The following is a 225,713-nucleotide window of genomic DNA, read 5'->3' as shown; positions in this document are numbered from 1 at the left end:
GCTGGCGCTGGTGCCGGCCGTGCCCAACGTGGACATCCCGCCCGAGTACATCCTCCCCCTGCTGCTGCCGCCTCTCCTGTACGCCTCGGCGCAGCGCACCTCCTGGCGGCAGTTCGCGGCCAATGTCCGGCCGATCCTGCTGCTGGCCGTGGCCCTGGTCTTCGTGACCACCGCCGCCGTGGCCGCCGTCGCGAACGCCGTGGTCCCCGGGCTGCCCGTCGCGGCGGCCGTCGCGCTCGGCGCGCTCGTCGCCCCGCCCGACCCCGTCGCGGCCACCGCCGTGGCCGGGTCGCTCGGGCTGCCGCGCCGGATGGTGTCGATCCTGGAGGGCGAGGGGCTCTTCAACGACGTCACCGCCATCGTCCTCTACCACGTCGCCATCGCCGCCGCGGTGAGCGGGAGCTTCTCCTGGCCCGCCGCGCTCAAGGAGTTCGTCCTGTCCGCGGTGGTCGCCGTGGCCGTCGGGTTCGGGCTCGGCTGGGCCACGAACCGGCTGATGGACGGGCTCGGCGACGCCACCCTCCAGATCGGGCTGACGCTGCTGGTGCCGTTCGTCTCGTACGTGGTGGCCGAGGAGCTCCAGGGGTCGGGGGTGCTGGCCGTGCTGACCACCGCCCTGTTCCTCGCCGAGAACGCCACCGACGCCGACGACGTGCTGGGGCGCCTGGCCGGGCACACCTTCTGGGAGGTCGTCGACGTCCTCGTCACCGGCGTGGCCTTCGGGCTGATCGGGCTGGAGCTGCACCACGTCTTCGGCGTCGCGAAGGGCCGCGAGTGGCAGATGGCCGGCTGGGCGGCCGTCGTGGTCGTGGTGGTGGTCGCCGTGCGGCTGGTGTGGCTGCTGCCGGCCGGCTGGCTGGCGAAGAAGCTCCACGGGCGGCGCGACTACGACGAGGAGATCCCGCTGAGCTGGCGGGAGAGCGTGGTGATGTGGTGGGCGGGGATGCGCGGGGTGGCCTCGGTGGCGCTGGCCCTGGCCATCCCGCTCAGGACGGACGCCGGGGACCCCTTCCCGGACCGGGACGAGATCATCTTCACCGCCTTCGCCGTGATCATGGCGACCCTGGTGTTCCAGGGGCTGACCCTGCCCTGGCTGGTGCGGCGGCTGGGGGTGGAGGCGGACACGGACGCCGAACGGGACACGGAGCGGGCGCTCGCGCTGCGCGCGGCGAAGGCGGCGAAGCGGCGGCTCAGGGAGATCGAGGAGGTCGAGGAGCTCCCGGAGGACCTGGTCGAGATCCTGTACCGGCGCGCGTACGACGTGGGGGCGAGGATCAGCCCCGACCTGGTCGACGAGGAGCGGCGGGAGGCGTACGCGAAGCGGGTGGAGCGGATCCGGCAGGTCCAGCGGATCCAGCGGGAGATGATGTCCGCCGCCCGCCACGAGGTGCTCTCTGCCCGCAGCGAGCCGGGTGCCGACCCGGAGATCGTCGACCGGGTGCTGCGGCACCTGGACGTCCGCAGCCTGCGGAGCGCGTAGCCGGCCCGGTCGCGCGGGGCGGTGACGCGGGGGAGGGTGCTCGGCCGCCGGCCACTCCACCGGGCGCCGCCGGACTCCTCCCTCTGCCGGGCAATGGCACGATGGGACACATGAACATCATGCTCTTCCACTCGACGTACGGGCTGCGGCCCGCGGTGCACGCGGCGGCCGACCGGCTGCGTGCCGCCGGACACCGGGTCCAGGTGCCCGACCTCTTCGAGGGCCGTACGTTCGAGACGTTCGAGGAGGGCGTGGCCCACCTGGAGGAGGTGGGCCGCGACGAGCTGCTCAAGCGGGCGGTGCTGGCCTCGGCGCCCTTCTCCGACCAGGGTCTGGTCTACGCCGGTTTCGACTTCGGCGGCTCCGTCGCCCAGCACCTGGCGCTGGCCGACGACAAGGCGCGCGGGCTGCTGCTCCTGCACGGCACGGCGGACCTGGAGGACGACGCCTCGGCCGACGAGCTGCCGGTGCAGCTGCACATGGCGGACCCGGACCCCTTCGAGACGCACGACTGGCTGACCGCCTGGTACCTGAGGATGCGGCGGGCCGGGGCCGACGTGGAGATCCACAGCTACCCGGGTGCCGGGCACCTGTTCACGGACCCGGACCTGGACGACTACGACGCGGACGCCGCCGGGGAGCTCTGGCGGGTCGCGTTGGCGTTCCTCGACAGCCTGTAGGGACGCGGACGGGGCCCGGCGCCGGGAGCGCCGGGCCCCGTCGTGTGCGGAGCGGTGCGCGCGATCAGGCGCGGTAGGCGCTCCACATGCTCTTCATGCGCGACACCTGACCGGCGGTGAACTGGTACATGCAGGAGTCGTACGTGTAGTCCATGAAGTTGTGGATCGGGTCCACGCCGGCCTTGCTGGTGCAGGAGTCACGGCCGGTCGGGCACTCGAAGGCCGCGCTCTTCTCCGCCGGGGTGTCGGAGACGGAGTCGCCGCTGCCCGAGCAGCCGCCCTGGAAGGTGTGGTACAGGCCCATCCAGTGGCCGACCTCGTGGGTGGCGGTGTCGCCCTCGTTGTAGTTGGCGGAGGAGCCGCCGGGCAGCGAGGAGTTGAGGATGACCACGCCGTCCATCTTCGGGGCGGAGGCGTAGGAGCTCGGGAAGGTCGCCCAGCCGAGCAGGCCGCCGCCGAGGTTGGCGGTGTAGAGGTTGAGCGCGTTCTTGCCGCCCTTGCGCAGGGCGTTCTTCATGTCCGTCTCGGCCTGGGTGCCGTCGGAGACGTTGTACCAGGTGGCGTTGTCGGTGTAGTCCGTGCCGGCCAGGGAGAACTGGAAGCCGGAGTCGACGTTGCCGTTGCCCTGGCCGCTGTAGGCGGCGTTGAGGACGTTGATCTGGTTGGTGATGTCCGTGGCGGTCAGCTTGCCCTGGGTGCCGTTCGTGATCACGTGGACGTACACCGGGATGGTGGTGGCGGCCGCCACGGAGCTGATGCCTTCGCGGGCGCCGTAGACCTGCTGCGGCGACAGCTGCATCTGGCTGAGCTTCTTCGTCAGGTCCGCGTCCATGGCCTTGGTCTGGGTCTCGGACAGCTCGTTCGGCTCGGCCGCGTGGTTGCCCTTGGGCTTCGCGACACGGGCGTTGGCCGGGGCGGAGCCCTGCTCGGCACAGGCCTCGGCGCCGGTCTTGGGGGCCGCGGCGACGGAGGTGGGGGCCGTCAGCGGGGCGAACGCCAGGGTGGAGGCCAGGACGGCCGTACCCATGAGGCGGCGGCGGAGAAGGGGGGATATGCGGGCAACAGCGCGCACGGTGACTCCTCGGCAAGCGTGGTGGGGGGTGAGGTATTTCCTCACGCTGGCCGGAAGTTTATGTGTGCATGTCATTCACTTCGCAAGTACCCGGAAGTTAAAGATTTGTTGCCTGGGGTGCATCCGGGGCTCCTGGTCTGCACCAGGAGCCCCGTTGTGCAAGAGATTTGACGGTTCGTCAGGGCAATCAGCGGACGGGCTGGTCGACCCGCTCCACCTTCTGCGTGCCGTTCAGGGTGCGGTACGAACGGGCCCAGGACGAGGTCGCGTCCTGGCGCCGCTTGTCCGAGACCACGTAGTAGTCCATCTGTGAGCGCTCGGCCGTCACGTCCAGCACGCCGTAGCCGTGCGAGTCCATGTCCAGCCACTTCACGTGCCAGTTCGCGGCCTTGATGGCCGATTCCGCCACCAGGGAGACCGTGTGCGGCAGCACGTGCAGTGTGTCGTCTATGTTGTCCGATGTCACCGAGGTCACCACGAACTCCGTCGCCACCGTGCCCGAACCCGGGTAGGTCGCCATGTTCACCGGGACGTCGTTCGCCCAGGCCATGTGGATGTCGCCGGTCAGGAACACCGTGTTCTTGATGTTCCGGTCCTTCAAGTGGCCCAGGAGCTCCTTGCGATCGTCCGTGTAGCCGTCCCACTGGTCCGTGTTGACCGCGAGGCCGCCCTCGGGCAGGCCCAGCAGGTGCGTCAGGGGCTGGAGCAGGTGCGCGGGCAGTGAGCCGAAGGCCACCGGCGAGATCATCACCGAGGTGCCGACCAGCTTCCAGGCGGCCGTGGAGCCCGCCAGGCCGGCCTTCAGCCAGTCCAGCTGCGCCCGCCCGGTGATGGTGCGGTCCGGGTCGTCCACCGCGCCGCTGCCGGCCTTGGCCTGCTCCGAGCGGAAGGAGCGCAGGTCCAGCAGGTGCAGGTCGGCCAGGCTGCCGAAGCGCAGGCGACGGTACACGGTACCCGCGATGGAGGCGCGCACGGGCATCCACTCGAAGTACGCCTGCTTGGCGGCGGCCGCGCGGGCCGCCCAGTCGCCCTCGGTCGCCGGGGTGTGGTTGGTGGCGCCGCCGGACCAGGCGTTGTCGGCGAACTCGTGGTCGTCCCAGATGGCCACGATCGGGTGGGCCGCGTGCAGCGCCTGGGCGTCGCGGTCCGTCTTGTACTGGCCGTGCCGGGTGCGGTAGTCGGCCAGCGTGATGATCTCGTTCTTCGGCTCGTGCTGGCGTACGACGTACTTGGCCGCCGGGTACTCGCCGGTCCGGTACTCGTAGATGTAGTCGCCCAGGTGCAGAACCGCGTCCAGGTCGGTGCGGGCGGCCAGGTGCCGGTACGCCGAGAAGTAGCCGGACTCCCAGTTGGAGCAGGAGACCACGCCGAAGCGCACGCCGTCGGTGTTCGCGTCCGTCGCCGGGGCGGTCAGGGTGCGGGCGACCGGGGAGACGGTGGCGCCGGCGGTGAAGCGGTACCAGTACGGGGTGTGCGGGCGCAGGCCGCGCACGTCCACCTTGACGGTGTGGTCGGAGGCGGCGCTCGCGGTGGCGGAGCCGCGCGCGACGACGCGGGAGAAGGCCTTGTCCTCGGCGACCTCCCAGCCCACCGCGGTGTCCGGGCCCAGGCCGGAGCCGGGGACGGCCTCGGGGGTGGGGGTGACGCGCGTCCACAGCAGGATGCCGTCGGGCAGCGGGTCGCCGGAGGCGACGCCGTGCAGGAAGGCGGGGGCGGACCCGGCCGCCCGGGCGGTGGTGGCGCCCAGGGCGATCGGCGCCAGGGCCGCCGTGGCGGCGGCGGCCAGGACGACCGTACGGCGGCGCGGGTTCGCCGCGCCCGAGGCGGAATCCGCCGCAGGGGAAAGGGGGGTGAGATGACTGGTCACGGGTGGTCATATTACTGATCGGTACGTGGCCGGGAACAGTCAATGAACGACAACGGGCGGGCGAACTTTGGGAGTTCGCCCGCCCGTTATCGGCGGTAATGCGGAGGAAGGGGCCGGCTGCCGGCCGGTCAGCCCGCGAGCGCCTTGTCGATCGCGGCGGTGAACGCCTCCGGAGTGGCCGGGGTGTCGATCTTCTTGCCGTCCATCTTCAGCGTCGGGGTGCCCGTCACGCCGGACTTGTCGAAGGCCTTCGACATGTCCATCGCCCACCGGTCGTAGGTGCCGTCCTCGACGGCCTTCTTGAACTCGGCGTTGCCCTTGAGGGCCGGGACGGTGTCCGCGACCTTCAGCAGGTAGTCGTCCTTCGCGAAGCTGTCGACCCGCTCGTCGGGGTGCAGCGCCTTGGAGTAGAGGGCGGCCTTGTAGTCGAGGAAGGCCTGCGGGCTCACGTTCAGCGCCGCGCCCAGGGCGCTCAGCGCGTTCTTCGAGCCCTCGCCCTTGGCGCCGTTGTCGATGAAGGTGGCGCCGAAGTAGCGGAGCTTGAACTTGCCCGCGTCCACGTCCTTCTTGACCTGCTCGCCGACCGACTGCTCGAAGGCGGCGCACGCCGGGCAGCGGGGGTCCTCGTAGAGCTCCAGGGTCTTCTTCGCCTCGGGCTTGCCGATGACCACGGTCAGGCCGTCCTCGCCCTCGGTGTTCTTCGGCTTGACCAGCGTGGCGGTGGCGGCCTTGTCCCAGTAGCCGGGCTGGTTGGACTGAACGACCGCGTAGCCGATGCCACCGGCCAGGGCGAGGGCGGCGACGACGCCGGCGGCCACGAACACCTGGCGGCGGGCCTTGTCCTTCTTCGCCTGCTTCTCGCGCTCGACGCGCAGCTTCTCGCGGGCGGCGGCCTTGTTCTGCTGGCTGTTGCGGGAACTCATGGTGATCTCCGTGGGAGGTGGGGTGGGAGGGGACTGTCCTGCGTACGGTCAGGCGCTCGCGAGCGCCGTCCGTTCGGGAGGTCCCCGCCGGCCCACGGAGTGCGCGGGGAAGCGGGTGCGGGCCGCCGCGCCGGGATGCGGCGGGCGCAGCGCCCGCCGGGCCCGGCCGGGCCCGGCCGCCACCGAGGCGGCGGCCAGCAGCAGCGGCCGGAAGGCGAAGGCGGCCACGGCCCGCAGCAGCCGCACCAGGGCCTGCTCGCCGCGGCGCAGCCAGGCGGCGGCGAGCAGCCCGACGCCGACGTGCGCGCCGAGCAGCAGCCAGGGCGTCCACGGCCCGGGGGCGGCCAGCAGCGCGGCCGGATCGCCGGCGGGCCCGGCCACCTCGGCCAGCCGCCCGCCCACCGGGTCCCCGCCGCACAGCCCGTCCAGGCCCAGCGCGTGCAGCGGTCCGGAGACCGGTCCGCCGGCGGGGCCGTAGCAGACGCGCTGCCCGGCGGTGAAGACCGTGTCGGCCGCCAGCTCCAGCGGGACCAGCAGCCCGGCGATCGGCCCGAAGCCCCGCTCGCGGCCGGCCAGGGAGTAGGCGATCGCGAAGACCCCGGCGAAGGCGCCGCCGATCAGCGCGGGCGGCAGCGGCACCCGGGACAGGAGCACGTGGGAGCCCGCCGAGAGCAGCACGACGAGCGCGCTGAACAGCGCGGCCCGCAGCCCCCGGATTCTCGCCCCTGATATGTCCATCGTCGCGAGTCTGCCACGGGTTCCTGTGAGGGTGCGGGGACGGGGTGCCCTGTCGGCCGGATCCCGCCCCGCCCCGCCCCGGCCCACCCGGGCCCCGGGCCGGCCCCGGCCCCGGCCCGGGCCGGGGCCCGGGCGCGGGGCGGCGCAGGCGCCCGTGGTGTCGGGCCCGGAGGGTCTACGGGGTGATCCGGCCGTTGCGGAAGAGGTCCACGAAGATCTGGTGGTCGGCGCGCGCCCGGGCCCCGTAGGCGTGGGCGAAGTCGACCAGGAGCTTCGGGAAGCCCTCCTCGTCGGCGGCGATCGCCGCGTCGATGGCGCGCTCGGTGGAGAAGGGGACCAGGGAATGGCCGCTCTCCGCCTCGTCGGCCGAGGCGTGCATGGTGGCCGTGGCCCGGCCGAGGTCCGCGACCACGGCCGTGATCTCCTCCGGGTCGTCCAGGTCCGACCAGTCCAGGTCCACCGCGTACGGGGACACCTCCGCGACCAGCTGCCCGGCCCCGTCCAGCTCCGTCCAGCCCAGCCACGGGTCGGCGTGCGCCTGGAGGGCCCGCTGGGAGATCACCGTGCGGTGCCCCTCGTGCTGGAAGTACTCGCGGACCGCCCGGTCGGTGATGTGCCGGGAGACGGCCGGGGTCTGCGCCTGCTTGAGGTAGATCACGACGTCGTTCTCCAGGGCGTCGCTGTGCCCCTCCAGCAGGATGTTGTACGAGGGGAGCCCGGCCGAGCCGATGCCCACGCCCCGCCGGCCCACCACGTCCTTGACCCGGTAGGAGTCCGGGCGCACCAGCGACTCCTCCGGGAGGGTCTCCAGGTACCCGTCGAAGGCGGCCAGCACCTTGTAGCGGGTGGCCGCGTCCAGCTCGATGGCCCCGCCTCCCTCGGAGAAGCGGCGCTCGTGGTCGCGGATCTCCGTCATCGAGTCCAGCAGGGCGACGCGGGTGCGGGCGCGGGCGTCGCGCAGGGCGCCCAGGAGGGGCCCCTCGGCGGTGTCCAGGGTGAAGGAGGGGAGCTCTGACACGTCAGAGCTCCTGGCGCCCGTCGCCAGCTGGTGGATGCGCTCGCGGTAGGCGGCCGCGTAGGTCCGCACGAGGGAGCTGATCTGCTCGTCGCTGAGCGCCTTGGTGTAGCCGATCAGGGCGACGGAGGCGGCGAAGCGCTTGAGGTCCCAGGTGAAGGGGCCGACGTAGGCCTCGTCGAAGTCGTTGACGTTGAAGACCAGGCGGCCGTTGGAGTCCATGTACGTGCCGAAGTTCTCGGCGTGGAGGTCGCCGTGGATCCAGACCCGGCCGGTGCGCTCGTCCAGGAAGGGCCCGCCGTGCCGGTCGTGCTCCAGGTCGGCGTAGAAGAGGCAGGCCGTGCCCCGGTAGAAGGCGAAGGCCGAGGCCGCCATCTTCCGGAACTTGACCTGGAAGGCCGAGGGGTCGGCGGCGAGCAGCTCCCCGAAAGCGGTGTCGAACACATCGAGTATCTGCTCGGCGCGCTGCTCGTCGGTCGTCTCGGGAACCGCCATGGCGGATGCCTCCTGGTGAACGGGGTGGTACGGGGTCTGACCGACTGGACGTCGGACGTGTGTTCCTGGTTCTGCAAGGCCCGACCGTATCGCTCCGTGCCCCGGATCTGTCACTCGTGGGACGTAGGATTCATAGCTGCCGCCCCTCTCTCCTCCGGAGGCCCCCACCGTGTCCAAGACGCCGTTCACGCACCTGCACGTCCACACCCAGTACTCGCTGCTGGACGGTGCCGCTCGGCTGAAGGACATGTTCGCCGCCTGCAATGAGATGGGCATGTCGCACATCGCCATGTCCGACCACGGCAACCTGCACGGCGCGTACGATTTCTTCCACTCCGCCCAGAAGGCCGGGATCACCCCGATCATCGGTATCGAGGCGTATGTCGCCCCTGAGTCCCGGCGCAACAAGCGGCGCATCCAGTGGGGCCAGCCGCACCAGAAGCGGGACGACGTCTCCGGCTCCGGCGGTTACACGCACAAGACGATCTGGGCGGCGAACAGCACCGGCCTGCACAACCTCTTCCGGCTGTCCTCCGACGCCTACGCCGAGGGCTGGCTGACCAAGTGGCCCCGCATGGACAAGGAGACCATCGCCCAGTGGTCGGAGGGCCTGATCGCCTCCACCGGCTGTCCCTCCGGCGAGGTGCAGACGCGACTGCGCCTCGGTCAGTTCGACGAGGCGATCAAGGCGGCCTCGGACTACAAGGACATCTTCGGCGAGGGCCGCTACTTCCTGGAGCTGATGGACCACGGCATCGAGATCGAGCGCCGGGTCCGCGACGGCCTGCTGGAGATCGGCAAGAAGCTCGGCATCCCGCCGCTGGTCACGAACGACTCCCACTACACGTACGCGCACGAGGCCGCCGCCCACGACGCCCTGCTCTGCATCCAGACCGGCAAGAACCTCTCGGACCCGGACCGCTTCCGCTTCGACGGCTCCGGCTACTACCTGAAGTCCACGGACGAGATGTACGCCATCGACTCCTCGGACGCCTGGCAGGAGGGCTGCGCCAACACCAGGCTGGTGGCGGAGCAGGTCGACACCGAGGGCATGTTCACGTTCCGCAACCTCATGCCCAAGTTCGACATCCCGGAGGGCCACACCGAGGTCAGCTGGTTCCGCGAGGAGACCATGCGCGGCATGCACCGCCGCTACCCCGGGGGCATCCCGGAGGACCGGATGAAGCAGGCCGAGTACGAGATGGACACGATCATCTCGATGGGCTTCCCCGGCTACTTCCTCGTGGTCGCCGACTTCATCATGTGGGCCAAGAACCAGGGCATCGCGGTCGGCCCCGGCCGAGGCTCCGCGGCCGGCTCGATCGTCGCGTACGCCATGGGCATCACCGACCTCGACCCGCTCACGCACGGTCTGATCTTCGAGCGCTTCCTGAACCCCGAGCGCGTCTCCATGCCCGACGTCGACATCGACTTCGACGAGCGCCGGCGCGTCGAGGTGATCCGGTACGTGACGGAGAAGTACGGCCAGGACAAGGTCGCCATGATCGGCACCTACGGCACCATCAAGGCCAAGAACGCGATCAAGGACTCCGCGCGCGTCCTGGGCTACCCGTACGCGATGGGCGACCGCCTCACCAAGGCCATGCCCGCCGACGTCCTCGGCAAGGGCATCCCGCTCTCCGGCATCCTCGACCCCTCGCACCCCCGCTACGGCGAGGCCGGCGAGATCCGCGGGATGTACGAGAACGAGCCGGACGTGAAGAAGGTCATCGACACCGCCCGTGGCGTGGAGGGCCTGGTCCGCCAGATGGGCGTGCACGCTGCCGGCGTGATCATGTCCAGCGAGACGATCACCGACCACGTGCCCGTCTGGGTGCGGCACACGGACCAGGTGACCATCACCCAGTGGGACTACCCGAGCTGCGAGTCGCTCGGCCTGCTGAAGATGGACTTCCTCGGCCTGCGCAACCTCACGATCATGGACGACGCCGTCAAGATGGTGAAGGCCAACAAGGGGATCGACATCGACCTCCTGGCCCTCCCGCTCGACGACCCCAAGACCTTCGAGCTCCTCGGCCGCGGCGACACCCTCGGCGTCTTCCAGTTCGACGGCGGCCCCATGCGCTCCCTGCTGCGCCTGATGAAGCCCGACAACTTCGAGGACATCTCCGCCGTCTCGGCCCTGTACCGGCCGGGTCCGATGGGCATGAACTCGCACACGAACTACGCCCTGCGCAAGAACAAGCAGCAGGAGATCACCCCGATCCACCCGGAGCTGGAAGGGCCGCTCGAAGAGGTGCTCGCGGTCACCTACGGCCTGATCGTCTACCAGGAGCAGGTGCAGAAGGCCGCCCAGATCATCGCCGGCTACTCGCTCGGCGAGGCCGACATCCTCCGCCGCGTGATGGGCAAGAAGAAGCCCGAGGAGCTCGCCAAGAACTTCACGATCTTCCAGGAGGGCGCCCGGAAGAACGGCTACTCCGACCAGGCCATCCAGGCCCTCTGGGACGTCCTGGTGCCCTTCGCCGGCTACGCCTTCAACAAGGCCCACTCGGCCGCGTACGGACTGGTCTCCTACTGGACCGCCTACCTCAAGGCGAACTTCCCCGCCGAGTACATGGCGGGCCTGCTCACCTCGGTCAAGGACGACAAGGACAAGTCCGCGATCTACCTCAACGAGTGCCGGCGCATGGGCATCAAGGTGCTCCCGCCGAACGTCAACGAGTCCGAGTCCAACTTCGCCGCCCAGGGCGACGACGTGATCCTCTTCGGCCTGACCGCCGTCCGCAACGTCGGCCAGAACGTCGTCGACTCGATCATCAAGACCAGGAAGTCCAAGGGGAAGTACTCCTCCTTCCCCGACTTCCTCGACAAGGTCGAGGCCGTCGTCTGCAACAAGCGCACCATCGAGTCGCTGATCAAGGCCGGCGCCTACGACGAGATGGGCCACACCCGCAAGGGCCTGGTCGCCCATCACGAGTCGATGATCGACAACGTGGTCGCCGTCAAGCGCAAGGAGGCCGAGGGACAGTTCGACCTCTTCGGCGGAATGGGTGACGAGGAGAGCAGCGAACCCGGCTTCGGCCTCGACGTGGAGTTCTCGGACGTCGAGTGGGAGAAGTCCTACCTGCTCGCCCAGGAGCGCGAGATGCTCGGCCTCTACGTCTCCGACCACCCGCTCTTCGGCCTGGAGCACGTCCTCTCCGACAAGACGGACGCCGGCATCTCCCAGCTGACCGGCGGCGAGCACGCCGACGGCGCCGTCGTCACCATCGGCGGCATCATCTCCGGCCTCCAGCGCAAGATGACCAAGCAGGGCAACGCCTGGGCCATCGCCACCGTCGAGGACCTCGCCGGCTCCATCGAGTGCATGTTCTTCCCCGCCACCTACCAGCTCGTCTCCACCCAGCTGGTCGAGGACACCGTCGTCTTCGTCAAGGGCCGCCTCGACAAGCGCGAGGACGTCCCCCGCCTGGTCGCGATGGAGATGATGGTCCCCGACCTCTCCTCCGCCGGCACCAACGCCCCCGTCGTCCTCACCATCCCCACCGTCAAGGTCACCCCGCCGATGGTCACCCGGCTGGGCGAGATCCTGCGCCACCACAAGGGCAACACCGAGGTGCGGATCAAGCTCCAGGGACCGCGCACCACCACCGTGCTGCGCCTCGACCGGCACCGGGTCCAGCCCGACCCGGCCCTCTTCGGCGACCTCAAGGTGCTGCTCGGCCCGTCCTGCCTGGCCGGCTAGCCCGGACGGGCGAAGAGCCCGCCGCACGCACGGGAAGGGGGCCCGCCCCGGCACTGCCGGGGCGGGCCCCCTTCCGCTCCCACCGCTCGCGCGGAGGCGTCAGTTGTGGCCGAAGCGCTTCGACTTGCTCTTGTGCGCCATGTCCAGCGGACTGGGCGACTGCGACGGGCGGTCGGCCGAGGTCTCCGTCGAGCCCTTGGGCATGTCCTGCCCGCCCGAGCGCGCCTGCTGCTTCGCCGGCTGCTTCTGGTTCTTGTTCTTGGCCATGGGATGCCTCCGTGGGGGGTGTAGGGGCCAGGGCCGCCTTCACCCTCACACACCGCAACAAAGCGCGCATTTTGGATCATTGTCGTCCGTAGCGGCCCCTCCTGCGGCTCCGCCCGGCAGATACGCCACGCCGGTGATCCAGTTCCGGCCGTCAACGCCCTTGCAGTCGGGCAGACTCGGGGAAAACCTGTCGAGGACCCCCACGGAAGAGGGTGGAACGCGTGGACCGCTGCGTCGTCCTGGTGGATGCCGGATACCTGCTGGGCGCCGCCGCGAGCCTCCTCGCGGGTGAACCCTCGCGCTCCCGCATCACCGTCGACCACTCCGCCCTCATCCAGGGCCTGCGCGAGCGCGCCGAGGCCGACACACAGCAGCCCCTCCTGCGGATCTACTGGTTCGACGGCGCCCCCGACCGGGTGCCCCAGCCCGAGCACCGCCGACTGCGCGTCATGCCCCGCGTCACCGTCCGCCTGGGCGCCCTGACCCGCAGCGACGGCCGCTGGGCCCAGAAGGGCGTCGACGCCGCCATGCACGCCGAGCTCACCGAACTCGCCCGCAACCGCGCCTGCTCCGACGTCGTCCTCGTCACCGGCGACGGCGACCTGCTGCCCGGGCTGATGTCCGCCAAGGAACACGGGGTCGCCGTCCACCTGTGGGCCGTCCAGGCCGCCGACGGGGACTACAACCAGTCCGAGGACCTCGTCGCCGAGGCCGACGAGCGCCGCGTCCTGGACCGCGCCTGGATCACCCGCGCCGTCCGCGCCCGGGACCTCGCCGGGCTCTGCGCCCCGCCGCCCGCCCCGCGCCCCGAGATCGCCGCGATCCTCTCCGCACCGCTGCCCGAGGCCGCGCTCGCCGAGGCCGCCCGCAATGGCGCCCCGCCCGCCACCGCACCCCCCGCGACCGGAGCGCCGGCCGTCCCGGCACCCGCCGGCGAGGGCCCCAAGCCCTCCGTCCCCACCCCCAAGGACCTCGCCGCCCTGCGCGCCCCCGGCCCGGGGCACGCCGCCGCCCCCGCCCCCGCCCACACCACCGCCAGTCCGGCCGGCAGCGCCCTGCGCTGGTCCTCCGACAAGGGCTGGATCGACCGCCCCGGCCCCCTGGGCGAACCCGCCGAGACCGCCTCCCTGCCCACCCTGGCCCAGCTCACCAGCGCCGAACAGCGCTGGGCCGACCGCGAGGAGGACATCACCACCGTCGGCGGCGACCCCTTCGAGGTCGGACAGGTCTTCGCCCGCCGCTGGATGGAACGCCTCCCGGAACCCGTCCACCTGCAGAAGCTCGCCACCATGTACCCGCGCGTCCCGCACCGCATCGACGGCGAGCTGCTGCGCTACGCCGCCCGCTTCGGGCTCCTCGCGCACAAGGACGACCAGATCGACGAGCACGACCGCTACGCCATCCGCGCCGGGTTCTGGAGGGAGATCGACGTGCGCGCCGCGGCCGAGCACGTGGGCGGAGCGGGGGCCTCCGTATCCGTGGCGCCGATGACCCCGGCGGCCGAGTAGGGGCGGAAGCCGCGTAGGCTGCTCCCTCGTGAGTACGGGCACAGCACAGGCAGGGCACACCACGGCAGAGGCCGCAGGGGCGGTTTCCGGGGTGGTCTGCGCGGTGCGTGACCTCGTCAAGACGTACCCCGCCGTACGCGGCCGGCGCGCCGCGCCCGCCCTGGCCGAGACCCGGGCCACCGACGGGATCTCCCTGGAGGTCCGAAGCGGCGAGATCTTCGGACTGCTCGGCCCCAACGGCGCCGGCAAGTCCACCCTGGTCCGCCAGCTGACCGGGCTGTTGCGCCCCGACGCCGGCTCCGTCACCCTGCTGGGCCACGACATCGTCCGCCACCCCGAGCGGGCCTCGCGCCTCCTGGCCTACCTGGGCCAGGAGTCCACCGCCCTCGACGAGCTCACCGTCGCGCTGGCCGCCGAGACCACCGCCCGGCTGCGCGGCCTCGACACCCGCGCCGCCCGGGCCGCGCGGGACGAGGTGCTGGAAGAGCTCGACCTGACCGGGATCGCCGGACGCCCCCTGAAGAAGCTCTCCGGCGGCCAGCGGCGCCTCGCCTGCTTCGCCGCCGCGCTGGTGGGGGAGCGGCCGGTGCTCGTCCTCGACGAACCCACCACCGGCATGGACCCCGTCGCCCGGCGCGCCGTCTGGGCCGCCGTCGACCGGCGCCGCGCCCGCGACGGCGCCACCGTGCTGCTGGTCACCCACAACGTCATCGAGGCGGAGACGGTCCTCGACCGGGTCGCCGTCATCGACCAGGGCAGGGTCATCGCCTGTGACACCCCGGCCGGCCTCAAGGCCCGGGTCTCCGACGAGGTCCGCCTGGAGCTGGTGTGGCGCACCGCCGCGCCGCTGGAGGTGCCCGAGGTCGCCGCGCTGGCGCCGCTGGCCGCCGAGTCCGGACGCCGCTGGGTGCTGCGGCTCGGCCAGGACGAGGCCCGCGCCGCCGTCGCCGCCGTGACCGGCGGCGCGGCCTTCGCCGCCCTCGACGATTTCACGTTGGCCACGCCGAGCCTGGAGGACGTGTACCTCGCGCTGGGCGGCCGGATGAAGGGTCTGGTCAAGTCGTGACCACCGCTGCCGCTCCCGCCGTCCTGGCCCCCCGGGCGCGGCTGTTCCCCGCCCTCGCGGCCGTCTACCGCGCCCAGCTGTCCCGGGCGCGGGTGTCCCGCATACCGCTGCTCTTCGTGGCCACCTTCCAGTCCGTCGGGATCATGGTCCTGATGCGGGGCGTGGTCGACGGCGGCTCCGAGGCGCGGGCGGTCGTCGCCGGCTCCTCGGTCCTGGTCGTCGCCTTCGTCGCCCTCAACCTCCTGGCCCAGTACTTCGGCCAGCTCCGGGCCGGCGGCGGACTCGACCACTACGCCACCCTGCCGGTCCCGCCCGCCTCCGTGGTGCTGGGCGCGGCCGCCGCGTACGCCTCCTTCACCCTCCCGGGCACCCTGGTGACCGCCGTCTTCGGGTGCGTGCTCTTCGGGCTGCCCATGGGCGGGCTGTGGATCCTGGCCGCGGTGGTGCCGCTGGCCGGGGCCGCGCTGGCCGGGCTCGGCGCGGCCCTGGGCCTGCTGGCACCCCGGCAGGAGCTGGCCACCCTGGCCGGACAGCTGGGCATGTCCGCGGCGCTGCTGCTGGGGGTGCTGCCCGCCGAGCGGATGCCCGACGCCGTCGTCTGGGCGCGCGACCTGCTGCCCTCCACGTACGGGGTGGAGGCCTTCGCCCGGACGTTCGCCCCGCACCCGGACTGGGCCGCGGTCCTCGCCGACCTCGGCGTCTGCGCCGGGGTGGGCGTCCTCTCCCTCGCCGTCGCCACCTGGGCCTACCGGCGCGCGGCGGTCCGCTGACGCCCCGGCCGGGCGGTCCCTGCTTTACAGGACCTGGCACGATGTGGGGGTGACCGAAGCCGTGACCCCGCTGCCGCCGCCTCCGCCGCCCGCCGGCCTCCCCGACCAGGAGCCCGCCGTCACCCCGGCGGACGTCCGTGACGGGGCCGCCATCGCCCTGCTGGTGGGCGCGTCCGGCGCCCTCCTCGCACTGCTGTGGGTATGGCTCGCGCCCCGCGTCCAGTACGTCGCCCACGGCCAGGCCGTCTTCCTGAAGAACACCGAGGGCGAGGGCCGGATCGGCGCCGACGGCACCTTCTTCCTGCTGTCCCTGGGCCTGGGCGCGCTGAGCGGGCTCGCGGTCTTCCTGTGGCGGCGCCGCGGGGGCGTCGCGCTGGTGATCGGCCTCACAGTCGGCTCGTGCTTCGCCGCCCTGCTCGGCTGGCGGATGGGGCTCTGGCTCGGGCCGGGCACCGACGTGGCCGTCGCGGCGGCCAAGGCGGGCGAGGGGGTGCCGTTCGACGCCCCGCTCCAGCTGCTGGCGTACGGGGTGCTGCTGGGCTGGCCGATGGCCGCCACCCTGACCCACCTGTGCCTGACGGCCGCCTTCGGCCCCCGGGACCCCGTCCCGTCGCCCTGGGAGGGCACGTACCCCCCGCCCCACGTCCACGCGGACGCGGAGCCCCCGCAGAGCTGAGGTTCCCCGCCCCACCCCGACCCCTCTCCGTTCCTCCCCCAGCCACCGCTGGGGAGGGTCCGGGCGGAGCCCGGGGAACGGTGGAAGGGCGGGCAGGGACCGCTCCGCGCGGCGGGAGCCGTTACGCGCGGGCGATCGGGGCCAAGGCAGCGCCCGTGAGGGTCGCCAGGTCGGCCGGGGCGAGTTCGACCTCCAGGCCCCGGCGGCCCGCCGAGACGCAGATGGTGGCGTGGCCGGAGGCGGAGGCGTCGACCACCGTCGGCAGCCGCCGCCGCTGCCCCAGCGGCGAGATGCCGCCCCGGACGTACCCCGTGGTGCGCTCCGCCAGCGCCGGATCGGCCATCGCCGCCCGCTTCCCGCCCACCGCTGCCGCCAGCGCCTTCAGATCCAGGGACCCGGACACCGGGACCACCGCCACTGTCAGCGCTCCGTCGACCTCCGCGACCAGGGTCTTGAAGACCTGCTCCGGCGCGACGCCCAGGGCCTCGGCCGCCTCCTCGCCGTAGGAGGGGTGCGACGGGTCGTGCTCGTAGGCGTGGGTGGTGAACGCGACGCCGGACGCCGTCAGCGCCGTGATGGCGGGGGTACCGGCCGTCTGCTGCTTCTTCTTCGCCATGGCCTCAGTTCGGGCTCGTCGGGGCCCGGGTCAGGTCCACCGCGGGAAGGGACGGGAGGTGGCGGATCACCGCCGTCTCGGTACGGAGCAGCTTCAGCTCCTCCGCCAGCCGCGTCGCGGTGTCCGGTGCCTGGAGGAGCCGCTGCCTCGCCGGGATGTCCAGCACGGCCGCGGCCGCCACCAGGTACGACACCACCGACGGCTCGTCCGGCAGGTCCGGTGCCGCCGCCAGGGAGCGCTCCCGCGCCCCCGCCAGCCGCTTCTGGTAGCTGCGGAAGGCCCGCAGCACCCCCTCGGACAGGGCGCCCGCACCCTCCCCGGCGTCCTCCGCGAGCTCCTCCAGCTCGGCGACGAGGAAGGGCCCCGACGCGTCGACCGACAGCAGCCGCACCCGGGTCGTACCGGTGGCCAGGACCTCGAAGCTGCCGTCCTCCCGCTCCCGGATCGTCGCCGCGTCCGCGATACAGCCCACCCGGTGGAACGCCTGGATCGGGTCCGCGCCGAAGCCCGCCGCCGGACCCTTCTCGGGCAGCGCCGTCGGGTCGGGCAGCCCGGGCGCGGTCGGCGCGACCTCCCGGCCGTCGCGGATCGCCACGACGGCGAACCGGCGCGGCTCGTCCTCACCGAGCTTCAGCAGCTCGCGCATCATGGCGCGATACCGCTCCTCGAAGACGTTCAGCGGCAGCACGAGGCCCGGGAACAGCACCGAGTTCAGTGGGAAGAGGGGCAGGCGAACGGTGGTCACGACCCACAGGGTAGTGGCCGCGGAGGCCGGGCCGTCACCCCCGCCGCAGCAGCCGCGACGCACCAGCGGCCGCCGTCGTGGCCAGGATCCACCCCAGCAGGACCAGCGCCGCCGACGCCCACTGCCAGACCCCCGCCGCCTTCCACTGGCCCTCCTGGCCCAGGTCGATCACCGGCAGCAGGAGGTCGAGGGCGTACAGGGCCGCGTTCCAGGTGGGGTGCTCGTCCGCCTTGAGCGGCTCCGGGCGGTGCCGCAGGAACAGCAGGGTGCCCGCCGCCCACAGGACCGCCATCCACAGCACCGCCCGCCCCGGCCGGTACCCGTAGAGCACCGTCCAGTCCTGGAGGTACCCCCACGCGCGTCCGGCGGGCGACAGCGTGGCCCGCCGCCGGCGCTCCTTGGCCAGCAGCACCTCGCGGGCGTCCGCGTCCTCCCCGCGGGCCCGCAGGACGGCGGCCAGCCGCTCGTACGGCTCCGGCGAGTAGTCCGGGCCGGAGGCCGCGGCCCACTCCAGCCGGCGCGCCAGCGGGAAGTGCCCCCGGGGCGCGAGGGTCTCGTAGGTGAAGCCCTCCATGGACAGCCGGCCCGGACCTGGCCAGCTCGTCGAGCGGTCCACCAGTCGCACCACCTTCGCCCCGGACAGCACCACCCGGCCCTGCTGCGGCGCCTCCCCGACGAAGCGCAGCTCCGGCGTCTGGATCCGCCGCAGCGAGACCTCCTGCTCCGGCCGGAGCTCGAAGCGGGCGGCGTAGAAGTCGACGGAGTCCCCGAAGCGCCCGTCGTCCAGCCGCAGCCCGCCCCGGCACTCGAACGGCCGCGTCGGGACGCCCCGGGTGGGGGTCCGGCTCCAGTCGTACGGGCGGGACGGGTCCCCGCTCGCGGGCCCCAGGGCGGCGGAGGTCAGGTAAAGGGTGCGCTCGACCGTGAGCGTGGGGGCGTTCAGGGCGCGGAGCCCGTACGGGTTGCGCAGCCGGGCCCCGCGCAGGCTCATCGAGGCGCCGACCCGGGCCCCGCGCAGGCTGACCTCGCCGTTCGCCTCCAGCAGGTCGGCCTGGAAGTCCTGCGCGACCACCAGCCCGTCGGCGGCGATCGCCCGCCCCCGCCCGTCCCGCTGGACGACCGAGCTGCCGAGCAGCAGGTCGGTGCCGATCTGCGCGTCGGTCAGCCGGATCCCCCGCGCCACCCGGCAGCGCGCCAGGTGCAGATCGCCCTCCGTGTGCAGCCGGGCCGCCTCCAGACGCGGGACCGCGCAGTTGTCGATCCGCAGGGTGCCGAACCGGGTCTCCGACAGCTGGACCTCCTGGTCGAAGCGGCAGGAGCGGATCTCCACGTACGGCGCGACCGTGCCGCCGGACAGATCCAGCCGGCCGGTGATCTGCGCACCGCGCAACTTCAGGCAGCCGACCCGGCCGGGCACCGGCGCGGGCCCGGCGAGCAGCAAGTGGGCCACCACCTCCGCCCGGACCCGCCGCTCGGGCCCCCAGGGCCCGCCCGAGTGCGGATCGTCCCGTTCGGCGGAGCGGGGACCCAGGTCGCAGACGGTGCCCGCGCGGAAGGTCTCCCACATGTACCGCTCCGGCCCGGTCAGGTCGTCCGGACGCCCGTCCGCGTATGCCTCCGCCTGCGCCTCTGCCATGGCAGCCCCCCGCCGTCGGTTACGTGTAGGGGAACGCTAGAGGGGGCCTGTGACATCCGGGGCGTGTATCAGCCAGTGATACGGGCGGACGGCGGTGGGAGACGGTCTGAGAGAATTGGGGGGTGATCTCTCGTATCGACCTGCGCGGTGACGCCCTCCCCGAGGGTGGCGCCCTGCGCGATCTGCTGCCCCGTGCCGAGTTCGACGTGGAAGCCGCCCTGGAGAAGGTGCGGCCCATCTGCGAGGACGTCCATCATCGTGGCACGGCGGCGCTGATCGAGTACGCGCGGAAGTTCGACGGCGTCGAGCTCACGCAGGTCCGGGTACCCGCGCAGGCCCTCACGGCCGCCCTGGAACAGCTGGACCCGGCCGTCCGCGCAGCCCTGGAGGAGTCCATCCGGCGCGCCCGGATCGTCCACCGCAACCAGCGCCGCTCCGAGCACACCACCCAGGTGGTCCCCGGCGGCACCGTGACCGAGAAGTGGGTTCCGGTCGAGCGCGTCGGCCTGTACGCGCCCGGCGGCCGCTCCGTGTACCCCTCGTCCGTCGTCATGAACGTCGTCCCCGCCCAGGAGGCCGGCGTCGAGTCCATCGCGCTCGCCTCCCCGCCGCAGAAGCCCGCCTATGAGGGAGATCCTGCCGGCGGCCTGCCGCACCCGACCATCCTCGCCGCCTGCGCGCTGCTCGGCGTGGACGAGGTGTACGCCGTCGGCGGCGCGGTGGCCGTCGCGATGTTCGCGTACGGCACCGAGGAGTGCCTGCCGGTCAACATGGTCACCGGCCCCGGCAACATCTGGGTCGCCGCCGCCAAGCGCTACTTCACCGGGAGGATCGGCATCGACACCGAAGCCGGCCCGACCGAGATCGCCGTCCTCGCCGACTCCACGGCCGACCCGGTGCACGTCGCCGCCGACCTGATCAGCCAGGCCGAGCACGACCCGCTGGCCGCCGCCGTGCTCGTCACGGACTCCGAGGAGCTCGCGGCCGCCGTCGAGAAGGAGCTGGAACCCCAGGTCGCGGCCACCAAGCACGTCGAGGACCGGATCAGGCCGGCCCTCGCCGGCAAGCAGTCCGCGATCGTCCTGGTCGACGACCTGGAAGCCGGCCTCAAGGTCGTCGACGCCTACGGCGCCGAGCACCTGGAGATCCAGACCGCCGACGCCGCGGCGTGGGCCGCCCGCGTCCGCAACGCCGGCGCGATCTTCGTCGGCCCGTGGGCGCCGGTCTCCCTCGGCGACTACTGCGCCGGCTCCAACCACGTCCTGCCCACCGGCGGCTGCGCCTGCCACTCCTCCGGCCTGTCCGTGCAGTCCTTCCTGCGCGGCATCCACATCGTCGACTACACCCGCGACGCGCTCGCCGAGGTCACCCACCACGTGGTCACCCTCGCCGAGGCCGAGGACCTGCCCGCGCACGGCGCCGCCCTGAAGGCCCGCTTCGGATGGAAGGTGCCCGGCCAGTGAGCACCCTCGGAATCGACGACCTCCCCATCCGCGACGAGCTCCGCGGCAAGACCCCGTACGGCGCTCCCCAGCTGGACGTCCCCGTTCAGCTGAACACCAACGAGAACCCCTACGAGCTCCCCGAACCCCTCGTGCGGCGCATCGCCGAGCGCGTCAGCGAGGCCGCCCGCACCCTCAACCGCTACCCCGACCGGGACGCGGTCGAGCTGCGCACCGAGCTGGCCCGGTACCTCACCCGCACCGGCAAGCACCCGGTCGCCATGGAGAACGTCTGGGCCGCCAACGGCTCCAACGAGGTCCTCCAGCAGCTGCTCCAGACCTTCGGCGGCCCGGGGCGCACGGCGATCGGCTTCGAGCCCTCGTACTCGATGCACGCCCTGATCGCCCGCGGCACCGGCACCGGCTGGATCTCCGGCCCCCGCCGGGAGGACTTCACCATCGACGTGGAGGCCGCCGAGCAGGCCATCGCGGAGAACGCCCCCGACGTCGTCTTCATCACCTCGCCCAACAACCCCACGGGGACCGCGGTCGAGGCGGAGACGGTCCTCGCCCTCTACGAGGCCGCCCAGGCGGCCAAGCCGTCCCTGGTGGTCGTGGACGAGGCGTACGTCGAGTTCAGCCACCGAGACTCCCTCCTCCCGCTGATCGAGGGCCGCCCCCACCTGGTGGTCTCCCGGACCATGTCCAAGGCCTTCGGCGCCGCCGGCCTGCGCCTGGGCTACCTCGCCGCGCACCCCGCCGTGGTCGACGCCGTCCAGCTGGTGCGCCTGCCGTACCACCTGTCCGCCGTGACCCAGGCGACCGCGCTGGCCGCCCTGGAGCACACCGACACCCTGCTCGGCTACGTCGAGCAGCTCAAGTCCGAGCGGGACCGCCTCGTCGAAGAGCTGCGGGCCCTCGGCTACGAGGTCACCGAGTCCGACGCGAACTTCATCCAGTTCGGCAGGTTCGAGGACTCCCACACCGCCTGGCAGAAGATCCTCGACCAGGGCGTCCTGGTCCGGGACAACGGCGTACCGGGCCGGCTGCGGGTCACCGCGGGCACCCCGGCCGAGAACGACGCGTTCCTCGAAGCGGTTCGCGCACTGAAGAAGGAGCAGCAGGCATGAGCCGCATCGGACGGGTCGAGCGCACCACGAAGGAGACCTCGGTCCTCGTCGAGATAAACCTCGACGGCACCGGACAGGTCGACGTCTCGACGGGCGTCGGCTTCTACGACCACATGCTCGACCAGCTCGGCCGCCACGGCCTCTTCGACCTCACGGTCAAGACGGACGGCGACCTGCACATCGACAGCCACCACACCATCGAGGACACCGCCCTCGCGCTGGGCGCCGCCTTCAGGCAGGCCCTCGGCGACAAGGTCGGCATCTACCGCTTCGGCAACTGCACCGTGCCTCTGGACGAGTCCCTCGCCCAGGTCACCGTGGACCTCTCCGGCCGTCCCTACCTCGTGCACACCGAGCCCGAGAACATGGCGCCCATGATCGGCGCGTACGACACGACGATGACCCGGCACATCCTGGAGTCCTTCGTCGCGCAGGCCCAGATCGCCCTGCACGTCCACGTCCCGTACGGCCGCAACGCCCACCACATCGTGGAGTGCCAGTTCAAGGCCCTGGCCCGCGCCCTGCGCTACGCCGCCGAGTTCGACCCGCGCGCGGCCGGCATCCTGCCCTCCACGAAGGGCGCCCTCTAGACGTGAACGGCCTCAACACCGTCCTGATCGTCCTCGGCCTCTTCCTGGCCGGGGGCGTCTACTCCTTCCAGAAGCAGAAGATGCCCAAGTCGGTGATCCTCCTGCTCGCCTTCGGCTCCGCCATGTGCCTGGCCGCGGGGATCCTGCGAATCCAGGGGATTTGGGAATGAGCGCAACGAAGAACGTCGTGGTCTTCGACTACGGCTTCGGCAACGTCCGCTCCGCCGAGCGCGCCCTCGCGCGCGCCGGCGCGGACGTCGAGATCACCCGCGACTACGACAAGGCCATGGACGCCGACGGCCTCCTCGTGCCCGGCGTGGGCGCCTACTCCGCCTGCATGCAGGGGCTCAAGGACGCCCGCGGCGACTGGATCATCGGGCGTCGGCTGTCCGGCGGCCGCCCGGTCATGGGCATCTGCGTCGGCATGCAGATCCTCTTCGAGCGCGGCATCGAGCACGGCGTGGAGACCGAGGGCCTGGACGAGTGGCCCGGCACGGTCGGCCCGCTGAAGGCCCCCGTCGTCCCCCACATGGGCTGGAACACGGTCGAGGCGCCCGCCGACAGCCAGGCCTTCGCCGGACTGGACGCCGACGCCCGCTTCTACTTCGTGCACTCCTACGCGGCCCACGACTGGACCCTGGAGGTCACCAACCCCAGGATCAGGGGCCCCAAGGTCACCTGGGCCACGCACGGCGAGCGCTTCGTCGCGGCGGTGGAGAACGGGGCCCTGTGGGCCACCCAGTTCCACCCCGAGAAGTCCGGCGACGCCGGCGCCCAGCTCCTCACCAACTGGATCGAGACCCTGTGATGACCGCACCCACGCTCGAACTCCTCCCCGCGGTCGACGTCCGCGACGGCCAGGCCGTGCGCCTCGTGCACGGGGTCTCCGGCAGCGAGACCTCCTACGGCTCCCCGCTGGAGGCGGCCCTCGCCTGGCAGGCCTCCGGCGCCGAGTGGCTGCACCTCGTCGACCTGGACGCCGCCTTCGGCACCGGAGACAACCGCGCCCTGGTCGCCGAGATCACCCGCGCCATGGACATCAAGGTCGAGCTGTCCGGCGGCATCCGCGACGACGCCACGCTCGCCGCGGCCCTCGCCACCGGCTGCACCCGTGTCAACCTCGGCACCGCCGCCCTGGAGACCCCCGAATGGGCCGCCAAGGCCATCGCCGAGCACGGCGACCGGATCGCCATCGGCCTGGACGTGCGCGGCACCACCCTCAAGGGCCGCGGCTGGACCAGCGAGGGCGGCGACCTCTACGAGACCCTCGCCCGCCTCGACTCCGAGGGCTGCGCCCGTTACGTCGTCACCGACATCGGCAAGGACGGCACCCTCAGCGGCCCCAACCTGGAGCTGCTGAAGAACGTCTGCGCGGCCACCGACCGGCCCGTCGTCGCCTCCGGCGGCGTCTCCTCCCTGGACGACCTGCGGGCCCTGTCCGGGCTCGTCCCCCTGGGCGTCGAGGGCGCCATCGTCGGCAAGGCCCTGTACGCCAAGGCCTTCACCCTGGAAGAGGCGCTGGAGGCGGTCCGCGCATGAGCTCCTCCGACGTACGCCGGATCTCCTCCGGCGGCCCTTACGAGGACGTGATCGGCTACTCCCGCGCCGTCGCCCTCCCCAACGGCCTGGTCCTGGTCTCCGGCTGCACCGCGGCTGACGCGGGCGGCCCGTACGACCAGACGGTCAAGGCCTTCGAGGTCGCCTTCAAGGCGCTCGCCGAGGCCGGCATGGGCCCCGAGCACGTCGTCCGCACCCGGATGTACCTCACCCACGCCCGGGACGTCGACGAGGTGGGCCGCGCCCACAAGGCCCTCTTCGACACCGTCCGCCCCGCCGCCTCCATGATCATCGTCAATGGCTTCGTCGACCCGGGCATGGTCGTCGAGGTGGAGGTCGAGGCCTTCAAGGAGGTCGAGCGATGAGCCTCGCCGTACGGGTGATCCCCTGCCTGGACGTGGACAACGGCCGCGTCGTCAAGGGCGTCAACTTCCAGAACCTGCGCGACGCCGGTGACCCGGTGGAGATGGCCAGGTTCTACGACGCCGAGGGCGCCGACGAGCTGACCTTCCTCGACATCACCGCTTCCTCCGGCAACCGGGAGACCACGTACGACGTGGTGCGCCGGACCGCCGAGCAGGTCTTCATCCCGCTCACGGTCGGCGGCGGCGTGCGCACCGCCGAGGACGTGGACAAGCTGCTGCGGGCCGGTGCGGACAAGGTGGGAGTGAACACGGCCGCCATCGCCCGTCCGGAGCTGATCCGGGAGATCGCCGAGCGTTTCGGACGCCAGGTGCTGGTGCTGTCGGTCGACGCCCGCCGTACCGGGTCCGGCTCCTTCGAGGTCACCACCCACGGCGGACGCCGGGGGACCGGCCTCGACGCCGTCGAGTGGGCGCACCGCGCGGCCGAGCTGGGCGCCGGGGAGATCCTGCTGAACTCCATGGACGCCGACGGCACCAAGGACGGCTACGACACCGAGATGATCGCCGCCGTCCGCAAGCACGTCACCGTACCGGTGATCGCCTCCGGCGGTGCCGGCAGGCTGGAGCACTTCCCGCCCGCCATCGAGGCGGGCGCCGACGCGGTGCTCGCGGCGTCGGTGTTCCACTTCGGCGACCTGCGGATCTCCGAGGTCAAGGCGGCCCTGCGCGAGGCGGGCCACCCGGTCCGCTGACCGCCGCACCGGCCGGGGGCCGCGGGGGATCGCCCCGGGTCCCCCGGCCGGTGCGGCCGGGCGGCTAGCGGAAGTCGTCGATGAAGTCCGTGCCGTCCTGCTGCTCGTGCTCCTGCTGCTCCGGCTTCTGCTGCTTGTCCGCCTGCTGCTGCTCCGCCTTGCGCGCCTGCTGGAAGACCACGGAGGCGGCGTGGAAGTCACCGGCGCTCTCGCCCGGCTGGAGCGTGGCGACGGGCTCGCCGCCGCACTCGTCCTCCGCGAACAGCAGGGCAACCGAGTCGGTCTCGTTCACCGCTTCCACGACGTTGGACGCGGCCGACGGCAGGGCGTGGCATTTGTCCGCGCCCATGTCCTTGATCTGGCCGTTCTTCTCGGCGTTGCTCTGGTCGAGGTACACGTAGTTGAGGGCCTTGCCGTCGTCGGCGAACGCCTGGGCTCCGGCGGGGAGGACGAGCGCGAGGGCTCCGGCGAGGGCGGCGGCGGTGGTGCGAAGACGCATGGGGGCTTCCGTTCCTTCCACAGGGACGACACCGAACCGGTCGGCATCCGTGACGGAGCGTAGGGACGAGGAGGAGTGCGGAAACCTTTTCCCTCAGAGCGCCATGCCCGTTTTCACCGGCCCGGCGGTACCGTGCTCCGCTGTGCGGGGCGCGGTACCGCCCGGCAGCGAGCCGGAGGTTCTCACAGGCCCAGCTGGGCCACCGTCAGGCGGGAGACGGCCTCCTTCTCGCCCTCCAGGTCCACCTGGGCGGCGGCCTGGCGGCCGAAGCAGAACAGCGTCAGCTCGCCCGGCTCGCCCGTCACCGTCACCACCGGCACGCCCTTGCGCGCCACCGCCGTACGCCCGTCCGGGCGGCGCAGCACCAGGCCCACCGGCGAGCGGCGGCCGGTCAGGCGGGCCAGCTTCTCCAGCCGGGACCAGAGCGCGTCCGAGAAGACCGGGTCCAGCTCCCGGGGCGACCAGTCCGGCTGGGCCCGGCGGACGTCCTCGGCGTGCACGTAGAACTCCACCGCGTTCGCCGCCTCGTCGACCTGCTTGAGCGCGTACGGGGACAGCTTCGGCGGGCCGGTGCGGATCAGCTGGACGAGCTCCTCGTACGGCTTCGCCGCGTACTCGGCCATCGTCCGGTCGAGGCGGTCCTTGAGGACCTTCAGGACCAGGCCGCCCGCCGCGTCCGGCCGACGCTCGCGGACCACCACGTGCGCGGCCAGCTCCCGGCAGGTCCAGCCTTCGCACAGCGTCGGGGCCTGTGGCCCGGCGGCCTCCAACAGGTCGGCCAAGAGCAGGCGTTCGCGCTTCGCATGGGTAGACATGCCGGCCAGCCTACGGCCGGAAGCCGCCCCGCGGCCGCCCATCAGGCGGACGGAGATCCATCACGGGGGCCGCGGCGCGGCACAATGGGGCCCATGAGTACGTCCCCCCTCGACCCCGCCGTCGCCGCCCGCCTCAAGCGTTCCCCCGACGGCCTGGTCCCGGCCATCGCCCAGCAGTACGACACCGGCGAGGTGCTCATGCTCGGCTGGATGGACGACGAGGCCCTGCACCGCACCCTCACCACCGGCCGCTGCACCTACTGGTCCCGCAGCCGCCGGGAGTACTGGGTCAAGGGCGACACCTCCGGCCACTACCAGCACGTCAAGTCCGTCGCCCTCGACTGCGACGCCGACACCGTGCTCGTCAGGGTCGACCAGGTCGGGGCCGCCTGCCACACCGGCGCGCGGACCTGCTTCGACGCCGATGTCCTGCTCAGCGACGCCGACTAGCCAGTTAGGGTCCCACCCCATGGATCTCGAGACCTTCCGCAAGCTCGCGGCCGACCGCCGTGTCATCCCCGTCAGCCGTCGGCTGCTCGCCGACGGGGACACCCCGGTCGGGCTCTACCGCAAGCTCGCCGCGGAACGCCCCGGCACCTTCCTGCTGGAGTCCGCCGAGAACGGCCGCTCCTGGTCCCGCTACTCCTTCGTCGGCGTGCGCAGCGACTCCACCCTCACCGTCAGGGACGGGCAGGCCCACTGGATCGGCACCCCGCCCGTGGGCGTCCCCGTCGACGGCGACCCCCTGGAAGCCCTGCGCGCCACCGTCGAGGCCCTGCACACCCCACGTGACCTGGCGGGCGGCATGCCCCCCTTCACCGGCGGCATGGTCGGCTACCTGGGCTACGACATCGTCCGCCGTCTGGAGCGCATCGGCGAGCACACCGTGGACGACCTGGACCTCCCCGAGCTCACCATGCTGCTCACCTCCGACCTGGCGGTCCTCGACCACTGGGACGGCACGGTCCAGCTCATCGCCAACGCCATCAACCACAACGACCTCGACACGGGCGTGGACGAGGCGTACGCGGACGCCGTGGCCCGGCTCGACGCGATGGAGGCCGACCTCGCGCGTCCCGCCCCCTACGCGCCCGCCGCGCTGCCCGAGTCCGAGCTGCCGCCCTTCGACGCCCTGTGGGGCGGCGAGGAGTACCAGGCCGCGGTCGAGGACGTGAAGGAGCGCATCCGGGCCGGAGAGGCCTTCCAGGTGGTGCCCTCGCAGCGGTTCGAGACCCCCTGCCGGGCGTCCGCACTGGACGTCTACCGCGTCCTGCGGGCCACCAACCCGTCGCCGTACATGTACCTCTTCCGCTTCGAGAACGGCTTCGACGTCGTCGGGTCCAGCCCCGAGGCGCTGGTGAAGGTCGAGGACGGGCGGGCCATGGTCCACCCGATCGCCGGCACCCGGCACCGCGGCGCCACCCCGCAGGAGGACAACGACCTCGCCGAGGAGCTGCTGGCCGACCCCAAGGAGCGGGCCGAGCACCTGATGCTCGTCGACCTCGGCCGCAACGACCTCGGACGGGTCTGCGAGCCGGGCTCGGTGGAGGTCGTCGACTTCATGTCGATCGAGCGGTACTCGCACGTCATGCACATCGTCTCCACCGTCACCGGGCGGGTCGCCGAGGGGAAGACCGCCTTCGACGTGCTCACCGCGTGCTTCCCGGCCGGCACCCTCTCCGGCGCGCCCAAGCCGCGCGCCATGCAGATCATCGAGGAGCTGGAGCCCTCCCGCCGGGGCCTGTACGGCGGCTGCGTGGGCTATCTCGACTTCGCGGGGGACTCCGACACGGCCATCGCCATCCGTACGGCGCTGCTGCGCGACGGCACGGCGTACGTCCAGGCCGGGGCCGGCGTGGTCGCCGATTCGGTGCCCGAGCTGGAGGACATGGAGTGCCGCAACAAGGCCGCCGCGGTGCTCCGCGCGGTGGGAGCGGCGAACCGCCTCCACCGCGGCTGAGGGCGTAGGGGATAGTGGGGTACGTGAGTGCCGTACCCCTGTCCCCGAACGCCGACGCCCCCGAGAGCGGCGCGGGCCGCCGCACGGTGGCCGTCGCCCTGCTGCTCGGCGCGCTCGGCGCCACTGTCGTCCTGCTCGCCTCCGGCCGCGTCTGGGCCAAGGGCAGCGCCGCCGTCGGGGGCGGTTCGCTCCCGCTGACCGCCGACGGGCGGGCCGTGACCGGCCTGCCGGCGGCCCTGGCCATCGTCGGCCTCGCGGCCCTGGTGGCCGTGTTCGCCGTACGGGGCCGGAGCCGGCTGCTGGTCTCCGGGCTGCTCGCGCTGAGCGGCCTGGGCGCGGCGCTCTCGGCGGTGGCCGCCGCCGACGACCGCCGGGCGCTGGACGAGCGGGCCGCCGTGGCGACCGCCGACACCGCCGCACGGGTGGTGGAGCTCAGCCATACGGCCTGGCCGTACATCACGGCCGCGGGCGCGGCCCTGATCCTGCTCGCCGGGGTGCTGGCGCTGCGCTTCGGCCGGAGCTGGCCCGCGATGGGGGGCCGCTACGAGCGGGACGGCAGCCCCCGCAGGCGTACGCCCGCGGCGGTGGACCCCGACCGGCCCGAGGACCTGTGGAAGGCCCTGGACCGGGGCGAGGACCCGACCGGCTGAGACTGCGGCCGCGGGCGTACGCCCGCGGGGGACCGCTCCCCGCACCCGTCCCGTCCCCGGGACGGGCCACCCGCTGGGGAACGCGCACGCCGCGTGCGCGACAATGGCACCGAGCGTGCGAGACGTCACGCCCGACAGATCAACGAGGAGCAACTCATGGCGGGCACGAGCCACGGACACACCCCGGCCGCCTGGACCGGTGTCGTCATTTCCTTCATCGGTTTCTGCATCTCCGGCGCCTTCATGGTGATGGCGAACCCGGTCGGGTTCTGGGCGGGCATGGTCGTCGTCGCGCTCGGCGGTGTCGTCGGCCTCGCGATGAAGGCCGCGGGCATGGGCATGCCGAAGCCGGCCCACGAGGACCTCGCCGAGGTCATCGCCGCCAACCGGCTCGCCGCGAAGGCCTGAGCCGGACCCCCTGGCGCACGAAAGGCGCGGCCCGGTCGGGCTGCGCCTTTTGTCATGAGCGGAGAGAATCAGCGGGTGGAAGCCTCCAGCAGTCCCCCCGGTCCGCCCGCTCCGCCGCTGCCGGGCCCGGTGCCCGTCGCGGGTCCCGTGCGGACCTCCCGGGCGCGGCGCCTGGCCGCTCCGGTGCTCACCCTGGCGGGGGCCGTGGCCTCCTTCGCGTACGTGGGCGCCGTGGACCCCAACGAGCCCGGCCACTACCCGGTCTGCCCGCTGTTCCGGCTGACGGGTGTCCTGTGCCCCGGCTGCGGAGGGCTGCGCAGCGCGCACGCCTTCGCGCGGGGGGACCTGGTCACGGCCCTCGGGGACAACGCCGCGGCCGTCGCCGGCTACCTGGTCTTCGCGGCCTTCACGGCGCTGTGGCTGGTGCGGGCCTTCCGCGGCGGCCCTGTGCCCCGGATCGTCCTGAGGCCGGTCTGGTGGTGGGCCCTGGGCACCCTGCTGCTGGCCTTCACGGTTGTCCGGAACCTGCCGATCGGTTCCGCTCTGGCCCCCTGACCCCTTGCGGGCCCGCAGGGGGACTGGAGGAAGCCCGTATTCCGGGTGTCCAGTCCCTGGGAAACGCCGAAGTCCGTGCGGAGGCCGTGGCGGCCTGCGGATACCATTTGAGTGCTGACCTTGCAGTGGTACGTGTCCGCAAGGCGGCCGAACGTCATCGACCCGGAAGGGGGCCGCTCGCGTGAGTGTGCTCGACGAGATCATCGAAGGGGTCCGCGAAGACCTTGCCGAACGGCAGGCCCGCGTGAGCCTCGACGAGCTCAAGGAGCGTGCCGCCAAGGCGCCCCAGGCCAAGGACGGCGTCGCGGCTCTGCGCGGCGACGGCGTCAAGGTGATCTGCGAGGTCAAGCGCTCCAGCCCCTCCAAGGGCGCGCTGGCCGCGATCGCCGACCCGGCCGGGCTCGCCGCCGACTACGAGGCGGGCGGTGCGGCGGTCATCTCCGTCCTCACCGAACAGCGTCGTTTCGGCGGTTCGCTGGCCGACCTGGAGGCCGTCCGCGCCCGCGTCGACATCCCGATCCTGCGCAAGGACTTCATCGTCACGGCGTACCAGCTGTGGGAGGCCCGCGCCTACGGCGCCGACCTCGTGCTGCTGATCGTGGCGGCGCTGGACCAGGAGGCCCTCGTCTCCCTGATCGAGAGGGCCGAGTCCATCGGCCTCACCCCGCTCGTGGAGGTCCACGACGAGGAGGAGATCGAACGGGCCGTCGCCGCCGGCGCCAAGATCATCGGCGTCAACGCGCGCAACCTCAAGGACCTCAAGGTCGACCGCTCCACCTTCGAGCGCGTCGTCGGAGAGATCCCGCCCCACATCGTGAAGGTCGCCGAGTCCGGCATCCGCGGACCCCACGACCTGATCGCCTACGCCAACGAGGGCGCCGACGCCGTCCTCGTCGGCGAGTCCCTGGTCACCGGCCGCGACCCCAAGGCGGCCGTGGCCGACCTCGTCGCCGCCGGCGCCCACCCCGCCCTGCGCCACGGCCGGAGCTGACTCCTCCCATGGCCCCCTCCCGCCCCGCCGTCCGCACCCGCCCGGGCCACGCCCCGGCCGGCGTGCCGGCGGCGCACGCGCCCCTGGCGCGCGGCTGCCGCCCCCGCGGCTGCCGTGCCCCGGCCCGGCGCGTGCACGGCCGGCGGGTGCGCTACGTGATCGGCTCCGAGCCCGGTCAGGTCAACGGCATGCGATGGCGCGGCGGAGCCGCGCTGTAACGACGGCTCCGCCCGTCCGGTACCCCCGGGTGCCGGGCGCGGCCGACCGCGTACGGCCCCGCGCCCCGGGCCACCGGCTCCCGGCGAGGGCCGCTCCGTCCGTACCCCCACCCCCTCCAGCGGGGTGCGCGGGCGACGGACCGACGGCGCAATACGGTGCATCCCAGCCACCCGTCGGCATCGCATTCCGCACCACGTAGGAGTAGTGGCATGTCCACCAGCTCGTTCTTCATCCCGGACCCGGAGGGTCGCGTCCCGAACACCGAGGGCTACTTCGGCGACTTCGGCGGCAAGTTCATCCCGGAGGCCCTCGTCGCCGCCGTCGACGAGGTCGCCGTCGAGTACGAGAAGGCCAAGGGCGACCCGGCCTTCGCCGCCGAGCTCAACGACCTCATGGTCAACTACACGGGCCGCCCCAGCGCCCTGACCGAGGTCCCCCGCTTCGCCGAGCACGCCGGCGGCGCCCGGATCTTCCTCAAGCGCGAGGACCTCAACCACACCGGCTCGCACAAGATCAACAACGTGCTGGGCCAGGCGCTGCTCACCAAGCGCATGGGCAAGACCCGCGTCATCGCCGAGACCGGCGCCGGCCAGCACGGCGTCGCCACCGCCACCGCCTGCGCCCTCTTCGGCCTCGAATGCACCATCTACATGGGCGAGGTCGACACGCGGCGCCAGGCCCTGAACGTGGCCCGCATGCGGATGCTCGGCGCCGAGGTCGTCGCCGTGAAGTCCGGCTCCCGGACCCTCAAGGACGCGATCAACGAGGCCTTCCGCGACTGGGTCGCCAACGTGGACCGCACCCACTACCTCTTCGGCACCGTGGCCGGCCCGCACCCCTTCCCGGCCATGGTCCGCGACTTCCATCGCGTCATCGGCGTCGAGGCCCGCCGCCAGATCCTGGAGCGCGCCGGACGCCTGCCCGACGCCGTCGCGGCCTGCGTCGGCGGCGGCTCCAACGCCATCGGCCTCTTCCACGCCTTCATCCCCGACGCGGACGTCCGCCTCGTCGGCTTCGAGCCCGCCGGGCACGGCGTGGAGACCGGCGAGCACGCGGCCACCCTGACCGCGGGCGAGCCCGGCATCCTGCACGGCTCCCGCTCCTACGTCCTCCAGGACGAGGAGGGCCAGATCACCGAGCCCTACTCCATCTCGGCCGGCCTGGACTACCCGGGCATCGGCCCCGAGCACTCCTACCTCAAGGACAGCGGCCGCGGCGAGTACCGCGCCGTCACCGACGACGCCGCCATGCAGGCCCTGCGCCTGCTCTCGCGCACCGAGGGCATCATCCCGGCGATCGAGTCGGCCCACGCCCTGGCCGGCGCTCTCGACCTGGGCACGGAGCTGGGCCCGGACGGCCTGATCGTGGTCAACCTGTCCGGCCGCGGCGACAAGGACATGGACACGGCGGCCCGCTACTTCGGGCTGTACGACGGCACGGAGCCCGAGGGGGAGAACAAGTGAGCACCGGAAACATCCAGCTGCTGAGCGACACCCTCGCCAAGGCCGGGTCCGAGGACCGCGCCGCCCTCGTCGCCTACCTCCCGGCCGGCTTCCCGACCGTGGACGGCGGCATCGAGGCCGTCAAGGCCGTCATCGCCGGCGGCGCCGACGTCGTCGAGATCGGCCTGCCGCACAGCGACCCGGTCCTGGACGGCGCCGTCATCCAGACCGCCGACGACATCGCCCTGCGCGGCGGCGTCAGGATCGCGGACGTGATGCGCACGGTGCGCGAGGCCTTCGAGGCCACCGGGGTCCCGATCCTGGTCATGACGTACTGGAACCCCATCGACCGCTACGGCGTCGAGCGGTTCACCGCCGAGCTCGCCGCCGCCGGCGGCGCGGGCTGCATCCTGCCCGACCTGCCGGTCCAGGAGTCCGCGCTGTGGCGCGAGCACGCGGCGAAGCACGGTCTGGCGACCGTGTTCGTCGTGGCCCCCAGCAGCAAGGACGAGCGCCTGGCCACCATCACGGCGGCCGGTTCCGGTTTCGTCTACGCCGCTTCCCTCATGGGGGTCACCGGCACCCGCGAGTCGGTCGGCCAGGAGGCCCAGGAGCTGGTCCGCCGCACCCGCGCCACGACCGAGCTCCCCGTCTGCGTGGGCCTGGGCGTCTCCAACGCCGTCCAGGCCAAGCAGGTCGCCGGCTTCGCCGACGGTGTGATCGTCGGCTCGGCCTTCGTGAAGCTGCTGCTGGACGCGCCGGACCTGCCCGCGGGCCTGGAGGCCGTGCGGGCCCTGGCGGCCGACCTTGCGGAAGGCGTACGCAGGTCCTGACGCGGTACGGGCCCGGAACGGGGTTCTGTAGCCCGATCGGGTGGAATCGGGAGCGGGGAGGCACGCGAGTGCCTCCCCGCTTCGTTTGGCGGAACGTGAGCGAGAAGAACGACGGTGCGAACCGCGATGCGACGAAACGATCGGCCCGGGAGCGGCTCCAGACGGAGCGCGAGCAGCAGAAGAAGAAGGAGAAGCGCAGGCGCGCCCTCCTGGTCGGCGGGGCGGTGGTCGGCGTACTCGCCCTGGCCGCCGTCGTCGGCGTGATCGCGGCCAACACCGGCAAGAGCGACAAGTCCGGGGCGGGCCCCGTCGCCGCCCCCTCGGGGGCCACGGGCAAGGACGCGCTCGCCATCCGGACGGGCAAGGAGGGCGCCAGGTCCACCCTCGTCGTCTGGGAGGACTTCCGCTGCCCCGCCTGCAAGGCCTTCGAGGACAACTACCGGGACACTGTCCACGACCTGGAGAACAGGGGGCTGCTCACTGTCGAGTACCACCTGGTGACCCTGATCGACGGCAACATGCGCGGCACCGGCTCCCTGAAGGCGGCGAACGCCGCGGCGTGCGCGCAGGACGCCGGGAAGTTCGCCGAGTACCACGACGTCCTCTTCAAGAACCAGCCGCAGGAGACGGACGACGCCTACGCCAAGAACGCCAGGCTGCTGGAACTGGCGGGCCAGGTCCAGGGGCTCGACACCCCGGAGTTCCGCTCCTGCGTGGAGCAGGGCACCCACAACAGCTGGGTGGCCAAGTCGCACGAGGCGTTCCGCACCGGGAAGTTCCGGGGCACCCCGACCATCCTGCTCGACGGCAAGGACATCTTCGGCGACCAGGCCAACCCGCTGACCCCGCAGAAGCTGAAGGAGAAGGTCGAGGCCAACGCGGGGGTGGCGGCCAAGCCGTCCGCTTCCGCTTCGCCCTCGCCCGCGGCCTCCGCCTCCGGGAGGTCCGGCTCGGCGCCGAAGGCCGGAACGGCCGGATCCGCGGTCCCGCCCGGCTCGAAGACGGTGTCCAAGGGGACTACGGAGGACTGAGCCGCGGCGACCGCCGTGTGTGGTTTTGGTTTCAGCTTGCCGGGCGGGTTGCGGTGGCCACCGCCCGGCAGGGTAGCGTCACCCTTGCCATGACCCTTGCTTACATCCCCAGTCCGTCGACCGGCGTGATCCATCTCGGACCGATCCCGCTCCGCGGCTACGCGTTCTGCATCATCATCGGCGTCTTCGTCGCCGTCTGGCTCGGCAACAAGCGGTGGATCGCGCGCGGCGGAAAGCCGGGCACGGTCGCGGACATCGCCGTGTGGGCGGTGCCCTTCGGCCTGGTCGGCGGTCGCCTCTACCACGTGATCACCGACTACCAGCTCTACTTCGGCGAGGGCCGGGACTGGGTCGACGCCTTCAAGATCTGGGAGGGCGGCCTCGGCATCTGGGGCGCCATCGCCCTGGGTGCGGTCGGTGCCTGGATCGGCTGCCGGCTGCGCGGCATCCCGCTGCCCGCCTGGGCCGACGCCCTCGCCCCCGGCATCGCCATCGCCCAGGCCTTCGGCCGCTGGGGCAACTGGTTCAACCAGGAGCTCTACGGCCGCCCCACCGACCTGCCGTGGGCGCTGAAGATCAGCGAGGGCCCGAACCGGGTCGCCGGCCTGTACCACCCGACCTTCCTGTACGAGTCCCTGTGGTGCCTGGGCGTCGCCGCCCTGGTCATCTGGGCCGACCGCCGCTTCCGGCTCGGACACGGGCGGGCCTTCGCCCTGTACGTGGCCGCGTACTGCTCCGGGCGGGTCTGGATCGAGTACATGCGCGTCGACGAGGCGCACCACATCCTGGGCCTCCGCCTGAACGTGTGGACGGCCATCCTGGTCTTCGTCCTCGCGGTCGTCTACTTCGTCCTCTCGGCGAAGCTGCGGCCGGGGCGCGAGGAGGTCGTCGAGCCGGAGCCGAAGCCCGCCGGGGGTTCCGGGGACGAGGCGAAGCCGGAGGCTGACGCCGACGACGCGAAGCCCGAGGCGGCTTCCGACGCCGCTGAGGCTCCTGCGAAGCCGGAGGCCGACGCGAAGCCGGTGGGCCTGACGAAGTCGGCCCCGGAGGCTGACAAGAGCTGAACCCGAACCTCCACCCGAAGGGGCGCCGCGCATGCTGCGGCGCCCCTTCGGCGTACGGGGGCCGCTGCGCGGAGCCGGTCCCCCACCCACCCTTCGCCCGTTCCCCGGGCGCTGCCCGGAGCCGTAGGGGCCCGGGGGGCACCTCCCAGCGGTAGCGGGGGGAAGGAACGGCGAAAGGGTGGGCGGGGGAGCAGCCCCGCAGGGTCAGCTTGAGCGCCGCGCGAGCGTGAGGGTGCGGTGGGCGGCGGCCACTACGGCGGGGTCGACGAAGCGGCCGTCCGGGAGGGCGAGGGCCCCGGGGGCGGCCCGGGCCGCCGAGACGACCTCCTGCGCCGCGGTGACCTCCTCCGGCCGGGGGAGGAAGCAGCGTTCGATCACCGGAAGCTGCCGGGGGTGGATCGCCGCCCGCCCCAGGAAGCCCAGCGAACGCCCCCGCGCACAGGAGGCGGCCAGGGCCTCCAGGTCCCGGATGTCGGGGAACACCGACTGCGCCGGCGGCGCCAGCCCGGCGGCCCGGGCGGCCACCACCACCCGGGAGCGCGGCCAGTCGAGCCCGCCCTCCGCGCACACCCCGAGGTCGGCGCAGAGGTCGGCCTCGCCCAGGGTCAGCCCCTGCAGGGAAGGGTGCGCGCGGGCGATGTCGTACGCCCGTTCCACCCCCAGGGCGGACTCCAGCAGCGCGTACAGCGCCACCCCGCCCGTCCGGTCCGCGACCCGGACGATCTGCTCCGGGGCGTCGACCTTCGGCAGCCGCAGCCCCGCCAGCCCGTGCAGGCGGGCCAGTGCCGTGAGGTCGGCCCCCGCCCAGGGGGAGCCCAGCGCGTTCACCCGGACGTGCACGGGCACCGGCGGCCGCTCGCCGAGCAACTCGGCGGTGGCGGCGCGGGCGTACTCCTTGCGGGAGGCCGACACCGAGTCCTCCAGGTCCACGATCACGGCGTCCGCCCCGCAGCGCAGGGCCTTCTCCACCACCGCGGGGCGGTCCCCGGGCGCGTAAAGCCAGGTCAGGATCACAACGCACCCTCCGTGCGCAGAGCGGTGATCTCGGCCGGGGTCAGGCCGATCTCGGTCAGGACGGCTTCGGTGTCCGCGCCGTGCGGGCGGCCCGCCCAGCGGATGGCGCCGGGGGTCTCGGAGAGCCGGAAGAGGACGTTCTGCATCCGCAGCGGGCCGAGCTCGGGGTCCTCGACCTCGGTGACCGTGTCGAGGGCCGCGAACTGCGGGTCGGCCATCACGTCCCGTACGTCGTAGACCAGGGCGACGGCCGCCTCGGCCGCCTCGAAGGCCGTGACCACCTCCTCCGCCCTGTGGCGGGCGATCCAGCCGCCGACCGCCCCGTCGAGGAGGTGTGCGTGCGCGGCCCGGCCGGCCCCGCTCTCGAACCAGGGCTCGTCGGCCAGCTCGGGCCGCCCGACCAGCCGTACCACCCGCTCCGCGACGGACCGGGCCGACGCGGACACCGCCAGCCAGCGGCCGTCCGCGCTGCGGTAGGTGTTGCGGGGGGCGTTGTTCGCGGAGCGGTTGCCGGTGCGCGGCTGGACATAGCCGAGCTGGTCGTACCAGAGCGGGTGCGGGCCCAGCACGGTGAGGATCGGCTCGACGATCGCGAGGTCCACGACCTGGCCGTGCCCGGTCCGCTCCCGCCCGGCGAGCGCGGTCATCACGGCGTACGCGCAGGTCAGTGCGGCGATCGAGTCCGCGAGCCCGAAGGGCGGCAGGGTCGGCGGCCCGTCCGGCTCCCCGGTGATCGCGGCGAAGCCGCTCATGGCCTCGGCGAGGGTGCCGAAGCCGGGTCGGCGGGCGTACGGGCCCTGCTGGCCGAAGGCCGTGACCCGGGCCAGCACCAGCCGGGGGCTGGCCGCCGACAGCTCGGGCCAGCCCAGGCCCCACCTCTCCAGGGTGCCGGGGCGGAAGTTCTCGACGATCACGTCGGCGGTGGCGGCCAGCCGCAGCAGGGTGTCCCGGCCGCCGGGCGCGGACAGGTCGAGGGTGATCGTCCGCTTGTTCCGCCCGAGCAGCTTCCACCACAGCCCGACGCCGTCCTTGGCCGGGCCGTGCCCGCGCGAGGGGTCGGGCCGCCCGGGGTGCTCGACCTTGACCACCTCGGCCCCGAAGTCCCCGAGCAGGGTGGCGGCGAGGGGCCCGGCGAAGAGCGTGGCGAGGTCCAGCACACGCAGCCCGGCCAGGGGCCCGCCCCCCGGGCCCGGGGCCGCCCCGGCCGGGGTCACGCTCCGCCCCCCGCACGGGTGGTGGCGTCGGTCTCCGGCCCGGAGCGCCCGGCCAGGGCGGCGGCGTCCGTCTCCGCGCGCGTCGGCATCGAGGACTGCGCCCCGGGACGCTGCACCGAGAGCGACGCCGCCACCGAGGCCCAGCGCAACCCCTCCGGCACCGTCCGGCCCTCCCCCAGGGCCACCGCGAGCGCCCCCACGAAGGTGTCCCCGGCGGCGGTGGTGTCCACGGCCCGCACCCGGGGGACGGGCACGGCCAGGGGCTCGCGCCCCCGGGCCGCGTACAGGCAGCCCGCCGCCCCCAGGGTGATCACCACCTCCGGCACCGCCCGCAGCAGCGCCTCGGCGGCCCGGTGCGGATCGGTGAGCCCGGTCAGGGCGGCCGCCTCGTGCTCGTTGGGGACCAGCAGGTCGGTGGCGGCCAGGAGTTCGTCCGGCAGCGGCCGGACGGGGGCCGGGGTGAGGACCGTGCGGACGCCATGGGCGCGGGCGGCCCGGGCACCCGCGAGGACGGCCTCCAGGGGGAGTTCGAGCTGGAGGAGCAGGGAGTCGGCGGCGCCGATCCGCGAGTCGTCGCCCGCCTCCAGGCCGGTGACCCGGCCGTTGGCGCCGGGGATGACGATGATGCTGTTCGCGCCCTCGTCGTCGACGGTGACGTGGGCGGTGCCGCTGGCGCCCTCGACGGTGCGCAGGGCGGCGGTCTCCACCCCCGCCCCGGTGAGGGCCTCCCGCAGCCGTACGCCGAAGGCGTCCGCGCCGACCGCGCCGATCATCACCACCTGCCCGCCGAGGCGGGCGGCGGCCACCGCCTGGTTGGCGCCCTTGCCGCCGGGGACGGTACGGAACTCCCGTCCGGTGACGGTCTCCCCGGGGTTGGGGGCCTTGGACACGTAGGCGACGAGGTCCATGTTCGTACTGCCGAGCACGGCGATGACCGTCATGGGCGGGCTGCCTCCTGGGCGGTGAGTCGGGCGAGGGTGTCGAAGCCGACGCCGTCGAAGCCGGCGACGGTGGTGGCGAGGCGGTTGCGCAGCGGCGCGGTCCACCGGTCCGGGATCCGGTCGGCGGAGCCCGCCAGCAGCCCGGCGACGGAGCCGGCGGTGGCCCCGTTGGAGTCGGTGTCCCAGCCGCCGGACACCGCACGGCACACGGAGTGCGTGAAATCCCCGTCGGCATGGGTGAGGGAGGCCGCGATCAGGGCCGTGTTGGGCAGGGCGTGCACCCAGTGGTAGCGGCCGTAGCGGTCGTGCAGCCGGTCCACGACCCGGTCGAAGTCGCCTTCGCCGCGGGCGGTGCGGATCCCGAAGCGGACGGCCTCGGCGAGGCGGGAGCGGGGCGGTACGACGGCCAGCCCGGCCCGCAGCGCGCCGTGCACGTCGGCCCGGCCGGAGGCGGCCTCCGCGATGGCGGCGGCGGCGAACAGGGCGGCGTGGACCCCACTGGCGGTGTGGCTGAGGGTGGCGTCCCGCCAGGCCTGCTCGGCGGCGGCGGCCGGGTCGCCGGGGTTGGTCCAGCCGTGGACGTCGGCGCGGATGAGGGCGCCGATCCACTCGCGGAAGGGGTTGTGGTGGGTGGCGGTGAGCGGGGGCTCCAGGCCGAGGAGCAGGTTGCGGTACGCGATCCGCTCGGCGGTGAAGGCCCGGCCGGCCGGGAGCTCGTCGAGCCAGAGGCGGGCGAGGTCGGCGGTGGTGAAGCCCCTGCCGTGCCGCTGGAGCAGGAGCAGGCCGAGCAGGGGGTGGTCGAGGTCGTCGTCCTCGGGGGCGCCGTCGATGTTCTCGGCGAGGGAGGTGGCGGCGGAACGCCGGTTCCAGGGGTGGGCGGCGAGCAGTTCCGGGGGGATCCCGCGGGCGGTGAACCAGTCGTCGAGCGGCCAGTTCCCGGCGGCCCGGCCCAGCGCCCGGATCCCCGGCAGCGGCAGCTTCTCGACGGGCTTGCCCAGTACGCACCCCACGGCCCGCCCCAGCCACGCGGCCTCCAGCCGGGCGCACAGGAGGGGATCGACCGGGGCGGCCGCCGCAGGGCGCTCCGCGCGGGGGCGGCCGGCCACCCCTACGCCGCCCGGCCCCGCGTCCGGGACGGGTCCGCGCCCCGGCTCCACCGGGCGTTCCGGCCGGACCGGTGCGGCCTTTGGGCGGGCGGGCGCCCACGTCGAGCGGATGGCCGGCCAGGCGGTGGGCTCGTCGGGCGCCGAGGGCACCGGGAGGGTGGCGAGTTCGTCCAGGAGGCGGGTCGCGAGGGCGCGCAGCCGCGGCCCGGCCGGGACGGGGGAGGCGCCGGCCCGGGCGGGGGCCGGCCGGCCGCCCGCCGCGAGCCAGGCGCGCAGCTGCGCCCCGGCGTCCCGACCGTCCTCGGCGGCCTGCCGCAGCTCGTGCCCGACCAGATCCTCGGGCTGCGCCCAGGTCAGCCGCACGACACCCTCCCCTCCCACCGGCATGGGCCCGTCCGGTACGAGCCTGTCCGGCCCGGGGCCGGCGGACACGGTCCTGTCAGGTACGGGGTCGGACGCGATCCCACCCGGCCTTGGCCCGCCCGGCCCGGGCCCGGCGGACACGGGGCCGTCCGGCTCGGGGCCGGCGGGCGCGGGTGCGCCCGGTGCGGGGGCCGGTTGCCCAGGGGCGTCCCCGAGGGTGCCCGGCCGGGGCGCGCCGGGTGGTGTGGTTCGTGGGACGGGCCCGTGGGGGGTGGCCGGGCGGGGTGTCATCGGGGGGTCGCCAGGGCGGTGAAGGCCGTCTCGTGGGCGCGGCGGCGGTCGCGGTCGCGGGCGAAGACCTCCCGGGCGACGCAGGACAGCGCCGCCGCCGGGGCGTGCAGGTCCAGGCGGCTGGCCTCGGCGACCTGCTCGGCCCAGCCGGCCGGCACCGCGCCGGACCCGCCCAGCGCCCCCGCGATCGCCCCCGCCATCCCGGCGGTGGAATCGCAGTCCCGCCCGTAGTTGACGGCGCCGAGCACCGACGTCTCGTACCCGCCGTCCGCGACCAGCAGCATCCCGAGCGCGATCGGCAGTTCCTCGATGGAGTGGAGCCGCGACGGCCGCCGGGCGCCGAGCGAGGGCGCCCGGTAGTCCGGGCCGACCGAGTCGTACGGGGCCACCGCCTCCCGCAGCGGTCCGAGCGCGGACTCGACGTCCCGCTGGCGCAGGGCCGCCTCCCGTACCGCCGCGATGGCCTCCCGGGTGCCGTCCTTCGCCAGGTCCAGGGCGGTGTCCACCACCGACGCGGCCGTCGCCCCCGGCAGGCAGGCCGCTGCCACGGCCGCCGCGAAGACCCCGGCCGCCTCCCGGCCGTACGAGGACTGGTGCGCCCCGGCGACGTCCAGCGCCTCGGCGTAGGCGCCCTGCGGATTGCCCGCGTTGACCAGTCCGACCGGCGCCATGTACATCGCCGCACCGCAGTTGACGATGTTGCCGGCGCCGGCCTCGCGGGGGTCGGCGTGCGCGTAGTGCAGCCGCGCCACGATCCACTTCTCCGCGAGGAACACCCGCTGGAGGGGCAGGGCCTCGGCCTCCAGCTCGGGGATCCAGCGCGGGACGGACATCAGGTCGGGGACGAGGTGCTCGGCGACCGCGTACGCGTCCAGGTGGTCCCGTACGGTCTCGTAGACCCGTACCAGCGCGTGCGTCATGAGGGTGTCGTCGGTGACGTGGCCGTCGCCCTTGTGGTACGGCGCGATGGGCCGGGCGGTGCGCCAGTCCTCGTACCAGGGGCCGACGACGCCGTGCACGCGGCCGCCGTGCCGTTCGGCGATCTGGTCGGGGGACCAGCCCTCCACCGGGCCGCCGAGTGCGTCGCCGACGGCGGCCCCGACGAGGGAGCCGGTGATCCGGTCCTCCAGTGTGAACGTCATGAGCGAGATCATTCCTTGGGTGCGGTGAGTTCCGTACGGGCGAGGAGCGCGGCGAGCTCGACCAGGTCGGTTCCGGCCAGCCGGGGCAGCGCGCAGCCTGACAGGACACGGCAGGCCTCGCGCCAGGGGGCGGGCAGGGAGCCGCCGCCGCCGAGGGCGCCGGTGAGGGCGCCCGCGAGGGCGGGGGCGGAGTCGGCGACACGGGACAGGCAGGCGGCGGCCGGGACGGCCTCGACGGCCCTGCCGCGGGCGGCGGTGGCCAGGGCCAGGGCGACGGGGACGGTCTCGGCGGCGGCGATGCCGTAGCTGTAGACGTGGTCCACGATCTGGTGCTCCAGGAGCGGGACCAGGGCGAAGGCACCTTCGCCTTCCCCGCCGGCGCGGGCGAGCGCGACGGCGTGCCGGGCGTTGCGGCCGATCTCGGTGGCGGCGGGCAGCTGGTACAGGGCTGCTTCGACGGCGGTGTCGGTGTCCGCCCCGGCCAGGGCGGAGGCGACGGCGGCGGCCATGGCGCGGGCGCCGTGGACGCCGTCCCCGTCCTGGGTGTAGCGGGCGTCGAACTCGGCGAGTTCCGCGGCCGCGCGCGGGTCGCCGGGGTGGACGACGGCGAGCACGCAGGCGCGTACGCAGGCGGCATCGTCGAAATAGTGTGGATTGTCGTGCCCGGTGGCGGGCGGGCGCAGCCCGGCGGCGAGGTTGCCCAGGCCCGCCCGTACGGAGATCCGCGCGCGCATCGGCAGCACGGCGGACTCGACCTCGGGGGCCCGTTCCGCCGCCGCGGCCACCTCGCTGGCCAGGGCGTTCCAGGCCAGGTCGATGGCGGCGCGCATACGGCGGGACCGGGAGAGGTCGCTGAGCAGGGCGCCGGCCGCGGTGAGGACGGACTCGGCGGCGAAGGCGGCCCACTCGGCGTCGTCGGAGGGGCCGAGGCGCAGCGGTTCGGGGGGCTGGTTGAGGGCGATGGGGACGGGGAGGGTGGTGGTGGCGTTCTGCTCGGCGAAGGTGTCGAGCTCGCGGGTCAGGCGGCGGGTCCACTCGGGCATCCGGCTCGCCCGGTGCCGGGCGGCGGGCCACCCGGCGGCGTCACCCGCGGCGAGCCCGAGCAGCAGCCCCTCGATCCGGCGGGGCGACGCCGCCTCCGGCGCTCCGGTCCCGGCACGGTCCGTACGGGCCGGCGCCGGCAGGGCGCCCGGGCCGCTGCGCGCCCCGTCGGCCGTCCCGGCCGGCTGTCCCGTCGACAGGACGGGGGCGCCCGGCCCCGGTGGTGCGGTGGCCGTGAGCTCGGAGCCCGGTGCGGTGGCCGGGCGGGCGGGGCTCGGCGTGGGGGTCTGGCCCGGCGTGGGGGCGGGGCCCGGTGCGGTGGCCGGGCACGGCGCGGGGACGGGCCCCGGTGCGGTGGCCGTACTCGGCGCGGGTGTCTGGCCCGGCGCGGGGACGGGCCCCGGTGCGGTGGCCGGGCCCGGCGTGGCCGGGGCGGTCGGCGGCGGGGCGGCGGTCCGGGGCGGGGCCGGGGGGCGCGGGTCGGTGGGCGGGGTCACCGGGCGGGCTCGGATTCGGGGGTGAGGAGGTCGGCGATGTCCAGGACGTGGTAGCCGCGCATCGACGGCAGGCAGCTGCCGCGGACCGGCCCGATCGCCGAGGACCAGGCGGCGGGGATGGCCGCGGCGCCCGACAGGGCGCCGGAGAGGGCGCCCGCCACCGCCGCCGTGGTGTCGGCGTCGCGGCCCATGTTCACCGCGGTCAGGACCGAGGACGGGAAGTCGCCCGCGCAGGCGGCGAACGCGCCGAACGCCAGGCCCACCGCCTCCGGTGCCAGGTCCGTCCAGGGGTAGCCGCCGATGACCACCGCCGAGCGCACCGCCCGCTCCCCGCGCGGGGCGGCGGTGACCGCGCGGCGCAGCGAGCGGGCCGTCCAGGAGTCGGACGGGATGACCGACAGGGCCGCCGAGACGACGGACGCGGGGGAGCCCCCGGCCATCGCGGCGGCGACCCCGGCGGCGACGGCCTGGCCGCCGTAGATGCCCTCGCCGTCGTGGCTGACCGTGCCGTCGATCGCGACGAGCCGCGCCGCCTCCGCCGGGCGCCCCGCGGCGAACACCCCGAACGGGGCCGCCCGCATCGCCAGCCCGTCCGACCAGGCGTGCCGGTGCTGCGCCGAGATGGGCGCGGCCAGGCCCCGGCGCAGGTTCTCCAGCGTGCCCCGCTCGGAGAAGCCGGCCCCGCGGAACGGGCCCTCGTCGAGGTCGGCGATCCAGTGGTGCCAGGCCCGTTCGACGTGCGCGACGGTCAGCGCCGAACCGTGGCGGGCCAGCAGCAGACCGGAGAAGATGGCGTACTCCGTGTCGTCCGTCCCCGCCGGGTCCTCCGACACGAAGCCCTCGATACGGCCCCACCGGGCCCGGATCTGAGAGGGCTTCATGTTCTCCGCGGGAGCGCCCAGCGCGTCACCCACGGCGAGGCCGAGCAGCGCGCCCCTGGCCCGCTCGAGGAGGACTTGCGGATTGCATGCGACCAGCTCCATGGCACGCCTCTCCCACGTGATGGGACCCATCATGAGCCCCTGGGGGATTTGTGCCACGCCATGAGGTTTGTCGGTCGCCGCGAAACACCCCGCGAACACCCCCGTCACCCGGTCGCCGATCCGCGAAACCCCAGGTAAGTACGGCCTTCCTTGCTGGCGGGAGCCGGAAATCGTGCGTAGTTTCGAGGTGTTCAGGGGAGTGCCCGGGGAGGGCCCGGCTGCGCGTCGCTTTCGCGTACCCACTCATGCGAAAAGGGGAGATACGCCGCATGTCCATCATCGACACCGAAGCGCCGCTGCACACCGCCCACCGCGACAACCACACCCACCGCGACGTCAACGGCGGATGGCTGCGCCCCGCCGTCTTCGGTGCCATGGACGGGCTCGTCTCCAACCTCGCGCTGATGACCGGTGTGGCCGGCGGCTCGATGGCCCCCGCGGCCATCGTCATCACCGGTCTCGCCGGCCTCGCCGCCGGCGCCTTCTCGATGGCGGCCGGCGAGTACACCTCCGTCGCCTCGCAGCGTGAGCTGGTCCTCGCGGAGCTCGACGTGGAGCGCCAGCAGCTGCGCAAGCACCCGGTCGACGAGATGGAGGAGCTCGCCGAGCTCTACGTCCACCGTGGGGTCGAGCCCGCGCTCGCCCGCGAGGTCGCCATGCAGCTCTCCCGCGACCCGGAGCAGGCCCTGGAGATCCACGCCCGCGAGGAGCTCGGCATAGACCCCGACGACCTGCCCTCGCCGCTGGTCGCCGCCGTCTCGTCCTTCGGCTCCTTCGCGCTGGGCGCGCTGCTCCCCGTACTGCCCTACCTGCTCGGGGCGACCGCCCTGTGGCCCGCCGTGCTGCTGGCGCTCGCCGGGCTCTTCGCCTGCGGCGCGGTGGTGGCGCGGGTGACGGCCCGCTCCTGGTGGTACAGCGGTATGCGCCAGCTCGTCCTGGGTGGCGCCGCCGCCGGTGTGACGTACATCCTGGGAACCTGGATCGGCGGGGCCATAGGCTGAGCGGCCCGGGAGTGAGACACTATGCAGTACGCAACATAAGTAGTCTCGAATCCGGTGGTTTCACTTCCGTTGCCGCCGGGCATCACAGCAGGGCGCCGGGCAAAGATGCCCGTTTCGCGCCGGGACCTTCACCCCGAGTCGTATCCGTATCCGCGGAAAGCCCCCCAGCTCGCTCCATCCCCCGCGGCCCCTCGAAGGTCCCTTCTTTCTGCCTCGCGCAGTGTCCGCATGTTGGAACGCGATATCCACTTCTCGGAATTGCCGTCATCATGTAACCTGCACGAAATTTTGCAGAGGGCCAACGTCGTCCCTCGGCCAGCACATTGCCACGACGACGACGGGAGAGCCGATGCGTTCCGCATCCACGCACTCCGCGACCGGCCCCAGCAACACCGCCTGGTCGCCCATGGACGGTCGCCCCGCCCAGCAGGGCATGTACGACCCGCGCAACGAGAAGGACGCCTGTGGCGTCGGATTCGTGGCGAACCTCACCGGCGAGGCCACCCACACCCTCGTCGAGCAGGCCCTGACCGTCCTGCGGAACCTCGAGCACCGCGGCGCCACCGGATCCGAGCCGGACTCCGGCGACGGCGCCGGCATCCTGTCCCAGGTCCCGGACGCCTTCCTGCGCGAGGTCGCGGGATTCGAGCTCCCCGAGGCCGGCGCGTACGCCGTCGGCATCGCCTTCCTCCCCGCCGACGGCACCGCACAGGCCGTCGCCGTGGAGCGCATCGAGGCCATCGCCGCCGAGGAGGACCTGACGGTCCTCGGCTGGCGCGAGGTGCCGGTCAGCCCCGACCTGCTCGGCAACGGCGCCCGCACCACGATGCCCGCCTTCTCCCAGCTGTTCGTGTCCAACGGCACGACCGGCATCGAGCTGGACCGCAAGGCGTTCGTCCTGCGCAAGCGCGCCGAGCGCGAGGCCGGGGTCTACTTCCCCTCGCTCTCCGCGCGCACCATCGTCTACAAGGGCATGCTGACCACCGGCCAGCTGGAGCCCTTCTTCCCGGACCTCTCCGACCGCCGCTTCGCCTCGGCGCTCGCCCTGGTCCACTCCCGGTTCTCGACGAACACCTTCCCGTCCTGGCCGCTCGCCCACCCGTACCGCTTCGTCGCGCACAACGGCGAGATCAACACGGTCAAGGGCAACCGGAACTGGATGAAGGCCCGCGAGTCCCAGCTGGCCACCTCCGCCTTCGGCGAGGCCGCCCTGGACCGCATCTTCCCGATCTGCACCCCGGACGCCTCCGACTCCGCCTCCTTCGACGAGGTCCTGGAGCTGCTCCACCTCGGCGGCCGCTCGCTGCCGCACAGCGTGCTGATGATGATCCCGGAGGCGTGGGAGAACCACACCTCCATGGACCCGGCCCGCCGCGCGTTCTACCAGTACCACTCCACGATGATGGAGCCCTGGGACGGCCCCGCCTGCGTCACCTTCACCGACGGCACCCAGGTCGGCGCGGTCCTCGACCGCAACGGCCTGCGCCCCGGCCGCTACTGGGTCACCGACGACGGCCTCGTCGTCCTCGGCTCCGAGGTCGGCGTCCTCGACATCGACCCGGCCAAGGTCGTCCGCAAGGGCCGCCTCCAGCCCGGCAGGATGTTCCTCGTCGACACCGCCCAGAAGCGGATCATCGAGGACGACGAGATCAAGGACGAGCTCGCCTCCGCCGCCCCGTACGCGGACTGGCTGGAGACCGGCGAGATCGAGCTGACGGACCTGCCCGAGCGCGAGCACATCGTTCACACCCACGCCTCGGTCACCCGCCGCCAGCAGACCTTCGGCTACACCGAGGAAGAGCTGCGCGTCATCCTCGCCCCCATGGCCCGCACCGGCGGCGAGCCGCTCGGCTCCATGGGTACCGACTCCCCGATCGCGGCCCTCTCCGAGCGCCCCCGGCTGCTCTTCGACTACTTCACCCAGCTCTTCGCACAGGTCACCAACCCGCCGCTGGACGCCATCCGCGAGGAGCTCGTCACCTCGCTGCTCTCCTCGATCGGCCCGCAGTCCAACCTGCTGGAGCCGACCGCCGCGTCCTGCCGCAGCGTCACCCTGCCCTTCCCGGTGATCGACAACGACGAGCTGGCCAAGCTCATCCACATCAACGCCGACGGCGACATGCCCGGCATGAAGGCCGCCACGCTCTCCGGCCTCTACCGGGTCTCCGGCGGCGGCGAGGCCCTCGCCGCCCGGATCGAGGAGATCCGCGCCGAGGCCGACGCCGCCATCGCGGCCGGCGCCCGCCTGATCGTCCTGTCGGACCGCCACTCGGACGCCGAGCACGCGCCGATCCCGTCGCTTCTGCTCACCTCCGCCGTCCACCACCACCTCATCGCCACCAAGCAGCGCACCCAGGTGGGCCTGCTGGTCGAGGCCGGCGACGTCCGCGAGGTCCACCACGTCGCCCTGCTCATCGGCTATGGCGCCGCGGCCGTCAACCCGTACCTCGCCATGGAGTCCGTCGAGGACCTGCTGCGCGCCGGCACCTTCATCGAGGGCATCGAGCCCGAGAAGGCCATCAAGAACCTGATCCACGCCCTCGGCAAGGGCGTCCTGAAGGTCATGTCCAAGATGGGCATCTCCACCGTCGCCTCCTACCGCGGCGCCCAGGTCTTCGAGGCCGTCGGCCTGGACGAGGAGTTCGTCGGCACCTACTTCAGCGGCACCGCCACCAAGATCGGCGGCGCCGGCCTGGACGTCATCGCCAAGGAGGTGGCCGCCCGCCACGCCAAGGCGTACCCGGTCTCCGGCATCGCGGCCACGCACCGCGCGCTGGAGATCGGCGGCGAGTACCAGTGGCGCCGCGAGGGCGAGCCGCACCTGTTCGACCCGGAGACGGTCTTCCGCCTCCAGCACGCCACCCGCAACCGCCGGTACGACATCTTCCGCAAGTACACGGACCGGGTGAACGAGCAGTCCGAGCGCCTGATGACGCTCCGCGGCCTCTTCGGCTTCAGGTCCGACCGCCCGTCGATCCCCCTCGACGAGGTCGAGCCGGTCTCCGAGATCGTCAAGCGCTTCTCCACCGGCGCCATGTCGTACGGCTCCATCTCCCAGGAGGCGCACGAGACCCTCGCCATCGCCATGAACCAGCTGGGCGCCAAGTCCAACACCGGTGAGGGCGGCGAGGACCCGGAGCGCCTGTACGACCCGTCGCGGCGTTCGGCGATCAAGCAGGTCGCCTCCGGCCGCTTCGGCGTCACCTCCGAGTACCTGGTCAACGCGGACGACATCCAGATCAAGATGGCCCAGGGCGCCAAGCCCGGCGAGGGCGGCCAGCTGCCCGGCCACAAGGTCTACCCGTGGGTCGCCAAGACGCGTCACTCGACGCCGGGCGTCGGCCTGATCTCCCCGCCGCCGCACCACGACATCTACTCCATCGAGGACCTGGCCCAGCTGATCCACGACCTGAAGAACGCCAACCCGGCCGCGCGCATCCACGTGAAGCTCGTGTCCGAGGTCGGCGTCGGAACGGTCGCGGCCGGCGTCTCCAAGGCCCACGCGGACGTCGTGCTGATCTCCGGCCACGACGGCGGAACGGGCGCCTCCCCGCTCACCTCGCTCAAGCACGCGGGCGGACCCTGGGAGCTCGGCCTCGCCGAGACCCAGCAGACCCTGCTCCTCAACGGCCTGCGCGACCGCATCGTCGTCCAGACCGACGGCCAGCTCAAGACCGGCCGCGACGTGGTCATCGCCGCGCTGCTCGGCGCCGAGGAGTTCGGTTTCGCGACCGCGCCGCTCGTCGTCTCCGGCTGCGTCATGATGCGCGTCTGCCACCTGGACACCTGCCCGGTCGGCATCGCCACCCAGAACCCGGTCCTGCGCGACCGCTTCTCCGGCAAGCCCGAGTTCGTCGTGAACTTCTTCGAGTTCATCGCCGAGGAGGTCCGCGAGATCCTCGCGGAGCTGGGCTTCCGCACCATCGAGGAGGCCGTCGGCCACGCCGAGCTCCTCGACACCAGCAAGGCCGTCACCCACTGGAAGGCGCAGGGCCTCGACCTGGAGCCCCTCTTCCACGTGCCGGACCTGCCCGAGGGCGCGGTCCGCCACGCCCTGGTCGAGCAGGACCACGGGCTGGAGAAGGCCCTCGACAACGAGCTGATCGAGCTCGCCGCCGACGCGCTGAACGCCGAGACCGCCGAGGCGGCCCAGCCGGTCCGGGCCCGGGTCGCGATCCGCAACATCAACCGGACCGTCGGCACCATGCTCGGGCACCACGTCACCAAGAAGTTCGGCGGCGCGGGCCTGCCCGACGACACCATCGACCTGACCTTCACGGGTTCGGCCGGCCAGTCCTTCGGCGCCTTCCTCCCCAAGGGCGTCACGCTCCGCCTGGAGGGCGACGCCAACGACTACGTCGGCAAGGGCCTCTCCGGCGGCCGCGTCGTGGTCCGCCCGGACCGCGGCGCCGACCACCTCGCCGAGTACTCCACCATCGCAGGCAACACCATCGGCTACGGGGCCACCGGCGGCGAGATGTTCCTGCGCGGCCGCACCGGCGAGCGCTTCTGCGTCCGCAACTCCGGCGCCCTGGTCGTCTCGGAGGGCGTGGGCGACCACGGCTGCGAGTACATGACCGGCGGCACGGCCGTCGTCCTCGGCGAGACCGGCCGCAACTTCGCGGCGGGCATGTCCGGCGGCGTCGCCTACGTCATCGACCTCGACCCCCGCCAGGTCAACTCCGGCAACGCGGAGGCCGTCGAGGCCCCCTCGGACGAGGACAAGCAGTGGCTGCACGATGTGGTGCGCCGCCACGAGGAGGAGACCGGCTCGACCGTGGCCGCGAAGCTCCTGGCTGACTGGGACGCCGCCGCGGCCCGCTTCAGCAAGATCATCCCGACCACGTACAAGGCAGTGCTCGCCGCCAAGGACGCCGCTGAGCTGGCCGGACTCTCCGAGTCCGAGACCACCGAGAAGATGATGGAGGCGGCGACCCATGGCTGACCCGAAGGGCTTCCTCACCACCGCGCGCGAGACCGCCTGCACCCGTCCCGTGGCCGAGCGGGTCAAGGACTGGAACGAGGTCTACGTCAAGGGCTCGCTGCTCCCGATCATCAGCAAGCAGGCCGGCCGCTGCATGGACTGCGGCATCCCGTTCTGCCACAACGGCTGCCCGCTCGGGAACCTGATCCCGGAGTGGAACGACTACGCCTACCGCGAGGACTGGACGGCCGCGTCGGAGCGCCTGCACGCCACGAACAACTTCCCGGAGTTCACGGGCCGCCTGTGCCCCGCTCCCTGCGAGTCGGCGTGCGTCCTCGGCATCAACCAGCCCGCCGTCACGATCAAGAACGTCGAAGTCTCGATCATCGACCAGGCCTGGGACAACGGCGACGTCACCCCGCAGGCCCCCGAGCGCCTCTCCGGCAAGACCGTGGCCGTCATCGGCTCCGGCCCGGCCGGCCTGGCCGCCGCCCAGCAGCTGACCCGGGCCGGCCACACCGTGGTCGTGTACGAGCGTGCCGACCGCATCGGCGGCCTGCTGCGCTACGGCATCCCCGAGTTCAAGATGGAGAAGGTGCACATCAACCGCCGCATCGAGCAGATGCGCGCGGAGGGCACCAAGTTCCGCACCGGCATCGAGGTCGGCCGCGACATCACGGCGACGGACCTGCGCAAGCGGTTCGACGCGGTCGTGGTCGCGGCGGGGGCCACCGTCTCCCGCGACCTCCCGGTCCCGGGCCGCGACCTCAAGGGCATCCACTTCGCGATGGAGTACCTCCCGCTCGCGAACAAGGTCCAGGAGGGCGACTTCCTGGCTCCGCCGATCACCGCCGAGGGCAAGCACGTGGTCGTCATCGGCGGCGGCGACACCGGCGCGGACTGCGTCGGCACCGCCCACCGCCAGGGCGCCCTCTCGGTCACCCAGCTGGAGATCATGCCCCGCCCGTCGGAGGACCGCCCGGCGGCCATGCCGTGGCCGACCTTCCCGATGCTGTACAAGGTCACCTCGGCCCACGAGGAGGGCGGTGAGCGGATCTACTCCGTCTCCACCACCCACTTCGAGGGCGACGAGGACGGCAACGTCCAGGCCCTGCACCTGGTCGAGGTCGAGTTCGTCGACGGCAAGCTCACCCAGAAGCCCGGCACCGAACGCGTCCTCCCCGCGCAGCTGGTCACCCTGGCGATGGGCTTCACCGGCACCGACCAGGCCAACGGCCTCGTCGAGCAGTTCGGCGTGGACCTGGACGAGCGGGGCAACATCGCCCGCGACGCCTCGTACGCGACCAGCGCCGACGGCGTCTTCGTCGCCGGCGACGCCGGCCGCGGCCAGTCGCTGATCGTGTGGGCCATCGCGGAGGGCCGCTCGGCCGCCCGCGGCGTGGACCGCTACCTGACGGGCACGAGCACCCTCCCGTACCCGGTCAAGCCGACGGACCGCTCCCTGATGGTCTGAGCTTCACCCCCGCCCTCCGGACGGGACCCCTCATACGGTCCGTACAACGGAGTACGGCTATCCGACACCGCGCCCGCCATGTCCCCGACCAGGGATGGCGGGCGCGGTGGCGTTCGGTAGTCGTATGAATGCGTTCGGCTGAATCGTCAGGTTGGCGGGTCTAGGCTTTTTCGCGGAGCAAGGGTACTGCGGACGCGGGGAGTTGGCTCATGGCCAAGCCGAAGGACGAGGACGGGGCGCAGACGCCGGAGGAGTTCGCGCGCGAGGAACTGCGGCGGCACCGCGAGGCGGCCGGGCTGACCCAGGAGGGTCTGGGCGAGAAGATCTTCACGAGTGGGTCGTACGTCGGGCAGATGGAGTGCGGCACGCGGAGGCTGCGCCCAGAGATCGCGGAGTTGCTCGACAGGGAGCTGAACACAGGGGACTATTTCACCCGCCTGGCCAGAGCGTTCAAGTCCAAGCACAGTGAGTACTTCGCCGCCGCAGTCGAGCTCGAAGGCCTGGCAACGGCCACATACGAGTACGCCTGCACGCTGGTTCCCGGGCTGCTCCAGACGGAGGACTACGCCCGGGCCGTGATTCGGGCCACCAGCCCGACCGCGCTTGCCGAGCGTGTTGAAGCTCTGGTCGTGGCACGCATCGAACGCGCACGGCTCCTCGTGGATCCAGAGTCCCCCGAGATGTGGGTGGTCCTGCACGAGTCGGTGCTGCGGACACTGGTCGGCGGACCTGCCGTGATGGCGGCTCAGTTGCGACACATCGCTTCGTATGTCCGTGCCCACCGGATCACCATGCAGATCGTGCCATTCGCGGCCGGGGCCCACGGCGCATTGGGCTCCATGGTGCGCATCATGCAGTTCGCCGATGCGCCCGACGTGGCCTACACGGAGGGCCCGTACGCGGGGCAACTGCTCGACTATCCGGCCCTGGTCCGGCGCTACTGGAAGTCATACGATCTAGCTAGGGCCGCTGCGCTGTCACCAGAGGTGTCCCTGACCTTGATCGAGTCGGTGGCGGAGGAGTACGCGGCATGCGTGCAGACGTGAACGGCCTGTACTGGCGGAAGTCCTCGTACAGCAATGGGGATGGTGGTGATTGCGTCGAGGTGTCCGACGACGTCCCCGGCATGGTCCCCGTCCGCGACAGCAAGCAAGCCGGTGACGGCCCCGTGGTCGTCTTCGCCGGGGCCGCCTGGGCTTCGTTCATCCAGGACGTCAAGAGCCGCCGGGCCTGATCTCGTACCGCGTCTGTCCGACGGGGCCGGCTACTCCGGCTGGACGACCGTGGCGGCCCAGCGGAGGGTGGGGATCGAGGTGGTGACCACGGCTCCGAAGCCGCCGTGGAGGCCCGTGCCCAGGGGGGTCGTGAGGTGGGCCGGGCAGTCCAGGGTGAAGGGGGCCGGGTTGCGGTCCGGGTGTTCGTCCAGGCACCGCCCCGCCCGGCCGCGGGGTGCGGGCCCCGTCGCCCGCCCGCACGGCGGGCCCCGGGTCAGCCGGCGGGGACCTCGCGGGCCGGCTCGTCGTCGTTGCCCCGGCGCAGGACGCGCAGTCCGCGCGCCGGGGTCCAGCTGCGGACGACCAGCTCCTCGCCGTCGACGGCGGTGTGGACCACCTCGGTCAGGTCGGCGTGGAAGAGGTGGAAGGGGTGCGGGGTGTCCTTCTCCTCCGCGTACCGGTGCAGCTCGGGCGGGTCCACGATCTCCACCGCGCGGCCGGAGACCCGTACGTCCCCGTCGGGCATGGTGTCGCCCGCCCCCGGGTTGGTGTGCAGGGCGAAGCGCGGGTCGCGCTGGAGGTCGCGGGCCTTCATCGAGCCCGCCATCATGCCCAGCCACAGCTCGCCGCCGCGGAACTCCACGTTCAGCCCGGTCGCCCGGGGGGAGCCGTCCTTGCGCAGGGTGGCCAGGACGTGGTGCGGGAACTGCTCGAAGCGGGCCCGAACCGCCGCCGCGAACTCCGGTTCCGCCTTCTCGAACGCCGCCCAGTTGTTCATCGTCATACGCTCATCAAAGCGCGCACCCCGGACGACGGCCGGTCAGGCGCGCACGACGCCCGCCCGGCGCGCCGCCGCCAGCCAGGCCGGGAACTCGCCGACGAGGCGGTCGTACAGTTCGGCGTCCGGGACGGCCCCCGGGTCCTCGCCCGCGTGGAAGTAGCCCGCGTTGTCCACTACCCGCTTCTGCGGCACGGGCAGCTCGTCCAGGCGGCGCAGGAAGTCGAACTGGCTGCTGCGGGTGTTGCCGAAGCCGACGAACTGCCAGAACAGGGGGAGCCGGGCCGCCTTGCACAGGTACCGCTCCGCCGCGGTCCTGTCCACGGGCCCGCCGTCCGTCTGGAAGACGACCAGGGCCGGGTCGGGGGAGCCGGAGTCCAGGTAGTGGTCGATCACCGCGTCCATGGCCAGGTGGTAGGCGGTCTTCCCCATGTGGCCGAGGCCGGAGGCGATCTCGGTGACCCGTCCCTCGTGGCCGCGGAGCGAGACCTCCTCGATCGCGTCGACCCCGGTGGAGAAGAAGACGACGGGGACGCGGCCGTCGGAGTCCAGGTGCGCCGACAGGCCCAGGACGCGGTCCGCGAGGGCCTGCACGCTGCCGTCCCGGTAGTAGGGGCGCATGGATCCGGAGTAGTCCAGGACCAGGTAGACCGAGGCCCGCCCGCCGTCCAGGCCGTGCTTGCGGAGGGAGACCCCGGCGCTCTTGTACAGGCTGACGAGGGCGGGGGCGGCCTCCTCGACCTTGCGGAGGTCGATCGCACTGCGGCCCGCGGCGGCGGTCACGGGGTGCGGTCCGTTCCGGAGGGATCGGAGGGATCGGAGGGATCGGAGGCACCGGCGGCGCCGGTGGATCCGGGCGCGCGCAGGGCCTCGATGTCCTCCAGCATGGCCGCCGCCAGGTCGCGCTCGGAGGCGTAGTACCGCTCGGCCCACTTGAGGGTGAGGGTGGGGTAGGCCCAGGCCTTGTCCTCCTGCGCGGCCGCCACGTCCGCCTCCGCGCCGCGCCGCATGCCCTCGGCGAACTCCTGTTGCTGGAGCAGGAGTTCCCGCATCTGCGCCGGCTCCAGCAGGTGACCCAGCCACAGCCGCAGCATCGGCCCGTGCTTGAGCACCGGCGGGTCGACGGGCGTCTCGCGCGCCCAGTGGCATACGGCGTCCATGCCCTCGCCGGTGATCCGGTACACCCGCTTGTCGCGGGTGCCGGAGTCCTGGGCGACCATCCGGGAGGAGGCGTAGCCGGCCTTCTCCAGGCGCTTGAGCTCGCTGTAGATCTGGCTGAAGGAGGGGCTCCAGTAGAAGAAGCGCAGCGACCGGTCCGCCCACTTCTTCAGGTCGTAGCCGGAGAGTTCCTCGCCGAAGGAGAGCAGCCCGAGCACGGCCCAGCTGGTCGCGGGGAGCGTGCGCCGGGCCGCCTCGCCGGGGGTCTCTTCTGCCGTCTCGTCTGCCACGCAGCGCAGTCTACGACCGGTTGCCGCGGTGCCCTTCCGCCCGATGGGCATGACCGCCAGAAGCATTCCGATGAGGCATGCGCTCGCTCAACTCCCGCCGTTCGTATGGAGGAAGCGTGATCTCGCTGGACGGGAAGGTCGTCGTCATCACCGGCGCCGGGCGAGGCCAGGGCGCGCGCCGGCTGGGTGCGGCGGGGGTGGACTGCGAGGTCCGGCTGTACTCGGGGGTTTTCCACGGCCTCCTCGGCCTGCCGCTGCCCGCCGCGGCGGCCCGTGCGGGGGCGGCCTGGCCGGCCGCCACGGGCCGCGGGGGCAGGGGGACGGGGCGGCCGGATTCGAACCGGCGTCCTCCTCCTGAGCAGGGAGGCGCAACGACCTCTGTGCTACGGCCCCGTCCTTGCCGGAGAGCGTAACCGCCGGCCGGGGCGGCCCGGGCCGGCGGGAGGGATGAGGGGACGGGGCGGCCGGATTCGAACCGGCGTCCTCCTCCATGCTGTGTAGGCGCACTGCCTCTGTGCTACGACCCCGCCTTGTGTTCGATCTTAGGCGGATCCGGGGCGGACGTGCGCGGGGATTTCCCCGGCATGATGTGTCCATGCCTGGATTTCTCCTGCGCAACGTCCTGCTCCTCGCCGTGGAGTCCGGGGCCGCCCTGCTGCTGCGCGACCCCGGGACGCCCTGGATCCCCGTGCTGCTGGCGGTGTTCGTGGCCGGCTCGGCCGTGCCGCACGGCACCGACGCGGAGTTCGCGGCCCGCTTCCTCGTCGCGCTCACCGCGGTCGGCGTCGCCCGGGCCGGGGCCACCGCCTGGGACGGGCACGGGGCCGCGGCCCTGGTGGCGCTCGGACTGTTGCTGCTGCTCCAGACGGCGGCCCTGCTGCGGCTCACGCGGCGCGGCCGGGGCCGTGTCCGCCGGCGTCCGCCGCCCCGCCGCGTCCGCCGCTGAATCCGCTCGCCCGGCGCCGCCGCCCCGCCTAGGGTCGCCCGTATGTCCAGCAGCCCTCTGCCCACCACCACCCTCTGGCGCCCCACCGGTCCCGTCGAGCTCGACCTGGTCCGCGCCCTCGACCGGCGCGCCTGGCCGCCCCGGCTGCCCGAGCAGCCGATCTTCTACCCGGTGCTGAACGAGGACTACGCGGTCCGGATCGCCCGCGACTGGAACGTCAGGCACGACGGGGCGGGCTTCGTCACCCGCTTCGAGGTGGACTCGGCCTTCCTGGAGCGCTACCCGGTCCGGCGGGCGGCGAGACGATCCTGGAGCTGTGGGTTCCGGCGGAGGAGCTGCCGGAGTTCAATGCCCACATCGTCGGGCGGATCGAGGTGGTGCGTGAGTTCCGCTGAGGAAATCGTGTACGCCGCCCCCTGCCCCTCCTGCCCCGCCACCGCGGAGGTCACCGCCGGGCTGGCCTGGACCGGAGGGAGGCTGGAGTGGGGGTCCGAGCACCACTGCGAGGCCTGCGGAGCGGAGCTCCTCGACTGTGGCCGGGACGAGCCGCCGGCCGCCCTGCGCGGCCGGCTCCTCGCCGCACACGGGCCCACCCGCCTGGAGTTCCCCCGGGCCGGGGCCGCCGTGATGAAGGTGCTCCGCGCCGAGCTGGGGCTCTCGCTCGCCGACGTGCGGCGGGTCGTCCGGGAGGGGTACGAGGCCACCGGACCCGAGGCCGCGAGGCTCGCCGAGGCGCTGCGCCGCGCGGGACCGGCGGGACAACCCGTCGTCAACAGGCGCCGGAGCGGCAGAGAATGACGGCATGACGACTCGCGCCCGGTCCTTCGATGCCGCCGCCGCCCTCTACCACGCCTCCCGGCCCGGCTATCCCGAGGCGCTGTTCGACGCCGTCGAGGAGCTCGCCGGGATACCGCTGCGCGGGGCCCGGGTGGCCGACGCGGGGGCCGGGACCGGGATCGCCAGCGCCCTGCTGCACGCCCGCGGGGCGCGGGTGCTCGCCGTGGAGCCCGGCGACGGCATGGCCGCCGAGTTCCGCCGCGCGCACCCCGCGATCCCGCTCGTGCGCGGCGACGGCGACCGCCTCCCCCTGGCCACCGGCGCCTTCGACCTTCTCACCTACGCCCAGGCCTGGCACTGGACCGACCCGGCCCGCTCCGTCCCCGAGGCCCGCCGCGTCCTGCGCCCGGGCGGTGCCCTCGCCCTCTGGTGGAACGACCTGGACCCGTCCGTCCCGTGGATCGCCGAGCAGGACCAGCGGATCGCGGAGCTCTTCGGGGCCCCCGCCGGCCCCCCGCCGCGCCAGACCCCGGAAGGCCTGGACCTCACCACCCGCGAGGTCCGCTGGTCGCGCCGGATCCCGCTGGACGCGCACCTCGCCAACCTCTCCAGCCACTCTGCCTTCCTCCTCCTCGGGGAACCCGCCACCCGGGAGTTCACCGGGGCGGAGCGGGAGCGGCTGCTGGAGCTCTTCCCCGGCGGGACGGTCGAGGAGTCCTACGTGGTCACCCTGCGCGTGGCGGTCGTCTGAGGCAGGCCGCGGACGACCTCCGCCCGGCACTGCGACGGGCCGCCCCACGCGTCGCGCAGCGGCCGGGCCCTGCGCAGCCACAGCGACAGGTCCAGCTCCTCCGTGTAGCCGACCGCGCCGTGCAACTGGAGGGCGGTGCGGGCGGCCGCGTACGCCGCCTCGCCGGCGGTCAGCTTCGCCGCCGCGACGTCCCCGTCCGCCAGGGACAGCGCCGCCGCCCACAGCAGCGGCCGGGCGAACTCCAGGTCCAGCAGGGTGTCCGCCAGCCGGTGCTTGACGGCCTGGAAGCTCCCGATTGGCGCCCCGAACTGGGTGCGCCGCTTCGCGTACTCCACCGTGCGGGCCAGCAGTTCCTCGCCCACGCCCAGGCACTGGGCCGCCGTCAGCAGCCTTGCCCACCGCGCGGCCGTCGCGGCGGCGGCCGGGACGGCCGGGCCCGACGCCAGAAGCTCCCCGCCCGCCGCCGGGACGCCGAGCCCGCGTGCCGGGTCCAGGGAGGGCAGCCGCTCCCCGGCGCCCGGCGCCATCCGCAGCTCGCCTCCCGAAGGCCCGGCGGACACCGTGAAGCAGTACGCGGCCGCGTCCGGGTCCAGCGCGTACGGGGAGCCGCCCGGCAGGGTCAGGGTGGCCAGGGCCTCACCCGCGACCAGCCCCGGGAGGAACCGTTTCGCCGGCCCCTCGTCCCCGAGCCGGGCCAGCTCCCCCAGCAGCACCACCGCCGCGGCCGTCTCCACCACCGGCCCCGCCACCCCCGCCCGCCCCAGTTCCACGAACCCGAGCGCCAGCTCCACCGGCAGCGGTCCCAGCCCCTCGTAGGCCTCCGGCGCGGCCAGTGCGCACAGGCCCGTGTCCCCCAGCCGGGACCACAGGGCCAGCCCGGGCCCGTGGTCCCCGGCCGCCCAGGCCCGTACGGTCGCGGGGACCCCGGCCGCGCTCAGCAGGGAGCGCAGGGTACGGGCGAAGTCGGACTGTTCGCCGGTCGGCAGGAAGCGCATCAGCGGCGGCCCTTCGGGAGGCCGAGCAGCCGCTCGGCGATGATGTCGCGCTGGATCTCGTTCGTCCCCGCGTAGATCGGCCCGGCCAGCGAGAACACCCAGGGCTCTGCCCATGGCCCGTCGGCCAGCTCGGCGTCCGGGCCCAGCAGGTCCAGGGCCGTCTCGTGCAGGGCGATGTCGTACTGCGACCAGAACACCTTGTTCAGGCTGGATTCGGCGCCGATCCGCCCGCCCGCCGCGAAGCGGGTGGCACCGGCCCAGGTGAACAGCTCGTAGGCGCGCGCCCCGACCACCGCGTCCGCGACCCGGTCGCGCAGCGCCGTGTCCGCCGGGTCCCCCTGCTCCCGCCACAGGCCGGCCAGCCGGCCGGCGGCCGCCAGGAACCGGCCGGGGGAGCGCAGGGTCAGCCCGCGCTCGTTCCCGGTGGTCGACATCGCGATCCGCCAGCCCTGCCCCGGCTCCCCGATCACGTCCTCGTCCGGGACGAAGACCCCGTCCAGGAAGAGCTCCGCGAAGGCCGGCTTGCCGTCGAGGCGCCCGACGGGCCGTACGGTCACGCCCGGCGCCCGCAGGCCGAACATCAGGTACGTCAGCCCCTGGTGGGGCCTCGCGGCCCCCGGGTCCGTACGGAAGATGCCGAAGGCCCGGTCGGCGAAGGCGGCCCGCGACGACCAGGTCTTCTGCCCCGACAGCAGCCAGCCGCCCGCGGTGCGCACCGCCCGCGACCTCAGCGAGGCCAGGTCGGAGCCCGCCTCCGGCTCCGACCAGGCCTGCGCCCAGATCACCTCGCCGCTCGCCATGGACGGCAGCACCCGCGCCCGCTGCTCCGGCGTGGCGTGGTCGAAGAGGGTGGGGGCCAGCAGGCTGATGCCGTTCTGCGAGACCCGGCCGGGCGCGCCCGCCGCCCAGTACTCCTCCTCGAAGACCAGCCACCGCTCGATGTCCGCGCCCCGGCCCCCGTACTCCTCGGGCCAGGACACCGCCGACCAGCGGTCCGCGTGCAGCCGCGCCTCCCACTCCCGGTGGGCCGTGAAGCCCTCCCGGGTCTCCAGCGAGGGCAGCGGGCGGTCCGGCACGTGCTCGCGCAGCCAGGCCCGGGCCTCGGCCCGGAAGGCCGCCACCTCGGGGGAGTGGTCGAGGTCCATCAGCCGTTCGCCTCCTTCGGGGCGGCGCCGCCGCACGCTTCCCTAACAAGTGTTTGGTAGGTTAACGTATGGCCATGAGCAGCGTCGAGGAGTCCCGCAGCGAGGCGCCCGCGTACGTCCCCGCCCACGGCCTGCTGCACGGCCGCACCGCCGTCATCACGGCTGCCGCCGGGGCCGGGATCGGCGGCGCCACCGCCCGCCGCTTCCTGGAGGAGGGGGCCCGCGTCCTGATCGGCGACGCCCACGCCCGCCGCCTGAAGGAGACCGAGGCCGCCCTCGCCGCCGAGTTCGGCGCGGACCGGGTCGCCTCCCTGCCCTGCGACGTCACCGACGAGGAGCAGGTCCGGGCCCTCTTCGTGCACGCCGAGCGGCTCCACGGCGGCCTCGACACCGTCGTCAACAACGCCGGACTCGGCGGCACCGCCGACCTCGTCGACATGACCGACGCCCAGTGGACCCGCGTCCTCGACGTCACCCTGAACGGCACCTTCCGCTGCACCCGCGCCGCCCTGCGCGCCTTCAAGGACTCCGGGCGCGCGGGCGTCGTCGTCAACAACGCCTCCGTCATCGGCTGGCGCGCCCAGACCGGCCAGGCCCACTACGCCGCCGCCAAGGCCGGGGTGATGGCCCTGACCCGCTGCGCGGCACTGGAGGCCGCCGCGTTCGGCGTACGGGTCAATGCGGTCGCCCCGAGCCTCGCCATGCACCCGCACCTGGTGAAGGTCACCAGCGAGGAGCTGCTCGCCGAACTCACCGCCCGCGAGGCCTTCGGCCGGTACGCCGAGCCGTGGGAGGTCGCCAACGTCATCGTCTTCCTGGCCAGCGGCTACTCGTCCTACATGACGGGCGAGACGGTCTCCGTCAGCAGCCAGCGCGCCTAGGCGGTGTCCTGTGGATCAGGCCGGGTTCGCGACGCCCGGCACCGCGCCTCGCCCCGTCGTCCTCAGCCGCCGATGTCCCCCGGCTCCGCTGGGAGCTGCCCCGACCGCAGCGGCTCCTTCGTCCGCCTTGCGATGCACGGCGCCGGCCGCCGCTCCCTGGTCCGGCCTGATCCGATGGACACCGCCTGGCCCAGAATGGGGCCGTGCCAACGAACAAGCCGAACGCCGGGCCGGCCGCCGGGCCGGCCGCGAAGAAGAAGCCGCAGGTGACCCCCTCGCCCGAGCGGCGCCGGGAACTCCTCGACACCGCCGCCGAGGTCTTCGCCGCCCAGGGCTACAACGCCACCACCGTCCGCAAGATCGCCGACGCTGCCGGGATGCTCGCCGGCAGCCTCTACTACCACTTCGACTCCAAGGAGTCGATGCTCGACGAGATCCTCTCGGCCTTCCTGACCGAGCTGTGGGACGGGTACGACGCCGTCCTCGCGGCGGGCCTCGGCCCCCGGGAGACCATCGAGGCCCTCGTCACCGAGTCCTTCCGCGAGATCGACCGGCACCGCGCCGCCGTCGCCATCTACCAGAAGGAGGCCCGCACCCTCTCCGCCCAGCCCCGCTTCCACTACCTCTCCGACTCGCAGGTGAAGTTCGAGAAGGCGTGGCTGGGGACGCTGGAGCGGGGGGTCGCAGCCCGGGTCTTCCGGGCCGACCTCGACATCCGCCTCACCTACCGCTTCGTCCGCGACACGGTGTGGGTCGCGGCGTCCTGGTACCGGCCGGGCGGACAGCACAGCCCCGAGGAGATCGCCCGCCAGTACCTGTCCATGGTGCTCGACGGGATCGCCGTACGCCCCTAGAAGCAGCAGCCAGCAGACAGCAGCCAGCAGAGGAGCCCCCGATGCCCGAGGCCTACATAGTCGACGCCGTGCGCACCCCCGTCGGGCGGCGCGGCGGCGGCCTGTCCCAGGTCCACCCCGCGGACCTGGGGGCGCACGTCCTCAGGGCGCTCGTCGAGCGGACCGGGGTGGACCCGGCCGCCGTGGAGGACGTGGTGTTCGGCTGCCTCGACACGGTCGGCCCGCAGGCGGGCGACATCGCACGGACCGCCTGGCTGGCCGCCGGGCTGCCCGAGGAGGTCCCCGGCGTCACCGTCGACCGGCAGTGCGGCTCCTCCCAGCAGGCCGTGCACTTCGCCGCCCAGGGCGTGCTCTCCGGAACCCAGGACCTGGTCGTCGCGGGAGGCACCCAGAACATGTCGATGATCCCGATCGCCTTCGCCTCCCGGCAGGCGGCCGAGCCCCTGGGCCTCACCGAGGGTCCCTACGCGGGCTCGGCCGGCTGGCGCGCCCGGTACGGGGACGCCCCCGTCAACCAGTTCCACGGGGCGCAGCTCATCGCCGGGAAGTGGGGGATCTCCCGGCGGGACATGGAGGAGTTCGCCCTCACCTCGCACCGGCGGGCCGTCCGCGCCATCGACGAGGGCCGCTTCGACCGCGAGACCGTCCCCTACGGGGAGGTGACGGTCGACGAGGGGCCGCGCCGGGACACCAGCCTGGAGAAGATGGCGGGGCTGAAGCCGGTCGTGGAGGGCGGCACCATCACGGCGGCCGTCTCCTCCCAGGTCTCCGACGGCGCCGCGGCGATGCTGATCGCCTCCGAGCGGGCGGTGGCGGAGCACGGTCTCACGCCCCGCGCCCGGATCCACCACCTGTCGGTGCGCGGCGAGGACCCGATCCGGATGCTGTCGGCCCCGATCCCCGCCACCGCCCACGCGCTGAAGAAGACCGGCCTGACCCTCGACGCCATCGACCTGGTCGAGATCAACGAGGCCTTCGCCCCGGTGGTGCTGGCCTGGCTGAAGGAGACGGGCGCCGACCCCGCCCGCGTCAACGTCAACGGCGGCGCGATCGCCCTGGGCCACCCCCTCGGGGCGACCGGCGTGAAGCTGATGACCACGCTCCTGCACGAGCTGGAGCGCACCGGCGGCCGCTACGGCCTCCAGACCATGTGCGAGGGCGGCGGCCAGGCCAACGTCACGATCATCGAACGCCTCTGACCCGGGCGCCGGCGGACGCGGGGCCGCCCGGACGCGGCCCCCGAGCCCGCACCGGCGAAGGCCTCCCGGGGGTCGGGCGCGTCCGGTCCGCGGCGGGGCCTGCGTTCCGGGGGCAGCGGTTCCCGGCCGAGGTGTGCTAACTTGGTGGCGTTGCAGTTGTGGTACCCATGAACTTTATGTGCGCCTGACGGGATTGCTCCGCAGGCGCTTTTATTGTTTTTGCCGGATTCTCCCGGATGGGGCCCTTGCCGCCTATTCAGGAGATTCAAATGGCACTTGGCACCGTGAAGTGGTTCAACTCGGAAAAGGGCTTCGGCTTCATCGAGCAGGACGGCGGCGGCCCGGACGTCTTCGCCCACTACTCGAACATCGCCATGCAGGGCTTCCGTGAGCTCCAGGAGGGCCAGCGCGTGTCCTTCGACGTGACGCAGGGCCAGAAGGGCCCCCAGGCGGAGAACATCCAGCCCGCCTAATTTCCTCAGCATGCCGGGGTCCGCGCCGCGAGGTGCGGACCCCGGCTTGTCTGCTGTTTCGACCGTTTGTCTGACCTGCCGGTTTCAGGAGGGCTTTTCCGCATGACCAGCTCCAGCTCCGCACGACCCGGCCGCCGCCCCAGCCGGGGCCGAGGTGCGGCCCAGGGACGTCCGAAGGCTGGTGCGGGACGGCAGAAGCCCGCACCCGTGGCCCGGCCGCAGGAATTCACCATGCCCGAACCGCTGACCCCGGCCCTCCCGCCGGTGGCCGCGTTCGAGGACATGGACATGCCCGAGGCGCTGCTGAAGACCCTCGCCGCCCAGGGCGTGACCGAGCCCTTCCCCATCCAGGCCGCCACCCTGCCGAACTCCCTGGCGGGCCGCGACCTCCTCGGCCGCGGACGCACCGGCTCCGGCAAGACCCTCGCCTTCGGCCTGGCCCTGCTCGCCCGCACCTCCGGCCGCCGCGCCCAGCCCAAGGCGCCGCTCGCGCTGGTCCTCGTACCGACCCGCGAGCTCGCGCAGCAGGTCACCGACGCCCTGACCCCGTATGCCACGGCCGTCAACCTGCGCGTCGCGACTGTCGTCGGCGGCATGTCCATCAACCGGCAGGCGGGCGCGCTGCGGCGCGGTGCCGAGGTGCTCGTCGCCACCCCCGGCCGCCTCAAGGACCTCATCGACCGCGGTGACGCCGACCTCTCGCAGGTGTCGATCACCGTCCTCGACGAGGCCGACCAGATGACCGACATGGGCTTCATGCCGCAGGTCACCGCCCTGCTCAAGCAGGTCGCGCCCGGCGGGCAGACCATGCTGTTCTCGGCGACCCTCGACAAGAACGTCGACAAGCTCGTCAAGATGTTCCTGGACGACCCCGTCGGCCACTCCGTCGACCCGTCGGCCGGTGCGGTCACCACCATGGAGCACCACGTCCTGTACGTCATGGACGAGACCGACAAGAAGGCCGTGGCCACGCGCATAGCCGCCCGCGACGGCCGGGTCATCATGTTCGTCGACACCAAGCGCGGCGTCGACCGCATGGTCAAGAAGCTCCTCGCGGAGGGCGTGCGCGCCTCCGGCCTGCACGGCGGACGCTCCCAGCCGCAGCGCAACCGCACCCTGGACTGGTTCAAGACCGGTGAGGTCACCGCGCTGATCGCCACCAACGTGGCCGCGCGCGGCATCCACATCGACGACCTCGACCTCGTCGTCAACGTCGACCCGCCCACCGACCACAAGGACTACCTGCACCGCGGCGGCCGCACCGCCCGCGCCGGCGAGTCCGGCAGCGTGGTCACCCTGGTCCTGCCCGACCAGAAGCGGGACATGACCCGGCTGATGTCGGACGCGGGGATCTCCCCGCGCACCGCGCAGATCAAGTCCTCCGACGAGGCACTCGCCGAGCTGACCGGCGCCCGCGAGCCCTCCGGCATCCCCGTCGTCCTCGAGGTCCCGCAGCCCCCGCAGCCCAAGCCGCGCAGCGGCTCGGGCGCCGGCTCGGGCTCCTCGCGCCGCCGCTCGGGCACGCCGCGCACCGCCGCCTCCGGCGCCCCCGCCTCCGGCGGCCGCGGCCGGCGCTCCGGCTCCGGCGCGTCCGGCGGCTCCGGCCAGGCCCCCGCCGGCTCCGGGGCGGGCCAGTCCCGGCGCGGCCAGGGCGGCCAGGGCTCCGGCTCCGCCGGCCAGTCCCGGCGCGGTACGGGCGGCTCCGTCTCCGGCGGCGGCGCGGCCGCGGCCTCGGCGCGCAGCCGCGTCGGCACGGCCGGGCAGGGACGCCGCCGGGCGGTCTGAGCCCCGCAACCCCGCACAGCGCGCCGACGGCGCCGGGCAGAGCACTGCCCGGCGCCGTCCCGTTTTCCCCCGCGGCTCTACCGGACCAGCCTGCTCTGGAGCTTCGACAGCGTCCGCAGGTCCAGGCCCAGACCGTCCGTCAGATAGCCGTAGAAGCCGCCGTAGTCGGCCTCCATCCGGGCGGTCGCGGCGTCCAGGTAGTCCTGCCGGACCTCCTGGAGCGGGATCAGCAGGTCCGGGTTCTGCATCCGGCCCGACTGCTTGAGGCCCGCGCGCACCTGGGCGTCGTACGCCGCCCGGAAGGTGTTCGAGGCCAGGTAGTCGCTCTCGGCCGTCTCCTGCGGCACGGCCAGCGCGCGCAGCAGGACGTAGCTCATCCAGCCCGTCCGGTCCTTGCCCGAGGTGCAGTGGTAGAGCAGCGGGCCCTGGTTCCCGTCCGCGAGCTCCCGCAGGGTCGCCGCGAACTGCGCCCTGTTCTCGGGGCTCGTCACGAACGTGCGGTAGATGTCCCGCATGTAGGCCTCGGCCCGCCCGCCGCCGAGCATCTGCTCCTGCTTCACGGGGTCGCCGCTGGATATCGCGCCGACCAGGGTGCCGTACAGCCCCAGGTCGCTGACCGGGCGGGAGGTGGGGGAGAGCCCCTGCGGCAGCCGGTCGGCGCCGTCGTACTGGAGCTCCGTCGGGATGCGGAAATCGACGGCCTTCGTGAGGCCGAGACCGGAGACGGTGGTGATGTCCGCCGCGGTCAGCCTGCTCAGTGCGTCGGAGCGGTAGACCAGCCCCTGGCGGACCCGGCCCCCGGTGTACGTGGCGTACCCGCCGACGTCCCGGAGGTTGACGGCCCCCTGGAGGGGGATCTGCCGGATCGCCCCGGCCGCCGACCGGAGCTGGTGGTGCGGGGTACGGGCCACGGCTGCCGGAGCCGCCGCCTCGGCGGCGGCGGGCAGGGCGGCGGCGAGAGCGGCGGCGGCCGCCGCGGCCGCCAGGCGGATGCGGGCACGTCTCATACGGGCGACTCCTGTGACGGAGAAGGGGATCACCCTGGTGGTGGCAGGGTGCCGGGCGGGTGCGGGCCGGACGCGTGCAGCCGGTCCAGCACGGCGTGCGCTTCGGCCATGACGCGGTCGACGAGCTCCGCACACGACGGCAGATCCTCGATCACCCCCGCGACCTGGCCCGATGCCATGACACCGAGGTCCGTACGGCCCTCGACCATGGACGCCCTGAGGAGCATGGGGGTGTTCGCGGCGAGCAGGACCTGGCTCCAGGACAGGTCCCTGCCGTGCTTCATCGCCAGACCGTCGCGCACCATCCGGGACCAGGAGAGCCCCGACAGCCGCCGGAACCCGGCCGCGTGCCGCACCGCCCGGGCCAGGGCCCCGGCCCGGCCCGCCCGCTCCAGGGACGCCACCAGCTCGGTGCGCAGCATCCGGTGCGGCATCCCGTCCACGGCCGTGGTGACGGTGACGTCCTTGACGCCGGCCTTCAGGTACTCGGCCTTCACGGCGTCCGGGACGGTCGAGTCCGAGGTCAGCAGGAACCGCGTGCCCATGGCGATGCCCGCGGCCCCGTACGCCAGGGCCGCCACCAGCCCCCGCCCGTCACGGAATCCGCCCGCCGCGACCACCGGGACGTCCACCGCGTCGACGACCTGCGGCAGCAGCACCGTGGTGGCCACGTCCCCGGTGTGCCCGCCGCCCTCCCCGCCCTGCACGATCACCGCGTCGGCGCCCCAGGCCGCGACCTTCTCGGCGTGCCGGCGCGCCCCCACCGACGGGATCACCACCACCCCGGCGTCCTTGAGCCGGGCGATCAGCTCCCGGGACGGGGCCAGCGCGAACGACGCCACCCGCACACCCTCGTCGATGATCAGCCGCACCCGCTCGGCCGCGTCCCCCGCGTCCGCCCGCAGGTTGACCCCGAACGGCGCGTCCGTACGGGAGCGCACCTCCTGCACGGCCGCCCGCAGCTGCTCCGTCGTCATCGTCGCCGAGGCCAGGATGCCCAGCGCCCCCGCCTCGGCCGCCGCCGACACCAGCCGCGGGCCGGCCACCCAGCCCATGCCCGTCTGCACGATCGGGTACCGGACCCCGACCAGCCTGGTGAACGCCGTCCCCAGATCCCTCGCCGCCACGTCAGCCCCGCACTTCCCGGTCGCGCAGGCCCTTCGGGTCGATCACCTCGCGGATCAGCCGCAGCTCCTCCGCGGAGGGCTCACGGGTGTACGGGACGTCCGCGCCGATGGCGAGCTCGAACCCGGTGGCCGCACGGACCTCGTCCACCGTGACCCCCGGGTGCAGGGACGCCAGCCGCATCGTGCGGCCCGGGCCGGCGAAGTCGAAGACCCCGAGGTCGCTGACCACGCGTGGCAGCCGGTGGAAGCGGGCCGCCGAGGGTCCGGCCGCCTCCGCGCGGTCGTACCCCACCCCGCTGACCATGTCGACGCGCTCGACGAACACCCTCGGGGAGTGCCGGGGCACCCAGTAGCTCACCGGGTTGTTCAGGGTGTTGACGGGCGCCCCGCGCACCCCCAGCAGCTGCCGGGCGGGCCGCTGCCAGTCGCCGACGCAGGAGATGTTCTGGTTGCCGTACCGGTCGATCTGGCTCGCGCCCATCATCACGTGCCGCCGCCCGCCGGTCACCATCGTCAGGTGGCGCCGGTACGGGAGCCAGCCCTCGACCGTCCCGTCCAGGCCGACCAGCAGGGCCTCGCCGTCGGTCAGCAGCAGGTCGGGGGAGAAGGTCCGCTTGGCCAGACGCGCCCCGAAGGAGGGGATCGGGCCCATCGGACTGGCGAGCACCTCCCCGTCGCCGCGCCAGGCCTCGGCACACGCGATCACGCAGTACTCCGCGCGACTGGTCATCGCTGCTCCTCCCGCCAGGTCCGGACGGCGCTCTGGTAGTCGTGCTCGCCCGCCCCGGACAGGAAGCGGGCGGCGAACTCGGGCCAGGGGGTGGTCGCGTACAGCTTCTGGAAGGCCTCGTCGCGGTCGTAGTCGGGCACGCAGGAGGTGAAGTGCGCGCCGTTCGGACTCTCCACGACCCCGGTGACCGAGTGCCGGCTGACCAGCAGGGACTGCGGGGGGCCGCACTTGGCGAGCTCGGCGCTCTCCACCAGCTGCTCGCAGGAGACGTACGCGGCGTCGGCGGCCTCGCAGAAGAGGTCGTCGAAGTACGGGTCGGGGCCCAGGTACTGGCCGTTGCCCAGGCGGTCGGCGCGGTTGAGGTGGACCAGGGCCGCGTCCATGCGCAGGGCGGGGACGGCGACGAACTCCTCGCCGTCGGCGTAGGGGGAGGTGACGGTGCGCAGCTCCGGGTTGACCCGCATCACGTCGGAGCCGAGTCCGGCGCGGACCGGCATGAAGGGGAGGCGGTTCGCGGCCGCGTGCAGGCCCCACATGAACATGGCCTCGTCGTACTCGGTGAGGGCGAGGGTGCCGCTCTCGCGCGCGGCCCGGAAGTGCGGCTCCAGCGGGATGGAGTCGAGGGTGGCGAAGGGGGCGATCAGGCGGCGGACGCGTCCGGCGGCGGCGAGCAGCCCGACGTCGGGGCCGCCGTACGAGATCACGGTGAGGTCGGTGATCCCGGACCGCAGCAGCGCCCGTACCAGGGCCATCGGCTTGCGCCGGGAGCCCCAGCCGCCGATGCCCAGCGTCATTCCGCTGCGCAGCCGCCCGACGACCTCGTCGGGGGTCATGGTCTTGTCGGTCATGCGGTGCCCTTCCCGAAGGTGTCGCGGACCCGGTCGGCGACCCCGCTGAGGTTGGCCTCGAAGGTGAACCCCTGCTCGAAGCGGTAGCTTCGGCGCACGTCGACGGGGTCGATGCCGTTGATGGCGGCCTTGGCCAGCCGGATGAGGGTGCCGTCCTTGCGGGCGATCTCGGCCGCCAGCTCCAGTGCGACGGCGGACAGTTCCGCGCGGGGGACCACCTTCCAGACCGAGCCGTGGGCGTGCAGTTCGGCGGCGGTGGCGGTGCGCGAGGTGTAGTAGAGGGCGCGCATCAGGTGCTGCGGGACCAGCCGGGCGAGGTGGGTGGCGGCGCCGAGGGCGCCCCGGTCCAGTTCGGGCAGGCCGAACACGGCGTCGTCGGAGGCCACGATCGCGTCGGCGTTGCCGACGAGGCCGATCCCGCCGCCCAGGCAGAAGCCGTGCACGGCCGCGACCACCGGCACCTCGCACTCGTACACGGCGGCGAAGGCCTCGGCGCAGCCGCGGTTCGCGCCGATGAGGGCGGTGTGGCCGCTGTCGCGCTGCATCTCCTTGATGTCGACGCCGGCGTTGAAGCCGCGCCCGCCGGCCGCCAGGACCACGCAGCGCACCCCGGGGTCGCGCCCGGCGGCGCGCAGGGCGTCGGCGAGCTCGTACCAGCCGTGCACGGGGAGGGCGTTGACGGGCGGGAAGTCCACTGTGACGTGTGCGATGCCCTGGTCCGGGCCGGAGGTGGAGACACCCATGGGCGGATCAGCTACCTTTCCACCAAACATTTGTTAGGTGAGGAAGGTAGCAGCCGATGGAGCTCAAGGGGAGGGTCGTGGTCGTCACCGGCGGAACCCGCGGCGTAGGCGCCGGGATCGCCCGCTCGTTCCTCGCGGCCGGGGCGGAGGTCGCCGTCTGCGCCCGGCGCCCGCCGGACCTGCCGGTGGCGCGGGACGGGCGGGAGGCCGCCTTCACCTCCGTGGACCTGCGCGAGCCGGCCGCCGTCCGGGAGTTCCTCGACGGGGTCGCCGGGCGGTACGGGCGGCTCGACTGCCTGGTGAACAACGCCGGCGGGACCCCGTACCGGCTGCTGGGGGAGGGCGGGGCGCAGCGGCACGCGCGGGTCCTCGCCCTCAACCTGGTGGCGCCGATGACGGCCTCGCTCGCCGCCTACCCGTGGCTGCGGGAGAGCCGCGGCTCGGTCGTGATGATCGGCAGCGTCAGCGGGACCCGCCCCTCGCCGGGCACGGCGGCGTACGGGGCGGCGAAGGCGGGCCTGGAGAACCTGGCCCGCTCGATGGCCGTGGAGTGGGCCCCCGAGGTACGGGTCAACTCCCTGGTCCTCGGCATGGTCCGCACCGAGCTGGCGCACCTGCACTACGGGGACGCGGCGGGCGTCGCGGCGGTCGCCGCCACCGTGCCGCTGGGCCGGCTGGCCGAACCCGCGGACGTGGGGGAGGCGGCGGTGTTCCTGGCGTCGGACCGGGCGGCGTACGTGAGCGGGGCCAGTCTGCTGGTGCACGGGGGCGGGGAGCGCCCGGCGTTCCTGGAGGCGGCGACGGCCAACCGGCGGCCCGGGGGATCGGGGGGCTCGGGCTGACGGACGGGTGGCGGGGCCGACGGGTGAGGGGCGGGCGGACCGCCTTCGGGCGGACCGCCTTCGGGTGGACCGGCGGCCCGACGGCCCGGTGGGGGCGGCCCGACGGGTGGGCGGCCTGCCGGGTGGGCGTGCCGGCGGGGTGTGACCGGCGGCCCGGCGCTGTGGTGGGCCCGGCGGTCCGGTGGTCGGACCGGCCGGTGGATGGGGACCGACATCGAGGAGAGCTGACATGGGTATCGCGGACGGACGTGTGGTCGTCGTGACGGGCGCCGGCCGGGGGCTGGGCCGGGCCCACGCGCTGGCCTTCGCGGCGGAGGGGGCGCGGGTCGTGGTCAACGACCTCGGGGTCGGGCTGGACGGGCTCCCCGGGCCCGGGAACCCGGCCGCGCGGGTGGCCGAGGAGATCCGGGCGGCCGGCGGGGAGGCGGTGGCCCACGGCGGGGACATCGCGACGGGCGCGGGAGCGGACTCGCTGGTCGCGTGCGCCCTGGAGGCCTTCGGCCGCCTGGACACCCTGGTCAACAACGCCGGGTTCCTGCGGGACCGGATGCTGGTCAATCTCGGGGAGGACGACTGGGACGCGGTGATGCGGGTCCACCTCAAGGGGCACTTCCTGCCGCTGCGGGCGGCGGCCGCGTGGTGGCGGGCCGAGGCGAAGGCCGGCCGGCCGGTCGCGGCCCGGGTCGTCAACACCTCGTCGGGGGCGGGGCTGCTGGGCTCCGTGGGCCAGGGCAACTACAGCGCGGCCAAGGCGGGGATCCTCGGGCTGACCCTGGTGGCGGCGGCCGAGATGGGCCGGTACGGGGTCCAGGTCAACGCCGTGGCCCCGGCGGCGCGGACCCGGATGACGCAGGAGACCTTCGCGGCGACGATGGCCGCCCCGCAAGCGGGGGCCTTCGACGCGATGGCGCCGGAGAACGTGTCCCCGCTGGTGGTGTGGCTGGGGTCGACGGCGTCCGCCGGGGTCACGGGCCGGGTGTTCGAGGCGGAGGGCGGCCGCATCACGGTGATGGAGGGCTGGCGGCCGGGCCCCACCGCCGACCGCGGATCCCGCTGGACGGCGGGGGAGGCGGGCGAGGCCGCCGCGAAACTCCTGTCCCAGGCGCAGCCGCCGCTCCCGGCGTACGGGGCCCAGTAGCAGGCCGGGACCGGCGGCCGCTTCACGGAGGGTCCCCTGCCCGCCCTTCGCCCGTTCCTCCCAGGCCATCACGGGCAGGTGCCCGAGGGCTCCGCCCCCGGCCCCTTCCCCCACGCCTGGATCGCCGGCGGGCGGGGCCGGAATGTCGCTGCGCGCGAGATCCGGCCCGCGCGGCGCTCGAGCGCACCGGGCGCGCTGCGCCCGGAACCTGGTCCGGGGCGGAGCCCCGGGGCCTTGCCGGCGGCGTCGGCGTCCGAGGGGGCGGCGGTGGAAGGAAGGACGGGGCGGGGAGCGGCTCCGCGCAGCGGGACCCCCTGACCCGGGTTCCGGACATCCGGGCGGGCGGCGGGACCCGCTTCCGCCCGCCGCGAGGCCGCCGACCGGCGCGGCGGCCGCGCGGCGGTCGCCGGAATCGGCCAGCCGGTACGGGCCGCAGCCCCCCCGTGGCCCGTTGGCCGTATCGGACCCTCCCCCACCCAGCGGCAGCGTGGTGGCATGTCCACGCCGGATCCCGGCTCCCCCTCCGACCGAACGGAGACCCCCTCATGCCCCTCCGCAGAATCGCGCTCGGCGCCGCCGTCACGGCGCTGTCGGCCCTCGCCGCCCCCGTCCAGGCGGCCCACGCCGACATCCCCTCCGTCCCCCCGCCCGGCCGGGTCACCGTCGAGGTCGCCGGGGTCAACGGCTCCGGCTGCCCCCAGGGCAGCGCGGACGTCGCCGCCGCCTCCGACAACACGGCCTTCACCGTCACCTACAGCAGCTACCTCGCCCAGACCGGCGCCGGCGCAGGCGGGACGGAGTTCCGCAAAAACTGCCAGCTGGCCCTGCGGATCCATGTGCCCCAGGGGTTCACGTACGCCATCGCCCGCGCCGACTACCGCGGCTTCGCCCACCTCCAGCGCGGCGCCTACGGCCAGGAGCGCGCGAACTACTACTTCCAGGGCAACGCCCAGACGGCCCGCAGCACCCACCAGTTCAACGGCCCGTTCAGCGACAACTGGCAGGCGAGCGACCGGACCGACTACGCGGACCTCGTCTGGGCCCCCTGCGGAGAGGAGCGCAACCTCAACGTCAACACCGAACTGCGGGTCTACGGCGGCACGTCCAGCCCGCAGAACCTCAGCTTCATGAGTATGGACTCGACGGACGGCAGCGTCAGCACGGTCTACCACTTCGAGTGGAAGGAATGCCCCGCGGCCTGATGCGGGGTGCCCGCAGGAGAGTCCCCGGCCCGAGTGCCGGGAGTCAGGAGTCAGGAGTGACCACGATGTCTCATTCCCTGTTCCGCACCCTGCTCACCGCCGGTGCGGCCGCCGCCCTGATCGCGACGTCCACCCCCGCGGGGGCCGCGGCCCCCGGTGCCGGCGGCCGTCCTCCGATCACCGTCCCGCCCGACAGGATCGTGATCGAGCTCGCCACGGTGAACGGCTCCGGCTGCCGCGAGGGCACCGCCCAGGTGGCCGTGGCCCCCGACAACACGGCCTTCACCGTCACCTACAGCGACTACCTCGCCCAGGTCGGCCCCGGCGCCCCGCCCACGGCCTTCCGCAAGAACTGCCAGCTCAACCTGCGTGTCCACGTCCCGTCCGGGTTCACCTATGCGATCGTGCAGGCGGACTACCGGGGGTTCGCGTTCCTCCAGCCCGGGGCCACGGGCCAGGAGAGGGCGAACTACTACTTCCAGGGGATGCCGCAGACGACCCAGCGCACGCACCAGTTCAGCGGTCCGCTCAACGACAACTGGCAGACCAGCGACAAGACGGAGTACGCGGACCTCGTCTGGGCCCCGTGCGGCGAGAAGCGCAACTTCAACATCAACACCGAGCTGCGGGTGAACGCCGGCACCTCGAACCCGCAGACCTCCACCAGCTTCATGGCGATGGACTCCACCGACACCAGCGTCAGCACGCTCTACCACCTCGCCTGGCAGACGTGTCCCGCGCCGAAGAAGGCGTAGCGCCCCGGTGAACGGGCGCCGGGCCCGGCCCCCTGGCGAGGGGCCGGGCCCGGCACTCGTGCGATGGGATATGACTACCCGCCATACCGCCGGTTCGAACCGCCCGGGGCGCACCGAATCGGCGGACGCCGGGTCAGGAGAGCCTGCCGCCGTAGTCCGGGAGCTTGACGGTGCGCTCGGCGTGGCCGCCGACCAGGTCGCTCTCGTTGTTCCCGATGTTGGCGATGATCGTGTAGCCGCGGGACTCGATCTCGGCGCGCTTGGCCGTCTTGTACGCGCTGACCTGGCTGAACAGGGCGGGCAGGTCCCGGACGTACAGCCCGGTCACCGGGTAGCCGACCGCCTTGAGGTTCCGCTCGGTCAGGGAGTACACGATCCCCGGGCGGGCGGTGACGAAGAAGATCGCGACCCCGCGCTCGTTCGCGTACTGGGTCAGCGCGCGGACCTTCTCGATGGCCGGGGTCGGGAACGTCCAGAACCAGTGGAAGTCCGTCTCCAGGGAGGAGTTGTCGATGTCCAGGACGATCGCGGGCTTCTCGCCGGCCGGGGAGGCCGCGATCCGCTGCTCGATGGCGGGGCGGGCGGCGTCGACGACGGCGGCCACGTCGCGCTGCCAGGTGGCGTAGTCGATCCCGAGGATCGCCGCGTTGCCGCCCGGTGCGGAGGCGGTGACGGCCGCCGGGGCCGGCGCGGGCGCGGACGCCGGGGCCGCGACGGCGGCGCCGGCCGGCAGCAGGGTCATCACGGCGGCCGCGGCGGCCACGGTGGCGGCGGCGGTACGGGACGTGCGGGTGCGGCGGGTGCTGCGCATGTGGGGGCGCTCCTCGGTCACGGCTTGGCATGTACGTGCCCAGGGTTGGTCAGAATCCCACGCATGTCTACTGGCCGGTAGGAAACTTTTCGTGGCCGCCGGATGAATCCCCGTCGCGATGCCGGCCGTCCGGCGGGGATTGTCCGAAAACGCGTTCTTGTTGCCTCCGCGGGCGCAGATGTGTCATGGACGTGTCATTCACCGGATGGCACGCACGGCCCAACCCCCCACGAAAGGCAGTGTGTCGACGTGTCCACTCTTGCCGAAATCCTCAAGCGCGGCCTCGCCGTCGGCGCCGTGGCCCTCGCCGCCGTCAGCCTCCAGCCCACCGGCGCCAGCGCCTCACCGACCCCCGTCGTCGGCGGGACCCGCGCCGCCCAGGGCGAGTTCCCCTTCATGGTCCGCCTCTCCATGGGCTGCGGCGGCGCCCTCTACACCCAGCAGATCGTCCTCACCGCCGCCCACTGCGTGAACGGATCCGGCAACAACACCTCCATCACCGCCACCGCCGGCGTCGTCGACCTCCAGAGCAGCAGCGCCATCAAGGTCAAGTCCACCAAGGTGCTCCAGGCCCCCGGCTACAACGGCCAGGGCAAGGACTGGGCCCTCATCAAGCTCGCCCAGCCCGTCAACCTCCCCACCCTGAAGATCGCCGACACCAAGGCCTACGACAACGGCACCTTCACCGTCGCCGGCTGGGGCGCCGCCCGCGAAGGCGGATCCCAGCAGCGCTACCTCCTCAAGGCCACCGTCCCCTTCGTCTCCGACGCCGCCTGCCAGGCCGCCTACGGCAGCTCCCTCGTCCCCTCCGACGAGATCTGCGCCGGCTACGACCAGGGCGGCACCGACACCTGCCAGGGCGACTCCGGCGGCCCCATGTTCCGCCGCGACAACAACAACGCCTGGATCCAGGTCGGCATCGTCAGCTGGGGCGAGGGCTGCGCCCGCGCCGGATACCCCGGGGTCTACACCGAGGTCTCCACCTTCGCCGCCGACATCCGCAACGCCGCCGCAGGCCTGTAACCCCGCCGCCGGCCCGTGTCCCCCGGGCCGGCCCCGGCACCCCCCACCCACGCACCTCGCCCTTCCGGCCGGACCCGAACCGGCCGGAAGGGCGAGCCCCCCGCCGTCCGGTTGCGGGCCGCCGCACCCCCGGGTCCCATGGGACGGGGACACCCCGGCGCCCGCCGGGGCAGGCCCACCGGCGGCAGCGGGCGACAGTGGGGCAGGCGGCGCATGACGATCAGAGTGGTCATCGCGGACGACCAGGACATGGTCAGGACCGGCTTGCGGATGATCCTCGAAAGCCAGCCCGACATCGAGGTCGTCGCCGACGCCCCCGACGGACAGACCGCCCTCGCCGCCGTCGCCGAACACCACCCCGACGTCCTCCTCCTCGACATCCGCATGCCCCGCGTCGACGGCCTGGAGGTCACCCGCCGCCTCTCCGGCCAGGACACCCCGCGCATCGTCATCCTCACCACCTCCGACCTCGACGAATACGTCCACGCGGCACTCCACGGCGGCGCCTGCGGCTTCCTCCTCAAGGACGCCGGCCCCGCCACGCTCGTCGAAGCCGTACGGGCCGCCGCCGGCGACGCCCTCGTCTCACCCGCCATCACCGTCCGCCTGCTGCGCGAGATGGCCCCCCGCATGGCCGGCCCCCAAGCCGCCCGCCGCCCCTCCGAACCCCTCACCGAACGCGAACGGGACGTCGTGCGCTGCCTCGCCCGCGGCCTGACCGACGCCGAGATCGCCGCCGAGCTGTACGTCTCCCTCTCCACCGTCAAAACCCACCTGGCGAGCGTCCAGGCCAAGATCACCGCCCGCAACCGCGTCGAGATCGCCGCCTGGGCCTGGGAAAGCGGCCTCGCCGCCACCGACGCGTGAGAAATCCCCGGCCGGCCCCATGAGCCCCCTCGCCTCCTGGGCCCGCCGCCACTCCCGCACGGCCGCCGCGATCCGGGTCCTGCTCCCCGCGCTCCTCCTCGGGCCGGCCCGGCCCCTGCGACCCCTCTTCCCCCTGATCAGGCCACGCCTCCCGGCCCCACCGCCCGGCCCGTCTCACCCAGCGACATGCCAGGGGTGCCGCACGCGCCCGCCCCGTATTCTCGATGACCATGAACACCAGCGACCGCGACAGCGGCACCGACCCCGACGCGATCGACGAGAACGTCACCGCCGAACTGGCCCGCCTGCGCGACAGCATCGACAACATCGACGCGGCCGTGGTCCACATGCTCGCCGAACGCTTCAAATGCACCCAGCAGGTCGGCCACCTCAAGGCCCGCCACCAGCTGCCCCCCGCCGACCCCGGCCGCGAAGCCCGCCAGATCGCCCGCCTGCGCCAGCTCGCCGAAAACGCCAAGCTCGACCCGGCCTTCGCCGAGAAGCTCCTCAACTTCATCATCGCCGAGGTCATCCGCCACCACGAGACCATCGCCGCCGGCGAGGACTGACCGGCCCCGGGGCGGGCCCTCCCCGCCCCGGCCGGACACCCCCGCAGGGGGAGTCCTCCGGATCAGGCCGGGCCCGCGGCGTCCGGCACCGCGCCTCGCCGCGTTCTCGTCGGTCGCCGACGCTCCGCGTCGACTCCCTCCCCGGCCTTGCGATGCACGGCACCAGAGGCCGCGGGCCGATCCGGCCCGATCCGAAAGACACCCCCTAGGACCCCGGCCCCCCATCCGGCAGCATGGGCCCCATGTCCGCACTGACGCGCAACGAAGCGCAGCTCCGAGCCCAGCTCCTCGACGTACACCACTACGCCGTCACCCTCGACCTCACCACCGGCGACGAGACCTTCGACTCCACCACCGTCATCCGCTTCAGCGCCCGCACCCCCGCAGACACCTTCGTCGAGCTGAAGCCGGAAGAACTGCGCTCCGCCACGCTCGACGGCACCCCCCTCGACCCCGCCGCCCTCAGCGGCAACCGCCTCCCGCTCACCGGCCTCACCGAAGGCCGCCACGAGCTGCGCATCGACGCCCGCATGCGCTACTCCCGCACCGGCGAAGGCCTCCACCGCTTCACCGACCCGGCCGACGGCGAAACATACGTCTACACCCAGATGTTCATGGACGACGTCCAGCGCGTCTTCGCCGCCTTCGACCAGCCCGACCTCAAGGCCGTCTTCCAGTTCACCGTCACCGCCCCCGCCCACTGGACCGTCCTCGCCAACGGCATCACCACCCGCACCGCCGACCGCGACGGACACGGCGTCTGGACCTCCGCCCCCACCCCCGTCATCTCCACCTACCTCGCCGCCGTCGCCGCCGGCCCCTGGCACAGCGTCACCACCGAACACGCCGGACTGCCCTTCGGCATCCACTGCCGCAAGTCCCTCGCCCCCCACCTCGACGCCGACGCCGACGAGATCCTCTCCGTCACCACCGCCTGCTACGACCGCTACCACGAGAAGTTCACCGAGCCGTACCCCTTCGACTCCTACGACCAGGCCTTCGTCCCCGAGTTCAACGCCGGCGCCATGGAGAACCCCGGCCTGGTCACCTTCCGCGACGAGTTCGTCTTCCGCTCGGCCGTCACCGACACCGAACGCCAGCGCCGCGCCATGGTCATCGCCCACGAGATGGCCCACATGTGGTTCGGCGACCTCGTCACCCTCGCCTGGTTCGACGACATCTGGCTCAACGAGTCCTTCGCCGAGTACATGGGCTACCAGACCCTCACCGAAGCCACCCGCTTCACCGGCACCTGGACCGAGTTCGGCATGGAACGCAAGCCCTGGGGCTACGCCGCCGACCAGCGCCCCTCCACCCACCCCGTCGCCCCCGGCCCCGACGACGTCCCCGACACCGCCTCCGCCCTCCTCAACTTCGACGGCATCTCCTACGCCAAGGGCGCCTCCGCCCTGCGCCAGCTCGTCACGTGGCTCGGCGAGAAGGACTTCCTCGCCGGCATCAACACCCACTTCGCCCGCCACAAGTTCGCCAACGCCACCCTCGCCGACTTCGTGGACTCCCTCGCCGCCCACACCGACCGCGACGTCCACGCCTGGGCCGACATCTGGCTGCGCACCACCGGCATCGACACCCTCACCCCCCGCATCCAGGAGAGCACCGGCGGCTGGACCCTCACCGTCGACCGCCACGGCAGCCGCCCCCACCGCATCACCGCCGGCACCTACACCCGCGCCACCGACGGCCTCCTGGAGCGCACCGCACTCCTCGACCTCGACGTCCCCACCGACGAGGTCCTCTCCGCCGCCGGCCCCCGCCCCGACCTCCTCGTCCTCAACGACGGCGACCTCAGCTACGCCAAGGTCCGCCTCGACGAGACCTCCCTCGAAACCGCCCTGCGAAGCCTCTCCCGCATCCCCGACCCGCTCACCCGCGCCGTCGTCTGGGGCTCCCTGCGCGACATGGTCCGCGACGGCGAACTCGCCCCCGCCGACTACCTCGCCACCGCCGGGGCCCACCTCCCCGACGAGAGCGACCTCGCGATCGTCCAGGGCGTCCTCGGCTTCGCCCGCAACCACGTCGCCGACCTCTACACCGCCCCCGCCGAACGCACCGCCGCCCTCACCACCCTCACCGCCATCGCCCGCGACCTCCTGCGCCGCACCGAGGACGGCACCGACCCCGGCCTGCGCCTCGCCGCCGTACGCGCCTTCATCGACAGCGCAACCCAGCCCGACACCATCGCCGCCTGGCTCGCCGACGGCACCGTCGACGGCGGCCCCGAGCTCGACCCCGAACTGCGCTGGCGCGTCCTCGCCCGCCTCTCCGTCCTCGGAGCCGTCGACGAGGACGCCATCGACGCCGCCCTCGCCGCCGACCCCAGCGCCACCGGCCGACAGGGCGCCGCCCGCTGCCGCGCATCCCTGCCCACCGCCGAGGCCAAGGCCGCCGCCTGGCAGCGCCTCTTCCACGACGACACCCTGTCCAACTACCTGTTCAGCGCCACCGCCCAGGGCTTCTGGCAGCCCGAGCAGAGCGAACTCGTACAGGACTACGTGGCCCGCTACTACCCCGAGGCCGTCGCCGTCGGAGCCCGCCGCGGCCCCGCCATCGGCGAGGCCGCCGGCCGCTGGGCCTTCCCCGCGCACGCCGTGGACGAGGCCAACCTCCGGGCCGGCCACGCCGCCCTGGAGGACCCGGAGATCACCCCGATGATGCGCCGCGTGCTCGTCGACCAGCTCGACGACCTCGCCCGCACCCTGCGGGTCCGCGGCGCCTGACGGACACAGCCGACGATCCGCACCGGCACCTGGGCACCGGCCGTCAGGCCGCTGTCCGGGCCGGTCGCGGTGAAACACCAGCGGATACGTCCCGTCGGGCAGCGGCGGCAGCGGCAAGCCGCCCGACGGGCCCGCCCCCACCGCCACCGGACCGCTCCGCCCCTTCGGCCGCCGGGCCGTGTACTGCGGACCGGTGAGGGCCCGGTCACCCGGCCTTCTCCGCGCCGACGCGGAGAAAACCTCTTCGCGGCCCCGCCGCAGCCGCCGGCCACCCCCCGGCCGCCGGATCGCCACCGCCCGGGGCCGCGGCTGCCGCGGCGTACCGGCCGACGGCTGCGGGGTCCCCTGCCGTGCCACCTTCACCCACACCCCGGATCCGGCCATCGGGCCCCCTCCCGCAGCGCACGCGCGCCCCGTGCCGACGGCACCGCAGTCCCGCCGCGACCTGCCTCCCAGAGTCCGGAACCCCAGGACTTCCCCATCCCGGCCCGACCGCCCCCACCCGCGCCCGTACCGGTCGGACGGCCGAAAACAGACCCCCGCCGGATCCCGACGGTTACCCCGTTCGGGTCTGATCGTTGTACCGGCCGGGTGTCCCGCCCGGCCTCGGCCACCGAGCAGCCCCAGGCCCGCGCACCCCACCCGCCCAGCCCCGGAGGCCCTCATGACAGCGCCCCTGCCCACACCCCCGCTCGCCGGCGGACCGGGCGGCGCCGACGCGCTGCGGCCCCTCCTCCACACCGTCCTGGCCGCCCTGCGCACCGGAGCCGCCGCCCGCGGCGGCCCCCTCCCCGCCGGCGGCCCCCGCGCCACCGCCGCCCGCGTCCGCACCGCACTCGGCGAGATCCTCCCCACCCGCGGCACCGGCGACCACGAAGCACTCACCACCCTCGTCCACACCCTCACCGCAGGCGCCGCCGACCCCGCCGACCCCCTCTGCGCCGCCCACCTCCACTGCCCCCCGCTCGCCGTCGCCGCGGCCGCCGACCTCGCCGTCAGCGCCCTCAACCCCAGCCTCGACTCCTGGGACCAGGCCCCCGCCGCCTCCGCCATCGAGGAACACCTCACCACCGCCCTCGCCGCCGAGCTCTACGACACCCCCCGCCCCGACGCCCTCCTCACCACCGGAGGCACCGAGGCCAACCAGCTCGCCCTCCTCCTCGCCCGCGAACGCCACGGCCCCCGCCTCACCGTCGTCCACGGAGCCAACGCCCACCACTCCGTCCCCCGCTCAGCCTGGCTCCTCGGCCTGCTCCCCACCCTCACCCTCCCCACCCCCGCCGGCACCCTCGATCCCGCCACCCTCGACGCCGCCCTCACCCGCACCCCCGGCCCCGTCCTCGTCACCACCACCGCCGGCACCACCGACGCCGGACTCATCGACCCCCTCCCCGCCCTCGCCGACGTCTGCGACCACCACGGCGCCGACCTCCACATCGACGCCGCCTACGGCGGAACCCTCACCTTCAGCCCCCGCCACCGCCCCAAGCTCGCCGGCCTCGACCGCGCCCACTCCCTCACCCTCGACCTGCACAAACTCGGCTGGCAACCCGTCGCCGCAGGCCTCCTCGCCGTCCCCGACACCCACCTGCTGGCCCCCCTCGCCCACCAGGCCGACTACCTCAACGCCGCCGACGACACCGAAGCGGGCCTCCCCGACCTCCTCGGCCGCTCCCTGCGCACCACCCGCCGCCCCGACGCCGTCAAGATCGCCGCCGCCCTGCGCTCACTCGGCCGCGACGGCCTCGCCCACCTCATCGACCGCACCTGCGCCACGGCCCACCGGCTCGCCGACCTCCTCGACGCACACCCCGGCTTCGAACTCCACGCCCGCCCCACCATCACCACCGTCCTCTTCCGCCCCACCCCCGCGGACGACGACGAGCTCGCCACCCTGCGCCGCACCCTCCTCCACGACGGCACCGCCGTCCTCGGCCGCGCCACCGCCGACGGCCGCCTCTGGCTCAAGGCCACCCTCCTCAACCCCCACACCACGGCCGAGGACCTGGACACCCTCATCGCCCACCTGGAAGGCAGGAACCACCGATGACCGCCCAGCACGATGCACCCCACGACCTCGTCGGAATCGGCATCGGCCCCTTCAACCTCTCCCTCGCCGCCCTCAGCCACGGCCTCCCCCAGCAGGGTGCCGACCGCCTCGCCACCGCCTTCTACGACCAGCGCCGCGACTTCCGCTGGCACCCCGGGCTCCTCATCGACGGCGCCACCCTCCAGGTCCCCTTCCTCGCCGACCTGGTCACCCTCGCCGACCCCGCCAGCCCCTGGACCTTCCTCAACTACCTCAAACACAAGGAACGGCTCTTCCCCTTCTACTTCGCCGAGCAGTTCCACATCCAGCGCGCCGAATACGATGCCTACTGCCGCTGGGTCGCCGGCCGCCTCCCCGGACTCCACTTCGGCCACCAGGTCGACGCCGTCCGCTGGAACCCCGAACACGACCTCTTCGAAGTCGACTACACCCAGCTCGACGCCGACGGAGAAGCCGAAGCCCTCGGCCGCACCCACGCCCGCAACCTCGCCCTCGGCATCGGCACCGCCCCCTACATCCCCGAACCCCTGCGCCCCCTCGCCGAGGCCCCCACCGTCCCCGTCATCCACTCCGCCGACTACCTCGACCACCGCGCCCGCATCCTCGGCGCCGAACACGTCACCGTCATCGGCTCGGGCCAGTCCGGAGCCGAGGTCTTCCTCGACCTCCTGCGCGCCCGCCCCGTCGGCCGCGAACGCCTCAGCTGGCTCGCCCGCACCCCCTCCTTCGCCCCCATGGAGTACTCCAAGCTCGGCCTCGAACACTTCACCCCCGACTACACCCGCTACTTCCACTCCCTCCCCGAACCCGTCCGCGACCGCCTCGTCCCCGCCCAATGGCAACTCCACAAGGGCATCGACGCCGCCACCATCGCCGCCATCCACGAAGAGCTCTACCGCCGCACCCTCCACGGCGGCTGGCCCGACACCGTCCTCACCCCCGGAGTCACCGTCCGCACCGCCGGACGCGTCGCCACCACCAAGGTCGAACTCCACCTCGAACACACCCAGCAGGGCACCCGCTCCCGCCTCACCACCGACGCCGTCGTCCTCGCCACCGGCTACCGGGAACGCCCCCTGACCAGCCTCTTCGCCGGCCTCGACCCCTACATGCGCACGGACTCCTCCGGCCGCCCCCGCATCGACGACCGCTACCGCATGGTCCTCGACCCCTCCGTCACCGGAACCGTCTTCGTCCAGAACGGCGAACGCCACACCCACGGCGTCGGAACCCCCGACCTCGGCCTCGCCGCCTGGCGCAGCGCGGCCATCCTCAACACCCTCACCGGCAAGGAGCCCTACCCCCAGCCCGACCGCACCGCCTTCACCACCTTCGGCCTCGAACAGCGCGAACACACCCGCCCGCGCCCCGCCGTCGACCTCCTCCCGCTCGTCGACCACCCCTGAACGCACACGGGGCCGGGCCCCGCCCCACGGCGGACCCCGGCCCCGAGAACAACGGGCGCGGCAGCGCCGACTAGAAGACCGGCACCCCGGCCCGCGTCAGCTTCCAGTCCACCGAAGCGAACTGCGCCGGGTCGATCGTCCCCTTCGCCTTCACCCACTGGATGATCGTCGTACGGATCTCCTCCGAGTTCGACCACAGCTGCTTCGCCTGCGGCACGTGCGGGAAGTTGCCGCCGCCCGACGCCCGGTAGTTGTTCACCGCCAGCACGAACTGCGCCGCCGGGTCCACCGGCTTGCCCTGGAACGACAGGTTCGAGATCCGCGAACCCTTCGGCTGCGCGACGTCGATGTCGTACGACAGCCCGTACACCGCGTCGTAGTTGTAGTCCGGGGTCGCCTCCGCGTTCGTCAGCTTCGCCGGGTCCACCACATCGCCCGGCGCCGTCTGGACGTAGTACTTCGCCGAGTACTCCAGGTAGTCCTTCAGCTGCGCACCCGTCAGCAGACGTGCCTCCAGGGTGTTCTCGAACGGGTACAGGCCCGCCGCGTCCTTGATCGTCACCTGCCCGGCCGGGATCGACGCCGTCCGCGAGAAGCACGAGGCCTGCGAGAGCACCGGCAGCGCAGCCCACTCCGTACCCGCCAGGGCCCCCTTCACCGTCTCCGCCTGCACGTGGCTGATCAGGTCGATGATCGGGACGTCCTTCACCGGGCCGTCCGCCGAGCTCATCGCCAGCTTCGAGGTGCCGATCACCTGGTTGACGTACGCCACCACCTTGCGGTGCTCGTCCGACAGCAGGTTCGTGATCTTCGGGTCCTCGGCGGCCGTGTTCGAGTTCAGCACCTTCGCCGACACCTTCGACACCGACCAGCGGCCCCGCTCCCACGTCAGCTCGAAGTCGAACAGCGTCAGCCGCTGCCCCCACTTCAGCGGCTCCGACAGGACCACGTCCTTGCCCGTCGCCTTGTTCTTCACCCGGTACTCCGGGATCTCCGTGTGCGCGTGACCCACCAGGATCGCGTCGATCCCCGGCACCTGCTCGGCCACCAGACCCGCCGCGTTCTCGATGTACGGCAGCTGGTCACCGTAGGAGGACGTACCGCTCGACCCCGAGTGCGCCGACACGATCACCACGTCCGCACCCATGGACCGCAGCCGCGGCACGTACTTCGCCGCCTGCTCCTCCAGACCCGGGAACGTCATCTTCCCCTGCACGTTCGCCTTGTCCCAGATCGCGATGCCCGGGTTCGTCAGCCCCAGCACCGCCACCTTCACGTCCCGCCCGTGCGGGGTCCGCAGCCGATGCATGCTGTACGGGGCGAACGCCGGCTTCAGCGTCCTGGCGTCCAGCGCGTTCGCACCCAGCAGCGGGAAGTGGCACTGCTCCTCGAACTTGCGCAGCACCGGGATGCCGTAGTTGAACTCGTGGTTGCCTATGGCCGCCGCGTCGTACCCGATCGCGTTCATCGCCTGGGCCATCGGATGCACCGGACCCCGGCGCGCGGTGATCGGATCCACCTTGGCGTAGTAGTACGCCAGCTGCGTGCCCTGGATGGTGTCACCCGCGTCGATCAGCAGGGTGTTGCACCGGCCCTTCTCCGCCCGCACCTGGTTCACGAGCGTCGAGATCTTCGCCAGGCCGATGTCGTTGTGCGCCTTGTCGTCGAACTCCTTGTCCGTGAAGTAGTCCCAGTTGAAGACGTTCCCGTGCAGGTCGGTCGTCCCCATCACCGTGAACGAGTACGTCCGCTGCTTCGCCGACGGCGCGGCGGCGGCCGGCGCGGCAGCGGCCGGAGCAGCCGAAGCCCCCGCCAGCGCCACGGCGGCACCCGTCGCGGCCGAAGCCCCCATGAACGTCCTACGGTCGAACCCCATGCCATCTCCCACTCGTCAGGCGTATGTCAGTACAGCGTCAAAACACGTGGACAACGCGCGTAGATTCTGACCGATGGGTAACAAGGAGCAACACCCCACCCGGGTTTCGATCCGATGACCAGACCCGAACGGGCGATGGTGCGACAGTGAAACCATGACCCAGGACGCCACGCACCCCGCCCCGGCCGCCCACCACCCCTACGGCACCCCCGAAGCCCCCCGCGTCTCCGTCCGCGGCGAAGCCCGCCTCGAAGTCGACCCCGAGATCGCCCGCATCGGCATCACCGTCACCGCCCGCGGCACCGACCGCCGCGCCGCCCTCGACGACCTCACCCGCCGCAACAACACCGTCCTCGACCTCGTCAAGAGCTACGGCGACCCCGTCGAGAAACTGGAAACCGGCGCCTTCTCCATCACCCCCGAACTCACCCGCCACGGCCGCGGCGAACGCGTCCGCGCCCACCACGGAACCGTCCACATCACCGTCGAACTGAGCGACTTCACCGCCCTGGGTGAACTCACCACCCGGCTCGCCGACCTCGAACTCACCCGCGTCGACGGCCCCTGGTGGGCCCTGCGCCCCACCTCGCACGCCCACGGCGAAGCCCGCCGCCAGGCCGTCCTCGAAGCCGTCCAGCGCGCCCGCGAGTACGCCCAGGCCCTCGGCGCCGACCTCGCCGCCCTCGTCGAACTCGCCGACCTCGGCGCCGAGGACGCCGCCCCCCTCACCATGGCCGCCCCCGCCGGCGCCTACCGCTCCATGGCCTTCGCCGGAACCGAGGACGCGGACGCCCCGCCCCTCGACCTCGAACCCCAGCGGCAGACCGTCCTCGCCCAGGTCAACGCCCGCTTCACCATGACCCCGCCCCGGCTCTGAAAGCCGTACGCAACACCGAAACAGTGACCCCGTGGAGGTGCTCATCAGAGCACCTCCACGCACATTCAACAAATGTCAACAACCTTTTGCCCAACGGTTGTTGAGCAGACATGCCCACCACATTTCCTACCCCTCGGTAGGGCATACGCTCCCCCCATGCGCCGAGCGAAAATCGTATGTACCCTGGGCCCCGCCACCGACTCGTACGACCAGATCAAAGCCCTGGTCGAAGCCGGAATGGACATCGCCCGCCTCAACCTCAGCCACGGCACCTACGCCGAACACGAGGAGCGCGCCCAGCGCGTACGCAAGGCCTCCGACGAAACCGGCCGCAGCGTCGGCATCCTCGCCGACCTTCAAGGCCCGAAGATCCGCCTCGGCCGCTTCCGCGAAGGCCCCGTACTCCTTGAACGCGGAGACGACTTCACCATCACCGTCGAAAACCACGAAGGCGACCGCCAGACCTGCGGCACCACCCACAAGGGCCTCGCCGCCGACGTCACCACCGGCGAACGCATCCTCGTCGACGACGGCCGCGTCACCCTCGAAGTCACCGCCGTCGACGGCCCCCGCGTCCACACCCGCGTCATCGAAGGCGGCATGGTCTCCGACCACAAGGGCCTCAACCTCCCCGGCGTCGCCGTCTCCGTCCCCGCCCTCTCCGACAAGGACATCGAAGACCTCCGCTGGGCCCTGCGCACCGGCGCCGACGTCATCGCCCTCTCCTTCGTCCGCACCGGCCGCGACATCGAGGACGTCCACCGCATCATGGACGAGGAAGGCGAACGCCTCCCCGTCATCGCGAAGATCGAAAAACCCCAGGCCGTCGACAACATCGACGACATCGTCGCCGCCTTCGACGGCATCATGGTCGCCCGCGGCGACCTCGGCGTCGAAATGCCCCTGGAACAGGTCCCCATCGTCCAGAAGCGCGCCATCAAACTCGCCAAGCGCAACGCCAAACCGGTCATCGTCGCCACCCAGATGCTCGACTCGATGATCGAAAACTCCCGCCCCACCCGCGCCGAAGCCTCCGACGTCGCCAACGCCGTCATCGACGGCACCGACGCCGTCATGCTCTCCGGCGAGACCAGCGTCGGCAAATACGCCGTCGAAACCGTCCGCACCATGGCCCGCATCGTCGAAGCCGCCGAAGAGGACATCCTCACCAACGGCCTCCCGCCCCTCACCGACCGCAACAAACCCCGCACCCAGGGCGGCGCCGTCGCCCGAGCCGCAGCCGAAATGGGCGACTTCCTCGACGCCAAATACCTCGTCGCCTTCACCCAGAGCGGCGACACCGTCCGCCGCCTCTCCCGCTACCGCTCACCCATCCCCCTCCTCGCCTTCACCCCCGACCCCGCCACCCGCTCCCAGCTCAACCTCACCTGGGGCGTCGAAACCTTCCTCGGCCCCCACGTCGACTCCACCGACGCCATGGTCGCCCAGGTCGAAGAAGAACTCCTGCGCATCGGACGCTGCCGGCCCGGCGACATCGTCGTCATCACCGCCGGATCACCCCCCGGCGTCAGCGGCAAGACCAACCTCGTCCGCATCCACCACATCGGCGACCCCGTCCACTGACACCCCCCGCACCACACACGCCACACACCGCCGGGACCCCTTGCGGATGGGGCCCCGGCGGCGTTCCCGCACGTCACCTCAACGGCACAGGACCCGGTCCACCAGCCCCTCCAACCGCTCCGTGACCGCGTAATCAGCCGGATCCGTCGTCACCGCGACACTCACCGCACGCCCGTCCGGCCCCACCCCACCCCGGGTCTCGAACCCAGTGATGTCACCACCGTGCCCCCAGTACACCCCACCGCACGACAACGGCCGCCGCATCAGCCCCAACCCGTACCCCGCACCCGAATCCCCGATCGGCACCGTCGTCTGCATCGCACGCTGCTCCTCCACCCGCAACAGACGACCCTCAAGCAACGCCGTGAAAAACCGGTTCATGTCCGAGTTCGTCGACACCATCTGACCCGCAGCCCACGCCGCCGACGGATCGATCTCCGTCACCCTCCGCCACGGCCCGCCCACCACATCCTGGTGATACGCCTGCGGATGCGCCTCACGGATCGCCCGGTCACGCGGCGCCGGGAAATACGTGTGCCGCAACCCCAGCCGCTTCACCACCCGCCGGTCGATCTCCTCCGCCAGCGGCCTCCGCGCCACCCTCTCCACGATCAGACCGGCCAGCACGTAGTTCGTGTTGCTGTAGCCGAACGTCTTCCCGTCCCGCGACGTCGCCGGATGCCGGAACGCGATCTCCAGCACCTCCCGCGGCTCCATGTACCGCCCCTGCTCGATCGCCTCCCCGACCTCCGCCTCATAGTCCGGAATCCCACTCGTGTGCTGGAGCAACTGCCGCACCGTCACGGACCGACCATCGAAACCCTCCCCGCGCACCACACCCGGCAGATGGTCCTCCACCCTGTCATCCAGCCCCAGCCGGCCCTCACCCACCAGCTGCAACAACACCACCGCCGTGAACACCTTCGTGTTGCTCCCGATCCGCACCTGCCCGTCCCGAGGCACCGCCGCACCCGTCGCACGATCACCCACCCCGGCCGTATACGTCCGCGTCCGACCCTCCCCGTCCGTCACCGTCGCCAGCGCACCCGGCACCCCGCCCTCCCGCACCAGCCCGTCCAACCCCCGCTGCACCGCATCCGGCCGACCCGCCGCGAACGCCGCCGGCTGCGCCGCCACCCCCACCGCCAGAACCCCGACCGCCACCATGGCCGCCACACGCCGACGCCTCAACCACTCACCCATGGGCCAACTCCCGGAACACAGAAGGAACGCCACCGACCGGTGGCCCACCCACCCTTTCCCGGAAGGGGCCGCCCACGGGATCCCGCCACCCACCCGACTCAAGGTGGGGCAAACCCCCTACCAGCCGAACCGCCGGTCCACCTCCGCCTCGAACTCCTCGAACGACAACACCTGGTCCCCGTTCTTGTCCGCCGCATCGAACAACGCCGACGACGCATCCGCGTCCCCCACACCCCAGAACGGCAGATCCCCCCGAGCAGCCAGCGTCGGCCCCTTCGACCGCAGGGCCGAGATCACCTCCAGCCGCGTCAGCTGACCGTCATGGTTCAGATCCAACGCATCGAACAACTTCCGAGCCTTCTCGCTCACGGCACCATCCCTCCACCACCAACCAACGGGCACCCCAACCTAGGGCACCCACCCCGGCACCACCTCCCACCCGTTCACCACCCACACCAACCGCCAATACCGCTCCACCCGCGGATCCACCGGCCCCTCCACCCCCGGAGACCGCCGGAACACCTCCCCGAACCCCCCATCCCCCATCAACTCCACCAACTCCGCCCACGCCGCCACCTGCTCCACCGACGGATCCTCCGGCAGAACCGGCGCCGACACCCGCACCATCGCCACCACCGACTCCTCCGCCCCCTCCACCAGCTTCTCCACCAACCGCTCCCGCTCCCGCGCCGACAACCGCGTCACCCTGTGCACCAACCGAACCTCCTCAGGACTCGACCCGCGCTCCGCCACCAGCCGCAACACCGCCCGACGCAACCGCAACCCCCGGATCTGCACCTCCACCGCATCGGCATGCACAGCAGCCACCTCGGCCACCGACAACTCCCGATCCAGCACCCGCCGCACGGCAGGCAAGCCCACACCCAGCTCACGCAACGTCCGCACCAGCTCCAGACGCACCAGCGCCCCGACGTCGTACAACCGGTACCCGGCACGACTACGACCGGCCGGCACGACGATCCCCTCATCGGAGTAGAAGCGAATGGTCCGCACCGCCAACCCCGACCTCCGGGCCAGCTCCCCGATCGAAAACCACTCCGCCGCGCCGTCCATGCCCCCACCCTCAGGTCTCCACCCACTGGAGACTCAAGGCTAGGTCCGGCCCCGCGACACACACCCCGCCGTCCTTGATCAAATGGCCTCCGCCCTTCCCGCACCCCCGGAAAGCGAGACCGAGCCAAAATGATCACCACCGAACGCCTCCGCCTCCGCCCGCTCACCGAGAACGACACCGACTGGTGGGTACACCTCCACGCCGACGAAGAGGTCAGCCGCTTCGTCGGCAGCTACACCCCCGAACAGGCCGCCGCCCGCCTGCGCGACATACAGAAGCAGTGGACCGAACGCGGCCACGGCCTCTGCGCCGTCGAACTCCGCGCCACCGGCGAGACCATCGGCCGCTGCGGCCTGAACTGGTGGGAACAGTTCGACGAGACCGAGATCGGCTGGACCTTCACCCGCGCCCACTGGGGCCACGGCTACGCGACGGAAGCGGCCCGGGCGGTCCTGGAGTGGGGCTTCGGTCCCCTCGGCCTCGACCGCATCACCGCCATGATCCACCACGGCAACACCGCCTCGACCGCCGTCGCCCGCCGCCTCGGCTTCACCCCCCTGCGCGAGGACACGGTCCTCGACCGCCCCTGCACCGTCCACGCCCTGGACCGGTGAGGGGCTTCAGTACTTCGGCCCGACGTGGGCGTCCATGAGGGCGACGGACGCCTTCCGGGCGATGGACACGTTGAAGGGGTCACTCCCTCGGGCGAGGACCGTCCACTGGACACCGACCTTGGCGAGCGTGTCGGTGCAGAGCCGCCGGATGTCGTCGGACTTGTTGGTGAAGAAGTACCGGGGGTACTCGTACCGCTTCCCGTTCCGGACGGTCCAGTTGGTGGTGCGACATCCGTCGGAGTGAATCAGGCCGCGGATGAACTCCCACGGGTGGGCGTCCACGATCTCCTGTTGCCAGACCTCCAGGGTGATCTGCCGCTCATGCTTCTTGCCCGGCCCGTGTTGCGGGAACAGGCAGACCCAGTGCTGTGTGTAGGACTTGACCTCGACGCAGCCCCCTCTTGCCCGTCGAGCGACCTGGGGCAGTGGCATGACGAGTCGCATCGCTTGTTCGGCGGCGTCGACCAGTCCGGGGTGGGAGGCGCCGCAGAAGACGGAGAGGTGGTGCTGCTTGGGCTTGGAGATGATGTGGCCGTCGCCGAGGTAGAGGCCGAGCAAATAGGCGTAGGCGCGCTGGTCGAATGGGCGCCCGGTGCACTTCGGGCAATCGGTTGGCTGGACATAGGACTCGCCACGGCGCTTTCGGTCCTCATGCCGCCACCATCCGATGGTTCCGCGGGGTATGCCGAGGTGTTCTGCCACCTCTCGGTTGGGCATGCCTCGGCGCAGGAGTAGGACTGCATGTTCGCGAATCGAAGGATTGTGCTCCATGCTCGGAGCTTCATTGCTATTCGTCCGGTTAGCCGTAATTCGAAGTTTCGTTCACCGTGACGAGTGAAGATCGCCAAAAAGCTTGGCGACCTTGGAATTGAAGGAGAAGTGCCCCGGGTCGGATTCGAACCGACGCTGAATGGGTTTTGAATCCATGGCCTCTACCGCTGGGCTACCGGGGCCCCTTCGAAACGAAGGATACCGAAGACCCTCCGTGCCACAAACATACAGGAGCTAGGTAGGCTCAGGGGAGCTGAATCACCTTGCAACAGGGAGCCTCCGTGACCGCCGAGCACGAGTCGACGCCCACGCCCGACGCCGACCAGTCGCACGTTCCGCCGCTGACGACGCGCGTCGTCATCGCCGAGGACGAGGCGCTCATCCGTCTCGACCTCAAAGAGATGCTCGAAGAGGAGGGCTACTCGGTGGTCGGCGAGGCCGGCGACGGGCAGACGGCCATCGAGCTGGCCCGGGAGCACCGCCCCGACCTCGTCATCCTCGACGTGAAGATGCCGGTCCTCGACGGCATCTCCGCCGCCGAGAAGATCGCCGGGGAGTCCATCGCCCCCGTGCTCATGCTCACGGCGTTCTCGCAGCGCGAGCTGGTCGAGCGTGCGCGGGACGCCGGTGCCATGGCGTACCTCGTGAAGCCGTTCAGCAAGAGCGACGTGGTTCCGGCCATCGAGATGGCGGTGTCGCGGTTCGCGGAGCTGAAGGCGCTGGAGAAGGAGGTCGCGGATCTCTCCGCGCGTCTGGAGACCCGCAAGCTGGTGGACCGGGCCAAGAGCATTCTGCAGACCCAGTACGGGCTGACGGAGCCGGCCGCGTTCCGGTGGATCCAGAAGACGTCCATGGACCGCCGGATGTCCATGCAGCAGGTCGCCGAGGCGGTCATCGAGGACGCCGAGGAGAAGCGGCAGAACGCGGGCAAGTAGTCCCGCGGGAACGCGTGAGGCCCGTCTCCCCCGAGGGGAGGCGGGCCTCACGGCTCTGCGGGTGCGGCTAGTCCTCGCCGAGGTACGCCTTGCGGACGTCCTCGTTGACGAGGAGCTCGCGGCCGGGGCCGGTCAGGACGATCTTGCCGATCTCCATGACGTGGCCCTGGTCGGCCAGGGACAGCGCGGCCTGGGCGTTCTGCTCGACGAGCAGGATGGTGGTGCCCGCAGCCTTGAGCTCGGCGATGGTCGCCATGATCTTCTGCATCATGAGCGGGGAGAGGCCCATCGAGGGCTCGTCGAGCATGAGCAGCTTGGGCTGGGACATGAGCGCCCGGCCCATGGCGAGCATCTGCTGCTCGCCGCCGGAGAGGGTGCCGGCGGCCTGCTTGCGGCGCTCTCCCAGGATGGGGAAGAGGTCGTAGGCGCGCTGGACGTCCTTCTGGATGCCTTCCCTGTCGTTGCGCAGGAAGGCGCCGAGGAGGAGGTTGTCCTCGATGGTCATGCGGGGGAAGATGTGTCGGCCCTCGGGGGAGTGGGCGAGGCCGAGCGAGACGATGTTGTGTGCGGGGACCTTCTTGAGGGACTTGCCCTGGAACTTGATCTGGCCGCCCTTGGGCTTGATCAGTCCGGAGAGGGTGCGCAGGGTGGTCGTCTTGCCGGCGCCGTTCGTCCCGATGAGGGTGACGATCTGGCCTTCTTCGACGGAGAAGGAGATGCCCTTGACGGCTTCGATCTTGCCGTAGGCGACGCGGAGGTCCTCGACCTCCAGGAGTGCGGTCACTTGGCTTCTCCGTCCGTGCGGGTGGTGCTGGTGGTGCTGGGGGCCTCGGCCGGGGTGTCCGCCTCGGTGGCCTCGTCCGTTCCGGTGGCCGCTTCGGCCTCGGGGGCGTCGGTGGCCTCTTCGGTCTCGGCCGGGGTGGCGTCGGCGGCTGCGTCGGCCTCGGGGGCGTCGGCGGCTGCGTCGGCCTCGGGGGCGTCGGCGGCTTCCTCCGCCGGGGTGGCCTCGGTGGCCTCGGGGGCCTCGGCGGCCTCGGCTGCGGCGACCGCGGCGGCGTCCTCGTCCTCGGGGGCGCCTTCGAAGGGCTCGCCGAGGTAGGCGGCGACGACGCGTTCGTCGCTCTGGACCTCGCCGGCGGAGCCCTCGATGAGCTTTTCGCCCTGGACGAGGCAGGCGACGCGGTCGCAGAGGTTGAAGATGAAGCGCATGTCGTGCTCGATGACGAGGACGGCGATGTCCTTGTCCCGGATGGCGAAGATGAGTTCTTCGGTGGCCCGGGTCTCCTGCGGGTTCATGCCGGCGGTGGGCTCGTCCAGGAGGATGAGGCCCGGGTCGCTGGCGAGGGCGCGGGCGATCTCCAGCTTGCGCTGCTCGCCGTAGGGGAGGTTGCGGGCGAGGTGCTCGGCCTTGTGGTCGAGGCCGATGAACGCGAGGAGTTCCATGGCGCGTTCGCGGCTGGCCTGCTCCTCCCGGCCGAAGCTGGGGAGGCGCAGGAGGGCGGACCAGAGGCCTTCCTTGGTGCGGGTGTGGCGTCCGACGAGGACGTTTTCCAGGACCGTCATGTTGTTGAAGAGACGGATGTTCTGGAAGGTGCGGGCGATGCCGGCCGCGGTGACCTTGAAGGACTTGGGCGGCAGGACGGTGCCCTTGTACCGGACTTCGCCCTCGGTGGGGATGTAGAGGCCGGTGAGGCAGTTGAAGAAGGTGGTCTTGCCGGCGCCGTTGGGGCCGATGAGGCCGACGATCTCGCCGCTGTTGACGGTGAGGTCGACGTTCTTGACGGCGGTGAGGCCGCCGAAGCGCATGGTGACGCCTCGGGCGTCGAGGACGGTCTCGGCGGTCGCCGTGGTGGTCGTCGTCATGGTCAGGCCCCTGCCTTGCTGAGGACTGCGGGCGCTTCGAGGTCCTTGTGGAGCTCGAGCTGGTTGCGCCGGTTGGGGATGAGGCCTTCGGGGCGCAGGCGCATCAGGATGACGAGTGCGATGCCGAAGACGAGGAGCTGGTACTCGCCCAGGAACTGGAGCTTGTTGGGGATCATGAAGAGGAGGGCGCCGCCGACGAGGGGGCCGGAGATGGTGCCCATGCCGCCGAGGACGACTGCCGCGAGGAGGAAGGCGGAGTTCGGGGGGACGGCGTTGGCGAAGACGTACTGGTCCGGGGTGACGGTGTAGTTCACGTGGGCCTGTACGGCGCCGGCGAGGCCGGCGAGGGTGGCGCCGAGGGCGAAGGCGATGAGCTTGACGCGGAAGCCGTTGATGCCCATGGCTTCGGCGGCGGTTTCGTCCTCGCGGATGGCGACCCAGGCGCGGCCGATGCGGGATTCGGCGCTGCGGCGGAAGACCATGATCACGATGAGGGTGACCAGGAGCATCAGCAGGAAGTAGTTGGCGAAGCGGCCGACTGCGAATCCGCCGATGGTGTGGGTGGCGCCGAAGTCGAACCCGAAGAGGTCGACGTTGGGGACGCCGGCGACGCCGTTGGGGCCGTTGGTGAGGTCGGGGCCGGAGACGCCGTCGAGGTTGTTCATGGAGATGCGGAAGATCTCTCCGAAGCCCAGGGTGACGATGGCGAGGTAGTCGCCGCGCAGGCGCAGGGTCGGGGCGCCGATGAGGACGCCGAAGACCATGGAGGCGAGGGCGCCGAGGAGGATGGCGGCCCAGAAGGGGAGGTGGACTCCGAAGGGGGAGTTGGGGGAGCCGGAGACCAGGGCGGCGGTGTAGGCGCCGACGCCGAGGAAGGCGACGTATCCGAGGTCGAGGAGGCCGGTGAGGCCGACGACGATGTTGAGGCCGAGGGCGACAGTGGCGAAGATCAGGATGTTGACGCCGAGGGTCGCGTACTGGTCGTCGGTCTGGGTGAGGGGGAAGGCCGCGGCGGCGACGAAGGCGCCGACGAGGGCGACGTTGCGGTGCTTGGCGGTGAGTGCGGTGAAGCGGGCCACCAGGCCGGCCTTGTTGAGGGCGGCGAAGCCGAAGCCGGCGGTGATCAGGAAGCCGATGAAGAGTTCCTGGTAGGGGGTGGTGACGCCGTAGGTGAAGACGCCGAGGGCGACGGCCAGTACGGCGGCGATGACGAGGATCTCGGCGTAGGCCGGGAGGGCGCGGGCCGGGGCGGGGGTGCCGCTGGCGTGGGCGGCCTTGGTGACGGCCCAGCTGTTGCCGATGTTGTGCTTGGTCTGCTCCCACCAGCTGTCGTCGGGGTCGGCGAGCTCGGTGACGGGGCGCTCGAAGGGGAGGGAGCGGGCGCCGAGGTAGGCGACGAGCGAGGTGGCGATGACGACGAAGCCGCCGGGCTCGAGGTTGACGAGGCCGCCGAGGGTGTTGCTGATGGCCCAGGCGGTGTAGGCGACCGTGAGGAGGGTGCCGAGGGCGCAGAGCTTGATCGCGGCGTCGGTTCCGGCGGGGGCGATCCAGCGCAGGCCCTTGATGCCGTAGGAGGAGAGGCCGAAGAGCGCGGTGAGGGCGCCGCCGACGAGGACGAGCCACTGGAGGCCGCCGGGGTAGCCGTAGACGGTGAGGTCGCCGGGGAAGGCGGAGGTCCAGGTCCAGGCGAGGAAGCAGGAGATGACGGTGAGGGCGCCGCCGGCGGTGGCGAGGGCGCGGCCGGTCTTCTCGGGGAAGGTGATGCCGGCTCGGCCGGTGGCCGCCGTCTGGGGGGTGGTGTCGGTGGTGGTGGTCGTCATGGTTCTCACGCCCTGTCCGCCACGCGCTCGCCCATGAGGCCCTGGGGCCGGAAGAGGAGCACGAGGATGAGGAGTACGAACGCCCAGGTGTTGCCCCAGGACTGGCCGCCGAGCTGCTGCATGCCCGGCACGTCGGCGATGTAGGCGGTGGTGAGGGTTTCGGCGAGGCCGAGGACGATGCCGCCGATCATGGCGCCGTAGATGTTGCCGATGCCGCCGAGGACTGCCGCGGTGAAGGCCTTGAGGCCGAGGATGAAGCCCATGCGGTAGTTGACTTCGCCGTACTTGAGGCCGTAGGCGACGGCGCCGACGGCGGCGAAGGTGGCGCCGAGGGCGAAGGCGACCGTGATGATGCGGTCGGTGTTGATGCCCATGAGCTTGGCGGTGTCGGGGTCCTGGGCGGTGGCCTGCATGCCGCGGCCGGTGCGGGTCTTCTTGACGAAGAAGCCGAGGAAGGCCATGGAGATGGGGGCGGCGATCAGCAGGAAGACGTCACCGGTCTGGATGGTGATGCTGCCGATGTGGAAGGGGCCGCCGGGGAGTTCGGGGAACTTGACGGAGGACTTCGCGTCGGGGAACCAGGCCCAGACGACCTGCTGGAGGACGATGGAGAGGCCGATGGCGGTGATCAGTGGCGCGAGGCGGGGGGCGCTGCGCAGGGGCCGGTAGGCGAAGCGTTCGGCCCCGACGGCGATCAGGGTGGCGACGATGACCGCGCCTATGAGCATGAGGGGCAGGGCGATCCACATGGTGGTCCCGCCGGGGAGCATCAGCCAGACCGTGAGGGCTCCGAACCCGCCGGTCATGAAGATCTCGCCGTGGGCGAAGTTGATGAGCTGGACGATGCCATAGACCATCGTGTAGCCGATGGCGACGAGCCCGTACATGGATCCCAGTAGCAGGCCGTTGACCAGCTGTTGCGGCAGTTCGTGCACCGCAGGTCCTCCGAGTCTTTCGACGGATGTGACACCGCGCGGGGCGCTGTGGTGCGGCGCCCCGCGCGGCAGGTGAGGGGGTTGTGCCAGGGGACTGGCGGAGGGTCAGCCGGCGAGGGTGCCGGACTCGACGGTCTTGAAGTCGTCGCCGTCGACCTTGTAGACGGTGAGCTGCTTGTTGGTGGCGTCGCCGAACTCGTCGAAGGAGACCTTGCCGGTCACGCCGTCGAAGCTGACGCCCTGGACGGCCTCGAGGACCTTGGCGCGGGCGTCGGAGGGGAGCTTGCCGTTGTTGGAGTCGACGACCTTCTTGACGGCCTCGATGACGGCCCAGGCGGAGTCGTACGAGTAGCCGCCGTAGGCGGAGTAGTCGTCCTTGTAGCCGGCCTTCTTGTAGTTGTCGATGAACTCCTTGGCGGAGGGCAGGCTCTCGACGGGGGCGCCGACGGAGGTGCAGAGGTCGCCCTGGGCGCTGGAGCCGGCGAGCTCGACGTACTTCTTGTCCTTCATGCCGTCGCCGCCGACGAGCGGGATGTTGGTGCCGGAGGCCTTGATCTGCTTGCTGAGCGGGCCGGCCGCGGGGTACTCGCCGCCGTAGTAGACGACGTCGGCGCCGGAGCTCTTGACCTGGGTGACGATCGCGGAGAAGTCCTTGCTCTCCGGGTCGATGTGGCCCTCGCCGGCGACCTGGCCGCCGAGCTTGGTGAACTCGCCCTTGAAGGTTCCGGCGAGGCCGGCGCCGTAGGTCTTCTTGTCGTCGATGATGAAGACCTTCTTCTTGCCGGCCTTGTTGAAGAGGTACTGCGCCGCGTAGGGGCCCTGGATGGCGTCCGTGGTGGCGGTGCGGAAGTAGCTCTTGTAGGTGCGGGTCTTCTGGCCCTCGGCCCACTTGGGGCCCTGGGTCAGGGACGGGCTGGTGTTGGCGGGCGAGATCTGGGTGAGCTTGGCGTCGTCGAAGACCTTCTGCATGGCTTCGGAGACGGAGGAGTTGAGGGGGCCGACGACGCCGAGGACGTCCTTGTTGGCGGTGAGCTTGGTGGCGTTCTGCTGGCCGGAGGAGGCCTGGGCCTGGTCGTCGAGGGCTTCGACCTTGAAGGTGACGCCCTTGACGTACTTCTTCTCGTTGGCCTGCTTGGCGGCGAGGTCGGCGGAGTTCTTGATGCCGAGGCCGAGGGCGGAGAGGTCGCCGGTCAGCGGGGCGTCGACGCCGATGACGACCGTGGTGCCACCGCCGTCGCCGCCGGCGGAGCCGCCGTTGTCGTTGCGCGAGCCGCAGGCGGTGAGAGTGAGAGCGCCCGCGGCGAGGGCGGCGGTCACGGCGATGAGCTGACGAGAGCGCACAATCAGTCCTTTCCTGGCGCCGCGTCCCCCGTGGGACGCGTCGAGTCGAACGCGGGGAACCGAACTGAGGAAATCCGGCGGTCGCGGTAACTGGCCGTGACTCTAGGCGGCTCATCGGAGGATATGGAGGGCTGAGGCCAATGATGTGACTCTCTTGTTATGCCACGGCGTAATACATAGCGGATGTGTGCGGGTGGAACGGGGGAATTCAGGCCGGTTCGTCTTGTCCGGATGCTGAGACGCGGCAGGACCATGTGGCCGTTTGGGTCCTGACACGCCAGGACCCTGGGGGTTTTTGGTCATGACGGCGTCGCGGGGGGCTTGTCTCGGTCTTCGGGACATGCCCTGGTCAGTGCGACGGAAAGATCCCTGGCATATCGGTCACCGGGGATGTAACTGTGATCCTCTTTCTGGAATCCATTACTCAGGGTTACTTCCAGGAATGGGAGTCCAGAATTCCGTGCTACATGCACGCAGTCTTTCGTCCGAATCAGCACGAGGAGCTCGCGGACTTCCCCCGCCGCGACCGCGGCCGGGAGGGATGGCCGGATCGTCACGCTCAGCGCCGGTGACGGCTGATCGATCCGCTCCACCGTGACCGGTGGCCCGGACGAGGTCCGCACACGGACAGTGAACGCGAACGCGGCCCCGTCGGGGGCCGGCTCCACCGGATCCCCGTACGTGAGGGAGAGCCTCTGGGAGGGCGCGGACGGCGGCGCCGGGGGCGGCGGCGGTGCGGGGCGGGTGGCCTGGATCCGCAGGGCGGCGGCGGCCAGCACGGCCACCGAGGCGACGGTCAGGAGGGCGCGGCGGTGGCGGGCGCAGAAGGCGCGCGGGCGGGCGGTCCAGCGGGGAGGAGGAGGGCCGTGGGGCCGCGTACGGGTGTCCTCGCGGTCCCAGGTGCCCTCGCCGGGCTCCAGGGGGCCTATGCCGCCGCCGCTCACCGCGGGCCGCCGGGGAGGGGCGTGATGCGCCGGGGCGCCGGTCCGGTTCCCATGCGGGAACGCTAGACCGGCGCCGGGGGCCGCACAACGGCCCGCGCGGGAAGCGTGGTCGGGCTCCGCGCGGGGCGCGGGGCCCCGGCTCAGGACTCCGTGTCGCGCAGGAGGCAGGTGAGGCGGGCGGTGCAGACGCGGCGGTCCTGCTCGTCGGTGATGAGGATCTCGTACGTGGCGGTGGAGCGGCCGCGGTGGACGGGGGTGGCGGTGCCCGTGACGATCCCCTCGCGGGCGCCCCGGTGGTGGGTGCAGTTGAGGTCGACGCCGACGGCGATCTTCCTGCTGCCGCCGTGCAGCATGGCGCCGACCGAGCCGAGGGTCTCGGCCAGGACGGCGGAGGCGCCGCCGTGCAGCAGTCCGTAGGGCTGGGTGTTGCCCTTGACGGGCATCGTGGCCACGACGCGGTCGGCGGAGGCCTCCAGGATCCGGATCTCCATGCGTTCGCCGAGGGCGCCCGCCGAGAACAGGGCGGGCAGGTCTATGCCCAGCGCCGTGTACTCGTCGAGGACTTCCTGGGGGAACTTCACGGCGTGCTGCTGCTCGTCGGCCATGGGCCTGCTCCGTTCGTCAACGATCGTTAACCATCTGGTCCTGGGGTGGTTCTATCAGGCCGGTTCGAAGCGCACGACGACGGACTTGCTGGCGGGGGTGTTGCTGGTGTCGGCGGTGGAGTCGAGGGGGACCAGGACGTTGGTCTCCGGGTAGTAGGCGGCGGCGCAGCCGCGCGCGGTGGGGTAGTGGACGACGCGGAAGCCCGGGGCGCGGCGCTCGACGCCGTCCTTCCACTCGCTGACGAGGTCGGTGTAGGAGCCGTCGGCGAGGCCGAGCTCGGCGGCGTCGTCGGGGTGGACCATGACGACGCGGCGTCCGCCGGTGATGCCGCGGTAGCGGTCGTCGAGCCCGTAGATGGTGGTGTTGTACTGGTCGTGGCTGCGCAGGGTCTGCAGGAGCAGGCGCCCGGCGGGGACCTCGGGGTACTCGACGGGGGCGGCGGTGAAGTTCGCCTTGCCGGTCTTCGTGGGGAAGCGGCGTTCGTCGCGGGGGGCGTGGGGGAGCTGGAAGCCGCCGGGGCGGGCGACGCGGGCGTTGAAGTCCTCGAAGCCGGGGATGACGCGGGCGATGCGGTCGCGGATGGCGGCGTAGTCGCGCTCGAAGTCCTCCCAGGGGGTCCTGGAGGCGGCGCCGAGGACGGCGCGGGCCATGCGGGCGACGATGGCGGGCTCGGAGAGCAGGTGCGGGGAGGCGGGGGCGAGGTTGCCGCGGGAGGCGTGGACCATGCCCATGGAGTCCTCGACGGTGACGAACTGCTTGCCGCTCGCCTGGACGTCCTTGTCGGTGCGGCCGAGGGTGGGCAGGATCAGCGCGCGGCGGCCGGTGACGGCGTGGGAGCGGTTGAGCTTGGTCGAGACGTGGACGGTCAGGGAGGCGCGCCGCACCGCGGCCTCGGTGACGTCGGTGTCGGGGGTGGCGCCGACGAAGTTGCCGCCCATGGCGAAGAAGACCTTGGCCCGCCCGTCGCGCAGGGCCTCGATGGCGCGGACGACGTCGTAGCCGTGGGCGCGCGGCGAGGTGATGCGGAACTCGCGGTCGAGGGCGTCGAGGAAGGCGGGTGCGGGGCGTTCGAAGATGCCCATGGTGCGGTCGCCCTGGACGTTGGAGTGGCCGCGGACGGGGCAGACGCCGGCGCCGGGGCGGCCGATGGCGCCGCGGAGCAGGAGGAGGTTGACGACCTCGCGGATGGTGGCGACGGCGTGCTTGTGCTGGGTGAGGCCCATGGCCCAGCAGACGATGGTGCGCCGTGAGGCGAGGACCATGGCCAGGGCGCGTTCGATCTCGGGGCGGGTCAGGCCGGTGGCCTTGAGGGTCTCGTCCCAGTCGGCTTCCGCGGCGGCCGCGGCGAACGCGTCGTAGCCGTGGGTGTGCTCGCGGACGAAGTCCTGGTCGACGGCGCCGTCGGTCTCGAGGACGAGCTTGTTGAGGAGGCGGAAGAGGGCCTGGTCGCCGCCGATGCGGATCTGGAGGAACAGGTCGGTGAGGGGGGTGCCCCTGAGCATGCCGAGGGGGGTCTGGGGGTTCTTGAACCGCTCGGTGCCGGCCTCGGGCAGCGGGTTCACCGAGATGATCTTCGCGCCGGCGGTCTTGGCCTTCTCCAGGGCGGAGAGCATGCGGGGGTGGTTGGTGCCCGGGTTCTGGCCGGCGACGATGATCAGGTCGGCCTGGTGGAGGTCCTCGAGGGAGACGCTGCCCTTGCCGATGCCGATGGTCTCGACGAGCGCCGAGCCCGAGGACTCGTGGCACATGTTGGAGCAGTCCGGCAGGTTGTTGGTGCCGAACTCGCGGGCGAAGAGCTGGAAGAGGAACGCGGCCTCGTTGCTCGTGCGGCCGGAGGTGTAGAAGACGGCCTCGTCGGGGGAGGAGAGGGCCTTCAGCTCCTCGGCGATGATCTCGAAGGCCCGATCCCAGCCGACCGGTTCGTAGTGGTCGCCGCCCTCGGGCAGGTACATCGGGTGCGTGATGCGGCCCTGCTGGCCCAGCCAGTAGCCGGAGCGCTCGGCGAGCTGGGCCACGGGGTGCTCGGCGAAGAAGGCGGGGGTGACGCGGCGCAGGGTGGCCTCTTCGGCGACGGCCTTGGCGCCGTTCTCGCAGAACTCGGCGGTGTGCCGCTTGTCGCCCTCGGGCCAGGCGCAGCCGGGGCAGTCGAAGCCGTTCTTCTGGTTGACCTTCAGGAGGGTCTGCGCGGTGCGGAGCACGCCCATCTGGTCGTTGGCGATCTTGAGGGTGTGGCCGATGGCGGGCAGGCCGGCCGCGGCGTGGCGAGGGGGCCCGACGTGCGGAGCGTCCTGTACCGGATCACCTGCGGGCGGCTTGGTGGCCATGTCGCTCCCCTTCGAGCAGTCATTCGCGTCTCCCCCGATCCTGTCACGCTCCGCCGACATCGCCGCTGACGGTTTTGTCACTGCGGGCGCCTAGGATCGGGGGCGTGGCAGAGACAGCATCGAAGAAGACCGAGCAGACGACCGCAGCGGACCGCCCCCGCCTGATGCTCATGGACGGGCACTCCCTGGCGTACCGGGCGTTCTTCGCGCTGCCCGCGGAGAACTTCACGACGGCGACGGGCCAGCCGACCAATGCCATCTACGGCTTCGCGTCGATGCTGGCGAACACGCTGCGCGACGAGGCGCCCACGCACTTCGCGGTGGCGTTCGACGTGTCCCGCAAGACCTGGCGCTCGACGGAGTTCCCGGAGTACAAGGCGAACCGCTCCAAGACCCCCGACGAGTTCAAGGGGCAGGTCGAGCTGATCGGCGAGCTCCTGGACGCGATGAAGGTGCCGCGGTTCGCGGTCGAGGGCTTCGAGGCCGACGACGTGATCGCGACGCTGGCGACGCAGGCGGAGGCCCTCGGCTTCGAGGTGCTGATCGTCACCGGCGACCGGGACTCCTTCCAGCTGGTCTCCGAGCACACGACCGTGCTGTACCCGACGAAGGGCGTCTCGGAGCTGACCCGGTTCACGCCGGAGAAGGTCGTGGAGAAGTACGGGCTCACCCCGCGCCAGTACCCGGACTTCGCGGCGCTGCGCGGCGACCCGTCCGACAACCTGCCGGGCATCCCGGGCGTCGGCGAGAAGACGGCCGCGAAGTGGATCAACCAGTTCGGTTCGTTCGCGGAGCTGGTGGAGCGGGCCGACGAGGTCAAGGGCAAGGCCGGCCAGAACTTCCGCGACCACCTGGAGGCCGTGAAGCTCAACCGGGTCCTGACCGAGATGGTCAAGGACGTGGAGCTGCCGAGGACCCCCGCCGACCTGGGCCGCGCCCCTTACGACCGTTCCGCGGTCACGGGCGTGCTGGACGTGCTGGAGATCCGCAACGCCTCGCTGCGCGAGCGGCTGCTGGCCGTGGACCCGGGCGCCGCCGGGGAGGAGGCGCCGGCTCCGGCGGCCGGTGTGGAGCTGGACGGTTCGGTGCTGGGCGCGGGCGAGCTCGCGCCCTGGCTCGCGGCGCACGCGGGCGGCCCCCTCGGCGTCTCCACCGTGGACAGCTGGGCGCTGGGCCAGGGCAGCGTCGCCGAGGTGGCGCTGGCCGCGGCGGGCGGCGCGGCCGCCTGGTTCGACCCGTCCGCGCTGGACGAGGCGGACGACAAGGCCTTCGCCGCGTGGGCGGCCGACGCGTCCGCGCCGAAGGTGGTGCACAACGCGAAGGGCCTGATGCGGGTCTTCCCGGAGCACGGCTGGACCCTGGCGGGCGTCGTCATGGACACCGCGCTGGCCGCCTACCTGGTCAAGCCGGGCCGGCGCTCCTTCGCGCTGGACGTGCTGTCGGTGGAGTACCTGGGCCGCGAGCTCCAGCCGCCGGCCGCCGACGGGCAGCTGGCCTTCGGCGCGGACGAGACCGCCGAGGCGGACGCGCTGATGGCCCAGGCCCGCGCGGTCCTGGACCTGGGCGACGCGTTCACCGCCAAGCTGCCCGAGGTTGGCGCCGTGGACCTGCTGCACGACATGGAGCTGCCCACCTCCGAGCTGCTGGCACGCCTGGAGCGGGCCGGCATCGCCGCCGACCGGGACCACCTGGAGGGCATGGAGCAGCAGTTCGCCGGCGCCGTGCAGCAGGCGGTGAAGGAGGCGCACGCGGCCGTCGGGCACGAGTTCAACCTCGGCTCGCCCAAGCAGCTCCAGGAGGTGTTCTTCGGCGAGCTGGACCTGCCGAAGACGAAGAAGACCAAGACCGGGTACACGACGGACGCCGACGCGCTGGCCTGGCTGGCCACGCAGACCGACCACGAGCTCCCGGTGATCATGCTGCGCCACCGGGAGCAGGCCAAGCTGCGCGTGACCGTGGAGGGCCTGGTCAAGTCGATCGGCGCCGACGGCCGGGTGCACACCAGCTTCAGCCAGACCACCGCCGCCACGGGCCGCCTGTCGTCCACGGACCCCAACCTGCAGAACGTGCCGGTGCGCACGGACGAGGGCCGGGCCATCCGCCGGGGCTTCGTCGTCGGCGAGGGCTACGAGTCGCTGATGACGGCCGACTACAGCCAGATCGAGCTGCGGGTCATGGCCCACCTCTCCGAGGACGAGGGCCTGATCGAGGCCTTCAACTCCGGCGAGGACCTGCACACCACGGTCGCCTCCCAGGTGTTCGGGGTGGAGCGCTCCCAGGTCGACGCCGAGATGCGCCGCAAGATCAAGGCCATGTCCTACGGCCTGGCGTACGGGCTCTCCGCCTTCGGTCTCGCCCAGCAGCTGAACATCGAGCCCGCCGAGGCGCGCGGCCTGATGGATACCTTCTTCGAGCGGTTCGGCGGGGTCCGCGACTACCTCCAGCGCGTGGTGGAGGAGGCCCGGGCCACCGGCTACACGGCGACGGTGTTCGGACGCCGCCGCTACCTGCCGGACCTCAACAGCGACAACCGCCAGCGCCGCGAGGCCGCCGAGCGGATGGCGCTGAACGCCCCGATCCAGGGCACCGCCGCCGACATCGTCAAGGTCGCGATGCTCCGCGTGGACAAGGCCCTGGCCGAGGCCGGCCTGGCCTCGCGGATGCTGCTCCAGGTCCATGACGAAATCGTTCTGGAGATCGCCCCCGGCGAGCGGGAGCGCGTCGAGGAGCTGGTGCGCCGCGAGATGGGCGCGGCCGTGGAGCTGCGGGCCCCGCTGGACGTGTCCGTGGGCGTCGGCGGCGACTGGGAGTCCGCCGCGCACTGACCCCGCCCGTACGCCCGTCCCCGTCTACGCGGCGGGGACGGGCGTCCGCGTCTCCCGGTCCGGGCGGGGGCGGTCCCGGTCGCGGCGGTGGCGCAGCCGCACCAGGGCCCCGTACAGCAGCAGGCCGACCGCGAGGCCGCCGCCGGCTCCGAAGCAGAGGGTCGGGATGATGTCGAGGGGGCTGCGGATCCGGTCGTGGAAGGTGAAGAAACGCAGCAGCCGGAGCGTGGTCCCGGCCGCCACGCACCCGCCGGTCAGGAGCAGCGCCCCCCACCGCTCCGCCCGGCCGAGCGCCGGCACCGACGGGGGCACGGGCCGCGCCGGCAGCCGGCGCAGGGCGCTGGCCGTGAACCAGAGCAGGGCGCAGGCGGCGGCCGCGGAGGTGCCGTACTGCAGGAAGGTGTACGCCGGCAGGCCGAGGGCGAGGGGCCGGCCCAGCCACGGCAGCGCGTTCGTCCCCCAGCGGTCCCCGTGGGTGAAGCTGTCCCACACCACGTGGGTGAGCGAGCCGGCGACCGCCGAGAGGTAGAAGCGGAGCGCGAGCGCGGAGGGCCGCAGGCCGCGCCAGGACGCGCCGCGGACGAGGGTGTGGACGCGGCCCCGCCAGGACTGCGGCAGCAGTGCGACCAGCGGCTCGCGCAGCAGCAGCCAGCACGCGGCGAGCAGGGCGGTGAGGGCGGCGTCCGCGGTGACCACGCCCGTCAGCGAGTGCGTGAACTCGCCGTAGCCCATGACGCCGCCGACGACCGCGTCCGCGAAGAAGAAGGAGTCCGGCGCGAACGACCCCAGCACCAGCGCCGAGGCGACCAGCGGACCCCGTGCCCGCCCCGTGCGGCGGATGGCCGGAAGTACGGCAGCCGCATGGCTGAGAGTGAACGGCACGGGGCCTCCCCGGGGTGTGGATGTCGGGACAGTATGCGTGACCTGCGCAGGCACGTGGGGATGTGGTGAATGTCGGGACCGGAGTGCGTGCCGTGTGCAGGGAGTTGACGTAGGGTCACGCGGACGTTCGGACGTCCAGTGGAGGGGTCCCGCTCATGTCGGCACGAATATTCGGACGCGGCCTGCGCCGGGGTGCGGCCGCGGCGCTGGTATCGGCGCTGGTGGCCGCCGCGATGACGGCCTCCCAGGGGCCCGCGGTCGCGGGTCCCGAGCGGATCGCGGCGGCCGGGGAGGGCGCCGCGCGCCCGCCCGCCGCACCGGGCTCCGGCGGGGACTCGGCCTACTTCACCGAACTGCCGCCGCTGGACAGCCCCGCACCCCCGGCCGCCCTCCTGCCGGACGGCGGGGCCACCGCCGGCGGCGGACAGCCGGAGCCCGCGCCCGCGCCGACGGCCGTGCAGCCGGCGGGGGAGGGCGCGCAGGGCATACCGGCCAGCGTGCTCGCCGCGTACCGGGGGGCCGAGCAGCGGGTGGGGGCGGACGACCCCGGGTGCGGGCTGCGCTGGCAGCTGCTCGCGGCGATCGGCAAGGTCGAGTCGGGGCAGGCCGGCGGTGGCCGGGTCGACGCGAACGGGACCACCCTGCGGCCGATCCTGGGCCCCGTCCTCGACGGCGACGGCTTCGCGAACATCCCCGACACCGACGGCGGGGCCTACGACGGCGACGCCCGCCACGACCGGGCCGTCGGCCCGATGCAGTTCATCCCGTCCACCTGGGCCGCCTGGGGCCAGGACGGCAACGGCGACGGCCGGCGCGACCCCAACAACGTCCACGACGCGGCCCTGGCGGCCGGGCGCTACCTGTGCGCGGGCGGCCGCGACCTGAGGACGGGCGCCGGCCTGGACCGGGCCGTGCTCTCCTACAACCAGTCCACGGAGTACCTGCGGACGGTGCGGTCCTGGTTCGCGTACTACCTCCGGGGCGCCCACGAGGTCCCGGACGGCACCGGCCCGGGCCCGCTGCCCGCCCCCGGCACGCCGGAGCCGGCCCCGAAGCCGACCCCCACCCCCACCCCCACCCCCACACCCACGCCCACCCCCACGCCCACCCCGAGCACCACCCCGACGCCGAGCCCCACGCCCACACCCACGCCCACGCCCACGCCGAGCACCACCCCGACGCCGAGCCCCACGCCCACACCCACGCCCACGCCCACGCCGAGCACCACCCCGACGCCGAGCCCGAAGCCGACACCGAGCCCCACGCCCACCTCGGCCCCGAAGCCGACGCCCACTCCGACGCCCACCCCGGATCCGAGGCCGACCCCCGCGCCGGGCGGGACTCCGGTCCCGACGCCCACGCCGGGCGGGACCCCGAGCCCGTCCGCCTCCCCGGAGCCGACGGCCTCGTCCCCGGCCCCGGCCCCGTCCGCCTCCGCCTCGGCCTCCGTGAAGGCGACTCCCCCCGCCGCCCCTTAGGCCTGCGCGCGGGGGTCCGGCCCGGACGGTTCCCGACGGTTCTCATCTGACCCCCGCGTTGCTACGGTACGCCTCCCTGACGACCCATCAGATCCAGGGAGGCCCCGCCGTGCGCGCACTCGTCGCCGCCGCCATCGGGCTGGCCGCCGCGCTGGCCCTCGTCCTCGCCGTCACGGCGTTCGGGGTGCCCGAAGGCGGGACCTCGCCCAAGCCCCTGCTCACCACCGCGCCCCCCGCGCCCGGACAGGAGTAAGGAGGCCCGGCCGTGCGACGCAGAGCGAGCCTCGTCCTGCTGGCCCTCGCCGTGTTCTGCGCAGCCCTCGCACCGCTGCTGCGCTGGTACGCGTACCCCCGCCTGGCCAAGATCCCGCCGAACCAGTACCAGACGGTCGTCCTGGAGGCCAAGGACGCCACCCTCCTCGACTACACCGGAGGGATGCAGCCCAGGAAGGTCGACAAGGTCACCATCGTCCAGACCCTCAAGGGCGACGTCGAGGCGTCCCGGGAGATCGAGGCCGACGCGGGCAGGGACGTCGTCGTCTGGGACACGCTCACCTACATCATCGGCCCGGACGGCAAGATGGTCTCGCGGATCCCCGAGCGCTACATCTTCGACGCCCACACCCAGGACCCGGTGCACGCCACCGGCGAGACGGTCGACGGCGACCCCGTGAAACGCGAGGGCATCGAGTTCAAGTGGCCCTTCTTCACCGAGCCGCGCGACTACCTCTACTTCGACGCCCAGACCCGGACCTCCTCGCCGATCCACTACGCCGGCCCCCGCACCTACCGCGGCATGGACGTCTACTACTTCGAGCAGACCGTCCCCTGGACCAAGGTCCCCATGCCCAAGAAGATGCCGATCGAGGGCATCGACCCGGCGACCATCGAGCAGACCACCGGGACCACCCTCTGGTACACGGCCAGGGTCCGCTTCTGGGTCGACCCGGTCACCGGCGCGCCCGTCAACGCCGAGCAGGACATCCAGCAGGAGATGCGTGGCGGCATCGCGGCCGGCGCCCCCGAGGGCCGGCTCACCGCCTTCGCCGGCCACGTGACGATGCGCGAGGACTACGCGAAGTACACCCGCGACCTCGTCGCCGCCAACCGTACGAAGGTCCTCGCCCTCCACACCTACGCCCCGGCCGGCCTCGCCCTCGGCGGCCTCGTCCTCCTCGCGGCCGCGCTCTGGCTGGAGGCCCGGGGCCGCCGGGCCCCGGGCTCCCCGGTCAGCGGCCCCTGAGCCGGGCGTTGGTGTGGCGGGTGGGCTCGGCCGTCGCCGGGTCCTTTGGCCACGGGTGCTTCGGGTAGCGCCCGCGCAGCTCGGCGCGCACCGCGCGGTAGCCGCCCTGCCAGAAGGAGGCCAGGTCGGCGGTGACGGCGGCGGGCCGCCCGGCGGGCGACAGCAGGTGCACGAGGACGGGCACCCCCGCCACCCGGGGCGTGCGCGCCAGCCCGAACAGCTCCTGGAGCTTCACCGCCAGCACCGGCTGCTCGCCCGTGTAGTCCACGCGGATCCGGGAGCCGCTCGGCACCTCGATCCGCTCCGGGGCCAGCTCGTCGAGCCGGACCGCCTCGCCGGTGGCCCAGGGCAGCAGCCGGTTCAGGGCCTGCCCGGCGTCGATCCGGCCCAGGTCGCCGCGGCGCCGGGCCCGCGACAGCTCCGGCTCCAGCCAGTCGTCCGCCCGCTCCAGCAGCGCCGCGTCGTCCGCCACGTCGGGCCAGGCGCCGCCGAGCGTACGGTGCAGGAAGCCGAGGCGGGCGCGGAGCGCCACCGCGTCGGGCGACCAGCGCAGCAGGCCGAGCCCCTCGTCGCGCAGCCCGTCCAGCAGGGCGGCCCGCACCAGCGCCGGGTCGGGATCCCGCAGCGGCCGGACCACCAGCTCGATCGCCCCGAGCCGCTCGGCCGCCCGCGCGACCACGTCGCCGTCCTCCCAGCGCACCTCCTCGCCCGAGGCCAGCAGGTGCGCGGCGGCGGCCCGGGCGGTGTCCTCGTCCAGGACGGCGGCCAGCCGCACCCGTGCGGACACGGAGTGCGGGGCACGGTCGGCGACGGCGACCGCGAGCCAGTCCGCGTGGCGCAGACGGGACCCGTCGGCGAGCTCGGCCCCGGTCCCGGAGGCCATGAGGAAGCCGCCTGTGCCCTTGGCCTTCGCGACCCGCTCGGGGAACGCGAGGGCCGCGACCAGCCCGGCGGCATGGTCGTCGGCGCCGACGGCGCGGCCGTCGCCGGGGAGCAGGTCCCCTCCCCGCCCTTCGCCCGTTCCCGGACCCGTCGCGGGGGCTGGGCCCCGGCCGTGACCCGCACCGGGATCCGGCCCCTCCGGCGTTTGGGGGGCGGGGTCCGGGGCGGAGCCCCGGCGGTTCGGGCGCGCAGCGCCCGACGGGCGGCGGCCGGGGTCGCACACCCCCGTTCCGGGAAGGGGCGGGGCGGGGGAGAGGCTCCGCGCGGTGGTGTCCTCGCCGCCCCCGCCACCGGTGGCGGGAGCTTCGGCCCGGACCACCCGGCGCAGGCGGCCGGCCTCCGCCCGCCACCGGGCCGCGTACGCGTCGCCGCCCCGCCGCGCAGCCTGCCACGCGGCGGCCAGGTCGTCTCCGTATCCCCGCGGCGGCTCCTCGCTCAGCAGCGCCACCACCTCCGCCGCCCGCCGGTCCCCGAGCACGGCGGAGCCGTCCAGCAGGGCGCGGCCCAGCCGCGGGTGCAGGCCCAGCCGGGCCATCCGCAGCCCCCGCGCGGTCGGCCGGCCGGCCGTGTCCACCGCGCCGACGGCCGACAGCACCTCCCGGGCCGCGGCCATCGCCCCGGCCGGCGGCGGGTCCAGCAGCGCGAGCCCCGACGCGTCCGGGTCGCCCCAGCAGGCGGCCTGGAGCGCGAACTGCGCCAGGTCCGCGATCCGGATCTCGGGGGAGGGGAAGGCCGGCAGCCGCCCGTCCTCCGCCTCCGACCAGCACCGGTACACCACGCCCGGCGCCTCCCGCCCGGCCCGGCCCGCCCGCTGGCGGCCCGCCGCCCGGGAGGCCCGTACGGTCGCCAGCGCGCCCAGCCCCCGGGCGTGGTCCACCCGCGGCTCGCGGGCCAGCCCCGAGTCCACGACCACCCGGACGCCCGGAACGGTCAGGCTCGACTCCGCGACCGCCGTCGAGAGGATCACCCGCCGGTGCGCCGAGGCGGTCAGTGCCGCGTCCTGCACGGCGGCGGCCGCCCGGCCGTGGACCTGGAGCACCTCCGCGTCCACCCTCCCGCCGACTCCGTCGGGGGGACCCCCGCCCAGCTGCCCGGCGACCCGGGCGATCTCGCCGACACCGGGCAGGAAGCACAGCACGTCGCCGGAACGTTCCGCCAGCGCCCGGCGCACCACCGAGGCCACGTGCGCCAGCTGCGCCGGATCCACCCGCATCCCGTGCGGCGGCCGCACCGGCCGGGCGGGCGGCGCCCACACCGTCTCCACCGGGTACGAGACCCCCGCGGCCTCCACCACGGGCGCGTCCCCCAGCAGCCGGGCCCAGCCCGCCGCGTCGGTCGTCGCCGACGCCGCGACCAGGCGCAGCTCCGGGCGCAGGGCCGCGCGGACGTCCAGCAGGAAGGCGGCGACGGTGTCGGCGTCCAGGTGCCGCTCATGGCACTCGTCCAGGACCACCACGTCCACCCCGGCCAGCTCCTGGTCGCGCTGGAGCCGCTGGAGCAGCACCCCGGTGGTCACCACCTCCACGAGGGTGGAACGGCCCGCGAGCCGCTCCCCGCGCACGGTGAAGCCCACCGAGTCCCCGACGGCCTCGCCCAGCAGCCAGGCCATCCGCCGGGCCGCCGCCCGGGCGGCGATCCGCCGGGGCTCGGCGACCACCACCCGGCGCCGCGGGCCCCCGCCGACCAGCCCGGCCAGCACCAGCGGGACCAGCGTGGTCTTGCCGGTGCCCGGCGGGGCGCACAGCACGGCCGCGCCGTGGCCGTCCAGCGCCCGGGTGAGGGCCGGCAGGGCTTCGCGTACGGGCAGGGCGTCGAGGGCGGACTCGCGGATCAAGGGCTCAGTCCCGCTCGCACACGAAGACGGCCGTGCCCGGGATCAGGTTGCCGCGCAGCGGGGACCAGCCGCCCCACTCCTGGGCGTTCCACTCCGGCCACTCCGGCTCCACGAGGTCCAGCAGCCGGAAGCCGCCCGCGACCACGTCCCGGACCCGGTCGCCGAGGGTGCGGTGGTGCTCGACGTAGACGGCACGGCCCTGCTCGTCCTGCTCGACGTAAGGGGTCCGGTCGAAGTAGGAGGCGGACACGGACAGCCCCTCGGGGCCGGGTTCGTCGGGGAAGGCCCAGCGGATCGGGTGGGTGACGGAGAAGACCCAGCGCCCGCCGGGGCGCAGCACGCGGTGCACCTCGCGCATGACGTTGACCGGGTCGGCGACGAAGGGGACGGCCCCGTAGGCGGAGCAGGCCAGGTCGAAGGAGCCGTCGCGGAAGGGAAGCCGGCCGGCGTCGGCCTCCACGAGGGGGACCTCGCCGCCGATGCGCAGGGCGTGCTGGAGCTGGCGGTGCGAGAGGTCCAGGGCCACCGGGCGGGCGCCCTGCGCGGCGAGCCAGCGCGAGCACTGGGCGGCGCCGGCGCCGATCTCCAGGACGTCCTTGCCCTGGAGGGAGGCGGCGGGGCCGAGGAGCTCGGCCTCCTCCTCGTCCAGGCCCTCCGGCCCCCAGACGAAGCGGTCGTCGCCCAGGAACGCGCCGTGCTCGCTCTGGTACTCGTCGGCGTTGCGGTCCCACCAGCCGCGGCTCGCGCGGCTGCTCTCCGCCTCCCCGGCCTCGCGCCGGGTGGCCTCGGCGTCGTCCTCGCCCTCGGGCGCGTCTTCGGGGGCGTAGTCCTCTTGGTTCATGGGGCCCGTCGTCGTAGTCTGCGGATGGCTGGTGCACCCGGACGGCTGAAAGTTCGCGCGGATCGCTCATCAGGGCGTTCCCGCCCACGAATTGTGCCGGTTATGAGGTGATCCGCCCGCGGTGTGCGCCTTCGCGCATTGACCCTGTCCGGCTGCCCCCGTATGCTACAAGTTGCGCTGCGAGCCTGTGCTCCTCAGACATAGCAGGCTGCGCTTGCATCTGTTGAATGTCCCCTCGGTTTTCGAGGCCCCTACCCCTTGCGGGGGATGGGCTTCCTTGGCTGTCCGGCTTCATCGGCAGATGCCGATAAGGGCTCCCGGCGTAGCAGTACCTACGACTTTCTGTCCGTAACCGGAGCCCTTTCCCACATGACGAGCAGCACCGAGACCACCGCCACCACCACTCCGCAGGTAGCGGTCAACGACATCGGTAACGCGGAAGCCTTCCTGGCCGCGATCGACGAGACGATCAAGTACTTCAACGACGGCGACATCGTCGACGGCGTCATCGTGAAGGTCGACCGGGACGAGGTCCTGCTCGACATCGGTTACAAGACGGAAGGCGTGATCCCGAGCCGCGAGCTCTCGATCAAGCACGACGTCGACCCGAACGAGGTCGTCAAGGTCGGTGACGAGATCGAGGCCCTGGTTCTCCAGAAGGAGGACAAGGAAGGCCGCCTGATCCTGTCCAAGAAGCGCGCTCAGTACGAGCGTGCCTGGGGCACGATCGAGAAGATCAAGGAAGAGGACGGCATCGTCACCGGTACCGTCATCGAGGTCGTCAAGGGTGGTCTCATCCTCGACATCGGCCTCCGCGGCTTCCTCCCGGCCTCCCTGGTCGAGATGCGTCGCGTCCGCGACCTCCAGCCCTACGTGGGCAAGGAGCTCGAGGCGAAGATCATCGAGCTGGACAAGAACCGCAACAACGTGGTCCTGTCCCGCCGTGCCTGGCTCGAGCAGACCCAGTCCGAGGTCCGCCAGACGTTCCTCACCACCCTGCAGAAGGGTCAGGTCCGCTCCGGCGTCGTCTCCTCGATCGTCAACTTCGGTGCGTTCGTGGACCTGGGCGGTGTCGACGGCCTCGTGCACGTCTCCGAGCTGTCCTGGAAGCACATCGACCACCCGTCCGAGGTCGTCGAGGTCGGCCAGGAGGTCACCGTCGAGGTTCTCGACGTGGACATGGACCGCGAGCGCGTCTCCCTGTCGCTGAAGGCGACGCAGGAGGACCCGTGGCAGCAGTTCGCCCGGACCCACCAGATCGGCCAGGTCGTCCCGGGTAAGGTCACCAAGCTGGTTCCGTTCGGTGCGTTCGTCCGCGTGGACGAGGGCATCGAGGGTCTGGTCCACATCTCCGAGCTGGCCGAGCGCCACGTGGAGATCCCGGAGCAGGTCGTCCAGGTCAACGACGAGATCTTCGTCAAGGTCATCGACATCGACCTCGAGCGTCGCCGGATCTCGCTGTCCCTCAAGCAGGCCAACGAGTCCTTCGGTGCCGACCCGGCGTCGGTCGAGTTCGACCCGACCCTGTACGGCATGGCCGCGTCCTACGACGACCAGGGCAACTACATCTACCCCGAGGGCTTCGACCCCGAGACCAACGACTGGCTCGAGGGCTACGAGACCCAGCGCGAGACGTGGGAGCGCCAGTACGCCGAGGCGCAGGTCCGCTTCGAGCAGCACCAGGCGCAGGTCATCAAGAGCCGCGAGGCCGACGAGGCCGCTGCCGCCGCGGGCGAGACCGCCCCGGCCGCCGGTGGCAACGCCGGTGCGGGCATCTCCGGTGGCTCCTACTCCTCCGAGGGTGCGGACGAGACCTCCGGCGCCCTGGCGTCCGACGAGGCCCTGGCCGCGCTCCGCGAGAAGCTGGCCGGCGGCCAGAGCTGATCGCAGCGCAGCGTGCACACCACGCTCCGGCGTGAGGTGAGCTGAACGACGAGGCCCGTCCCCTTCGGGGGGCGGGCCTCGTCGCGTTGCCGGGGGAGTCCCCGTCGGGGCAGGGGCGGCTCGTCCGCGGAAGGGGGCTCGTCCGCGGAGAGGGGCTCGTCCGCTGAGGGGGGCTTGTCGCGATCCCGTGAATCCGGCCAACTGGGGAATGGCGGGGCGTCCTTGGACGTTCCCAGCAGAGAACACGGCGAGAGGGAGGAGTGGTGACGGTGCTTGATCCACAGGGTCTGTACGAATGGGACGCCAAGGGTCTGGCGGTGGCCGACGTGGCGCTCGCCCAGGACTCGGCCGGACTGGTCATGCTCTACCACTTCGAGGGGTACATCGACGCCGGCGAGACCGGGGAGCAGATCGTCGAACGGCTCCTGGACACCCTGCCCCACCAGGTGGTGGCCCGCTTCGACGCCGACCGGCTGGTGGACTACCGGGCCCGCCGCCCGCTGCTGACCTTCCAGCGCGACCACTGGACGGAGTTCGAGGAGCCCCGGCTGGAGGTCCGCCTCGTCCAGGACGCCACCGGCGCGCCCTTCCTGCTGCTGTCGGGCCCCGAGCCGGACGTGGAGTGGGAGCGCTTCGCCGTCGCCGTCCGCCAGATCGTCGAGCGGCTCGGCGTGCGCCTCTCGGTCAACTTCCACGGCATCCCCATGGGCGTCCCGCACACCCGGCCCGTCGGCATCACCCCCCACGGCAACCGCACTGACCTCATGCCCGGCCACCGCAGCCCCTTCGACGAGGCGCAGGTCCCGGGCAGCGCGGAGTCGCTGGTCGAGTTCCGGCTCGGCCAGGCCGGGCACGACGTGCTCGGCGTCGCGGCGCACGTCCCGCACTACGTCGCCCGTTCCTCCTACCCCGACGCGGCGCTCACCGCGCTGGAGGCGATCACGGCCGCGACCGGACTGGTCCTGCCGGCCGTCGCCCACGCCCTGCGCACCGAGGCCCACCGCACGCAGACGGAGATCGACCGGCAGATCCGCGAGGGCGACGAGGAGCTCGTCAGCCTCGTCCAGGGTCTGGAGCACCAGTACGACGCCGCCGCCGGGGCCGAGACCCGCGGCAACATGATCGCCGAGCCGGCCGAGATCCCGACGGCGGACGAGATCGGCCGCGAGTTCGAGCGGTTCCTCGCCGAGCGCGAGGGCGAGGCGTAGCGGGACCGAGGGGATGCGGCCGGAGCCGTCCGGGGGAGGGGCGCTAGGGTGCTGGGCATGCTGAAGGTGGGCCTGACAGGCGGAATCGGCGCCGGCAAGAGCGAGGTCTCGCGGCTGCTGGCGGGGTACGGGGCGGTCGTCGTGGACGCCGACCGGATCGCGCGGGAGGTCGTGGAGCCCGGTACGCCCGGCCTCGCGGCCGTGGTGGAGGCCTTCGGGGACTCCGTGCTGACCGCCGACGGAACGCTCGACCGGCCCAGGCTGGGCACGATCGTCTTCGCCGACCAGGAGAAGCTCCGGACCCTGAACGCGATCGTGCACCCGCTGGTCGGGGCCCGGTCCGCCGAGCTGGAGCGGGCGGCGGGGCCCGGCGCGATCGTGGTCCACGACGTCCCGCTCCTCACCGAGAACGGGCTCGCGCCGCTGTACGACCTGGTCGTCGTCGTGGACGCCGCGCCCGGGACGCAGCTGGCCCGGCTGACCGCCCTGCGCGGAATGACCGAGGAGGAGGCCCGGGCCCGGATGGCCGCCCAGGCCACCCGGGAGCAGCGGCTGGCCGTGGCCACCCTGGTGATCGACAACGACGGTCCGCTGGAGGCGCTGGAGCCCCAGGTCCGCCGGGTGTGGGAGCAGCTCGCCGCCCGGGCCGCCGCCGCGCGCGCGGAGTCCGGGGCTCCGGGGGAGTAGCCGGGCGGTGCCGTCGGGTGACGGGGAACAACCGCGGAGCACAGGCGCGTTGAGGGCGTGCGCAGAGGGAAGGAGACACACTGTGCCCGACACCACGCCCACGCCGCCGTCCCCGCCGGAGTCCTCCGGCCCCCCGACTCCCGAGACCCACGTCATCGACTACAGGGCCGCCGAGCAGCTCCTCGCTGCCCGGGACCCGCGCGGTGCGGTCCGGCTGCTGGACTCCGTCATAGCCGCCCATCCGGAGAACACCGCAGCCCGGCTGCTGCGCGCCCGGGCGTTCTTCGCGGCGGCGCAGCTGCGGCCGGCGCAGCTGGAGTTCGAGCTGGTCCTGGAGCGGGAGCCGGACAACGCCTTCGCCCACTTCGCGCTGGCCCGCACCCACCAGCGCTCCGGCCGGCACGAGCAGGCCCGCCGGCACTTCCGGCTCGCCGCCGCCCTCGACCCCCAGCCGGAGTACCTGGCCGCGGCCCGCTTCGAGGGCTGACACACCGGCGGACGGGCCCCGCAGGTCTTCCGGGAGCGCCCGGGTCCGGCGGGGCCGCCCGGGGCCGGTGCCGCGGCGGGTCGGGGCCGGCGCCCCGGGCCGACCGGTGCGGGCACGCTCGTGCGAGAACCCGGCGCCCGGCGGGGCCGGCCGCCCGTGGTGGCCGGTGGTGCGTCAGCGGCTATGCGGGGGTTCGTACGGGGGGATGTCCCGGCCCGGCTGGTAGTGCGGCCCCTGGTGGATGTGCCGCACCACGACCGCCAGGTCCACGGCGGCCAGCACCGCCAGCGCCGCGCAGGCCGCGGCCCACCCCGGCCGTTCGGCCAGCGAGAACACGGCCGCCCCGGCGGCGGCCCAGATCAGCCCCCACAGACTGAGCCAGAAGCGCAGCCGCAGCGGACTGCGGGCGGTCAGGGGTTCGTTTCCGGTGCGCATGGTCGTCCCTCGTCCGACGGAGACCTCCCTTCCATGGTTGCACGCCCTAGGGGCTTTGCGTATGCCCAGGTCAGCGGCGTTGTCAGTGGCCACGCCTAGACTCGGCGGCAGTGGATCCGCCATGACCGGGCGGAGCCGAGCACCAGGGAGGGGGACCCCCCGTGACCACGCAGCCGCCGCCGCAGCCCCTGCTGCGCCGGGCCGCCGTGTTCCTGCCCGCGGCCGTCCCCCGGGAGGGGCGGATCGCCTTCTGGTGCCCCGAGGGGGAGCCGCTGCCCGAGGGCGCCGGGACCCCGCATCCGCTCCAGGTGGTGCGGCCGCACGGCCCGGGGGTCCGCACCCGCACCGTGCCCGCCATGTCCCTGTCCGTGGCCGAGGCCCTGCCCCTGCTGGTAGGGGCCGCCCGCAGCCCGGCCGCCCATCCCGCCACCCGTGCCTGGGGCACCGCCGCCGTCCAGGCACTGGTGCTCACCGCCCGGGGCCGCCTGCTGCCCGGGCTCACCCCCGAGGGGGTCGACGCCTGGCGTGCGGGGCCGCTCGACGCCGATGACGTCGGGTACCTGCGCGCCGTCGCAGCCGCCCTCCCGCACGAGGGGTACGCCACCCCGCTCGCCGGGCGCCGCCCGCTGGCGCTGCCCGAACCGCAGGCCCTGGTCCGGGCGTTCCTCGACGCCGTCGCCGACACCCTGCCCCGCACCCCCGCCGCGCCGTTCGCCGCCGGACCGCCCTTCGCCGCGGCGGAGCCGCAGCCCGTGCCCGGGATACGGGAGTGGGCCGCGCAGGTCGCGGCCGGCACCGACGCCGGGGTGGGGATCTCCCTGCGCCTCGACCTGTCCGCCTTCCGCCTGTTCGACGAGGCCGCGCCGGAGGACGTCCGCCGCGCCGGGGCCGCCGTGGTCCAGGTGCACAGCCTCGCCGACCCGACCCTGGTGACGGACGCCGCGCAGCTGTGGGCCGGCGCCGCCGCGTCCGGGTTCGGGCCGCGCGCCCGGATCGACGCCGTGCTCGCGCTGCGCCGGGCCGGCCGGGTCTGGCCGCCGCTGCTGCGCCTGCTCGACCAGCCCGTGCCCGACGCCCTCGCCCTGTCCGACCCGGAACTCGAAGACCTGCTGGGCGCGGCTGCGACCCGGCTGGAGCGGGCCGGGGTCGTCGTCCACTGGCCGCGCGAGCTGGCCCGTACCCTGACCGCGACCGCCGCCGTCCGGCAGGCCGCGCCCGGCTCCGCCATCGACGGCACCGCCTTCTTCGACGCCGCCGGGCTGTTCGCGTTCTCCTGGGAGCTCGCGCTGGGCGGGGACCGGCTCACCCCGTCGGAGATGGACGCCCTCGCCCAGGCCCACCGCCCGGTGGTGCGGCTGCGCGACCAGTGGGTGCGGGTCGATCCCGAGCTGGTGCGCAAGGCGCGCAGGCGGGAGCTGGGACTGCTGGACCCGGTGGACGCGCTGGCCACCGTCCTGACGGGGAAGGCCGAGGTCGACGGGGAGACGGTGGAGGCCGTCCCGGTGGGGGCGCTGGCCGCGCTCCGGGACCGGCTGACGGGCGAGCCGGGACCGATGGCGGCCCCGGCGGGGCTGAAGGCGGTGCTGCGGGACTACCAGCTGCGCGGTCTGGCCTGGCTGGACCTGATGACCTCGCTCGGGCTGGGCGGTTGCCTGGCCGACGACATGGGCCTGGGCAAGACGGTCACGCTGATCGCCCTGCACCTGCACCGGGCCCGTCCGGAGCCCACGCTGGTGGTGTGCCCGGCGTCGCTGCTGGGGAACTGGCAGCGGGAGATCGAGAAGTTCGCGCCGGGCACGCCCGTGCGCCGCTTCCACGGCGGAGACCGCAGCCTCGACTCCCTCGACGGCGGCTTCGTCCTCACCACCTACGGGACCATGCGGGCCTCGGCCGCTCGGCTGGCCGCCCAGAGCTGGGGACTGGTCGTCGCCGACGAGGCGCAGCACGTCAAGAACCCGCACTCCGCGACCGCGAAGGCGCTGCGCACGATCCCGGCCCCGGCCCGGGTGGCCCTCACCGGCACCCCGGTCGAGAACAACCTCTCCGAGCTGTGGGCCCTGCTCGACTGGACCACGCCCGGACTGCTCGGTCCGCTCACCACCTTCCGCGCCCGGCACGCCCGCCCGGTGGAGCACCAGACGGAGGAGGACGGGGGCAACGAGGAGGCCGTCGCCCGGCTGGCGGCGCTGGTGCGGCCGTTCCTGCTGCGCCGCAGGAAGTCCGACCCCGGCATCGCGCCCGAGCTGCCGCCGAAGACCGAGACCGACCACCCGGTGTCCCTGACCCGGGAGCAGGTCTCGCTCTACCAGGCGGCGGTGGAGGAGGCGATGGCCGTGATCGAGGGGAGCGAGGGCATCGAACGGCGCGGCTTGATCATGAAGCTGCTGGCCTCGCTCAAGCAGATCTGCAACCACCCCGCCCAGTACCTGCGGGAAGCCGATCCGCGCATCCCGCACCGCTCGGGCAAGCTCGCCCTGCTCGACGAGCTCCTGGACACCATCCTGGCCGAGGGCGGCTCGGTCCTGGTCTTCACCCAGTACGTGACGATGGCCCGCATCCTCGAACGCCACCTCGCCGCCCGCGGCGTCCCCACCCAGCTGCTGCACGGAGGCACCCCCGTGCCCCGCCGCGAGGAACTCGTCGACCGCTTCCAGTCCGGCGAGGTCCCCGTCTTCCTGCTCTCCCTCAAGGCCGCCGGGACCGGCCTCAACCTCACCCGCGCCGGCCACGTCGTCCACTACGACCGCTGGTGGAACCCGGCCGTCGAGGAACAGGCCACCGACCGCGCCTACCGCATCGGCCAGACCCAGCCCGTCCAGGTCCACCGCATCATCGCCGAAGGCACCGTCGAGGACCGCATCGCCGAACTCCTCGAAACTAAGCGCGCCCTCGCCGACGCCGTCCTCGGCTCCGGCGAAGCCGCCCTCACCGAGCTCGGCGACCGGGAGCTGGCCGACCTCGTCTCCCTGCGGAGGCCCGCGTGATCACCGCGCGGGAGGACCGCCGCCGCAGCTTCGAGACCGTGCCCGCCGGGGCCGGGGCCGCCACCTGGTGGGGCCGGGCCTGGGTGGGCGCCCTGGAGGAGCGCGCCCCGGACGCGGCCCGCCTCGCGCGCGGCCGCGCGTACGCCGCCGAGGGCCACGTCGACGCGGTCACCGTCACCCCCGGCCGGATCGTGGCCTACGTCCGCGGCAGCAAGGCCCGCCCGTACCGCACGGAGCTGGCCCTGGCCGCCTTCACCGACGCCGAGTGGGCCGAGGTGCTGGAGGAGGTGGCGGCCGATCCCGCCGCTCTGGCGGCGCTGTTGGAGCGGGAGGTCCCGCAGTCCCTCGCCGGGCGGATCCTGCCCGGTGCGGGCGAACTCCGCGCCCGCTGCTCCTGCCCGGACCCGGCGAGCCCGCCCTGCAAGCACGCCGCGGCCCTCTGCTATCGGGCGGCCCGCCTTCTCGACACCGACCCGTTCGTCCTGCTTCTCCTGCGCGGACGGGGCGAGCGGGAGCTCCTCGACGACCTCGCCCGCCGCAACGCCGCCCATGCCGCGCGGGAACGGCCCGACGCCGTAGCGGACTTCCCCGGCGTCCCGGCCCGCGCGGCGGCGGCCCGTACCGTCCTGCCCCCGCTGCCCGCCCCGCTCGCCGCACCCGCCGCGGCGGGCCAGCCGCCCGCCTACCCCGCCGACCCGGCGGCCCCGGACCCGCTGGCGCTGGAGCAGCTCGCCGGCGATGCCGCCGCCCGCGCCCTGGCCCTGCTCACCACGGGCGAGGACCCGATCGGCGGGCTCGGGCTCTGGCAGGACGCCGTCCGGCTGGCCTCCGCGCATCCCACGGCCGGCCTCACCGGAGCCGCCCGCGCTCTCTACCGGGACCTGGCCCGGGCCACCGGGCGGACCACCACCGACCTGGCCCGGGCGGCCGCGGCCTGGCGGCAGGGGGGTTTGCCCGCGCTCACCGTCCTCGACGAGCCGTGGGACCCGCCGGCCGGACCCTTCGACCGGGCCCGTCCCAGCCTGCTCGCGGCCGGCCTGGGCTCCTTCCGCCCCGAGCACAACCGCCTCACGGACCGCACCCGCCAGCTGCGGCTCGGCCGCGAGGGTCTCTGGTACGCGTACGAGTGCCGCCCGGGGACGGACGACTGGTGGCCCACCGGCCGGCCGTCCCCGGACCCGGTCAGCGCCCTGCGGGGGTGAGCCCGGCCGCCCAGGCGGACAGGGCGGTGAAGTCGCGGTCGCGCAGGCCGTGACGGGGGTGGACGCGCAGCAGGAGGGCCGGGGCCGGATGGTGCTCGCGCACCCAGGCCCGGTCCTGCGGGGTGATCATGTCGTCGACCCAGGCGAAGGGCCGGCCGGCCGCCCAGTCGAGCAGGTGCCGGGTCTTCCAGGAGAGGCCGTCCGGGTCGCGGACGAAGAGCTCGGGCCAGTCGACGACGGGGAGGTCGGCGGGCAGCCCGATGTGCGGGGCAATCAGGGTGTTGGCCTGGTGCGTCCAGGCGGTGGCCCAGGCGAGTTCGAAGGGCAGGGCCAGCAGCCGGGCGCCGTGCGAGGGGTGGAGGCGTACCCGCACGCCGCGCCGTGCCCGCCGGGACTCCGGGTCGCGGTAGGCGAGCCAGACGTCCGGGCGCATGCGGTGGCTGGTGTAGCCGCGCAGGCCCGCGGAGAGGGACCGGAAGGGGTTGAGCGGGCCGTCCACGTCCAGCAGGAGCAGGGGGCGTTCAGTCATGAAGTAGGCACTACCCAGTACACGATGGAGTGAAATGCCTACCGGCTCTATAACCCGAACGGGTCTACCGCGTTGTCTCCGGTACGGGCGCGACGCCCCTGAAACCCTCCGGAAGGCAGGAAAACTGATGCGTCACAGTCGTCGGAACGGCTTGATCGCGGCGATGGTCGCGGGCGGCGGCCTGGCAGTGGCGGGGGTGGGCCTGGCCCACGCCGACGCCGATGCGGGCGGATCCGCCGAGCGGTCGCCGGGGCTGCTCTCGGGGAACCTGGTGCAGCTGCCGGTACAGGTCCCGGTCAACGTGTGCGGGAACACCGTGAACGTGGCGGGAGTCCTCAACCCCGCCGCGGGCAACCGCTGCACCGACGCGGCCCCGGGCGGCGGGCACCCCGATCCGGGGCCCGCCCATCCGGCGAAACCCGGATCCGTCCAGGGGGGAGGGGCCGTCGCGCAGGGTGGTGCGAAGGGATCGCCGGGGCTGCTCTCGGGCAACGGCGTCCAGCTCCCCGTGGACCTCCCGCTCAACGTCAGCGGGAACTCGGTCAACGTCGTCGGCGTCGGCAACGCCTCCCACGGGAACACCTCCGTGAACGGCGAGATCCCCACCGGAGCCAAGCCGCCCCAGCCCGTACCGCCGGTGACCGATCTGCCGGCCACCCCGCCCCCGACCGCGCCGGCCGCCCCGTCCCTGCCGCCCGGCGACACCTCGGCCCTCGCCCACACCGGCTCCGACGGCCTCGGCTACCTGCTGCCCGGCAGCGGCGCCCTGCTCCTCGGCGGAGTGCTCCTCTACCGCCGCTTCCGCGTCAGCTGACGGGGCCCGCGCGCCAGCCGTCGAGGATCGCGTCGATGCGCGCCGCCAGCCGGGCACGGGCCTCGAACCGGTGCACCCCGGACATCAGCAGCGCGTCGTACTCGGTGTCGGTGTGCCGCACGGCCGCCCGGACCGCCATCGACACCGCCTGCCCGTCCAGGGCCCGGCCGGCCGCGGTGCGGCCCACCCGCCCGCTGCCGCGCACCGAGGCATGGGCGGCGATCGCCTGAGCCCGCTCGGGCGGGCAGCCGGGGAACAGCCGGAGTATCTCGGCGGCGAAGGCCGCCGTGAACCGTACGTCCTCGGCCGCGCGGCGGCGCCGGTCGCGCTCCCTGCGCCGGGCCCTGGCGTCGGCGTCGGCGAGGCAGGCCCGCTCGGCACGGGCCAGCGCGGCGTCCTCGACCAGCAGGCCCTGGCGCTCGTAGCGGCGGCGCCCCCGATGCCGGCGCACCACGACGGCCGACAGCGAACTCGCCTCCCGCGCCCTGCGCGTGAGCGCCGCGTCGCCGCGCGGCAGGTACACGAGGTGCCCGAGGTCGGCGCAGTCCAGACAGCGCGGCACACCGGCCTCACGGACGAGGCGGCGCAGGGGGCCCTGTCGGCAGTCGGCGCAGTGGATCGGCTTCTGTGACTCGAAGACGACGAGACTCATGCCGTTGTGATACCGCCGACCGGGTCCTCTATCACCTTGCGGGGATGGGTTATTGGTTATTCCGAAAATCTGTCCGGACCTCGCGGCCTCGGCCTAGCGTCACCCGGTACGGGCCGCGGCGAGCCCATGGGGGAGAGCGCAGGGAGGACAGCGTATGGGCGGACGGCAGGCCATGGCGGATCGGCGACCGAGAACCGGGGGCCCGGCGGACCTCACGGGCCGGGAGGTCGTCATCGCACCCGGCGGCTGCACGGGCTGGCACTACCACCTCGTCCCGCTGATCGCGGTCGTGGCCTCCGGCACCCTCACCCGGATCCTGTGCGACGGCACCGTCGAGGTCCACCCCGCGGGGGCCACCTTCGTCGAACCCGAAGGCCACGACCACGTCCATCTCGGCCGCAACCTCGGCACCGCCCCCGTCGTCCTCCACATCACCTGCGGACTCGCCGACGACCAGCCCTGGGCCGTCCCCGCCCCGAAGCCGCCCGGCGCCACCCCCTGCGACTGTCCGGACCACACCTGCGCGACGGTCCCCGCGCGCCCGCGGGCCGTGCCGTGGAGACCCCCGTCCACCACGGCACCGCCCGCGGACCGCAGCCCCGGCGGCCCGACGGGTCAGACCAGCCGGCGTATCTCCCCGCGCACCCGGTAGAAGCCACCGGTCGCCGCGTGCAGGCCGTCCACCACGTACCGGGCCCCGGCCTCCCGTATACCGCGCGGGAACTGCACGTTCCAGCTCGGTTCGAAGCCGTCCGACACCACCTGCACCCGCATCCGCCCGCCCACCTGCACACACTCGACCACGACACCGCCCGACGGCACCGAGGCGACCGAGACCGTCGCCACCGCGGCCGCCGAGGCCGCCGGGGTGAAGACCGGCAGCGCCGCCGCGGACTTCACGTCCACCGCCGCCGGCACGGACCCCTGCTGGGCAGCCGCGATCGCCGACTCGCTCGCGTCCACGCACACCAGCGAGCCGTCCGTCGTGACCAGGTAGAGCCGCTCGTCCAGGTACTGCATCGACAGCGCGGACCCGCCGCCGGTGCCCAGCTTCCACAGCCGCCGCCCGTCGGCGTCGAAGCAGTACACCGAGGACGAGGAGTCACCGGCGAACACGTGGCGGCCGTCCGGTGACGTCGCGCACGAGTACACGGCCGCGTCGCACGGGTACGAGGCCTCGACCGCGCCCGTCGCCTTCGACAGCCGCTGCACGGTGTTGCGCACCGTGCCCGCGTACACCGCCTCCTGCTCCTGCCATCCGAACAGCACCCCGCCGGGCGTCCCGGTGTGCCACAACTGGCCCGTGCCGTCCGCCGCGTAGGCCGTCACACCGCCGCTGTGGCCGTGGTACACCGCCCGCTCGTCCGCCCGGACCATCCAGGCACCGCCGCCGGCGGACCTGCGCGACCACTGGTGCTCGTCCTCGTGGTCGATGACGGTCAGGCCGCCGTTCGCGTCGGAGACGTTGAGCACGCCCTCGTGGATGTCGAGCCAGTAGATGTCGACATCGGCCGCTATCCCGTACGCCGCGAACGGCACCTTCGACGACAGGTCGTACACCGTGCCGTCGTCGCAGCCCGCATAGATCCAGAACTCGTCCGCGACCAGGCACTTCACCCCGTCCGGCAGCGAGTAGCGGGCGAGCACCTCGCCTCCGTGGCTCACCGTGTAGACGTCGCCGGCCTGGTTGCCGACCCAGCAGCGGTCCTCGTCCACGTGGATGCCGAAGGCCGCGGAGCCGGTGCGGAAGCGCCACAGCACCGGCGCCACCGCGCGGGCCGTCGACGGCGCCGAGGCCACCTGCCGGCGAGTCACCGCCCGCGCGGCCCGCGCCCCCCGCACCGCCGGGGCGTACCCCTTGCGGACCTTCTCGCCGATCTTCTTGGCCGCGGCCGCCCGGGCCTTCTCCACGGTCGGGAACGACGAGCTCTGGAGCTGCCCGGCCGCGCCGATGCGCCCGTAGCGCACGGAGACCTGGACGCCGTCCACGGTCACCTCGTAGAACTTGTGCGCCGCGCCGTCCTCCTGCGACAGCTCCAGGTACGTCGTCTCCCGAGCCATGACAGACCCCTCCCCAAAGAGTCGGACCGCCGGCTCCTGTTCACCGGTGATCCCTCGTGAAAAACGCTAAGCGCGACCACTGACAATGGGCCCGTGAAGCTCGAAGCGATCACCTGGCAGCGGATGGCCGAGCGGCTCGCCGGCCACCTCGGCGCGCCCCCGGAGGGCGGTACGTGGCACCGCGTGGGCATCGACGGGGCGCCGGCGGCCGACACCGGCGTCCTGGCCGGGGAACTGGCCGAGGCCCTGCGGCTGCGCGGCCGGTCCGTGCAGGTGGTGGGGGCCGGGGGGTTCCTGCGGCCGGCGTCCCTGCGGTTCGAGTTCGGGCGGGAGGACGTGGACGCGTACCTCGGCGGCTGGTACGACACCGGCGCGCTGTGGCGCGAGGTCTTCGCGCCGACGGACCCGGGCGGCAGCGGGCGGGTCCTGCCCGACCTGTGGGACCCGGTGACCGACCGCGCGACCCGCAGCCCGTACGTCGAACTCCCCCCGGGCGGAGCCCTGATCGTGCACGGCCCGCTGCTGCTGGGCCACTGGTTCCCCTTCGACCTGAGCGTGCACGTCAGCCTCTCGGAGGGGGCGCTGGCCCGGCGCACGGCCCCCTCCGAGCGCTGGACCCTGCCCGCGTTCGCCCGCTACGCCCGCGAGACGGACCCGGCGTCGACGGCGGACGTCCTGGTCCGCGCGGACGACCCCCGCCACCCGGCCTGGGCCGGCCTCCGCGACCGCTAGTGCTCCGGCCGGCCGGCGGGGCCGGGGTCAGACCCGGGCGGCTGCGGGGCCGGGTCGGTTCAGGGGCGGCCGCCCAGGCGGGTCACCGCTCGGGCCGCCGCGCGGCAGCCCGCGCGGGTGGCGGCCGTCGGGGCGGCGCCCGACAGGCGGGCGGCCAGGAAGCCGCCGGTGAAGGCGTCCCCCGCCCCCGTGGTGTCCACCGCGTCCGCGGGCTCCGCCTCGACCTCGGCCGTGATCCGCCCGCCCTCGGCGACGAGGGCCCCGCCCGTGCCCCGCGTCACCACCACCAGCGGCACCCGCCGGCTGAGGGCCTCCGCCGCCCGGGCCGTGTCCGGCAGGCCGGCCAGCAGCCGGGCCTCGTCCTCGTTCGGCAGGAGGACCTCGACGCCCGCCACCGCCGCCAGGAAGGCCTCGGGGCCCAGTTCGGCCAGAAACCCCGCCGACGCAGGGTCCACGCTGACCGGCACCCCCCGCGTCCGCGCGGCCCGCAGCGCGACCAGGGCCAGCTCCCGGCTCGGTTCGGCGAAGAACAGGTAGCCGGACAGATGGAGGTGGGCCGCGCCGTCCAGCAGCGCGGGCGCCCAGTCGGCGGGGCACAGCCGCAGGGAGGCCCCGCTGTCGGTCAGGAACGTCCGCTCCGCGTCATCCCCGACCAGCGCCACCACCGTTCCGGTCGGCTCGGCCGGGTCCACCACCAGCCGGGGCCGCACCCCGGCGTCGACCAGCGCCCGCTCGTGCCAGCGCGCGGACTCGCACCCCACGCGGGCGAGGAGCCGCACCTCGGCGGTGCCCGTACTGGCCGCCCAGCAGGCCGCGTTGGCGCCGGCCCCACCGGGCAGCGTGCGGATGCGGGCGGCGGTGTCCGTGGCCGGGGCGAGGGGCTCCCGGTGCACCGCCACCACGTCCGTGACCACGTCCCCGACGACCAGCAGCGCACCCGGTGCCCCCGTCACGCCCGGTCCGCCCACGCCCCGGCGATCCGGGCCCCGAGCCGCACGTTGCCCCGTACCGCCGCCAGGTTCGCCTCCAGCGAGGCCCCGCCCGTCGCCCGCACCAGGAACCCCAGCAGGAACGGGGTCACCGCCTGCCCCGTGATCCCGCGCTCCCGGCACTCGGCCAGCGCCTGCGCCAGGACGCGGTCGTGGAGGCCGGGGTCCAGCTGCTCCTCCACGGGCACCGGGTTGGCCACCACCAGGGCGGATCCGGGTCCGCCCACGGCGTCCTGGGCGGCCATCACGTCCGCCACCTCCTCCGGGCGCTCCACCGTCCAGTCCACCGGCTCGCCGGAGTCGGCCAGGTAGAACCCGGGGAAGCGGTCCGTCCGGTAGCCGACGACCCCGACGCCGAGCGTCTCCAGCCGCTGGAGCGTGGCGGGGACGTCCAGGATCGACTTCACCCCCGCGCACACCACCGTGATCCGGGTGCGTGCCAGCAGCGACAGGTCCGCCGACTCGTCCTGGGTCTGCGCGAACTCCCGGTGCACGCCGCCCAGTCCGCCCGTGGCGAAGACCCGCAGGCCGGCCCGCGCGGCCAGGTGGGCCGTCGCCGAGACCGTCGTCGCGCCCGTGGCACCCGCCGCGAGGGCCGGGGCGAGGTCGCGGTGGCCGAGCTTGCGCACGCCCTCGGCCCCCGCGATCCGCTCCAGGCGGGCCTTGTCCAGGCCCGCGTACGCCACCCCGTCGACCACCGCCACCGTCGCCGGGACCGCGCCCTCCGCCCGGACCAGCTCCTCCAGTTCCAGGCCCACCTGGAGGTTGCGGGGCCGGGGCAGGCCGTGCGCGATGATCGTCGACTCCAGGGCGACGACGGGCCTGCGCGCGGCGAGGGCCTCGCGCACCTCGTCCGACAGGACCGGGACCTCGGATGCTCTGTGCTGTGGCATGTCCCCATCCATGGCACGGGATGCGGAGCCCCAAACGCGCCCCTCCCCACTCCGGCGCGAAGCCGCCCCCGCGGCTCGACGGAGTGACGCGTGCGCCGCGTTCGCGCTGGACGCTCTGATCACCCCGCGGCCGGTGCGAGCGCCCTAGGCTGGCGCACCATGAGCACCAGTGACCACAACGCCCCCGCCTCCTTCGCCCTTTCCGTCGCGGACGTCCCCGACGGAGAGCTGGAGGCCGAGGAGCTCGACCCCGAGCAGATCGTCTCCGGCAGTCCGGTGGTGACGGGGAAGGTGCTCTGGGAGTCCGGGGACGGCTCCCAGATCCGGGGCATCTGGCAGATCACCCCCGGGGTGGTCACCGACACCGAGGCCGACGAGCTGTTCGTGGTCGTCAGTGGCCGCGCCACCGTCGAGGTCGAGGGCGGCGCGACGCTGGAGCTCGCTCCCGGATCGGCCTGCGTGCTGCGCGAGGGCGACCGGACCACCTGGACGGTCCACGAGACGCTGCGCAAGGCCTACCACATCAACCTCTGACGTCCCCCTGCACGGCGGCCGACGGGTGGCGCCGGGCGGTGAACAGGGCCAGCGCCGCCATCGGCAGCAGCAGCGAAGCGCCGATGGCGTTGAGCCAGCCGTAGCCGGCCTGGGACATGACCAGGCCGGCGGCCGCACCGCCGAGGCCGGCCGCCGCGTTCATCGTCAGGTCGCTCAGGCCCTGTACGGCGGCCCGCGCGGGCTGCGGCACCGAGTCGGTCAGCAGCGCCGATCCGGAGACCATGCCTGCGGACCAGCCCAGGCCGAGCAGGAAGAGGCCGGCCGCGCTCTGCGCGTGGTTGCCGGCGGCGGTCCCGGCCAGCAGGGCGGCGAGCGAGAGCAGCCCGGCGGCGAGGCCGATCACGGAGAACCTGCCGAGCCGGTCGGCGAGCCAGCCCATGACGGGCGAGAAGGCGAACATGCCCGCGATGTGCCCGCTGATCACCAGCCCGACCAGCTTCAGGCCGGCGCCGTGGTGGCCGAGGTCGACCGGGGTCATCACCATGATCGAGACCATGGTGGTGTGCGACACCGCGACGGTGAGCAGCGCCAGTCGCGCCCGGGGCGAGGCCTTGACGGCCGCGAGCCCGGCGCGCAGCGAGCGGCCCTGGCGGGTCTCCTCGCCGGGCGCCGCCAGTGCCCGGGCGGTCAGCAGCGGGTCCGGACGCAGCAGGGTGCCGAGCAGGGTGCCGGTGAGGACGAAGACGGCGGCGGCCCACAGGAAGGGCCCCGCAGTCTGGGGTATGGAGGTGCCGGCGAAGCTGTCGCTGGCCGGGGCCGAGAGGTTCGGGCCGAGCACCGCGCCGACGGTGGAGGCCCAGACCACCACCGAGATCGCGCGGGCCCGCCGGTCGGGGGCGGCGAGGTCGGCCGCGGCGAAGCGGGCCTGGAGGTTGGCCGAGGAGGCGGCGCCGAACGCGGCCATGCCGAGCATGAGCAGCGGGAAGCTCTTCACCGAGGCGGCCAGGACGACGAGACCCGCCCCGAGCGTGCCGATCGCGTAGCCCGCCGTCAGCCCCGCCCGGCGCCCGCGGGCGGTCGTCAGGGCGGCGAGCGGCAGGGAGACCAGGGCGGTGCCGATCACCGCGGCGGTGGAGGCGAAGCCGGACAGGGCCTCGGTGCCGCTGATCTCGGTGGCCAGTACGGGGGCCAGGGCGATGCTGATCGGCACGCCCAGGCCGCCCAGCATCTGCCCGGCGATCAGGACCGCGGAGATCCGGCGCTGGATGCGGGGCAGATCCGCCGCGGAGACGGGCGGGCCGGCCTGCACCGCGGCGGAGGACGCCGCGGGCGGGGTTCCGGGGGAGGCCGTCACGCCGGACACCCCCGTCGCGGGCGCGCGGGCGGGACGGGTCGGGAGGGACCGTACGCGGTGGGGCCGCAGGCGGCAGCAGTAGTCACCGCCGCAGTGTCCCACCCCTTACCGCCCGGGGGAACCGGGTAGAGCCGGACGGCCGGGATCCGCAAGGAGGGCCCGACAGGGGCGCCGGGGGCGAGTTCCGGAAGGGGCGGAGGGGACTTCGACGACACGTCCCCGCTAGAAGAGGGGCCGCGGGAGGACGCCCTCCAGAGCGAGGAGGGTCCGCTTGGCCTCCAGCCCGCCCCCGAAGCCCCCGATGCCTCCGTCATTCTCCACCACGCGGTGGCAGGCCACCACCAGCGGCAGCGGATTGGAGCCCATGGCGTTGCCCACGGCCTGGGCCGCCCCCGGCTGCCCGACCCGGGCGGCCAGCTCGCCGTACCCGACGACCGACCCGTAGGGCACCGACCGGTCGAGTTCCAGCAGCACCTGGCGGTTGAACCCGGAGCTGAGCCGCCAGTCCAGGGGCAGGTCGAAGCGGCGCAGCGCGCCGGCGAAGTACGCCTCCAGCTGGCGTATCGGCTCTGCCAGCAGCACCTCCCGGCCCGGGTCCGGCCGCCAGGCGTCGGCGCCGAGCCGGGAGACCAGCGCGTCGATCATCCGGCCGAGCCGGTCGGGCCCGGCATGGAACTCCACCCGGACCAGACCCTCGGGGGTCGCGGCCAGGAGCAGGGGACCGATCTCGCTGGGGAGGACGGTCCATTCGAGGTGCGGCCCGCGGGGCCGCTCGGTGCTGTCCACGCCTCCACGGTACGGCGCCCCACCGACAGCCCCGCCCGCGGAGGCGTCGGTCCTAGTGGCCGCCCACGGCCTCCTGTACGACGTCGGGGGCGTTCGTGATGATCCCGTCCACGCCCATCTCCCGGACCTTCCGGGCCGTGGGCGCGTCGTCCACGATCCAGGTGTCCACCTCCATCGCCTTGCCGTGCGCCCCACGCAGCCGGTGCACCGCCGCCACCCAGTCGGCCGAGATCGTCGTGTGCCACGGGTTGATCCGGTCGGTGAACTCGGCGTACCGGGGCAGGTCGGCCACGGCCGGGGTGCCCAGGAAGGCCGTGACCAGGCCGGGGCGCAGCCGGTGCACGACGCGCACGGACTCCGCGCTGAAGCTCTGCACCACCAGCCGGCGCGCGACGTGCTGCGCGTCCAGCCAGCCGGTCTCCTCCAGGACCTTCAGGGTCTGCTCCTCGATCCCCGGATAGAGCTCCGGCTTCTTGATCTCCAGCAGCAGGCGCTGGCGGTTGTCCCGGACCCGCTCCATGTACTGCCGCAGGGTCGGCACCCGGGCGCCGGCGAAGCGGGGGGAGAACCAGCTGCCCGCGTCCAGCCGGGCGATCTCCGCCGCCGTGAAGTCCTTGACCCGCCAGGGCCTGCGGTCGGGGAAGACCTGCTCGACGTCGGTGGTGCGGGCCAGGGTGTCGTCGTGGATCACCACCAGCTCGCCGTCCCTGGTCCGCTGGACGTCGTTCTCGACCCAGTCGAAGCCCAGCCGCATCGCCAGGTCGATCGCTTCGAGGGTGTTCTCCGGGGCGTACGCGGAGGCCCCCCGGTGGGCGTACACGGTGGGGCCCAGGAGCCCCGCCGATCCCGGCGCGGACCCGGGACCGGCGGAGGCCGGCGCCGTCCCGCCCAGCACGGTCAGGGTGAAGCCCAGGAAGGCGGCGGCTGCCGCGGCGGCGGCGGCGGATCGGACGTACATGTGCGTTCTCCTCGGGTCGTGAGCCCTGTTCCCGCGTCAGACGGATGCGGAGCGGCAGATGTTGTGGCTGTGCACTTCACGGCGGAGCGTTCACCGCGATCATGGGCTCGAAGATCACACGGACGCCACCGAACTACGACAAACGGACCAGAAAGGGGGAAGGCCCGCTCCGTCCGACGGACCCGTCGGCTCCCTGGCGGACACCTCCCGACGGGTACGGGGCGCGTGCGGGGCGCCCGGGTGTCAGTGGGGGGCCGTACGGTGGAGTCATGCGGCCCGTATCGAAGATCGAACGAACGGTGGCGCCTTTCGAGGTCGTCAGCCCCTACCAGCCCAGCGGCGACCAGCCGGCGGCCATCGCCGAGCTGGAGAAGCGCATCCGCGCGGGTGAGAAGGACGTCGTCCTGCTGGGCGCGACCGGCACCGGCAAGTCGGCGACCACCGCCTGGATGATCGAGAAACTCCAGCGCCCGACCCTGGTGATGGCGCCGAACAAGACCCTCGCCGCCCAGCTGGCGAACGAGTTCCGCGAGCTCCTGCCGAACAACGCCGTCGAGTACTTCGTGTCGTACTACGACTACTACCAGCCCGAGGCCTACGTTCCGCAGTCGGACACCTACATCGAGAAGGACTCCTCGATCAACGAGGAGGTGGAGCGGCTGCGCCACTCCGCGACCAACTCGCTGCTCACCCGGCGCGACGTGATCGTCGTCGCCTCCGTGTCCTGCATCTACGGCCTCGGCACCCCGCAGGAGTACGTGGACCGGATGGTCCCCCTCAAGGTCGGCGAGGAGATCGACCGGGACCAGCTGCTGCGCCGCTTCGTCGACATCCAGTACACCCGCAACGACGTGGCCTTCACCCGGGGGACCTTCCGGGTGCGCGGCGACACCATCGAGATCTTCCCGGTCTACGAGGAACTGGCCGTCCGCATCGAGATGTTCGGCGACGAGATCGAGGCGCTCTCCACCCTGCACCCGCTGACCGGCGAGGTCATCAGCGAGGACCGCGAGCTGTACGTCTTCCCCGCCAGCCACTACGTCGCCGGCCCCGAGCGCATGGAGAAGGCGATCGCCGGCATCGAGGCGGAGCTGGCCGAGCGCCTCGCCGAGCTGGAGAAGCAGGGCAAGATGCTGGAGGCCCAGCGCCTGCGCATGCGCACCACGTACGACCTGGAGATGATGCGCCAGATCGGCTCCTGCTCCGGCATCGAGAACTACTCGCTGCACATGGACGACCGCGAGCGCGGCTCCGCGCCCAACACGCTCATCGACTACTTCCCCGAGGACTTCCTCCTCGTCATCGACGAGTCGCACGTCACCGTGCCGCAGATCGGCGCGATGTACGAGGGCGACGCCTCGCGCAAGCGGACCCTGGTCGACCACGGTTTCCGGCTGCCGTCCGCGCTGGACAACCGGCCGCTGAAGTGGGAGGAGTTCCAGGAGCGCATCGGCCAGACCGTCTACCTGTCGGCCACCCCCGGCGCCTACGAGCTCTCGCGCGCCGACGGCTTCGTCGAGCAGATCATCCGTCCCACCGGACTCGTCGACCCCGAGGTCGTCGTCAAGCCCACCGAGGGCCAGATCGACGACCTGGTGCACGAGATCCGCCAGAGGGTGGAGAAGGACGAGCGCGTCCTGGTCACCACCCTCACCAAGAAGATGGCCGAGGACCTCACCGACTACTTCCTGGAGCTCGGCATCCAGGTCCGCTACCTGCACAGCGACGTCGACACCCTGCGCCGCATCGAGCTGCTGCGCGAGCTGCGCTCCGGCGAGTACGACGTCCTGGTCGGCATCAACCTCCTGCGCGAGGGCCTCGACCTGCCCGAGGTGTCGCTCGTGGCGATCCTCGACGCCGACAAGGAGGGCTTCCTGCGCTCCGGGACCTCCCTCATCCAGACCATCGGCCGCGCCGCGCGCAACGTCTCCGGCCAGGTCCACATGTACGCGGACAAGATCACCCCGGCGATGGAGAAGGCCATCGAGGAGACCAACCGGCGCCGCGAGAAGCAGATCGCGTACAACACCGCCAACGGGATCGACCCGCAGCCGCTCCGCAAGAAGATCAACGACATCGTCGCCACCATCGCCCGCGAGGAGCTCGACACGGAACAGCTGCTCGGCACCGGCTACCGGCAGAGCAAGGACGGCAAGGGAGCGAAGGCCCCGGTCCCGGCGCTCGGCGCGGGCGCTCCGGCCAAGGCCGGCAAGGGGGCCAGGGGAGCGAAGGGGGCCAAGGGTGCCGAGGTGCTCACGGACCGCCCCGCAGCCGAACTGGCCGCCCTCATCGAGCAGATGACCGAGCGGATGAGGGCAGCGGCCGCCGAGCTCCAGTTCGAGGTCGCGGCCCGCATCCGGGACGAGGTCGGCGAGCTCAAGAAGGAGCTCCGGCAGATGCGGGAAGCGGGCCTCGCCTGACCCTTGGCCGGTCAGTAGGGTGTGGGAACAGCCGCAGGTACACGCTGCCTGGGGGTGGCTATGGAGAGGGGACGCGCGTGACGGTCAACATGACCAAGGGTCAGGCCATCAGTCTGGAGAAGCAGGGCGGAGGCACGCTGACCGCGGTCCGGATGGGCCTCGGCTGGCAGGCTGCCAAGCGCCGGGGGCTGTTCGGCTCGCGCACCCGCGAGATCGACCTGGACGCCTCGGCGGTGCTGTTCGCCGACAAGCAGCCCGTGGACGTCGTGTTCTTCCGGCACCTGCAGAGCGACGACGGCTCCGTCCGGCACACCGGCGACAACCTCGTCGGCGGCGTCGGCCAGGGCGGGGACGACGAGGCCATCCTCGTCGACCTCCAGCGCGTACCGGTGCACATCGACACGATCGTCTTCACGGTGAACTCGTTCACCGGCCAGACCTTCCAGGAAGTGCAGAACGCGTTCTGCCGCATCGTCGACGAGACCAACGGCCAGGAACTGGCCCGCTACACCCTCGACGGCGGCGGCCAGTACACAGCCCAGATCATGGCGAAGGTGTCCCGGGCCGGCGGCGGCTGGCAGATGACGGCCCTCGGAAACCCGGCCAACGGCCGGACCTTCCAGGACCTCATGCCGGCCATCCTGCCGCACCTGTAACACCGGCACACGGACACCGGAACACCGGGAAACAAGAGAAGAAGGCACGGGGGAGGGGCTGCACGATGACGGCCGAACTGGTCCGGGGGCAGAACCACCCCGTGTCCCACAGCCGGGTGGAGGTCAGGGTCTCGGCGGGCACCGCCGTGCTCGTACTGGCCTCGCTGGCGGACGAAAGGGGCCGGCTCACCGGCCCCAGGGCCCTGGCGCACCCGGGCGCCCCCGGCCTCCCGGGGGTCCGCGTCTCCGAGGAGCCGGCCGAGCGGCATATCCTGGCCGTCGACCTCGACGCCGTCGAGGCCGGGGTCCACAGCATCGGCGTGGTCCTCGTCCTGCCGCCCGGCGGCCCCGCGCGCTTCGGAGCCGTGCCGGTACCGCACCTGGCGATCGCCGAACAGGGCGGGGCCGAGTTCGCGGCCTTCGCCCCCGCCGACCTGGACGCCGAGACCGCCCTGATCGCCCTGGAGCTCTACCGCCGCCAGGGCGCCTGGAAGGTACGGGCCGTCGGCCAGGGGTACGCCGACGGGCTCGCGGCCCTCCTCGCCGACGGGGGACTCGCCGCGCCGGAAGCCGCCGCGCTGACCGAAGAGGCCCTGCGCACGGCCCGCCGCACCGGCGACGCCGGCCGCCCGCCCACCTCCCTCCCGACGCACGCCCAGGGTTCGGACGCCACCCGCCACCTCGCCCCGCAGCCGCCCGCGGCCGCCCCCGCGCCGCCGGACCCGATCCCCGTCTCCGCAGTCCCCCACGCCCGCCCGCCCGGCCCCGCGCCGGCCCCGGCCGAGCCCGACGGATCCCGGCCCACCATCGACTACGCCCACCCGCGCCGCCGCCGCACCACCGCCGAGGCGCCCGAGCCGGCACCCCGCCCGGCACCCGCCGCCGACCCCGCCGACCCGGAAGGGCCCCCGGCCCCCGTCGCCGGGGACGCCGCCGGCTGGTCCATGGACGAGCGGCTCTACAACCAGGTCTGGGGCATGTTCGAGGACCTGGCCCGCACCGTCGCCGCCTACCGCAGCGCCGTCGACTTCGCCGACTCCCGGCTCGACCGCGAGCTGGACGAGGCCCTGTCCGACCCGAGCCGCCGCCTCACGGGCTCCGACGACGCCCGCGAGACCGCGCGCGTCCGCCGCGACGAACTGGTCGCCCGCGCCCGCGCCGTCCTCGACCGCGACCTGGTCCAGCTGACCGCCGAGTCCGAGGTGGTCGAACCCGCGCTGCCGGCCGCGTACGCCCGCTGGGACAGCCCCGTCTGGCACGGCCGGGACATCACCGAGGAAGGCCCCCTCGCCCTGCGGCTGGGCAACCTCGGCCTGCCCGAGAGCCCGGGCCTGCGCATCCCCCTGCTGATGCGGCTCCCGCTGGAGCGCGGCCTGTGGATCGACAACGGCCGCACCGGCTCCGAGGCCGCCATGGCCATGGACACCGACCGGCTGCGCCGCGCAGCCCTGGACATGGCCGTCGCCCACGCCGCCCGGCTGCTGGCCGTCCACCCGGCCGACCGGTTCTCCGTCCACGTCATCGACCCCGCCGGAGCGGGCTCCGCCGCGCTGGCCCCGCTGGTGCGCGCCGGGTTGCTGGCCGCGCCGCCCGCCGCCGGCGCCGCCGGGGTCGCCGAGACCCTCGCGCGGCTGACCCGGCGGGTGGACCTCGTGCAGATGGCGCTGCGCGCCGGCGCGCCCGAGGACCTGCCCCCGGACCTGGACCCCGCCGAGCAGCTGCTCATCGTGCACGACTTCCCGCACGGCTTCGACGACCGCGCTGTCACCCAGCTGCGCTACCTGGCCGACGAGGGGCCGGCGGTCGGCGTGCACCTGCTGATGGTCGCCGACCGCGACGAGGCCTCCGCGTACGGGCCGCTGCTGGACCCGCTGTGGCGCTCGCTGATGCGGCTGTCGCCCGTCCCCGACCACCACCTCGCGGACCCGTGGGTCCAGCACGCCTGGACCTTCGAGCCGGATCTGCCCCCGCAGGGCAGCGAGGTCCTCGACCAGACGCTGGAACGCGTCGCCCGGGCCCGCGGGGACGCCCGCCCGTAGGGGAGGGGGCCGCCCATGACCGGCCGATGACCATCAGGTGACCCCTCTTTGGGCATCCCTTTACCTTTGCCTCCTTCCGCGGGTACCCTGGGACCTGCGGAGGGGAGTATTCCTGCTGTTTCCTGCGCGGCGTTCCCGTCAGTACGGACTGCTCGGTTCATTCGACGCAGTGGTCCCGGGGCGTCGGCCCACGGCCCCGCGAGCCGGCCGGGTGGAAGAGACCTCCGGCAGCGATGACGCTGACCATGTGCTGAGCCATCCGCCGGAGGCGTGAATACCGTGGACGTTTCGTTGACCCTATGGGTGCTGACCATCGTCGGTCTGGGCATCCTCATCGGCGCCGACTTCCTCATCGGCCGCAAGCCCCATGACGTTTCCATCAAGGAAGCGGGAACCTGGACGGTCGTCTGGATCGTCCTCGCCGTCCTCTTCGGCCTCGGCCTGCTGTTCACCGGCAACGGCCAGGCCTCGCAGGAGTTCTTCGCCGGCTTCATCACCGAGAAGTCCCTGAGTGTGGACAACCTCTTCGTCTTCGTCCTGATCATGGCGAAGTTCTCGGTGCCCTCCCACCTCCAGCAGCGCGTCCTGCTGATCGGCGTACTGATCGCCCTGGTCCTGCGCGCGGTCTTCATCGCCGCCGGCGCCGCGATCATCACCAGCTTCTCGTGGGTCTTCTACCTCTTCGGCGCCTTCCTGATCTACACCGCCTGGAAGCTGATCCAGGAGGCCCGCAAGGACGAGGGGGAAGAGGAGTTCGAGGAGAACCGCCTCCTCAAGTCGATCGAGAAGAAGTTCGGCGTCGCCGACCGCTACCACGGCACCAAGCTCTTCATCCGCACCAACGGCAAGCGCGTCCTGACCCCGCTGATGGTCGTCATGCTCGCCATCGGCACCACCGACGTCCTCTTCGCCCTGGACTCGATCCCCGCGATCTTCGGCCTCACCCAGGACCCGTACATCGTCTTCACCGCCAACGCCTTCGCCCTCATGGGCCTGCGCCAGCTGTACTTCCTGATCGGCGGCCTGCTCGAGAAGCTGGTCCACCTCAGCTACGGCCTGTCCGTCATCCTGGGCTTCATCGGGGTCAAGCTGGTGCTGCACGCCCTGCACGAGTCCGGGGTGCACGTACCGCAGATCTCCATCCCCGTCTCCCTGGGCGTCATCTGCGGGGTCCTGGTGATCACCACGATCACCAGCCTGATCGCCTCGAAGAAGCAGGCGGCGGCCGAAGCCGCCGCCGAGGAGACCCGGAGCGTCGACGCCTGATCCGGCCGGGCCCGGAGGGGCCGGGCTACGCGGGGGCGGCCGCTTCGGCCGCCCCCGCTCCCGTTTCCGTACCCGCCCCGGCTCCGGCTCCGGCCCCGGCCCCGGCCTCGTCCTCGGCCGAGGGCGAGGGCGGAGCCGGCCGGGTCTCCGGGAGCAGAGCGAAGCAGACGAGGCTGAGCAGGGCGACCGCCGTCAGGTACACCGCCGCACCCCACGGCGGGCCCGAGCCGGCCGCCAGGGCCGTCGCCACGACCGGGGTCAGGGCGCCGCCCACCACCCCGCCGAGGTTGTAGCCGACGGCCGCGCCGGTGCAGCGGATCCGGGGGGCGTACAGCTCGGGCAGGTACGCCCCCGCCACGGCGTACATCAGGACCATCGCCAGCAGCCCGCCGGCGCAGGCGACCGTCACCAGCAGCGGGTCCCCGCTGCTCAGCAGGGCCACGAAGGGGAACATCCACACCGCGCAGGCCGCGCTCCCGGCCAGACACAGCGGCCGCCGCCCCCAGCGGTCGCCGAGCGCCGCCAGCGGGGGCGTCACCAGCCCCATCAGCAGGACGGCGGCCATCACCACGGCCAGCATCAGGGTGCGGTCCATGCCCAGGCGCCCGGTGGTGTAGGCCAGGGCCCAGGTGGTGACCGCGTAGAAGACGGCGTACCCGACCGACATCGCCCCGCCGGTGAGCAGGAGCAGCCGCCAGTGGCCCCGTACGACCTCCGGCAGCGGGGACTCGGCCCTCCGGCCCGTCTCGGTGAGGGCGCGGAACTCCGGGGTCTCCTCCACCGACCGCCGCAGCCACAGCCCGGCCAGCGCCAGGAGCCCCGCGCACCAGAAGGGCACCCGCCAGCCCCAGGCGGTGAACCGTTCGTCGCTCAGCGCGCCGGACAGCGCCAGCGTCAGCCCGTTGGCCAGCAGGAACCCGGCGGACGGCCCCATCTGCGGGAAACTCGACCACAGCCCGCGCCGCCCCTCCGGGGCGTGCTCGGCGGTCAGCAGCACCGCGCCGCCCCACTCCCCGCCGAGCCCGAGCCCCTGGAGGAAGCGCAGCAGGAGCAGCAGGACGGGCGCGGCGATGCCGATGGAGGCGTACGAGGGCACGCACCCGACCGCCACCGTGGCCAGCCCCGTCAGCAGCAGGGAGGCGAGCAGCACGGGGCGGCGCCCGTAGCGGTCGCCGATGTGCCCGAAGAGCACGGAGCCCAGCGGCCGGGCGAGGAAGCCGATGCCGAACGTGCCGAAGGCGGCGAGGGTTCCGGCGAGCGGGGAGAACGAGGGGAAGAAGAGCGGGCCGAGTACCAGGGCGGCGGCCGTGCCGTAGACGAAGAAGTCGTAGAACTCGATGGCGGTCCCGATCAGGGAGGCCAGGGCGAGCCGCAGCATCGAGGGGGAGGCGGCGGCGCCGGGCGGGCGCACGCGCGGGGAGGGGACGGGGGACGGGGAGGGGTGGTGTCGCATGGTGCAGCAACTACCCCAGCCCGCCCCCTCGGGACATGCGTTCGGTCGAGGTCGACCGGAAGGAGCGCATGGCCGCACGGTGTTGACGCCGGCACATGCGCACGCGGGTCACCAGCCGCGCTCGCGCCATTCCGCGAGGTGGGGGCGCTCGGTACCGAGCATGGTGTCGTTCCCGTGGCCCGGGTAGACCCAGGTCTCGTCCGGCAGCTGCCCGAACAGCTTGGTCTCGACGTCGTCGATGAGGCGGGCGAAGTTCTTCGCGTCGCCCCAGGTGTTGCCCACGCCGCCGGGGAAGAGGCAGTCGCCGGTGAACACGTGCGGGTGCCCGTGCGGGTCGTCGTAGACGAGGGCGATGGAGCCGGGGGTGTGGCCGACCAGGTGGCGGGCGGTCAGGGAGACCCGTCCGACCGTGATCACGTCCCCGTCCTGGACCAGGACGTCCGTGGGTACGGGGATGCCCTCTGCGTCGAAGGCGCCCGCGTAGGTCCGGGCGCCGGTGGCGTCGACGACCTGCTGGAGCGCGCCCCAGTGGTCGCCGTGCTGGTGCGTGGTGACGACGGACGCGATGCCGTCGTCGCCGATCAGGTTCAGCAGCGTGTCCGGTTCGGCCGCCGCGTCGATCAGGAGCTGCTCGCCGGTGGCCCGGCAGCGCAGCAGGTACGCGTTGTTGTTCATGGAACCCACCGCGACCTTGGAAATCATCAGGTCGGCGAGTTCGTGCACGTCGGCGGGACCGCCGACCTTGACCGCTCCGCTGTACGTCATGTCGGAATCCTAGAGCGCGGGGAGCTCGGGCAGGTGATCGCCCGCCTCGACGGCGAGGTGGGCGCCCTTGAGGCCGCGGCCGGCCAGCCAGCCGAGCAGGTCGTCCCGTGCGCCGCTGAGGGTCACCGGGGTGCCCTCGGTGCCGCCCGTGCGCGCGACGAAGCCGCCGTCCGGGAACTGGAGGGTGACCGGCGGGACGTCCGGGCGGCCGGACCAGCGGTCGGCGAGGAAGGCGATCTCCCGGTCGGCGAACTCGGCCGGGAGGTCGGAGAGCTCGTAGCCGATGTTGAGGTCGACGTGGTGGAGCTCGACCTCGACGAGGCGGCGGAACGGCACGTTCGCGGCGAGGTCGGTGACGCCGTTGCGCAGCTCGACGGTGCGCTGCCAGTCCTGGTCGGGCTCGGTGGTGGCGAGGAAGCGGGCCCCGGAATCACGGAGGTCCGCCAGGTGTTCTTCCAGGGGCCGGCCGGCGTCGCGCTCGATGTCCGCGTCGCGGGCGGCGGCGCTCTCGTACATGGGGCGGCCCTCGAAGACGTTGACGAGGGCGTCGGCGTTGCGCGCCAGGTGGGCCAGGATGTGGCCGCGGGTCCAGCCGGGGAGGTGTGACTCCTCGGCGAGTGAGGAGTTGTCCAGTTTCGCGACCGCGTTCAGCAGTCGGTCGGTGGCTTCACGTACAGAGGCCAGGTCGTGCACATGATCAGTCATGGGTCCGAGCCTAGTGGCCGTGAGGCCCCCGCCACACGATCGGGTGAAGCCCTCTTGCGCGTGCCGTAAATCGAATGTGCGTGCTATACGCTCGGAAGTCCAGACACAGTCCATCGCAGAGGCGCCCCCCATACCCTGGACAGCCGGGGGCCCGTGCCCCCGCTCTCTCAAGAAAGGTGCGGACCGGCGTGACCGACCGTCTCATCGTTCGTGGCGCTCGCGAGCACAACCTGAAGAACGTCTCGCTCGACCTGCCCCGCGATTCCCTCATCGTCTTCACCGGACTCTCCGGCTCGGGCAAGTCCTCCCTGGCCTTCGACACGATCTTCGCCGAGGGCCAGCGCCGCTACGTCGAGTCGCTCTCGTCGTACGCCCGCCAGTTCCTGGGGCAGATGGACAAGCCCGACGTCGACTTCATCGAGGGCCTCTCCCCGGCCGTCTCGATCGACCAGAAGTCGACCTCGCGCAACCCCCGCTCCACCGTCGGCACGATCACCGAGGTCTACGACTACCTCCGCCTGCTCTTCGCCCGCATCGGCAAGCCGCACTGTCCCGAGTGCCGCCGCCCGATCTCCCGGCAGTCGCCGCAGGCGATCGTCGACAAGGTCCTGGCCCTGCCCGAGGGCAGCCGCTTCCAGGTGCTGTCGCCGCTGGTGCGCGAGCGCAAGGGCGAGTTCGTCGACCTCTTCGCCGACCTCCAGACCAAGGGCTACAGCCGGGCCCGGGTGGACGGCCAGACCGTCCAGCTCTCCGAGCCGCCGACGCTGAAGAAGCAGGAGAAGCACACCATCGAGGTGGTCGTCGACCGCCTCACCGTCAAGGACAGCGCCAAGCGCCGGCTCACCGACTCCGTCGAGACCGCCCTCGGCCTCTCCGGCGGCATGGTGATCCTGGACTTCGTCGACCTCGCCGAGGACGACCCGGAGCGTGAGCGGATGTACTCCGAGCACCTCTACTGCCCGTACGACGACCTGTCCTTCGAGGAGCTGGAGCCGCGCTCCTTCTCCTTCAACTCGCCCTTCGGCGCCTGCCCCGAGTGCACCGGCATCGGTACGCGCATGGAGGTGGACCCGGAGCTGATCGTCCCGGACGAGGACAAGTCGCTGGACGAGGGCGCGGTCTCGCCCTGGTCGCTCGGCCACACCAAGGACTACTTCCAGCGGCTGGTCGGCGCGCTCGCCGGGGAGCTGGGCTTCCGGACCGACATCCCGTGGGCTGGGCTGCCGCAGCGGGCGAGGAAGGCCCTGTTGTACGGGCACAAGACCCAGATCGAGGTCCGCTACCGCAACCGTTACGGGCGCGAGCGCGCGTACACCACGGCCTTCGAGGGCGCCGTGCCGTTCGTCAAGCGCCGGCACGCCGAGTCCGAGAGCGACGCGAGCCGCGAGCGCTTCGAGGGCTACATGCGAGAGGTGCCCTGCCCGACCTGTGAGGGCACCCGGCTCAAGCCGATCGTGCTCGCGGTGACGGTGATGGAGCGGTCCATCGCCGAGGTCGCCGCGATGTCGATCAGCGAGTGCGCCGACTTCCTGGGACGGCTGAAGCTCGACGCCCGCGACAAGAAGATCGCCGAGCGGGTCCTCAAGGAGGTCAACGAGCGGCTGCGCTTCCTGGTGGACGTGGGCCTGGACTACCTCTCCCTCAACCGCGCCGCCGGCACCCTGTCGGGCGGCGAGGCCCAGCGCATCCGCCTGGCGACGCAGATCGGCTCCGGCCTGGTCGGCGTGCTGTACGTGCTGGACGAGCCGTCCATCGGCCTGCACCAGCGCGACAACCACCGGCTGATCGAGACGCTGGTGCGGCTGCGGGACATGGGCAACACCCTGATCGTCGTCGAGCACGACGAGGACACCATCAAGGTGGCCGACTGGGTCGTGGACATCGGCCCGGGCGCCGGCGAGCACGGCGGCAAGGTGGTGCACAGCGGCTCGCTGAAGGAGCTGCTGAAGAACGGCGAGTCGATGACGGGCCAGTACCTGTCCGGCAAGAAGTCCATCCCCGTGCCGGACGTGCGCCGGCCCGTGGACGCCGAGCGCAGGCTCACCGTCCACGGCGCCAAGGAGAACAACCTGCGGGACATCGACGTGTCCTTCCCGCTGGGCGTCCTCACGGCGGTCACGGGCGTGTCGGGTTCCGGCAAGTCCACGCTGGTCAACGACATCCTGTACACGCACCTGGCGCGCGAGCTGAACGGCGCGCGGTCCGTGCCCGGGCGCCACACCCGGGTGGACGGCGACGACCTGGTCGACAAGGTGGTCCATGTCGACCAGTCGCCGATCGGCCGGACGCCGCGGTCCAACCCGGCCACGTACACGGGCGTCTTCGACCACGTGCGCAAGCTCTTCGCGGAGACGATGGAGGCGAAGGTGCGCGGCTACCTGCCGGGGCGCTTCTCCTTCAACGTCAAGGGCGGCCGCTGCGAGAACTGCTCCGGCGACGGCACGATCAAGATCGAGATGAACTTCCTGCCGGACGTGTACGTCCCGTGCGAGGTGTGCCACGGCGACCGGTACAACCGGGAGACGTTGGAGGTCCACTACAAGGGCAAGTCCATCGCGGAAGTCCTGAACATGCCGATCGAGGAGGCGCTGGAGTTCTTCGAGGCGGTTCCGACGATCGCCCGCCACCTGAAGACGCTGACGGAGGTCGGCCTGGGATACGTCCGCCTCGGGCAGTCGGCCCCGACGCTGTCGGGCGGCGAGGCGCAGCGCGTCAAGCTGGCGTCCGAGCTCCAGAAGCGGTCGACCGGGCGGACGGTGTACGTGCTGGACGAGCCGACGACCGGTCTGCACTTCGAGGACATCTCGAAGCTGATCAAGGTGCTGTCGGGCCTGGTGGACAAGGGGAACTCGGTGATCGTCATCGAGCACAACCTGGACGTCATCAAGACCGCGGACTGGGTCGTCGACATGGGCCCCGAGGGCGGCTACGGCGGCGGTCTCGTCGTCGCCGAGGGGACGCCGGAGCAGGTCGCGTCGGTGGGCGCGAGCCACACCGGCAAGTTCCTGCGGGACATCCTGGGGGCGGAGCGGATCTCCGACGCCGCGCCGGTGCCGGCGGCGCGGGCCCCGAGGAAGCGGGCGGCCCCCGCGAAGAAGACGACCCGGGCCCGCAAGGCGTAGTCCGGCGGGGCGGGGGCGGCGCTCCGCCCCCAGACCCCCGCGCCTCAAACGGGGGCGGGGCCGGGGGAGATGGAGCGCACCGGGCGTGCGGCGCACGGTATCGGGGTCAGGGGCGGAGCCCCTGGGAACGGTGGAAGGGCGGGCGGGGAGCAGTCCCGTGCAGCGGCACCCCGGCACCGCCCGGCCAGGGCCTACGCGGCGACGCCCACCGCTACGCGGCGACGCCCACCGCGTGGCCCGTCGTCGACGGGTCGGACAGGGTGTCCAGGAGGGCCGTCGCCACGTCCGCGCGGGCGATCACCCGGCCGCCCGGGACATTGGCGTCGAGGGCGCGGCGGTAGCGGCCCGCCCCGGGCCGGTTCAGGAGACGCGGCGGCCGGACCACCGTCCACCGCACCCCGCTCGCCGCGATGACGGCCTCCATGACCTCCAGGTCGGCGTACAGGTCGCGCAGCGCCCACCGCAGCAGGGGATAGCCCACCTTCCGCAGGAGCACCCCGTCCCCCTCCGCGTCCGGCCCCAGGGGCGCCGCGCTGACCGCCGTCAGCCGCCCGACCCCCGCCCGCTCCATCGCGGCGACGACCGACCGCAGGGCCGGCCCGGTGACCGGGTGCAGCCGCGCCTGCTTGTTGCTCGCGCAGCCCAGCGCCGAGACCACCGCGTCCTGACCCGCCAGGACCGGCAGCAGCGCCGACCCGTCCGTCAGGTCGGCCACCACCGCCACCCGCAGCCGCTCCTGCGCCGGCACATCCAGCCGGGCGGGGTCGCGGACGACCGCCGTCACCTCGTGGCCCGCCGCGAGGGCCTGCCGGACCACCTCGCGGCCCACCCCGCCCGTCGCCCCGAACACCGTGATCTTCATCGTGGACCCCCGTCGAGGATGGTGGGTGAGTATTCACTCACCCTCGTGTCCACTAGGGTGAGTGAATGCCCGCCCCGAAGTCAACCCGGCCCGCCTCCGAGCGGCTGCTGGACGCCGCCGAGACCCTCATGCGCACCATCGGCCTCGCCAACACCACCACCAAGGCCATCGCCCGTGAGGCCGGCTGCTCGGAGGCCGCGCTCTACAAGCACTACGCGAACAAGGAAGAGCTGTTCGTACGGGTGCTGATGGAGCGCACGCCCAACGCCGGGCCGCTCATGGCCGCCCTCGACGCCGACGCCGGCCCCGGCGGGCACGCCCTCCAGGAGGCCCTCTCCGACATCGCCCGGCACGCCTCGCTGTTCTACGCCGAGGCCATGCCGATGGCCGCCTCGCTGTTCGCCGAGCCCGCCCTGCTCACCCGCCACCGCCAGGGGGTCCACGAGATCGGCGCGGGCCCGCACGTGGTGCTCGACGCCCTCGAAGGACGGCTGCGCCGGGAGCTCGACGCCGGGCGGCTGCGGGCCGGCGCCGACCCCCGCGCCGCCGCCGCGCTGCTGCTCGGCGCCTGCTTCCAGCGGGCCTTCTTCCTGCACTTCTCCGGCGCCGAGGTGGTCCAGCCGGTCGAGGAGTTCGCCCCGGCGCTCGCCCGGACCCTGTGGGCCGCTATCGGCTGAGCCCGAGCTCGGCCGCGTACGGCGGCTCGCAGCCCGCCCGGGTACAGGTCAGCGCCGCCGCGTGGGCGGCGTGGGCGAGGACCGCGGGCCAGTCCGCCGCGCCCGGGTCCGCGAGGCCCGCGAGCCGGTGCAGCAGCGCCGCGTTGACGGTGTCGCCCGCGCCGATGGTGTCCGCGACGGCCACCGGACGGGCCGCCGCGCTGTGCTCCGCGCCCTCCGCGGTCCACACCGTCAGCCCCGCCGCGCCCCGGGTCAGCACCACGGCCGAGGGACCCGCCGCCAGCCAGTCCCCGACCCGGCCGCCCAGCCAGTCCGCGTCCTCCTCCGACAGCTTCAGCACGGACACGTACGGCAGCCAGCCCAGGAACCGCTCCCGGTAGCCGGCCGGGTCCGCGATCAGCGCCGGGCGGACGTTGGGGTCGAGCAGGGTCAGCAGCCCGCGCCCCGACTCCCGCCGCAGCAGGGCCTCGTACGCGCTCGCGCCCGGCTCCAGCGCCAGCGAACAGGTGCCGAGTGCGAGGGCCCGCGCCCGCGGCGGCAGCGCGGGAGGCAGGGAGAACAGCCGGTCGGCGGTGCCCTCGACGTAGAACCCGTACGCGGCCGAGCCGTCCGGCGCCAGCGAGGGCACGGCCAGCGTGGTCGGCTCGGGCCCGCGCCGCACCAGCGAGAGGTCCACCCCGGCGGCCCGCAGCCCGGCCAGCAGGACCTCGCCGAAACCGTCGGCCGACACCCGGGAGCAGAAGGCGACCTCCGCCCCGAGCCGCCCCAGCGCCAGGGCGGTGTTGTACGGCCCGCCCCCGGGCCGGGGCAGCAGCGCGCCCGGCGGCTCCGCCAGGGGCACGAGGTCGATCAGGGCTTCTCCACCGACGACGATCACGCGGGGGAAGCTATCCCATCGGACGCCGGTAGGGTCGGGTGGGCCCCGCCCGGGTCCCGCCCCTTCGCGCCAGGAGAACCACATGTCCGCGTCACAGCCCGCCGCCCGCCGTACCGTCCTCAAGGGTGCCGCCGCGCTCGCCGGGGCCGTGGGCGCCGGTGCGGCGCTCTCCGCCTGCTCGACCGAGGGCGGCAGCGGCGCGGGCGGTCCCGCCGTGCCGAAGGAGCCGGTCGAGCTGGGTGCCGTGGCGGACGTCCCGGTCGGCGGCGCGAAGCTGTTCCGCGAGCGCAAGGTCGTCGTCAGCTGCCCGGCGGAGGGCCAGTACAAGGCGTTCAGCGCCCAGTGCACGCACGCCGGCTGCGTCCTCGACAAGATCGACAAGGGTGAGGGCAACTGCCCCTGCCACGGCAGCCGCTTCGACGTCACCACCGGCAAGGTCCTGCAGGGCCCGGCCACCGAGCCCCTCCCGTCCGTCCTGGTGAAGGCGGAGAACGGCAAGCTGATCGCGGGCTGACCACGGCGCGGCCGCGGGGCGGCCCCTACCCCCGGTCCCAGGCGATGCCCAGGATGCCCGGGCGGACCGTCTGCTCTACCAGGTGGACCGCCCGGTGGCGGCCGCTCGGGGTGAGGTCGGCGAGAGAGCGGTGGCCGGGCCGGGCCCTGCACGGCTCGTCCCCGCCCCGCCCTCCCACCGTTCCCCCCGATCGCCGGCGCGGCTGCCGACACGGCGCCGCGCCCGCGCCTCAGACGCCGGGCAGGGGACCCCGCCCCGCGCAGCGGTACGGTGCGTTGTCGTAGCGCGCCAGTAGGGTGGGCGGCATGGCCGACCCTTCCAGCTACCGACCCAAACCCGGGGAGATCCCCGACTCCCCCGGGGTCTACAAGTTCCGCGACGAGCACCGCCGGGTGATCTACGTCGGGAAGGCCAAGAGCCTGCGCCAGCGGCTGGCCAGCTATTTCCAGGACCTGGCCGGTCTGCACCCCCGGACCGCCACCATGGTCACCACGGCCGCCTCCGTCGAGTGGACCGTCGTCTCCACCGAGGTCGAGGCGCTCCAGCTGGAGTACTCCTGGATCAAGGAGTTCGACCCCCGGTTCAACGTCAAGTACCGGGACGACAAGAGCTACCCCTCCCTCGCGGTCACCCTGAACGAGCGGTACCCGCGCGTCCAGGTGATGCGGGGGCCCAAGAAGAAGGGCGTGCGGTACTTCGGGCCGTACGGGCACGCCTGGGCGATCCGCGAGACCGTCGACCTCATGCTGCGCGTGTTCCCGGTGCGCACCTGCTCCGCCGGGGTGTTCAAGCGGTCCGCCCAGATCGGGCGGCCCTGTCTGCTCGGGTACATCGGCAAGTGCTCCGCGCCCTGCGTGGGCCGGATCAGCCCCGAGGACCACCGCGAACTCGCCGAGGACTTCTGCGACTTCATGGCCGGCCGCACCGGCGCCTACCTCTCCCGGCTGGAGAAGGAGATGCAGGACGCGGCCGAGGAGATGGAGTACGAGAAGGCTGCCCGGCTGCGCGACGACATAGGCGCCCTGCGCCGGGCCATGGAGAAGAACGCCGTCGTCCTGGCGGACGCCACCGACGCGGACCTGATGGCCGTCGCCGAGGACGAGCTCGAAGCGGCCGTGCAGATCTTCCACGTGCGCGGCGGACGGGTGCGCGGGCAGCGCGGCTGGGTCACCGACAAGGTCGAGGCCGTCGACACCGCCGGGCTCGTCGAGCACGCCCTCCAGCAGCTGTACGGGGAGGAGAGCGGCGAGAGCGTGCCCAGGGAGGTGCTCGTCCCGGTCCTGCCCGAGGACGCGCCCGCACTGGGCCAGTGGCTCGCCGGGCGGCGCGGGTCGCAGGTCAGCCTGCGCGTCCCGCAGCGCGGGGACAAGAAGTCCCTCATGGAGACCGTCCACCGCAACGCCCGGCAGTCCCTCGCCCTGCACAAGACCAGGCGCGCCGCGGACCTCACCACACGCTCCCGCGCCCTGGAGGAGATCGCCGAGGCCCTGGACCTGGACGGCGCGCCCCTGCGCATCGAGTGCTTCGACGTCTCCCACCTCCAGGGCGACGACGTCGTGGCGTCCATGGTCGTCTTCGAGGACGGCCTCGCCCGCAAGAGCGAGTACCGCAGGTTCCAGATCAAGGGCTTCGAGGGGCAGGACGACGTTCGGTCCATGCACGAGGTCGTCTCGCGGCGCTTCCGGCGCTACCTCCAGGAGAAGCTGAAGACGGGGGAGTGGGCCCCCGGGGACGAGGAGCCCGAGGACGACGGGCGGCCCAGGCGGTTCGCGTACCCGCCGCAGCTGGTCGTCGTCGACGGCGGGCAGCCCCAGGTGGCGGCGGCCAAGCGGGCCCTGGAGGAGCTCGGGATCGACGACGTCGCCGTGTGCGGCCTCGCCAAGCGGCTGGAGGAGGTGTGGCTGCCCGGCGAGGACGACCCCGTCGTGCTCCCCCGCACCAGCGAGGGCCTCTACCTGCTCCAGCGGGTGCGTGACGAAGCCCACCGCTTCGCCATCCAGTACCAGCGCGGCAAGCGCGGGAAGCGCCTGAAGGCGGGCCCGCTGGACGAGGTGCCCGGCCTCGGCGAGAGCCGCAAGCACGCCCTCGTGAAGCACTTCGGTTCGGTGAAGAAGCTGAGACAGGCGACAATCGACCAGATCTGCGAGGTCCCGGGCATAGGCCGCAAGACGGCCGAGACCGTGGCCGCGGCCCTCGCCCAGGCGGTTCCCGCAGGTCCTGCCGTCAACACGGCGACAGGAGAGATCATTGACGACGAGGCCCCCGCGCCCGCGGGGACGCCGTCCGAACGGGGGACCGCGCAATGACCGAGCACGAGACCGAGCACGACCGAGACGGAGCACAGGTGAGTACGGGCACGACAGTGGAGCCCGGCGACAACGCCGAGGCGGCCATCCCCGAGCTGGTGATCATCTCCGGGATGTCCGGAGCCGGCCGCAGCACGGCGGCCAAGTGCCTGGAGGACCTCGGCTGGTTCGTCGTCGACAACCTCCCGCCGGCGTTGATCCCCACCATGGTGGAGCTCGGCGCCCGCTCCCAGGGCAACGTGGCGCGGATCGCCGTCGTCGTCGACGTCCGCGGCCGCCAGTTCTTCGACGCCCTGCGCGAGTCCCTCGCCGACCTGGAGGCCCGCGGGGTCACCCGGCGCATCGTCTTCCTGGAGTCCTCCGACGACGCGCTGGTCCGCCGCTTCGAGTCGGTCCGCCGCCCGCACCCCCTCCAGGGCGACGGCCGCATCGTCGACGGCATCGCCGCCGAGCGCGACCTGCTGCGCGAGCTGCGCGGCGACGCCGACCTGGTCATCGACACCTCCAGCCTGAACGTGCACGAGCTGCGCGCCAAGATGGACGCCCAGTTCGCGGGCGACGAGGAGCCCGAGCTGCGGGCCACCGTGATGTCCTTCGGCTTCAAGTACGGCCTGCCCGTCGACGCCGACCTCGTCGTCGACTGCCGCTTCATCCCCAACCCGCACTGGGTCCCGGAACTGCGCCCCTTCACCGGGCTCAACGAGGAGGTGTCGGGCTACGTCTTCAGCCAGCCCGGCGCCAAGGAGTTCCTGGACCGCTACACCGAGCTGCTCCAGCTCATCGCCGCCGGCTACCGCCGCGAGGGCAAGCGGTACGTGACCATCGCGGTCGGCTGCACCGGCGGCAAGCACCGCAGCGTCGCCATGTCCGAGAAGCTCGCCGCCCGCCTCGCCTCCGAGGGAGTCGAGACCGTCGTCGTCCACCGGGACATGGGGCGCGAGTGACCGGACGGACCCTGCGGCTGCGCCGCCTGCGCCGTCTGACCCCCGCCCGGGGCGAGGACGGCGCGGGCCGCGCCGGCCGCCGCGGGGCGGCCAAGGTCGTCGCGCCCAAGGTCGTCGCCCTCGGCGGCGGCATGGGCCTGTCGGCCTCCCTCGCCGCCCTGCGCCGGATCACCGGGGAGCTCACCGCGGTGGTCACCGTCGCCGACGACGGGGGCTCCAGCGGACGGCTCCGCGAGGAGCTGAGCGTGCTGCCCCCGGGCGACCTGCGCAAGGCGCTGGCCGCGCTGTGCGGGGACGACGACTGGGGCCAGACCTGGGCCCGGGTCATCCAGCACCGCTTCCAGTCCGAGGGCGACCTGCACGGGCACGCCGTCGGCAACCTGCTGATCGTCGCCCTGTGGGAGCAGCTCGGCGACCCCGTCCAGGCCCTCGACCTGGTGGGGAAGCTGCTGGGAGCCCAGGGGCGGGTCCTGCCGATGTCGGCGGTGCCCCTGGAGCTTCAGGCGCTGGTCAGGGGCCACGATCCGGCGCGCCCGGACGAGGTGGACACCGTCCGGGGGCAGGCCACCGTGGCTCTGACCCCGGGCGAGGTGCTCTCCGTCCAGGTCGTGCCCGGCGACCCGCCGGCCGTGCCGGAGGCGGTCGCCGCCGTGCTCGACGCCGACTGGGTGGTGCTCGGGCCGGGATCCTGGTTCTCCTCCGTCATCCCGCACCTGCTCGTGCCGGAGCTGCTCGACGCGCTGGTGGCGACGAAGGCCCGCAAGGTCCTCTCGCTGAACCTCGCCCCGCAGCCGGGCGAAACAGAGGGCTTCTCTCCGCAGCGTCATTTGGAGGTTTTGGCCCGACACGCCCCTAAACTCGCCCTGGACGTGGTGCTGGCCGACGAGGCCGCCGTGCCCGACCGCGAGTCCCTCGCCGATGCCGCGAAGCGGTTCGGTGCGGCGGTCGAGCTGGCGCCGGTGGCCAGGCAGGACGGCTCTCCGAAGCACGACCCGGAGCTGCTGGCCGCCGCGTACGACCGTATTTTTCGGATGCATGGAAGGATCGGCCCATGGCGATGACGCCCGCGGTGAAGGATGAGATCTCCCGCCTCCCCGTCACCCGGACCTGCTGCAGGAAGGCGGAGGTCTCGGCGATCCTTCGGTTCGCGGGCGGCCTCCACCTGGTGAGCGGCCGGATCGTCATCGAAGCGGAGCTGGACACCGGGATCGCCGCCCGGCGGCTGCGCAAGGACATCCTGGAGATCTTCGGCCACTCCTCCGACCTGGTGGTCATGGCCCCCGGCGGCCTGCGCCGCGGCAGCCGCTTCGTCGTGCGCGTCGTCGCCGGCGGGGACCAGCTGGCCCGCCAGACGGGCCTGGTCGACGGCCGCGGCCGCCCCATCCGGGGCCTTCCCCCGCAGGTGGTCTCCGGGGCCACCTGTGACGCGGAGGCGGCCTGGCGCGGTGCCTTCCTGGCCCACGGCTCCCTCACCGAGCCCGGCCGGTCCTCCTCCCTGGAGGTCACCTGCCCCGGCCCCGAGGCAGCCCTGGCCCTGGTGGGCGCCGCCCGGCGGCTCTCCATCGCCGCCAAGGCGCGCGAGGTGCGCGGCGTGGACCGGGTCGTCGTCCGCGACGGCGACGCGATCGGCGCCCTGCTGACCCGCCTCGGCGCGCACGAGTCGGTGCTGGCCTGGGAGGAGCGGCGGATGCGGCGCGAGGTCCGCGCCACCGCCAACCGCCTCGCCAACTTCGACGACGCCAACCTGCGCCGCTCGGCGCGGGCCGCGGTGGCCGCCGGAGCCCGGGTGCAGCGCGCGCTGGAGATCCTCGGCGAGGAGGTCCCCGAGCACCTCGCCGCGGCCGGCCGGCTGCGCATGGAGCACAAGCAGGCCTCCCTGGAGGAGCTGGGCGCGCTCGCCGACCCGCCGCTGACCAAGGACGCCGTCGCGGGCCGGATCCGCCGCCTGCTGGCGATGGCCGACAAGCGCGCCCAGGACCTCGGCATCCCCGGCACCGAGTCCAACCTGGACCTCAGCGAGGAGCTGGCCGACAACATGGCCGGCTGAGCCTCGGCCTGCCGGGGGCGGGACGGGGGTGCGGTTCCGCTGGGCGGAGCCGCTCCCCTCCCGCCCCTTCTCCGTCTCCCGGGCTCCGCCCCGGACCCCCGCGCCTCGGACTCCGGCGGGGCCGGAGGGGGGGCCGGGGCCGGGCGGGGCCGTGAGGCTGATTCCCGACCGGCGGACCGGTACGCCCCATTGACTGCGCGTCGTCCGATCGTGAGCCTGGCCCCCGAACGCTTTCGTGGTTGACGACGCCCAGGGGGGCACATGAGGCAACGCGCGAGAACGATCCTCGCGGCAAGCGCACTCGTCTTCGGAACCACTCTGGCCGCGCTGCCCGCCGCGGCCCAGGCACGGCCCGCCTCCGGCACCGACGAGGTACGCGTCTACGACGCCGACATCACCCGCGAACAGGTCCCGCTCGTCCTCGCCGCCGGCCAGGACGCCCATGAACTCGCCGGGCGGGCGCCCGCGAGCGGGACCGCGAAGGTCGAGCTCTTCCTCACCGGGCAGCAGGCCGCGGGGCTCGCCGCCCAGGGGGTGAAGCTCGCCGAGCACAAGGTCTCCGCCCAGGGGCTGGCCCGCACCGAGGCGGCCGGGGACGGGGTCTTCCGCCCCTACAGCGGCAAGGGCGGCCTCCAGGAGGAGATCGTGCGGATCGCGCAGCAGAACCCGGGCCTCGCCAAGGTCGTCTCCATCGGCAGGACCGTCCAGGGCAAGGACATCCTCGCCCTCAAGGTCACCAAGGACGCCGGCAGGACGAAGGACGGCGACAGGCCGTCCGTGCTCTACATGTCCAACCAGCACGCCCGTGAGTGGATCACCCCCGAGATGACCCGGCGGCTGATGCACCACACCCTCGACAACTACGGCAAGGACGCCCGGATCACCAGGCTGGTGGACTCCACCGAGCTGTGGTTCCTGCTCTCCGCCAACCCCGACGGGTACGACTACACCTTCAGCTCCGCCGGCGCCCGGCTGTGGCGCAAGAACCTCCGCGACAACAACGGCGACGGCAGGATCACCGCGGTGGACGGCGTCGACCTCAACCGCAACTTCGCCTACAAGTGGGGATACGACAACGAGGGTTCCTCGCCGAACACCTCCAGCGAGACCTACCGCGGCCCCACGGCGCAGTCCGAACCCGAGACCGTCGCCCTCGACGCCTTCGAGAAGCGCGTCGGCTTCCGGTACGCCGTCAACTACCACTCGGCCTCCGAGCTGCTGCTCTACGGAGTGGGCTGGCAGGTCGCCACCCCGACCCCGGACGACGTGGCCTACAAGGCGCTCGCGGGCACCCCGGAGCAGCCGGCCGTCCCCGGCTACTACCCGCAGATCTCCTCCGAGCTGTACACCACCAACGGCGAGGCCGACGGCCACGCCGCCAACGCCAACGGCGTCATGATGTTCACGCCCGAGATGACCACCTGCCAGACGGCCTCCGCGATCGACCCGAACGACCGGTGGAGGCCCGAGGACTGCGCCTCCGGCTTCAACTTCCCGGACGACGAGAAGCTGATCCAGCAGGAGTTCGCCAAGAACGTCCCCTTCGCCCTGTCCGTCGGCGAGAGCGCCGCGCACCCGGACCGGCCCGCCTCCTCCGTGGGGCTGAGCGCCGCCGACTTCACCCTCGACCCCTTCACCACCTCCTACGCGGCCCGCGGCGAGGACCAGACGGTCTCCGTCACGGCCCGCAAGGCGCTGAAGGACAAGCTGCTCAACTTCCGGATCAACGGCGGCCGTACGCACGACGACGAGCTCAGGCCCTGGAAGGGCGGTGACGTCTACGGCGGCGAGGACAACAACTGGTTCGACCAGTACCGGGCCGAGGTCGACGGCACCAGGCCGGGGGACAAGGTCGAGGTCTGGTTCACCGGCCGCGACGGCGGCCGGACGGTCTCCAGCGAGCACTTCTCCTACACCGTGGCCGAGCGCCCGCGCGCAGACGTCCTGGTGATCGCTGAGGAGGGCGCGAAGGCGCAGTACGCCCAGAGCTACGTCGACGCGCTGCGGGCCAACGGGAAGTCCGCCGCCGTCTGGGACGTGGCCGTCCAGGGCGTTCCGCACCACCTCGGCGTGCTCTCCCACTTCCGCACGGCCGTCCACTACACCGGCGCCGGCGCCCCCGGCGGCCCCACCCAGCTGGCGGTCCGCGACTTCCTCAACGAGGGCGGCAAGCTGGTCGAGGCCGGCGAGCTGGCGGGCGGCCGGGCCCAGCTCGGCCGGGCCCTGACCGACGACTTCAGCCAGTACTACCTCGGCGCCTACAGCCGGGCCACGGTCACGTCCCCCACCGGCTTCACCGGCACGGGCACCCTCACCGGGGCCAAGGGGGCCCTCGGCGACGCACCGGGCACCCCCGGCAACCCGCTGAACTCCCCGGGAGCCTTCAGCGTCACCTCGGACTCCCTGCCGCCGGCGCGGTTCCCGCAGTTCACGAGTGCCCGGGCGGGCCAGTACGCCGGGGTCGTCAACCCGTACGCGCCCTACGCGGGCACCGGCATGGCGTCGGCCACCCACGAGGACGACGACTGGCAGCGCCTCACGCGCACCGTGGACCTCACCCACGTCACCGCCGCCGACCGGCCGCAGCTGAAGACGGCCCTCAACTGGAACACCGAGGAGGGCTACGACCACGCCGTCCTGGAGGCCCGCACCGCCGGTGGAGAGGACTGGACCACACTTCCGGAAGCGAACGGCTTGAGCTCCGCCGCCGTCCCGGCGGAGTGCGGGGCCGGGTTCTTCGTCAACGGCCACCCGTTCCTGCGGCACTACCTCACCGTCGAGGGCGGCGGCTGCTCACCGAGCGGTACCAGCGGGGCCTGGAACAGCTTCACCGGGTCCTCCGACGGCTGGAAGCAGGTCTCCTTCGACCTGAGCCCCTACGCGGGGAAGACCGTCGAGGTCTCCCTCTCGTACATCACCGACCCCGGTTCGGGCGGCCGCGGCGTCTTCGCGGACGAGGCGCGGGTCTCCGTGGGCGGCTCCGACCAGGCCGTCGAGGGCTTCGAGACCTCCCTGGGCGCCTGGACCGCGCAGGGCGCCCCCGCCGGAAGTCCCGATGTTCCGGGCGACTGGTCCAGGACCGGAGAGCTCTTCGCCTCCTACGCCGCCGTCACCACGCGTGACACGGTGCTGTTCGGATTCGGGCTGGAGCACCTGCCGGCCGCGTCCGACCGCGCCCTGCTGATCGGCAAGGCCCTCCGCTCGCTGAGCGGCTGAGCGACGGCCCTCCCGTCGCTCACGTTGGGTGACGGGGACCAAGGTCCCCGGGGCGCCTTGCCGCAGCAGTGGTCCAGGGCCCCGGTGGGGGTACCCCCGCGAAGCGGGGGGAGTGTCAGCCTCCGGCCGATTCCACTCCGAAGCTCACGGAGGGGTAGGGTCGTAAGCGGTCGGGGACATCCCATACAGCTCGCCGGCGGGACAGGCCGGCGCACCAACGAGGAGATCGGTTCGTGACGATCCGCGTAGGCATCAATGGTTTTGGCCGCATTGGCCGCAACTACTTCCGGGCGCTTCTCGAACAGGGGGCGGACATCGAGGTGGTGGGTGTCAACGACCTGACGGACAACGCCACCCTGGTGCACCTGCTCAAGTACGACAGCATCCTCGGCCGGCTGAAGGCCGAGGTCTCGCACACCGATGACACCATCACCGTCGGCGACATGACCTTCAGGACGTTCGCCGAGCGCGACCCCGCGAACCTGCCCTGGGGCGAGCTGGGCGCCGACATCGTCATCGAGTCGACCGGCATCTTCACGAAGAAGGCCGACGCCGCCAAGCACCTCGCGGCCGGCGCGAAGAAGGTCCTCATCTCGGCCCCGGCCAAGGACGAGGACATCACGATCGTGATGGGCGTCAACCAGGACAAGTACGACGCGGCCAACCACCACGTCATCTCCAACGCCTCCTGCACCACCAACTGCGTGGCGCCGATGGCCAAGGTCCTCGACGAGAACTTCGGCATCGTCAAGGGCATGATGACGACGGTCCACGCCTACACGAACGACCAGCGCATCCTGGACTTCCCGCACTCGGACCTGCGCCGCGCCCGCGCCGCCGCCGAGAACATCATCCCGACCTCCACCGGCGCCGCCAAGGCCACCGCGCTCGTCCTGCCGCAGCTCAAGGGCAAGCTCGACGGTATCGCCATGCGCGTCCCGGTCCCCACCGGCTCGGTCACCGACCTCGTCCTGGAGCTCTCCCGCGAGACCACCAAGGAAGAGATCAACGCCGCCTTCCAGAAGGCCGCCGAGGGCCAGCTCAAGGGAATCCTCGACTACACCGAGGACGCGATCGTCTCCTCCGACATCGTGAACTGGCCGGCCTCGTGCACCTTCGACTCCTCGCTGACCATGGTGCAGGACGGTACGCAGGTCAAGGTCGTCGGCTGGTACGACAACGAGTGGGGCTACTCCAACCGCCTCGTCGACCTCACCGTCTTCGTCGGCGGTCAGCTCTGAGAACGTAGGGCAAGGCAACACCATGTGAGCACAGGGTCCGCTCGGCGCGATGAGGCGCCGTTCGGGCCCTGTCGCTTGCCCCGTCCCATCCGCCCTGCACCTGTAACAGCCCTGTACGGGGACAAGGAGTAGAAACACATGAAGACGATCGACGAACTTCTCGCGGACGGCGTGGCCGGCAAGCGGGTCTTCGTACGCGCCGATCTCAACGTGCCGCTGAAGGAAGGCGCGATCACCGACGACGGCCGCATCCGCGCCGTCCAGCCCACGATCGCCAAGCTCGCCGAGGCCGGCGCCCGCGTGGTCGTCGCCTCGCACCTGGGCCGCCCCAAGGGCACCGGCACCGAGCCCGACTTCTCCCTCGCCCCGGCCGCCGAGCGGCTCGGCGAGCTGCTCGGCGCCGAGGTCGCCTTCGCCACCGACACCGTCGGCTCCTCCGCCAAGGAGACCGTCGCGGCCCTCGCCGACGGACAGGTCGCCGTCATCGAGAACCTGCGCTTCAACGCCGGCGAGACCTCCAAGGACGAGGCCGAGCGCAAGGCTTTCGCCCAGGAGCTCGCCGAGCTGGCCGACGTCTACGTCGGCGACGGCTTCGGCGCCGTCCACCGCAAGCACGCCTCGGTCTTCGACCTGCCCGCGCTGCTCCCGCACGCGGCCGGCTACCTCATCGCCACCGAGGTCGGCGTCCTGAAGAAGCTCACCGCCGAGGTCAAGCGCCCCTACGTGGTCGTCCTCGGCGGCGCCAAGGTCTCCGACAAGCTCGCCGTCATCGACGAGCTGCTCGGAAAGGCCGACCGCATCCTCATCGGTGGCGGCATGGCCTACACCTTCCTCAAGGCCAAGGGCTACGAGGTCGGCATCTCCCTCCTCCAGGAGGACCAGGTCCCGACCGTCACCGAGTACATGGAGCGCGCCGAGAAGAACGGCGTCGAGCTGGTCCTGCCGGTCGACATCCTCGCCGCCGCGGACTTCCCCGACATCAAGGGCGGGACCCCGGCCGTCTTCGAGACCGTCGACGCCGACAAGATCCCCGCGGACAAGGAGGGCCTGGACATCGGCCCCAAGACCCGCGAGCTGTACGCCTCGAAGATCGCCGACGCCGAGACCGTCTTTTGGAACGGCCCGGTCGGCGTCTTCGAGCACCCCGACTACGCGAACGGCACCCGCGCCGTCGCACAGGCCCTCGTCGACAGCGAGGCCTTCACCGTGGTCGGCGGCGGCGACAGCGCCGCGGCCGTCCGCATCCTGGGCTTCGACGAGAACGCCTTCGGACACATTTCCACCGGTGGTGGCGCCAGCCTCGAATACCTCGAGGGCAAGACGCTCCCCGGCCTCGCCGCCCTGGAGGGCTGAACCACAATGACCTCTGTCGCACACGGCCGCACCCCGCTCATGGCGGGCAACTGGAAGATGAACCTCAACCACCTCGAGGCCATCGCCCACGTCCAGAAGCTCGCCTTCGCGCTCGCCGACAAGGACTACGACGCCGTCGACGTCGCGGTGCTCCCGCCCTTCACCGACCTGCGCTCGGTCCAGACCCTGGTCGACGGCGACAAGCTGAAGATCAAGTACGGCGCCCAGGACATCTCGGCGCAGGACTCCGGCGCCTACACCGGCGAGATCTCCGGCCCGATGCTCGCGAAGCTGAAGTGCACGTTCGTGGCCGTCGGCCACAGCGAGCGCCGCCAGTACCACGGCGAGACCGACGAGATCTGCAACGCCAAGGTCAAGGCCGCCTACCGCAACGGGATCACCCCGATCCTCTGCGTCGGCGAGGGCCTCGACGTCCGCAAGGCCGGCCGGCAGGTCCCGCACACCCTCGCGCAGGTCGACGGCGGCCTCAAGGACGTCCCGGCCGAGCAGGTCGAGTCCATCGTGATCGCGTACGAGCCCGTCTGGGCGATCGGCACCGGCGAGGTCGCCACCCCCGAGGACGCCCAGGAGGTCTGCGGGGCGATCCGCGGCCGCCTCGCCGAGCTGTACTCCCAGGAGCTGGCCGACAAGGTCCGCATCCAGTACGGCGGCTCCGTCAAGGCCGGCAACATCGCCGCGATCATGGCCCAGCCCGACGTCGACGGCGCCCTGATCGGCGGCGCGGCACTGGACGCCGACGAGTTCGTCAAGATCGTCCGCTTCCGCGACCAGTGAGTATGCGGTAGGGCCGATCCGTCGTACCCTTGCGGGGGCCGGGGGCTGCTGGTGCAGCCGTCGGCCCCCGCTTCCTCCCAGCAGCAGACGTAAGCCCAGAAAGTAGGAATCAGCCGTGGTTATGGGGTTCTCGATCGCCCTGATCGTCTTCAGCGCTCTGCTGATGCTGCTCGTGCTGATGCACAAGGGCAAGGGCGGCGGCCTTTCCGACATGTTCGGCGGCGGCATGCAGTCCTCCGTCGGCGGCTCCTCCGTCGCGGAGCGCAACCTCGACCGCATCACGGTCGTCGTCGGCCTGCTGTGGTTCGCCTGCATCGTGGCGCTCGGCCTGCTCATGAAGTCGAGCGGCAGCTGACGGTTCCGGCCATTTCGCCCGGCCCGCTCGGTCTTTACGTAAACTGAGGCGCCCACAGCGGGTATACCCTCACGCTGGGCGGCACCATCACGCAGGGAGTTACGACCGTGGCAAGTGGCAACGCGATTCGTGGAAGTCGGGTCGGAGCCGGGCCGATGGGCGAGGCCGAGCGCGGTGAATCCGCGCCCCGCCTGCGCATCTCCTTCTGGTGCTCGAACGGGCACGAGACGCAGCCCAGCTTCGCCAGCGACGCACAGGTGCCGGACACCTGGGACTGCCCGCGCTGTGGGTTCCCCGCCGGCCAGGACCGGGACAACCCGCCCGCGCCGCCGCGCACGGAGCCGTACAAGACGCACCTCGCGTACGTACGGGAACGCCGCACCGACGCCGACGGCGAGGCCATCCTCGCCGAGGCGCTCGCCAAGCTCCGCGGCGAGATCTGAGACCGGCTTCGGCCGGGCCGCGCTCAAGAGCGACTGGGGGCCCGGCCCGTGGGAGTACGAATCCCGCGGGCCGGGCCCCTTTGTGCGCGTTGTCCCCCTTCGGATCCCTTAGGTTGGGGGTGGCGGGGCACAACAGGACGGAAGAAGTGGGTTGATGTCCGAGATGAACGCACACCAGGCCGCCGCGCGAAGCGCGTCAACCAAGGGTGGTGCCGGCCGACGGGAGGGCCGCACGAGGCTCAACCGGACGCCCGAGTGGAACGCGCTCGGCAAGCACCGGGAAGAGCTGGGGCAGACGCATCTGCGGGAGCTGTTCGAGACGGATCCCGAGCGGGGCACCGGGTACACCCTGCGGGTCGGCGACCTGCACATCGACTACTCGAAGCACCTCGTCACCGACGAGACCCTCGCGCTGCTGCGCGAGCTGGCGGCGGCGACGGGCGTGGCGGAGCTGCGGGACGCCATGTTCCGCGGCGAGAAGATCAACGTGACGGAGGACCGCGCGGTCCTGCACACCGCGCTGCGCGCCCCCGCGGACGCGGTCGTCGAGGTGGACGGCGAGAACGTCGTCCCCGCCGTGCACGAGGTCCTCGACAAGATGGCGGCCTTCTCCGGCCAGGTCCGGTCGGGGGAGTGGACCGGGTTCACCGGCAAGCGCATCAAGAACGTCGTCAACATCGGCATCGGCGGCTCCGACCTCGGACCGGCGATGGCGTACGAGGCCCTGCGCGCCTTCACCGACCGCTCGCTGACGCTGCGTTTCGTCTCCAACGTCGACGGCGCGGACCTGCACGAGGCCGTGCGCGACCTGGACCCGGCCGAGACGCTGTTCATCATCGCGTCCAAGACCTTCACCACCATCGAGACCATCACCAACGCCACGTCGGCGCGCCAGTGGCTGCTGGCCGGGCTGGGCGGGGACCAGGCCGCCGTGGCACGGCACTTCGTGGCCCTGTCCACCAACGCCGAGAAGGTCACCGAGTTCGGCATCGACCCGGCCAACATGTTCGGCTTCTGGGACTGGGTCGGCGGCCGTTACTCCTTCGACTCCGCCATCGGCCTCTCGCTGATGATCGCGATCGGGGCGGACTCCTTCCGCGAGCTGCTGGGCGGCTTCCGGGCCATGGACGAGCACTTCCGCACCGCGGCGCCCGAGGACAACGCCCCGCTGCTACTGGGCCTGTTGGGCATCTGGTACGGGGCCTTCTACGACGCCCAGTCGCACGCCGTGCTCCCGTACAGCCACTACCTCTCCCGTTTCACGGCCTACTTGCAGCAGCTGGACATGGAGTCCAACGGCAAGTCCGTGGACCGCGAAGGCCATCCGGTGGACTGGCAGACCGGTCCGGTGGTGTGGGGCACGCCCGGCACCAACGGGCAGCACGCGTACTACCAGTTGATCCACCAGGGCACCCGGATGATCCCGGCGGACTTCATCGGCTTCGCCCGCCCGGTGGCGGAGCTGGAGCCGGCGCTGGAGGCCCAGCACGACCTGCTGATGGCGAACTTCTTCGCCCAGACCCAGGCCCTGGCCTTCGGCAAGACGGCCGAGGAGGTACGGGCGGAGGGCGTCGCCGAGGCGCTCGTCCCGCACAAGACCTTCCAGGGCAACCACCCGACGACGACGATCCTCGCCACCGAGCTGACCCCGGCCGTCCTGGGCCAGCTCATCGCCCTCTACGAGCACAAGGTGTTCGTCCAGGGCGCGGTGTGGAACATCGACTCCTTCGACCAGTGGGGCGTCGAGCTCGGCAAGGTCCTCGCGAAGCGGGTGGAGCCGGCGCTGACGGAGGGCTCGCACGTGGAGGGCCTGGACCCGTCGACGCGGGCACTGGTGGCCGTGTACCGGGAGCTGCGCGGGCGGCAGTAGGAACGGCGAGGCGCCCCGTACCGGCCGGTGACCGGTACGGGGCGCCTGTCGCGTCCCGGCTCAGGAAGAGGCCGGCGGGTACAGCCCCGACGGGAGCTTGGCCGCGGCGGCGCGGTCCAGCAGCCAGAGCGTCCGGCTGCGGCCGTAGGCCTCGGCGGCCGGGGCCTGGACCCCGCCCGCCCCGCCCAGGGCGATGGCCACCGCGCCGGCCTTGTCCTCGCCGGCCGCCAGCAGCCACACCTCGCGGGCCGCGCGGATCGCCGGGAGGGTGAGGGAGACGCGGGTCGGCGGGGGCTTGGGGGCCCCGTGCACACCCACGACGGTGCGCTCGGTCTCGCGGGCCGCCGGGTGCTCGGGGAACAGGGACGCCACGTGGGTGTCCGGGCCCACGCCCAGCATCAGCACGTCGAAACGCGGGACCGGGCCGTGGTCCTCGGGCGTGGCCGCCCGCGCCAGCTCGGCGGCGTACGCGGCCGCCGCGGCGTCCACGTCGGCGCCGTACGGGCCGTCGGAGGCGGGCATCGCGTGCACCCGTGCCGGGTCCACCGGGACGGCGTCCAGCAGGGCCTCACGGGCCTGTACGTGGTTGCGCTCGGGGTCGTCGGCGGGCACGTAGCGCTCGTCGCCCCACCAGAGGTCGATACGGGACCAGTCGATCGCGTCCCGGGCGGGGGCCGCGGCGAGGGCCGCGAGCAGGCCGTTGCCGTTGCGGCCGCCGGTCAGGACGACGGAGGCGCTGCCGCGGGCGGCCTGCGCGTCCACGATCTTCGTGATCAGCCGGGCGGCTGCGGCCTGGGCCATCAGCTCCTTGTCCCGGTGGACGACCACCTGGGGAGTCGTCATTCCCATGTGCTGCCGCCTTCTTGGTAGTTCTGGGTGGTGTGAGGAGGGGCGGGTGCGGGCGGGCCGCTGCGCGGAGCCGTTCCCCACCCCGCCCCTTCCCGAAACCGGGGCAACCCCGGACCCCGTACGTGCGCTTCGCGCCCGTGCGCTCAGTCGCCGCGCCGCGAGGGCGCCCACATGTGACTGCGGGGCCGAGCCGAAATCCAGCCCCGCCGGCGTGTGAGGCGCGGGGTCCGGGGCGGAGCCCCAGGGAACGGGCGAAGGGCGGGGCGGGGGGATCTCCCCCTGCCCCGCCCCCCTGGCGGGCCGGCTACTTCGCCGACGCCCGCTTCGACGCGCGCGCCGGCTTGGCGGCCGGCTTCTCCGCCGGAGCCTCCGCGTCAGCGGCCTCGGCGGCCGGAGCCGCCTCGGCCGGCGCCGCCGGAGCGGTCGCCGCCAGGCGGGAGACGCCGAACTTCAGGGACGCCTCGTACGTGTTGTCCGGGTCCAGCCGGCGGAGTTCCTCCGCCAGCAGCTCGGCCGTGTCGCGGCGCTTCAGCGCCACCGCGCGGTCGGGCTGGCCCGGCATGCACAGCGTGGCCAGCGAGCCGTCCGCGCGGTCCAGGACGATCATGCCGTCCTTGGTCTCCATACGGACGGCGGTCAGCCCCGGCCCCCCTGACAGGGTCCGGTTGACCGGGACCCCGAGGCGGTCCGCCAGCCACATGGCCAGCAGCTCGCAGCTCGGGTTCTCGTCCTCGCCCTCGACGGTCGCCGAGAGGACCGGCGACAGCGTCACCTGGTCCAGCGCGGCGGCCAGCATCGAGCGCCACGGGGTGATCCGGGTCCAGGACAGGTCCGTGTCGCCCGGGGCGTACGCCTCCGCCCGGGCGCCGAGCGCGTCGATCGGGTGCTCGGAGGAGTACGTGTCCGTGATCCGGCGCTGCCCCAGCGCGCCCAGCGGGTCGCCCGCCAGGTCCGCCGGAGCGCCCTCCGGCCACCAGACCACCACGGGGGCGTCCGGCAGCAGCAGGGGCAGCACGACCGACTGGGCGTGGTCGACCAGTTCGCCGTGCAGGCGCAGCACGACGGTTTCGCCGGTGCCCGAGTCCGCCCCGACACGGATCTCCGCGTCGAGCCGGGCTTCGCGGCGGCTGCGCGGGGAGCGGCTGACCCGCTTGACCACGACGACGATCCGCGAAGGGTGTTCGTGGGAGGCGTCGTTCGCCGACTTGAGCGCGTCGTACGCGTTCTCCTCGTCGGTCACGATCACCAGCGTGAGGACCATGCCGATGGCCGGCGTGCCGATGTCCCGGCGCGCCTGCACCAACGCGGCGTTGATCTTGCTGGAGGTGGTCTCCGTGAGGTCGATCTTCATGGCCGGCGCCAGCTCCGTCCGTCTCGTGCGAGCATCTCGTCCGCCTCGACCGGCCCCCACGTGCCCGCCGCGTACTGCGCGGGCTTGCCGTGCTTGTCCCAGTACTCCTCGATCGGGTCGAGGATGTTCCAGGACAGCTCGACTTCCTGGTGACGCGGGAAGAGGTTCGCGTCACCGAGGAGGACGTCGAGGATGAGCCGCTCGTAGGCCTCGGGGCTGGACTCCGTGAAGGACTCGCCGTAGGCGAAGTCCATCGTGACGTCCCGGACCTCCATGGAGGTGCCCGGAACCTTGGAGCCGAAGCGGACCGTCACGCCCTCGTCCGGCTGGACCCGGATGACCAGGGCGTTCTGCCCCAGCTCCTCGGTCGCGCCCGACTCGAACGGCAGGTACGGCGCCCGCTTGAAGACCACCGCGATCTCGGTCACCCGGCGGCCCAGGCGCTTGCCCGTGCGCAGGTAGAACGGGACGCCCGCCCAGCGGCGGTTGTTGATCTCCAGGCGGATGGCCGCGTAGGTGTCGGTCTTGGAGTTCGGGTCGATCCCGTCCTCCTCCAGGTACCCCTTGACCTTCTCGCCGCCCTGCCAGGCCGCCGAGTACTGGCCGCGCACGGTGTGCTTGCCCAGGTCCTCGGGGATCTCGACGGCGCTGAGCACCTTCAGCTTCTCCGCCACCAGAGCCTTGGGGTGGAAGGAGCCGGGCTCCTCCATCGCCGTGAGCGCCAGCAGCTGGAGCAGGTGGTTCTGGATGACGTCGCGGGCGGCGCCGATGCCGTCGTAGTAGCCGGCCCGGCCGCCGATGCCGATGTCCTCCGCCATGGTGATCTGCACGTGGTCGACGTACGACCGGTTCCAGATCGGCTCGAACATGGTGTTGGCGAAGCGGAGCGCCAGGATGTTCTGGACGGTCTCCTTGCCGAGGTAGTGGTCGATCCGGAAGACCTCGTCCCGGGGGAAGACCTCGTGGACGACCTGGTTGAGCTCTTCCGCGCTCTTCAGGTCGTGGCCGAAGGGCTTCTCGATGACGGCACGCCGCCAGGAGCCCTCCTTCTGCGCCAGCCCGTGGTTCTTGAGCTGCTGGACCACCTTGGGGAAGAACTTCGGCGGGACCGAGAGGTAGAAGGCGAAGTTGCCGCCCGTGCCCTGGGCCTTGTCGAGTTCGTCGATCGTCTGCTTGAGCGTCTCGAAGGCCGCGTCGTCGTCGAACTCGCCCTGGACGAACCGGCAGCCCTGGACGAGCTGCTGCCAGACCTCCTCACGGAAGGGCGTGCGCGAGTGCTGCTTGACGGCCTCGTACACCTCCTGGGCGAAGTCCTCGTCCTGCCACTCGCGGCGGGCGAAACCGATCAGCGAGAAACCCGGGGGCAGCAGGCCCCGGTTCGCGAGGTCGTAGACGGCGGGCATGAGCTTCTTGCGCGACAGGTCACCCGTAACGCCGAAAATCACCAGTCCGGACGGCCCCGCGATGCGCGGGAGCCGCCGGTCCTGTGCGTCACGAAGCGGGTTCGCTCCGTTTACCGACAAAATACTCAGTCCTCCGCGGGGGCGAGGCGCTGCAGTTCCGCCTCGGTCGACTTCAGCAGGTCGTTCCACGACGCCTCGAACTTCTCGACGCCTTCGTCTTCGAGCAGCTGCACCACATCGTCGTACGAGATGCCCAGCTTCGCGACCGCGTCGAGCTCGGCACGCGCCTGCTCGTACGTGCCGCGGATGGTGTCGCCGGTGACCTCGCCGTGGTCGGCGGTGGCCTCCAGGGTCGCCTCGGGCATCGTGTTGACGGTGCCGGGGGCGACCAGGTCCACCACGTACAGGGTGTCCTTGTACGACGGGTCCTTGACGCCGGTGGAGGCCCACAGCGGGCGCTGCTTGTTGGCGTGCGCCCGGTCCAGGGCGGCCCAGCGGTCGGAGGAGAAGACCTCCTCGTAGGCCTCGTAGGCCAGACGGGCGTTGGCGAGGGCCGCCTTGCCCTTCAGGGCCTTGGCCTCGTCGGTGCCGATGGTGTCCAGGCGCTTGTCGATCTCGGTGTCCACGCGGGACACGAAGAAGGAGGCCACCGAGTGGATCTCGGAGAGGTCCAGGCCGGCGGCCTTCGCCTTCTCCAGGCCCGCCAGGTACGCGTCCATGACCTCGCGGTAGCGCTCCAGCGAGAAGATCAGCGTGACGTTGACGCTGATGCCCCGCCCGATGACCTCGGTGATTGCCGGCAGGCCGGCCTTGGTCGCCGGGATCTTGATGAGCGTGTTCGGGCGGTCCACCAGCCAGGCGAGCTGCTTGGCCTCGGCGACGGTCGCCGTGGTGTTGTGCGCCAGGCGCGGGTCGACCTCGATCGACACGCGGCCGTCCTGGCCCTCGGTGGAGTCGTAGAGGGGCCGCAGGATGTCGGCGGCGTCGCGGACGTCCGCCGTGGTGATCATGCGGATGGCCTCGTCGACCGTGACCTTGCGGGCGGCGAGGTCGGCGAGCTGCTGCCCGTAGCCGTCACCGCTGCTGATGGCCTTCTGGAAGATCGACGGGTTGGTGGTGACACCGACCACGTGCTGCTGGTCGATCAGTTCGGCGAGGTTGCCGGACGTGATGCGCTTGCGGGACAGGTCGTCCAGCCAGATCGCCACGCCCTCGTCGGAGAGGCGCTTGAGTGCGTCTGTCATCGGAATTGCATCTCCTACTGGTTTTTGTACCGGGTCAGCGCGCAGCGGCGGTGAGGGAGTCCTTCGCGGCTGCGGTCACGGCTTCGGCGGTGAGGCCGAACTCGCGGAACAGCACGGCGCCGTCCGCCGAGGCACCGAAGTGCTCCAGCGAGACGATCCGGCCCGCGTCCCCGACGTAACGGTGCCAGGTCAGGCCGATGCCCGCCTCGACCGCGACTCGCGCCTTGACGGAAGGCGGCAGGACGCTGTCCTTGTACTCCTGGGACTGCTCCTCGAACCACTCCACGGAGGGCATCGACACGACGCGGGCGGGCACGCCCTCGGCCTGGAGCGCCTCGCGCGCGGCGACGGCGAGCTGGACCTCGGAGCCGGTGCCGATCAGGACGACCTGGGCAGGACCGCCCTCGGCCTCGAACAGCACGTAGCCGCCCTTGGCCGCGTCCTCGTTGCGCTCGTAGGTGGGCACGCCCTGGCGGGTGAGGGCCAGGCCGTGCGGGGCGCCCTTGCCGAACACCTTGGTGTGGCGGCGCAGGATCTCGCGCCAGGCGATGGCGGTCTCGTTGGCGTCGGCCGGGCGGACCACGTTCAGGCCCGGGATGGCGCGCAGCGAGGCGACGTGCTCGACCGGCTGGTGGGTCGGGCCGTCCTCGCCGAGACCGATGGAGTCGTGCGTCCACACGTACGTCACCGGCAGGTGCATCAGGGAGGACAGGCGGACGGCGTTGCGCATGTAGTCGGAGAACACCAGGAAGGTGCCGCCGTAGATGCGGGTGTGGCCGTGCAGGGCGATGCCGTTCATGGCCGCGGCCATGGCGTGTTCGCGGATGCCGAAGTGGATGGTGCGGCCGTAGGGGTCGGCCTCCGGCAGCGGGTTGCCCACCGGCAGGAACGAGGAGTTCTTGTCGATGGTGGTGTTGTTGGAGCCGGCCAGGTCGGCCGAGCCGCCCCACAGCTCCGGGATGACCGCGCCGAGCGCCTCCAGGACCTTGCCGGAGGCGGCGCGGGTGGCGACGCCCTTGCCGGGCTCGAAGACGGGGATCTCGTCCTCCCAGCCCTCGGGCAGCTCGTTGGCCTCGATGCGGTCGAAGGCGGCGGCGCGCTCCGGGTTGGCGGTGCGCCAGGCGGAGAAGTCCTTCTCCCAGGCGGCGCGGGCGTCGCGGCCGCGGTCCAGCAGGCCGCGGGTGTGGGCGATGACCTCGTCGGAGACCTCGAAGGTCCGCTCCGGGTCGAAGCCGAGCACGCGCTTGGTGGCGGCGACCTCGTCGTCGCCGAGCGCCGAGCCGTGGGCGGCCTCGGTGTTCTGGGCGTGCGGGGCGGGCCAGGCGATGATCGAGCGGGCCGCGATGAAGGACGGGCGGCCGGTCTCGGCCTTGGCGGCCTGGAGGGCGGCGTACAGGGCCTTCGGGTCGAGGTCGCCGTTGGCCTGCTGCTCGACGCGCTGGACGTGCCAGCCGTACGCCTCGTAGCGCTTCATGGTGTCCTCGGAGACGGCCGTCTCCGTGTCACCCTCGATGGAGATGTGGTTGTCGTCCCACAGCAGCACCAGGTTGCCGAGCTTCTGGTGGCCGGCCAGCGCCGACGCCTCGTGGGAGATGCCCTCCTGGAGGCAGCCGTCGCCCGCGATCGCGTAGACCATGTGGTCGAAGGGGGAGGTGCCCGCGGCGGCCTCGGGGTCGAACAGGCCGCGCTCGTAGCGGGCGGCCATGGCCATGCCCACCGCGTTCGCGACGCCCTGCCCCAGCGGGCCGGTGGTGGTCTCGACGCCGGCGGTGTGGCCGTACTCCGGGTGGCCGGGGGTCTTGGAGCCCCAGGTGCGGAACGCCTTGAGGTCGTCCAGCTCCAGACCGAACCCGCCGAGGTAGAGCTGGGTGTAAAGGGTCAGGGACGAGTGCCCCGCGGAGAGCACGAAACGGTCACGGCCGACCCACTGGGGGTCGGCCGGGTCGTGCCGCATGACCTTCTGGAAAAGCGTGTACGCGGCGGGGGCCAGGCTCATCGCCGTACCGGGGTGTCCGTTCCCGACCTTCTGGACCGCGTCGGCGGCCAGGATGCGGGCGGTGTCGACGGCCCGCTGGTCCAGTTCGGTCCACTCGAGCTCTGGGGTGGTCGGCTTGGTGCTCACCGTTGGTCAGGGCTCCTCTCCACATGTTGTTTTCCCGGTGACGAACGGTGACACCGGGGAGATTCCGAGCCTACCCCCGCCAGCGCGTGCGGCTATTCGAGTGCAGGCAGTGCGTCGCCGTCCCGGCGTCCGCCGTTCACCTGCGATCCGCCGCCGATGATCTTGCCGTCGGTCCGATCGGCCCAACACGAGGCGACCCCCGCGCAGGGCGGGGCAAGAGCTACGTCTACAGTGGCGTGGTACGCGCAAGCCTTTACCGAGCCTTCATTTACCGGAGGCATCGCTTCGGAAGCTTGCTGGATTCTCTCTCAGGGGTGTGCGTGACGGCCGTCGAATCCCGTCCAGCGGGGGTGCTCGGGACGAGCCCCGGTCACCGGCCGTTCGGGGCCCGGGTCATGGCTTTCGTGGCTTTGACCAAGCCGCGGATCATCGAACTTCTGCTGATCACCACAGTGCCGGTGATGTTCCTCGCCGAACAGGGCGTGCCGTCGCTGTGGCTGGTGCTCGCCACCTGCTTCGGCGGCTACCTGTCGGCGGGCGGCGCCAACGCGCTCAACATGTACATCGACCGCGACATCGACGCCCTGATGGACCGGACGTCGCAACGGCCGCTGGTGACCGGCATGGTGAGCCCGCGCGAGTGCCTGGTCTTCGGCATCACGCTCGGGGTCGTCTCGACCCTGTTCTTCGGCCTGCTCGTCAACTGGCTGTCGGCCGCCCTCGCGCTCGGCGCGCTCCTCTTCTATGTGGTCGTCTACACGATGCTGCTGAAGCGGCGGACCGCGCAGAACATCGTCTGGGGCGGGATCGCCGGCTGCATGCCCGTGCTCATCGGCTGGTCGGCCGTGCGCAACGAGGTCTCCTGGGCCGCCGTCATCCTCTTCCTCGTCATCTTCTTCTGGACGCCGCCGCACTACTGGCCGCTGTCGATGAAGGTCAAGGACGACTACGCGCGGGTCGGCGTGCCGATGCTGCCGGTCGTGGCGGGCAACAAGGCCGTGGCGCGCCAGATCGTCCTCTACAGCTGGGTGATGGTCGCCGTCTCGCTGCTGCTCACCCCGCTGGGTTACACCGGCTGGTTCTACACCTCCGTCGCGCTGCTGGCGGGCGGCTGGTGGCTGTGGGAGGCGCACGCGCTGAGCGCGCGGGCCAAGGCCGGGATCACGGGCGCGAAGCTCAAGGAGATGCGGCTGTTCCACTGGTCGATCACCTATGTGTCGCTGCTCTTCGTGGCCGTGGCCGTGGATCCCTTCCTCCGTTGATTACTCGCCGGTAGCATGCCGTCCATGGCAGAGACCGCAGACACCGCACAGACCGCAGAGGCCGCGGACAAGAAGCACAGCCGCACGGCGGCGAAGCTGGCCCGGCAGATCGGCGCGTTCGCCAAGCAGCACGGCGGCGCCGAGGGCCAGCTCGCCTACATCGGCCAGGCCGGCACCCGGATCGTCCTCGTGGGCACCGACGGCGGCTGGGGCGACCTCGTCGCCCCCACGCACGCCGTGGCCCGGCAGGCCGCCGAGAAGGCCGGCCTGACCCTCCACGAGGACTTCGACGGGGAGTTCGCCGCACGGGTGAAGACGGGCCCGTACGAGTGGACCCGCATGGCCGGAATCCAGCTCGGCGGCCCGGCCAACCCCTGAGGGCCGACCGCGCCTCAGGGCCGTCGCGGCCGGGCCCACGGCTCCGGGCGGGCCCGAAAACCGCCCGTGCCGTCCCCGGTGGGTCCGCTCGGTCAACAGCGCTAGCGCCACCTCACACCCCGCTCACCCGTTAGGACGTGTGGAAGCCGCTTCCTCACGTCCGCAACGGGATGACCGGATGATCGAAACGCCGCCCCTGGTGGACCAGCACTGCCACGGAGTGCTCGGCACCGAGCTGGGGCTCGCCACCTTCGAGGCCCAGCTGGTCCACGCGGCGGGCCCGCCCGCCGCCGGCACCACCTTCTTCGACACCCAGACCGGCTTCGCCGTACGCCGCTGGTGCCCGCCCCTGCTGGGCCTGGAGCCGCACTGCGAGCCCGCCCGCTACCTGGCCCGGCGGCGCGAGCTCGGGGCCGCCGAGAGCGGGCGGCGGCTGCTGCGGGGCTCCGGAGTGGGCGCCTACCTCGTCGACACGGGAGCACCCGGCGACCACGCCGGACCCGAGGAACTGGCCGTCGCCGGGGATGCCGAGGCCTTCGAGGTGGTCCGCCTGGAACCGCTCGCCGAGCGGGCCGCCGACGCCTCCGGGACCGTCGCCGGCTTCCTCGCCGACCTCGCCGGATCCGTCCACCGCGCCGCCGCCGGGGCCGTGGCCTTCGGCTGCGGGCCCCACGCCGGCTACGCCGCCGCCCTCGCGGACGCTCCGCAGCCGCCCGGCCCCGGTGAGGTGCGCGGGGCGGCCGGGCGGTGGCTGGCCGCACGGGCCGGCGGCGGGGCGGTACGGGACCCCGTGCTCCTGCGGCACCTGGTGTGGAGCGCGCTGGCGTCCGGGCTGCCGCTCCAGCTGCACGCCGCCGCGGCGGAGCCGGAGCCGCTGGCCGGGTTCGTCCGGGCCACGGCGGGTCTGGGGGCCAAGCTCGTCCTGCTCGGCGGGTACCCGCACCACCGGCACACGGCGCGGCTCGCGGCCGTCCACCCGCACGTCCACGCCGACATCGGGCCGGTCCTGGCGCGGACGGGGGCCCGGGCCGCCGCCGTACTGGCCGAGCTGCTGGAGCTCGCGCCCTTCGGGAAACTGCTGTTCTCCAGCGGCGGCAGGGGCCTGCCCGAGCTGCACGCGGTCGGCGCCCTGGCGTTCCGCGAGGCGCTGGGCCGGGTGCTGGGCGGCTGGGTCGCGGACGGGGCCTGGTCCCGGCGGGACGCGGACCGGGTCGCGGGGATGCTCGCGGCGGGGAATGCCCGCCGCGTCTACCGGCTGGACGAGCGGGGCTGACCTTTTCGGGGCCGACCTCGACGGCGGCTGCGGTCAGACCGCCGACAGCTGGGCGGCGTCGGGATCGGGGGTCCCCAGCGGTTCGGCGGAGCGCTCCCGCAGGCTCAGGGCCAGGCGCAGCACGGAGATCCACACCAGGCAGGAGCCGAGCATGTGGGCGGCGACCAGGGCCTCGGGCAGCGAGGTGAAGAACTGCACGTAGCCGATGGCGCCCTGGGCGAGCAGCACGACCAGCAGGTCGCGGGCGCGGGCCCGGGTGTCGGCCGGGGCGTCGACCACCCGCAGCACCAGCCACATCGCCACGCCCAGCGCGCAGACCAGCCAGGCGGCGAGCGCGTGGACGTGGGCGGTGACCGCCCAGTCGAACGGCATCCGCTTGATCTCGCTCTTGTCGCCGGCGTGCGGCCCGGAGCCGGTCACGACGGTGCCCGCAGCGATCAGCACCAGGGTGGTGGCGATCAGCGCCCACGACAGCTTGCGCACCGGGCCCGGCACGCGCGGCCGGGGGGCGCCGTCACCCTCGCGGGTGCGCTGCCAGGTCACCGTGGTGACGGCGAGCAGGGTGGTGGCCAGCAGGAAGTGCCCGGCCACGCTGTACGGGTTCAGGCCTGTCAGCACGGTGATGCCGCCGAGGACGGCGTTGCCCATGACGAGGGCGAACTGGACCCAGCCGAGCCGCGTCAGCGAACGCCGCCACGGCTTGGCGGAGCGGGCCGTGAGGATCACGCCGCCGACGGCCGCGCAGAGCACGTACGTGAGCATCCGGTTGCCGAACTCGACGGCGCCGTGGAAGCCCTGGGCCTGGGTCACGATCAGGCTGTCGTCCGTGCACTTGGGCCAGGTGTCGCAGCCGAGGCCGGAACCGGTCAGCCGCACCGCGCCGCCGGTGACGACGATGACCACGCTCATGAGGACCGCGACTGACGCGGCACGCCGGACGATCCGGGATGACGGGGTCCAGCGGTCGGCGAGGTATGCGAATGGGTTCAACACGGCCCCTATCGTATGCGCCCCTTTGTGCAAACTTTCACGAGGGGGTGGGTGCGGGTGCGTCCGGCCCGACGACCAGGCGGAACCGCGCCCCGGCCGGGTCGCCCTCCTCGTGCCACCACAGCCGCACCCGCCACAGGGCGGAGTCCCCGGGGTACTGCGGGGACTCCATGAACCCCCGCACCACCTCCGCCCCGACGTCCTCGGCCGTCCGCTGCCGCACCTCCGCGGAGCCCTGCCAGGGGGCGGGCTGCACGGCCCACAGCCCGTCGGCGCCGCGCACCTCCACGCGCCACACCGCGCGCCAGGGGGTGACCTCCAGCATGGTCGCGACCTGCTCGGCGTCCAGCCCCAGCCGGGCGGCGACCGCCTCCTCGGACACGCCCTGGATCCGGGCGGCCACCACCGCCTGCGGCAGCAGCCGCTCGGGCAGCAGCCCGTCGGCGCGCAGGCCCGCCAGCGAGTCGAAGGACAGGTAGCGCAGCCGCAGCTCCAGCTGGCGGCCGATGTGGTCCAGGGCCTCCTCCGCCTCCTGGGCCTCCTCGGGTCCGGGGGAGGCGAGCAGCAGCCGGCGGAACCCGCTCTCGGCGTCCACCGCCCAGGCGACGGCGTCGGCGGCGAAGCCCAGCTCCGCGAGGCGGTCCCCGAGGAACACCTTGGCCTGCGCGAGCCCGCGCCGGTTGACCGGGTCGTCCTGGTCGAGCCCGGCCCACACCTCGACGGCGGCCCGGGTCACGTCGCGGGCGCGCTCGCCGGCGGCCCGTTCCATGGCGCCGGCGCCCTCCTCGGCCCCCTCGCCCAGCGGGTGCCGGGGCAGCCGGGCCCCGTCGCTCAGCGGCCAGGCCAGCCAGACCCCCTGGTTGATCAGGCCCCGCGCGTACCAGCGGGCGTACTCCGGCGCGTGTCCCGCGGCCTGCTGGGCATGGCGCAGGCCCTCCTCGATCGCGGACAGCGCCCCCGCCCGGTCCCCGGCGGCGAACCTGCGCGCGGCGAGGTCGCCGAGCCGCAGGCCCAGCCGGGCCGCGCACTCGGGGTCGGTCCGGGCGGGCTCGCGCAACGCCCCGATCAGCTCGCCGAGCAGCCGGTCGGCCTCGCCCGGCTCCGCCTGAGCGGCCCCCGACCGGATCCGTGCCCACTGCCCGTCCAGCCGCAGTGCGGCCTCTCGCTGCCCCATGTCCTTCGTCCCCCGGCGTCGCCGATCCGCTGTCCGTGGGAGGTGGTCGGCCTCCCGCCTGCCCAACGACCGGCGGCGGTGTTTGACTCCCGCCGGCCGGAAGGCCGCCCCGAGAGCCGCGTCACTCCGGGAGCCGTGCCGCTCCCGCAGGGACCCCGCGGCCCCGGGGCCCGGGCCCTACTCCCAGCGGAACCACTTCGCGGCCGCGCCCAGTCCCAGGACCGCCCAGACCGCCAGCACCGCCGCGTCGCCCCAGGGCAGCGCGGCCCCGTCGCGGAGCACCGCGCGCAGCCCGTCGGAGAGCGCCGAGACGGGCAGCAGCCCGAGTACGTCCTGAACCGCGCCGGGGAATTTCTCCAGCGGCACGATCACCCCGCCGCCGACCAGCAGCAGCAGGAACACCAGGTTCGCGGCGGCCAGCGTCACCTCGGCCTTGAGGGTGCCCGCCATCAGCAGCCCGAGCCCGGAGAAGGCGGCGGTGCCCAGCAGGACCAGCGCGGCGACGGACAGCGGGTTCCCGTGCGGGGACCAGCCCAGCGCGAGGGCGATCACCGTCAGCAGGGCGATCTGGAGCACCTCGGTGAACAGCACCGACAGGGTCTTGGCGGCCATCAGCGCCCACCGCGGCAGCGGGGAGGCCCCGAGCCGCTTGAGCACCCCGTACCGGCGGTCGAAGCCGGTGGCGATCGCCTGGCCGGTGAAGGCGGTGGACATCACGGCGAGCGCCAGGACGCCCGGCGCCAGGAAGTCCACCGACTTCCCCGCGCCGGTGTCCACGATGTCGACGACGGAGAACAGCGTCAGCAGCAGCGCCGGGATGATCACGGTCAGCAGCAGCTGCTCCCCGTTGCGCAGCAGCATCCGGGTCTCCAGCGCGGTCTGCGCCCAGATCATCCGGGTGACCGGCGCGGCCGCCGGCCGGGGGGTGAACGTACCCGCGCTCATGCGCGCAGCTCCTTGCCGGTCAGTTCGAGGAAGACGTCCTCGAGGGTGTGCCGTTCCACGGTGAGGCTGCTGGGCATCACCCCGTGCTGGGCGCACCAGGAGGTGACGGTGGCCAGCATCTGCGGGTCCACGTCACCGGTGACCCGGTAGGTGCCCGGCAGGAGCTCGGCGGCCTGGGTGCCGTCGGGCAGGGCCTTCAGCAGGGAGGCGAGGTCGAGGGAGGGCCGGCCGGAGAAACGCAGGGTGTTCTCGGCGCCGCCGCGGCACAGCTGCTCGGGGCTGCCGTGGGCGATGACCCGGCCGGCGTCCACGATGGCGACCTCGTCGGCGAGCTGCTCGGCCTCGTCCATGTGGTGGGTGGTGAGGACGACGGCGACCCCGTCGGTGCGCAGCTCGCGTACGAGGTCCCAGGTCGCGCGGCGGGCCTGCGGGTCCAGGCCGGCGGTGGGCTCGTCCAGGAAGACGAGCTCGGGACGGCCGACGACGGCCATGGCCAGGGAGAGGCGCTGCTGCTGGCCGCCGGAGAGGCGGCGGTAGGGGGTGCGGCCGCAGCCGCCGAGGCCGAGGCGCTCGACGAGGGTGTCGACGTCCAGCGGGTCGGCGTACAGCTTCGCCATGTGGCGCAGCATCTCGACGGCGCGGGCGCCGGAGTAGACCCCGCCGGACTGGAGCATCACGCCGATGCGCGGGCGCAGGGTCCGGGCCCCGGCCACCGGGTCGAGGCCCAGGACGCGGACGGTGCCGGCGTCGGGGCGGAGGTAGCCCTCGCAGGTCTCGACGGTGGTGGTCTTCCCGGCGCCGTTGGGCCCCAGGACCGCGGTGACCGCGGCACCGGGGACGGTGAGGTCCAGGCCGTCGACCGCCGTTTTCGATCCGTACCGTTTCACCAGTCCGCGGATCTCCACGGCGGGGTCGTTGCTCATGCGGGTGAGTCTACGGAGCGGCAGGGGCGCCCACGGGCGCCGGGGGAAGGTTCCCCCTCCTGTGAATCGTCGCTGGCCAGGGGCGGTGGAGCCCCGGCCGTTCGCTCACTCTCCGTCTATAGATTAGGTAACCCTTAGTGATGGACGACACCAGGAGTGGCGTCGGTCACGGGTTGTCGGGGCTCCGGTAATTACGCAACAATGGCGTTGTGAAATACGGCGAACGGATGAGCGAGGCCCCCCAGGGGGAGCTCGCGACCGGCGAGCGGTCGACCCGCAACCGGGTCGCGAGGTCCATCCTGGACCACGGCCCCTCCACCGTCGCCGACCTCGCGCAGCGTCTCGGCCTCACCCAGGCCGCCGTCCGCCGCCACCTCGACACGCTCGTCGCCGACGACGTGGTCGCGCCCCGCGAGCAGCGTGTGTACGGCGCACGCACCCGGGGCCGGCCGGCCAAGGTCTTCGCGCTCACCGACTGCGGACGCGACGCCTTCGACCAGTCCTACGACACGCTCGCCGCGGACGCCCTGCGCTGGATCGCGCAGTCCGTCGGCGGCGGGGCGAAGGGCGAGGCGGCCGTCGCCGCCTTCGCCCGGGCGAGGATGGCCTCGCAGGCGGAGACCTACCGGGAAGCCCTGGACGCGGCCGCACCCTCGGACCGCACCGAGGCCCTCGCGAAGGCGTTGACCGCGGACGGGTACGCTGCTACGGCGAAGAGCGCTCCCGGTCCGCACAGCGGTGAACAGCTCTGTCAGCACCACTGCCCGGTCGCACACGTCGCCGAGCAGTTCCCGCAGCTCTGCGAGGCGGAGACCGAGGTCTTCTCCCGCCTGCTCGGGACGCACGTGCAGCGCCTCGCCACGATCGCCCACGGCGACGGGGTGTGCACCACGTTCATCCCGCGAAGCGCGGCACAGCACGACCCATCAGCATCTGCAAGTACGGCCGGGAGGAACCCCGCATGACCACGGAGACTGCTCACCCTGAGCTCGAGGGTCTGGGCAACTACGAGTACGGCTGGGCCGACTCCGACGCGGCCGGCGCCGCCGCCAAGCGGGGTCTGTCCGAGGACGTCGTCCGCGACATCTCGGCGAAGAAGTCCGAGCCGGAGTGGATGCTGAACCTCCGCCTCAAGGGCCTCAGGCTGTTCGACAAGAAGCCCATGCCGAAGTGGGGCTCGGACCTCTCGGGCATCGACTTCGACAACATCAAGTACTTCGTGCGCTCCACCGAGAAGCAGGCCGAGTCCTGGGAGGACCTGCCGGAGGACATCAAGAACACGTACGACAAGCTCGGCATCCCGGAGGCGGAGAAGCAGCGCCTCGTCGCCGGTGTCGCGGCCCAGTACGAGTCCGAGGTCGTCTACCACCAGATCCGCGAGGACCTGGAGCAGCAGGGCGTCATCTTCCTGGACACGGACACCGCGCTCAAGGAGCACCCGGAGCTCTTCCAGGAGTACTTCGGCACGGTCATCCCGGTCGGCGACAACAAGTTCGCCTCGCTGAACACGGCCGTGTGGTCGGGCGGCTCCTTCATCTACGTCCCCAAGGGTGTCCACGTGGACATCCCGCTCCAGGCCTACTTCCGCATCAACACGGAGAACATGGGCCAGTTCGAGCGGACGCTGATCATCGTCGACGAGGACGCCTACGTCCACTACGTCGAGGGCTGCACCGCCCCGATCTACTCCTCGGACTCGCTGCACAGCGCCGTGGTCGAGATCATCGTGAAGAAGGGCGGCCGCTGCCGCTACACGACGATCCAGAACTGGTCGAACAACGTCTACAACCTGGTCACCAAGCGCGCCGTGGCGTACGAGGGCGCGACCATGGAGTGGATCGACGGCAACATCGGTTCCAAGGTCACCATGAAGTACCCGGCCGTCTACCTGATGGGCGAGCACGCCAAGGGCGAGACCCTGTCCATCGCCTTCGCGGGCGAGGGCCAGCACCAGGACGCCGGCTCCAAGATGGTCCACATGGCGCCGAACACCTCCTCGAACATCGTCTCCAAGTCGGTGGCGCGAGGCGGCGGCCGCACCTCCTACCGCGGCCTGGTCGAGATCGGCGAGGGCGCCTCGGGCTCCAAGTCCAACGTGCTGTGCGACGCGCTCCTGGTCGACACCATCTCCCGCTCGGACACCTACCCCTACGTCGACGTCCGCGAGGACGACGTGACGATGGGCCACGAGGCCACCGTCTCCAAGGTCTCCGACGACCAGCTCTTCTACCTCATGCAGCGCGGCCTCACCGAGTTCGAGGCCATGGCCATGATCGTGCGCGGCTTCGTCGAGCCGATCGCGAAGGAGCTGCCGATGGAGTACGCGCTGGAGCTGAACCGGCTGATCGAGCTGCAGATGGAGGGCTCGGTCGGTTAAGCACCGGCCGTCCCGTCCCCTCCGCAGCACATTCTTTGACGCAGGAAGAGAGCAGAACGACAGCCATGGCTGAGGCTCAGAACTCCCCCACTCTCGGCTCCGCTCGAGTGGGGGCACCCCCATCCGCGGGCTCCACGACCGCCGGCGCGATCGCGGTGGCCGCCGAGTCCACGGTCGCCACCCGGATGAGCGCGCCCCCGTCCTTCGACGTCGCCGACTTCCCGGTCCCGCACGGCCGCGAGGAGGAGTGGCGCTTCACCCCGCTCGCCCGCCTCAAGGGCCTGCACGACGGCACCGCGGTCGCCAACGGAACCATGAAGGCCCAGATCGACGCCCCCGAGGGCGTCACGGTCGAGTCCGTCGAGCGCGACGACGAGCGGATCGGCAGGGCCGGCACGCCCGTCGACCGGGTCGCCGCCCAGGCTTTCTCCTCGTTCGCCAAGGCCACGGTCGTCACCGTGCCCAAGGAGACCGTGCTCACCGAGCCCATCCGGGTCGCCCTGCACGGTGAGGGCGGCACGACCTTCGGGCACACCGTCTTCGACGTCAAGCCGTTCGCCGAGGCGATCATCGTGATCGATCACACCGGTGACGGCGTGCGCGCCGCCAACGTCGACATCCTCGTCGGCGACGGCGCCAAGGTGACCTTCGTGTCCGTCCAGGACTGGGACGACACCGCGGTCCACACCTCGCAGCACAACGCCCTGATCGGCCGCGACGCGAGCTTCAAGTCCGTCGTCGTGACCTTCGGCGGGGACCTCGTCCGCCTGCACCCGCGCGTCACCTACGCGGGTCCCGGCGGCGAGGCCGAGATGCTCGGCCTGTACTTCACGGACGCCGGCCAGCACCAGGAGCACCGCCTCCTGGTCACCCACGACGCCCCGCACTGCAAGTCCAACGTGGTCTACAAGGGCGCGCTCCAGGGCCAGGACGCCCACGCCGTCTGGATCGGCGACGTCCTCATCGAGAAGTCCGCCGAGGGCACCGACACCTACGAGATGAACCGCAACCTCGTCCTGACGGACGGCGCGCGCGTCGACTCGGTGCCGAACCTGGAGATCGAGACGGGCGAGATCGTCGGCGCCGGCCACGCCTCGGCCACCGGCCGCTTCGACGACGAGCAGCTCTTCTACCTCCAGGCCCGCGGCATCCCGGCCGACGAGGCCCGCCGCCTGGTCGTGCGCGGCTTCTTCGCCGAGCTCGTCCAGCAGATCGGTGTCGAGGACATCGAGGAGCGCCTCATCGCGAAGATCGAGGCCGAGCTGGCGGCGGCCGTCTGATGACGTACGTCAAGGCCTGCGTGCTGAGCGAGCTGGAGGAGAACACCCCCAAGCGGGTGGAACTCGACGGCACGCCGGTGTCCATCGTCTCCACCGAGGGGGAGGTGTTCGCGATCAACGACATCTGCTCGCACGCGAACGTCTCGCTCTCGGAGGGTGAGGTCGAGGACTGCATGATCGAGTGCTGGCTGCACGGGTCGGCCTTCGACCTGCGCACCGGCAAGCCCTCCGGTCTGCCCGCGACGCGCCCCGTCCCCGTTTACCCCGTAAAGATCGAAGGGGACGACGTGCTCGTCTCCCTCACCCAGGAGTCCTGAGGTACCCATGGCAACGCTTGAAATCCACGACCTGCACGTCTCCGTCGAGGCCGAGAACGGCGCCCGCGAGATCCTCAAGGGCGTCGACCTGACGGTCAAGCAGGGTGAGACGCACGCCATCATGGGCCCGAACGGCTCCGGCAAGTCCACCCTGGCGTACTCCCTCGCCGGTCACCCGAAGTACACCGTCACCGGTGGCTCCGTGACCCTCGACGGCGAGGACGTCCTGGAGATGTCCGTCGACGAGCGCGCCCGCGCCGGCGTCTTCCTCGCCATGCAGTACCCGGTCGAGGTCCCCGGCGTCTCGGTCTCCAACTTCCTGCGCACCTCCGCCACCGCCATCCGCGGCGAGGCCCCCAAGCTGCGCACCTGGGTGAAGGAGGTCAAGTCCGCCATGGAGCAGCTCCAGATGGACCCGGCCTTCGCCGAGCGCAACGTCAACGAGGGCTTCTCCGGCGGTGAGAAGAAGCGCCACGAGATCCTCCAGCTGGAGCTCCTCAAGCCGAAGATCGCGATCCTCGACGAGACGGACTCCGGCCTCGACGTCGACGCCCTGCGCATCGTCTCCGAGGGCGTCAACCGCGTCCGCGAGACCGGTGAGGTCGGCACCCTGCTGATCACCCACTACACGCGCATCCTGCGCTACATCAAGCCCGACTTCGTGCACGTGTTCGCGAACGGCCGCATCGCCGAGTCCGGCGGCGCCGAGCTCGCCGACCAGCTGGAGAACGAGGGCTACGACAAGTACGTGAAGGGTGGCGCGACCGCGTGACACAGCTGCCTGGCCTCCTCGACATCGAGGCGATCCGCAAGGACTTCCCCCTGCTGGATCGTGTGGTCCACGACGGGAAGAAGATCGTTTACCTGGACAACGCGGCGACCTCGCAGAAGCCGCGCCAGGTGCTCGACGCGCTGAACGCCTACTACGAGCGGCACAACGCCAACGTCCACCGCGGCGTGCACGTGCTCGCCGAGGAGGCCACGGCACTGTACGAGGGCGCCCGCGACAAGGTGGCCGCCTTCATCAACGCGCCGAGCCGCGACGAGGTCATCTTCACCAAGAACGCCTCGGAGTCGCTCAACCTGGTCGCGAACATGCTCGGCTGGGCCGACGAGCCCTACCGGGTCGACCGCGAGACCGAGATCGCCATCACGGAGATGGAGCACCACTCCAACATCGTGCCGTGGCAGCTGCTCGCCCAGCGCACGGGCGCGAAGCTGAAGTGGTTCGGCCTCACCGACGACGGCCGGCTCGACCTGTCCGCCATCGAAGAGGTCATCACGGAGAAGACGAAGATCGTCTCCTTCACGCTGGTCTCCAACATCCTGGGCACGGTCAACCCGGTCGAGGCGATCGTCCGGCGGGCGCAGGAGGTCGGCGCGCTGGTGCTGATCGACGCCTCACAGGCCGCTCCGCACATGCCGCTGGACGTGCAGGCGCTCGGCGCCGACTTCGTGGCCTTCACCGGCCACAAGATGTGCGGCCCGACCGGCATCGGCGTCCTGTGGGGCCGCCAGGAGCTCCTGGAGGACCTGCCCCCGTTCCTCGGCGGCGGCGAGATGATCGAGACCGTCTCGATGCACTCGTCGACGTACGCCCCCGCACCCCACAAGTTCGAGGCGGGCACGCCCCCGATCGCCCAGGCCGTCGGCCTCGGTGCGGCCGTGGACTACCTGACCGCGATCGGCATGGACAAGATCGCGGCGCACGAGCACGCGATCACCGAGTACGCGGTCAAGCGCCTCCAGGAGGTGCCCGACCTGCGGATCATCGGCCCCACCACGGCCGAGGACCGCGGCGCGGCGATCTCCTTCGTGCTCGGCGACATCCATCCGCACGACGTGGGCCAGGTCCTGGACGAGCAGGGCATCGCGGTACGCGTGGGACACCACTGCGCGCGTCCCGTCTGCCTGCGCTACGGAATTCCCGCGACCACGCGGGCGTCTTTCTACCTGTACTCCTCTCCGGCCGACGTCGACGCGCTGGTCGACGGGCTGGAGCACGTACGGAACTTCTTCGGCTGACCGAGGGCCACGAGGACGAGGACGCTGTGAAGCTGGATTCGATGTACCAGGAACTGATCCTGGACCACTACAAGCACCCGCACGGGCGTGGCCTGCGCGACGGTGACGCCGAGGTGCACCACGTCAACCCGACGTGCGGCGACGAGATCACGCTCCGCGTGAAGTACGACGGCGAGACGCTCACGGACGTCTCCTACGAGGGCCAGGGCTGCTCCATCAGCCAGGCCAGCGCGTCCGTGCTGAACGAGCTGCTGGTCGGCAAGGAGCTGTCCGAGGCGCAGAAGATCCAGGGCGTGTTCCTGGAGCTGATGCAGTCCAAGGGCAAGATCGAGCCGGACGAGGAGATGGAGGAGGTACTGGAGGACGCGGTGGCGTTCGCCGGTGTCTCCAAGTATCCGGCGCGTGTGAAGTGTGCTCTGCTGAGCTGGATGGCGTGGAAGGACGCGACCGCCCAGGTGCTGGGCGACGCGGAGAGGAAGACGGCATGACCGAGAACGCGACGCCCGAGGCGTCGATCAAGCCGGCCACCGAGGAGGAGGTCCGCGAGGCCCTCTACGACGTGGTCGACCCCGAGCTGGGCATCGACGTCGTCAACCTGGGCCTGATCTACGGGATCCACATCGACGACGCGAACATCGCCACCCTCGACATGACCCTGACCTCGGCGGCCTGCCCGCTGACGGACGTCATCGAGGACCAGGCGAAGTCGGCGACGGAGGGCATCGTCAACGAGCTCCGCATCAACTGGGTCTGGATGCCGCCGTGGGGTCCGGACAAGATCACGGACGACGGCCGTGAGCAGCTGCGCGCGCTCGGATTCAACGTCTGACCCACGCGGTCCATGGGAGGGCCCCCGGCACGTGCCGGGGGCCCTCCCTGTTCTTGCGGCGGACGACCGGTGTGCACCGGACGTTGGCCGGGGTGGCCGAATCTTCTCGACGGTCGTCACGGAGTGACGCCGTGAGGGAGAGGACGTCACCTTGAAGAAGCAGCTCGGAATCGCGAGTACCACGGGGATCGCCGCACTGGTCGTCGCCGCGACGGTCATGCCCGCGCACGCGGTCACCTACGGGACCCCGACCATCTCGCTGTCCGCCGGCTACCTGTCCGGATCCGTCAACGGCGTCGGCGACCAGACCGTCGACGTGACCGTCGGTCAGAGCGGCGCCGACGCCTCCGCGCTGACCGTCAGCGCCTCCGCCTCCAGCAGGGCCTCCGTGGCCGGCACCGGCGACGTCACGGTCACCGGCGCCGGGGCCGTGCGCCGGCTGGCCGTGACCGCGCACGGCCGCGGCTACACCAACCTGACGATCAAGGTCACCGGGCTCGGCGGCAAGACCGCCACCAGGACCCTCTCCTACGCCGCCTCCGCCGCGGTCCGGAACCCGGCCGACGCCCGCTACTTCAGCGGCGCCTCGGACTCCTCCGCGGCCGTGGACGTCGGCGGCGGCTACACCGTGGTCGCGGACGACGAGAACAACGTGCTGCGCCTGTACGACCGCTCCCGCTCCGACGCCCCCGTGCGCACCTGGGACTTCGGCTCCCAGCTCGGTGTCACCAAGGAGGTGGACATCGAGGGCGCCACCCGGATCGGCAACACGGTCTACTGGACCGGCTCGCTCGGCAACAACAAGGACGGCGCGTACAAGGCGCCGCGCAACACGGTGTTCACCACCACCGTCAGCGGCTCCGGCTCCGCCACGCAGCTCGCGTACGGGCGCTCGTACAGGCACCTGCGCGAGGACCTGGTCGCCTGGGACACGGCGAACGGGAACCGCTACGGCTTCGCGGCGGGCACGGCGGCGGGCCGGGCACCCAAGCAGATCGACGGGTTCAACGTGGAGGGCCTGGAGTTCGCCCCGGGCTCCACCACCACCGCCTACGTGGGCTTCCGCGCCCCGCTCGCCCCGGCGGTCCCGGGAGGCAGGGCGCTGCTGGTGCCGGTCACCAACTTCGACAAGGTGCTCTCCAACGGGTCCGCGGCCGCCTTCGGTACGCCGGTCGAGCTGGACCTCGGCGGCCTGTCGGTCCGCGACATCCGCAAGAACGCGCAGGACCAGTACCTGATCCTGGCCGGCTCCTGGGCGGCGGACGACAACTCCGACCCCTACGCCCTCTACCAGTGGGACGGCGTCGCGGGCCACGCCCCGGTCAAGCGGGCCGATCTGCCGACCACCGACCCCGGCGGCTGGGAGGCCATCGTGGAGGTCCCGGACCTGTCGGTGCCGGGCGCGCGGGTGCAGCTGATCACCGACAGCGGCTCCGCCGACCTCTATGGGGACGGCGTCGAGGCCAAGGACATCACGCACCCGGAGTTCAAGAAGTCCCGCGCGGCCTGGTTCACGCTTTCCTAGGGGCGCAGGCGTCCGTCGCGAGGGCCTCGGCGAGGTGCTCGCGACGGATGCGGCGGTCCACGTAGAGCAGGCCGGCCGGCAGCTGGGGGAACGCCGGGAGCAGGACCAGGGCCGACAGGGCCCCCGGCAGCCCGAACCACAGCAGCAGCGCGTACGCCGCCGCCCCGGTGAACACCACCGCCGGGGCGGTCGCGGCCAGGGTCCGCCACCACGCCCCGCGCACCAGGCGGGCCGAGCGCCGCAGGGCCGCCACCGGGCCGAGCCCCTCGTACCCGGCGGCGGTCGGCGCCAGGGCGGACAGCACCCCCAGCCAGAGGGCCACCGGGACGAGGGGGAGCACCGCCAGGGGCGGCACCCCCAGCGCGACCAGGGCCGCGAGCGGCCCGGCCGCCGCCAGCAGGGCCAGCAGCTGGGCGCCGAGAACCGCCGGGGTGCGGGGCAGGGCGGCCCGCAGCAGCCCCGGCGCGGTCACGGCGCGGCCCAGGACCGCCGGGCGCAGCAGGGCCGCGATCAGGGCGGTGGCCAGCGCGCAGGTGAACAGCAGGAACAGGCCCGCCGCCGGGAAGAGGGTCCAGACGAAGACCCGGCTGCCCGACCTCGGGCTGAGCGAGGCCAGGGTGGCCGCGCCGGCCGCCGCGGTGACCACGAGTGCGGCCGTCAGCTGGCCCAGCAGCAGGGCACCGCACAGCGGGCCGCCGTAGCGGCGCAGGGCGGCGAGGGCGCCGGCGAGGATGTCGGAGGTCCCCAGGGGGCGCAGCGGCACCACCCCGGGCCGGGGCCGGTGCGGGGGCAGCCGGCCGCCGCCGTGGGTCCCCTGCTGCATCGCCATGAGCGGCCCCCTGTCCCCTGAGTGGGGACACCGTAGCCCCGAAGCGCGCCGGTGTCCCGGGGTCTGCGTGTGTACATGTGTACGCATCGATGTGTACTGTCGTACGCATGCCCTACGTACTGCTTGCCATGGCCATAGCCGCCGAGGTCGCCGGCACCACCGCGATGAAGTACAGCGAGGGTTTCACCCGGCTGTGGCCCTCCCTGGGCACCCTGCTGGGCTACGTCATCGCCTTCACCCTGCTCGCCCAGACCCTCAAGTCGATGTCGGTCGGCACGGCGTACGCGATCTGGGCCGGGGTCGGCACCGCCGCCATCGCCGCCATCGGCATGGTGTTCATGGGCGAGGCCGCCACCGCCGCGAAGATCGCCGGGATCGCGCTGGTCATCGCCGGGGTGGTCCTGCTCAACCTGGGCGGGGCGGCCCACTGATGGCGGCCGCGGTGCGCCGGTACGACCCCGAGCGCCGGCAGCGGATCATCGACGCCGCGATCCGCGTGGTCGGGGCCAAGGGCATCGCAGGGCTGAGCCACCGCAGCGTCGCCGCGGAGGCCGACGTGCCGCTGGGCTCGACGACGTACCACTTCAAGACCCTCGACGACCTGCTGGTGGCGGCCCTGCGGCAGGCGAACGAGACCTGGGCCCCCGTGCTCGCGCTGCGTGAGGGCGAGGACCTCGCGGGGGCGCTGGCCCGGATGCTGGGGGAGGTCCTGGCCGCCGACCGGGGGCGGGCCGAGCTGGAGTACGAGCTCTACCTGGCGGCCCTGCGCCGCCCCGCGCTGCGGCCGGTCGCCGCCGAGTGGTGCGAGGCCGTCACCCGGGCCCTGGAGGGCCACACCGACCCCCTCACGGCGCGGGCGCTGGCGGCTGTCATGGACGGCATCGGCCTCCAGGTCCTGCTGACGGGCGCGGCGTACGAGGAGCCGTACACCCGCGAGGTCCTGCGCCGGGTGCTGCGGCCGGGGGGCTGACGGGTCACCCCGCCGCGCGGACCGCCGCCAGCGCCGCGGCCACGCCCGCCTCGATGTCCCGGACCGGGTAGAACACCTCGCGCACCGTGCGGTCCCGGTCCACCACCAGCGTCAGCCGTTTGATCCGGCTCACCCCCGCCGCGCGGAAGGTCGGCAGCCGCAGGGCCGTCACCAGCTCCAGGTCCGCGTCCGACAGGAGCGGGAAGCGCAGCCGCTCCTGCTCGGCGAACTCCCGCTGCTCGTCCGGCCGCTGGGTCGAGACGCCGTGGACGGTGGCGCCGGCCGCGGCGAACTCCGCGAGTTGGTCGCGGAAGGTGCAGGACTCCAGCGTGCAGCCCCTGGCGCCTGGGATCCCGCCCCAGCCGGGCGGGTAGGCGTCGGCCCGGGCGTACGCGCCGGGGAAGCAGTACAGGACGGTGAACGGGGTGTCCGCCACCGGGTCGCGGACCTCGCCGAAACGGTCCGGCAGCAGCAGCTCCGGCAGCCGGGTGCCGCGCAGCGCGTGAACCCGTGCGGCCTCCTTCGAGGACTCCTCCGTCGTGGCGGTCATCTCTCCCTCTCCCAGGACCCAGGTGTCACCCCAGTCCTGGAGGGCCACCAGGACCGGCAGCAGCCCCCGCCCGCGCGGGGTCAGCCGGTACTCGTGCCGCACCGGGCGCTCCTGGTACGGCTCGCGCGTCAGCACCCCGGCCTCGACCAGCAGCTTCAGCCGCTCGGCGAGCACCTTGCGGGACACCCCCAGCTCCCGCTGGAGCTCGTCGAAGCGGTACAGCCCGCGTGCGGTGTCGCGCACGATCAGCAGCGTCCACCAGTCGCCCACCACGTCGAGGGCCTGGGCGATGGAGCAGTCCGCGTCGCCGAGGTGCGTGCGCTGGGCCATGGGAACTCCTTAGTCCGTTGACCCAAGGCTGTCATGCTGACATAGTCCGTTCCCAAAGGGAACTTACTTGCGCGAGGCGAGGGGGGCACGGGTGTGCTGCAGGGGTTCAAGGACGTACCGAGGGTCGTGTGGCTGCTGGCTGCGGGGGTGTTCGTCAACGCCGTCGTCAGCTTCACCTTCGTCTTCGTCTTCCTCTACCTGACGGGCCCGCGCGGCCTCGGCGCCGCACAGGCGGGCGTCGTCACCGGCATCGGCGGCATCGGCCTGGTGGCCGGGAACTTCACCGGCGGCTGGTACGGCGACCGCTTCGGCCACCGCCGCGTCCTGCTCGCCGCCTCCGCACTCGCCGGGCTGACCCTGACCGTCCTCCCGCTGCTGCCGACGCCGCTGCTGTACGCCGCGCTGCCGCTGGCCCAGTACGCCAACGGCGTGGTGCGGGCGGCCAACTCCGCGCTGGTCGCGGTCACCGTCCCCGAGGGCGCCCGCCGGCAGGCCTTCGCCGTCGTACGGTGCGTGTCCAACGGCGGCTTCACCCTCGGCCCGCCGCTCGGCGCACTGGTCGCGGCCGGCCTCTCGTACGACTGGCTCTTCCTCGCGGACGGCCTCGGCACCCTCTTCTTCGCCCTCTGGACCGCCCGCGTCGTCCCGGCGCGCGGCGCGGCCCGCACCCCCGTCGCGGCCCCGGACGGGGGTCGGGGCCGCGACGGGGTGTGGGCCGAACTGCGCGCGAGGCCCGCCGTCCTGGTGTTGCTGGGCGCGATCCTCGTCGCGGACACGGTCTACCGCCAGCAGTACTTCACCTTCCCGGTCTTCCTCGCCGACCACGGCCTGGACGTCCGCGCTTTCGGGCTGGTCATCGCCGTCAACGGGGCCGTCATCCTGCTGCTGGAGCTGCCCGCCGCCGTCGCGCTGCGGGCCAGGCCGCCGCTGGCCGTCACCGGCACCGGGCTGGTGCTCGTCGGCGCCGGGTACGCGACGCTGCTCCTCGGCGCGGGGGCGGCCACCGCCGTCGCCATGATGGTGCTCGTCAGCCTCGGCGAGATCCTCTACAAGACCACCGCCACCGCGTACGTCGCCGACCAGGCGCCGGCACACGCCGTCGGACGGTTCCAGAGCCTGTACGCCGGGGTCTCGGTCAGCGGGACCGTCCTCGCCCCGCCGGCCGGCGGAGCCCTGTACGCGGCGGCCCCGTGGCTGCTGTGGCCGCTGTGCGCGGCGCTGGCCGCCGGGGCCGGAGCGGTGCTGATCCGGCTGTCGGGGCGGCAGGGTCGGGCGGCGGCGGAGGCCGCCCGGGAGGAGGAGGGGCGGCACGGCGCGCGCCCGGCACATGAGACCGGTTCGCGGCCGCGGCCCGTCGCCGGTTAGGTTTCGGGCATGACTGCCACGCGTACCACCGGCGCCGTCGCCGCCGGACTTGCCACCCTCGCCGCCGACGGCACCGTCCTCGACAGCTGGTTCCCCGCCCCCGAGCTCTCCGCCGAGCCCGGCCCGGCCGGCACCGAGCGCCTCACCGCCGAGCAGGCCGTGGAGCTCCTCGGCGCCGCCGCGGCCAAGGCCATCCGCTCGGACGCGGTCCGCGGGGTCGAGGTCGTAGCCGTCCGCACCGTGATCGCCTCCCTGGAGGACAAGCCGCTGGACGCGCACGACGCGTACCTGCGCCTGCACCTGCTCAGCCACCGCCTGGTCAAGCCGCACGGCCAGAACCTGGACGGCCTCTTCGGCCTGCTGGCGAACGTCGCCTGGACCTCGCTCGGCCCCGTCGCTGTCGACCGGGTCGAGACCGTCCGGCTGAACGCCCGCGCCGAGGGCCTGCACCTCCAGGTCACCTCGATCGACAAGTTCCCCCGCATGACCGACTACGTCGCCCCCAAGGGCGTGCGCATCGCCGACGCGGACCGCGTCCGCCTCGGCGCGCACCTCGCCGAGGGCACCACCGTGATGCACGAGGGCTTCGTCAACTTCAACGCCGGCACCCTGGGCACCTCCATGGTCGAGGGCCGCATCTCCGCGGGCGTCGTCGTCGGCGACGGCTCCGACATCGGCGGCGGCGCGTCCACCATGGGCACGCTCTCGGGCGGCGGCAAGCAGATCATCTCGATCGGCGAGCGCACCCTGATCGGCGCAGAGGCGGGCATCGGCATCGCCCTCGGCGACGAGTGCGTCGTCGAGGCCGGCCTCTACGTCACCGCCGGCACCCGGGTGACCCTGCCGGACGGCCAGGTCGTCAAGGCCCTGGAGCTCTCCGGCGCCGACAACATCCTCTTCCGCCGCAACTCGGTCACCGGCGCCGTCGAGGCCCGCCCGTACAAGGCGAACTGGGGCGGCCTCAACGAGGTCCTGCACAGCCACAACTGACCCTCGCGGGCCGGTCTGCCGGAGCGCCCCCCACCCCTCGCGGGGGTGGGGGGCGCTCCGTCGTGTGCGGTGCGGGTGCGGTGCCGTTCAGTGCAGGGGGATCGTGCGGACCAGGCCCGCGAAGGCCTCCTGCTCCGCCGGCGTCAGCTCCACCGACTCCATCGGGTGCCCGGCCGCCGTGCGCTGGGACGGGATGACCGGCAGGGCCTCGTGCGCCTCCGGCTCCGGGTGGTGGAAGCGGCCGTCCCACAGCATGTGGCCCAGGCCGAGCACCCAGACGAGGGCGGCCACGAACAGGACGGCCAGGCCGATTTCCTGGGCGAGGGGGATGGAGGGGAACACACGGCCTCCGGGATGCGCGCGGTACAAGAAGGACAAGATCGGGCGTGGGGGACACTCAACACCACATCGGGCCCGTGTGGGCACCGGTGTGTCCAGCGTCACGCCAGGGCCGAAGGTCCCCGGATCGCCCCGCCGGGGCTCCGCTCAGGGCTCCAGCGGCAGCTTGAACCCCTCGTGGCTGCGGGCGTAGCCGAGCCGCTCGTAGAAGCGGTGCGCGGCCGAGCGCCGCTTGCCGCTGGTCAGCTGGACCAGCCCGCAGCCCCGCGCGCGGGCCCGCTCCGCGGCCAGCCGCATCAGCTCCGCGCCCAGGCCCCCGCCGCGCCGGTCCGCGCGGATCCGTACGGCCTCCACCAGCGCCCGTTCCCGGCCGCCCCGGCCCAGGCCGGGGATGTAGGTCAGCTGGAGGCAGCCGAGGACCGCCTCTCCGTCCGCCAGGACCAGCACCTCGTTGCGGGGGTCCGCCTCGATGTCGGCGAAGGCCCGCTCGTGCGCCTCGCCGATCACGACCGAGGCCGGGTCGACGACCCGCTCCTCGTCGGCCAGCAGGGCGAGTACGGCGGGCAGGTCCCGGCGGGTGGCGGTACGGAAGATCACGGCCGGAGTGTGGCAGAGGGGCCCCGCCGTGGCGGCGGCCGGGCCCCTCTTGGCAGGTGTCACGGGCGGAAGCGCAGCACCTGCGGGTCGTGGTCGCTGTTCTGGACCGAGAACTCGGCGTTGATGTGCACGCTGTCGTAGGCGTAGTTCTTGATCGCCGGACTGATCAGGATCTGGTCCAGCACCTGGGCGTTGCCCTGGTAGACGTAGGAGTAACGTTCAGCCTTCGGCAGCGACTTGATCGCCGAGTACAGGGCCCCGCCGTCCTCCAGCGCCTTCGCCGTGTTCGAGAACTCGAAGTCGTTGATGTCGCCGAGGGCGAGGACGTCCGCGTTCTTGTCGGCCGCGAGGATCTCCTTGACGAAGGAGTTCACCGCCTGCGCCTGGAGCAGCCGCTTGTCCTCCGACTTGCGCACCGGGGGCTGGTGCTGAGAGGTCAGACCCTCGTCGCCGCCCTTGGAGCTGAAGTGGTTGGCGATCACGAAGACCGTGCGGCCGCGGAAGACGAACTCGCCGGCCAGCGGCTTGCGGCTGTCGGCCCATGCCGGGTTCGCCGGGTCGATCCGGCCGGGGGAGTGGGTCAGGGCCGCCTTGCCGTTCTCCTTGGCCACACCGGTCGCCGTCAGCGCGTCGCCCGCGGCGCGGTCGGTGAAGGAGACCCGGGCGGGGTTGAAGAGGAAGACCTGGCGGATGTTGCCGCCGGGCTCGCCGCCGTCCTTGTTGTTCTCAGGGCTGATGGAGCGCCACTGGTAGGCCGGGCCGCCCGCCGCCGCGATGGCGGCGGTGAACTTCTTGATGGTCTCCTCGGCCGAGACGGTGCCGTCGTTCTTGGCGCCGTTGTCGTCCTGGATCTCCTCCAGGGCGACGATGTCGGGCGAGGCGAGGTTCTGGACGACGGCCTTCGCCAGGTTGTCGAACTTCTGCTGCGGGTCGCTCGGGTCGAGGTTCTCCACGTTGTACGTGGCCACCGCGAGCTCGCCGGGCGACTGGGCCTTGGTCTTCTCGGGGGCGAGGGTGCCCGCCTTGACCGTGCCGAGCGTGCGGGCCACCAGGGTGTATCCGCCGAACTGGTTGAAGTCCAGCGGGCCCTCGGTGGTGCCGGTCAGCTTGTCGCCGACGTTGGCCACCGGGAAGGGCTGCTGCGCGAGCGGCGCCAGCTGCTGGATCTGGAGGCGGCCGGTGTTCTGGGACTCGTACGAGCCGTAGAGGGTGCCGCCGCGCTTGGCGGTGTTCTCCCAGCCCTTGACCGTCACCCACAGCTCCGCGTACGGGTCGGTGGCGCCGACCACGCGCGAGTTGCCGATGCGGACGTTCATGCCCTCGAGGGACTCGTAGTAGTCCAGGGCGTAGCGCGAGGGGTCCAGGGTCAGGCCGTTGATGCTGCCGCCGGCCGCCGGGACGCCCGCCGGGGCGTACTCCGCCGGGACGGAGTACTCGTTGATGACGGTGGCCTCGGGCAGCGCGTTGCCGGAGGAGAGCACGGTCACGGCGGGCTTGGCGATCTGGGTGACGGACTGGTTGCCGGAGGCGGCTCCGCCGGGCACGTACTCGCCGACCGTGCCGGAGACCTTGACGGCGTCGCCGACGGCCACGGTCGGGACGGAGTTCGTGAAGACGAAGATGCCCTCGCTGGTGGCGGGGTTGTCGTCGGCGTCGGGGTCCTGGATCCAGAAGCCGCGCGAGCCGTAGGTGCGCACGCCCGTGACGATGCCCTGGACGTCGGCGACGGCCTTGCCGTTCAGCGGGGATATCCGGGTGGTGCCCTGGATGTCGTGGATGCGTACCGGATCGGCGGACACGGCGCCTTCGGCCGCGTCGGCCGTGCCCGCGAGCAGGCCGGAGGCCAGCGCGGCGGCGACGAGGGCGGCGACGGCGGCGGAACGGGGATGCGATGAGCGCATGTGAGGGAACTCCGGTGTGTGGAGGAAGAGGGGGGTGGGATTTGACGGTCCCTGAACGTCTACGCGCGTCAATGTCCTGTGTGACCAGCGAAGTTGTCAAGGTCTCCAGGAAATACGACAGCTGACTGTGGGATGAACTGACGGTTCCGCTCCGCCGCAGGTGCGCCGAATGCGTCTACTCTGGGTCGCCGCACCAGGTCTGACGGTCCCTCCGCGACCGTCGCGACCGCCTTCGCCCGTCCAGATGCGTCCCGATCCGTCCTGATTCCCCGCCGTCCCGCGCGCCCGTCCGAGGAGAACCACCCCATGTCCGCAGAGCCGCACTCCACGCTGCCGCCGGTACGGCTGCACTCCGATGCGGAGCTGGCCCGCGACGCCCTCGTCGCCCCGCTGTTCGCCCGCGCCGTACGCCTCGCCCGCTGGGCCGGACCCGACACCCGCGTCGACGTCGGCGGCGAACTCGTCGCCGACCAGCTGCCGGCGGCGGCCGAGGTGCTCGGCCTCGACCCCGCTGACGAGGACGCGCCGGTCCACGCGAGCCAGGCCTGGCGGGTGGCCGTGGACACCGGTCTGGTCGACGTGACGGAGCCGGAGGAGGACAGCGGCGACGGCGCGGACGGCGCCGAGCCCGAGTACGGCACCGCCGCGCCCGGCGAGGACCTCCCCCTGCTGGCCGCAGGGGCGCCCTCCGACGTCCTCGACCTGTGGCTGGCGGCCCTGGACGCCGTCCTCGCCGACGCGGCCGTGCCCGACCTGGACGACCTCGTCGACGCCCTCGACGCGGGCGGCGAGATCGACTTCGACCGGCTCGACTGGAACCCGCAGCGCGAGGCGGACTTCCTCGACGGGGTGCTCGCCAACCTCTACCTGCTCAGCGTCTCCGGGGGCGCGCCCGGCGACGGCCGGGTGCCGCTGCCCGTGCTCGCCGCGTCGATGATCATGTCGGACGACATGGGCGACCCGTCCGACGCCGTGCTGGAACAGGTCTCGGACGCGATGATGCGCCTCGACGACCAGTTCCGGCAGCTGGAGCCGATCGGTCTCGTCGACTACCACCCCGTCGACGAGGCGCTGATGGCGGAGGCCGAGGAGCCCGTCGACGCGGACGCCGTCGCCGGCGGCCCGGGGCAGGCGGAGGACGACGAGGACATCACCCGGTACGGGATGGTCCGGCTCACCCCGCTCGGCCTGTACGGCGTCCGCGCCCGCATGCTGGAGGCCGGGGTGGAGGCTCCCGCCGTCGGCGAGCTGGCCGGCAAGGGCGCGGACGCGCTGCTCGACGCCGTCTCCTTCTACCCGGAGGACGCCGCGCAGGCCGAGATCGAGCAGTGGCTGGCCGGCCGGGACCTGCCCGCCGCCGTCGCCGAGCTGCTGGCCGCGGCCCGCGGCGACGACGAGGCCGCGCCGCTGCGCCGGCTGCGCTGCCAGCAGGCTCTGACCCCCGCCGGCCCGGAGGCCGAGCCGGCGGTGCGGGCTGTCCTGGACGACCCGCAGCTGGGCGGGCTGGCCCGGGTCTGGCTGGCGGAGCACGGGGCGGCGGACGTACCGGCCCCGGACGGCGCGATGGTGTTCTGGCTGACGGTGGACACCATCGCGGCGCAGCTCGCGGCGGACGGGGAGACCGAGGAGCTGCCGCTGCTCATGCGGAGCCTGACGGAGCACCACACGGGCTTCTTCGACCAGGTGTGGCGGGTCGAGCACCCGGCGACGGCCCTCGTGCTGGAGGCCATGGGCCGGATGCACCCGGACAAGAAGGCCGCGAAGGAGGCCCGGAAGGCCGCGTTCAAGGCCCGTTCCCGGCAGTCCTGACCCAGGCCGCCCGGTTCCGCGGAAGGGGCCGCAACAGGCCTTGTCCGCGCCCGGAGTTAGCCATTCCGCCCGGCGGCAAGGGGCCGGTCCGCGTTCGCGGGTGGTTCAGCCGCCGTTCACCTACGGCCGGGAGCGTGTGCGCCGACGACCGTATGTCAGGCGCAGCACCCTCCCCACCCCAGGAGACCCGATGCCCCTCAGCCGCAGAGACTTCACCGCCCGCACCGCCCTCGCCGGTGCGGGCGTGGCCCTCACCGGAACGGTCGGTGCCCTCGCCACCGCCCCCGGGGCCCTGGCCGCCGACGACCCGGGGTCCGGCGCGGCCGGGGCGGCGGAGGGGCACGGCCGCCCGCACGCCCCCGGCTACGGCCCCCTCCTGCCCGACCCGGACGGGCTGCTCGCCCTGCCCGCCGGATTCTCCTACCGGGTGATCACCCGCAGCGGTGTCACCACCCTCGACTCGGGCGAGAGCACCCCCTCCCACCACGACGGCACGGCCGCCTTCGAGGGTCCCCGCGGCGTCACCCTCCTCGTCAACAACCACGAGCTGAAGGGGCCGCGGGCCAACTGGGCGCACCCCGTCCCGCTGACCGAGGGACTCGTCTACGACCCCGCCGCGTCCGGCGGTTGCACCGTCGTCGAGGTCCGGCGCGGCGGCGAGGTCGCCGAATGGGTGGGCGTCGCCGGCACATCGACCAACTGCGCGGGCGGCGCCACCCCGTGGGGCACCTGGCTGACCTGCGAGGAGACCGAGGACCTCGCCGGCAAGAACGGTATGACCAAGGACCACGGCTACGTCTTCGAGGTGGACCCCCACGACCGCCGGGCCAACCGCGACCCGCGGCCCGTCAAGGCCTTCGGGCGGTACGCCCACGAGGCCGTCGTCATCGACCCGCGCCAGGGCCATGCCTACCTGACCGAGGACGCCTCGGGCCCCAACGGGCTGCTCTACCGCTGGACCCCGCCGCAGGGTTTCCGGCACGGGCGCGGCGCGCTGCGCACCCTCGCCGCCGACGCCGGGGTGCTGGCGGCCGCCAAGTGCTTCGACAAGGCCGGGCAGTTCGTGGACGACCTGTCGCGCGCCACGAAGACCGGGACGGTCTACGGGGTCGACTGGGTGGAGGTGACCGACCGCGACGCGCGGAGCCTGTCCGTGCGCAAGCAGTTCGCGTCCGGCGCCGTGACCCGGGCGCGCAAGCTGGAGGGCATGTGGTGGGCCGACGGGGGCGCCTACTTCGTCTCCTCGTACGCCCGTGAGGAGAGCCCGGGCGCCGCGCACGACGGGCAGGTGTGGTTCTACGACCCCAAGCGGCGCACGATCCGGCTCGTCGTCCTCATCGGGGTCAACGCCGACCCCGACGCCGAGGGCGGCTACGACGGCCCGGACAACATCACCGTGTCCCCGTACGGGGGCCTGGTCATCGCCGAGGACGGCAACGGGTTCCAGCACCTGCTCGGAGCCACCGAGTCCGGGCGCGTCTACCCGCTGGCGCGCAACGAGCTGAACATCGGAACGCCCGAGAAGCCGGAGTACTCGGAGTTCACCGGGGTGTGCTTCTCCCCGGACGGGCGCACCCTGTACGCCAACATCCAGGAGCCGGGGATCATGCTGGCGATCACCGGCCCGTGGCGGCGCTCCCCGCGCTGACGGTGCCCACGAGGGGGCCCACGGCAGGGCCTACCGGGCCGCGGCCATCTCCGCGCGGGAGGCCGCGGCCCACTCCTCCAGGAGGAACTCGTAGGCCTCCGAGGGCCACTCCCCGTCCGCCCAGGTCTCGACGAGGAGCCGTATCGCCTCGTTCGCCTCGGCGGCGGACGGGCGCGCGGGACCCGCGGGCTGGAGTGAAGTCTGCATGGTTCCCAGGCTACGGGCGAGCACGGACAGCCACCTCCGGATTACGCGTGGCATCGATCACCCGGGCCGCCCCGGCCCGGGTGATCCGCGGCCGCATATGCCCGCCCACCTGCTCAGAGTGCCTGGGAGGCCGGCTGGACCATGCCGCGCACTGTGCGGGACTTCACAAAGTCGCCCATGGCCGTCATCTCCCATTCGCCGGAGAACTGCTTGATCAGCTTGGCCATCATCACGCCGGTCTGGGGCTCGGCGCCGGTGAGGTCGAAGCGCACCAGCTCCTCGTCGCTCGCCGCGTCGATGAGCCGGCAGTAGGCCTTGGCGACCTCGGTGAACTTCTGGCCGGAGAAGGAGTTGACGGTGAAGACCAGGCCCGTGACCTCGGCGGGCAGCCGGCCGAGGTCCACGACGATCACCTCGTCGTCCCCGGCGCCCTCACCGGTCAGGTTGTCGCCCGAGTGCTTGATCGAGCCGTTGAGGATGGACAGCTTGCCGAAGTAGCAGCTGTCGACGAAGTTGCGCTGCGGTCCGTAGGCGATGACGGACGCGTCGAGGTCGATGTCGCGGCCCCCGAACGCGGGCTCCCAGCCGAGGCCCATCTTGACCTGCGAGAGCAGAGGGCGGCCGCCCTTGACGAGGGAGACGGTCTGGTTCTTCCGGAGGCTGACCCGGCCCTTGTCGAGGTTGATCTTCCCCGGGGCCGGGGGAGCGGCGGGTGCGGCCGGGGGCGCCGGGGGCATGGGCGGGGCGGCGACGGCCGGAGCCGGCGGTGCGGCCGTCGCGGGCGCGGCCGGCTCCTCGTCCACGGAGACCCCGAAGTCGGTGGCGATGCCCGCGAGCCCGTTGGCGTACCCCTGGCCGACCGCGCGCACCTTCCACACCCCGCCCCGCAGGTAGACCTCGACGACCACGAGGGCCGTCTCCGGCCCGAGGCGGGGCGGGGTGAAGGTGGCGATCACGGCGCCGCCGGCGGCGTCCCGCACGGTGGCGGTGGGCTCGATGCCCTGGAAGGTCTGCCCCGCGGCGTCGGGGCTGGCCGTGACCACGATCCGCTCGATGCCGGGCGGCAGCGCCCCGGTGTCCACGGTGATCGAGTCCGGCGCCGTCCCGCCGCCGGACCGGTGGCTGACACCGGGCCCGGAGGGCTGGTTGTAGAAGATGAAGTCGGCGTCGGAGCGCACCTTGCCGTCCGCCGCGAGCAGCAGGCCCGACACGTCGAGCCGTACCGGGGCGGCCACGTCCACCGTCACGCGGGTGGTGTCGAGCGGCAGGTTGGAACCAGGGGTCATAGCGGTCATGCCGGGAGAACGACCGGCACCGCTTTGCCGTTCCCTTACCCTGGCGGGATTTCAGCGCCGGTTGCGGGGTGGTCGCGGGCCGTGTGCTCGTTGCCGAACCTGTAGGAGCCGTTCCAGCGGGCCGTCACCGGCTGCGCGTCGCCGGATTCCGCCTCGGCGGGGAACTTCTCGGCCCGCCCGCCCCGCAGGGTGCCCACGGTGCGGCCCCGGTGCGTGATGACGACCGTGCCGTCGGCCTGTACCCCGTACGGGAATCCGTGTGCCCGGCCCATGGGGCGCAGCCTGCCCGGCCGGGGAGCGGGGCGGCGACGCGATGACGGGCGCCCCGCTCCCCGGGCGCGGCTCAGCCGCCGGTGACCCGGCGCGGGAGGTCCAGCGGGTTGTCCTCGCGCAGCTCCGGCGGGAGCAGCGCGTCCGGCACCGACTGGTAGGCCACCGGGCGCAGCCAGCGTTCGATCGCCGTGCCGCCGACGGAGGTGGAGTGGGAGGTGGCGGCCGGGTAGGGGCCGCCGTGGTGCTGGGCCGGGGCGACGGCGACCCCGGTGGGCCAGCCGTTCACCACGATCCGCCCCGCCAGTCCGGTGACCTGTGCGATCAGTGCGGCGGCCGGGCCCGGGGCGCCCTCGGTCTCGGCCCGCGAGAGCTGGAGGGTCGCGCTCAGGTTCCCGCCGAGCAGGTCCAGCACCGCGGCGGCCTCGTCCGGGCCCGAGTAGCGGACGACGACGGTCACCGGTCCGAAGCACTCCTCCAGGAGCAGCCCGTACGGCCCGCCTTCCAGCAGGCGGGCCGCCGCGACGCCCAGGTAGCCCGCGCCGACCGTGTGCTCCCCGGCGGGGCCGGCGGCGACCGGGGCGGTGACCCCCGGGAGGGCGGCCCGCTCACCGACCCCGGCGACGAAGTTCTCCCGCATCCGGTGGTCGAGCAGCACGCCCGGCCCGGCCTCCCGGAGCTGCCTGGCGAGCGCGGCGGTGAGGAGATCGCCGTCGGCGCCCTCGGGCACCAGGACCAGGCCGGGCTTCACGCAGAACTGGCCCACGCCGAGGGTCACTGAGGCGGCGAGTCCGGAGCCGATCTCCTCGGCGCGCTCGGCGGCCGCCGCGGGGGTGACCACGACGGGGTTGAGGGAGCCCAGCTCGCCGTGGAAGGGGATGGGCACGGGACGGGCGGCGGCCGCGTCGAACAAAGCCCGGCCGCCCCGGATGGAACCGGTGAACCCGGCGGCGCGGACCAGCGGGTGGCGGATCAGCTCCAGGCCGGCGTCGAACCCGTGGACCACCGTCACCACGTCCGCCGGCAGCCCGCTCGCCACGGCCGCCCGCCGCAGCAGCCCGCCGCACAGCTCGGAGACGGCCGGGTGGTCCGGGTGCGCCTTGACCACCACCGGGCAGCCGGCGGCGAGGGCGCTGGCGGTGTCCCCGCCGGGCACGGAGAAGGCCAGCGGGAAGTTGGAGGCGGCGTAGACGGCGACCACGCCCAGTGGCACCTTGTAGCGGCGCAGCTCGGGGCGCGGCGGGGTGAGGGAGGGGTCGGCCCGGTCGATCCGGACGTCGAGGTAGGCGCCCTCCTCGACCACGTCGGCGAAGGCCCGCAGCTGGCCGGTGGTGCGGGCGAGCTCGCCGGTGAGCCGGGTGCCGCCCAGCGCCGTCTCGGCGTCGGCGCTCTCCACGATCCGCGCGGCGGCCTCGTCGAGCAGTCCGGCGGCGGCCCGCAGGAAGGCGGCGCGGGCGGCCGGGCCGGCCAGGGCGGCGCGCGCGGCGTGGGCCGCCCGTACGGCCCGGTCCACGTCCGGGGCCGTGGCTTCCACCGCAACCCGTTCGCGCCGCTTCCCGGTGCGGGGGTCCACACTCCAGACTGGATTCGCCGTCATGGCCCGCTCCTCCTCGGATCGTTCAGTATTCTGAACGCCGTTCCGGTCGCTGAATGATCACTTCTGTTGCGGACTCTAGGTTCCGCGTCCACCGGGTGACAAGAGGCGACAGAGCCGAGCAGAGGGGAAGCAGGCGCATGACGACAGCCGAGACAGCCGGGACGGACGGCCCTCCCGCACCGGTCGAGCCGGGACTCCCCACGGCGGCGCCGCCGGTGAAGTCGGCCGTGCGCACGGTCCTGCTCCTGGAGCACTTCGCGGCGCACCCGGGACTGCACAGCCTCGCCGACATCCAGAACGACCTCGCCCTGCCCAAGTCCAGCCTCTACATGCTGCTGCGCACCCTGGTGAACCTGGGCTGGGTGGAGACGGACGCCACCGGCACCCGCTATGGCATCGGCGTACGGGCCCTGCTCGTCGGCAGCTCGTACATCGACGGGGACGAGGTGGTCGCGGCGGCCCGCCCCAGCCTGGACCGGCTCTCCGACGACACCACCGAGACCATCCACCTCGCCCGGCTCGACGGGACGAGCGTCGTCTACCTGGCCACCCGGCCGTCCCGGCACTACCTGCGCCCCTTCACCCGGGTCGGGCGGCGGCTGCCCGTCCACTCGACCGCCCTCGGCAAGGCGCTGCTGGCCACCCACACCGACGAGGAGGTGCGCCGGTTGCTGCCGCGGCGGCTGGAGGCCGTCACGGAGCACACCATCACCGACCGGGAGGAGCTGGTGGAGGAGCTGGCCCTGGTCAGGGAACAGGGCTACGCGGTGGACCGGGAGGAGAACACGCTCGGCCTGCGCTGCTTCGGGGTGGCCGTCCCGTACCGGACGCCGGCCCGGGACGCGGTGAGCTGCTCCGTGCCGGTGGCCCGGCTGACGGAGGAGCACGAGCGCACGATCAAGGCCGCGCTGTTCGAGGCGAGGGACCGGCTGTCCGTGGTGACGCGTCGCATGTGAGGCGCCGGACGCGCGGGTTCCTCCCCCGGGCGGGGGAGGCGGTTCACCTTCGCGGGGGAGGTGGCGGGAGCCGGGGGACGGGACCGTGGGGGCATGAGCACACGAGCCGTCCACGCGACGCACACGACGGGCACCACCCGGCCGCCGGCCCCCGCCCCGGGGACCCGGCTGCGGATCCTGCGGGCGGCCGCCCTGGCCGCCACCCTGCCGTACCTGACCCTCAAGGCGGCCTGGCTGGCGGGGAGCCGGATCGGGATACCGGCGGACAGCATCCTGCTGAAGGGCGGGACGACCCTGGCCGTGGGCAACGCGGTCACGCTCGCCATGGACGCCTGCGTGATCCTGCTCGTGCTGGTGCTCACCCGACCCTGGGGCGCGCGGGTGCCCGGACGGCTGCTGACCCTGCCGGTGTTCGTCGCCACCGGGCTGCTCACCCCGATCGTCCTCGGGTACCCGGCCCAGCTGCTCGTCAAGGCCCTGGGCCTGGGGGCCGGCGAGGCGGCCCGGGCGGCCCGGGTGCCCTTCCTCGATCCCTGGGTGTTCGCCGTCGTCTACGGCGGCTTCATCATCCAGGCGATCGCCCTCGCCGGACTGTTCGTCCCCTACGCGCGCCGTCGCTGGGGCCGGCGCTGGCAGGGGGCGCTCGGGCGGAGGCTCCCGTCCCCCACGGGGGTGGTGGCGGGAGCCGCCGCGACGGCCGGCGCCGCGGTCGCCGCGGCGCACGGGTACTGGGCCTTCGGCGGGACCGCTGGGCTGTCCGCGGAGATGGCGGCGGCGCACTCGGCGGAGACCGGTGTGGTGTCCGGGGCGCACGCGATATGCGCCCTCGCCGCCGCGGCCGGGGCGCTGGTGCTGGCCCGGGGCGGGGCGCGCCCGGCCCGGTGGCCGCTGGCCCTGACCTGGATCGGCTCGTCGGCGGCGCTGGGCTGGGGGGCGTGGATGCTGACCGCGGCCCTGGGGGTGAACCTCGGCGAGGAGGAACTCTCCACCACCGCCCTCCTGTTGGCCTACGCTGGCCAGATGATCACCGGACTGCTGGCCGGGGCGGTGCTCCTGCGCTACCTCCACGCCCGGAGGGAGGGCTGACCCGGGGGAGGGCGTAAGGGATCCGGCCGGTCGGGAGTCCGGCGCGGCCGGGAGTCCGGCGGGGGCGGGCGGAACCGATCGGGCGGGAGCCGGCCGGGGAGAGGCGTGGACCAGGAGGGGACGACCGTGGGTGCGAGCGGCTTCGGCGGGGGCCGGGCGTCCGGGGCGGCGGCGGTGAGGCGGTGGCCCGGGCTGCTGCTGGGGGCGCGGGCCCGGCTGCGGTGGGTGCATCTGATACTCGGCGGGGCCCTGCTCATGCCGTACCTCATGCTCACCCAGGTCGTGGTGGGCGCGGCGGCCGGCGGGGTCAACGCGTTCGCCTCCCTCCCGCTGACCCTGCTCTCCTACGCGGCCTCCCTGCCCCTGATCGCGGTGACCGGCCTGTTCGGGCTGGTCCGGCCGCTGTCGGTCATGGCCGCGCGGGTCATGACCGGGGTGCCGGGGGACCGGCTGGCGGACGGCCCGGCCCGGTCCTGGGGGGCCCGCTGGCGGGCCTCGGCCTGGTGGACCCTGCACCTGGGCATCGGGGCGCTGATCAGCGGGATGAGCCTGGCCGTACCGCCCCTGGGGGTGGTGCTGGTCGTCATGCCGTTCTCCGGGGCCCTGCGCGCCTCGGTGCGGGGGGCGGGCTGGTTCAGCGCCGAGGCGGAGCCCTACGTCTCGCCCCCGATCGGTGTCGGGCTCCTGCTCGCGCTCGCCGCCGCCTGCGCCGGCGCGGGGGCGCTGCTGGCCCGGCTCGCACCCGTACTCCTCGGGCCGACCGCGGCGGACCGGCTGGCCGCCGCAGAGGAACGGGCCGCCGACCTCGCCGTCCGCAACCGGCTGGCCCGGGAGCTGCACGACGCCGTGGGGCACGCGCTGAGCGCCGTCACCCTCCAGGCGGGGGCGGCCCGGCGGGTGCTCGACCGGGACCCGGAGTTCGTCCGCGAGGCGCTCGCCGCGATCGAGGACACCACCCGGCGCACGGTGGGCGAGCTCGACGCGGTCCTCGGCCTGCTGCGGGACGGGGACCCGGCCCGGGCCGACGCCATGCCCGCACCCACCCTGGCCGGCGACCTCGACGGGCTGCTGGCCCGCACCCGGGCCGGCGGCACCGTCCTCACCGCCGAGCAGGACCCGGGCCCGGCCGGGGAGTGGTCGCAGCTGCCGGCGATCGCCTCCCGTGAGGCGTACCGGATCGTCCAGGAGGGCCTGAGCAACGCCCTGCGCCACGGCACCGGCCCCATCACCCTGCTGATCCGCGTTCACACGCCCGACGGCCACCGCGAACTGGAGATCACCATGACCAATCCGCCCGCCGCGTCCCCACCCGCCCCCGACGCGCCCGCACCGCGCACCACCGGCGGCCGCGGGTTGCGCGGCGCCGCCGAACGGGCCGCCCTCCTCGGCGGCCACGTCGAGGCCGGACCGCACGCGGGGTGCTGGCGGCTGCGGGCCGTCCTGCCGCTCGGCGGCGGTGCCGGCCCGGCCCGGGGAGGCGTGCGATGAGCCGGCCGCCGCTGCGCGTGGTCGTCGCCGACGACGAGCGGATGGTCCGCACCGCCCTGCGGGTCATCCTCGACGCCGAATCCGACCTGGAGGTCGTCGGCGAGGCCGCCTCGGGCGCCGAGGCCGTCCCCCTGGTGCGCTCCCTGGCCCCCGACGTGGTCCTGATGGACGTGCGGATGCCCGAGATCGACGGCATCCGGGCCACCGAGCAGATCCTCGCCACCATGGCCGACCCGCCCAGGATCGTGGTCGTCACCACCTTCGAGAACGACGCCTACGTCTACGACGCGCTGCGGGCGGGCGCGTCCGGCTTCCTCCTCAAGCGCGCCGACCCGGACGAGCTGATCGGCGCGGTCCGGCTCGTCGCCCGCGGGGACTCCCTGCTCTTCCCGGCCGCCGTGCGCACCCTGGCCGCCGCCCACACCGCGGCCGTCCGGCCCGTCTCCCCGGCCTGGGCGGGCCGGCTCACGGACCGGGAGGCCGACGTCCTGCGCCTGATGGCCACCGGCCTGTCCAACCACGAGATCAGCGAGCACCTCGGGGTCGGCCCGCAGACCGTCAAGACGCATGTGGCCGGGATCCTCGCCAAGACCGGCTCCCGCGACCGCACCCAGGCGGTCATCGCGGCCTACGAAGGGGGCTTCCTCATGAAGAAAGCCTGAGAACCCCGCCACAATCGGGGCAGAGCGGAACGCCCGGGCCTCCCGGGACGTCCTTCTGGGGGATGAACAAGACGATCAGGCGTGCGTCGGTCTTCTGTCTGCTTCTGGTGCTGGCCCTCTTGGTGCGGGTCACCTGGGTGCAGGCGTACCAAGGCCAGGCCCTCGCAGACGACGAGCACAACCGCCGCAACCTCATCGGGCAGTACGAGAACCCGCTGGGCAACATCATCGTGGGCGGAACGGCGATCACCGGGGCCACCAAGACGGCCGGCAAGGACTTCGGGTACAAGCGCACCTACGTCGACGGACCCCTCTACGCGCCGATCACCGGCTACAGCTCCCAGGCCTTCGGCACGAGCATGCTGGAGGGCGTCTACAAGAACGTGCTCAACGGCTCGGACAGCCGCCTGAAGACGGCGATGGACATCCTCACCAACAAGCGGGCCGACCCGGGCAACGTCCTGACCACCATCGACAAGGACGTGCAGAAGGCCGCCTACGACGCCCTCGGCGGCAAGCAGGGCGCCGCCGTGGCCATCGACCCGGCGACCGGCGAGATCCTCGCCGTCGTCAACAACCCCTCCTACGACCCGGGCCGGATCTCGGGCGCCGGCGACCAGGCCGCCTGGGACGAGCTCTCCGCCGACAAGGGCAAGGCCATGGAGAACGTGGCCCTGCGCAAGCCCCAGGCGCCCGGCTCCACCTTCAAGCTGGTCACCCTGGCCGCGGCCATCGAGAACGGGCTGGTCACCAGCATCGACCAGCCGACCGGGGTCCCCGGCAACTACACGATCCCCGGCACCCGGACGAAGCTGCCCAGCGAGGCGGGCGACGAGGCCTGCAACAACGCCTCCGCCCGTACCGCCCTCAAGCTGTCCTGCAACAACGTCTTCGCGGACCTGGCCTCCAAGCTCGGCCAGGACAAGATGCGGGCCATGGCGGAGAAGCTCGGCTTCAACACGCAGATCGACACCCCGGTCCGCACCAACCCGCCGAGCAAGTACCCGACCAAGAAGCTGTCCGTCGACCAGGTCGCGCAGACGGGTATCGGCCAGTTCGACGTCCAGGCCACTCCGCTCCAGATGGCCATGGTGACCTCCGCCATCCAGAACGGCGGCAAGCTCGTCGCCCCGCACATGGTCTCGGAGGTGACCGACTCGGGCGGCACCGTACTGGAGAGCTTCAGGGAGCCGAAGACCCAGCAGGTCATGAGCGCCAGGACCGCCTCGATGCTCCAGGACGCCATGCGCACCGTGGCCACCGAGGGCGGCGGCAAGCCCGCGCAGGTGGCGGGCGCCGAGGTGGGCGGCAAGACGGGCACCGCCCAGCGCGGCGTGAACAACAACATCCCACCCCTCGCCTGGTTCACCTCGTACGGCAAGGCGGGCGGCAAGCAGATCGCGGTGGCGGTGATGATCGAGAACTCGGACACCGACCGCTCCGAGATCGGCGGCGGCAAGCTGGCCGCGCCCATCGCGCAGAAGATGATGGCGGCGTGGCTGAAGAAGTAGCCACCGCCTGAAGGGCCGTCGCGCGCCGGGAACCGACGGGGTTCCCGGCGCGTTCCCCTTCCCATGATCAGGACCGCACTCCCCGAAGACCTGGACGCCATCGCCGCCCTGCACACCCGGGCGCGCGCCACCTACTACCGGGGCCGCGTCCCCGAACAGGCCTACGCGGGCGAGGCCGAGCAGGCCCGCAGCCGCGAGGGCTGGTCGCGCGCGGTGGGCCGGTCCGAGGCCGAGGGCCGGGTCTTCTGCGCCGAACGCGACGGGCGGATCACCGGGGTGGCCGCCTTCCTCACCGCCGACGGCGAGACCACCCTCACCCAGCTCCACGTGGACCCCGCCCACTGGCGCCGGGGTACCGGCGCCGCCCTGCACGCCGCGTGCCTCGCCGCCTGGCGCCGGGCCGGCGTCGAACGGGTCCGCCTGGAGGTCTTCGAGCACAACGTCCGCGCCCAGGCCTTCTACGCCGCGCACGGCTGGCGCCCCGACCCCTCCGCCACCCCCGCCGGATCCCACCGCACCCTGTGGCTGGAGGTGGAGGAGGCGTCCGGGGAATGAGACGCTCCGGCGAATGGTTGAACCGCAAACAGTTTCGCCCCGCGAAACCCCGCCCCGACCCCCACCCGGAATCCCGGAGAGAAGAAGGATCATGCGCGTCGAGATCTGGAGCGACATCGCCTGCCCCTGGTGCTACATCGGAAAGGCCCGCTTCACCAAGGGACTGGCCGAGTTCGCGCACCGCGACGAGGTGGAGGTCGTCTTCCGCTCCTTCGAGCTCGACCCCCACAGCGCCAAGGGCGTCACCGCGCCCGTCCTGGAGATGCTCGCCCGCAAGTACGGCCGCACCCTCGACGAGGCGCGCGGCATGGAGGAGCACGTCGCCGCGAGCGCCCGTGCCGAGGGGCTGGAATACCGGACCGACGGCCGCGACCACGGCAACACCTTCGACATCCACCGGCTCCTGCACCTGGCCGCCGCCCGCGGCCGTCAGGAGCGGCTCCTCGACCTCGCCTTCCGCGCCAACTTCGCCGAGGAGCGCTCGGTCTTCGACGCCGAGGTGCTGCTCGCCCTCGCGGTGGAGGCCGGCCTGGACGAGACGGAGGCCCGCGCGGTCCTCGCCGACGACTCCGCCTACGCGGCCGAGGTCCGGGCCGACGAGCGCGAGGCGGCCGAACTGGGCGCCAACGCGGTTCCGTTCTTCGTCCTCGACCGCCGCTACGGCATCTCCGGCGGCCAGCCCGCCGAAGTGTTCACCCAGGCCCTGGAGCAGGCCTGGGCCGGGCGGGAGCTCCCCGAGCCGGCCGCCGACGCCGAGGCCTGCGAACCGGACGGGGCCTGCGCCGTCCCTCGGGCCTGACCCGCCGGCCCCCGTCCGGGGCGCCCGCGTACCTCCCGTCCGCGGGCGCCGACCGGCTTCCCTGGTCCATCGTCATAAGGATCACTTGGGGATCGTAGGTAAAACACGGCAATGGACTTTGAGACGGTCCTCGCCCAGAGTGGACGCCATGGATCTTCCGCTCTCCGACGTGTCCCGGGTCTGCGCCGCCGAGTTCGCGCACACCACCACCTACCTCGACACCGCCGGCGCCGGGGTGCTCCCCCGGTCCGCCGTCGCCGCGGTGCGGGAGCTGGCCGAGGCGGCGGGGGCCGGGCTCCCCGCCGGGGCCGGCGACTTCGACCTCGTCGAGCGGGTGCGGGCCTCCTTCGCCCGGCTGGTCGCGGTCGACCCCGAGCGCGTCGCCGTCGGCTCGTCCGTCGCCACCCACGTGGGCCTGATCGCGGCCTCCCTGCCCGACGGGGCCGAGGTCCTCGTGCCCGAGGGGGACTTCGCCTCCGTCATGAACCCCTTCGTGCTGCGCGGCGGCCTCAACGTCCGCTTCGTCCCGCTGGAATCCCTCGCCGAGGCCGTCCGCCCCGACACCGCCCTGGTCGCGCTGAGCGCCGTGCAGTCCGCCGACGGCAGGACGGCGGACCTCCCCGGCGTCCGCGCGGCGACCGCCGCACACGGGGCGCGGATGCTCGTGGACGCCACCCAGGCCGCCGGCTGGCTGCCCTTCGACGCCTCGCCGTACGAGTACACGGTGACCGGTGGCTACAAGTGGCTGCTCGGCGGCCGCGGCGCCTCGTACCTGACGGTCTCGCATGAGGCCCAGCCGGGCCTGGTCCCGCTGCACGCGGGCTGGGTGGCGGCCGAGTCCAAGTGGGAGGCGGTCTACGGACCGATGCGGCAACTGGCCCGCGACGCGCGCCGCTTCGACGAGTCCGCGGCCTTCCTCCCCTACTACGCGGCGCAGCCCTCCCTGGCGCTGCTGGAGCGCGTCGGTGTCGAGGCCGTCCACGCCCACGACACCGCCCTGGCCGCCCGCTACCGGACCGGGCTCGACCGCCTCGGCCACCGGCCCGTGCCCGGGGACGGCGCGATCGTCTCCGTCCCCGGCCTGGCCCACCGGCAGCCCGCCCTCGAAGCCGCCGGGATCCGCACCTCCGCCCGCGGGGGAGCCCTGCGGGCCTCGTTCCACCTCTACAACACCGAGGCGGACGTGGACCGGCTGCTGGACGCGCTGGACGTGCCGGCCGGCTGAGCGGCCCTACCGCCAGGCCGCCGAGGCCGCCTCCAGCGCCGCCTGCGGATCCGCGGACAGGGCCGATGCCAGGGCGCGCAGCGACGCCGCGACCGCCTCCGGCGAAGCCGCCGGGCCGTAGTGGTTGACCCGGACCATCTCCTGCGCCAGCGCCCCGCCGCCCGCCGCCAGCGGGACCGTCCCGTCGGCGGCCAGGGCCTTGGCCACCACCGTCGAGGCGTCCGGCACCCGCAGCGTGGTCGCCACCGGCGCGGCCTGCGCCGGGTCCCCGACCCAAGGGGCCAGGCCGAGCGCCGCCGCGCCCGCCCGGGTGGCCCGGGCCGCGGCGGCGTGCCGGCCGAGCACACCGGCCGTCCCCTCCTCCGCGAGCCGGTCCAGGCAGGCCTCCAGCGCCAGCATCTCCAGCTGCGCCGGGGCGTGCAGCAGCGTCGTGCGGCCCCCGTCGATCCAGCGCTCCTTCCAGTCCAGGAGGGAGAGGTACGAGCGCCGGGGCGCGGCCGGGTTGGCGGCGAACCGCTCCCACGCCCGCTCGCTCACCGACACCGCCGAGACCCCCGCCGGGCCGCCCATCGCCTTCTGCGCGCCGATCACGCACAGGTCCACGCCCCACGCGTCCGGCAGCAGCGGCTCCGCGCCCACCGAGGCGACCGCGTCCAGCATGAACAGCGCCCCGTGGTCCCGCACGGCCTCGCCGATCTCCGCGACCGGGTTGGTGTTGCCGGTGGCCGCCTCGGCGTGCACCAGCGAGACGAAGTCGATCTCCGGGTGCTCCGCCAGCGCGCGGGCCACCTGCTCGCCGCTCACCGCCGTGTCGAACGGCACCGCCAGGTCCACCACGTCCGCCCCGGCGTCCCGCAGCCAGTTGCCGAACGTGGTGCCGTACGGGCCCGTGACGATGTTCAGTGCCGTCGAGCCCGGCCGGGCCCCGGAACGGATGCAGCCCTCCAGCGGCAGCAGCGCCTCGCCCTGGGTGATCACCACGTCGTGCCGGGTGTCCAGCAGCCGTGCGACGCCCCGCTCGACGGCGGCGAAGCGCTCGGCGGTCAGCGGCGGAAGGTCCAGGAGGGGGTGGGTCACGGCGGTGCTCTCTTCGTCCGGGGTCACCGGCCGAGCCTATCCAGCGCGCACGTACAGTGCGGACATGAGTGATCACAGCGGTGTGCTCCATGTGAAGGGACGCGTGCTCGTCGGGCCCCACGAGGTCCGCGACGAGCTCTGGGTCGTCGGCGGGCGGATCACCTACGAGCGGCCGGCCGCCGCCCGCGAGGCCACCACCGTCACCGGCTGGGCCCTGCCGGGGCTGGTCGACGCGCACTGCCACGTCGGCCTCGACGCCCACGGGCCGGTCGACGCGGCGACCGCCGAGGCCCAGGCCCTCACCGACCGGGACGCGGGCACCCTCCTGATCCGTGACGCGGGCTCCCCCTCCGACACCCGCTGGATCGACGACCGCGAGGATCTCCCGAAGATCATCCGGGCGGGCCGGCACATCGCCCGCACGCGCCGCTACATCCGCAACTACGCGCACGAGATCGAGCCGCCGCAGCTCGTCGAGTACGTGGCCCGCGAGGCCCGGCGCGGGGACGGCTGGGTCAAACTCGTCGGCGACTGGATCGACCGCGAGGCCGGGGACCTGACGGCCTGCTGGCCGCGCGCCGAGGTGGAGGCGGCCATCGCCGAGGCGCACCGGCTGGGCGCCCGGGTCACCGCGCACTGCTTCGCGGAGGACTCGCTGCGCGACCTGGTCGAGGCGGGCATCGACTGCATCGAGCACGCCACCGGGCTGACCGAGGACACCATCCCCCTCTTCGCCGAGCGCGGTGTCGCGATCGTCCCCACGCTCGTCAACATCGCGACCTTCCCGAAGCTGGCGGCGGGCGGCGAGGCCAAGTTCCCCCGCTGGTCGGCCCATATGCGCCGGCTCCACGAGCGGCGCTACGACACCGTCCGCGCGGCCTGGGACGCGGGCGTCGGGGTGTACGTCGGTACGGACGCGGGCGGTTCACTGCCGCACGGCCTGGTCGCCGCCGAGGTGCAGGAACTCGTGAAGGCCGGGATCCCGGCGCTCGACGCCCTCTCGGCGACGGCCTGGGGGGCCCGCGAGTGGCTCGGCAGGCCCGGCCTGACCGAGGGCGCGCCCGCCGACCTGGTGGTCTACGGCTCCGATCCGCGGGAGGACGTGCGGGTGCTGGCGCGGCCGGACCGGGTGGTGGTGAACGGGGCGGTCCGCGCCTGAGCCGGACCGGACACCGACGGGCCGGACCGGAGGCCGACGCGGCGGACCGGACACCGACGGGCCGGGCGGGTGCGGAGTTGACGGGGCGTGACCCGGTGCCCCCGACCGTCGTTGTGAGTGTCCGAAAAGGGCTGGTGGCGTCCCCCGCGCCGAGGCGTGCGGGAACCCGTGTGCCGTGTGGGGCGCAACAAATCGAATACACGCATGGAAACCACCCGTTGGAGTGAACTCACGTCAGGTGGCTGCCCGTTCACGCACAGTGCGTAAAGATTTCGGGCGTCGAAGCCGTCGGCAAGCGCGATGTCCCCCATCGGCGCCGCGACGGCACCCATCTCCCCGGGGGTTCCACCACCTTGAACCGCAACACCTTCCGCCTGCCCGCGGCCGTCCTGCTCGCCACGGGAGCGGTGTCCCTGCTCGCCGCACCCCCCGCCCTCGCCACCGACGGCAGCGGCGGCCAGGGCACCTCCGGAGCCGTCGTCCTGCGGACCGGACTGGACGTAGGCCTGCTCAACAAGACGGTGCACGTACCGCTGAAGGCCACTCTCAACGAGGTCAGCGCCCCCGCCACGGCCGAGAAGACGGCCCTCACCGTGACCCTCGACGGGGTCGAGCAGGGGCAGCCGGTGAACGTGCTCACGGCGGACGCCGCCACGGCCAAGGCCACCGCCGACGAGAACGGCGCCCGCGCCGAGTCCAACCTCGCCCACGCCAGGGTGCACCTCCCGGGTCTGCCGGCCCTCTCCCTCATCGAGGTCGAGAAGGTCACCTCCAAGGCCGTCTGCGAGGCCGGCGCGAAGCCCGTCGCCACCTCGAACGTCCTCGGCACCGTCACCGCCCTCGGCAAGAAGGTCACCCTGACGGCCGGCGGCCCCACCGAGGTCGAGGTCCCGGGCGTCGGCCTGGTCTCCCTGCGGCTCTCCGACACGCAGACCAGCTCCACCACCGCGGCGGCCGCCGCGCTCCGCCTGAAGGTGTCGGTGAACCCGCTGAAGCTCAACGTGGCGCAGGTCGACGGCGAGGTCGTCCTGGCGGAGGCGCACTGCACGTCCCCGACGACGGCCGCGAAGCCCGCCGCCAAGCCGGACGTCAAGCCGCAGGCCGCCGTCTCCACGTCCGGCCGCGCCGACCTCGCCGAGACCGGCGCCGGTTCCGCCACCCCGTGGGTCGCCGGCGGCGCGCTTCTGCTGCTCGGCGCCGGCGCGTGCGCGCTCGTCGTGACCCGGCGCGGCCGGACCTCGTGACCCGGGCGGCCGTCCCCGGACCGGATCAGCGGGTCGCGCGCGTCAGCCCCTGGCCCGTCGCGCCCCTGGAGGTCACGGCCGACGTGACCTCCTTGTCCACCCGTGCGTACTCGGCCCGCTTGGCGGCGGACGGTCCGCCGTCCGCGTCCGCTCCGGCGCACGAGGTGCAGACGACGCGGAACGGCGGTCCCGTGTCCGAGTACTGAGTGAGGTACTCGGCCTTGACCACCTCCCAGCGGCCCGGGTGCGAGGCCGCCGGGGCGAAGGTGAAGCGGGGGATGGACGACATGTTGCCCCGCGCCTTCTCGGCCTCGTAGAAGCTGGCGATCTGGTCGCCCATGCCGAAGACCACCCAGGTGCCGTTGATCTTCTCGTAGGGCTGTGGGACGTGGTTGTGCGTGCCGAGGATCAGATCGATGTCGGGCAGCCCGTCCGCCCCGCGCGAGGCGGTCAGCGCCTGCGCCAGGTCCTTCTGCTGCTGGTCGGGGGCCGTCTGCCACTCGGTGCCCCAGTGGACGCTCAGGACGACGACGTGCGCGCCGGCCGCCCGGGCCGCGCGGGCGTCGGCGATGATCCGGGCCTGGTCGATCAGGTTGACGGCCCAGGGCTTGCCCGCCGGGAGCGGTATCCCGTTCGTGCCGTACGTGTAGTCCAGCTGGGCGACCTTCGCCCGGCCGGCGGAGAGCACCGCCGGGGCCTTGGCCTCCTCGGGGCGGCGGGCCGAACCCACGTGCTTGAGGCCGACCCGGTCGAGGTGGTCGAGGGTGCGGGAGAGTCCGTCGAACCCGTCGTCGAGGGTGTGGTTCGAGCCCGTGGAGCAACTGTCGTACCCGGCGTCCTTGAGGGCGTCGGCCAACTGGTGCGGGGCCTTGAAGGCGGGATAGCCGGTGTAGGGGCCGCCGGGCTTTCCGTACGGTATCTCGTGGTGGCATATCGCAAGGTCGGCGGCGGAGACGATGGGCTTGACGCCCGCGAGTATCTTCCGGAAGTCGTACTCCCCGGGCCTGCCGCCCGCGTCGTCCGCGGCCCGCTGGATGACCGACGGGTACGGGATCGTGTCCCCGGTCGCCACCAGCGTGAACGGGGCCGCGCCCGGGACCGCCTTCCCGGCGCCGTTGGGCTTGCCCTGGAGCCGCTGCTCGGCCGAGACGGCCGCCCCGCCCTCCAGCAGCCTGGGCACCGCGTACACCCCGCCACCGACCACCCCCACGGCCACCAGCCCCATGGTGATGCGCGTCGCCGCCCTCATGTCCCGTCCCCCGTCCGTGATGTGTTCCGCCGCCATGCTAGAGGCTGTCGTCGAACTCCCGTCTGCCCCGCGGGGCTCCCCCGGCCACCGCCGGGAGGTGCCCCCGGGCACGCACTCCCGCCCCAGCGGGCGCAAGACCGAGTACGCCCAGTACGGGGCCTTGCGCCCGGCACGCCGAGAGCGCGCTCCCGCCCCCAGCTCTCGGCTTCGCTCAAGCAGGGGGGACCCCCATGACGCCGCAGGGCCTCCCTCCGGGCGACGACAGGACTTCGACGACCGTCCCCAGCCCGCCGGCCGGAACCGCCCGCCCTCCGGGCCCCCGCGACAGCGGGGAGAGGGAGGGCGGGCCGAGGGCGGACGGCAGACGGCCCGCGGGGCCGGGTCAGGGCGCGGCCAGGGCCAGGGCGTGGTCCAGTGCCTGCAGCAGCCGCCCCGTCGTCGCCCGGTCCCGTACCGCCAGGCGCAGCCAGGAGGCGTCCAGCCCCGGGAAGGTGTCCCCCCGCCGGACCGCGAAGCCCAGCGCCCGCAGCCGGGTGCGCACCTCCGCCGCGCCGGGGATCCGGACCAGCACGAACGGCCCCTCGGCCACCCCCGACACCGTGACCTCCTCGAACTCCGCCAGCCCCGCCAGCAGGTGCGCCCGGTCCACCGCGATCCGGCGGGCCGCCGCCTCCGCCTCCTCCAGCGCCTCCGGCGCCACGCAGGCCTCCGCCGCCACCAGCGCCGGGGTCGAGACCGGCCACAGCGGCTGCGCCGCGGCCAGCTTCGAGACGACCTCCGGATCGGCCAGCACGTAGCCGATCCGCAGCCCCGCCAGGCCCCACGTCTTCGTCAGACTCCGCAGCACCACCAGCCCCGGCACGTCCATCCGCCCGGCCAGCGCCTCCCGCTCGCCCGGGACCGCGTCCATGAACGCCTCGTCCACCACCAGGATCCGCCCCGGCCGGGCCAGCGCGGCCAGCGTCGCCGCCGGGTGCAGGACCGACGTCGGGTTGGTGGGATTGCCCACGACCACCAGGTCCGCGTCCTGCGGTACCGCCGCGGGGTCCAGCCGGAACCCGTCCTCCGCCCGCAGCACCACCCGCTCCACCCGGTGCCCGGCGTCCCGCAGGGCCGCCTCCGGCTCGGTGAACTGCGGGTGCACCACCACCGGCCGCTCCGCCTCCAGCGCCCGCGCGATCAGCACGAACGCCTCGGCCGCCCCCGCTGTCAGCAGCACCCGCTCGACCGGCAGCCCGTGCCGCCGCGCCACGGCCGCCCGCGCCGCCCGCCCGTCCGGGTAGGCCGCGAGGTCCCCGAGGGAGGCCGCGATCCGCTGCTTCAGCCACTCCGGCGGCGTGTCCGACCGCACGTTCACCGCCAGGTCCACGAGCGCGCCGCCCGCGTCCGCGACCTCCGCGTCCCCGTGGTGGCGCAGGTCGTGCTCCTCGGCGGTGGCCACCGCGCAGGTCGCCGCCACCGAACGGCGCTTGGGCACGAGGAGCTCCCCGCCGCACGCCAGCGCCGCCGCCTCCGCCACCGAGGCGGTTCCGGCGGCCTCGTGCACGGCCGGCGACGGGTGCGGTACGGGGATCCGCGCGAGCTCCTCGGCCGGGTAGCCCACCAGGGGCACGCCGAAACGTTCCGCCGCGCCCGCGATACCGGGCTCCAGGGTCTTCGAGTCCACCGTCGCCAACGCCGTCACCGCCCCGGCGCTCAGCCCGGCCCCGCGCAGGGTCTCCTCGACCAGCGCGCAGACCTCCGCCACGGAAACCCCCGCGCGTCCGCCGACCCCGACCACCAGCCGCGTCACGTACTCGCCCACCGGGTCCCTCCCTCCGTACTGGTGTCCGTCATCTGTCGTCTGTCGCCACCACGGTGACGTCCGCCACCCGCGCGGCGGAAGTGCGCACGTCGCCGCCGGTCGGTATCCAGGGGCACATGGCGGTGATCGTGGCTCTGGGCGCGTTCCTGATGACGATGGCGGGCGGCTGGACGGCGCAACGCGTCACCGACCGCCGCCACCTCGTGCTGGGCCTGGCCGGCGGGCTGATGCTCGGCGTCGTGGGCCTGGACCTGCTCCCCGAGGCCCTGCACGCCGCGGGCCGGAAGGTCTTCGGCGTCCCGCTCGCCCTGCTGCTCTTCGTGTCCGGCTTCCTCGTCGCCCACCTCGCGGAACGCCTGCTCGCCGTACGGCAGGCCGCGCACGGGGGCGAGGACGGGGGCGGGGGAAGCGGCGGGCACGACCACGGCGTCCGCGTCCCGCAGGTCGGGCTCACCGCGGCCGCGGCGATGGTCGGCCACAGCCTCGCCGACGGAGTGGCCCTCGGCGTCGCCTTCCAGGTCGGCGGCGGGATGGGCGCGACCGTGGCCCTGGCCGTCATCACCCACGACTTCGCCGACGGGTTCAACACGTACACCCTCACCCACCTGTACGGGAACGCCCGCCACAAGGCCCTGGCGATGCTCTTCGCGGACGCCGCGGCACCCGTCGTGGGCGCCGCCTCCACCCTGCTGTTCACCCTTCCGGAGGAACTCCTCGGGGCGTACCTCGGATTCTTCGGCGGAGCCCTGCTGTACCTGGCGGCCGCCGAGATCCTGCCCGAGGCCCACCACGAGCACCCCGCCCTGTCCACGCTGATGTGCACGGTGGGCGGGGTGGCCGGGATCTGGCTGCTGATCGGCCTCGCGGACTGAGCGGACCGGGTGGACCGGGCGGACCGGGCGGACTGGTCCGTACGGGGTCACGGGCGGGCCGCTGGAGCCGCCGCGAACTCCGCCGCGGCCGCCGCGAACCGGGACGCCACGGACGGCTGAGCCGCCCAGTGCGTGTGCAGGTAACTGGCGTGTACGTTCCCCCGGACGAAGCCCTCGACGCGGCGTTCGGGATGCGTGAACCCCCACGCCGGCGCGGCGCCGGCGCCCGGCTCGACCACCGTCCGGTGGAACTCGTGCCCCCGCAGCCGGGTGCCGGCCGCCGCGAGCGGGCTGTCCGACACCGCCACCGCCTCCCGGTAGCCGAGCGTGAGCCGCTCCGACATCCGGGCGTCGGCGTCGAGCACCCCGCACATGGGCTTCCCGTCCAGGGAACGCGCCAGGTAGAGGAGCCCGGCACACTCCGCCGCGACCGGGCCGCCGGCCGTGGCGAAGGCCGCCACGGCCGCACGCAGCGGCTCGTTCGCCGAGAGCTCCGGGGCGTAGACCTCGGGGAAGCCGCCGCCGATCACGAGCCCGCTCGTGCCCTCGGGCAGCGCCTCGTCCCGGAGGGGGTCGAAGGTGACCACCTCCGTCCCGGCGGCGCGCAGCAGCTCGGCGTGCTCGGTGTACGAGAACGTGAACGCCGGGCCGCCTGCGACGGCGATGAGAGGTCCCTCACCGAGCTCCTTCCCGAAACCGGGGCTCTCGACCCCGGCCGACGCCCGGGGCCCCGCCCCGGACCCTCCCCCGGCTACCGCCGGGGGCGCCCCCAGCGCCTCGAACGCCCCCTGACTGCGTCCGGGGACACCCCCAGGCGAGCCCGGACGGGGCGACCAGGCCTCGCCCGCCAGCGGCGGGGCGGTGCGCGCCAGGGCCAGCAGGGCCTCCAGGTCACAGCCGGCACGGACCTGCTCCGCCAGGGCGGCCACGGCCGCGACGGCGTCGGCCCGCCGCTCCGCCACCGGGACCAGGCCCAGGTGCCGCGACGGGGTCGCGACCTGCGGGGCGCGCCGCAGGACGCCGAGGACCGGCATCCCGGCCTCCTCCAGGGCCTCCCGCAGCATGGCCTCGTGCCGGTCGGAGCCCACCTTGTTCAGGATCACCCCGCCCAGGCGCACTTGGGGGTCGAACGAGGCGAAGCCGTGCACCAGCGCCGCCACCGAACGGGACTGCGAGGAGGCGTCCACCACCAGCACCACCGGCGCCCGCAGCAGCTTCGCCACCTGCGCCGTCGACGCCAGCTCGCCCCGCCCCGCGGCCCCGTCGTAGAGCCCCATCACGCCCTCGACCACCGCGAGGTCGCACCCGGCGGCGCCGTGTGCGAACAGCGGGGCCACCAGCTCCGGCCCGCACAGGAACGCGTCGAGGTTGCGCCCCGGCCGGCCCGTGGCCAGCGCATGGTAGCCGGGGTCGATGTAGTCGGGCCCGGCCTTGTGCGGGGACACGGCCAGGCCGCGCTCCGCGAAGGCCGCCATCAGGCCCGTCGCCACGGTGGTCTTGCCGCTGCCGGAGGACGGCGCGGCGATGACCAGCCGCGGCACACTGGACGAGGTCACCACTCGATGCCCTTCTGGCCCTTCTGGCCGGCGTCCATGGGGTGCTTGACCTTGGTCATCTCGGTGACCAGGTCCGCGAACTCCACCAGCTCCGCGGGGGCGTTGCGACCGGTGATGACCACGTGCTGGGTGCCGGGCCGGTTCCGCAGCACCTCGATCACCTCGTCCACGTCGATCCAGCCCCAGTGCATCGGGTACGCGAACTCGTCCAGCACGTACAGCCGGTGCGTCTCGGCGGCCAGGTCGCGCTTGACCTGCTCCCAGCCCTCCTTCGCCGCCTGCTCGTTGTCGAGCTGCGCGTCGCGCTGCACCCAGGACCAGCCCTCGCCCATCTTGTGCCAGACGACGGAGCCGCCCTCACCGGAGGCGCCCAGCACCTTCAGCGCGTTCTCCTCGCCGACCTTCCACTTCGCCGACTTGACGAACTGGAACACCCCGATCGGCCAGCCCTGGTTCCAGGCGCGCAGCGCCAGCCCGAAGGCGGCCGTCGACTTGCCCTTGCCCGGCCCGGTGTGGACGAAGACGAGCGGGCGGTTGCGGCGCTGACGCGTCGTGAGACCGTCGTCGGGAACGACGGTCGGCTGTCCCTGCGGCATTAGGCGGCCCTCCTGGAGACGCTGTCGGGTGACGCAGTGGAGGTCACTGCGGTACGTACGTTCTTGACGAGCCCGGCCAGCGAGTCGGCCCGCAGCCCGTCGAGGGTCACGGCGGGTGCGCCCAGGTCGGTGGCCAGTGCCGCCGCGAGCCCCAGCCGCACCGGCCCGGACTCGCAGTCCACGACCACCGACGTGACGCCCTCGGCCGCCAGTAGTTGGGCGCTGCGCCCGGACAGTTCGCGCGGATCGCCGCCGACGTCCCCGGCCGAGGTGGCCCGCCCGTCGGTGACGACCACGAGCAGCGGACGCCGGGAGGGGTCCCGCAGCCGTTCCACGCGCAGCACCTCGCGGGCCTTGAGCAGGCCCGGGCCCAGGGGGGTGCGGCCGCCGGTCGGCAGCTTCTCCAGGCGGGCCGCGGCCGCGTCCACCGAGGAGGTGGGCGGCAGCGCCAGTTCGGCGCCCGTGCCGCGGAAGGTGATCAGGCCGACCTTGTCGCGGCGCTGGTAGGCGTCGAGGAGCAGGGAGAGCACCGCGCCCTTGACGGCGCCCATGCGCTGCCGGGCGGCCATCGAGCCGGAGGCGTCGACGCAGAACAGCACCAGGTTGCCCTCGCGGCCCTCACGGGTCGCCTGCCGCAGGTCGTCCTTGCGCACGACGAGCCCCGGCCCGGAGCGCCCGCGCGCCTTCTGGTGCGGGGCGGCGGCGTGCACGGTGGCCGCCAGGTGCAGCTTCGTCAGCTGCCCCCGGGGGCGCTGGGCGCCCGTGGTCCGGCCGTGCGCGGTACGGGCCCGCGAGCGCCGGCCGGCCGCGCCCTCGCCGAGGCCGGGCACACTCAGCGTCTTGGTGCGGAACGGCTCGGAGGCCCCCACGGCGGCCTGCTCGGTCCCGTCGGACCCGCCCCGGGGCGCGGAGGGCTGCGGTTCGGGGGAGGCGTCCCCCTGCTCCGGGGCCTCCTCGGGGGCGTGGCCGGTCTCGGGGCCGCCGCCCTGCGGGGGCACCCCGCCGCCGTCCCCGTCGGGGCCGCCGCCGTTGTCGTCCGGGCCCTCCGGCTCGGGCTCCGGCTCCTCGTCGGGGAAGCCGTCGAGGATCTCGTCGAGCTTGTCCTCGTCCAGCCCGGGCGCGTCGAAGGGGTTGCGTCGGCGCCGGTGCGGCAGTGCCAGCAGCGCCGCCTGGCGGACGTCCTCCTTGCGGACGGAGGTCCGCCCGGCCCAGGCGGCCAGGGCGGTCGCCGTACGGGCCATCACGATGTCGGCGCGCATGCCGTCGACCTCGAAGCCGGCGCAGGTGGCGGCGATCTGGAGCAGCGCGGTGTCCCCGAGCGCCACCTGCGGGAGCAGTGCCCGCGCGGCCACGACCCGGGCGCGGACCTCGTCCTCGTCCCCGGCCCAGCGGGCCGCGAAGCCCGCCGGATCGTCCTCGTACGCGAGCCGGCGGCGCACCACCTCGACGCGCTGCCCGGGCTCCCGGGAGGCGGCGACCTCCACGGTCAGCCCGAACCGGTCGAGGAGCTGCGGCCGCAGCTCGCCCTCCTCGGGGTTCATGGTGCCGACGAGCAGGAAGCGGGCCGCGTGGCGCACGGACACGCCCTCGCGTTCCACGTACGAGGCGCCCATCGCGGCCGCGTCGAGCAGGAGGTCGATGAGGTGGTCGTGGAGCAGGTTGACCTCGTCGACGTACAGGATCCCTCGGTGCGCGTCGGCCAGCAGGCCGGGCTCGAACGCCTTCACGCCCTCGGCGAGGGCCCGCTCGATGTCGAGGGAGCCGACGAGGCGGTCCTCGGAGGCGCCGACGGGCAGTTCGACCATCCGGGCGGCGCGCTCGGCGCCGGGGCCGGGCTCGTGCGGGCCGTCCGGGCAGGCCGGGTCCGGCGCGGCGGGCGCGCAGGAGAACCGGCAGCCGGGCACGACGTCCACGCGGGGGAGCAGGGCGGAGAGCGCGCGCACGGCGGTGGACTTGGCGGTCCCCTTCTCACCGCGCACGAGCACACCGCCGACCGCCGGGCTCACGGCGTTGAGCAGCAGCGCCAGCCGCAGGTCGGCCTGGCCGACGACCGCGGTGAACGGATAGGGGGTGCTCATGGGTTGCTCACTCCTCGGGTGTGCGTGCGTTCGGGGGCGGTGCCGGGGGTGCCGCTGCGCGGAGCCGCTCCCCGCCCCGCCCTTCCACTGTTCCCGGGGGCTCCGCCACCGGGGGTCCGGGGGCGGAGCCCCCGGTGAGCGGGAGAGGGGTGGGTGGGGGAACAGCCCCGCAGGGCCCGGGCCGTCACGGCGCGCCCGGCGGGAGGAACGGCAGCCCGGCCGGGGCGCCGGACTCGATCAGGCGCAGCAGCGCAGCCGTGTCCGCGTGTTCCTCGATCAGGTCGCCCAGCAGGTCCAGCTGCTCCTCGCGCAGGGCGGCGAAGGACGTGTCCGGCGACGGGACGAAGCGCCGCCCGGCGGCCACGGCGACCTCACGCAGGAACGCCCGGCGGAAGCCGTCCGACTCCAGCGAGCCGTGCCAGTGCGTGCCCCACACGGACCCGACCCGGCACCCGTCCAGGAACGGCTCGCCGCCGCGCACCTCGGCCACGCCGTGGTGGATCTCGTAGCCCGAGACCTCCTCGCCGAGGGCCTCGCCGAACGGCCGCGCCAGGGTCTTCTCGACGGCGAAGCGCACGCGCACCGGCAGCAGCCCCAGCCCCGCCACCGAGCCCGCCTTCGACTCGACCTCGTCCTCGATGTGCTCGCCGAGGGCCTGGAAGCCGCCGCAGATGCCCAGCACCGGGCGTCCCTCCGCGGCGCGCCGGGCCAGCGCGTCGGCCAGCCCCCGCTCGCGCAGCCACTCCAGCGCCTTCACCGTGCCGCGCGTGCCCGGTACGACGGCCAGGTCCGCGTTGGCCAGCTCCTCGGCCCGGTCCACGAACCGCACGACCACGCCCGGCTCCGCCGCGAGCGCGTCGACGTCGGTGAAGTTCGACATCAGCGGCACGGCGCACACCGCGACCCGCAGCACGTCCTCGCCGACCGGCGGGGCCACGACGGACTCGCGCACCGCGCCCCGCAGGGAGACCCGCAGCCCGTCCTCCTCGTCGATGCCCAGCCCGTGCCGGAACGGCAGCACCCCGTACGTCGCCCGCCCCGTCAGGCCCCGCAGCATCTCCATGCCGGGCTCCAGCAGGGACACGTCGCCGCGGAACTTGTTGACCATGTAGCCGGCGATCAGCGACTGGTCCTCGGGCGACAGCAGCGCCGTCGTCCCGAAGAACGAGGCGAACACCCCGCCCCGGTCGATGTCGCCGACGACGACCACCGGGAACCGCGCGGCCCGCGCGATGCCCATGTTCACGATGTCGGTCCGGCGCAGGTTGATCTCGGCCGGGCTGCCCGCCCCCTCGCAGATCACGGCGTCATACGTGCCCCGCAGCTGTTCCAGGCAGTCCGTGACGATGCCGAGGAGCTGCTCCTGGCGGCCGCCGTGGTAGCCGCGGGCGCTCATCTCGCCCACCGGTTTGCCCAGCAGCACCACCTGGCTGCTGCGGTCGCTGCCGGGCTTGAGCAGGACCGGGTTCATCAGCGCGGTCGGCTCCACCCGGGCGGCCTGGGCCTGCATGGCCTGGGCCCGGCCGATCTCCGCGCCCTCGCGGGTCACGAACGAGTTCAGCGACATGTTCTGCGCCTTGAACGGGGCGACCTTGACGCCCTGGCGTGCCAGCCAGCGGCAGATGCCCGCCGTGACGACGCTCTTGCCCGCGTCGGACGTCGTCCCCGCGACCAGCAGTCCGCCGCCGCGCCTCGTGCCGCTCATGCCCGACCCCTCCCCGTCCTCGCCGCGGCGGCCTTCGCCGCGGCGCACCGGACGGCCACGCACGCGCCCAGCGCCAGCCAGGTCACCCGCCGCGACAGCCGTACGGCCCGCTCGATGTCCGCGACCCCCACCGGCCGCCCCCGCTCCCCGTTGAGCACGGCCCGGTGCTCGACCCGTCCCGCGTAGGACAAGGTCCCTCCCAGCCGGACGCCGAGCGCCCCGGCGAAGGAGGCCTCGACCGGGCCGGCGTTGGGGCTGGGGTGGGAGGCGGCGTCCGCCCGCCAGGCCCGCAGCGCTCCGCGCCGGTCGGGACCGGCGGCCACGGCGGCGAGCGCCGTCAGCCGGGCCCCCGGCCAGCCGGCGAGGTCGTCGAGCCGGGCCGAGGCCCAGCCGTAGCGCAGGTGGCGGGGCGACTTGTGCCCCACCATCGCGTCCAGGGTGTTCACGGCGCGGAAGGCCAGCAGTCCGGGCACCCCGGCGACGGCCCCCCACACGAGGGCTCCGACGACGGCGTCGGAGGTGTTCTCCGCGACCGACTCCACGACGGCCCGGGCCATTGCCTGGTCGTCCAGGGCCTGCGGGTCGCGTCCGCACAGGTGGGGGAGGCGTTCGCGGGCCACCTCGGTGTCCCCGGCGGCGAGCGCCCCGCCGATGGCACGGGCCTCCCGGCCGAGGGTGGTGCCGCCGACGACGGCCCAGGTGGCCGCGGCGGTGAGGGTGATGCGGGCGGCCGCGGGCCGGGAGCGCACGGCGCGTGCGCCCAGCGCTCCGACGGCGGTGGCCGCGCCGGCGCATACGAGGGTGTGCAGGGCGCCCCGGGCGCGGTCGTCGCGCCACAGGGCGCGCTCCACGGCGGCGGCGGCTCGTCCGAAGGCGGCCACGGGGTGCCCTCGGCGGGGATCCCCGAGGATCCGGTCGCCGATCAGGCCCGCCGTGACGCCGTACGCGAAGACGCGGTCGGCACGCATGGTGGCAGGTATGTCCTCACTCAGGGTCCGCGCCCTGGTTCGACGTGTCCGGCGGTGAGAGTTCCTGGCTTCCGGGTGGGCACGCGGCGCGTGCGTTCCCCGGTGACAGTGGCGGGACCGCGCCGGATTCGCACCGGACTTCCTCTCCATGCCGCCGTATTGGCCCGGGCAGTCCACCACGCCCCGCGAACGCCCGTCAACTTACCGTTGACCTGCGGTGGGACGGGGGACGGGGACGGCCGGTGGGCGGCCAGGGGCCGCGGGTACGCGAAAACTCCCCCCGGGGAATTCCGGGGGGAGCCTTCGTACACGGTGTCGCCGAGACCGGGTCTCAGCTGACGATCAGGTAGATCCCGTAGGCCACGGCCGCCGCGCAGAGCGCGAAGCAGGCGTAGGCGCCGCTGCGGGCCAGGGCGGCGGTGCCGCCCTGCTCGGTGGCGGCCTCGTGCTTGGAGAGGCCCACCAGGCCCAGGCTGAAGAGGGCCACGAGGGCGACGGTCGCGGAGAGGCTGACCCCGAAGACGGAGCCGAGTGCTGCCCAGTCGATCTTCATACTGCCGTTTCCTCTGTCGTTCTCGGGATCAGACCGCGGCGGCCGGAGCCGTCGGGGCCTGCGGGTTCGCCGTGGCGGCCGGGATGGTGGCCTTGAGGTCCTCGTCGGTCACCGCGGCGGTGGTGCCGGCGACCGGGGGGACGGCGACGGCGGCGATGGCGGTGGTGACCACGCCGGGCTGCTCGGCCTCGTCGGCGGAGGCCTCGTTGACGTTGGTGTGGTCGACGACCTGGCGGCGGGAGATCAGCCAGACGGCGACGCAGGAGGCGACCAGGAAGACGGTGACGGCGGCGACGCCGACGCCACCGGTGCGCATGACCAGCTCGGCGCCCGCGGAGACGAGGGCGGCGGCCGGCAGGGTCAGACCCCACGCGACGAACATCCGGGTGGCGGTGGACCAGCGGATCACACCGCCCTTGCGGCCCAGGCCCGCGCCCATCACCGCGCCGGAGCAGGCGTGGGTGGTGGAGAGGGAGAAACCGAGGGTGGAGGAGGCCAGGATGACGCTCGCGGCCGAGGTCTGGGCGGCGAAGCCCTGCTGCGGGTGCAGGTCGGTCAGGCCGCTGCCCAGGGTGCGGATGATGCGCCAGCCGCCCAGGTAGGTGCCCATCGCGATCGCCGTTCCGGCGGAGACGATGACCCAGACCGGGGGGTTCGAGCCGGGGGCGATGGCGCCGCCGGCGACCAGGGCCAGGGTGATGATGCCCATCGTCTTCTGCGCGTCGTTGGTGCCGTGCGCGAGGGAGACGAGGCCGGCCGACGCGATCTGGCCCGCCTTGTAGCCCTTGGCGGACGTCTTGGGGCCGACCTTGCCGTTCAGCGTGTACGTGACCTTGGCGGCCAGCATCGCGGCCGCACCGGCCACGATCGGGGCGGCCACGGCCGGGATGAGCACCTTGGTGACGAGGACGTCGCCGTTGACCGCGCCGAGGCCGGCGGAGGCGACCGCGGCACCGATCAGGCCGCCCATCAGGGCGTGCGAGGAGCTGGAGGGCAGTCCGACCAGCCAGGTGACCAGGTTCCAGAGGATCGCGCCGACGAGCGCGGCGAAGATCACTTCGGGCTGGATGCCCTCTTCGTTGACGAGACCCTTGGAGATCGTCTTGGCGACCTCCACGGACATGAACGCGCCGACGAGGTTGAGCACGGCGGACATGGCCACCGCCGTCTTGGGCTTGAGGGCGCCGGTCGAGATGGTGGTGGCCATCGCGTTGGCTGTGTCGTGGAAACCGTTCGTGAAGTCGAACACGAGAGCGGTGATGATCACGATCCCGAGGAGAAGCGTTATGTGCTCCATTTACCCAGGCTTCTGTTTGGCGTCAGTGGCTCGGCGAACGTAGGCAACCTGGGTGAACGGAAGATGAACTGACATCGGCGGGGTGGTGTCTGTGGGCGGCGCCCCATCGGACCCTTCGTCCCGATTCTTTCGTAGTTATCGCCATTCATGCACGTCAGAGCCGGGTGAACGGGGCGTTCCGAGCGGGTGCGCGGGCCCGCTCGGACCCCCTCGGCGGCAGGGAAAGAGAGGTAGATCACTCCGCTTGCCCCGCCCCCCTCTGGGCCGTCGGCCGCCCCCGCCCCGCTCGGGCTCCGCTTGGGCCCCGTCCGGACGCCGCCGGAGCCCTCCGGTGGCCCCCTCGCCCCCGCGCCTCGACACTGGAGCGGTGCGTACCGCCACTGCGACGGCCGCGGCCGTCACCTCGACCCTGATCGGCGCCGGAGCGGCCGCGGTCCTGGCCGGCCGGTACGCCGCCGACTCCGCCCTGCGGTCCGAACCCGGCCGCCCGCCGGCCGGCAGTCCCCGGCTGGTCGTCCACTCCGCCGAAGGCGACCGGATCGTGCTCACCCGCTCGCTGGCCTCCCTGCGCCCCGGCGTCCACGGCCTGGCCGCGCCCGGGGTGCACGCGGCCGTCGGCCCGGTCCTCGCCGGCGTCCCGCACGACCCGGCCACCGTCGTGCGCCGCCTGCTGCGCGTCAGCCACGGCTCCCTGGAGCCCGGTACCCGCGTCACCCTCACCCCGCAGGTGTACTCGGGGAACCCCCGCACGGCCCTCGGCCTGGACCACGCCGACGTGGACGTCCCCGGGGAGCTCGGCCCGCTCCCCGCCTGGTTCGTGCCCCAGGTCCGGCAGACCTGGGTGATCGCCGTCCACGGGCTCGGCGCCGGCCGGGAGCACCCGATGGTGGTCATGCCCTTCCTGCACCGCCTCCGGCTACCGGTCCTCTCCGTCGCCTACCGGGGCGACCTCGGCGCCCCCGCCTCCCCGGACGGCCTCGGCCACCTCGGCGAGTCCGAGTGGCGGGACCTGGACGCCGCCATCCGCTACGCCGTGCGCTACGGCGCCCGGCGCATCGTCCTGCACGGCTGGTCCACCGGGGCCGCCATGGCCGTCCGCGCCGCCGAGCGCTCGGCCCTGTCCGGCCGGATCGCGGGCCTGGTGCTCGACTCGCCCGTCCTCGACTGGCACGCCACCCTGCGCAACCTGGTCGCGGCCCGCCGCACCCCGGCCCCGCTGGTCCCGTTCGCCGTACGGGCCGCCGAGAGCCGCGCCGGGCTGCGCGCGGACCACCGGACGCCGTACGCGGACCCCGGCGCCGTCCGCGTCCCCGTGCTGCTCTTCCACGGGCCCGACGACACCCTCGCCCCCTGGGCGCCCTCGCGCCGGCTCGCCGCCGCCCGGCCCGACCTCGTCACCCTGCACACCGTTGCGGACGCCGCGCACGGGGCGATGTGGAACGCCGACCCGGCCGGCTACGAGGAGGCGCTGCGGCGCTTCCTGGTGCCGCTCATGTGACCCCGTGCACCACCTTGCGAGGGGCCGGCGTGGCTCCACAGACAAGGGGTTACGGGGGGTGTCTTGTGGCGCTGGAGTGAAGGCGGTGTGGCGGACGGGACGGGGTGGGTGGTCTGTCCCGGTTCCTCCACCCCATGACCTGTGGAAATGACCCGTTCCGTTTGGGCTTTCGGCCAGTGACGGGCGAGACTGCTTCCGTGACGTCCCGAAAGCCTGATGAGCAGTTGGCTCGCGACTCCAGACTCCGACTCGTCTCCCCGCGCTCCGTCGCCACGGCGCGCAAGGCGGTGACCGACCGGCGAACCCGGCCGGCCACCCGGCCCCCGGCGGGCACCCCCGCCACGGCAGACCTGGCGAACCGCGCCCGGGCCTCGCTGGCCGACGCCGTACGGCTGGCCCGCTGGGCCGAACTGAACCTCGGCGCCGGCGACGGCGGCCGCCCCGCCCCCTCCGGCGCCCTGCCCGCCGGCGATGTCGAACGGGCCGCCGCGGAACTGGGCCTGACGCACGGCCAGATCCGCGTCGGCTGGGACCGCGCCCGGCTCTCCGGCCTCGTCGAGGTGCACGGCGGCCAGGCCAGGCCCGGCTGGCGGCTGCGCGCCTGGGACCGCGACGACACCGCCGTGCTGCGCGGCTGGGTCGCCCTCTTCGACGCCTGGTCCCTCGTCCACCCGGCCCCCGCCGACATCACCCCCTCGGCCGTCGCCGAGGTGGTCGAGGCGATGCCGCAGCTGCTCTCCCTGCTCCAGCTGTCCGCCGGTCCCGTGACCGTCCCGGACCTGCTGGACCTGCTGGGGCAGCGGGTCACCGAACTGCGCGACGAGCGCTGCGAGGTCCCCTACGGTGCGGAGCCCGCCCAGGGTGCGGCCTCCGCGGAACCCCGCCCCCTCCCGCTCGCCCGGCTGCTGCGCTGGGCGCTCGGCGGGCTCGCCGCCGTGGACGCGGTCACCCTCGGCCCCGCGCAGGCCGCCCTGACCCCGCTCGGCAGCTGGGCCGTCTGGGTCAAGCTGGAACAGATCTGCGTCGCGGCGCAGAGCCCGGCCGGGAACATCGAGCAGTCCGCCGCCGCCATGCTGCACGGCTGCGCCCGGCTGACCCCGGGGCCGGCCCGCGCCGAGTACCGGGCCTGGCTCGCCGCCCGGCCCGTCGGCCACGCCGTCAGCGAGCTGCTGCACGCCGCCCGGGGCGAGGACGCCCTGCTGCGGGGCCTCGCCTTCGAGGCCCTGCGCGTGGTCGGCGCCCCCGCCGAGCCCGAGGTGCGCGCCGCCGTCCGCGAGGCCGCCCTGCGGCCCTACGCCCTGCTCTGGCTCGCCGAGCACGACGGGGTGGACCCGGACGAGGCCCAGGACGTCCTCACGCCCGAGGAGTCCACCTGGCTCTGGGTGGACACGGCCGCCGCCATCGCCGACCACGGCGAGGCCGAGCTGCTCGCCCGCCACCTCGACTCCGCCGTCCGCACCACCGTGCCCCGGCTGCTCGACGAGGTCCGGGCCGTCGGCCACCCGCGCACCGTGCAGGTCCTGGTCGCGCTGGCCGCCGCCCATCCCGACCCGGCCCTGGCCAAGGCGGTCCGGCGGGCGGCCTTCCAGGTCCACACCGGCGGAGCGTAGGCCCTGGCCGGGCTGTCACCCGGGCCCCCGCCGCGGGCCGGCCGTGGCCGGTCGCGCAGTTCCCCGCGCCCCTGACGGGGCCCGCCCCGGCGGAGTCGCGAGCCCCGCGCCCCTTGCGGGTCGACCCCGGCGGGGCGCGGGGTCAGAGCTGGGGGGCGTACGTGCCGAAGCTCCAGACGTTGCCCTCGGTGTCCCGGGCCATGTAGTCCCGCGAGCCGTAGTCCTGGTCGGTGGGCTCCATGAGGATCTCCACGCCGTGCTCGGCCGCCCGCCGGTGGTGGGCGTCCACGTCGTCGACCACGATGTAGACCCCCGACGGGCCGGCCGTCTCCATGGCCTTGTCGTACACCCCGCCGCGCCCCTTGCTGCCGAGCATCACCGCGCCGTTGCCGTACGCCAGCTCCGCGTGCATCACCGAGCCGTCGTCGCCCTCGTAGACCGCGACCTGGGTGAACCCGAACGCCTCGGTGAGCTGCTGGATCGCTGCCTTCGCGTCGCGGTAGAGCAGCGCGGGATAGATGGACGGAACGCCTGCCATGACGGTCACTCCCTCTCGTAACGATGGCTCAAGTGATCCACGCCACAGCATGGCAGGCGCCGCTGACACTCAGCGGAAGGTGTCGCACCGGGCCATGTCACCCGTGCGGTAGCCC

Annotated in this window: 203 protein-coding genes, 3 tRNA genes, 2 pseudogenes and 1 riboswitch (2 of these 209 only partly in view); of the genes and pseudogenes, 117 read left to right on the top strand and 91 right to left on the bottom strand. The window is 73.1% G+C overall.

Features of this window, described 5'->3' with window-relative positions:
• Window positions 1-1,480, top strand: partial view of a Na+/H+ antiporter gene (locus tag ACFY15_RS12255; RefSeq protein WP_390825438.1) — the 3' portion only. It extends 113 nt beyond the left edge of the window; only the last 1,480 of its 1,593 coding nucleotides appear in the window; its start codon lies beyond the left edge, outside the window; the stop codon is at window positions 1,478-1,480.
• Between the two features lie 101 nt (window positions 1,481-1,581).
• The gene (locus ACFY15_RS12250) at window positions 1,582-2,160 is read left to right on the top strand and encodes a dienelactone hydrolase family protein (RefSeq protein ID WP_390825437.1); all 579 of its coding nucleotides are present in this window, start codon (window positions 1,582-1,584) and stop codon (window positions 2,158-2,160) included.
• 64 nt (window positions 2,161-2,224) lie between these two features.
• On the opposite strand, the gene ACFY15_RS12245 is transcribed toward ACFY15_RS12250, so the two are convergent.
• The 5 genes from ACFY15_RS12245 to ACFY15_RS12225 form a co-directional block, all read right to left on the bottom strand.
• Window positions 2,225-3,187, bottom strand: coding sequence for a zinc metalloprotease (locus ACFY15_RS12245; RefSeq protein WP_390685960.1), 963 nt, complete (start codon window positions 3,185-3,187; stop codon window positions 2,225-2,227).
• A gap of 232 nt (window positions 3,188-3,419) precedes the next feature.
• A complete protein-coding gene (locus tag ACFY15_RS12240) occupies window positions 3,420-5,099 on the bottom strand; it encodes an alkaline phosphatase D family protein (protein WP_390685728.1) in 1,680 nt (559 codons plus the stop codon).
• 128 nt (window positions 5,100-5,227) lie between these two features.
• Window positions 5,228-6,022, bottom strand: coding sequence for a DsbA family protein (locus ACFY15_RS12235; RefSeq protein WP_390685729.1), 795 nt, complete (start codon window positions 6,020-6,022; stop codon window positions 5,228-5,230).
• Between the two features lie 48 nt (window positions 6,023-6,070).
• Window positions 6,071-6,760, bottom strand: coding sequence for a hypothetical protein (locus ACFY15_RS12230; protein WP_390685730.1), 690 nt, complete (start codon window positions 6,758-6,760; stop codon window positions 6,071-6,073).
• Between the two features lie 175 nt (window positions 6,761-6,935).
• On the bottom strand, window positions 6,936-8,270 hold the full coding sequence (locus ACFY15_RS12225; protein WP_390825436.1) for a DUF2252 domain-containing protein: 1,335 nt from the start codon (window positions 8,268-8,270) through the stop codon (window positions 6,936-6,938).
• 169 nt (window positions 8,271-8,439) lie between these two features.
• Between ACFY15_RS12225 and dnaE the strand changes: the two genes are divergently transcribed.
• A complete protein-coding gene (gene dnaE / locus ACFY15_RS12220) occupies window positions 8,440-11,979 on the top strand; it encodes a DNA polymerase III subunit alpha (protein ID WP_390685732.1) in 3,540 nt (1,179 codons plus the stop codon).
• A gap of 99 nt (window positions 11,980-12,078) precedes the next feature.
• On the opposite strand, the gene ACFY15_RS12215 is transcribed toward dnaE, so the two are convergent.
• Complete coding sequence (locus tag ACFY15_RS12215; protein WP_390685733.1) at window positions 12,079-12,246, bottom strand: hypothetical protein; 168 nt, start codon at window positions 12,244-12,246, stop codon at window positions 12,079-12,081.
• A 212-nt stretch (window positions 12,247-12,458) separates the two neighbouring features.
• On the opposite strand from ACFY15_RS12215, the gene ACFY15_RS12210 reads away from it, so the two are divergent.
• Genes ACFY15_RS12210 through ACFY15_RS12195 form a run of 4 tightly spaced genes read left to right on the top strand, consistent with a single transcriptional unit; the run spans window position 12,459 to window position 16,266 of the window.
• Window positions 12,459-13,754, top strand: coding sequence for an NYN domain-containing protein (locus ACFY15_RS12210; RefSeq protein ID WP_390825435.1), 1,296 nt, complete (start codon window positions 12,459-12,461; stop codon window positions 13,752-13,754).
• Between the two features lie 28 nt (window positions 13,755-13,782).
• The gene (locus tag ACFY15_RS12205; RefSeq protein ID WP_390825434.1) at window positions 13,783-14,820 is read left to right on the top strand and encodes an ABC transporter ATP-binding protein; all 1,038 of its coding nucleotides are present in this window, start codon (window positions 13,783-13,785) and stop codon (window positions 14,818-14,820) included.
• Window positions 14,817-15,590 carry an ABC transporter permease gene (locus ACFY15_RS12200; RefSeq protein ID WP_390685736.1) on the top strand — a complete coding sequence of 258 codons (774 nt, stop codon included), beginning with the start codon at window positions 14,817-14,819 and terminating at the stop codon, window positions 15,588-15,590. The genes ACFY15_RS12205 and ACFY15_RS12200 overlap by 4 nt, the downstream gene beginning before the upstream one ends.
• 49 nt (window positions 15,591-15,639) lie before the next feature.
• Window positions 15,640-16,266, top strand: a complete 627-nt coding sequence (locus ACFY15_RS12195; RefSeq protein ID WP_390685737.1) for a hypothetical protein — start codon at window positions 15,640-15,642, stop codon at window positions 16,264-16,266.
• 121 nt (window positions 16,267-16,387) lie between these two features.
• On the opposite strand, the gene ybaK is transcribed toward ACFY15_RS12195, so the two are convergent.
• From ybaK to ACFY15_RS12180, 3 genes are read right to left on the bottom strand one after another with little or no spacing between them, the layout of a single operon-like run.
• Window positions 16,388-16,882 (bottom strand): Cys-tRNA(Pro) deacylase, encoded by a 495-nt coding sequence (ybaK, locus tag ACFY15_RS12190; protein ID WP_390685738.1) that lies wholly within the window; start codon window positions 16,880-16,882, stop codon window positions 16,388-16,390.
• A 4-nt stretch (window positions 16,883-16,886) separates the two neighbouring features.
• Window positions 16,887-17,627: an LON peptidase substrate-binding domain-containing protein gene (locus ACFY15_RS12185; protein ID WP_390685739.1), complete on the bottom strand. Its 741-nt coding sequence runs from the start codon at window positions 17,625-17,627 to the stop codon at window positions 16,887-16,889.
• A 34-nt stretch (window positions 17,628-17,661) separates the two neighbouring features.
• Entirely contained in the window at window positions 17,662-19,263 is a 1,602-nt protein-coding gene (locus tag ACFY15_RS12180; protein ID WP_390825433.1) for an oxidoreductase, read from the bottom strand.
• A gap of 122 nt (window positions 19,264-19,385) precedes the next feature.
• Between ACFY15_RS12180 and hisD the strand changes: the two genes are divergently transcribed.
• The 8 genes from hisD to hisF are packed head-to-tail and all read left to right on the top strand — an operon-like array spanning window position 19,386 to window position 25,099.
• On the top strand, window positions 19,386-20,726 hold the full coding sequence (hisD, locus tag ACFY15_RS12175; protein WP_390825432.1) for a histidinol dehydrogenase: 1,341 nt from the start codon (window positions 19,386-19,388) through the stop codon (window positions 20,724-20,726).
• Window positions 20,723-21,835: a histidinol-phosphate transaminase gene (locus tag ACFY15_RS12170; protein ID WP_390685742.1), complete on the top strand. Its 1,113-nt coding sequence runs from the start codon at window positions 20,723-20,725 to the stop codon at window positions 21,833-21,835. Before hisD ends, ACFY15_RS12170 begins: the two co-directional genes overlap by 4 nt.
• Window positions 21,832-22,425, top strand: a complete 594-nt coding sequence (gene hisB, locus ACFY15_RS12165) for an imidazoleglycerol-phosphate dehydratase HisB (RefSeq protein ID WP_390685743.1) — start codon at window positions 21,832-21,834, stop codon at window positions 22,423-22,425. Before ACFY15_RS12170 ends, hisB begins: the two co-directional genes overlap by 4 nt.
• 2 nt (window positions 22,426-22,427) lie before the next feature.
• Complete coding sequence (locus ACFY15_RS12160) at window positions 22,428-22,595, top strand: hypothetical protein (protein WP_390685744.1); 168 nt, start codon at window positions 22,428-22,430, stop codon at window positions 22,593-22,595.
• Window positions 22,592-23,233 (top strand): imidazole glycerol phosphate synthase subunit HisH, encoded by a 642-nt coding sequence (hisH, locus tag ACFY15_RS12155; RefSeq protein ID WP_390685745.1) that lies wholly within the window; start codon window positions 22,592-22,594, stop codon window positions 23,231-23,233. Before ACFY15_RS12160 ends, hisH begins: the two co-directional genes overlap by 4 nt.
• Window positions 23,233-23,964 (top strand): bifunctional 1-(5-phosphoribosyl)-5-((5-phosphoribosylamino)methylideneamino)imidazole-4-carboxamide isomerase/phosphoribosylanthranilate isomerase PriA, encoded by a 732-nt coding sequence (gene priA / locus ACFY15_RS12150; RefSeq protein WP_366451397.1) that lies wholly within the window; start codon window positions 23,233-23,235, stop codon window positions 23,962-23,964. The genes hisH and priA overlap by 1 nt, the downstream gene beginning before the upstream one ends.
• Window positions 23,961-24,347, top strand: coding sequence for a RidA family protein (locus ACFY15_RS12145; protein ID WP_390685746.1), 387 nt, complete (start codon window positions 23,961-23,963; stop codon window positions 24,345-24,347). Before priA ends, ACFY15_RS12145 begins: the two co-directional genes overlap by 4 nt.
• The gene (gene hisF / locus ACFY15_RS12140) at window positions 24,344-25,099 is read left to right on the top strand and encodes an imidazole glycerol phosphate synthase subunit HisF (protein ID WP_390685747.1); all 756 of its coding nucleotides are present in this window, start codon (window positions 24,344-24,346) and stop codon (window positions 25,097-25,099) included. The genes ACFY15_RS12145 and hisF overlap by 4 nt, the downstream gene beginning before the upstream one ends.
• Window positions 25,100-25,163: 64 nt before the next feature.
• Here hisF and ACFY15_RS12135 read toward each other — a convergent pair whose 3' ends face one another.
• A complete protein-coding gene (locus ACFY15_RS12135; protein ID WP_390825431.1) occupies window positions 25,164-25,598 on the bottom strand; it encodes a hypothetical protein in 435 nt (144 codons plus the stop codon).
• Window positions 25,599-25,780: 182 nt separating this feature from the next.
• Complete coding sequence (locus ACFY15_RS12130; protein ID WP_390825430.1) at window positions 25,781-26,413, bottom strand: TIGR03085 family metal-binding protein; 633 nt, start codon at window positions 26,411-26,413, stop codon at window positions 25,781-25,783.
• Between the two features lie 84 nt (window positions 26,414-26,497).
• Here ACFY15_RS12130 and hisI point away from each other — a divergent pair, with 84 nt between their 5' ends.
• The 11 genes from hisI (at window position 26,498) to lgt (ending at window position 35,566) form a co-directional block, all read left to right on the top strand.
• Entirely contained in the window at window positions 26,498-26,863 is a 366-nt protein-coding gene (gene hisI / locus ACFY15_RS12125; protein WP_390685750.1) for a phosphoribosyl-AMP cyclohydrolase, read from the top strand.
• 19 nt (window positions 26,864-26,882) lie between these two features.
• Window positions 26,883-28,373: an anthranilate synthase component I gene (locus ACFY15_RS12120; protein ID WP_390685751.1), complete on the top strand. Its 1,491-nt coding sequence runs from the start codon at window positions 26,883-26,885 to the stop codon at window positions 28,371-28,373.
• Window positions 28,374-28,387: 14 nt separating this feature from the next.
• A complete protein-coding gene (locus tag ACFY15_RS12115; RefSeq protein ID WP_390685752.1) occupies window positions 28,388-29,023 on the top strand; it encodes a TIGR02234 family membrane protein in 636 nt (211 codons plus the stop codon).
• A 156-nt stretch (window positions 29,024-29,179) separates the two neighbouring features.
• Window positions 29,180-29,431, top strand: a complete 252-nt coding sequence (locus ACFY15_RS12110; RefSeq protein WP_390685753.1) for an HGxxPAAW family protein — start codon at window positions 29,180-29,182, stop codon at window positions 29,429-29,431.
• 54 nt (window positions 29,432-29,485) lie between these two features.
• Window positions 29,486-29,986, top strand: a complete 501-nt coding sequence (locus ACFY15_RS12105; RefSeq protein WP_390825429.1) for a DUF2752 domain-containing protein — start codon at window positions 29,486-29,488, stop codon at window positions 29,984-29,986.
• A gap of 181 nt (window positions 29,987-30,167) precedes the next feature.
• Window positions 30,168-30,977 (top strand): indole-3-glycerol phosphate synthase TrpC, encoded by an 810-nt coding sequence (gene trpC, locus ACFY15_RS12100; RefSeq protein ID WP_045950211.1) that lies wholly within the window; start codon window positions 30,168-30,170, stop codon window positions 30,975-30,977.
• Between the two features lie 8 nt (window positions 30,978-30,985).
• Window positions 30,986-31,195: a tryptophan biosynthesis modulator TrpM gene (gene trpM / locus ACFY15_RS12095; RefSeq protein WP_390825428.1), complete on the top strand. Its 210-nt coding sequence runs from the start codon at window positions 30,986-30,988 to the stop codon at window positions 31,193-31,195.
• A 210-nt stretch (window positions 31,196-31,405) separates the two neighbouring features.
• Complete coding sequence (trpB, locus tag ACFY15_RS12090) at window positions 31,406-32,659, top strand: tryptophan synthase subunit beta (RefSeq protein ID WP_390825427.1); 1,254 nt, start codon at window positions 31,406-31,408, stop codon at window positions 32,657-32,659.
• Window positions 32,656-33,471, top strand: coding sequence for a tryptophan synthase subunit alpha (gene trpA, locus ACFY15_RS12085; RefSeq protein WP_390685757.1), 816 nt, complete (start codon window positions 32,656-32,658; stop codon window positions 33,469-33,471). The genes trpB and trpA overlap by 4 nt, the downstream gene beginning before the upstream one ends.
• Window positions 33,472-33,566: 95 nt before the next feature.
• Entirely contained in the window at window positions 33,567-34,502 is a 936-nt protein-coding gene (locus tag ACFY15_RS12080; protein WP_390825426.1) for a DsbA family protein, read from the top strand.
• 89 nt (window positions 34,503-34,591) lie between these two features.
• Entirely contained in the window at window positions 34,592-35,566 is a 975-nt protein-coding gene (lgt, locus tag ACFY15_RS12075) for a prolipoprotein diacylglyceryl transferase (RefSeq protein WP_390685759.1), read from the top strand.
• A gap of 204 nt (window positions 35,567-35,770) precedes the next feature.
• Here lgt and ACFY15_RS12070 read toward each other — a convergent pair whose 3' ends face one another.
• The 7 genes from ACFY15_RS12070 to ACFY15_RS12040 all read right to left on the bottom strand — a co-directional run bounded on the left by ACFY15_RS12070 (window position 35,771) and on the right by ACFY15_RS12040 (window position 44,158).
• On the bottom strand, window positions 35,771-36,580 hold the full coding sequence (locus ACFY15_RS12070) for an HpcH/HpaI aldolase/citrate lyase family protein (protein ID WP_390685760.1): 810 nt from the start codon (window positions 36,578-36,580) through the stop codon (window positions 35,771-35,773).
• A complete protein-coding gene (locus tag ACFY15_RS12065; RefSeq protein WP_390685761.1) occupies window positions 36,577-37,794 on the bottom strand; it encodes a CaiB/BaiF CoA transferase family protein in 1,218 nt (405 codons plus the stop codon). Before ACFY15_RS12065 ends, ACFY15_RS12070 begins: the two co-directional genes overlap by 4 nt.
• The gene (gene rbsK, locus ACFY15_RS12060; protein WP_390685762.1) at window positions 37,791-38,735 is read right to left on the bottom strand and encodes a ribokinase; all 945 of its coding nucleotides are present in this window, start codon (window positions 38,733-38,735) and stop codon (window positions 37,791-37,793) included. The genes ACFY15_RS12065 and rbsK overlap by 4 nt, the downstream gene beginning before the upstream one ends.
• On the bottom strand, window positions 38,732-40,228 hold the full coding sequence (locus tag ACFY15_RS12055) for an ADP-ribosylglycohydrolase family protein (RefSeq protein ID WP_390685763.1): 1,497 nt from the start codon (window positions 40,226-40,228) through the stop codon (window positions 38,732-38,734). The genes rbsK and ACFY15_RS12055 overlap by 4 nt, the downstream gene beginning before the upstream one ends.
• 263 nt (window positions 40,229-40,491) lie before the next feature.
• Entirely contained in the window at window positions 40,492-41,637 is a 1,146-nt protein-coding gene (locus tag ACFY15_RS12050; protein WP_390685764.1) for an ADP-ribosylglycohydrolase family protein, read from the bottom strand.
• An 8-nt stretch (window positions 41,638-41,645) separates the two neighbouring features.
• The gene (locus tag ACFY15_RS12045) at window positions 41,646-43,175 is read right to left on the bottom strand and encodes an ADP-ribosylglycohydrolase family protein (protein ID WP_390825425.1); all 1,530 of its coding nucleotides are present in this window, start codon (window positions 43,173-43,175) and stop codon (window positions 41,646-41,648) included.
• Window positions 43,172-44,158, bottom strand: coding sequence for an ADP-ribosylglycohydrolase family protein (locus tag ACFY15_RS12040; RefSeq protein ID WP_390685766.1), 987 nt, complete (start codon window positions 44,156-44,158; stop codon window positions 43,172-43,174). Before ACFY15_RS12040 ends, ACFY15_RS12045 begins: the two co-directional genes overlap by 4 nt.
• A 269-nt stretch (window positions 44,159-44,427) precedes the next feature.
• On the opposite strand from ACFY15_RS12040, the gene ACFY15_RS12035 reads away from it, so the two are divergent.
• The 5 genes from ACFY15_RS12035 (at window position 44,428) to ACFY15_RS12015 (ending at window position 52,791) form a co-directional block, all read left to right on the top strand.
• A complete protein-coding gene (locus tag ACFY15_RS12035; RefSeq protein ID WP_390685767.1) occupies window positions 44,428-45,159 on the top strand; it encodes a VIT1/CCC1 transporter family protein in 732 nt (243 codons plus the stop codon).
• A 349-nt stretch (window positions 45,160-45,508) separates the two neighbouring features.
• Window positions 45,509-50,104 (top strand): glutamate synthase large subunit, encoded by a 4,596-nt coding sequence (gltB, locus tag ACFY15_RS12030; protein ID WP_390825424.1) that lies wholly within the window; start codon window positions 45,509-45,511, stop codon window positions 50,102-50,104.
• The gene (locus ACFY15_RS12025; RefSeq protein ID WP_390685769.1) at window positions 50,097-51,557 is read left to right on the top strand and encodes a glutamate synthase subunit beta; all 1,461 of its coding nucleotides are present in this window, start codon (window positions 50,097-50,099) and stop codon (window positions 51,555-51,557) included. The genes gltB and ACFY15_RS12025 overlap by 8 nt, the downstream gene beginning before the upstream one ends.
• A gap of 209 nt (window positions 51,558-51,766) precedes the next feature.
• The gene (locus ACFY15_RS12020; RefSeq protein WP_390825423.1) at window positions 51,767-52,603 is read left to right on the top strand and encodes a helix-turn-helix domain-containing protein; all 837 of its coding nucleotides are present in this window, start codon (window positions 51,767-51,769) and stop codon (window positions 52,601-52,603) included.
• Window positions 52,588-52,791, top strand: a complete 204-nt coding sequence (locus ACFY15_RS12015) for a DUF397 domain-containing protein (protein WP_390685771.1) — start codon at window positions 52,588-52,590, stop codon at window positions 52,789-52,791. The genes ACFY15_RS12020 and ACFY15_RS12015 overlap by 16 nt, the downstream gene beginning before the upstream one ends.
• 254 nt (window positions 52,792-53,045) lie before the next feature.
• Here the strand turns inward: ACFY15_RS12015 and ACFY15_RS12010 are convergent, their stop codons facing one another.
• The 5 genes from ACFY15_RS12010 to ACFY15_RS11990 all read right to left on the bottom strand — a co-directional run bounded on the left by ACFY15_RS12010 (window position 53,046) and on the right by ACFY15_RS11990 (window position 55,525).
• Window positions 53,046-53,555: a pyridoxamine 5'-phosphate oxidase family protein gene (locus ACFY15_RS12010; protein ID WP_390685772.1), complete on the bottom strand. Its 510-nt coding sequence runs from the start codon at window positions 53,553-53,555 to the stop codon at window positions 53,046-53,048.
• 36 nt (window positions 53,556-53,591) lie between these two features.
• Window positions 53,592-54,332, bottom strand: a complete 741-nt coding sequence (locus tag ACFY15_RS12005) for a vWA domain-containing protein (RefSeq protein WP_390685773.1) — start codon at window positions 54,330-54,332, stop codon at window positions 53,592-53,594.
• Window positions 54,329-55,006, bottom strand: coding sequence for a PadR family transcriptional regulator (locus ACFY15_RS12000; RefSeq protein WP_390825525.1), 678 nt, complete (start codon window positions 55,004-55,006; stop codon window positions 54,329-54,331). Before ACFY15_RS12000 ends, ACFY15_RS12005 begins: the two co-directional genes overlap by 4 nt.
• A gap of 311 nt (window positions 55,007-55,317) precedes the next feature.
• Window positions 55,318-55,391: transfer RNA gene (locus ACFY15_RS11995), tRNA-Ser, on the bottom strand.
• 61 nt (window positions 55,392-55,452) lie between these two features.
• Window positions 55,453-55,525: transfer RNA gene (locus ACFY15_RS11990), tRNA-Ala, on the bottom strand.
• Between the two features lie 67 nt (window positions 55,526-55,592).
• Here ACFY15_RS11990 and ACFY15_RS11985 point away from each other — a divergent pair.
• From ACFY15_RS11985 to ACFY15_RS11970, 4 genes and pseudogenes are all read left to right on the top strand, one after another.
• The gene (locus ACFY15_RS11985) at window positions 55,593-55,943 is read left to right on the top strand and encodes a hypothetical protein (protein WP_390685775.1); all 351 of its coding nucleotides are present in this window, start codon (window positions 55,593-55,595) and stop codon (window positions 55,941-55,943) included.
• A 42-nt stretch (window positions 55,944-55,985) separates the two neighbouring features.
• Window positions 55,986-56,338, top strand: a pseudogene (locus ACFY15_RS11980) (hypothetical protein).
• Window positions 56,325-56,741, top strand: coding sequence for a hypothetical protein (locus ACFY15_RS11975; protein ID WP_390825422.1), 417 nt, complete (start codon window positions 56,325-56,327; stop codon window positions 56,739-56,741). The pseudogene ACFY15_RS11980 and the gene ACFY15_RS11975 overlap by 14 nt, the downstream one beginning before the upstream one ends.
• Before the next feature lie 4 nt (window positions 56,742-56,745).
• On the top strand, window positions 56,746-57,471 hold the full coding sequence (locus ACFY15_RS11970) for a class I SAM-dependent methyltransferase (protein WP_390685778.1): 726 nt from the start codon (window positions 56,746-56,748) through the stop codon (window positions 57,469-57,471).
• Here ACFY15_RS11970 and ACFY15_RS11965 read toward each other — a convergent pair.
• Both ACFY15_RS11965 and ACFY15_RS11960 read right to left on the bottom strand, forming a co-directional pair.
• On the bottom strand, window positions 57,438-58,466 hold the full coding sequence (locus ACFY15_RS11965) for an acyl-CoA dehydrogenase family protein (RefSeq protein WP_390825421.1): 1,029 nt from the start codon (window positions 58,464-58,466) through the stop codon (window positions 57,438-57,440). The two genes, ACFY15_RS11970 and ACFY15_RS11965, sit on opposite strands and share 34 nt — an antisense overlap.
• Window positions 58,466-59,611: an acyl-CoA dehydrogenase family protein gene (locus ACFY15_RS11960; RefSeq protein ID WP_390825420.1), complete on the bottom strand. Its 1,146-nt coding sequence runs from the start codon at window positions 59,609-59,611 to the stop codon at window positions 58,466-58,468. The genes ACFY15_RS11965 and ACFY15_RS11960 overlap by 1 nt, the downstream gene beginning before the upstream one ends.
• 74 nt (window positions 59,612-59,685) lie before the next feature.
• On the opposite strand from ACFY15_RS11960, the gene ACFY15_RS11955 reads away from it, so the two are divergent.
• The 5 genes from ACFY15_RS11955 (at window position 59,686) to ACFY15_RS11935 (ending at window position 64,803) form a co-directional block, all read left to right on the top strand.
• Entirely contained in the window at window positions 59,686-60,492 is an 807-nt protein-coding gene (locus ACFY15_RS11955; protein WP_390825419.1) for an SDR family oxidoreductase, read from the top strand.
• 203 nt (window positions 60,493-60,695) lie between these two features.
• The gene (locus ACFY15_RS11950) at window positions 60,696-61,346 is read left to right on the top strand and encodes a TetR/AcrR family transcriptional regulator (protein WP_390825418.1); all 651 of its coding nucleotides are present in this window, start codon (window positions 60,696-60,698) and stop codon (window positions 61,344-61,346) included.
• 41 nt (window positions 61,347-61,387) lie between these two features.
• Window positions 61,388-62,545, top strand: a complete 1,158-nt coding sequence (locus ACFY15_RS11945) for an acetyl-CoA C-acetyltransferase (protein ID WP_390825417.1) — start codon at window positions 61,388-61,390, stop codon at window positions 62,543-62,545.
• 269 nt (window positions 62,546-62,814) lie between these two features.
• Complete coding sequence (locus ACFY15_RS11940; RefSeq protein ID WP_390685784.1) at window positions 62,815-63,018, top strand: cold-shock protein; 204 nt, start codon at window positions 62,815-62,817, stop codon at window positions 63,016-63,018.
• 102 nt (window positions 63,019-63,120) lie between these two features.
• Window positions 63,121-64,803, top strand: a complete 1,683-nt coding sequence (locus ACFY15_RS11935) for a DEAD/DEAH box helicase (protein WP_390825416.1) — start codon at window positions 63,121-63,123, stop codon at window positions 64,801-64,803.
• Between the two features lie 77 nt (window positions 64,804-64,880).
• On the opposite strand, the gene ACFY15_RS11930 is transcribed toward ACFY15_RS11935, so the two are convergent.
• The 5 genes from ACFY15_RS11930 to ACFY15_RS11910 are packed head-to-tail and all read right to left on the bottom strand — an operon-like array spanning window position 64,881 to window position 69,258.
• Window positions 64,881-65,810, bottom strand: coding sequence for a tyrosine-protein phosphatase (locus tag ACFY15_RS11930; protein ID WP_390825415.1), 930 nt, complete (start codon window positions 65,808-65,810; stop codon window positions 64,881-64,883).
• Window positions 65,811-65,839: 29 nt separating this feature from the next.
• Entirely contained in the window at window positions 65,840-66,922 is a 1,083-nt protein-coding gene (locus ACFY15_RS11925) for an NAD(P)H-dependent flavin oxidoreductase (protein WP_390685961.1), read from the bottom strand.
• A 16-nt stretch (window positions 66,923-66,938) separates the two neighbouring features.
• Entirely contained in the window at window positions 66,939-67,667 is a 729-nt protein-coding gene (locus ACFY15_RS11920) for a CoA-transferase subunit beta (RefSeq protein ID WP_390825414.1), read from the bottom strand.
• Complete coding sequence (locus ACFY15_RS11915) at window positions 67,664-68,515, bottom strand: CoA transferase subunit A (RefSeq protein ID WP_390685788.1); 852 nt, start codon at window positions 68,513-68,515, stop codon at window positions 67,664-67,666. The genes ACFY15_RS11920 and ACFY15_RS11915 overlap by 4 nt, the downstream gene beginning before the upstream one ends.
• On the bottom strand, window positions 68,512-69,258 hold the full coding sequence (locus tag ACFY15_RS11910) for an enoyl-CoA hydratase family protein (RefSeq protein WP_390825412.1): 747 nt from the start codon (window positions 69,256-69,258) through the stop codon (window positions 68,512-68,514). Before ACFY15_RS11910 ends, ACFY15_RS11915 begins: the two co-directional genes overlap by 4 nt.
• A 56-nt stretch (window positions 69,259-69,314) precedes the next feature.
• On the opposite strand from ACFY15_RS11910, the gene ACFY15_RS11905 reads away from it, so the two are divergent.
• The 4 genes from ACFY15_RS11905 to ACFY15_RS11890 all read left to right on the top strand — a co-directional run bounded on the left by ACFY15_RS11905 (window position 69,315) and on the right by ACFY15_RS11890 (window position 73,195).
• Entirely contained in the window at window positions 69,315-70,100 is a 786-nt protein-coding gene (locus ACFY15_RS11905) for an SDR family oxidoreductase (RefSeq protein WP_390685790.1), read from the top strand.
• A 229-nt stretch (window positions 70,101-70,329) separates the two neighbouring features.
• Entirely contained in the window at window positions 70,330-71,238 is a 909-nt protein-coding gene (locus ACFY15_RS11900; RefSeq protein ID WP_390825410.1) for an SDR family oxidoreductase, read from the top strand.
• A 545-nt stretch (window positions 71,239-71,783) separates the two neighbouring features.
• Window positions 71,784-72,440 carry a DUF4360 domain-containing protein gene (locus tag ACFY15_RS11895; RefSeq protein ID WP_390685792.1) on the top strand — a complete coding sequence of 219 codons (657 nt, stop codon included), beginning with the start codon at window positions 71,784-71,786 and terminating at the stop codon, window positions 72,438-72,440.
• A gap of 65 nt (window positions 72,441-72,505) precedes the next feature.
• Window positions 72,506-73,195 carry a DUF4360 domain-containing protein gene (locus ACFY15_RS11890; protein ID WP_390825409.1) on the top strand — a complete coding sequence of 230 codons (690 nt, stop codon included), beginning with the start codon at window positions 72,506-72,508 and terminating at the stop codon, window positions 73,193-73,195.
• Between the two features lie 133 nt (window positions 73,196-73,328).
• Here ACFY15_RS11890 and ACFY15_RS11885 read toward each other — a convergent pair whose 3' ends face one another.
• A complete protein-coding gene (locus ACFY15_RS11885; RefSeq protein WP_390825408.1) occupies window positions 73,329-74,006 on the bottom strand; it encodes an HAD family acid phosphatase in 678 nt (225 codons plus the stop codon).
• Window positions 74,007-74,255: 249 nt separating this feature from the next.
• On the opposite strand from ACFY15_RS11885, the gene ACFY15_RS11880 reads away from it, so the two are divergent.
• From ACFY15_RS11880 to ACFY15_RS11855, 6 genes are all read left to right on the top strand, one after another.
• Window positions 74,256-75,029 carry a S1 family peptidase gene (locus tag ACFY15_RS11880; protein ID WP_390685795.1) on the top strand — a complete coding sequence of 258 codons (774 nt, stop codon included), beginning with the start codon at window positions 74,256-74,258 and terminating at the stop codon, window positions 75,027-75,029.
• A gap of 213 nt (window positions 75,030-75,242) precedes the next feature.
• Window positions 75,243-75,896: a response regulator gene (locus tag ACFY15_RS11875; protein ID WP_390825407.1), complete on the top strand. Its 654-nt coding sequence runs from the start codon at window positions 75,243-75,245 to the stop codon at window positions 75,894-75,896.
• Window positions 75,897-76,126: 230 nt separating this feature from the next.
• The gene (locus ACFY15_RS11870) at window positions 76,127-76,465 is read left to right on the top strand and encodes a chorismate mutase (protein ID WP_366451337.1); all 339 of its coding nucleotides are present in this window, start codon (window positions 76,127-76,129) and stop codon (window positions 76,463-76,465) included.
• Between the two features lie 242 nt (window positions 76,466-76,707).
• Complete coding sequence (pepN, locus tag ACFY15_RS11865) at window positions 76,708-79,203, top strand: aminopeptidase N (protein WP_390685797.1); 2,496 nt, start codon at window positions 76,708-76,710, stop codon at window positions 79,201-79,203.
• Window positions 79,204-79,879: 676 nt separating this feature from the next.
• A complete protein-coding gene (locus ACFY15_RS11860; RefSeq protein WP_390825524.1) occupies window positions 79,880-81,253 on the top strand; it encodes a pyridoxal phosphate-dependent decarboxylase family protein in 1,374 nt (457 codons plus the stop codon).
• Complete coding sequence (locus ACFY15_RS11855) at window positions 81,250-82,659, top strand: lysine N(6)-hydroxylase/L-ornithine N(5)-oxygenase family protein (RefSeq protein WP_390685798.1); 1,410 nt, start codon at window positions 81,250-81,252, stop codon at window positions 82,657-82,659. Before ACFY15_RS11860 ends, ACFY15_RS11855 begins: the two co-directional genes overlap by 4 nt.
• Before the next feature lie 70 nt (window positions 82,660-82,729).
• On the opposite strand, the gene ACFY15_RS11850 is transcribed toward ACFY15_RS11855, so the two are convergent.
• Complete coding sequence (locus tag ACFY15_RS11850; protein ID WP_390685799.1) at window positions 82,730-84,535, bottom strand: bifunctional metallophosphatase/5'-nucleotidase; 1,806 nt, start codon at window positions 84,533-84,535, stop codon at window positions 82,730-82,732.
• Between the two features lie 154 nt (window positions 84,536-84,689).
• Between ACFY15_RS11850 and ACFY15_RS11845 the strand changes: the two genes are divergently transcribed.
• The gene (locus ACFY15_RS11845; protein ID WP_390825406.1) at window positions 84,690-85,412 is read left to right on the top strand and encodes an SIMPL domain-containing protein; all 723 of its coding nucleotides are present in this window, start codon (window positions 84,690-84,692) and stop codon (window positions 85,410-85,412) included.
• Window positions 85,413-85,568: 156 nt separating this feature from the next.
• Window positions 85,569-86,996, top strand: a complete 1,428-nt coding sequence (gene pyk / locus ACFY15_RS11840) for a pyruvate kinase (protein ID WP_390685801.1) — start codon at window positions 85,569-85,571, stop codon at window positions 86,994-86,996.
• A 78-nt stretch (window positions 86,997-87,074) separates the two neighbouring features.
• Here the strand turns inward: pyk and ACFY15_RS11835 are convergent, their stop codons facing one another.
• The 3 genes from ACFY15_RS11835 to ACFY15_RS11825 all read right to left on the bottom strand — a co-directional run bounded on the left by ACFY15_RS11835 (window position 87,075) and on the right by ACFY15_RS11825 (window position 89,273).
• Window positions 87,075-88,163: a serine hydrolase domain-containing protein gene (locus ACFY15_RS11835; RefSeq protein ID WP_390825523.1), complete on the bottom strand. Its 1,089-nt coding sequence runs from the start codon at window positions 88,161-88,163 to the stop codon at window positions 87,075-87,077.
• A 153-nt stretch (window positions 88,164-88,316) separates the two neighbouring features.
• The gene (locus ACFY15_RS11830) at window positions 88,317-88,568 is read right to left on the bottom strand and encodes an EF-hand domain-containing protein (protein WP_390685803.1); all 252 of its coding nucleotides are present in this window, start codon (window positions 88,566-88,568) and stop codon (window positions 88,317-88,319) included.
• A 39-nt stretch (window positions 88,569-88,607) separates the two neighbouring features.
• Entirely contained in the window at window positions 88,608-89,273 is a 666-nt protein-coding gene (locus ACFY15_RS11825; protein WP_390685804.1) for a MerR family transcriptional regulator, read from the bottom strand.
• A 129-nt stretch (window positions 89,274-89,402) separates the two neighbouring features.
• On the opposite strand from ACFY15_RS11825, the gene ACFY15_RS11820 reads away from it, so the two are divergent.
• Window positions 89,403-89,888 carry a GNAT family N-acetyltransferase gene (locus ACFY15_RS11820; RefSeq protein WP_390685805.1) on the top strand — a complete coding sequence of 162 codons (486 nt, stop codon included), beginning with the start codon at window positions 89,403-89,405 and terminating at the stop codon, window positions 89,886-89,888.
• Window positions 89,889-89,894: 6 nt separating this feature from the next.
• Here the strand turns inward: ACFY15_RS11820 and ACFY15_RS11815 are convergent, their stop codons facing one another.
• Window positions 89,895-90,659: a helix-turn-helix domain-containing protein gene (locus tag ACFY15_RS11815; protein WP_390825405.1), complete on the bottom strand. Its 765-nt coding sequence runs from the start codon at window positions 90,657-90,659 to the stop codon at window positions 89,895-89,897.
• A 109-nt stretch (window positions 90,660-90,768) separates the two neighbouring features.
• Window positions 90,769-90,841 (bottom strand) — tRNA-Leu (locus ACFY15_RS11810).
• Window positions 90,842-90,940: 99 nt separating this feature from the next.
• Between ACFY15_RS11810 and ACFY15_RS11805 the strand changes: the two genes are divergently transcribed.
• Window positions 90,941-91,594 (top strand): ANTAR domain-containing response regulator, encoded by a 654-nt coding sequence (locus ACFY15_RS11805; protein WP_390685807.1) that lies wholly within the window; start codon window positions 90,941-90,943, stop codon window positions 91,592-91,594.
• A 67-nt stretch (window positions 91,595-91,661) separates the two neighbouring features.
• Here the strand turns inward: ACFY15_RS11805 and ACFY15_RS11800 are convergent, their stop codons facing one another.
• The 7 genes from ACFY15_RS11800 to ACFY15_RS11770 form a co-directional block, all read right to left on the bottom strand.
• Entirely contained in the window at window positions 91,662-92,378 is a 717-nt protein-coding gene (locus ACFY15_RS11800) for an ABC transporter ATP-binding protein (protein ID WP_390685808.1), read from the bottom strand.
• Window positions 92,375-93,463 (bottom strand): ABC transporter ATP-binding protein, encoded by a 1,089-nt coding sequence (locus tag ACFY15_RS11795; RefSeq protein WP_390825522.1) that lies wholly within the window; start codon window positions 93,461-93,463, stop codon window positions 92,375-92,377. Before ACFY15_RS11795 ends, ACFY15_RS11800 begins: the two co-directional genes overlap by 4 nt.
• The gene (locus tag ACFY15_RS11790; protein WP_390825404.1) at window positions 93,460-95,277 is read right to left on the bottom strand and encodes a branched-chain amino acid ABC transporter permease; all 1,818 of its coding nucleotides are present in this window, start codon (window positions 95,275-95,277) and stop codon (window positions 93,460-93,462) included. The genes ACFY15_RS11795 and ACFY15_RS11790 overlap by 4 nt, the downstream gene beginning before the upstream one ends.
• A gap of 5 nt (window positions 95,278-95,282) precedes the next feature.
• A complete protein-coding gene (locus tag ACFY15_RS11785; protein ID WP_042815507.1) occupies window positions 95,283-96,212 on the bottom strand; it encodes a branched-chain amino acid ABC transporter permease in 930 nt (309 codons plus the stop codon).
• A 105-nt stretch (window positions 96,213-96,317) separates the two neighbouring features.
• Window positions 96,318-97,553 carry a branched-chain amino acid ABC transporter substrate-binding protein gene (locus ACFY15_RS11780; RefSeq protein WP_390685811.1) on the bottom strand — a complete coding sequence of 412 codons (1,236 nt, stop codon included), beginning with the start codon at window positions 97,551-97,553 and terminating at the stop codon, window positions 96,318-96,320.
• 1,084 nt (window positions 97,554-98,637) lie between these two features.
• A complete protein-coding gene (locus ACFY15_RS11775; RefSeq protein ID WP_390685812.1) occupies window positions 98,638-99,102 on the bottom strand; it encodes a PaaI family thioesterase in 465 nt (154 codons plus the stop codon).
• Between the two features lie 54 nt (window positions 99,103-99,156).
• Entirely contained in the window at window positions 99,157-101,427 is a 2,271-nt protein-coding gene (locus tag ACFY15_RS11770) for an FdhF/YdeP family oxidoreductase (protein ID WP_390685813.1), read from the bottom strand.
• 104 nt (window positions 101,428-101,531) lie between these two features.
• Here ACFY15_RS11770 and polA point away from each other — a divergent pair, with 104 nt between their 5' ends.
• Window positions 101,532-104,252, top strand: coding sequence for a DNA polymerase I (gene polA, locus ACFY15_RS11765; protein WP_390685814.1), 2,721 nt, complete (start codon window positions 101,532-101,534; stop codon window positions 104,250-104,252).
• Between the two features lie 24 nt (window positions 104,253-104,276).
• Here polA and ACFY15_RS11760 read toward each other — a convergent pair whose 3' ends face one another.
• Window positions 104,277-105,134: a DUF4184 family protein gene (locus ACFY15_RS11760; protein ID WP_390685815.1), complete on the bottom strand. Its 858-nt coding sequence runs from the start codon at window positions 105,132-105,134 to the stop codon at window positions 104,277-104,279.
• A 155-nt stretch (window positions 105,135-105,289) separates the two neighbouring features.
• Here ACFY15_RS11760 and ACFY15_RS11755 point away from each other — a divergent pair, with 155 nt between their 5' ends.
• From ACFY15_RS11755 to ACFY15_RS11745, 3 genes are all read left to right on the top strand, one after another.
• A complete protein-coding gene (locus tag ACFY15_RS11755) occupies window positions 105,290-106,612 on the top strand; it encodes a lytic murein transglycosylase (RefSeq protein WP_390685816.1) in 1,323 nt (440 codons plus the stop codon).
• Window positions 106,613-106,721: 109 nt separating this feature from the next.
• The gene (locus tag ACFY15_RS11750; RefSeq protein WP_390685817.1) at window positions 106,722-106,865 is read left to right on the top strand and encodes an SPW_0924 family protein; all 144 of its coding nucleotides are present in this window, start codon (window positions 106,722-106,724) and stop codon (window positions 106,863-106,865) included.
• A 12-nt stretch (window positions 106,866-106,877) separates the two neighbouring features.
• Window positions 106,878-107,855 carry a DUF3068 domain-containing protein gene (locus ACFY15_RS11745; RefSeq protein ID WP_390685818.1) on the top strand — a complete coding sequence of 326 codons (978 nt, stop codon included), beginning with the start codon at window positions 106,878-106,880 and terminating at the stop codon, window positions 107,853-107,855.
• Here the strand turns inward: ACFY15_RS11745 and ACFY15_RS11740 are convergent.
• Both ACFY15_RS11740 and ACFY15_RS11735 read right to left on the bottom strand, forming a co-directional pair.
• Complete coding sequence (locus tag ACFY15_RS11740) at window positions 107,842-110,631, bottom strand: ATP-dependent RNA helicase (protein WP_390685819.1); 2,790 nt, start codon at window positions 110,629-110,631, stop codon at window positions 107,842-107,844. The two genes, ACFY15_RS11745 and ACFY15_RS11740, sit on opposite strands and share 14 nt — an antisense overlap.
• Before the next feature lie 4 nt (window positions 110,632-110,635).
• Window positions 110,636-111,472, bottom strand: a complete 837-nt coding sequence (locus tag ACFY15_RS11735; protein ID WP_390685820.1) for a class I SAM-dependent methyltransferase — start codon at window positions 111,470-111,472, stop codon at window positions 110,636-110,638.
• 369 nt (window positions 111,473-111,841) lie between these two features.
• Here ACFY15_RS11735 and rpsA point away from each other — a divergent pair, with 369 nt between their 5' ends.
• The 4 genes from rpsA (at window position 111,842) to ACFY15_RS11715 (ending at window position 115,738) form a co-directional block, all read left to right on the top strand.
• Window positions 111,842-113,356, top strand: a complete 1,515-nt coding sequence (gene rpsA / locus ACFY15_RS11730; RefSeq protein WP_042812805.1) for a 30S ribosomal protein S1 — start codon at window positions 111,842-111,844, stop codon at window positions 113,354-113,356.
• A gap of 269 nt (window positions 113,357-113,625) precedes the next feature.
• Window positions 113,626-114,564, top strand: coding sequence for a PAC2 family protein (locus tag ACFY15_RS11725; RefSeq protein WP_390685821.1), 939 nt, complete (start codon window positions 113,626-113,628; stop codon window positions 114,562-114,564).
• 57 nt (window positions 114,565-114,621) lie between these two features.
• A complete protein-coding gene (gene coaE, locus ACFY15_RS11720) occupies window positions 114,622-115,251 on the top strand; it encodes a dephospho-CoA kinase (RefSeq protein WP_390685822.1) in 630 nt (209 codons plus the stop codon).
• Between the two features lie 82 nt (window positions 115,252-115,333).
• Window positions 115,334-115,738, top strand: coding sequence for a tetratricopeptide repeat protein (locus ACFY15_RS11715; protein WP_390685823.1), 405 nt, complete (start codon window positions 115,334-115,336; stop codon window positions 115,736-115,738).
• A 174-nt stretch (window positions 115,739-115,912) separates the two neighbouring features.
• On the opposite strand, the gene ACFY15_RS11710 is transcribed toward ACFY15_RS11715, so the two are convergent.
• Window positions 115,913-116,173 (bottom strand): DUF6343 family protein, encoded by a 261-nt coding sequence (locus ACFY15_RS11710; protein ID WP_390685824.1) that lies wholly within the window; start codon window positions 116,171-116,173, stop codon window positions 115,913-115,915.
• A gap of 161 nt (window positions 116,174-116,334) precedes the next feature.
• Between ACFY15_RS11710 and ACFY15_RS11705 the strand changes: the two genes are divergently transcribed.
• Both ACFY15_RS11705 and ACFY15_RS11700 read left to right on the top strand, forming a co-directional pair.
• Window positions 116,335-119,157 carry a DEAD/DEAH box helicase gene (locus ACFY15_RS11705; RefSeq protein WP_390685825.1) on the top strand — a complete coding sequence of 941 codons (2,823 nt, stop codon included), beginning with the start codon at window positions 116,335-116,337 and terminating at the stop codon, window positions 119,155-119,157.
• Window positions 119,154-120,359: an SWIM zinc finger family protein gene (locus ACFY15_RS11700; RefSeq protein WP_390685826.1), complete on the top strand. Its 1,206-nt coding sequence runs from the start codon at window positions 119,154-119,156 to the stop codon at window positions 120,357-120,359. Before ACFY15_RS11705 ends, ACFY15_RS11700 begins: the two co-directional genes overlap by 4 nt.
• Here the strand turns inward: ACFY15_RS11700 and ACFY15_RS11695 are convergent.
• Window positions 120,340-120,888, bottom strand: a complete 549-nt coding sequence (locus tag ACFY15_RS11695; RefSeq protein ID WP_390685827.1) for a hypothetical protein — start codon at window positions 120,886-120,888, stop codon at window positions 120,340-120,342. The genes ACFY15_RS11700 and ACFY15_RS11695 overlap by 20 nt on opposite strands.
• Before the next feature lie 127 nt (window positions 120,889-121,015).
• Between ACFY15_RS11695 and ACFY15_RS11690 the strand changes: the two genes are divergently transcribed.
• Window positions 121,016-121,702, top strand: coding sequence for a chaplin (locus tag ACFY15_RS11690; RefSeq protein ID WP_390685828.1), 687 nt, complete (start codon window positions 121,016-121,018; stop codon window positions 121,700-121,702).
• On the opposite strand, the gene ACFY15_RS11685 is transcribed toward ACFY15_RS11690, so the two are convergent.
• Window positions 121,695-122,354 (bottom strand): DUF2293 domain-containing protein, encoded by a 660-nt coding sequence (locus tag ACFY15_RS11685; RefSeq protein ID WP_390685829.1) that lies wholly within the window; start codon window positions 122,352-122,354, stop codon window positions 121,695-121,697. The two genes, ACFY15_RS11690 and ACFY15_RS11685, sit on opposite strands and share 8 nt — an antisense overlap.
• A gap of 154 nt (window positions 122,355-122,508) precedes the next feature.
• On the opposite strand from ACFY15_RS11685, the gene ACFY15_RS11680 reads away from it, so the two are divergent.
• On the top strand, window positions 122,509-123,006 hold the full coding sequence (locus ACFY15_RS11680) for a hypothetical protein (protein ID WP_390685830.1): 498 nt from the start codon (window positions 122,509-122,511) through the stop codon (window positions 123,004-123,006).
• Here the strand turns inward: ACFY15_RS11680 and ACFY15_RS11675 are convergent.
• Window positions 122,970-124,415, bottom strand: coding sequence for a WGR domain-containing protein (locus tag ACFY15_RS11675; protein ID WP_390685831.1), 1,446 nt, complete (start codon window positions 124,413-124,415; stop codon window positions 122,970-122,972). The two genes, ACFY15_RS11680 and ACFY15_RS11675, sit on opposite strands and share 37 nt — an antisense overlap.
• A gap of 93 nt (window positions 124,416-124,508) precedes the next feature.
• Between ACFY15_RS11675 and ACFY15_RS11670 the strand changes: the two genes are divergently transcribed.
• On the top strand, window positions 124,509-125,147 hold the full coding sequence (locus ACFY15_RS11670; protein ID WP_390685832.1) for a uridine kinase: 639 nt from the start codon (window positions 124,509-124,511) through the stop codon (window positions 125,145-125,147).
• A 59-nt stretch (window positions 125,148-125,206) separates the two neighbouring features.
• On the opposite strand, the gene ACFY15_RS11665 is transcribed toward ACFY15_RS11670, so the two are convergent.
• On the bottom strand, window positions 125,207-126,100 hold the full coding sequence (locus tag ACFY15_RS11665) for a carbohydrate kinase family protein (RefSeq protein WP_390685833.1): 894 nt from the start codon (window positions 126,098-126,100) through the stop codon (window positions 125,207-125,209).
• Window positions 126,097-127,029 carry a pseudouridine-5'-phosphate glycosidase gene (locus tag ACFY15_RS11660; RefSeq protein ID WP_390685834.1) on the bottom strand — a complete coding sequence of 311 codons (933 nt, stop codon included), beginning with the start codon at window positions 127,027-127,029 and terminating at the stop codon, window positions 126,097-126,099. The genes ACFY15_RS11665 and ACFY15_RS11660 overlap by 4 nt, the downstream gene beginning before the upstream one ends.
• A 159-nt stretch (window positions 127,030-127,188) precedes the next feature.
• Between ACFY15_RS11660 and ACFY15_RS11655 the strand changes: the two genes are divergently transcribed.
• The gene (locus tag ACFY15_RS11655) at window positions 127,189-127,563 is read left to right on the top strand and encodes a cupin domain-containing protein (protein WP_390685835.1); all 375 of its coding nucleotides are present in this window, start codon (window positions 127,189-127,191) and stop codon (window positions 127,561-127,563) included.
• Here the strand turns inward: ACFY15_RS11655 and ACFY15_RS11650 are convergent.
• The 3 genes from ACFY15_RS11650 to ACFY15_RS11640 form a co-directional block, all read right to left on the bottom strand.
• The gene (locus tag ACFY15_RS11650) at window positions 127,553-128,878 is read right to left on the bottom strand and encodes an MFS transporter (RefSeq protein ID WP_390685836.1); all 1,326 of its coding nucleotides are present in this window, start codon (window positions 128,876-128,878) and stop codon (window positions 127,553-127,555) included. The two genes, ACFY15_RS11655 and ACFY15_RS11650, sit on opposite strands and share 11 nt — an antisense overlap.
• Window positions 128,879-129,100: 222 nt before the next feature.
• Window positions 129,101-129,664 carry a methylated-DNA--[protein]-cysteine S-methyltransferase gene (locus tag ACFY15_RS11645; protein ID WP_390685837.1) on the bottom strand — a complete coding sequence of 188 codons (564 nt, stop codon included), beginning with the start codon at window positions 129,662-129,664 and terminating at the stop codon, window positions 129,101-129,103.
• Window positions 129,665-129,716: 52 nt separating this feature from the next.
• On the bottom strand, window positions 129,717-130,622 hold the full coding sequence (locus ACFY15_RS11640; RefSeq protein WP_390685838.1) for a glycerophosphodiester phosphodiesterase: 906 nt from the start codon (window positions 130,620-130,622) through the stop codon (window positions 129,717-129,719).
• A gap of 269 nt (window positions 130,623-130,891) precedes the next feature.
• On the opposite strand from ACFY15_RS11640, the gene uvrB reads away from it, so the two are divergent.
• The 4 genes from uvrB (at window position 130,892) to ACFY15_RS11620 (ending at window position 137,003) form a co-directional block, all read left to right on the top strand.
• Window positions 130,892-133,042, top strand: a complete 2,151-nt coding sequence (uvrB, locus tag ACFY15_RS11635; RefSeq protein WP_390685839.1) for an excinuclease ABC subunit UvrB — start codon at window positions 130,892-130,894, stop codon at window positions 133,040-133,042.
• 77 nt (window positions 133,043-133,119) lie between these two features.
• Complete coding sequence (locus tag ACFY15_RS11630) at window positions 133,120-133,698, top strand: TerD family protein (RefSeq protein ID WP_079425755.1); 579 nt, start codon at window positions 133,120-133,122, stop codon at window positions 133,696-133,698.
• A 65-nt stretch (window positions 133,699-133,763) separates the two neighbouring features.
• Window positions 133,764-135,737: a TerD family protein gene (locus tag ACFY15_RS11625; protein WP_390825403.1), complete on the top strand. Its 1,974-nt coding sequence runs from the start codon at window positions 133,764-133,766 to the stop codon at window positions 135,735-135,737.
• A gap of 279 nt (window positions 135,738-136,016) precedes the next feature.
• Window positions 136,017-137,003 (top strand): TerC family protein, encoded by a 987-nt coding sequence (locus ACFY15_RS11620; RefSeq protein ID WP_390685841.1) that lies wholly within the window; start codon window positions 136,017-136,019, stop codon window positions 137,001-137,003.
• A gap of 25 nt (window positions 137,004-137,028) precedes the next feature.
• Here the strand turns inward: ACFY15_RS11620 and ACFY15_RS11615 are convergent, their stop codons facing one another.
• The 3 genes from ACFY15_RS11615 to ACFY15_RS11605 all read right to left on the bottom strand — a co-directional run bounded on the left by ACFY15_RS11615 (window position 137,029) and on the right by ACFY15_RS11605 (window position 139,926).
• Window positions 137,029-138,381 carry an MFS transporter gene (locus ACFY15_RS11615; RefSeq protein WP_390825521.1) on the bottom strand — a complete coding sequence of 451 codons (1,353 nt, stop codon included), beginning with the start codon at window positions 138,379-138,381 and terminating at the stop codon, window positions 137,029-137,031.
• Window positions 138,382-138,564: 183 nt separating this feature from the next.
• The gene (locus ACFY15_RS11610; RefSeq protein ID WP_390685842.1) at window positions 138,565-139,221 is read right to left on the bottom strand and encodes an MBL fold metallo-hydrolase; all 657 of its coding nucleotides are present in this window, start codon (window positions 139,219-139,221) and stop codon (window positions 138,565-138,567) included.
• A 9-nt stretch (window positions 139,222-139,230) separates the two neighbouring features.
• Window positions 139,231-139,926, bottom strand: coding sequence for a maleylpyruvate isomerase family mycothiol-dependent enzyme (locus ACFY15_RS11605; RefSeq protein ID WP_390825402.1), 696 nt, complete (start codon window positions 139,924-139,926; stop codon window positions 139,231-139,233).
• A gap of 188 nt (window positions 139,927-140,114) precedes the next feature.
• Between ACFY15_RS11605 and uvrA the strand changes: the two genes are divergently transcribed.
• Entirely contained in the window at window positions 140,115-143,048 is a 2,934-nt protein-coding gene (uvrA, locus tag ACFY15_RS11600) for an excinuclease ABC subunit UvrA (RefSeq protein WP_390685844.1), read from the top strand.
• 211 nt (window positions 143,049-143,259) lie between these two features.
• Here uvrA and ACFY15_RS11595 read toward each other — a convergent pair whose 3' ends face one another.
• Complete coding sequence (locus tag ACFY15_RS11595; protein WP_390685845.1) at window positions 143,260-143,910, bottom strand: NAD(P)-dependent oxidoreductase; 651 nt, start codon at window positions 143,908-143,910, stop codon at window positions 143,260-143,262.
• 65 nt (window positions 143,911-143,975) lie between these two features.
• Here ACFY15_RS11595 and ACFY15_RS11590 point away from each other — a divergent pair, with 65 nt between their 5' ends.
• Window positions 143,976-144,587, top strand: coding sequence for a TetR/AcrR family transcriptional regulator (locus ACFY15_RS11590; RefSeq protein ID WP_390685846.1), 612 nt, complete (start codon window positions 143,976-143,978; stop codon window positions 144,585-144,587).
• Here the strand turns inward: ACFY15_RS11590 and ACFY15_RS11585 are convergent.
• Window positions 144,577-145,464, bottom strand: coding sequence for a carbohydrate kinase (locus ACFY15_RS11585; RefSeq protein ID WP_390685847.1), 888 nt, complete (start codon window positions 145,462-145,464; stop codon window positions 144,577-144,579). The genes ACFY15_RS11590 and ACFY15_RS11585 overlap by 11 nt on opposite strands.
• Window positions 145,465-145,546: 82 nt before the next feature.
• Here ACFY15_RS11585 and ACFY15_RS11580 point away from each other — a divergent pair, with 82 nt between their 5' ends.
• From ACFY15_RS11580 to pgi, 12 genes are all read left to right on the top strand, one after another.
• Complete coding sequence (locus ACFY15_RS11580) at window positions 145,547-145,978, top strand: Rieske (2Fe-2S) protein (RefSeq protein ID WP_390685848.1); 432 nt, start codon at window positions 145,547-145,549, stop codon at window positions 145,976-145,978.
• Between the two features lie 305 nt (window positions 145,979-146,283).
• Entirely contained in the window at window positions 146,284-148,284 is a 2,001-nt protein-coding gene (gene uvrC, locus ACFY15_RS11575) for an excinuclease ABC subunit UvrC (protein WP_390685849.1), read from the top strand.
• Window positions 148,281-149,228: an RNase adapter RapZ gene (rapZ, locus tag ACFY15_RS11570; protein ID WP_344154433.1), complete on the top strand. Its 948-nt coding sequence runs from the start codon at window positions 148,281-148,283 to the stop codon at window positions 149,226-149,228. Before uvrC ends, rapZ begins: the two co-directional genes overlap by 4 nt.
• Window positions 149,225-150,289, top strand: coding sequence for a uridine diphosphate-N-acetylglucosamine-binding protein YvcK (yvcK, locus tag ACFY15_RS11565; RefSeq protein WP_390685850.1), 1,065 nt, complete (start codon window positions 149,225-149,227; stop codon window positions 150,287-150,289). Before rapZ ends, yvcK begins: the two co-directional genes overlap by 4 nt.
• Complete coding sequence (gene whiA, locus ACFY15_RS11560) at window positions 150,280-151,275, top strand: DNA-binding protein WhiA (protein ID WP_030237199.1); 996 nt, start codon at window positions 150,280-150,282, stop codon at window positions 151,273-151,275. Before yvcK ends, whiA begins: the two co-directional genes overlap by 10 nt.
• A 261-nt stretch (window positions 151,276-151,536) precedes the next feature.
• Entirely contained in the window at window positions 151,537-154,491 is a 2,955-nt protein-coding gene (locus ACFY15_RS11555) for a M14 family zinc carboxypeptidase (RefSeq protein ID WP_390825401.1), read from the top strand.
• Between the two features lie 233 nt (window positions 154,492-154,724).
• Window positions 154,725-155,732 carry a type I glyceraldehyde-3-phosphate dehydrogenase gene (gene gap / locus ACFY15_RS11550; protein WP_390685852.1) on the top strand — a complete coding sequence of 336 codons (1,008 nt, stop codon included), beginning with the start codon at window positions 154,725-154,727 and terminating at the stop codon, window positions 155,730-155,732.
• 138 nt (window positions 155,733-155,870) lie between these two features.
• A complete protein-coding gene (locus ACFY15_RS11545) occupies window positions 155,871-157,085 on the top strand; it encodes a phosphoglycerate kinase (RefSeq protein WP_390685853.1) in 1,215 nt (404 codons plus the stop codon).
• 6 nt (window positions 157,086-157,091) lie between these two features.
• Window positions 157,092-157,880: a triose-phosphate isomerase gene (gene tpiA, locus ACFY15_RS11540; protein WP_390685854.1), complete on the top strand. Its 789-nt coding sequence runs from the start codon at window positions 157,092-157,094 to the stop codon at window positions 157,878-157,880.
• Window positions 157,881-158,001: 121 nt separating this feature from the next.
• On the top strand, window positions 158,002-158,235 hold the full coding sequence (secG, locus tag ACFY15_RS11535) for a preprotein translocase subunit SecG (RefSeq protein WP_042819242.1): 234 nt from the start codon (window positions 158,002-158,004) through the stop codon (window positions 158,233-158,235).
• Window positions 158,236-158,342: 107 nt separating this feature from the next.
• Complete coding sequence (locus ACFY15_RS11530) at window positions 158,343-158,678, top strand: RNA polymerase-binding protein RbpA (protein WP_007263454.1); 336 nt, start codon at window positions 158,343-158,345, stop codon at window positions 158,676-158,678.
• A gap of 163 nt (window positions 158,679-158,841) precedes the next feature.
• Window positions 158,842-160,548 carry a glucose-6-phosphate isomerase gene (gene pgi / locus ACFY15_RS11525; RefSeq protein WP_390685964.1) on the top strand — a complete coding sequence of 569 codons (1,707 nt, stop codon included), beginning with the start codon at window positions 158,842-158,844 and terminating at the stop codon, window positions 160,546-160,548.
• A 60-nt stretch (window positions 160,549-160,608) separates the two neighbouring features.
• Here pgi and pgl read toward each other — a convergent pair whose 3' ends face one another.
• From pgl to tkt, 5 genes are all read right to left on the bottom strand, one after another.
• Complete coding sequence (gene pgl, locus ACFY15_RS11520; protein WP_390685855.1) at window positions 160,609-161,391, bottom strand: 6-phosphogluconolactonase; 783 nt, start codon at window positions 161,389-161,391, stop codon at window positions 160,609-160,611.
• Between the two features lie 310 nt (window positions 161,392-161,701).
• Window positions 161,702-162,748, bottom strand: coding sequence for a glucose-6-phosphate dehydrogenase assembly protein OpcA (gene opcA, locus ACFY15_RS11515; protein WP_390685856.1), 1,047 nt, complete (start codon window positions 162,746-162,748; stop codon window positions 161,702-161,704).
• Window positions 162,745-164,274: a glucose-6-phosphate dehydrogenase gene (gene zwf, locus ACFY15_RS11510; protein ID WP_390685965.1), complete on the bottom strand. Its 1,530-nt coding sequence runs from the start codon at window positions 164,272-164,274 to the stop codon at window positions 162,745-162,747. Before zwf ends, opcA begins: the two co-directional genes overlap by 4 nt.
• 2 nt (window positions 164,275-164,276) lie before the next feature.
• Window positions 164,277-165,395: a transaldolase gene (gene tal, locus ACFY15_RS11505; protein WP_390685857.1), complete on the bottom strand. Its 1,119-nt coding sequence runs from the start codon at window positions 165,393-165,395 to the stop codon at window positions 164,277-164,279.
• A 34-nt stretch (window positions 165,396-165,429) separates the two neighbouring features.
• A complete protein-coding gene (gene tkt, locus ACFY15_RS11500; RefSeq protein WP_390685858.1) occupies window positions 165,430-167,517 on the bottom strand; it encodes a transketolase in 2,088 nt (695 codons plus the stop codon).
• A 320-nt stretch (window positions 167,518-167,837) separates the two neighbouring features.
• Between tkt and ACFY15_RS11495 the strand changes: the two genes are divergently transcribed.
• From ACFY15_RS11495 to ACFY15_RS11485, 3 genes are all read left to right on the top strand, one after another.
• Window positions 167,838-168,779 carry a heme o synthase gene (locus ACFY15_RS11495; RefSeq protein ID WP_390685859.1) on the top strand — a complete coding sequence of 314 codons (942 nt, stop codon included), beginning with the start codon at window positions 167,838-167,840 and terminating at the stop codon, window positions 168,777-168,779.
• A 15-nt stretch (window positions 168,780-168,794) separates the two neighbouring features.
• The gene (locus ACFY15_RS11490) at window positions 168,795-169,157 is read left to right on the top strand and encodes a hypothetical protein (RefSeq protein ID WP_366451265.1); all 363 of its coding nucleotides are present in this window, start codon (window positions 168,795-168,797) and stop codon (window positions 169,155-169,157) included.
• Between the two features lie 178 nt (window positions 169,158-169,335).
• Complete coding sequence (locus ACFY15_RS11485) at window positions 169,336-170,430, top strand: amidohydrolase (RefSeq protein ID WP_390685860.1); 1,095 nt, start codon at window positions 169,336-169,338, stop codon at window positions 170,428-170,430.
• Window positions 170,431-170,463: 33 nt separating this feature from the next.
• On the opposite strand, the gene ACFY15_RS11480 is transcribed toward ACFY15_RS11485, so the two are convergent.
• From ACFY15_RS11480 to ACFY15_RS11465, 4 genes are all read right to left on the bottom strand, one after another.
• Window positions 170,464-171,453, bottom strand: coding sequence for a heme A synthase (locus ACFY15_RS11480; protein WP_390685861.1), 990 nt, complete (start codon window positions 171,451-171,453; stop codon window positions 170,464-170,466).
• A gap of 4 nt (window positions 171,454-171,457) precedes the next feature.
• Window positions 171,458-172,594 (bottom strand): hypothetical protein, encoded by a 1,137-nt coding sequence (locus ACFY15_RS11475; protein WP_390685862.1) that lies wholly within the window; start codon window positions 172,592-172,594, stop codon window positions 171,458-171,460.
• 177 nt (window positions 172,595-172,771) lie between these two features.
• Window positions 172,772-173,539, bottom strand: coding sequence for an ABC transporter permease (locus tag ACFY15_RS11470; protein WP_390685863.1), 768 nt, complete (start codon window positions 173,537-173,539; stop codon window positions 172,772-172,774).
• Window positions 173,536-174,462 (bottom strand): ABC transporter ATP-binding protein, encoded by a 927-nt coding sequence (locus ACFY15_RS11465; protein WP_390685864.1) that lies wholly within the window; start codon window positions 174,460-174,462, stop codon window positions 173,536-173,538. Before ACFY15_RS11465 ends, ACFY15_RS11470 begins: the two co-directional genes overlap by 4 nt.
• Window positions 174,463-174,689: 227 nt before the next feature.
• On the opposite strand from ACFY15_RS11465, the gene ACFY15_RS11460 reads away from it, so the two are divergent.
• The 9 genes from ACFY15_RS11460 to ACFY15_RS11420 all read left to right on the top strand — a co-directional run bounded on the left by ACFY15_RS11460 (window position 174,690) and on the right by ACFY15_RS11420 (window position 182,815).
• Complete coding sequence (locus tag ACFY15_RS11460) at window positions 174,690-175,427, top strand: helix-turn-helix transcriptional regulator (RefSeq protein ID WP_390685865.1); 738 nt, start codon at window positions 174,690-174,692, stop codon at window positions 175,425-175,427.
• Entirely contained in the window at window positions 175,424-176,839 is a 1,416-nt protein-coding gene (gene sufB, locus ACFY15_RS11455; RefSeq protein ID WP_390685866.1) for a Fe-S cluster assembly protein SufB, read from the top strand. Before ACFY15_RS11460 ends, sufB begins: the two co-directional genes overlap by 4 nt.
• 65 nt (window positions 176,840-176,904) lie before the next feature.
• Window positions 176,905-178,119 carry a Fe-S cluster assembly protein SufD gene (sufD, locus tag ACFY15_RS11450; protein WP_390685867.1) on the top strand — a complete coding sequence of 405 codons (1,215 nt, stop codon included), beginning with the start codon at window positions 176,905-176,907 and terminating at the stop codon, window positions 178,117-178,119.
• A complete protein-coding gene (locus ACFY15_RS11445) occupies window positions 178,119-178,436 on the top strand; it encodes a bifunctional 3-phenylpropionate/cinnamic acid dioxygenase ferredoxin subunit (RefSeq protein ID WP_390685868.1) in 318 nt (105 codons plus the stop codon). The genes sufD and ACFY15_RS11445 overlap by 1 nt, the downstream gene beginning before the upstream one ends.
• A 7-nt stretch (window positions 178,437-178,443) precedes the next feature.
• Window positions 178,444-179,208 (top strand): Fe-S cluster assembly ATPase SufC, encoded by a 765-nt coding sequence (gene sufC, locus ACFY15_RS11440; protein WP_390685869.1) that lies wholly within the window; start codon window positions 178,444-178,446, stop codon window positions 179,206-179,208.
• Complete coding sequence (locus ACFY15_RS11435) at window positions 179,205-180,461, top strand: cysteine desulfurase (protein WP_390685870.1); 1,257 nt, start codon at window positions 179,205-179,207, stop codon at window positions 180,459-180,461. Before sufC ends, ACFY15_RS11435 begins: the two co-directional genes overlap by 4 nt.
• Window positions 180,462-180,487: 26 nt before the next feature.
• Window positions 180,488-180,949, top strand: a complete 462-nt coding sequence (sufU, locus tag ACFY15_RS11430; protein ID WP_042820170.1) for a Fe-S cluster assembly sulfur transfer protein SufU — start codon at window positions 180,488-180,490, stop codon at window positions 180,947-180,949.
• The gene (locus ACFY15_RS11425; protein WP_007263433.1) at window positions 180,946-181,290 is read left to right on the top strand and encodes a metal-sulfur cluster assembly factor; all 345 of its coding nucleotides are present in this window, start codon (window positions 180,946-180,948) and stop codon (window positions 181,288-181,290) included. The genes sufU and ACFY15_RS11425 overlap by 4 nt, the downstream gene beginning before the upstream one ends.
• Window positions 181,291-181,507: 217 nt before the next feature.
• Window positions 181,508-182,815 carry a DUF3616 domain-containing protein gene (locus tag ACFY15_RS11420; RefSeq protein WP_390685966.1) on the top strand — a complete coding sequence of 436 codons (1,308 nt, stop codon included), beginning with the start codon at window positions 181,508-181,510 and terminating at the stop codon, window positions 182,813-182,815.
• Here the strand turns inward: ACFY15_RS11420 and ACFY15_RS11415 are convergent.
• The gene (locus ACFY15_RS11415; protein WP_390685871.1) at window positions 182,802-183,644 is read right to left on the bottom strand and encodes a hypothetical protein; all 843 of its coding nucleotides are present in this window, start codon (window positions 183,642-183,644) and stop codon (window positions 182,802-182,804) included. The two genes, ACFY15_RS11420 and ACFY15_RS11415, sit on opposite strands and share 14 nt — an antisense overlap.
• Window positions 183,645-183,751: 107 nt before the next feature.
• Here ACFY15_RS11415 and ACFY15_RS11410 point away from each other — a divergent pair, with 107 nt between their 5' ends.
• Window positions 183,752-184,075: a DMT family transporter gene (locus tag ACFY15_RS11410; RefSeq protein WP_390685872.1), complete on the top strand. Its 324-nt coding sequence runs from the start codon at window positions 183,752-183,754 to the stop codon at window positions 184,073-184,075.
• Window positions 184,075-184,614 (top strand): TetR/AcrR family transcriptional regulator, encoded by a 540-nt coding sequence (locus ACFY15_RS11405; protein ID WP_390685873.1) that lies wholly within the window; start codon window positions 184,075-184,077, stop codon window positions 184,612-184,614. Before ACFY15_RS11410 ends, ACFY15_RS11405 begins: the two co-directional genes overlap by 1 nt.
• 4 nt (window positions 184,615-184,618) lie before the next feature.
• Here the strand turns inward: ACFY15_RS11405 and ACFY15_RS11400 are convergent, their stop codons facing one another.
• Entirely contained in the window at window positions 184,619-185,494 is an 876-nt protein-coding gene (locus ACFY15_RS11400) for a winged helix-turn-helix transcriptional regulator (RefSeq protein ID WP_390685874.1), read from the bottom strand.
• Window positions 185,495-185,590: 96 nt separating this feature from the next.
• Here ACFY15_RS11400 and ACFY15_RS11395 point away from each other — a divergent pair, with 96 nt between their 5' ends.
• Window positions 185,591-186,859, top strand: a complete 1,269-nt coding sequence (locus ACFY15_RS11395; protein ID WP_390685967.1) for an MFS transporter — start codon at window positions 185,591-185,593, stop codon at window positions 186,857-186,859.
• A gap of 9 nt (window positions 186,860-186,868) precedes the next feature.
• On the top strand, window positions 186,869-187,849 hold the full coding sequence (gene dapD, locus ACFY15_RS11390) for a 2,3,4,5-tetrahydropyridine-2,6-dicarboxylate N-succinyltransferase (protein WP_390685875.1): 981 nt from the start codon (window positions 186,869-186,871) through the stop codon (window positions 187,847-187,849).
• Between the two features lie 87 nt (window positions 187,850-187,936).
• Here dapD and ACFY15_RS11385 read toward each other — a convergent pair whose 3' ends face one another.
• The 3 genes from ACFY15_RS11385 to ACFY15_RS11375 form a co-directional block, all read right to left on the bottom strand.
• Window positions 187,937-188,191: a hypothetical protein gene (locus tag ACFY15_RS11385; protein WP_390685876.1), complete on the bottom strand. Its 255-nt coding sequence runs from the start codon at window positions 188,189-188,191 to the stop codon at window positions 187,937-187,939.
• Between the two features lie 144 nt (window positions 188,192-188,335).
• Window positions 188,336-188,785 carry a GNAT family N-acetyltransferase gene (locus tag ACFY15_RS11380; RefSeq protein WP_390685877.1) on the bottom strand — a complete coding sequence of 150 codons (450 nt, stop codon included), beginning with the start codon at window positions 188,783-188,785 and terminating at the stop codon, window positions 188,336-188,338.
• Window positions 188,786-188,844: 59 nt separating this feature from the next.
• Window positions 188,845-190,686: an endonuclease/exonuclease/phosphatase family protein gene (locus tag ACFY15_RS11375; RefSeq protein WP_390685878.1), complete on the bottom strand. Its 1,842-nt coding sequence runs from the start codon at window positions 190,684-190,686 to the stop codon at window positions 188,845-188,847.
• 306 nt (window positions 190,687-190,992) lie between these two features.
• Between ACFY15_RS11375 and ACFY15_RS11370 the strand changes: the two genes are divergently transcribed.
• The gene (locus ACFY15_RS11370; protein ID WP_390685879.1) at window positions 190,993-192,495 is read left to right on the top strand and encodes a hypothetical protein; all 1,503 of its coding nucleotides are present in this window, start codon (window positions 190,993-190,995) and stop codon (window positions 192,493-192,495) included.
• 190 nt (window positions 192,496-192,685) lie between these two features.
• Window positions 192,686-194,143 (top strand): alkaline phosphatase PhoX, encoded by a 1,458-nt coding sequence (locus ACFY15_RS11365; RefSeq protein ID WP_390685880.1) that lies wholly within the window; start codon window positions 192,686-192,688, stop codon window positions 194,141-194,143.
• A 30-nt stretch (window positions 194,144-194,173) separates the two neighbouring features.
• Here the strand turns inward: ACFY15_RS11365 and ACFY15_RS11360 are convergent, their stop codons facing one another.
• The 4 genes from ACFY15_RS11360 to ACFY15_RS11345 form a co-directional block, all read right to left on the bottom strand.
• A complete protein-coding gene (locus tag ACFY15_RS11360) occupies window positions 194,174-194,350 on the bottom strand; it encodes a hypothetical protein (protein ID WP_366451244.1) in 177 nt (58 codons plus the stop codon).
• A 113-nt stretch (window positions 194,351-194,463) separates the two neighbouring features.
• A complete protein-coding gene (locus ACFY15_RS11355) occupies window positions 194,464-195,636 on the bottom strand; it encodes a TerD family protein (RefSeq protein ID WP_390685968.1) in 1,173 nt (390 codons plus the stop codon).
• A 44-nt stretch (window positions 195,637-195,680) separates the two neighbouring features.
• Entirely contained in the window at window positions 195,681-195,917 is a 237-nt protein-coding gene (locus ACFY15_RS11350) for a hypothetical protein (protein WP_390685881.1), read from the bottom strand.
• A gap of 71 nt (window positions 195,918-195,988) precedes the next feature.
• A complete protein-coding gene (locus tag ACFY15_RS11345; RefSeq protein WP_390685882.1) occupies window positions 195,989-197,512 on the bottom strand; it encodes an aldehyde dehydrogenase (NADP(+)) in 1,524 nt (507 codons plus the stop codon).
• Window positions 197,513-197,649: 137 nt separating this feature from the next.
• Here ACFY15_RS11345 and ACFY15_RS11340 point away from each other — a divergent pair, with 137 nt between their 5' ends.
• From ACFY15_RS11340 to ACFY15_RS11305, 8 genes and pseudogenes are all read left to right on the top strand, one after another.
• Window positions 197,650-198,468: an IclR family transcriptional regulator gene (locus ACFY15_RS11340; RefSeq protein ID WP_390685883.1), complete on the top strand. Its 819-nt coding sequence runs from the start codon at window positions 197,650-197,652 to the stop codon at window positions 198,466-198,468.
• Window positions 198,469-198,561: 93 nt separating this feature from the next.
• Window positions 198,562-199,554 (top strand): hypothetical protein, encoded by a 993-nt coding sequence (locus ACFY15_RS11335; RefSeq protein ID WP_390685884.1) that lies wholly within the window; start codon window positions 198,562-198,564, stop codon window positions 199,552-199,554.
• A 174-nt stretch (window positions 199,555-199,728) separates the two neighbouring features.
• Window positions 199,729-201,042 carry a sensor histidine kinase gene (locus tag ACFY15_RS11330; RefSeq protein WP_390685969.1) on the top strand — a complete coding sequence of 438 codons (1,314 nt, stop codon included), beginning with the start codon at window positions 199,729-199,731 and terminating at the stop codon, window positions 201,040-201,042.
• The gene (locus tag ACFY15_RS11325) at window positions 201,039-201,704 is read left to right on the top strand and encodes a response regulator (RefSeq protein ID WP_390685885.1); all 666 of its coding nucleotides are present in this window, start codon (window positions 201,039-201,041) and stop codon (window positions 201,702-201,704) included. Before ACFY15_RS11330 ends, ACFY15_RS11325 begins: the two co-directional genes overlap by 4 nt.
• A gap of 62 nt (window positions 201,705-201,766) precedes the next feature.
• The gene (locus ACFY15_RS11320) at window positions 201,767-203,215 is read left to right on the top strand and encodes a peptidoglycan D,D-transpeptidase FtsI family protein (protein WP_390825400.1); all 1,449 of its coding nucleotides are present in this window, start codon (window positions 201,767-201,769) and stop codon (window positions 203,213-203,215) included.
• Between the two features lie 21 nt (window positions 203,216-203,236).
• A pseudogene (locus ACFY15_RS11315) lies at window positions 203,237-203,770 on the top strand (GNAT family N-acetyltransferase); the annotation flags it as partial.
• A 91-nt stretch (window positions 203,771-203,861) separates the two neighbouring features.
• Window positions 203,862-204,569 carry a DsbA family oxidoreductase gene (locus ACFY15_RS11310; protein ID WP_390685887.1) on the top strand — a complete coding sequence of 236 codons (708 nt, stop codon included), beginning with the start codon at window positions 203,862-203,864 and terminating at the stop codon, window positions 204,567-204,569.
• A 148-nt stretch (window positions 204,570-204,717) separates the two neighbouring features.
• Complete coding sequence (locus tag ACFY15_RS11305; protein WP_390825399.1) at window positions 204,718-205,794, top strand: aminotransferase class V-fold PLP-dependent enzyme; 1,077 nt, start codon at window positions 204,718-204,720, stop codon at window positions 205,792-205,794.
• Window positions 205,795-205,800: 6 nt separating this feature from the next.
• Here the strand turns inward: ACFY15_RS11305 and ACFY15_RS11300 are convergent, their stop codons facing one another.
• A complete protein-coding gene (locus tag ACFY15_RS11300) occupies window positions 205,801-206,871 on the bottom strand; it encodes a pyridoxal-phosphate-dependent aminotransferase family protein (RefSeq protein WP_390825520.1) in 1,071 nt (356 codons plus the stop codon).
• Between the two features lie 64 nt (window positions 206,872-206,935).
• On the opposite strand from ACFY15_RS11300, the gene ACFY15_RS11295 reads away from it, so the two are divergent.
• Window positions 206,936-208,030, top strand: a complete 1,095-nt coding sequence (locus ACFY15_RS11295) for an amidohydrolase family protein (RefSeq protein WP_390685889.1) — start codon at window positions 206,936-206,938, stop codon at window positions 208,028-208,030.
• 353 nt (window positions 208,031-208,383) lie between these two features.
• A complete protein-coding gene (locus ACFY15_RS11290) occupies window positions 208,384-209,274 on the top strand; it encodes an SCO1860 family LAETG-anchored protein (protein WP_390685890.1) in 891 nt (296 codons plus the stop codon).
• A 25-nt stretch (window positions 209,275-209,299) separates the two neighbouring features.
• Here the strand turns inward: ACFY15_RS11290 and ACFY15_RS11285 are convergent, their stop codons facing one another.
• Complete coding sequence (locus ACFY15_RS11285; protein WP_390685891.1) at window positions 209,300-210,523, bottom strand: CapA family protein; 1,224 nt, start codon at window positions 210,521-210,523, stop codon at window positions 209,300-209,302.
• A gap of 382 nt (window positions 210,524-210,905) precedes the next feature.
• Window positions 210,906-212,327, bottom strand: coding sequence for an Rv2231c family pyridoxal phosphate-dependent protein CobC (gene cobC / locus ACFY15_RS11280; protein ID WP_390685892.1), 1,422 nt, complete (start codon window positions 212,325-212,327; stop codon window positions 210,906-210,908).
• 116 nt (window positions 212,328-212,443) lie between these two features.
• On the opposite strand from cobC, the gene ACFY15_RS11275 reads away from it, so the two are divergent.
• Window positions 212,444-213,199 (top strand): ZIP family metal transporter, encoded by a 756-nt coding sequence (locus tag ACFY15_RS11275; protein WP_390685893.1) that lies wholly within the window; start codon window positions 212,444-212,446, stop codon window positions 213,197-213,199.
• A gap of 47 nt (window positions 213,200-213,246) precedes the next feature.
• Here the strand turns inward: ACFY15_RS11275 and ACFY15_RS11270 are convergent, their stop codons facing one another.
• From ACFY15_RS11270 to ACFY15_RS11240, 7 genes are all read right to left on the bottom strand, one after another.
• Window positions 213,247-214,758: a cobyrinate a,c-diamide synthase gene (locus ACFY15_RS11270; protein ID WP_390685894.1), complete on the bottom strand. Its 1,512-nt coding sequence runs from the start codon at window positions 214,756-214,758 to the stop codon at window positions 213,247-213,249.
• Window positions 214,752-215,351, bottom strand: coding sequence for a cob(I)yrinic acid a,c-diamide adenosyltransferase (cobO, locus tag ACFY15_RS11265; protein WP_390685895.1), 600 nt, complete (start codon window positions 215,349-215,351; stop codon window positions 214,752-214,754). Before cobO ends, ACFY15_RS11270 begins: the two co-directional genes overlap by 7 nt.
• On the bottom strand, window positions 215,351-217,429 hold the full coding sequence (locus ACFY15_RS11260; protein WP_390685896.1) for a putative cobaltochelatase: 2,079 nt from the start codon (window positions 217,427-217,429) through the stop codon (window positions 215,351-215,353). The genes cobO and ACFY15_RS11260 overlap by 1 nt, the downstream gene beginning before the upstream one ends.
• A gap of 184 nt (window positions 217,430-217,613) precedes the next feature.
• Window positions 217,614-219,134 (bottom strand): cobyric acid synthase, encoded by a 1,521-nt coding sequence (locus tag ACFY15_RS11255; RefSeq protein ID WP_390825398.1) that lies wholly within the window; start codon window positions 219,132-219,134, stop codon window positions 217,614-217,616.
• Entirely contained in the window at window positions 219,131-220,102 is a 972-nt protein-coding gene (locus tag ACFY15_RS11250; RefSeq protein WP_390685898.1) for a cobalamin biosynthesis protein, read from the bottom strand. The genes ACFY15_RS11255 and ACFY15_RS11250 overlap by 4 nt, the downstream gene beginning before the upstream one ends.
• 58 nt (window positions 220,103-220,160) lie before the next feature.
• Window positions 220,161-220,248, bottom strand: a riboswitch (cobalamin riboswitch).
• Window positions 220,249-220,433: 185 nt separating this feature from the next.
• Entirely contained in the window at window positions 220,434-220,655 is a 222-nt protein-coding gene (locus ACFY15_RS11245) for a hypothetical protein (RefSeq protein ID WP_079425611.1), read from the bottom strand.
• Between the two features lie 28 nt (window positions 220,656-220,683).
• Complete coding sequence (locus tag ACFY15_RS11240; protein WP_390685899.1) at window positions 220,684-221,952, bottom strand: anion permease; 1,269 nt, start codon at window positions 221,950-221,952, stop codon at window positions 220,684-220,686.
• Window positions 221,953-222,319: 367 nt separating this feature from the next.
• On the opposite strand from ACFY15_RS11240, the gene ACFY15_RS11235 reads away from it, so the two are divergent.
• A complete protein-coding gene (locus ACFY15_RS11235; RefSeq protein ID WP_390685900.1) occupies window positions 222,320-223,450 on the top strand; it encodes an alpha/beta hydrolase family protein in 1,131 nt (376 codons plus the stop codon).
• A 197-nt stretch (window positions 223,451-223,647) separates the two neighbouring features.
• Window positions 223,648-225,060, top strand: a complete 1,413-nt coding sequence (locus ACFY15_RS11230; RefSeq protein ID WP_390685901.1) for a hypothetical protein — start codon at window positions 223,648-223,650, stop codon at window positions 225,058-225,060.
• Window positions 225,061-225,202: 142 nt separating this feature from the next.
• Here the strand turns inward: ACFY15_RS11230 and ACFY15_RS11225 are convergent, their stop codons facing one another.
• Window positions 225,203-225,598, bottom strand: a complete 396-nt coding sequence (locus ACFY15_RS11225) for a VOC family protein (protein WP_390685902.1) — start codon at window positions 225,596-225,598, stop codon at window positions 225,203-225,205.
• A gap of 69 nt (window positions 225,599-225,667) precedes the next feature.
• Window positions 225,668-225,713 carry the 3' portion of a neutral zinc metallopeptidase gene (locus ACFY15_RS11220; RefSeq protein ID WP_390685903.1) on the bottom strand. Its footprint extends 845 nt past the window's final position, so 46 of the gene's 891 nt are visible here — the last part of the coding sequence; the start codon falls outside the window, past its right edge; its stop codon occupies window positions 225,668-225,670.

The sequence above is a fragment of the Streptomyces sp. NPDC001373 genome (genome assembly GCF_042895815.1).
Classification (GTDB): Bacteria; Actinomycetota; Actinomycetes; order Streptomycetales; family Streptomycetaceae; genus Streptomyces.
Note: the sequence above shows the minus strand (reverse complement) of the source record. Positions and strands in the feature narration are given on the sequence as shown.

What these genes read in the sequence shown, in the direction of transcription:
- dapD (WP_390685875.1), top strand. Translation starts at nt 186,869, where the DNA reads ATGACTGCCACGCGTACCACCGGCGCCGTCGCCGCCGGACTTGCCACC.
- ACFY15_RS11285 (WP_390685891.1), bottom strand. Translation starts at nt 210,523, where the DNA reads ATGAGGGCGGCGACGCGCATCACCATGGGGCTGGTGGCCGTGGGGGTG.
- ACFY15_RS11365 (WP_390685880.1), top strand. Translation starts at nt 192,686, where the DNA reads ATGCCCCTCAGCCGCAGAGACTTCACCGCCCGCACCGCCCTCGCCGGT.
- ACFY15_RS11410 (WP_390685872.1), top strand. Translation starts at nt 183,752, where the DNA reads ATGCCCTACGTACTGCTTGCCATGGCCATAGCCGCCGAGGTCGCCGGC.
- ACFY15_RS11405 (WP_390685873.1), top strand. Translation starts at nt 184,075, where the DNA reads ATGGCGGCCGCGGTGCGCCGGTACGACCCCGAGCGCCGGCAGCGGATC.
- ACFY15_RS11675 (WP_390685831.1), bottom strand. Translation starts at nt 124,415, where the DNA reads ATGGCTCGGGAGACGACGTACCTGGAGCTGTCGCAGGAGGACGGCGCG.
- ACFY15_RS11895 (WP_390685792.1), top strand. Translation starts at nt 71,784, where the DNA reads ATGCCCCTCCGCAGAATCGCGCTCGGCGCCGCCGTCACGGCGCTGTCG.
- ACFY15_RS11425 (WP_007263433.1), top strand. Translation starts at nt 180,946, where the DNA reads ATGACCGAGAACGCGACGCCCGAGGCGTCGATCAAGCCGGCCACCGAG.
- ACFY15_RS11815 (WP_390825405.1), bottom strand. Translation starts at nt 90,659, where the DNA reads ATGGAGCACAATCCTTCGATTCGCGAACATGCAGTCCTACTCCTGCGC.
- ACFY15_RS11490 (WP_366451265.1), top strand. Translation starts at nt 168,795, where the DNA reads ATGCCGTCCATGGCAGAGACCGCAGACACCGCACAGACCGCAGAGGCC.
- ACFY15_RS11240 (WP_390685899.1), bottom strand. Translation starts at nt 221,952, where the DNA reads ATGGAGCACATAACGCTTCTCCTCGGGATCGTGATCATCACCGCTCTC.
- uvrC (WP_390685849.1), top strand. Translation starts at nt 146,284, where the DNA reads ATGGCCGACCCTTCCAGCTACCGACCCAAACCCGGGGAGATCCCCGAC.
- sufB (WP_390685866.1), top strand. Translation starts at nt 175,424, where the DNA reads ATGACCACGGAGACTGCTCACCCTGAGCTCGAGGGTCTGGGCAACTAC.
- hisI (WP_390685750.1), top strand. Translation starts at nt 26,498, where the DNA reads ATGGGGCCCATGAGTACGTCCCCCCTCGACCCCGCCGTCGCCGCCCGC.
- ACFY15_RS11770 (WP_390685813.1), bottom strand. Translation starts at nt 101,427, where the DNA reads ATGGCCACCAAGCCGCCCGCAGGTGATCCGGTACAGGACGCTCCGCAC.
- gltB (WP_390825424.1), top strand. Translation starts at nt 45,509, where the DNA reads ATGCGTTCCGCATCCACGCACTCCGCGACCGGCCCCAGCAACACCGCC.
- ACFY15_RS12235 (WP_390685729.1), bottom strand. Translation starts at nt 6,022, where the DNA reads ATGAGTTCCCGCAACAGCCAGCAGAACAAGGCCGCCGCCCGCGAGAAG.
- ACFY15_RS12050 (WP_390685764.1), bottom strand. Translation starts at nt 41,637, where the DNA reads ATGACGTTCACACTGGAGGACCGGATCACCGGCTCCCTCGTCGGGGCC.
- ACFY15_RS11255 (WP_390825398.1), bottom strand. Translation starts at nt 219,134, where the DNA reads ATGAGCGGCACGAGGCGCGGCGGCGGACTGCTGGTCGCGGGGACGACG.
- opcA (WP_390685856.1), bottom strand. Translation starts at nt 162,748, where the DNA reads ATGAAGATCGACCTCACGGAGACCACCTCCAGCAAGATCAACGCCGCG.
- ACFY15_RS12020 (WP_390825423.1), top strand. Translation starts at nt 51,767, where the DNA reads ATGGCCAAGCCGAAGGACGAGGACGGGGCGCAGACGCCGGAGGAGTTC.
- hisH (WP_390685745.1), top strand. Translation starts at nt 22,592, where the DNA reads ATGAGCGCAACGAAGAACGTCGTGGTCTTCGACTACGGCTTCGGCAAC.
- ACFY15_RS12010 (WP_390685772.1), bottom strand. Translation starts at nt 53,555, where the DNA reads ATGACGATGAACAACTGGGCGGCGTTCGAGAAGGCGGAACCGGAGTTC.
- ACFY15_RS11875 (WP_390825407.1), top strand. Translation starts at nt 75,243, where the DNA reads ATGACGATCAGAGTGGTCATCGCGGACGACCAGGACATGGTCAGGACC.
- ACFY15_RS11710 (WP_390685824.1), bottom strand. Translation starts at nt 116,173, where the DNA reads ATGCGCACCGGAAACGAACCCCTGACCGCCCGCAGTCCGCTGCGGCTG.
- ACFY15_RS11375 (WP_390685878.1), bottom strand. Translation starts at nt 190,686, where the DNA reads ATGCGCTCATCGCATCCCCGTTCCGCCGCCGTCGCCGCCCTCGTCGCC.
- ACFY15_RS11935 (WP_390825416.1), top strand. Translation starts at nt 63,121, where the DNA reads ATGACCAGCTCCAGCTCCGCACGACCCGGCCGCCGCCCCAGCCGGGGC.
- ACFY15_RS12120 (WP_390685751.1), top strand. Translation starts at nt 26,883, where the DNA reads ATGGATCTCGAGACCTTCCGCAAGCTCGCGGCCGACCGCCGTGTCATC.
- ACFY15_RS11755 (WP_390685816.1), top strand. Translation starts at nt 105,290, where the DNA reads ATGTCGGCACGAATATTCGGACGCGGCCTGCGCCGGGGTGCGGCCGCG.
- ACFY15_RS11885 (WP_390825408.1), bottom strand. Translation starts at nt 74,006, where the DNA reads ATGCGCAGCACCCGCCGCACCCGCACGTCCCGTACCGCCGCCGCCACC.
- ACFY15_RS11250 (WP_390685898.1), bottom strand. Translation starts at nt 220,102, where the DNA reads ATGCGTGCCGACCGCGTCTTCGCGTACGGCGTCACGGCGGGCCTGATC.
- ACFY15_RS11695 (WP_390685827.1), bottom strand. Translation starts at nt 120,888, where the DNA reads ATGACTGAACGCCCCCTGCTCCTGCTGGACGTGGACGGCCCGCTCAAC.
- ACFY15_RS12025 (WP_390685769.1), top strand. Translation starts at nt 50,097, where the DNA reads ATGGCTGACCCGAAGGGCTTCCTCACCACCGCGCGCGAGACCGCCTGC.
- ACFY15_RS11940 (WP_390685784.1), top strand. Translation starts at nt 62,815, where the DNA reads ATGGCACTTGGCACCGTGAAGTGGTTCAACTCGGAAAAGGGCTTCGGC.
- ACFY15_RS11275 (WP_390685893.1), top strand. Translation starts at nt 212,444, where the DNA reads ATGGCGGTGATCGTGGCTCTGGGCGCGTTCCTGATGACGATGGCGGGC.
- ACFY15_RS11680 (WP_390685830.1), top strand. Translation starts at nt 122,509, where the DNA reads ATGGGCGGACGGCAGGCCATGGCGGATCGGCGACCGAGAACCGGGGGC.
- ACFY15_RS11350 (WP_390685881.1), bottom strand. Translation starts at nt 195,917, where the DNA reads ATGGGCCGGGCACACGGATTCCCGTACGGGGTACAGGCCGACGGCACG.
- ACFY15_RS11470 (WP_390685863.1), bottom strand. Translation starts at nt 173,539, where the DNA reads ATGAGCGCGGGTACGTTCACCCCCCGGCCGGCGGCCGCGCCGGTCACC.
- ACFY15_RS11790 (WP_390825404.1), bottom strand. Translation starts at nt 95,277, where the DNA reads ATGACGACCACCACCACCGACACCACCCCCCAGACGGCGGCCACCGGC.
- ACFY15_RS11625 (WP_390825403.1), top strand. Translation starts at nt 133,764, where the DNA reads ATGACGGCCGAACTGGTCCGGGGGCAGAACCACCCCGTGTCCCACAGC.
- ACFY15_RS12180 (WP_390825433.1), bottom strand. Translation starts at nt 19,263, where the DNA reads ATGGCAGAGGCGCAGGCGGAGGCATACGCGGACGGGCGTCCGGACGAC.
- ACFY15_RS11735 (WP_390685820.1), bottom strand. Translation starts at nt 111,472, where the DNA reads ATGAACCAAGAGGACTACGCCCCCGAAGACGCGCCCGAGGGCGAGGAC.
- rpsA (WP_042812805.1), top strand. Translation starts at nt 111,842, where the DNA reads ATGACGAGCAGCACCGAGACCACCGCCACCACCACTCCGCAGGTAGCG.
- ACFY15_RS12215 (WP_390685733.1), bottom strand. Translation starts at nt 12,246, where the DNA reads ATGGCCAAGAACAAGAACCAGAAGCAGCCGGCGAAGCAGCAGGCGCGC.
- ACFY15_RS11855 (WP_390685798.1), top strand. Translation starts at nt 81,250, where the DNA reads ATGACCGCCCAGCACGATGCACCCCACGACCTCGTCGGAATCGGCATC.
- ACFY15_RS11820 (WP_390685805.1), top strand. Translation starts at nt 89,403, where the DNA reads ATGATCACCACCGAACGCCTCCGCCTCCGCCCGCTCACCGAGAACGAC.
- ACFY15_RS11325 (WP_390685885.1), top strand. Translation starts at nt 201,039, where the DNA reads ATGAGCCGGCCGCCGCTGCGCGTGGTCGTCGCCGACGACGAGCGGATG.
- ACFY15_RS11920 (WP_390825414.1), bottom strand. Translation starts at nt 67,667, where the DNA reads ATGACCAGTCGCGCGGAGTACTGCGTGATCGCGTGTGCCGAGGCCTGG.
- ACFY15_RS12225 (WP_390825436.1), bottom strand. Translation starts at nt 8,270, where the DNA reads ATGGCGGTTCCCGAGACGACCGACGAGCAGCGCGCCGAGCAGATACTC.
- sufC (WP_390685869.1), top strand. Translation starts at nt 178,444, where the DNA reads ATGGCAACGCTTGAAATCCACGACCTGCACGTCTCCGTCGAGGCCGAG.
- ACFY15_RS11360 (WP_366451244.1), bottom strand. Translation starts at nt 194,350, where the DNA reads ATGCAGACTTCACTCCAGCCCGCGGGTCCCGCGCGCCCGTCCGCCGCC.
- ACFY15_RS11640 (WP_390685838.1), bottom strand. Translation starts at nt 130,622, where the DNA reads ATGTACGTCCGATCCGCCGCCGCCGCCGCGGCAGCCGCCGCCTTCCTG.
- ACFY15_RS11355 (WP_390685968.1), bottom strand. Translation starts at nt 195,636, where the DNA reads ATGACCCCTGGTTCCAACCTGCCGCTCGACACCACCCGCGTGACGGTG.
- ACFY15_RS11910 (WP_390825412.1), bottom strand. Translation starts at nt 69,258, where the DNA reads ATGGGTGTCTCCACCTCCGGCCCGGACCAGGGCATCGCACACGTCACA.
- ACFY15_RS11485 (WP_390685860.1), top strand. Translation starts at nt 169,336, where the DNA reads ATGATCGAAACGCCGCCCCTGGTGGACCAGCACTGCCACGGAGTGCTC.
- hisB (WP_390685743.1), top strand. Translation starts at nt 21,832, where the DNA reads ATGAGCCGCATCGGACGGGTCGAGCGCACCACGAAGGAGACCTCGGTC.
- ACFY15_RS11900 (WP_390825410.1), top strand. Translation starts at nt 70,330, where the DNA reads ATGGGTATCGCGGACGGACGTGTGGTCGTCGTGACGGGCGCCGGCCGG.
- ACFY15_RS11465 (WP_390685864.1), bottom strand. Translation starts at nt 174,462, where the DNA reads ATGAGCAACGACCCCGCCGTGGAGATCCGCGGACTGGTGAAACGGTAC.
- ACFY15_RS11965 (WP_390825421.1), bottom strand. Translation starts at nt 58,466, where the DNA reads ATGCGCTTCCTGCCGACCGGCGAACAGTCCGACTTCGCCCGTACCCTG.
- ACFY15_RS11595 (WP_390685845.1), bottom strand. Translation starts at nt 143,910, where the DNA reads ATGAAGATCACGGTGTTCGGGGCGACGGGCGGGGTGGGCCGCGAGGTG.
- ACFY15_RS11555 (WP_390825401.1), top strand. Translation starts at nt 151,537, where the DNA reads ATGAGGCAACGCGCGAGAACGATCCTCGCGGCAAGCGCACTCGTCTTC.
- coaE (WP_390685822.1), top strand. Translation starts at nt 114,622, where the DNA reads ATGCTGAAGGTGGGCCTGACAGGCGGAATCGGCGCCGGCAAGAGCGAG.
- ACFY15_RS11340 (WP_390685883.1), top strand. Translation starts at nt 197,650, where the DNA reads ATGACGACAGCCGAGACAGCCGGGACGGACGGCCCTCCCGCACCGGTC.
- ACFY15_RS11870 (WP_366451337.1), top strand. Translation starts at nt 76,127, where the DNA reads ATGAACACCAGCGACCGCGACAGCGGCACCGACCCCGACGCGATCGAC.
- cobO (WP_390685895.1), bottom strand. Translation starts at nt 215,351, where the DNA reads ATGCCGCAGGGACAGCCGACCGTCGTTCCCGACGACGGTCTCACGACG.
- ACFY15_RS11905 (WP_390685790.1), top strand. Translation starts at nt 69,315, where the DNA reads ATGGAGCTCAAGGGGAGGGTCGTGGTCGTCACCGGCGGAACCCGCGGC.
- whiA (WP_030237199.1), top strand. Translation starts at nt 150,280, where the DNA reads ATGGCGATGACGCCCGCGGTGAAGGATGAGATCTCCCGCCTCCCCGTC.
- ACFY15_RS11960 (WP_390825420.1), bottom strand. Translation starts at nt 59,611, where the DNA reads ATGGACCTCGACCACTCCCCCGAGGTGGCGGCCTTCCGGGCCGAGGCC.
- ACFY15_RS12015 (WP_390685771.1), top strand. Translation starts at nt 52,588, where the DNA reads ATGCGTGCAGACGTGAACGGCCTGTACTGGCGGAAGTCCTCGTACAGC.
- trpM (WP_390825428.1), top strand. Translation starts at nt 30,986, where the DNA reads ATGGCCCCCTCCCGCCCCGCCGTCCGCACCCGCCCGGGCCACGCCCCG.
- ACFY15_RS11615 (WP_390825521.1), bottom strand. Translation starts at nt 138,381, where the DNA reads ATGCTGCGGCTCGCCCTGGCCTCCCTGATCGGGACCGCCATCGAGTTC.
- ACFY15_RS11610 (WP_390685842.1), bottom strand. Translation starts at nt 139,221, where the DNA reads ATGACGTACAGCGGAGCGGTCAAGGTCGGCGGTCCCGCCGACGTGCAC.
- ACFY15_RS12040 (WP_390685766.1), bottom strand. Translation starts at nt 44,158, where the DNA reads ATGGAGCTGGTCGCATGCAATCCGCAAGTCCTCCTCGAGCGGGCCAGG.
- ACFY15_RS12035 (WP_390685767.1), top strand. Translation starts at nt 44,428, where the DNA reads ATGTCCATCATCGACACCGAAGCGCCGCTGCACACCGCCCACCGCGAC.
- tal (WP_390685857.1), bottom strand. Translation starts at nt 165,395, where the DNA reads ATGACAGACGCACTCAAGCGCCTCTCCGACGAGGGCGTGGCGATCTGG.
- ACFY15_RS12130 (WP_390825430.1), bottom strand. Translation starts at nt 26,413, where the DNA reads ATGTCTACCCATGCGAAGCGCGAACGCCTGCTCTTGGCCGACCTGTTG.
- ACFY15_RS11545 (WP_390685853.1), top strand. Translation starts at nt 155,871, where the DNA reads ATGAAGACGATCGACGAACTTCTCGCGGACGGCGTGGCCGGCAAGCGG.
- ACFY15_RS11345 (WP_390685882.1), bottom strand. Translation starts at nt 197,512, where the DNA reads ATGACGGCGAATCCAGTCTGGAGTGTGGACCCCCGCACCGGGAAGCGG.
- ACFY15_RS11915 (WP_390685788.1), bottom strand. Translation starts at nt 68,515, where the DNA reads ATGACCGACAAGACCATGACCCCCGACGAGGTCGTCGGGCGGCTGCGC.
- ACFY15_RS11655 (WP_390685835.1), top strand. Translation starts at nt 127,189, where the DNA reads ATGAGCACCAGTGACCACAACGCCCCCGCCTCCTTCGCCCTTTCCGTC.
- priA (WP_366451397.1), top strand. Translation starts at nt 23,233, where the DNA reads ATGACCGCACCCACGCTCGAACTCCTCCCCGCGGTCGACGTCCGCGAC.
- ACFY15_RS12110 (WP_390685753.1), top strand. Translation starts at nt 29,180, where the DNA reads ATGGCGGGCACGAGCCACGGACACACCCCGGCCGCCTGGACCGGTGTC.
- ACFY15_RS11835 (WP_390825523.1), bottom strand. Translation starts at nt 88,163, where the DNA reads ATGGTGGCGGTCGGGGTTCTGGCGGTGGGGGTGGCGGCGCAGCCGGCG.
- ACFY15_RS12245 (WP_390685960.1), bottom strand. Translation starts at nt 3,187, where the DNA reads ATGGGTACGGCCGTCCTGGCCTCCACCCTGGCGTTCGCCCCGCTGACG.
- ACFY15_RS12135 (WP_390825431.1), bottom strand. Translation starts at nt 25,598, where the DNA reads ATGCGTCTTCGCACCACCGCCGCCGCCCTCGCCGGAGCCCTCGCGCTC.
- rapZ (WP_344154433.1), top strand. Translation starts at nt 148,281, where the DNA reads ATGACCGAGCACGAGACCGAGCACGACCGAGACGGAGCACAGGTGAGT.
- ACFY15_RS11845 (WP_390825406.1), top strand. Translation starts at nt 84,690, where the DNA reads ATGACCCAGGACGCCACGCACCCCGCCCCGGCCGCCCACCACCCCTAC.
- ACFY15_RS11460 (WP_390685865.1), top strand. Translation starts at nt 174,690, where the DNA reads ATGAGCGAGGCCCCCCAGGGGGAGCTCGCGACCGGCGAGCGGTCGACC.
- ACFY15_RS11310 (WP_390685887.1), top strand. Translation starts at nt 203,862, where the DNA reads ATGCGCGTCGAGATCTGGAGCGACATCGCCTGCCCCTGGTGCTACATC.
- ACFY15_RS11475 (WP_390685862.1), bottom strand. Translation starts at nt 172,594, where the DNA reads ATGGGGCAGCGAGAGGCCGCACTGCGGCTGGACGGGCAGTGGGCACGG.
- ACFY15_RS11955 (WP_390825419.1), top strand. Translation starts at nt 59,686, where the DNA reads ATGAGCAGCGTCGAGGAGTCCCGCAGCGAGGCGCCCGCGTACGTCCCC.
- ACFY15_RS12105 (WP_390825429.1), top strand. Translation starts at nt 29,486, where the DNA reads ATGAGCGGAGAGAATCAGCGGGTGGAAGCCTCCAGCAGTCCCCCCGGT.
- ACFY15_RS11415 (WP_390685871.1), bottom strand. Translation starts at nt 183,644, where the DNA reads ATGGCGATGCAGCAGGGGACCCACGGCGGCGGCCGGCTGCCCCCGCAC.
- ACFY15_RS11245 (WP_079425611.1), bottom strand. Translation starts at nt 220,655, where the DNA reads ATGAAGATCGACTGGGCAGCACTCGGCTCCGTCTTCGGGGTCAGCCTC.
- ACFY15_RS11850 (WP_390685799.1), bottom strand. Translation starts at nt 84,535, where the DNA reads ATGGGGTTCGACCGTAGGACGTTCATGGGGGCTTCGGCCGCGACGGGT.
- ACFY15_RS11930 (WP_390825415.1), bottom strand. Translation starts at nt 65,810, where the DNA reads ATGAGACGTGCCCGCATCCGCCTGGCGGCCGCGGCGGCCGCCGCCGCT.
- ACFY15_RS11690 (WP_390685828.1), top strand. Translation starts at nt 121,016, where the DNA reads ATGCGTCACAGTCGTCGGAACGGCTTGATCGCGGCGATGGTCGCGGGC.
- ACFY15_RS11400 (WP_390685874.1), bottom strand. Translation starts at nt 185,494, where the DNA reads ATGGCCCAGCGCACGCACCTCGGCGACGCGGACTGCTCCATCGCCCAG.
- ybaK (WP_390685738.1), bottom strand. Translation starts at nt 16,882, where the DNA reads ATGGCGAAGAAGAAGCAGCAGACGGCCGGTACCCCCGCCATCACGGCG.
- ACFY15_RS11335 (WP_390685884.1), top strand. Translation starts at nt 198,562, where the DNA reads ATGAGCACACGAGCCGTCCACGCGACGCACACGACGGGCACCACCCGG.
- trpB (WP_390825427.1), top strand. Translation starts at nt 31,406, where the DNA reads ATGTCCACCAGCTCGTTCTTCATCCCGGACCCGGAGGGTCGCGTCCCG.
- ACFY15_RS11370 (WP_390685879.1), top strand. Translation starts at nt 190,993, where the DNA reads ATGTCCGCAGAGCCGCACTCCACGCTGCCGCCGGTACGGCTGCACTCC.
- ACFY15_RS11775 (WP_390685812.1), bottom strand. Translation starts at nt 99,102, where the DNA reads ATGGCCGACGAGCAGCAGCACGCCGTGAAGTTCCCCCAGGAAGTCCTC.
- ACFY15_RS11945 (WP_390825417.1), top strand. Translation starts at nt 61,388, where the DNA reads ATGCCCGAGGCCTACATAGTCGACGCCGTGCGCACCCCCGTCGGGCGG.
- ACFY15_RS11295 (WP_390685889.1), top strand. Translation starts at nt 206,936, where the DNA reads ATGAGTGATCACAGCGGTGTGCTCCATGTGAAGGGACGCGTGCTCGTC.
- ACFY15_RS12145 (WP_390685746.1), top strand. Translation starts at nt 23,961, where the DNA reads ATGAGCTCCTCCGACGTACGCCGGATCTCCTCCGGCGGCCCTTACGAG.
- pgl (WP_390685855.1), bottom strand. Translation starts at nt 161,391, where the DNA reads ATGACGACTCCCCAGGTGGTCGTCCACCGGGACAAGGAGCTGATGGCC.
- pgi (WP_390685964.1), top strand. Translation starts at nt 158,842, where the DNA reads ATGAACGCACACCAGGCCGCCGCGCGAAGCGCGTCAACCAAGGGTGGT.
- ACFY15_RS11225 (WP_390685902.1), bottom strand. Translation starts at nt 225,598, where the DNA reads ATGGCAGGCGTTCCGTCCATCTATCCCGCGCTGCTCTACCGCGACGCG.
- ACFY15_RS11890 (WP_390825409.1), top strand. Translation starts at nt 72,506, where the DNA reads ATGTCTCATTCCCTGTTCCGCACCCTGCTCACCGCCGGTGCGGCCGCC.
- sufD (WP_390685867.1), top strand. Translation starts at nt 176,905, where the DNA reads ATGGCTGAGGCTCAGAACTCCCCCACTCTCGGCTCCGCTCGAGTGGGG.
- rbsK (WP_390685762.1), bottom strand. Translation starts at nt 38,735, where the DNA reads ATGACGGTCATCGCCGTGCTCGGCAGTACGAACATGGACCTCGTCGCC.
- ACFY15_RS11825 (WP_390685804.1), bottom strand. Translation starts at nt 89,273, where the DNA reads ATGGACGGCGCGGCGGAGTGGTTTTCGATCGGGGAGCTGGCCCGGAGG.
- ACFY15_RS12250 (WP_390825437.1), top strand. Translation starts at nt 1,582, where the DNA reads ATGGGACACATGAACATCATGCTCTTCCACTCGACGTACGGGCTGCGG.
- lgt (WP_390685759.1), top strand. Translation starts at nt 34,592, where the DNA reads ATGACCCTTGCTTACATCCCCAGTCCGTCGACCGGCGTGATCCATCTC.
- pepN (WP_390685797.1), top strand. Translation starts at nt 76,708, where the DNA reads ATGTCCGCACTGACGCGCAACGAAGCGCAGCTCCGAGCCCAGCTCCTC.
- hisF (WP_390685747.1), top strand. Translation starts at nt 24,344, where the DNA reads ATGAGCCTCGCCGTACGGGTGATCCCCTGCCTGGACGTGGACAACGGC.
- ACFY15_RS11985 (WP_390685775.1), top strand. Translation starts at nt 55,593, where the DNA reads ATGCCTGGATTTCTCCTGCGCAACGTCCTGCTCCTCGCCGTGGAGTCC.
- ACFY15_RS11445 (WP_390685868.1), top strand. Translation starts at nt 178,119, where the DNA reads ATGACGTACGTCAAGGCCTGCGTGCTGAGCGAGCTGGAGGAGAACACC.
- pyk (WP_390685801.1), top strand. Translation starts at nt 85,569, where the DNA reads ATGCGCCGAGCGAAAATCGTATGTACCCTGGGCCCCGCCACCGACTCG.
- ACFY15_RS11660 (WP_390685834.1), bottom strand. Translation starts at nt 127,029, where the DNA reads ATGCCACAGCACAGAGCATCCGAGGTCCCGGTCCTGTCGGACGAGGTG.
- ACFY15_RS11590 (WP_390685846.1), top strand. Translation starts at nt 143,976, where the DNA reads ATGCCCGCCCCGAAGTCAACCCGGCCCGCCTCCGAGCGGCTGCTGGAC.
- ACFY15_RS11580 (WP_390685848.1), top strand. Translation starts at nt 145,547, where the DNA reads ATGTCCGCGTCACAGCCCGCCGCCCGCCGTACCGTCCTCAAGGGTGCC.
- secG (WP_042819242.1), top strand. Translation starts at nt 158,002, where the DNA reads ATGGGGTTCTCGATCGCCCTGATCGTCTTCAGCGCTCTGCTGATGCTG.
- ACFY15_RS11685 (WP_390685829.1), bottom strand. Translation starts at nt 122,354, where the DNA reads ATGAGTCTCGTCGTCTTCGAGTCACAGAAGCCGATCCACTGCGCCGAC.
- ACFY15_RS11320 (WP_390825400.1), top strand. Translation starts at nt 201,767, where the DNA reads ATGAACAAGACGATCAGGCGTGCGTCGGTCTTCTGTCTGCTTCTGGTG.
- uvrB (WP_390685839.1), top strand. Translation starts at nt 130,892, where the DNA reads ATGCGGCCCGTATCGAAGATCGAACGAACGGTGGCGCCTTTCGAGGTC.
- ACFY15_RS11305 (WP_390825399.1), top strand. Translation starts at nt 204,718, where the DNA reads ATGGATCTTCCGCTCTCCGACGTGTCCCGGGTCTGCGCCGCCGAGTTC.
- ACFY15_RS11420 (WP_390685966.1), top strand. Translation starts at nt 181,508, where the DNA reads ATGCCCGCGCACGCGGTCACCTACGGGACCCCGACCATCTCGCTGTCC.
- ACFY15_RS11970 (WP_390685778.1), top strand. Translation starts at nt 56,746, where the DNA reads ATGACGACTCGCGCCCGGTCCTTCGATGCCGCCGCCGCCCTCTACCAC.
- ACFY15_RS11605 (WP_390825402.1), bottom strand. Translation starts at nt 139,926, where the DNA reads ATGACTGATCATGTGCACGACCTGGCCTCTGTACGTGAAGCCACCGAC.
- ACFY15_RS12055 (WP_390685763.1), bottom strand. Translation starts at nt 40,228, where the DNA reads ATGCCGGTGGGAGGGGAGGGTGTCGTGCGGCTGACCTGGGCGCAGCCC.
- ACFY15_RS11260 (WP_390685896.1), bottom strand. Translation starts at nt 217,429, where the DNA reads ATGAGCACCCCCTATCCGTTCACCGCGGTCGTCGGCCAGGCCGACCTG.
- ACFY15_RS12230 (WP_390685730.1), bottom strand. Translation starts at nt 6,760, where the DNA reads ATGGACATATCAGGGGCGAGAATCCGGGGGCTGCGGGCCGCGCTGTTC.
- tpiA (WP_390685854.1), top strand. Translation starts at nt 157,092, where the DNA reads ATGACCTCTGTCGCACACGGCCGCACCCCGCTCATGGCGGGCAACTGG.